Origin of the sequence: Bradyrhizobium sp. IAR9 (genome assembly GCF_013408065.1) — a bacterium.
Taxonomy (GTDB): domain Bacteria; phylum Pseudomonadota; class Alphaproteobacteria; order Rhizobiales; family Xanthobacteraceae; genus Bradyrhizobium.
On the sequence record NZ_JACBZW010000003.1, the window covers coordinates 1 to 226,195 of the forward strand.

The 226,195-nt window shown below is 64.8% G+C and carries 216 protein-coding genes, 4 tRNA genes and 1 riboswitch; of the genes, 119 read left to right on the forward strand and 101 right to left on the reverse strand.

The features are described 5' to 3' along the window. Positions 1–105: 105 nt before the first annotated feature. Positions 106–195: transfer RNA gene (locus tag GGD67_RS08995), tRNA-Ser, on the reverse strand. Between the two features lie 572 nt (positions 196–767). Beyond that, positions 768–1,922, reverse strand: a complete 1,155-nt coding sequence (locus GGD67_RS09000) for an ROK family protein (RefSeq protein WP_179732275.1) — start codon at positions 1,920–1,922, stop codon at positions 768–770. Positions 1,923–2,254: 332 nt separating this feature from the next. On the opposite strand from GGD67_RS09000, the gene rplU reads away from it, so the two are divergent. From rplU to GGD67_RS09015, 3 genes are all read left to right on the forward strand, one after another. Further along, entirely contained in the window at positions 2,255–2,641 is a 387-nt protein-coding gene (rplU, locus tag GGD67_RS09005; protein ID WP_008538808.1) for a 50S ribosomal protein L21, read from the forward strand. A 103-nt stretch (positions 2,642–2,744) separates the two neighbouring features. Next, positions 2,745–3,014 carry a 50S ribosomal protein L27 gene (gene rpmA, locus GGD67_RS09010; protein WP_008137923.1) on the forward strand — a complete coding sequence of 90 codons (270 nt, stop codon included), beginning with the start codon at positions 2,745–2,747 and terminating at the stop codon, positions 3,012–3,014. A 154-nt stretch (positions 3,015–3,168) separates the two neighbouring features. After that, a complete protein-coding gene (locus GGD67_RS09015) occupies positions 3,169–3,762 on the forward strand; it encodes a GNAT family N-acetyltransferase (protein ID WP_026202082.1) in 594 nt (197 codons plus the stop codon). Positions 3,763–3,924: 162 nt separating this feature from the next. Here GGD67_RS09015 and GGD67_RS09020 read toward each other — a convergent pair whose 3' ends face one another. Then, on the reverse strand, positions 3,925–4,839 hold the full coding sequence (locus tag GGD67_RS09020) for a DMT family transporter (RefSeq protein ID WP_092261509.1): 915 nt from the start codon (positions 4,837–4,839) through the stop codon (positions 3,925–3,927). Between the two features lie 268 nt (positions 4,840–5,107). Between GGD67_RS09020 and GGD67_RS09025 the strand changes: the two genes are divergently transcribed. The 3 genes from GGD67_RS09025 to GGD67_RS09035 all read left to right on the forward strand — a co-directional run bounded on the left by GGD67_RS09025 (position 5,108) and on the right by GGD67_RS09035 (position 8,595). Then, positions 5,108–5,590, forward strand: a complete 483-nt coding sequence (locus GGD67_RS09025) for a MaoC family dehydratase (RefSeq protein WP_177237389.1) — start codon at positions 5,108–5,110, stop codon at positions 5,588–5,590. 85 nt (positions 5,591–5,675) lie between these two features. Then, a complete protein-coding gene (gene obgE / locus GGD67_RS09030; protein WP_028139191.1) occupies positions 5,676–6,716 on the forward strand; it encodes a GTPase ObgE in 1,041 nt (346 codons plus the stop codon). Positions 6,717–6,960: 244 nt separating this feature from the next. Beyond that, positions 6,961–8,595, forward strand: a complete 1,635-nt coding sequence (locus GGD67_RS09035; protein WP_179732277.1) for an alkaline phosphatase family protein — start codon at positions 6,961–6,963, stop codon at positions 8,593–8,595. 23 nt (positions 8,596–8,618) lie between these two features. On the opposite strand, the gene comJ is transcribed toward GGD67_RS09035, so the two are convergent. Both comJ and GGD67_RS09045 read right to left on the reverse strand, forming a co-directional pair. Then, a complete protein-coding gene (gene comJ / locus GGD67_RS09040) occupies positions 8,619–9,125 on the reverse strand; it encodes a competence protein ComJ (protein WP_179732278.1) in 507 nt (168 codons plus the stop codon). 28 nt (positions 9,126–9,153) lie between these two features. Beyond that, positions 9,154–10,122, reverse strand: a complete 969-nt coding sequence (locus GGD67_RS09045) for a Bug family tripartite tricarboxylate transporter substrate binding protein (protein ID WP_179732280.1) — start codon at positions 10,120–10,122, stop codon at positions 9,154–9,156. Positions 10,123–10,311: 189 nt separating this feature from the next. Between GGD67_RS09045 and proB the strand changes: the two genes are divergently transcribed. From proB to GGD67_RS09095, 10 genes are all read left to right on the forward strand, one after another. Then, positions 10,312–11,433, forward strand: a complete 1,122-nt coding sequence (gene proB / locus GGD67_RS09050; protein WP_018318844.1) for a glutamate 5-kinase — start codon at positions 10,312–10,314, stop codon at positions 11,431–11,433. A 375-nt stretch (positions 11,434–11,808) separates the two neighbouring features. Beyond that, the gene (locus tag GGD67_RS09055) at positions 11,809–13,104 is read left to right on the forward strand and encodes a glutamate-5-semialdehyde dehydrogenase (protein WP_179732282.1); all 1,296 of its coding nucleotides are present in this window, start codon (positions 11,809–11,811) and stop codon (positions 13,102–13,104) included. A gap of 20 nt (positions 13,105–13,124) precedes the next feature. Further along, positions 13,125–13,769: a nicotinate-nucleotide adenylyltransferase gene (locus tag GGD67_RS09060; RefSeq protein WP_018318846.1), complete on the forward strand. Its 645-nt coding sequence runs from the start codon at positions 13,125–13,127 to the stop codon at positions 13,767–13,769. A gap of 222 nt (positions 13,770–13,991) precedes the next feature. After that, complete coding sequence (rsfS, locus tag GGD67_RS09065; RefSeq protein WP_018318847.1) at positions 13,992–14,348, forward strand: ribosome silencing factor; 357 nt, start codon at positions 13,992–13,994, stop codon at positions 14,346–14,348. Between the two features lie 112 nt (positions 14,349–14,460). Then, positions 14,461–14,943 carry a 23S rRNA (pseudouridine(1915)-N(3))-methyltransferase RlmH gene (gene rlmH, locus GGD67_RS09070; RefSeq protein ID WP_018318848.1) on the forward strand — a complete coding sequence of 161 codons (483 nt, stop codon included), beginning with the start codon at positions 14,461–14,463 and terminating at the stop codon, positions 14,941–14,943. 32 nt (positions 14,944–14,975) lie between these two features. Beyond that, the gene (locus GGD67_RS09075) at positions 14,976–16,334 is read left to right on the forward strand and encodes a murein hydrolase activator EnvC (RefSeq protein WP_026202085.1); all 1,359 of its coding nucleotides are present in this window, start codon (positions 14,976–14,978) and stop codon (positions 16,332–16,334) included. Further along, entirely contained in the window at positions 16,331–17,689 is a 1,359-nt protein-coding gene (locus tag GGD67_RS09080) for a S41 family peptidase (RefSeq protein ID WP_179732284.1), read from the forward strand. Before GGD67_RS09075 ends, GGD67_RS09080 begins: the two co-directional genes overlap by 4 nt. 163 nt (positions 17,690–17,852) lie before the next feature. Continuing rightward, positions 17,853–19,091, forward strand: coding sequence for a divergent polysaccharide deacetylase family protein (locus GGD67_RS09085; protein WP_179732286.1), 1,239 nt, complete (start codon positions 17,853–17,855; stop codon positions 19,089–19,091). 75 nt (positions 19,092–19,166) lie between these two features. Beyond that, complete coding sequence (locus tag GGD67_RS09090; RefSeq protein ID WP_018318852.1) at positions 19,167–19,673, forward strand: RNA pyrophosphohydrolase; 507 nt, start codon at positions 19,167–19,169, stop codon at positions 19,671–19,673. Between the two features lie 63 nt (positions 19,674–19,736). Then, complete coding sequence (locus GGD67_RS09095) at positions 19,737–20,237, forward strand: RNA pyrophosphohydrolase (protein WP_179732288.1); 501 nt, start codon at positions 19,737–19,739, stop codon at positions 20,235–20,237. A gap of 287 nt (positions 20,238–20,524) precedes the next feature. On the opposite strand, the gene GGD67_RS09100 is transcribed toward GGD67_RS09095, so the two are convergent. From GGD67_RS09100 to GGD67_RS09125, 6 genes are all read right to left on the reverse strand, one after another. Continuing rightward, positions 20,525–22,171, reverse strand: coding sequence for an adenylate/guanylate cyclase domain-containing protein (locus GGD67_RS09100; protein ID WP_179732289.1), 1,647 nt, complete (start codon positions 22,169–22,171; stop codon positions 20,525–20,527). A gap of 161 nt (positions 22,172–22,332) precedes the next feature. Then, positions 22,333–22,740, reverse strand: a complete 408-nt coding sequence (locus GGD67_RS09105) for a F0F1 ATP synthase subunit epsilon (protein ID WP_018318855.1) — start codon at positions 22,738–22,740, stop codon at positions 22,333–22,335. 87 nt (positions 22,741–22,827) lie between these two features. Further along, positions 22,828–24,270: a F0F1 ATP synthase subunit beta gene (gene atpD / locus GGD67_RS09110; RefSeq protein WP_018318856.1), complete on the reverse strand. Its 1,443-nt coding sequence runs from the start codon at positions 24,268–24,270 to the stop codon at positions 22,828–22,830. Positions 24,271–24,322: 52 nt separating this feature from the next. Then, positions 24,323–25,198, reverse strand: a complete 876-nt coding sequence (locus tag GGD67_RS09115; protein ID WP_018318857.1) for a F0F1 ATP synthase subunit gamma — start codon at positions 25,196–25,198, stop codon at positions 24,323–24,325. Positions 25,199–25,341: 143 nt separating this feature from the next. Continuing rightward, positions 25,342–26,871, reverse strand: a complete 1,530-nt coding sequence (atpA, locus tag GGD67_RS09120; protein ID WP_018318858.1) for a F0F1 ATP synthase subunit alpha — start codon at positions 26,869–26,871, stop codon at positions 25,342–25,344. Beyond that, positions 26,871–27,431 (reverse strand): F0F1 ATP synthase subunit delta, encoded by a 561-nt coding sequence (locus GGD67_RS09125; protein ID WP_092261423.1) that lies wholly within the window; start codon positions 27,429–27,431, stop codon positions 26,871–26,873. The genes atpA and GGD67_RS09125 overlap by 1 nt, the downstream gene beginning before the upstream one ends. Positions 27,432–28,116: 685 nt before the next feature. Here GGD67_RS09125 and GGD67_RS09130 point away from each other — a divergent pair. After that, entirely contained in the window at positions 28,117–28,617 is a 501-nt protein-coding gene (locus tag GGD67_RS09130) for a septal ring lytic transglycosylase RlpA family protein (RefSeq protein ID WP_018318860.1), read from the forward strand. 272 nt (positions 28,618–28,889) lie between these two features. Here the strand turns inward: GGD67_RS09130 and GGD67_RS09135 are convergent, their stop codons facing one another. Continuing rightward, positions 28,890–31,100 carry a primosomal protein N' gene (locus GGD67_RS09135; RefSeq protein WP_179732292.1) on the reverse strand — a complete coding sequence of 737 codons (2,211 nt, stop codon included), beginning with the start codon at positions 31,098–31,100 and terminating at the stop codon, positions 28,890–28,892. Between the two features lie 110 nt (positions 31,101–31,210). Here GGD67_RS09135 and GGD67_RS09140 point away from each other — a divergent pair, with 110 nt between their 5' ends. Together GGD67_RS09140 and GGD67_RS09145 are read left to right on the forward strand one after the other, a co-directional pair. Next, the gene (locus GGD67_RS09140) at positions 31,211–32,176 is read left to right on the forward strand and encodes a tyrosine recombinase XerC (protein WP_097669016.1); all 966 of its coding nucleotides are present in this window, start codon (positions 31,211–31,213) and stop codon (positions 32,174–32,176) included. Positions 32,177–32,273: 97 nt separating this feature from the next. Further along, a complete protein-coding gene (locus GGD67_RS09145) occupies positions 32,274–32,861 on the forward strand; it encodes a DUF4337 domain-containing protein (RefSeq protein WP_018318863.1) in 588 nt (195 codons plus the stop codon). Between the two features lie 180 nt (positions 32,862–33,041). On the opposite strand, the gene GGD67_RS09150 is transcribed toward GGD67_RS09145, so the two are convergent. The 11 genes from GGD67_RS09150 to zapE all read right to left on the reverse strand — a co-directional run bounded on the left by GGD67_RS09150 (position 33,042) and on the right by zapE (position 45,824). After that, positions 33,042–33,572: a hypothetical protein gene (locus GGD67_RS09150; protein WP_179732294.1), complete on the reverse strand. Its 531-nt coding sequence runs from the start codon at positions 33,570–33,572 to the stop codon at positions 33,042–33,044. Between the two features lie 34 nt (positions 33,573–33,606). Beyond that, a complete protein-coding gene (lpdA, locus tag GGD67_RS09155; protein ID WP_179732296.1) occupies positions 33,607–35,007 on the reverse strand; it encodes a dihydrolipoyl dehydrogenase in 1,401 nt (466 codons plus the stop codon). A gap of 57 nt (positions 35,008–35,064) precedes the next feature. Then, positions 35,065–35,814 (reverse strand): SDR family oxidoreductase, encoded by a 750-nt coding sequence (locus tag GGD67_RS09160; RefSeq protein ID WP_063685015.1) that lies wholly within the window; start codon positions 35,812–35,814, stop codon positions 35,065–35,067. A 25-nt stretch (positions 35,815–35,839) separates the two neighbouring features. Next, positions 35,840–36,073: a hypothetical protein gene (locus GGD67_RS09165; protein ID WP_018318867.1), complete on the reverse strand. Its 234-nt coding sequence runs from the start codon at positions 36,071–36,073 to the stop codon at positions 35,840–35,842. An 11-nt stretch (positions 36,074–36,084) separates the two neighbouring features. Then, positions 36,085–37,329: a 2-oxoglutarate dehydrogenase complex dihydrolipoyllysine-residue succinyltransferase gene (gene odhB, locus GGD67_RS09170; protein WP_179732298.1), complete on the reverse strand. Its 1,245-nt coding sequence runs from the start codon at positions 37,327–37,329 to the stop codon at positions 36,085–36,087. Between the two features lie 177 nt (positions 37,330–37,506). Then, entirely contained in the window at positions 37,507–40,476 is a 2,970-nt protein-coding gene (locus GGD67_RS09175; RefSeq protein ID WP_018318869.1) for a 2-oxoglutarate dehydrogenase E1 component, read from the reverse strand. Between the two features lie 137 nt (positions 40,477–40,613). Then, on the reverse strand, positions 40,614–41,498 hold the full coding sequence (sucD, locus tag GGD67_RS09180; protein WP_018318870.1) for a succinate--CoA ligase subunit alpha: 885 nt from the start codon (positions 41,496–41,498) through the stop codon (positions 40,614–40,616). A gap of 36 nt (positions 41,499–41,534) precedes the next feature. Further along, complete coding sequence (locus GGD67_RS09185) at positions 41,535–42,014, reverse strand: DUF1579 family protein (protein ID WP_018318871.1); 480 nt, start codon at positions 42,012–42,014, stop codon at positions 41,535–41,537. 4 nt (positions 42,015–42,018) lie between these two features. Beyond that, on the reverse strand, positions 42,019–43,215 hold the full coding sequence (sucC, locus tag GGD67_RS09190) for an ADP-forming succinate--CoA ligase subunit beta (protein ID WP_018318872.1): 1,197 nt from the start codon (positions 43,213–43,215) through the stop codon (positions 42,019–42,021). Between the two features lie 207 nt (positions 43,216–43,422). Continuing rightward, positions 43,423–44,391, reverse strand: a complete 969-nt coding sequence (gene mdh / locus GGD67_RS09195) for a malate dehydrogenase (RefSeq protein WP_008145224.1) — start codon at positions 44,389–44,391, stop codon at positions 43,423–43,425. Between the two features lie 248 nt (positions 44,392–44,639). Continuing rightward, positions 44,640–45,824, reverse strand: a complete 1,185-nt coding sequence (zapE, locus tag GGD67_RS09200; protein ID WP_018318873.1) for a cell division protein ZapE — start codon at positions 45,822–45,824, stop codon at positions 44,640–44,642. Positions 45,825–45,984: 160 nt separating this feature from the next. Here zapE and GGD67_RS09205 point away from each other — a divergent pair, with 160 nt between their 5' ends. Together GGD67_RS09205 and GGD67_RS09210 are read left to right on the forward strand one after the other, a co-directional pair. Continuing rightward, positions 45,985–46,239 carry a type II toxin-antitoxin system VapB family antitoxin gene (locus GGD67_RS09205; RefSeq protein ID WP_179732300.1) on the forward strand — a complete coding sequence of 85 codons (255 nt, stop codon included), beginning with the start codon at positions 45,985–45,987 and terminating at the stop codon, positions 46,237–46,239. After that, on the forward strand, positions 46,239–46,643 hold the full coding sequence (locus GGD67_RS09210) for a type II toxin-antitoxin system VapC family toxin (RefSeq protein ID WP_179732302.1): 405 nt from the start codon (positions 46,239–46,241) through the stop codon (positions 46,641–46,643). Before GGD67_RS09205 ends, GGD67_RS09210 begins: the two co-directional genes overlap by 1 nt. A gap of 19 nt (positions 46,644–46,662) precedes the next feature. Here GGD67_RS09210 and thpR read toward each other — a convergent pair whose 3' ends face one another. Both thpR and GGD67_RS09220 read right to left on the reverse strand, forming a co-directional pair. Further along, a complete protein-coding gene (gene thpR, locus GGD67_RS09215; protein WP_026202086.1) occupies positions 46,663–47,199 on the reverse strand; it encodes an RNA 2',3'-cyclic phosphodiesterase in 537 nt (178 codons plus the stop codon). Between the two features lie 174 nt (positions 47,200–47,373). Beyond that, positions 47,374–48,015 (reverse strand): arylesterase, encoded by a 642-nt coding sequence (locus tag GGD67_RS09220; protein ID WP_179733012.1) that lies wholly within the window; start codon positions 48,013–48,015, stop codon positions 47,374–47,376. 55 nt (positions 48,016–48,070) lie between these two features. On the opposite strand from GGD67_RS09220, the gene GGD67_RS09225 reads away from it, so the two are divergent. The 4 genes from GGD67_RS09225 (at position 48,071) to GGD67_RS09240 (ending at position 53,290) form a co-directional block, all read left to right on the forward strand. Beyond that, positions 48,071–48,790, forward strand: a complete 720-nt coding sequence (locus GGD67_RS09225) for an ABC transporter ATP-binding protein (RefSeq protein ID WP_018318878.1) — start codon at positions 48,071–48,073, stop codon at positions 48,788–48,790. After that, the gene (locus GGD67_RS09230; RefSeq protein ID WP_179732304.1) at positions 48,787–51,357 is read left to right on the forward strand and encodes an ABC transporter permease; all 2,571 of its coding nucleotides are present in this window, start codon (positions 48,787–48,789) and stop codon (positions 51,355–51,357) included. Before GGD67_RS09225 ends, GGD67_RS09230 begins: the two co-directional genes overlap by 4 nt. Before the next feature lie 281 nt (positions 51,358–51,638). Beyond that, positions 51,639–52,430, forward strand: a complete 792-nt coding sequence (locus GGD67_RS09235; RefSeq protein WP_179732306.1) for a Bax inhibitor-1/YccA family protein — start codon at positions 51,639–51,641, stop codon at positions 52,428–52,430. A 329-nt stretch (positions 52,431–52,759) separates the two neighbouring features. Further along, positions 52,760–53,290, forward strand: a complete 531-nt coding sequence (locus GGD67_RS09240; protein ID WP_018318881.1) for a GNAT family N-acetyltransferase — start codon at positions 52,760–52,762, stop codon at positions 53,288–53,290. A 209-nt stretch (positions 53,291–53,499) separates the two neighbouring features. Here the strand turns inward: GGD67_RS09240 and GGD67_RS09245 are convergent, their stop codons facing one another. From GGD67_RS09245 to acnA, 3 genes are all read right to left on the reverse strand, one after another. After that, entirely contained in the window at positions 53,500–53,868 is a 369-nt protein-coding gene (locus GGD67_RS09245) for a DUF2794 domain-containing protein (protein ID WP_018318882.1), read from the reverse strand. 612 nt (positions 53,869–54,480) lie between these two features. Next, positions 54,481–55,257 carry a thioredoxin family protein gene (locus GGD67_RS09250; RefSeq protein WP_179732308.1) on the reverse strand — a complete coding sequence of 259 codons (777 nt, stop codon included), beginning with the start codon at positions 55,255–55,257 and terminating at the stop codon, positions 54,481–54,483. A 233-nt stretch (positions 55,258–55,490) separates the two neighbouring features. Further along, positions 55,491–58,211, reverse strand: a complete 2,721-nt coding sequence (acnA, locus tag GGD67_RS09255) for an aconitate hydratase AcnA (RefSeq protein WP_018318884.1) — start codon at positions 58,209–58,211, stop codon at positions 55,491–55,493. A gap of 238 nt (positions 58,212–58,449) precedes the next feature. On the opposite strand from acnA, the gene ccmA reads away from it, so the two are divergent. The 5 genes from ccmA (at position 58,450) to GGD67_RS09280 (ending at position 61,674) form a co-directional block, all read left to right on the forward strand. Continuing rightward, positions 58,450–59,052 carry a heme ABC exporter ATP-binding protein CcmA gene (gene ccmA, locus GGD67_RS09260; protein WP_179732310.1) on the forward strand — a complete coding sequence of 201 codons (603 nt, stop codon included), beginning with the start codon at positions 58,450–58,452 and terminating at the stop codon, positions 59,050–59,052. 295 nt (positions 59,053–59,347) lie between these two features. Then, entirely contained in the window at positions 59,348–60,016 is a 669-nt protein-coding gene (gene ccmB / locus GGD67_RS09265; protein WP_179732312.1) for a heme exporter protein CcmB, read from the forward strand. 91 nt (positions 60,017–60,107) lie between these two features. Then, positions 60,108–60,902, forward strand: a complete 795-nt coding sequence (locus GGD67_RS09270) for a heme ABC transporter permease (RefSeq protein WP_179732314.1) — start codon at positions 60,108–60,110, stop codon at positions 60,900–60,902. After that, positions 60,899–61,081 (forward strand): heme exporter protein CcmD, encoded by a 183-nt coding sequence (gene ccmD / locus GGD67_RS09275; protein WP_018318888.1) that lies wholly within the window; start codon positions 60,899–60,901, stop codon positions 61,079–61,081. Before GGD67_RS09270 ends, ccmD begins: the two co-directional genes overlap by 4 nt. Next, entirely contained in the window at positions 61,078–61,674 is a 597-nt protein-coding gene (locus tag GGD67_RS09280; protein ID WP_092261438.1) for a DsbE family thiol:disulfide interchange protein, read from the forward strand. The genes ccmD and GGD67_RS09280 overlap by 4 nt, the downstream gene beginning before the upstream one ends. Before the next feature lie 156 nt (positions 61,675–61,830). On the opposite strand, the gene GGD67_RS09285 is transcribed toward GGD67_RS09280, so the two are convergent. Continuing rightward, positions 61,831–62,433, reverse strand: coding sequence for a septation protein A (locus GGD67_RS09285; protein ID WP_018318890.1), 603 nt, complete (start codon positions 62,431–62,433; stop codon positions 61,831–61,833). A gap of 3 nt (positions 62,434–62,436) precedes the next feature. Further along, positions 62,437–63,384: a signal recognition particle-docking protein FtsY gene (gene ftsY / locus GGD67_RS09290; RefSeq protein WP_018318891.1), complete on the reverse strand. Its 948-nt coding sequence runs from the start codon at positions 63,382–63,384 to the stop codon at positions 62,437–62,439. Between the two features lie 60 nt (positions 63,385–63,444). Here ftsY and GGD67_RS09295 point away from each other — a divergent pair, with 60 nt between their 5' ends. Together GGD67_RS09295 and GGD67_RS09300 are read left to right on the forward strand one after the other, a co-directional pair. Beyond that, a complete protein-coding gene (locus tag GGD67_RS09295) occupies positions 63,445–64,146 on the forward strand; it encodes an RluA family pseudouridine synthase (RefSeq protein ID WP_179732316.1) in 702 nt (233 codons plus the stop codon). Positions 64,147–64,419: 273 nt separating this feature from the next. Then, the gene (locus tag GGD67_RS09300; protein ID WP_179733014.1) at positions 64,420–65,529 is read left to right on the forward strand and encodes a DUF2336 domain-containing protein; all 1,110 of its coding nucleotides are present in this window, start codon (positions 64,420–64,422) and stop codon (positions 65,527–65,529) included. 203 nt (positions 65,530–65,732) lie between these two features. Here GGD67_RS09300 and mtaB read toward each other — a convergent pair whose 3' ends face one another. Then, positions 65,733–66,986 carry a tRNA (N(6)-L-threonylcarbamoyladenosine(37)-C(2))-methylthiotransferase MtaB gene (mtaB, locus tag GGD67_RS09305; RefSeq protein WP_179732318.1) on the reverse strand — a complete coding sequence of 418 codons (1,254 nt, stop codon included), beginning with the start codon at positions 66,984–66,986 and terminating at the stop codon, positions 65,733–65,735. Then, a complete protein-coding gene (dapF, locus tag GGD67_RS09310; protein WP_179732320.1) occupies positions 66,986–67,861 on the reverse strand; it encodes a diaminopimelate epimerase in 876 nt (291 codons plus the stop codon). Before dapF ends, mtaB begins: the two co-directional genes overlap by 1 nt. On the opposite strand from dapF, the gene GGD67_RS09315 reads away from it, so the two are divergent. Genes GGD67_RS09315 through GGD67_RS09325 form a run of 3 tightly spaced genes read left to right on the forward strand, consistent with a single transcriptional unit; the run spans position 67,860 to position 69,606 of the window. Beyond that, the gene (locus GGD67_RS09315; RefSeq protein ID WP_179732322.1) at positions 67,860–68,102 is read left to right on the forward strand and encodes a hypothetical protein; all 243 of its coding nucleotides are present in this window, start codon (positions 67,860–67,862) and stop codon (positions 68,100–68,102) included. The two genes, dapF and GGD67_RS09315, sit on opposite strands and share 2 nt — an antisense overlap. Positions 68,103–68,104: 2 nt before the next feature. Further along, a complete protein-coding gene (locus GGD67_RS09320; protein WP_179732324.1) occupies positions 68,105–68,884 on the forward strand; it encodes a GyrI-like domain-containing protein in 780 nt (259 codons plus the stop codon). A gap of 5 nt (positions 68,885–68,889) precedes the next feature. Beyond that, positions 68,890–69,606 (forward strand): SIMPL domain-containing protein, encoded by a 717-nt coding sequence (locus tag GGD67_RS09325; RefSeq protein WP_179732326.1) that lies wholly within the window; start codon positions 68,890–68,892, stop codon positions 69,604–69,606. Between the two features lie 213 nt (positions 69,607–69,819). On the opposite strand, the gene GGD67_RS09330 is transcribed toward GGD67_RS09325, so the two are convergent. Together GGD67_RS09330 and GGD67_RS09335 are read right to left on the reverse strand one after the other, a co-directional pair. Beyond that, the gene (locus GGD67_RS09330; RefSeq protein WP_312009918.1) at positions 69,820–70,230 is read right to left on the reverse strand and encodes a hypothetical protein; all 411 of its coding nucleotides are present in this window, start codon (positions 70,228–70,230) and stop codon (positions 69,820–69,822) included. A 176-nt stretch (positions 70,231–70,406) separates the two neighbouring features. Beyond that, the gene (locus GGD67_RS09335) at positions 70,407–71,471 is read right to left on the reverse strand and encodes an MBL fold metallo-hydrolase (protein ID WP_179732328.1); all 1,065 of its coding nucleotides are present in this window, start codon (positions 71,469–71,471) and stop codon (positions 70,407–70,409) included. 457 nt (positions 71,472–71,928) lie between these two features. On the opposite strand from GGD67_RS09335, the gene ffh reads away from it, so the two are divergent. The 7 genes from ffh to GGD67_RS09370 all read left to right on the forward strand — a co-directional run bounded on the left by ffh (position 71,929) and on the right by GGD67_RS09370 (position 77,770). Then, entirely contained in the window at positions 71,929–73,476 is a 1,548-nt protein-coding gene (gene ffh / locus GGD67_RS09340; protein ID WP_152102107.1) for a signal recognition particle protein, read from the forward strand. A gap of 86 nt (positions 73,477–73,562) precedes the next feature. Next, complete coding sequence (gene rpsP, locus GGD67_RS09345) at positions 73,563–73,895, forward strand: 30S ribosomal protein S16 (RefSeq protein WP_008133080.1); 333 nt, start codon at positions 73,563–73,565, stop codon at positions 73,893–73,895. A gap of 9 nt (positions 73,896–73,904) precedes the next feature. Beyond that, positions 73,905–74,450 (forward strand): ribosome maturation factor RimM, encoded by a 546-nt coding sequence (rimM, locus tag GGD67_RS09350; protein ID WP_179732330.1) that lies wholly within the window; start codon positions 73,905–73,907, stop codon positions 74,448–74,450. Positions 74,451–74,484: 34 nt separating this feature from the next. Then, complete coding sequence (gene trmD, locus GGD67_RS09355) at positions 74,485–75,240, forward strand: tRNA (guanosine(37)-N1)-methyltransferase TrmD (RefSeq protein ID WP_179733016.1); 756 nt, start codon at positions 74,485–74,487, stop codon at positions 75,238–75,240. A gap of 110 nt (positions 75,241–75,350) precedes the next feature. After that, positions 75,351–75,731: a 50S ribosomal protein L19 gene (gene rplS / locus GGD67_RS09360; RefSeq protein ID WP_018318903.1), complete on the forward strand. Its 381-nt coding sequence runs from the start codon at positions 75,351–75,353 to the stop codon at positions 75,729–75,731. Between the two features lie 328 nt (positions 75,732–76,059). After that, positions 76,060–77,466, forward strand: a complete 1,407-nt coding sequence (gene leuC, locus GGD67_RS09365; protein WP_092261448.1) for a 3-isopropylmalate dehydratase large subunit — start codon at positions 76,060–76,062, stop codon at positions 77,464–77,466. A gap of 94 nt (positions 77,467–77,560) precedes the next feature. Next, entirely contained in the window at positions 77,561–77,770 is a 210-nt protein-coding gene (locus GGD67_RS09370; protein WP_018318906.1) for a hypothetical protein, read from the forward strand. Positions 77,771–77,884: 114 nt separating this feature from the next. On the opposite strand, the gene GGD67_RS09375 is transcribed toward GGD67_RS09370, so the two are convergent. Beyond that, positions 77,885–78,421 carry a hypothetical protein gene (locus GGD67_RS09375; RefSeq protein ID WP_179732332.1) on the reverse strand — a complete coding sequence of 179 codons (537 nt, stop codon included), beginning with the start codon at positions 78,419–78,421 and terminating at the stop codon, positions 77,885–77,887. Positions 78,422–78,599: 178 nt separating this feature from the next. Between GGD67_RS09375 and GGD67_RS09380 the strand changes: the two genes are divergently transcribed. Next, complete coding sequence (locus GGD67_RS09380) at positions 78,600–78,899, forward strand: DUF1330 domain-containing protein (protein ID WP_018318908.1); 300 nt, start codon at positions 78,600–78,602, stop codon at positions 78,897–78,899. Positions 78,900–78,903: 4 nt separating this feature from the next. On the opposite strand, the gene GGD67_RS09385 is transcribed toward GGD67_RS09380, so the two are convergent. Together GGD67_RS09385 and GGD67_RS09390 are read right to left on the reverse strand one after the other, a co-directional pair. Next, the gene (locus tag GGD67_RS09385) at positions 78,904–79,164 is read right to left on the reverse strand and encodes a hypothetical protein (RefSeq protein WP_179732334.1); all 261 of its coding nucleotides are present in this window, start codon (positions 79,162–79,164) and stop codon (positions 78,904–78,906) included. Positions 79,165–79,181: 17 nt separating this feature from the next. Beyond that, the gene (locus tag GGD67_RS09390; RefSeq protein WP_179733018.1) at positions 79,182–79,457 is read right to left on the reverse strand and encodes a hypothetical protein; all 276 of its coding nucleotides are present in this window, start codon (positions 79,455–79,457) and stop codon (positions 79,182–79,184) included. Between the two features lie 252 nt (positions 79,458–79,709). Between GGD67_RS09390 and GGD67_RS09395 the strand changes: the two genes are divergently transcribed. From GGD67_RS09395 to GGD67_RS09415, 5 genes are all read left to right on the forward strand, one after another. Beyond that, positions 79,710–80,108, forward strand: a complete 399-nt coding sequence (locus tag GGD67_RS09395) for a metallopeptidase family protein (RefSeq protein WP_092261453.1) — start codon at positions 79,710–79,712, stop codon at positions 80,106–80,108. Between the two features lie 275 nt (positions 80,109–80,383). Beyond that, entirely contained in the window at positions 80,384–80,989 is a 606-nt protein-coding gene (gene leuD / locus GGD67_RS09400) for a 3-isopropylmalate dehydratase small subunit (RefSeq protein WP_018318912.1), read from the forward strand. Positions 80,990–81,066: 77 nt separating this feature from the next. Then, the gene (locus GGD67_RS09405; RefSeq protein WP_179732336.1) at positions 81,067–81,852 is read left to right on the forward strand and encodes a hypothetical protein; all 786 of its coding nucleotides are present in this window, start codon (positions 81,067–81,069) and stop codon (positions 81,850–81,852) included. Positions 81,853–82,076: 224 nt separating this feature from the next. Beyond that, positions 82,077–82,496: a hypothetical protein gene (locus GGD67_RS09410; RefSeq protein ID WP_091965007.1), complete on the forward strand. Its 420-nt coding sequence runs from the start codon at positions 82,077–82,079 to the stop codon at positions 82,494–82,496. Positions 82,497–82,833: 337 nt separating this feature from the next. Next, positions 82,834–83,685, forward strand: coding sequence for a Crp/Fnr family transcriptional regulator (locus GGD67_RS09415; protein WP_210286403.1), 852 nt, complete (start codon positions 82,834–82,836; stop codon positions 83,683–83,685). Positions 83,686–83,689: 4 nt separating this feature from the next. Here the strand turns inward: GGD67_RS09415 and GGD67_RS09420 are convergent, their stop codons facing one another. Beyond that, positions 83,690–84,571 (reverse strand): CoA ester lyase, encoded by an 882-nt coding sequence (locus tag GGD67_RS09420; protein WP_179732338.1) that lies wholly within the window; start codon positions 84,569–84,571, stop codon positions 83,690–83,692. Positions 84,572–84,682: 111 nt separating this feature from the next. Between GGD67_RS09420 and GGD67_RS09425 the strand changes: the two genes are divergently transcribed. After that, a complete protein-coding gene (locus GGD67_RS09425; protein ID WP_018318917.1) occupies positions 84,683–85,327 on the forward strand; it encodes a carbonic anhydrase in 645 nt (214 codons plus the stop codon). 117 nt (positions 85,328–85,444) lie between these two features. Here GGD67_RS09425 and GGD67_RS09430 read toward each other — a convergent pair whose 3' ends face one another. Next, entirely contained in the window at positions 85,445–86,479 is a 1,035-nt protein-coding gene (locus GGD67_RS09430) for an aspartate-semialdehyde dehydrogenase (RefSeq protein ID WP_018318918.1), read from the reverse strand. 116 nt (positions 86,480–86,595) lie between these two features. Between GGD67_RS09430 and GGD67_RS09435 the strand changes: the two genes are divergently transcribed. After that, entirely contained in the window at positions 86,596–87,384 is a 789-nt protein-coding gene (locus GGD67_RS09435; RefSeq protein ID WP_018318919.1) for a hypothetical protein, read from the forward strand. A gap of 157 nt (positions 87,385–87,541) precedes the next feature. Next, the gene (locus tag GGD67_RS09440) at positions 87,542–87,928 is read left to right on the forward strand and encodes a hypothetical protein (RefSeq protein WP_179732340.1); all 387 of its coding nucleotides are present in this window, start codon (positions 87,542–87,544) and stop codon (positions 87,926–87,928) included. Between the two features lie 189 nt (positions 87,929–88,117). On the opposite strand, the gene GGD67_RS09445 is transcribed toward GGD67_RS09440, so the two are convergent. Beyond that, a complete protein-coding gene (locus GGD67_RS09445) occupies positions 88,118–88,756 on the reverse strand; it encodes a DapH/DapD/GlmU-related protein (RefSeq protein WP_179732342.1) in 639 nt (212 codons plus the stop codon). A 132-nt stretch (positions 88,757–88,888) separates the two neighbouring features. Next, on the reverse strand, positions 88,889–90,001 hold the full coding sequence (leuB, locus tag GGD67_RS09450) for a 3-isopropylmalate dehydrogenase (RefSeq protein ID WP_018318921.1): 1,113 nt from the start codon (positions 89,999–90,001) through the stop codon (positions 88,889–88,891). 130 nt (positions 90,002–90,131) lie between these two features. On the opposite strand from leuB, the gene GGD67_RS09455 reads away from it, so the two are divergent. Then, the gene (locus GGD67_RS09455; RefSeq protein WP_179732344.1) at positions 90,132–91,352 is read left to right on the forward strand and encodes a YbfB/YjiJ family MFS transporter; all 1,221 of its coding nucleotides are present in this window, start codon (positions 90,132–90,134) and stop codon (positions 91,350–91,352) included. 107 nt (positions 91,353–91,459) lie between these two features. On the opposite strand, the gene GGD67_RS09460 is transcribed toward GGD67_RS09455, so the two are convergent. The 4 genes from GGD67_RS09460 to GGD67_RS09475 form a co-directional block, all read right to left on the reverse strand. Beyond that, positions 91,460–92,242 carry a molybdopterin-binding protein gene (locus GGD67_RS09460; protein ID WP_179732346.1) on the reverse strand — a complete coding sequence of 261 codons (783 nt, stop codon included), beginning with the start codon at positions 92,240–92,242 and terminating at the stop codon, positions 91,460–91,462. 70 nt (positions 92,243–92,312) lie between these two features. Next, positions 92,313–92,942, reverse strand: a complete 630-nt coding sequence (locus GGD67_RS09465) for a cytochrome b/b6 domain-containing protein (RefSeq protein ID WP_018318923.1) — start codon at positions 92,940–92,942, stop codon at positions 92,313–92,315. A gap of 182 nt (positions 92,943–93,124) precedes the next feature. Then, complete coding sequence (locus GGD67_RS09470) at positions 93,125–93,679, reverse strand: fasciclin domain-containing protein (RefSeq protein ID WP_018318924.1); 555 nt, start codon at positions 93,677–93,679, stop codon at positions 93,125–93,127. A 332-nt stretch (positions 93,680–94,011) separates the two neighbouring features. Then, positions 94,012–94,773 carry an SDR family oxidoreductase gene (locus GGD67_RS09475; RefSeq protein ID WP_026202097.1) on the reverse strand — a complete coding sequence of 254 codons (762 nt, stop codon included), beginning with the start codon at positions 94,771–94,773 and terminating at the stop codon, positions 94,012–94,014. Positions 94,774–94,858: 85 nt separating this feature from the next. On the opposite strand from GGD67_RS09475, the gene GGD67_RS09480 reads away from it, so the two are divergent. After that, a complete protein-coding gene (locus tag GGD67_RS09480) occupies positions 94,859–96,388 on the forward strand; it encodes a malonyl-CoA synthase (protein WP_179732348.1) in 1,530 nt (509 codons plus the stop codon). A 184-nt stretch (positions 96,389–96,572) separates the two neighbouring features. Here the strand turns inward: GGD67_RS09480 and GGD67_RS09485 are convergent, their stop codons facing one another. Next, positions 96,573–97,433: a sulfite exporter TauE/SafE family protein gene (locus GGD67_RS09485; protein ID WP_179732350.1), complete on the reverse strand. Its 861-nt coding sequence runs from the start codon at positions 97,431–97,433 to the stop codon at positions 96,573–96,575. A gap of 517 nt (positions 97,434–97,950) precedes the next feature. Here GGD67_RS09485 and sdhC point away from each other — a divergent pair. The 10 genes from sdhC (at position 97,951) to GGD67_RS09535 (ending at position 109,929) form a co-directional block, all read left to right on the forward strand. After that, entirely contained in the window at positions 97,951–98,349 is a 399-nt protein-coding gene (gene sdhC, locus GGD67_RS09490; RefSeq protein WP_018318928.1) for a succinate dehydrogenase, cytochrome b556 subunit, read from the forward strand. Beyond that, complete coding sequence (sdhD, locus tag GGD67_RS09495) at positions 98,346–98,750, forward strand: succinate dehydrogenase, hydrophobic membrane anchor protein (RefSeq protein ID WP_018318929.1); 405 nt, start codon at positions 98,346–98,348, stop codon at positions 98,748–98,750. The genes sdhC and sdhD overlap by 4 nt, the downstream gene beginning before the upstream one ends. Positions 98,751–98,753: 3 nt before the next feature. Beyond that, entirely contained in the window at positions 98,754–100,589 is a 1,836-nt protein-coding gene (gene sdhA, locus GGD67_RS09500) for a succinate dehydrogenase flavoprotein subunit (RefSeq protein WP_179732352.1), read from the forward strand. Positions 100,590–100,613: 24 nt separating this feature from the next. Beyond that, entirely contained in the window at positions 100,614–101,396 is a 783-nt protein-coding gene (locus tag GGD67_RS09505; protein WP_038972643.1) for a succinate dehydrogenase iron-sulfur subunit, read from the forward strand. Between the two features lie 187 nt (positions 101,397–101,583). Next, a complete protein-coding gene (locus GGD67_RS09510; RefSeq protein ID WP_179732354.1) occupies positions 101,584–103,782 on the forward strand; it encodes a hybrid sensor histidine kinase/response regulator in 2,199 nt (732 codons plus the stop codon). A 53-nt stretch (positions 103,783–103,835) separates the two neighbouring features. Next, positions 103,836–105,791, forward strand: coding sequence for an ABC transporter ATP-binding protein/permease (locus tag GGD67_RS09515; protein WP_018318933.1), 1,956 nt, complete (start codon positions 103,836–103,838; stop codon positions 105,789–105,791). Positions 105,792–106,065: 274 nt separating this feature from the next. After that, positions 106,066–106,890 (forward strand): FkbM family methyltransferase, encoded by an 825-nt coding sequence (locus tag GGD67_RS09520; protein ID WP_179732356.1) that lies wholly within the window; start codon positions 106,066–106,068, stop codon positions 106,888–106,890. Between the two features lie 20 nt (positions 106,891–106,910). Continuing rightward, positions 106,911–107,297 carry a VOC family protein gene (locus GGD67_RS09525; protein WP_018318935.1) on the forward strand — a complete coding sequence of 129 codons (387 nt, stop codon included), beginning with the start codon at positions 106,911–106,913 and terminating at the stop codon, positions 107,295–107,297. A gap of 85 nt (positions 107,298–107,382) precedes the next feature. Next, the gene (locus GGD67_RS09530) at positions 107,383–107,625 is read left to right on the forward strand and encodes a hypothetical protein (RefSeq protein WP_026202099.1); all 243 of its coding nucleotides are present in this window, start codon (positions 107,383–107,385) and stop codon (positions 107,623–107,625) included. Between the two features lie 186 nt (positions 107,626–107,811). Continuing rightward, a complete protein-coding gene (locus GGD67_RS09535) occupies positions 107,812–109,929 on the forward strand; it encodes an OmpA family protein (RefSeq protein WP_018318937.1) in 2,118 nt (705 codons plus the stop codon). 66 nt (positions 109,930–109,995) lie between these two features. On the opposite strand, the gene GGD67_RS09540 is transcribed toward GGD67_RS09535, so the two are convergent. The 7 genes from GGD67_RS09540 to GGD67_RS09570 form a co-directional block, all read right to left on the reverse strand. Further along, positions 109,996–111,753 (reverse strand): alkaline phosphatase, encoded by a 1,758-nt coding sequence (locus tag GGD67_RS09540; protein ID WP_179732357.1) that lies wholly within the window; start codon positions 111,751–111,753, stop codon positions 109,996–109,998. 104 nt (positions 111,754–111,857) lie between these two features. Next, positions 111,858–113,195 carry an argininosuccinate synthase gene (argG, locus tag GGD67_RS09545; RefSeq protein WP_018318939.1) on the reverse strand — a complete coding sequence of 446 codons (1,338 nt, stop codon included), beginning with the start codon at positions 113,193–113,195 and terminating at the stop codon, positions 111,858–111,860. Between the two features lie 93 nt (positions 113,196–113,288). After that, complete coding sequence (locus GGD67_RS09550) at positions 113,289–114,065, reverse strand: phosphatase PAP2 family protein (RefSeq protein ID WP_179732359.1); 777 nt, start codon at positions 114,063–114,065, stop codon at positions 113,289–113,291. A gap of 247 nt (positions 114,066–114,312) precedes the next feature. Next, positions 114,313–114,807, reverse strand: coding sequence for a hypothetical protein (locus GGD67_RS09555; protein WP_018318941.1), 495 nt, complete (start codon positions 114,805–114,807; stop codon positions 114,313–114,315). Between the two features lie 164 nt (positions 114,808–114,971). Then, positions 114,972–116,174, reverse strand: coding sequence for a 23S rRNA (adenine(2503)-C(2))-methyltransferase RlmN (rlmN, locus tag GGD67_RS09560; protein WP_179732361.1), 1,203 nt, complete (start codon positions 116,172–116,174; stop codon positions 114,972–114,974). A gap of 230 nt (positions 116,175–116,404) precedes the next feature. Continuing rightward, the gene (locus GGD67_RS09565) at positions 116,405–117,052 is read right to left on the reverse strand and encodes an invasion associated locus B family protein (protein WP_018318943.1); all 648 of its coding nucleotides are present in this window, start codon (positions 117,050–117,052) and stop codon (positions 116,405–116,407) included. Positions 117,053–117,169: 117 nt separating this feature from the next. Next, positions 117,170–118,009: an SDR family oxidoreductase gene (locus tag GGD67_RS09570; protein WP_179732363.1), complete on the reverse strand. Its 840-nt coding sequence runs from the start codon at positions 118,007–118,009 to the stop codon at positions 117,170–117,172. A 218-nt stretch (positions 118,010–118,227) separates the two neighbouring features. On the opposite strand from GGD67_RS09570, the gene GGD67_RS09575 reads away from it, so the two are divergent. From GGD67_RS09575 to GGD67_RS09585, 3 genes are all read left to right on the forward strand, one after another. Continuing rightward, entirely contained in the window at positions 118,228–119,202 is a 975-nt protein-coding gene (locus GGD67_RS09575) for an NADPH:quinone oxidoreductase family protein (RefSeq protein WP_018318945.1), read from the forward strand. A 316-nt stretch (positions 119,203–119,518) separates the two neighbouring features. Beyond that, positions 119,519–120,379 carry a hypothetical protein gene (locus tag GGD67_RS09580; RefSeq protein WP_179732365.1) on the forward strand — a complete coding sequence of 287 codons (861 nt, stop codon included), beginning with the start codon at positions 119,519–119,521 and terminating at the stop codon, positions 120,377–120,379. Between the two features lie 18 nt (positions 120,380–120,397). Further along, positions 120,398–121,558, forward strand: coding sequence for a TAXI family TRAP transporter solute-binding subunit (locus tag GGD67_RS09585; RefSeq protein WP_018318946.1), 1,161 nt, complete (start codon positions 120,398–120,400; stop codon positions 121,556–121,558). 154 nt (positions 121,559–121,712) lie between these two features. On the opposite strand, the gene GGD67_RS09590 is transcribed toward GGD67_RS09585, so the two are convergent. Both GGD67_RS09590 and GGD67_RS09595 read right to left on the reverse strand, forming a co-directional pair. Continuing rightward, positions 121,713–122,108, reverse strand: coding sequence for a YkvA family protein (locus GGD67_RS09590; RefSeq protein WP_179732367.1), 396 nt, complete (start codon positions 122,106–122,108; stop codon positions 121,713–121,715). Positions 122,109–122,206: 98 nt separating this feature from the next. Beyond that, the gene (locus GGD67_RS09595; RefSeq protein WP_018318948.1) at positions 122,207–122,503 is read right to left on the reverse strand and encodes a 4a-hydroxytetrahydrobiopterin dehydratase; all 297 of its coding nucleotides are present in this window, start codon (positions 122,501–122,503) and stop codon (positions 122,207–122,209) included. Positions 122,504–122,651: 148 nt separating this feature from the next. Here GGD67_RS09595 and GGD67_RS09600 point away from each other — a divergent pair, with 148 nt between their 5' ends. Both GGD67_RS09600 and GGD67_RS09605 read left to right on the forward strand, forming a co-directional pair. After that, a complete protein-coding gene (locus GGD67_RS09600) occupies positions 122,652–124,097 on the forward strand; it encodes a TAXI family TRAP transporter solute-binding subunit (RefSeq protein ID WP_179732369.1) in 1,446 nt (481 codons plus the stop codon). A 162-nt stretch (positions 124,098–124,259) separates the two neighbouring features. After that, complete coding sequence (locus tag GGD67_RS09605) at positions 124,260–125,801, forward strand: alkaline phosphatase (RefSeq protein WP_179732371.1); 1,542 nt, start codon at positions 124,260–124,262, stop codon at positions 125,799–125,801. Between the two features lie 3 nt (positions 125,802–125,804). Here GGD67_RS09605 and GGD67_RS09610 read toward each other — a convergent pair whose 3' ends face one another. Further along, on the reverse strand, positions 125,805–126,188 hold the full coding sequence (locus GGD67_RS09610) for a response regulator (protein WP_026202102.1): 384 nt from the start codon (positions 126,186–126,188) through the stop codon (positions 125,805–125,807). 178 nt (positions 126,189–126,366) lie between these two features. Here GGD67_RS09610 and GGD67_RS09615 point away from each other — a divergent pair, with 178 nt between their 5' ends. The 6 genes from GGD67_RS09615 (at position 126,367) to GGD67_RS09640 (ending at position 133,118) form a co-directional block, all read left to right on the forward strand. Beyond that, a complete protein-coding gene (locus tag GGD67_RS09615; protein WP_018318952.1) occupies positions 126,367–127,131 on the forward strand; it encodes a Crp/Fnr family transcriptional regulator in 765 nt (254 codons plus the stop codon). 82 nt (positions 127,132–127,213) lie between these two features. After that, positions 127,214–127,930 (forward strand): prolipoprotein diacylglyceryl transferase, encoded by a 717-nt coding sequence (locus tag GGD67_RS09620; RefSeq protein ID WP_179732373.1) that lies wholly within the window; start codon positions 127,214–127,216, stop codon positions 127,928–127,930. Further along, the gene (locus GGD67_RS09625; protein WP_179732375.1) at positions 127,927–129,372 is read left to right on the forward strand and encodes a radical SAM protein; all 1,446 of its coding nucleotides are present in this window, start codon (positions 127,927–127,929) and stop codon (positions 129,370–129,372) included. Before GGD67_RS09620 ends, GGD67_RS09625 begins: the two co-directional genes overlap by 4 nt. Then, entirely contained in the window at positions 129,369–129,650 is a 282-nt protein-coding gene (locus tag GGD67_RS09630; RefSeq protein ID WP_179732376.1) for a hypothetical protein, read from the forward strand. The genes GGD67_RS09625 and GGD67_RS09630 overlap by 4 nt, the downstream gene beginning before the upstream one ends. A 237-nt stretch (positions 129,651–129,887) precedes the next feature. Next, complete coding sequence (gene typA, locus GGD67_RS09635; RefSeq protein WP_179732378.1) at positions 129,888–131,714, forward strand: translational GTPase TypA; 1,827 nt, start codon at positions 129,888–129,890, stop codon at positions 131,712–131,714. 156 nt (positions 131,715–131,870) lie between these two features. Further along, positions 131,871–133,118 carry an NAD(P)/FAD-dependent oxidoreductase gene (locus GGD67_RS09640; protein ID WP_179732380.1) on the forward strand — a complete coding sequence of 416 codons (1,248 nt, stop codon included), beginning with the start codon at positions 131,871–131,873 and terminating at the stop codon, positions 133,116–133,118. Positions 133,119–133,291: 173 nt separating this feature from the next. Here the strand turns inward: GGD67_RS09640 and GGD67_RS09645 are convergent, their stop codons facing one another. Genes GGD67_RS09645 through GGD67_RS09660 form a run of 4 tightly spaced genes read right to left on the reverse strand, consistent with a single transcriptional unit; the run spans position 133,292 to position 136,390 of the window. Further along, positions 133,292–133,699 carry a thiol-disulfide oxidoreductase DCC family protein gene (locus GGD67_RS09645; RefSeq protein ID WP_179732382.1) on the reverse strand — a complete coding sequence of 136 codons (408 nt, stop codon included), beginning with the start codon at positions 133,697–133,699 and terminating at the stop codon, positions 133,292–133,294. Further along, entirely contained in the window at positions 133,699–135,018 is a 1,320-nt protein-coding gene (locus GGD67_RS09650; RefSeq protein ID WP_179732383.1) for an SDR family oxidoreductase, read from the reverse strand. Before GGD67_RS09650 ends, GGD67_RS09645 begins: the two co-directional genes overlap by 1 nt. Before the next feature lie 8 nt (positions 135,019–135,026). Continuing rightward, positions 135,027–135,494, reverse strand: coding sequence for a DUF2269 domain-containing protein (locus GGD67_RS09655; protein WP_018318960.1), 468 nt, complete (start codon positions 135,492–135,494; stop codon positions 135,027–135,029). Next, positions 135,491–136,390: a dienelactone hydrolase family protein gene (locus GGD67_RS09660; protein WP_179732385.1), complete on the reverse strand. Its 900-nt coding sequence runs from the start codon at positions 136,388–136,390 to the stop codon at positions 135,491–135,493. Before GGD67_RS09660 ends, GGD67_RS09655 begins: the two co-directional genes overlap by 4 nt. A gap of 267 nt (positions 136,391–136,657) precedes the next feature. Here GGD67_RS09660 and GGD67_RS09665 point away from each other — a divergent pair, with 267 nt between their 5' ends. Both GGD67_RS09665 and ppa read left to right on the forward strand, forming a co-directional pair. Beyond that, entirely contained in the window at positions 136,658–137,167 is a 510-nt protein-coding gene (locus GGD67_RS09665) for a GNAT family N-acetyltransferase (RefSeq protein WP_018318962.1), read from the forward strand. A gap of 176 nt (positions 137,168–137,343) precedes the next feature. Continuing rightward, on the forward strand, positions 137,344–137,880 hold the full coding sequence (ppa, locus tag GGD67_RS09670) for an inorganic diphosphatase (RefSeq protein ID WP_018318963.1): 537 nt from the start codon (positions 137,344–137,346) through the stop codon (positions 137,878–137,880). 87 nt (positions 137,881–137,967) lie between these two features. Here the strand turns inward: ppa and folD are convergent, their stop codons facing one another. The 3 genes from folD to GGD67_RS09685 are packed head-to-tail and all read right to left on the reverse strand — an operon-like array spanning position 137,968 to position 139,504. After that, positions 137,968–138,852: a bifunctional methylenetetrahydrofolate dehydrogenase/methenyltetrahydrofolate cyclohydrolase FolD gene (gene folD / locus GGD67_RS09675; protein ID WP_179732387.1), complete on the reverse strand. Its 885-nt coding sequence runs from the start codon at positions 138,850–138,852 to the stop codon at positions 137,968–137,970. Between the two features lie 10 nt (positions 138,853–138,862). Next, the gene (locus tag GGD67_RS09680) at positions 138,863–139,198 is read right to left on the reverse strand and encodes a DUF167 domain-containing protein (RefSeq protein ID WP_018318965.1); all 336 of its coding nucleotides are present in this window, start codon (positions 139,196–139,198) and stop codon (positions 138,863–138,865) included. Positions 139,199–139,213: 15 nt separating this feature from the next. Next, complete coding sequence (locus GGD67_RS09685; RefSeq protein WP_018318966.1) at positions 139,214–139,504, reverse strand: YggT family protein; 291 nt, start codon at positions 139,502–139,504, stop codon at positions 139,214–139,216. 204 nt (positions 139,505–139,708) lie between these two features. On the opposite strand from GGD67_RS09685, the gene GGD67_RS09690 reads away from it, so the two are divergent. Continuing rightward, positions 139,709–139,784 (forward strand) — tRNA-Ala (locus GGD67_RS09690). A 111-nt stretch (positions 139,785–139,895) separates the two neighbouring features. Here the strand turns inward: GGD67_RS09690 and GGD67_RS09695 are convergent. From GGD67_RS09695 to GGD67_RS09725, 7 genes are all read right to left on the reverse strand, one after another. Continuing rightward, a complete protein-coding gene (locus GGD67_RS09695) occupies positions 139,896–140,708 on the reverse strand; it encodes an enoyl-CoA hydratase (RefSeq protein WP_179732389.1) in 813 nt (270 codons plus the stop codon). Between the two features lie 100 nt (positions 140,709–140,808). Further along, positions 140,809–141,603, reverse strand: a complete 795-nt coding sequence (locus GGD67_RS09700; RefSeq protein WP_092261489.1) for a glutamine amidotransferase — start codon at positions 141,601–141,603, stop codon at positions 140,809–140,811. Positions 141,604–141,724: 121 nt separating this feature from the next. Beyond that, a complete protein-coding gene (locus GGD67_RS09705) occupies positions 141,725–142,504 on the reverse strand; it encodes an SDR family oxidoreductase (RefSeq protein WP_018318969.1) in 780 nt (259 codons plus the stop codon). 225 nt (positions 142,505–142,729) lie between these two features. After that, positions 142,730–143,218, reverse strand: coding sequence for a TerB family tellurite resistance protein (locus tag GGD67_RS09710; protein WP_018318970.1), 489 nt, complete (start codon positions 143,216–143,218; stop codon positions 142,730–142,732). Between the two features lie 309 nt (positions 143,219–143,527). Beyond that, positions 143,528–144,937 carry an adenylate/guanylate cyclase domain-containing protein gene (locus tag GGD67_RS09715; protein ID WP_018318971.1) on the reverse strand — a complete coding sequence of 470 codons (1,410 nt, stop codon included), beginning with the start codon at positions 144,935–144,937 and terminating at the stop codon, positions 143,528–143,530. A 47-nt stretch (positions 144,938–144,984) separates the two neighbouring features. After that, positions 144,985–146,355: a cytochrome P450 gene (locus GGD67_RS09720; RefSeq protein WP_018318972.1), complete on the reverse strand. Its 1,371-nt coding sequence runs from the start codon at positions 146,353–146,355 to the stop codon at positions 144,985–144,987. Positions 146,356–146,390: 35 nt separating this feature from the next. Next, positions 146,391–147,761 carry a hydrolase gene (locus tag GGD67_RS09725; RefSeq protein ID WP_179732391.1) on the reverse strand — a complete coding sequence of 457 codons (1,371 nt, stop codon included), beginning with the start codon at positions 147,759–147,761 and terminating at the stop codon, positions 146,391–146,393. A 146-nt stretch (positions 147,762–147,907) separates the two neighbouring features. On the opposite strand from GGD67_RS09725, the gene GGD67_RS09730 reads away from it, so the two are divergent. Then, complete coding sequence (locus GGD67_RS09730; protein WP_179732393.1) at positions 147,908–149,602, forward strand: MFS transporter; 1,695 nt, start codon at positions 147,908–147,910, stop codon at positions 149,600–149,602. 39 nt (positions 149,603–149,641) lie between these two features. On the opposite strand, the gene GGD67_RS09735 is transcribed toward GGD67_RS09730, so the two are convergent. Both GGD67_RS09735 and GGD67_RS09740 read right to left on the reverse strand, forming a co-directional pair. Then, positions 149,642–149,857, reverse strand: a complete 216-nt coding sequence (locus tag GGD67_RS09735; protein WP_179732395.1) for a hypothetical protein — start codon at positions 149,855–149,857, stop codon at positions 149,642–149,644. 171 nt (positions 149,858–150,028) lie between these two features. Then, positions 150,029–150,352: a hypothetical protein gene (locus tag GGD67_RS09740; protein ID WP_179732397.1), complete on the reverse strand. Its 324-nt coding sequence runs from the start codon at positions 150,350–150,352 to the stop codon at positions 150,029–150,031. Between the two features lie 253 nt (positions 150,353–150,605). Here GGD67_RS09740 and GGD67_RS09745 point away from each other — a divergent pair, with 253 nt between their 5' ends. Next, positions 150,606–151,661 carry a polysaccharide deacetylase family protein gene (locus GGD67_RS09745; protein WP_018318986.1) on the forward strand — a complete coding sequence of 352 codons (1,056 nt, stop codon included), beginning with the start codon at positions 150,606–150,608 and terminating at the stop codon, positions 151,659–151,661. A 65-nt stretch (positions 151,662–151,726) separates the two neighbouring features. On the opposite strand, the gene GGD67_RS09750 is transcribed toward GGD67_RS09745, so the two are convergent. From GGD67_RS09750 to GGD67_RS09775, 6 genes are all read right to left on the reverse strand, one after another. Next, a complete protein-coding gene (locus GGD67_RS09750) occupies positions 151,727–152,128 on the reverse strand; it encodes a hypothetical protein (RefSeq protein ID WP_179732399.1) in 402 nt (133 codons plus the stop codon). Positions 152,129–152,236: 108 nt separating this feature from the next. Beyond that, positions 152,237–153,883 (reverse strand): hypothetical protein, encoded by a 1,647-nt coding sequence (locus GGD67_RS09755; protein WP_179732401.1) that lies wholly within the window; start codon positions 153,881–153,883, stop codon positions 152,237–152,239. Positions 153,884–154,013: 130 nt separating this feature from the next. Further along, positions 154,014–154,089 (reverse strand) — tRNA-Thr (locus GGD67_RS09760). Positions 154,090–154,189: 100 nt separating this feature from the next. Continuing rightward, positions 154,190–155,938 carry a heme biosynthesis protein HemY gene (locus tag GGD67_RS09765; RefSeq protein ID WP_179732403.1) on the reverse strand — a complete coding sequence of 583 codons (1,749 nt, stop codon included), beginning with the start codon at positions 155,936–155,938 and terminating at the stop codon, positions 154,190–154,192. A 36-nt stretch (positions 155,939–155,974) separates the two neighbouring features. Beyond that, entirely contained in the window at positions 155,975–157,186 is a 1,212-nt protein-coding gene (locus GGD67_RS09770; RefSeq protein WP_179732405.1) for a COG4223 family protein, read from the reverse strand. A gap of 65 nt (positions 157,187–157,251) precedes the next feature. Beyond that, positions 157,252–157,998 (reverse strand): uroporphyrinogen-III synthase, encoded by a 747-nt coding sequence (locus GGD67_RS09775; RefSeq protein WP_179732407.1) that lies wholly within the window; start codon positions 157,996–157,998, stop codon positions 157,252–157,254. A gap of 150 nt (positions 157,999–158,148) precedes the next feature. Between GGD67_RS09775 and tsaD the strand changes: the two genes are divergently transcribed. From tsaD to GGD67_RS09790, 3 genes are read left to right on the forward strand one after another with little or no spacing between them, the layout of a single operon-like run. Beyond that, the gene (tsaD, locus tag GGD67_RS09780) at positions 158,149–159,222 is read left to right on the forward strand and encodes a tRNA (adenosine(37)-N6)-threonylcarbamoyltransferase complex transferase subunit TsaD (protein ID WP_179732409.1); all 1,074 of its coding nucleotides are present in this window, start codon (positions 158,149–158,151) and stop codon (positions 159,220–159,222) included. A 2-nt stretch (positions 159,223–159,224) separates the two neighbouring features. Then, on the forward strand, positions 159,225–160,205 hold the full coding sequence (locus GGD67_RS09785) for an NAD(P)H-dependent glycerol-3-phosphate dehydrogenase (protein ID WP_179732411.1): 981 nt from the start codon (positions 159,225–159,227) through the stop codon (positions 160,203–160,205). Between the two features lie 2 nt (positions 160,206–160,207). Then, entirely contained in the window at positions 160,208–160,621 is a 414-nt protein-coding gene (locus tag GGD67_RS09790; RefSeq protein ID WP_018323603.1) for an EVE domain-containing protein, read from the forward strand. Between the two features lie 2 nt (positions 160,622–160,623). Here GGD67_RS09790 and GGD67_RS09795 read toward each other — a convergent pair whose 3' ends face one another. Continuing rightward, the gene (locus GGD67_RS09795) at positions 160,624–161,718 is read right to left on the reverse strand and encodes an adenylate/guanylate cyclase domain-containing protein (protein ID WP_179732413.1); all 1,095 of its coding nucleotides are present in this window, start codon (positions 161,716–161,718) and stop codon (positions 160,624–160,626) included. 101 nt (positions 161,719–161,819) lie between these two features. On the opposite strand from GGD67_RS09795, the gene GGD67_RS09800 reads away from it, so the two are divergent. Then, the gene (locus tag GGD67_RS09800; protein WP_018323601.1) at positions 161,820–162,275 is read left to right on the forward strand and encodes an SRPBCC domain-containing protein; all 456 of its coding nucleotides are present in this window, start codon (positions 161,820–161,822) and stop codon (positions 162,273–162,275) included. A 113-nt stretch (positions 162,276–162,388) separates the two neighbouring features. On the opposite strand, the gene GGD67_RS09805 is transcribed toward GGD67_RS09800, so the two are convergent. Further along, complete coding sequence (locus GGD67_RS09805; RefSeq protein WP_018323600.1) at positions 162,389–163,558, reverse strand: DNA topoisomerase IB; 1,170 nt, start codon at positions 163,556–163,558, stop codon at positions 162,389–162,391. A gap of 401 nt (positions 163,559–163,959) precedes the next feature. Between GGD67_RS09805 and acs the strand changes: the two genes are divergently transcribed. Together acs and GGD67_RS09815 are read left to right on the forward strand one after the other, a co-directional pair. After that, on the forward strand, positions 163,960–165,906 hold the full coding sequence (gene acs / locus GGD67_RS09810; RefSeq protein WP_179732414.1) for an acetate--CoA ligase: 1,947 nt from the start codon (positions 163,960–163,962) through the stop codon (positions 165,904–165,906). A gap of 435 nt (positions 165,907–166,341) precedes the next feature. After that, on the forward strand, positions 166,342–166,857 hold the full coding sequence (locus GGD67_RS09815) for a L,D-transpeptidase (protein WP_018323598.1): 516 nt from the start codon (positions 166,342–166,344) through the stop codon (positions 166,855–166,857). Positions 166,858–166,913: 56 nt separating this feature from the next. Here GGD67_RS09815 and GGD67_RS09820 read toward each other — a convergent pair whose 3' ends face one another. Next, positions 166,914–167,504, reverse strand: coding sequence for a thermonuclease family protein (locus GGD67_RS09820; RefSeq protein WP_018323597.1), 591 nt, complete (start codon positions 167,502–167,504; stop codon positions 166,914–166,916). A 181-nt stretch (positions 167,505–167,685) separates the two neighbouring features. Between GGD67_RS09820 and GGD67_RS09825 the strand changes: the two genes are divergently transcribed. The 4 genes from GGD67_RS09825 (at position 167,686) to cysC (ending at position 173,442) form a co-directional block, all read left to right on the forward strand. Next, the gene (locus GGD67_RS09825) at positions 167,686–169,404 is read left to right on the forward strand and encodes a methyl-accepting chemotaxis protein (RefSeq protein ID WP_179732416.1); all 1,719 of its coding nucleotides are present in this window, start codon (positions 167,686–167,688) and stop codon (positions 169,402–169,404) included. A gap of 155 nt (positions 169,405–169,559) precedes the next feature. Further along, the gene (locus GGD67_RS09830) at positions 169,560–170,579 is read left to right on the forward strand and encodes a sulfotransferase family protein (RefSeq protein ID WP_179732418.1); all 1,020 of its coding nucleotides are present in this window, start codon (positions 169,560–169,562) and stop codon (positions 170,577–170,579) included. Between the two features lie 5 nt (positions 170,580–170,584). Next, on the forward strand, positions 170,585–171,547 hold the full coding sequence (gene cysD, locus GGD67_RS09835) for a sulfate adenylyltransferase subunit CysD (protein WP_179732420.1): 963 nt from the start codon (positions 170,585–170,587) through the stop codon (positions 171,545–171,547). Then, on the forward strand, positions 171,547–173,442 hold the full coding sequence (gene cysC, locus GGD67_RS09840) for an adenylyl-sulfate kinase (RefSeq protein WP_179732422.1): 1,896 nt from the start codon (positions 171,547–171,549) through the stop codon (positions 173,440–173,442). The genes cysD and cysC overlap by 1 nt, the downstream gene beginning before the upstream one ends. Positions 173,443–173,492: 50 nt before the next feature. Here the strand turns inward: cysC and GGD67_RS09845 are convergent, their stop codons facing one another. Then, a complete protein-coding gene (locus GGD67_RS09845; protein WP_018323592.1) occupies positions 173,493–173,702 on the reverse strand; it encodes a DUF1674 domain-containing protein in 210 nt (69 codons plus the stop codon). Positions 173,703–173,891: 189 nt separating this feature from the next. On the opposite strand from GGD67_RS09845, the gene GGD67_RS09850 reads away from it, so the two are divergent. From GGD67_RS09850 to purH, 3 genes are all read left to right on the forward strand, one after another. Then, on the forward strand, positions 173,892–175,238 hold the full coding sequence (locus GGD67_RS09850) for an RsmB/NOP family class I SAM-dependent RNA methyltransferase (RefSeq protein WP_179732424.1): 1,347 nt from the start codon (positions 173,892–173,894) through the stop codon (positions 175,236–175,238). Positions 175,239–175,395: 157 nt separating this feature from the next. Further along, positions 175,396–177,114: a heparinase II/III family protein gene (locus GGD67_RS09855; protein WP_179732426.1), complete on the forward strand. Its 1,719-nt coding sequence runs from the start codon at positions 175,396–175,398 to the stop codon at positions 177,112–177,114. Positions 177,115–177,172: 58 nt separating this feature from the next. Next, a riboswitch (ZMP/ZTP riboswitch) is annotated at positions 177,173–177,254 on the forward strand. A 25-nt stretch (positions 177,255–177,279) separates the two neighbouring features. Then, positions 177,280–178,872 (forward strand): bifunctional phosphoribosylaminoimidazolecarboxamide formyltransferase/IMP cyclohydrolase, encoded by a 1,593-nt coding sequence (purH, locus tag GGD67_RS09860; RefSeq protein WP_179732428.1) that lies wholly within the window; start codon positions 177,280–177,282, stop codon positions 178,870–178,872. Positions 178,873–178,986: 114 nt separating this feature from the next. On the opposite strand, the gene GGD67_RS09865 is transcribed toward purH, so the two are convergent. Further along, positions 178,987–180,372 (reverse strand): MFS transporter, encoded by a 1,386-nt coding sequence (locus GGD67_RS09865; protein ID WP_179732430.1) that lies wholly within the window; start codon positions 180,370–180,372, stop codon positions 178,987–178,989. A gap of 100 nt (positions 180,373–180,472) precedes the next feature. Here GGD67_RS09865 and ggt point away from each other — a divergent pair, with 100 nt between their 5' ends. Next, positions 180,473–182,224 (forward strand): gamma-glutamyltransferase, encoded by a 1,752-nt coding sequence (ggt, locus tag GGD67_RS09870; RefSeq protein WP_179732432.1) that lies wholly within the window; start codon positions 180,473–180,475, stop codon positions 182,222–182,224. 136 nt (positions 182,225–182,360) lie between these two features. Here the strand turns inward: ggt and GGD67_RS09875 are convergent, their stop codons facing one another. After that, positions 182,361–183,026: a glutathione S-transferase family protein gene (locus GGD67_RS09875; RefSeq protein WP_018323586.1), complete on the reverse strand. Its 666-nt coding sequence runs from the start codon at positions 183,024–183,026 to the stop codon at positions 182,361–182,363. 164 nt (positions 183,027–183,190) lie between these two features. On the opposite strand from GGD67_RS09875, the gene GGD67_RS09880 reads away from it, so the two are divergent. From GGD67_RS09880 to panE, 4 genes are all read left to right on the forward strand, one after another. Further along, the gene (locus GGD67_RS09880; protein ID WP_026202953.1) at positions 183,191–183,787 is read left to right on the forward strand and encodes a DUF2239 family protein; all 597 of its coding nucleotides are present in this window, start codon (positions 183,191–183,193) and stop codon (positions 183,785–183,787) included. Between the two features lie 84 nt (positions 183,788–183,871). Beyond that, on the forward strand, positions 183,872–185,221 hold the full coding sequence (locus GGD67_RS09885; RefSeq protein WP_179732434.1) for an MATE family efflux transporter: 1,350 nt from the start codon (positions 183,872–183,874) through the stop codon (positions 185,219–185,221). A 103-nt stretch (positions 185,222–185,324) separates the two neighbouring features. Further along, positions 185,325–185,933, forward strand: coding sequence for a 2-hydroxychromene-2-carboxylate isomerase (locus tag GGD67_RS09890; RefSeq protein WP_179732436.1), 609 nt, complete (start codon positions 185,325–185,327; stop codon positions 185,931–185,933). A gap of 122 nt (positions 185,934–186,055) precedes the next feature. Then, entirely contained in the window at positions 186,056–186,979 is a 924-nt protein-coding gene (gene panE / locus GGD67_RS09895) for a 2-dehydropantoate 2-reductase (RefSeq protein WP_179732438.1), read from the forward strand. Positions 186,980–187,165: 186 nt separating this feature from the next. On the opposite strand, the gene GGD67_RS09900 is transcribed toward panE, so the two are convergent. From GGD67_RS09900 to GGD67_RS09910, 3 genes are all read right to left on the reverse strand, one after another. Then, positions 187,166–187,759 (reverse strand): cytochrome c, encoded by a 594-nt coding sequence (locus GGD67_RS09900; RefSeq protein WP_179732441.1) that lies wholly within the window; start codon positions 187,757–187,759, stop codon positions 187,166–187,168. Between the two features lie 207 nt (positions 187,760–187,966). Beyond that, the gene (locus tag GGD67_RS09905; protein ID WP_179732443.1) at positions 187,967–189,247 is read right to left on the reverse strand and encodes a sorbosone dehydrogenase family protein; all 1,281 of its coding nucleotides are present in this window, start codon (positions 189,245–189,247) and stop codon (positions 187,967–187,969) included. A 374-nt stretch (positions 189,248–189,621) separates the two neighbouring features. Continuing rightward, positions 189,622–190,608, reverse strand: a complete 987-nt coding sequence (locus GGD67_RS09910) for an NAD(P)-dependent oxidoreductase (RefSeq protein ID WP_179732445.1) — start codon at positions 190,606–190,608, stop codon at positions 189,622–189,624. A gap of 166 nt (positions 190,609–190,774) precedes the next feature. Between GGD67_RS09910 and GGD67_RS09915 the strand changes: the two genes are divergently transcribed. After that, positions 190,775–191,035, forward strand: coding sequence for a hypothetical protein (locus GGD67_RS09915; protein WP_018323579.1), 261 nt, complete (start codon positions 190,775–190,777; stop codon positions 191,033–191,035). 15 nt (positions 191,036–191,050) lie between these two features. On the opposite strand, the gene GGD67_RS39185 is transcribed toward GGD67_RS09915, so the two are convergent. Beyond that, positions 191,051–191,245: a hypothetical protein gene (locus GGD67_RS39185; protein WP_246784287.1), complete on the reverse strand. Its 195-nt coding sequence runs from the start codon at positions 191,243–191,245 to the stop codon at positions 191,051–191,053. On the opposite strand from GGD67_RS39185, the gene GGD67_RS09920 reads away from it, so the two are divergent. Beyond that, a complete protein-coding gene (locus GGD67_RS09920; RefSeq protein WP_246784284.1) occupies positions 191,156–191,578 on the forward strand; it encodes a hypothetical protein in 423 nt (140 codons plus the stop codon). The two genes, GGD67_RS39185 and GGD67_RS09920, sit on opposite strands and share 90 nt — an antisense overlap. Positions 191,579–191,830: 252 nt before the next feature. On the opposite strand, the gene GGD67_RS09925 is transcribed toward GGD67_RS09920, so the two are convergent. After that, a tRNA-Gly gene (locus GGD67_RS09925) sits at positions 191,831–191,905 on the reverse strand. A gap of 275 nt (positions 191,906–192,180) precedes the next feature. On the opposite strand from GGD67_RS09925, the gene trxA reads away from it, so the two are divergent. Together trxA and GGD67_RS09935 are read left to right on the forward strand one after the other, a co-directional pair. Next, the gene (gene trxA, locus GGD67_RS09930; RefSeq protein ID WP_018323575.1) at positions 192,181–193,104 is read left to right on the forward strand and encodes a thioredoxin; all 924 of its coding nucleotides are present in this window, start codon (positions 192,181–192,183) and stop codon (positions 193,102–193,104) included. 35 nt (positions 193,105–193,139) lie between these two features. Further along, positions 193,140–193,817, forward strand: a complete 678-nt coding sequence (locus GGD67_RS09935; RefSeq protein ID WP_018323574.1) for an LON peptidase substrate-binding domain-containing protein — start codon at positions 193,140–193,142, stop codon at positions 193,815–193,817. 12 nt (positions 193,818–193,829) lie between these two features. On the opposite strand, the gene GGD67_RS09940 is transcribed toward GGD67_RS09935, so the two are convergent. The 4 genes from GGD67_RS09940 to GGD67_RS09955 form a co-directional block, all read right to left on the reverse strand. Further along, positions 193,830–196,334, reverse strand: coding sequence for an EAL domain-containing protein (locus tag GGD67_RS09940; RefSeq protein WP_179732447.1), 2,505 nt, complete (start codon positions 196,332–196,334; stop codon positions 193,830–193,832). A gap of 199 nt (positions 196,335–196,533) precedes the next feature. Next, a complete protein-coding gene (locus GGD67_RS09945; protein WP_049815150.1) occupies positions 196,534–197,112 on the reverse strand; it encodes a cytochrome b/b6 domain-containing protein in 579 nt (192 codons plus the stop codon). 75 nt (positions 197,113–197,187) lie between these two features. Beyond that, positions 197,188–197,466 (reverse strand): PepSY domain-containing protein, encoded by a 279-nt coding sequence (locus GGD67_RS09950; protein WP_018323571.1) that lies wholly within the window; start codon positions 197,464–197,466, stop codon positions 197,188–197,190. Between the two features lie 382 nt (positions 197,467–197,848). Further along, the gene (locus tag GGD67_RS09955) at positions 197,849–198,199 is read right to left on the reverse strand and encodes a hypothetical protein (protein WP_179732449.1); all 351 of its coding nucleotides are present in this window, start codon (positions 198,197–198,199) and stop codon (positions 197,849–197,851) included. Positions 198,200–198,292: 93 nt separating this feature from the next. Here GGD67_RS09955 and GGD67_RS09960 point away from each other — a divergent pair, with 93 nt between their 5' ends. Next, positions 198,293–198,823 (forward strand): TetR/AcrR family transcriptional regulator, encoded by a 531-nt coding sequence (locus GGD67_RS09960; protein WP_179732451.1) that lies wholly within the window; start codon positions 198,293–198,295, stop codon positions 198,821–198,823. Positions 198,824–198,881: 58 nt separating this feature from the next. Further along, on the forward strand, positions 198,882–199,079 hold the full coding sequence (locus tag GGD67_RS09965) for a Trm112 family protein (protein ID WP_007598651.1): 198 nt from the start codon (positions 198,882–198,884) through the stop codon (positions 199,077–199,079). A gap of 229 nt (positions 199,080–199,308) precedes the next feature. Here the strand turns inward: GGD67_RS09965 and GGD67_RS09970 are convergent, their stop codons facing one another. After that, on the reverse strand, positions 199,309–200,529 hold the full coding sequence (locus GGD67_RS09970; protein WP_179732452.1) for a ubiquinone biosynthesis hydroxylase: 1,221 nt from the start codon (positions 200,527–200,529) through the stop codon (positions 199,309–199,311). Positions 200,530–200,666: 137 nt separating this feature from the next. Between GGD67_RS09970 and tesB the strand changes: the two genes are divergently transcribed. Next, positions 200,667–201,530 (forward strand): acyl-CoA thioesterase II, encoded by an 864-nt coding sequence (gene tesB / locus GGD67_RS09975; RefSeq protein ID WP_018323567.1) that lies wholly within the window; start codon positions 200,667–200,669, stop codon positions 201,528–201,530. Here tesB and GGD67_RS09980 read toward each other — a convergent pair. Both GGD67_RS09980 and GGD67_RS09985 read right to left on the reverse strand, forming a co-directional pair. Then, positions 201,527–202,396 (reverse strand): DUF4339 domain-containing protein, encoded by an 870-nt coding sequence (locus GGD67_RS09980; protein ID WP_179732454.1) that lies wholly within the window; start codon positions 202,394–202,396, stop codon positions 201,527–201,529. The genes tesB and GGD67_RS09980 overlap by 4 nt on opposite strands. Positions 202,397–202,428: 32 nt before the next feature. Continuing rightward, entirely contained in the window at positions 202,429–203,328 is a 900-nt protein-coding gene (locus GGD67_RS09985; protein ID WP_179732456.1) for a DUF4339 domain-containing protein, read from the reverse strand. A gap of 236 nt (positions 203,329–203,564) precedes the next feature. Here GGD67_RS09985 and GGD67_RS09990 point away from each other — a divergent pair, with 236 nt between their 5' ends. The 9 genes from GGD67_RS09990 to xth all read left to right on the forward strand — a co-directional run bounded on the left by GGD67_RS09990 (position 203,565) and on the right by xth (position 213,988). Beyond that, on the forward strand, positions 203,565–203,903 hold the full coding sequence (locus GGD67_RS09990; protein WP_018323564.1) for a P-II family nitrogen regulator: 339 nt from the start codon (positions 203,565–203,567) through the stop codon (positions 203,901–203,903). A gap of 129 nt (positions 203,904–204,032) precedes the next feature. Beyond that, complete coding sequence (locus GGD67_RS09995) at positions 204,033–205,334, forward strand: ammonium transporter (RefSeq protein WP_179732458.1); 1,302 nt, start codon at positions 204,033–204,035, stop codon at positions 205,332–205,334. Between the two features lie 310 nt (positions 205,335–205,644). Continuing rightward, positions 205,645–205,983 (forward strand): P-II family nitrogen regulator, encoded by a 339-nt coding sequence (locus GGD67_RS10000; protein ID WP_008142813.1) that lies wholly within the window; start codon positions 205,645–205,647, stop codon positions 205,981–205,983. 38 nt (positions 205,984–206,021) lie between these two features. Further along, the gene (locus GGD67_RS10005) at positions 206,022–207,470 is read left to right on the forward strand and encodes an ammonium transporter (RefSeq protein WP_018323562.1); all 1,449 of its coding nucleotides are present in this window, start codon (positions 206,022–206,024) and stop codon (positions 207,468–207,470) included. 218 nt (positions 207,471–207,688) lie between these two features. Continuing rightward, positions 207,689–208,093 (forward strand): GFA family protein, encoded by a 405-nt coding sequence (locus GGD67_RS10010; protein ID WP_179732460.1) that lies wholly within the window; start codon positions 207,689–207,691, stop codon positions 208,091–208,093. A gap of 314 nt (positions 208,094–208,407) precedes the next feature. Further along, positions 208,408–209,622 (forward strand): aminotransferase class I/II-fold pyridoxal phosphate-dependent enzyme, encoded by a 1,215-nt coding sequence (locus GGD67_RS10015; protein ID WP_179732462.1) that lies wholly within the window; start codon positions 208,408–208,410, stop codon positions 209,620–209,622. Between the two features lie 9 nt (positions 209,623–209,631). Then, entirely contained in the window at positions 209,632–212,109 is a 2,478-nt protein-coding gene (locus GGD67_RS10020; RefSeq protein ID WP_018323559.1) for a DNA translocase FtsK, read from the forward strand. Positions 212,110–212,260: 151 nt separating this feature from the next. Continuing rightward, positions 212,261–213,019 carry an outer membrane lipoprotein carrier protein LolA gene (locus tag GGD67_RS10025; RefSeq protein WP_179733022.1) on the forward strand — a complete coding sequence of 253 codons (759 nt, stop codon included), beginning with the start codon at positions 212,261–212,263 and terminating at the stop codon, positions 213,017–213,019. 153 nt (positions 213,020–213,172) lie between these two features. Continuing rightward, complete coding sequence (gene xth / locus GGD67_RS10030) at positions 213,173–213,988, forward strand: exodeoxyribonuclease III (protein ID WP_179732464.1); 816 nt, start codon at positions 213,173–213,175, stop codon at positions 213,986–213,988. 95 nt (positions 213,989–214,083) lie between these two features. On the opposite strand, the gene GGD67_RS10035 is transcribed toward xth, so the two are convergent. Both GGD67_RS10035 and GGD67_RS10040 read right to left on the reverse strand, forming a co-directional pair. Continuing rightward, positions 214,084–214,527, reverse strand: coding sequence for a cyclic nucleotide-binding domain-containing protein (locus tag GGD67_RS10035; RefSeq protein WP_018323556.1), 444 nt, complete (start codon positions 214,525–214,527; stop codon positions 214,084–214,086). Between the two features lie 58 nt (positions 214,528–214,585). After that, the gene (locus GGD67_RS10040) at positions 214,586–215,272 is read right to left on the reverse strand and encodes a response regulator transcription factor (RefSeq protein ID WP_007598630.1); all 687 of its coding nucleotides are present in this window, start codon (positions 215,270–215,272) and stop codon (positions 214,586–214,588) included. Positions 215,273–215,475: 203 nt separating this feature from the next. On the opposite strand from GGD67_RS10040, the gene GGD67_RS10045 reads away from it, so the two are divergent. Beyond that, positions 215,476–216,045: a L,D-transpeptidase gene (locus GGD67_RS10045; protein WP_179733024.1), complete on the forward strand. Its 570-nt coding sequence runs from the start codon at positions 215,476–215,478 to the stop codon at positions 216,043–216,045. A 6-nt stretch (positions 216,046–216,051) separates the two neighbouring features. Then, positions 216,052–216,837, forward strand: a complete 786-nt coding sequence (locus tag GGD67_RS10050; RefSeq protein ID WP_179732467.1) for a 2-keto-4-pentenoate hydratase — start codon at positions 216,052–216,054, stop codon at positions 216,835–216,837. 161 nt (positions 216,838–216,998) lie between these two features. Here the strand turns inward: GGD67_RS10050 and GGD67_RS10055 are convergent, their stop codons facing one another. Continuing rightward, positions 216,999–217,688 carry a YggS family pyridoxal phosphate-dependent enzyme gene (locus GGD67_RS10055; RefSeq protein ID WP_179732469.1) on the reverse strand — a complete coding sequence of 230 codons (690 nt, stop codon included), beginning with the start codon at positions 217,686–217,688 and terminating at the stop codon, positions 216,999–217,001. 108 nt (positions 217,689–217,796) lie between these two features. On the opposite strand from GGD67_RS10055, the gene GGD67_RS10060 reads away from it, so the two are divergent. Continuing rightward, entirely contained in the window at positions 217,797–219,500 is a 1,704-nt protein-coding gene (locus GGD67_RS10060) for a diguanylate cyclase domain-containing protein (RefSeq protein WP_092251310.1), read from the forward strand. Here GGD67_RS10060 and GGD67_RS10065 read toward each other — a convergent pair. Further along, positions 219,497–220,543, reverse strand: coding sequence for a GGDEF domain-containing protein (locus GGD67_RS10065; protein ID WP_179733031.1), 1,047 nt, complete (start codon positions 220,541–220,543; stop codon positions 219,497–219,499). The two genes, GGD67_RS10060 and GGD67_RS10065, sit on opposite strands and share 4 nt — an antisense overlap. Before the next feature lie 191 nt (positions 220,544–220,734). On the opposite strand from GGD67_RS10065, the gene leuS reads away from it, so the two are divergent. From leuS to holA, 3 genes are all read left to right on the forward strand, one after another. Then, positions 220,735–223,359 (forward strand): leucine--tRNA ligase, encoded by a 2,625-nt coding sequence (gene leuS / locus GGD67_RS10070; RefSeq protein WP_179732472.1) that lies wholly within the window; start codon positions 220,735–220,737, stop codon positions 223,357–223,359. After that, a complete protein-coding gene (gene lptE / locus GGD67_RS10075; protein ID WP_018323549.1) occupies positions 223,346–223,897 on the forward strand; it encodes an LPS assembly lipoprotein LptE in 552 nt (183 codons plus the stop codon). The genes leuS and lptE overlap by 14 nt, the downstream gene beginning before the upstream one ends. 109 nt (positions 223,898–224,006) lie before the next feature. After that, entirely contained in the window at positions 224,007–225,035 is a 1,029-nt protein-coding gene (gene holA, locus GGD67_RS10080) for a DNA polymerase III subunit delta (protein WP_179733033.1), read from the forward strand. 150 nt (positions 225,036–225,185) lie between these two features. On the opposite strand, the gene GGD67_RS10085 is transcribed toward holA, so the two are convergent. Next, positions 225,186–226,073 (reverse strand): ParB/RepB/Spo0J family partition protein, encoded by an 888-nt coding sequence (locus tag GGD67_RS10085; RefSeq protein ID WP_026202946.1) that lies wholly within the window; start codon positions 226,071–226,073, stop codon positions 225,186–225,188. Positions 226,074–226,195 lie beyond the last annotated feature (122 nt).

A 226,195-nucleotide genomic window follows, 5' to 3' on the forward strand; every position in this document is an offset into this window, starting at 1 on the left:
GCAGAAGACCCTGCAACCCCTCGACAACCCGTTCGGCACGAGGTTGTCACCCATCTCTTAGGTACGATCCGTTACCCATCTCTTCGGGCCGGACAGCGGCTAAAATGGCGGAGAGGGAGGGATTCGAACCCCCGATAGGCTTGCACCTATGCCGCATTTCGAGTGCGGTGCATTCAACCACTCTGCCACCTCTCCTGAAGGCGCCATGGTAGGAGCAGCGGCCCCTGTGGTTGGGGGCGTTAATAGGCGAGGATGGCGGGCCAGACAAGGCGCGCGGGGCGAAAATCCGCTGCCTGTTTCGCCCTCTGCCTGCCTTTTCCCGGCGCGAACGGGGGAAAGGTGGTCCGATTAGCGATTTGCCCCGGTTTTCGCGCGCGCGAGGCGTCCGCTTCGACAACCCCAATGCGGAGACACCCTCTCCCCACCCCTCCCGCGAGCGGGGAAGGGGGCGCACCGCCTTCGGAGCGGGCGTCTCATTGCATGTTCGAAAAAAACGGGGTGGGACCGCCAGACGCGGTAAACACTGGCGGTCCCGTGCCGCTCATTGCAATACTGGCTGGGAAGGGCGGCTTCGCCGGCCAGGTGAGGCGACAATTCGACCCTAGCGTGCGGCCCCGGCGCCGCAACGCAATCCGGCCCTTAACCTAACCAGTCAAGGTTACTCTGGAGCCCGCTGCCGTTCCGACGACACCGGAACGGGGCTCCAGTTTCCTCATTTTGCGCGTTTTCTCGACGCGAACGTGTCCACTTCGCCTGAAAACGCGCAGCTAGTCGCTTTTGGCGCTGTCCTTGTTGTTTTCCTTGTTGTTTTCCTTGGCCTTTTTCTTGCCGTTCTCCGTAGTGTCCCGGTCCTTGGCGCTCTCCTTGCGGCGGTTGGTGAAGCGCGCATTGCCAAGGCCGGTGCCGATGGTGAGCACGCCCCAGCGCTCGACGTCCTGCATGAACGGCACCTCGGAGAGGCCCTGAACCACGCCGTCATTGTGCATCAGGATCGCGGTGTCGTGCTCGCCGATCTCGGGGATGCCCTCGATCAGGCTCGCCGGCAGGTTGAACTTGCTGCTCTCCCAATTGCCCGGCAGGTTCTGCGCACCCTTCTCGATCGAGCCGTCGGCGTTGATCACGCCGGGACAGGCGATGCCGATGAACGGCGCGAGCTTGAAGCCCTCCTCTTCGGCCTCCGCGATCAGCCCCTTCAGCATCTTGGTGAGGCGCTTGACCGCCCCCTCGCGCGTCGGCTCGTCGTCGGCATGACGCCACAGCTCGGATTTCACGACCTTGGCCTTCGACAGATCCTTGGCCTTCCTCCAGTTGGTCTCGACCAGGCCGCAGCGGATATTGGTGCCGCCGATGTCGACGGCCAAAATGCTGTCATAGGCCTCGAAGATCCAGGACGGCGCCAGATGCAGCGCGCCGAGCAGGCCGGCTTCATCCGGGTGATGGCGAATCGGCATCATGTCGATCTTGAAGTCCTCGGATTTGAGGATGATCTCGGTCCGCGCGATCGCGAGCTCGCCGAGCCGGGAATCGCGGAAGCCACCGCCGACCACGATGCGCTCGGTCTTGGCCCAGGCCTTGGTCTTGAGGAAACGCCGGGTGACATAGGCGAGCTCCTGGGCGAAATCCTCGATCGCGCTGTGCACCACCGCGGAGGCCTCGGTGTCGTCGCCGACCAGGATGGCATCCAGCGTCTTCTTGCTGATCTCCTCCGAGGGCTCCTTGCCGAACGGGTCCTCCCCGGTCTTGCGCAGCGGCTTGCGCCAGCGGTCGAGGATGTCGCGGAACGCGCCCTTGCTGGCGCGATCGCCGAGAAAGCCGTCCTCGTCCTTCATCTCGATGTTGAAACTGTCGATCTCCACCGACGGCAGCCGCTCCGCGCCGTGATGGGCGATGCCCGTCGCCTTGACCAGTTCGTCCGTTGCCATGGTAAGCCCTTGCCCGCATGTCGATTTGCGAGGACAACGGCAGGGGAACCCGATGGTTGCAATGCTATCCCGCAGATTCGACGAGGCACCGGAAGAGGTCCAAGGCCTTCAAATCCGGGCCTTTTTCCGCGGTTTTCCTTGACTCTTCCCTGCCGGCGGCTATAAGTCCCACACCCGGCGCGGGGCGTTTCTCGCGCCGCTTGTTTTTGCGTGGGTTTTCAAAGGGATAACTCCCGCCCGCACAAAACTCGCATAAACCCATAGCGACTGACAAAAAGCCGACCCCGACGATACCAGTCGCGAGGCCGGGATTGAACACGGAGAAAAAAACGATGTTCGCAGTCATCAAAACCGGCGGCAAGCAATACCGCGTCGTGCCGGATGATGTTCTCGAAGTAGGCAAGATCGAAGGCGAAGTCGGCTCGATCGTGCAGCTGAATGAAGTTCTGGTGGTCGGCGGTGACACGCCGGTGCTGGGCATTCCGACGGTCGCAGGCGCGTCCGTTGCGGTCGAGGTGCTCGACCACAAGCGCGGCCCCAAGGTCATCGCGTTCAAGAAGCGCCGCCGCAAGAATTCGCGCCGCAAGCGCGGCTATCGCGACGAGATCACGGTGCTCCGCATCTCCGAGATCCTGACGGATGGCGCCAAGCCCACCAAGGGCCCGCGTCCGAAGAAGGAGAAGGTGGCGAAGGAGCCGGCAGCGGAAGCCGCCGAGTAACGCAAAATCGATCACGCCAATTCACGAATTGATGCGTGAGAAATTTTGAAATGATTCCGTCAAGGAATTGATCTAGAAATACGCAGGATTTCGGAGACGAGCCATGGCTCACAAAAAAGCAGGCGGTTCATCGCGCAACGGTCGCGATTCCAAGGGTAAGCGCCTCGGCATCAAGGCGTTCGGCGGGGAAGTTGTGATTCCCGGCAACATCATTGCGCGTCAGCGCGGCACCACCTGGCACCCGGGCCTTAATGTCGGCATGGGCACGGACCACACTTTGTTCGCCAAGATCGAGGGTCGCGTCACGTTCCAGGCCAAAGCCAACGGCCGCACTTTCGTATCGGTGCTCCCGCTCGCAGAGGCGGCTGAATAGACGGTGGATCAAATTGGAGTCCGCCGGTCCTACCAAACCGGCGGAGTCCTTAAGATCGCAAGAGATCGAAGGCTCCAAGGGGGAGGCGGGAAACCGGCCTCCCCTTTTCTTTTGACTTGCTCACTTTGACTTAGTGACTTTCACGGAGCCGGACATGTTGCAGGATTTCTCGAGCGCGACCTTGGCTGAGGCGAGACCTGGTGTCGTCGCCACCGAGCGGCTGACCTTGCGGCGGCCGACCCTCGCCGACGTCAGGACCATCGCCCGGCTCGCCAACGACCGCCGCGTCGCCGAAAACACCCGCCGCCTGCCGCACCCCTATTCCCAGGACGACGCCGTCGCCTTCGTCCGCGCCACCGCCGCGCTCGGCAGCGAGACCGTGTTCCTGATCGAGCACGATACCGGGCCGGTCGGCATGGTCGGCATCGACTGCTCCACGCCTGGCAATGCCGAACTCGGCTATTGGCTCGGCGTCGAGCACTGGGGCCAGGGCTTTGCCACCGAGGCCGCGCGCGGCGCGATTGACTTCTTCTTCGAGGAGTTCGAGGACGAGCATCTCTATGCCGGCGCGCGCGTCACCAATCCCGCCTCGCGCAAGGTGCTGGAGAAATGCGGCTTCCAGTGGAGCGGCGTGCAGCTGCACCGCTTCCTGGCGCTGGGCTCGTCGACGCCGGTCGACTGCTTCCGCCTCTCGCGCGGCGTGTGGGCCTCGCTGAAGAGCTGGAGCAGTGCGCGAAGGATGAGGTAGGGGGGCACACTGCGTCCTCAATCACCAGTGTCGCCCCCGCGAAAGCGGGGGCCCATAACCACAGGGAGGAGTGTGAGGCAAAGCGCCCACTCCGAGTCTTCGCAAAACATCTCCCTGTGGGTATGGGTCCCTGCGTACGCAGGGACGACGGCGTGAGTGGGGTTACGCCGGCGGATTCACTTCCACGCTCTCGCGACCCAAATCCCGTTCGCGCAAGTAGATGTAGAACCCCGCCCCGATGATGATCGCGGCGCCGATGAGTGTGGCCATTGACGGCACGTCGCCGAACACGACGAAGCCGAAGATCACGGCCCAGACGATCATCGAATATTGATAGGGCACGACGACGCTGGCCGGCGCCAGCTTGAGCGAGCGGTTGACGCAGAACAGCGCGGTGACCGAGACGCATCCGGCCAGCGCGAAGATCACCAGGCTGCCAGGGGTCGGCGGCACCCAGTGGAAGGCGGACAGCACCGCGCCCAGCGAAAACGTGCCGACGAATTGCGAGGATGCCATCACGATGTCGGGCGTCTTGCGCAGGCTGCGGGTGATCAGCATCAAGGTCGCAAACGACAGGCTGCCGCCGAGCGCGATCAGTGCCGGCAGGCTGACGGTCTGCGCCGATGGCCGCAGCGCGATCAGGACGCCGCAGAAGCCGATCAGGATCGCGGTCCAGCGCCGCCAGCCGACCTTCTCCCCTAAGAAGATCGCCGACATCGCGGTGACGAAGATGGGACCGGCAAGATAATAGGTGATGACGTCGGCGAGCGGCAGATAGACGGTGGCGAGGAAGAAGGCGGCGACCTCGAGCGTCGACAGCACGACGCGAAACAGCTGCAGCCACGGCCGTTCGAGGCGGACGAAATCATGACGCTGCCGCCAGATCAGCGGCGCGAGCAGCAGCAGCGCCGCGCAGGCGCGCAGGAACAAGAGCTGCCCCACCGAATAAGTCCCGACCAGGAACTTGCCCATGGCGTCGCCGAACGAGAACATGAAGATCGACAGCACCATCAGCCCGATGCCGGCGAGGCGCGCGGAACGATCGTCATAGGCGGAGAGGTTCTTGAACAGGGGCATCGAATGAGTCGGACTGTGAGAGGTCGTCATTGCGAGCGAAGCGAAGCAATCCAGACCGTCTCCATGGCGGCAGTCTGGATTGCTTCGTCGCTACGCTCCTCGCAATGACGGGCGGAGAGAGCGCAGAAAATCAGCGGTAGAGTTCGCTTGCGGTCGTTTTTAATGACGTGAGCCGCCGCGGCAACCCCGCGCAAGCCGAATTGAACGGATTGTCGCACTCTTCGCATCGCGGTAGCGATAGGCGCCTCCCGAATGAAAGAGCATGGACATGACCGATTTCGATCCGACCCAGCATCGCATGATCCCCACGCAACGCTGGTTTGAGGATTTCGTCATCGGCGAACGCTTCGTGCTGCCGAGCCGGACCCAGACCTCGGCGATATTCGCCGCGTTCCAGACCGCGAGCGGCGACACCCATCCCGTGCACTATGACGTGGAATATTGCCGCAGCCGCGGCATGCCGCATCTGCTCGCCCACGGCTTCCAGACGCTGATCCACACCGCACCGGGCGCCGGCCTGTTTCCGTTCATGGTCGAGGAGTCCCTGGTGGGCTTCCTCGAGCAGTCGAGCCGGTTCCTCAAGCCCGTGTTTGCCGATGACACCATCTACCCCGCGCTCGAAGTCACCGAGCTGGTGCCGGGACGTACCACCGGCGCGGTGACGCTCCGCAGCACCGTGTTCAACCAGCGCAAGGAGCTGGTACTGGAGGGGACGCAGAAATTCCTGATCCGGCGCCGGCCGACTGGTTAAGCAAGGGGCGAAATCGCGAGAAATTCGGCCGATTTGCGGGTCTATCCGGGTTGCCGCGGGAGACCTGCTGGCCTACCTATGGCCCATGAAATTCCTCGACGAAGCAAAGGTCTATATCCGCTCCGGTGACGGCGGGAACGGCTGCGTGGCGTTCCGCCGCGAGAAGTTCATCGAATTCGGCGGCCCCTCCGGCGGCAATGGCGGCCGCGGCGGCAACGTCATCATCGAGGTCGCCGACGGCCTCAACACGCTGATCGACTACCGCTACCAGCAGCACTTCAAGGCCCAGAAGGGCGAGAACGGCTCAGGTTCGGACCGCCACGGTGCCAACGGCAAGAACATCGTGCTGAAGGTGCCGATGGGCACGCAGATTTTCGACGAGGACCGCGAGACGCTGATCCACGACTTCACCAAGGTCGGCGAAAAGTTCGTGCTGGCCGAGGGCGGCAATGGCGGCTTCGGCAACGCGCATTTCAAGACGTCGACCAACCGCGCGCCGCGCAACGCCAATCCCGGCCAGGTGGGCGAAGAGCGCTGGATCTGGCTGCGGCTGAAATTGATCGCCGACGCCGGCCTCGTCGGCATGCCCAATGCCGGCAAGTCGACCTTCCTCTCCAAGGTCAGCGCGGCGCGGCCGAAGATCGCCGACTATCCCTTCACCACGCTGCATCCGCAGCTCGGCGTCGTGAATGCTGACGGCCGCGAATTCGTGCTCGCGGACATTCCCGGCCTGATCGAAGGCGCGCATGAAGGCACCGGCCTCGGCGATCGCTTCCTCGGCCATGTCGAGCGCTGCCGCGTGCTGCTGCATCTGATCGATGCGACCTGCGAGCACGCCGGCAAGGCCTACAAGACGGTGCGCAAGGAGCTCGACGCCTATGGCGGGCTCTTGACCGACAAGATCGAGATTGTCGCGCTGAACAAGATCGACGCGGTCGAGCCGGACGAATTGAAGAAGCAGAAGGACCGGCTGAAGCGCGCCGCCAAGAAGACGCCGTTGCTGCTCTCCGGCGTCACCGGCGATGGTGTCAAGGAAGCACTGCGTGCGCTGGTCGAGGTGATCGGCGAGGCCCCGGTGTCGGCCAAGGCCAAGAGCGCGGCCGAAGCGGAGCCGTGGTCGGCGTGAAGTAAGCACAGCTCTCTCCACTGTCGTCCCCGCGAAAGCGGGGACCCATACCGCGTGATCTCTCGATGCGGATGGTTGCAGTACCGAACATCGAATCCTCGCCAAACCACGCCCTGTGGTTATGGGTCCCTGCTTTCGCAGGGACGACGGCGGAGATTGCGGCTGCGGTCACGACGCATCACCGGCTTGTCTTCGCCCCTCCAATAGCGCAGCATCCAACATCAAGAAAATGCAGGGATGACGCATGGCGCGGGCGAAGAACGTTCTCTGGATCATGTGCGACCAGCTTCGCTATGATTATCTCGGCTGCACCGGCCATCCCACGCTGAAGACGCCAAACATCGACGCCATGGCGAAGCGCGGCGTGCTGTTCAGCAAGGCCTATGTGCAATCGCCGATCTGCGGTCCGTCGCGGATGTCGTTCTACACCGGCCGCTACATGCGCTCGCACGGCTCGCACTGGAATGGCTGGCCGCTGCGCGTCGGCGAGCCCACGCTCGGCGATCACCTCAACAAGATCGGCGTGCGCAACGTGCTGGTCGGCAAGACCCACATGGCGCCCGATCTCGAAGGCATGAAGGCGCTCGGCATTCCCCCGGAATCGATAATCGGCGTGCATGTCGCCGAATGCGGTTTTGAACCGTATGAGCGCGACGACGGTCTGCATCCGACCGGACGACCGCGCCCGAAATACGACGAATATCTGCGCAGCCAAGGTTTTGAAGCCAGCAATCCCTGGGAGCATTGGGCCAATTCAGGCGCGGCGGAAGACGGTAGCTTGCAGAACGGCTGGCTGCTGGTGCATGCCGACAAGGCCGCGCGCGTGCCGGACGAGCATTCCGAAACGCCCTACATGACGCGCCGCGCGATGGACTTCATCGGCGAGGCCGAGACCGACGGCCGGCCGTGGTGCCTGCATCTGTCCTACATCAAGCCGCACTGGCCCTATATCGCGCCGGAGCCCTATGCCAGCATGTACTCGACCTCGGACATGATCCCGGCGATCCGTTCGATGCGCGAGCGGCAGAATCCGCATCCGGTGTTCGGCGCCTACATGGACATGCGCTACTCCCGCAACATGGCGCGCGACGATGCCCGCGAGAAGGTGATCCCGACCTATATGGGCCTGATCACCCAGATCGACGACCAGATGGGCGTGCTGATGAAATTTCTGGAGCAACGCGGCCTGCTGGAAACCACCATGATCGTGTTCACCTCCGATCACGGCGATTATCTCGGCGATCACTGGATGGGCGAGAAGGATTTGTTCCACGAGCAGTCGGCGAAGATCCCACTGATCATCATCGACCCTTCGCAAGAGGCTGACGCCACGCGCGGCACGCGCAGCGACGCGCTGGTGGAGGGAATCGACCTCGCGCCGACCTTCGTCGATTATTTCGGCGGCAAGGTGCCGGGCCACATCCTCGAGGGACGTTCGCTGCTGCCGCTGCTGCGCGGGCCGACACCGCCGGACTGGCGCAAGGTCGCGTTCTCCGAATACGACTACGCCATGCAGGACGTGCGGCTGAAGCTGAACCAGCCGATCGAGCGCTGCCGCCTGTTCATGGTGTTCGACGGCCGCTGGAAATACATCCACGCCTCCGGCTTCCGCCCGATGCTGTACGATCTCGAAACCGATCCGCAGGAATATGTCGATCGCGGCGACGACCCTGAGTGCGCCGGCATCATCGCGCGGTTGCAGGCCGAGCTGTTCGACTGGGCGCTGCATCCGAGCGGTCACATCACCACGCCCCCCGAAAAGATCGCAGCCTATGCCGAGAACCAGCTCCAGGTGAAAGGCGGCTTCCTGATCGGCATCTGGGATGAGAAAGAGCTCGACGCGATCAAGGACGGCATCGCGCAACGCGCGAAGATGTAAGCCAAATCATCGCTCGGTACGTCTTAAGGGCGGTCCACGAGTCGTCCTTCGAACTCCGGTTTGCCCGGAACCAGAAAGAGGCGATACCACTCGACATCTTTTCGCTGGGCGAATTCGACATCAGCGAGCTTCGTGCTCTCGCCGAGGCTCAATTGATCGATTCCAAGATTTTGCGCGGCCGCATAGATCGAATAATCGCCCGGCTCCACGTCTGCGGAATATGCAGGCTCATTGTCGATCACCGACATGACGTGAACGCGTCCGCTCTCGGATCGGAAGTGGACGCAGGTGATCCGCTGCCATTCATCGAAGGAGGGCGGCCGGCTAGCGGCGACCAGCTCGACCCAATGGTCATTAAGATCAGCTTCGGTATTGATCATGCGGAACGTGGGCGCGCCTGCAAAGCCCCGTTTGGTTTTCTCGTCATTCCAATTTTCATCAGCACCAAGCGGTCTGCGCGGATCGTCGCAGACGACGATCTGATAGTGACTCGCAAACAACCGCGCGGCGCCAAGCAGCTGCTGTTCCATTAGCAGAGATCCACTTCACGATTACGGTTCAATTCTCGATCTTGTATCCCGTCGCCTTGACGATCGGCTGCCAGAACGCCGTGTTCGCGGCGAGCTCCTTCGAAAGCCCGTCCGCATTGCTTCCGACCGGAATCAACCCGATCGCGGTGAGCTTCTCCTTCACCTCCGGCTTGGCCAGCATCGCGACCGCGGCTGCGCTGAGCTTTTCGGCAAAATCCGGCGGGCTGCCGGCGGGGAGCCACATGCCGTACCAGCCGTCGGCAACGAGATCGATGCCGCTTTCCTTCAGCGTCGGCACATCGGGAACGAACGGCGAGCGCTCTGCGCTTGCAATCGCGAGGATCCTCACGCCGTTGGCACGATGCTGCGCGATCGCATCGGATACCGTGGTGATGCCGAACGGCAGATGGCCGGCGATGAGATCATTCATGACAAGCGCGCTCCCGCGATAGGGCGCCCGGGTCATTGAAAGACCAAGGATCTGTTCAAGTCGCCATCCGAGGAAGTGCGGGATGTTGCCGCTGCCTGGTGTCCCATAGGCGGCCTTTGCGACATTTGCCCTCAACCAGGTGACGAGTTCACTAAAACTACCCACCCCGATCGCGGGACTTGCAACGACGGCAAACTCGAAGCGAACGAGTTGCGACACGGGGACGAAATCCCTGGCCGCGTCGAAGCTCGGTTGATTCTCCACCATCGGCAGCAGGTACATGGTCGGACCGGTCGTCACCAAGATTGTATTGCCGTCCGAGCTTGCGCCCTTCACGGCCCTAATTCCGATCAACCCGTCACCACCGGTACGATTCTCGACGATCATGGTTCGCCCAAGCGGGGCGCCGAATTGCTCGGCGATGAGACGACACAAGGCATCACCGCTGCCGCCTGCCGCGAACGGGAAGATGATGCGCGTCAGCGGACCGGATTGAGCATGTGCGCCACTGGCCTGCGCCAGCAAGGGCAGCGAGAGGCCTCCGGCGATGAAGCTGCGTCGGTCCACGTCATCCTCCCTCGTTATTGATTATTCGAGGCATAGACTGCCCGGGCCTCGGCCGACAAGGGTGCCGTTAGGCCTATTTACCGGCTCCTCTGCCTTGCGCCGGCCACCGTCCTGCTGCAAAAGCTAGCCGCATCGGCGCCGCCCCTTTTTGCTCCGCCGGACCAACGACAGAGCAATTTGACGACCGCCATGGCCAGCCCCGAACTCAGTCAATTCCGCCGCATCGTCGTCAAGGTCGGCTCCGCGCTGCTGGTCGATTCCGACAAGGGCGAGGTGCGGGCGTCCTGGCTCGCCGCGCTCGCCGACGACATGGCCAAGCTGCACCGCGAGGGACGCGACGTCCTCGTCGTCTCCTCCGGCTCGATCGCGCTCGGCCGCAGCCGCCTCAAGCTGCCGCGCGGCCCGCTCAAGCTGGAAGAGAGCCAGGCCGCCGCCGCCGTCGGCCAGATCGCGCTGGCGCGGATCTGGTCCGAGGTGCTCGGCGCGCACGGTATCGGCGCCGGCCAGATCCTGGTGACGCTGCAGGACACCGAGGAGCGCCGCCGCTATCTCAATGCACGTTCCACCATCGGCAAGCTGCTGGAGTGGCGCGCGATCCCCGTGATCAACGAGAACGACACGGTCGCCACCAACGAGATCCGCTACGGCGACAATGACCGCCTCGCCGCGCGCGTCGCCACCATGGCGAGCGCCGACCTGCTGGTGCTGCTGTCCGACATCGACGGGCTCTACGACGCCCCGCCGAAGAACAATCCGAACGCAAAACTCATTCCGGTGGTCGAGAGCATCTCCTCGGAGATCGAGGCTGTCGCTGGTGATGCCGAGTCCGAGCTGTCGCGCGGCGGCATGCGCACCAAGGTCGAGGCGGCCAAGATCGCAACGACCGGCGGCACGCATATGCTGATCGCCTCCGGCAAGATCGAGCATCCCCTGCAGGCGATCGCCGATGGCGGCCGCTGCACCTGGTTCCTGACGCCGGCCAATCCCATCACCTCGCGCAAGCGCTGGATCGCGGGCACGCTGGAGCCGAAGGGCACGCTGACGATCGATGCCGGCGCTGTGACGGCGCTGCGCGCCGGCGCCAGCCTGCTGCCGGCCGGCGTGATCAAGGTCGAGGGCCAGTTCGCCCGCGGCGATGCCGTGATCGTGCGCGGCCCCGACACCAGCGAGATCGGCCGCGGCCTGATCGCCTACGACGCTGAGGAAGCCGAGCGGATCAAAGGCCGCTCCTCCCCCGACGTCACGACCATCCTCGGCATCAGCGGCCGCGCCGAGATGATCCACCGCGACGATCTGGTGGTGGGCGGATAAGGGCGAGAAGGGGCGTATCGAAGATCAGAGAGCTTCCGCGCGGCCAGCCGCTCGCGTCCTCGAGCCTTGATGCGTTCGATCCACTGATCATCGATCTCTTCCATTGGTCCGCTGTCGAAACCCTTCTGGATTTCGGCTCTCAGCGCCTCAAGCTTGGCCTTTCGTCGCTCTTCGCGCTCCTCGACGGTCGGCATCGCAGACTCCATTATTAGGCATTGATATTCCGAGATATTTTGGCGTCCCGCAAGTCGTGGCCCAACCAGGCCATTGGCCGAGCCGACAGCGCGGACCGGGCCTCAGCCATACCCTCCACGGCCTTCGCAAACGCGGGATTTCCGTGCTAGGACACCGCCTTAGCAGAAGGTTTTGACCCCCATGGCCGCCCCCCTCAAAGCCGTTGACGGCAATGCCGATCTCCAGGCGCTGATGTCCGATCTCGGAACCCGTGCCCGCGCTGCCGCGCGCGTGCTGGCGCTGGCGCCGCCGGAGCAGAAGAACCGGGCGCTGGAGGCCATGGAGCGGGCGATCCGCGCGAGCTCTGCGGCGATCCTTGCCGCCAATGCCGAGGACGTCGCCGAAGCCCGCGCCTCCGGCAATGCCACCTCCTCCTTCATCGACCGCCTGACGCTGACGCCGGCCCGCATCGAGGGCATGGCCGAGGGCATCGGCATCGTACGCGGCATCGCCGATCCCGTCGGCATCGTCACCGAGAGCTGGCAGCGGCCGAACGGCATGAGGATCGAGCGCGTGCGCGTGCCGCTCGGCGTCGTCGGCGTGATCTTCGAGAGCCGGCCGAACGTTGCGGCCGACGCCGGCGTGCTGTGCCTGAAGTCAGGCAATGCCGTGATCCTGCGCGGCGGCTCGGACAGTTTTCGGTCCTGCCGCGCGATCCATGAATGCCTGGTGCAGGGCCTGCGCGAGGCGGGCCTGCCCGAAGCTGCGATCACGCTGGTGCCGACGCGCGACCGCGCGGCAGTTGGCATGATGCTCTCAGGCCTGAACGGTGCGGTCGACGTGATCGTGCCCCGCGGGGGAAAAAGCCTCGTCGCGCGCGTCGAGCAGGAAGCGCGCGTGCCTGTCTTCGCGCATCTGGAAGGCGTCAACCACGTCTATGTCGATGCCAGCGCCGACCTCGCCATGGCGAAGTCGCTCGTGCTCAACGCAAAAATGCGCCGCACCGGGGTCTGCGGCGCGGCCGAGACGCTGCTGGTCGATCGCGCGGCGGCCGGCAAAAATCTGAAACCGCTGGTCGAGATGCTGATCGAGGCGGGCTGCGAAGTGCGCGGCGACGAAACGGTGCAAGGAACCGATGCGCGCGTAAAACCTGCCAGCGACGACGATTGGGACACCGAATATCTCGACGCGATCATCGCGGCAAAGGTGGTCGACGGCGTCGACGGCGCAATCGCGCACATCCAGAACCATGGCTCGCATCACACCGATGCGATCGTGAGCGCGGATGAGGCGGCCGCGAAGAAATTCCTGAGCGAGGTCGATTCCGCGATCGTGCTGCACAACGCCTCGACGCAGTTCGCCGATGGCGGCGAGTTCGGCTTCGGCGCCGAGATCGGGATTGCCACCGGCCGCTTCCACGCCCGCGGCCCTGTCGGCGCCGAGCAGCTGACGAGCTTCAAATATCGCGTTCACGGCACCGGACAGACGCGGCCGTAAGCAACGTCGCGGGGCGGGCATTGAGCAACAATTTCGTCGTGCCGCGTTTCGTGGCGCAAGCGGTCCCGCCCCACACGGAGGGCATGCGCATCGGCCTGCTCGGCGGCTCGTTCAATCCGCCGCATCAGGCGCATCGCGCGATCAGCCGGTTCGCGCTCCAGCGATTGCAACTCGATCGCGTCTGGTGGCTGGTGACTCCAGGCAATCCGCTGAAGCAGAACGGCAATCTGCATGAGCTCGGCGAGCGCATGCAGGCCGCGCGCGACGTCGCCGATGATCCCAGGATCGAGGTCAGCTGTCTCGAATCCGTCATCCGTACGCGCTACACTATCGACACGATCAACACCTTGCGCCGCCGCTTCTCGGGCCTGCGCTTTGTCTGGATCATGGGCGCCGACAACCTCGCTCAATTCCATCGTTGGCAGGACTGGCGGCGCATCGCCGGCCAGGTCCCGATGGCAGTCATCGATCGCCCGCCGCAGAGTTTTCGCGCCCTCGCCTCCCCCGCAGCCCAGGCGCTGGCACGCTACCGCCTGCCCGAGAGCAAGGCAGCGCTGCTTGCGGACCGGCCGGCGCCGGCCTGGGTATTCCTGACCGGATTGAAGCTGAATCTGTCCTCAACGGGCTTACGGAACCCGGACGGGAGCTGGAAAGGTAAAATGTGAGGACGAGGGCGTGGATGTGGTGTGGGCTTTCGCCTCTCTGGCATATTGAAACCCTTAACCCCACATGATGTAGTGTAACCAGTGAGCGCGGATTCGGCGTTCGCGATACAGTGAAAGGAATGGTCCCTGACCACATCTGTATTGTCCAAGTCAGCTTCGACGAAGTCTGTTTTACCCAAGGTTGCCAAGCCGGCGCGTAAAACATCAGCCAAAGCTGCGGCCTTGAAGGCGCAACCCGACGCCGACAAGACGCTGAGCCTGATCCTCTCCCGCCTCGAGGACATGAAGGCGGAAGAGACGGTCACCATCGACCTTCGCGGCAAATCGGCGTACTCCGACTACATGATCGTCACCACCGGCCGGGTGAACCGGCACGTTGGCGCGATCGCGGAAAACGTCGCCAAGGGCCTCAAGGAAAACGGCATCAAGAACATCCATGTCGAGGGCTTGCCCAATTGCGACTGGGTGCTGATCGATTCCGGCGACGTGATCGTGCACGTGTTCAGACCCGAGGTCCGCGAGTTCTACAATCTCGAGCGATTGTACACGCAGGGCCCAGGGGCGGCGAAGGCGATCTAGGCTGATCGAGCCGATTTCGAATCGGCTGACGCGCATGCTAGCGTCGTGCGCGCGCCATTTGCGCGCGGTCTTGAAAACACGACCCTGAAGATATCAGACCCCTGAAGATATCATGCGCGTTGCTGTCATTGCGGTGGGCCGGCTGAAGCAGGGCCCCGAACGAGAGCTTGCCGACCGCTATTTCGAGCGGTTCGACGAGGCCGGCCGCAAGCTCGGATTCCGCGAACTCCTGGTCCACGAAATCCCCGAGAGCCGCGCGCGCGACACCGCGACGCGGATGACCGAAGAGGCCGCCGCGATCTCCGCGCATATTCCGGACAAATCGATCCTGGTGGCACTGGACGAGCGCGGGCAAAATCTCGACTCCACCGTATTCGCACGGCATCTCGGGCGCTGGCGGGACGAAGGGGCCGGACATACTATCTTCATGATCGGAGGGGCGGACGGACTTTCGCCCGAATTGCGCCGTAAGGCCAAGCTCGCGATCGCGTTCGGCTCTGCGACCTGGCCGCACCAAATGGTCCGCGTCATGCTTCTGGAACAGCTTTATCGGGCCGCCACCATTCTGGCCGGCCACCCCTATCACCGCGCGTGATCCGCGCCACAACGGGCACTTTTGCCGACACGATGCGAGCGCCGCTCCTCAACCTGCTGCTGATCGGAAGCGTTGCCGGCGCAAGCCTCGCGCAAGCTTACATAAGCCTCGCGCAAGCCCAGACCGCAGCGCCGGCGCCACAGACCGCCGCCGTCTCGCCCGACGCCATCAAGCAGCGCGAGCAGGAGCTCGAAGCCGCGCGCGCCCGGCAGAAGAGCGCGGAAGAGGCGCAGGCCAAGCTCAAGGCCGAGATCACCTCACTCGGCCAGGACCGCACTCAGCTCAATCAGCAGCTGATCGACACCGCCGCCAATGTGCGCAGCGTGGAGACCAAGATCGACGAGACCGAAGCCCGGCTGCGCGCGCTCAACGGACGCGAGCAGGCGATGCGCTCCTCGCTCGATTCGCGCCGTGCCGACATCGTCGAGGTGCTGGCAGCACTGCAGCGGGCCGGACGGCGCACGCCGCCGGCGCTGCTGGTGCGGCCCGAAGATGCGCTGCAATCACTGCGCACGGCGATGCTGCTCGGCGCCGTGGTGCCGGAGTTGCGCGGCCGCGCCGAAAAGATCGCAAGCGAGCTCGGCGAGCTCGTGGCCTTGCGCAAGAATATCGCCACCGAGCGCGACCAGCTCGCCTCCGACCGCGACAAGGTCAGGAGCGACCAGACCCGGCTCACCGCCCTCGTCGACGAGCGGCAGCGCCAGCAGGCGGCGCGCGAAAAGGACCTCGACGCGGAGAATTCGCGCGCCATCGCGCTTTCGAGACAGGTCGGCGATCTCCAGGGCCTGATCACCAAGATGGAGCAGGATCTGCAGAGCGCCGCCAAGGCCGCCGAGAAGGCAGCCGAGGCCGCAAGGCAGGCCGAGGCCAAGGCGGCGGCCAGCGCCAGCGCGAGCGCCAAGTCCGGGCCGGGCGTGTTCAAGGACCGGTCCCGGACCACCCCCGCGATCGTCTTTGCTTCCGCCAAGGGTCTCCTGCCTCTTCCGGTTAATGGTAACAAGATCAGGGATTTTGGCGGTTCCGACGGGGTCGGCGGGGTCCAGAAGGGCATTTCGCTGGCCACCAAGCCCGGCTCCCAGGTCACAACGCCGTGTGACGGCTGGGTGGTCTATTCAGGCCCGTTCCGCAGCTATGGACAACTCTTGATCCTCAACGCCGGGGGCGGGTATCATGTCCTGATCGCCGGGATGGAGCGCATTTCGGTCAACATCGGACAGTTTGTGCTCACGGGGGAGCCGGTTGCGACGATGGGATCGACCTCTCAGGTCGCCTCCATTCTCGCGACGAACGCGAGTCAACCTGTGCTGTATGTCGAGTTCCGTAAGGACGGCACTCCAATCGATCCAGGCCCATGGTGGGCCGCAAATGAAGGCGAGAAGGTTCGCGGATGATGCGCAAGACTTCAGTAATCCTCCTCAGCGCAGCCACCGGTGCGGCGCTGATGCTGTTCGTGACCCAGCCGCGCGCGGTGTTCATGGGCTCCAGCGCGCGAGCCGCGACCGCAGACACCTATCGCCAGCTCAATCTGTTCGGTGACGTCTTCGAGCGCGTGCGCTCCGACTATGTCGAGAAGCCCGACGACACCAAACTGATCGAATCCGCCATCAGCGGCATGCTCACCGGCCTCGATCCGCATTCGAGCTACATGGACGCCAAGAGCTTCCGCGACATGCAGGTGCAGACCCGCGGTGAGTTCGGCGGCCTCGGCATCGAGGTCACGATGGAAGACGGCCTGATCAAGGTGGTCTCGCCGATCGACGACACCCCGGCTTCGCGCGCCGGCGTCATGGCCAACGACATCATCACCAATCTCGACGACGAGGCGGTGCAGGGCCTGACCCTGAACCAGGCGGTCGAGAAGATGCGCGGCCCCGTCAACACCAAGATCAAGCTCAAGATCATCCGCAAGGGCCAGGACAATCCGATCGACGTCACCCTGGTGCGCGACAACATCCGCGTCCGCTCGGTGCGCGCGCGCGTCGAGGCCGACGACATCGCCTATATCCGCATCACCACCTTCAACGAGCAGACCACCGAAGGCCTGAAGCGCGAGGTCGCCAACCTCTCCAATCAGATCGGCGACAAGCTGAAGGGCTACATCATCGACCTCCGCAACAATCCGGGCGGCCTGCTCGAGGAAGCGGTCACCGTGTCCGACTCGTTCCTGGAGAAGGGCGAGATCGTGTCGACCCGCGGCCGCAATGCCGAGGAGACCCAGCGTCGTACCGCGCATTCGGGCGATCTGACCAAGGGCAAGCCTGTCATCGTGCTGGTCAATGGCGGCTCGGCCTCGGCATCGGAGATCGTCGCCGGCGCGCTGCAGGACCACAAGCGCGCGACCATCGTCGGCACGCGTTCGTTCGGCAAGGGCTCGGTGCAGACCATCATTCCGCTCGGAAGCGGCAACGGCGCGCTGCGCCTGACCACGGCGCGCTACTACACGCCGTCGGGCAAGTCGATCCAGGCCAAGGGCATCGTGCCCGACATCGAAGTGCTGCAGGACGTGCCGGACGAGCTGAAGTCGCGCACCGACACCAAGGGTGAGGCTTCGCTGCGCGGCCATCTGAAGAACGATGGCGACGAGAAGACCGGCTCGCAGTCCTACGTCCCGCCGGACGCCAAGGACGACAAGGCGCTCAAGCTCGCCGACGACCTGCTCCACGGCATCAAGAACAGCGCCTCCGCCGCGCCCACCCCGGGCGGCGACAACAAGGCCGCGACCGACAAGCCCAAAGCGGCGAACTAAGTCGGGCGCATCCACGCGATCCCACGAAAGGGCGGCTCCTCGAGCCGCCCTTTTTGCTTGGAACTCCTGGTTGCTGGAAACTCCTGGCATCCCCGGCCTATCCCGGCCTGCCGCCGCTTGACCCCGGCGTGGTATCGTCATTGGCAGTGATTCGGGATCGCGCATGACTGAAACGGCCGATGATCTGAGCGCCCCGCTCGGACAGGACAAGCCGCGTCGAAAACGCCGGCTGCGGTTGCCGTTCACGGCCATGCAGGCGCTCGCCGTGCTGCTCGGCCTGTTCCTCCTCACCTTTGCCGGCTTCGCCATCTTCAACAGGGATCCGCTCGGCGGCGAGCCGATGACGCGGATCGCCATCCGCGAGAACGGCGCCGACAAGGCTCCCGCCGAGAAGCCCGCCGCCGGCCACGGCCAGGACGGCAAGCAAGACAGCAAGCAGGATAGCAAGCACGACAGCCAGGAGACGCCCAAGCAGGCCGCACCGGGCGAGCAGAAGACCGTCACCATGATCGACGGCTCCACCGGCGCCCGCCATGACGTGGTGATCGGCGAGGACGCAGGCGACAAGGCCGGGGCCGCGTCGGCCCCGCCGCCCGTCATGGCCGGGATCAATCCAAAACTGCTGGAGAAGTCACGCTACGGCATGATCCCGGTGGTCGCCGACGGGCTGAAGCCGTTCAATGTCTATGCGGCGGACGCCGATCGCGCCAAGGCCGCCAAGATGCCGGTGGTTGCCATCGTGATCGGCGGGCTCGGCGTCGGCGCCGCCAAGACCACCGATGCGATCATGAGGCTGCCGGCGGCGGTGACGCTGGCCTTCACGCCCTACGGCACCGATCCCGGCAAGCTCGCCGAACGGGCCCGCGCGCAGCGCCACGAGATCTTCCTCCAGATCCCGATGGAGCCCTACGACTTCCCGGACAATGATCCGGGACCGCAGACGCTGCTGACCTCGCTCAGCGCCGACCAGAACATGGACCGCCTGTTCTGGCATTTCAGCCGGATGCAGGGCTATGCCGGCATCACCAATTTCATGGGCGCCCGCTTCGTCGCGACGGAGCCGGCGATGCAGCCGATCATCCGCGAGGCGGCGAAGCGCGGCCTCGGCTTCTTCGACGACGGCTCTTCGCCCCGCAGCATCGCAGCCCAGGCCGCGGCGAACCAGGCCATGCCGTTCGGCAAGGGCGACATCGCGATCGACGTGGTGCCGACCCCGACCGAGATCGACCGCGCCCTGAACAAGCTGGAATCGGCGGCACGCGAGCGCGGCGCGGCTGTCGGCACCGCCTCCGCCCTTCCCGTCTCGATCGAGCGCATCGGCGCCTGGACCAAGACGTTGGGCGACCGGGGTATCCTTTTGGTGCCATTGACAACCGCGATGCTGAAATCAAAATCCAGCTAAATCAACGGATTGGTACGGCACGGGTCCCGCGGGACCAGTCAAGCCTTACCGACAGCATGCGAGAGGTCTGGCGGAATGGCGCGTTACGAGGATCTGCCCTACCGGACCTGCGTCGGTGTGATGCTGATCAACACAGAGGGACGGGTATTCATCGGCCGCCGCGCCGGCGGCATCGAGCATGTCGACGACACCCACGTCTGGCAGATGCCGCAAGGCGGCGTCGATCCCGGCGAAGACACCTGGGACGCCGCCAAGCGCGAGCTCTATGAGGAGACCAGCGTGCGCTCGGTCGAGCGGCTCGGCGAGGTCCCGGACTGGCTCACTTACGACATTCCGCGCACAGTCGCCGGGCGCGCCTGGAAGGGCCGCTATCGCGGCCAGCGTCAGAAATGGTACGCGGTGCGCTTCACCGGCAAGGACAGCGAGATCAATGTCGCCAGTCCCGGCGGCGGCGGCCACAAGGCCGAATTCGTGAGCTGGCGCTGGGAGCCGATGAAGAATCTGACCGGGCTGATCATTCCCTTCAAGCGCCCGGTCTATGAGCGCGTGGTGCAGGAATTTTCCGCGCTGGCGGACCAATAAATCGAATTGTCGTCCCAGCTTCGGTGCTAATGCATCGCCGGAACGACGACGAGAGATTGACGCGTGACGAATGAAAAACCCTACCGCCCCAACGTGGGGATCGCCCTCTTCAACACCGAAGGCCGCGTGCTGATCGGCCATCGCTTTAAGGGCGACGGACCCGAGATCATCCTGCCCGGCCTCGACTGGCAGATGCCGCAGGGCGGCGTCGATGACGGTGAGAATTTGCGCGATGCCGCGATGCGCGAGCTCTGGGAGGAGACCAGCGTCGTCAGCGCGGACTATCTCGGCGAGACCGACTGGCTCGCTTACGAATTCCCGCCCTACGACGGACCGCAGACGCATCGCCTCGCGAAGTTTCGCGGCCAGCGGCAAAAATGGTTCGCGCTGCGCTTCACCGGCAAGGATGACGAGATCGACCCGCTGACGCCGCGCAACGGCCAGCCCGCCGAGTTCGACGCCTGGCGCTGGGAGCGCCTCGATCGTGTTGCGGACGTCGTGGTGCCGTTCCGGCGTAAGGTTTATCAGGCCGTCGCGCAGCAGTTCGCGGCCTTCGCAAACTAAAACTGCGAAAACAACCCCATGCACAGTAGAATGGGGTTTGAAATGGTTGGAGAAATTTTGGCGGACATTTGCGTGAGGGGGCCCCGCTATCTCGCTCCCTCCCCCCTTGTGGGGGAGGGTCGGGGAGAGGGGGTACCACACGGGGATTCTATCCGCCCGGGATCGCCTCGGCGCATCGACAACAACTCGCACCTTTTGCCGGGCTACCCCTCTCCCTAACCCTCCCCCACAAGGGGGGAGGGAACGCACCTGTGTCGGCGCGCCAGTGGGGCCTTTATCGCATCACCCTAATTAATCGGCCCCACCGTGAACGGGCCGAGTGCGATGACGTGGCAGTCGCTGTCGCGCTTAGCGCAGTCGGATAGCGCGGAAGCGACGGCGGCCTGCTCGTCGGCGGCCTTGAGGCCGAGGCCCGGCCGACCTGCGGTGCCGACCGCGACCGCATTCCAGCCCATGGCGTCACCGAGCTTGCGCACGACCTCGCCGCGCGCATCCGCCACGATCGAGGCGTTGGAGGCGGCGTTGAAGAAGCCGGTGATCCTGAACAGGGTCGGGATCGGCACGACGAAATTGTCGTCGATCGCGACCACGAGGCAGGCAACGCCGGCGATGGCGCCGCATGATTCCAGCGAGCGCCGCGCGGCATCTTCGGCGGACGAGGCGCCGAGCACCATGAAATATTGTCCGCCGGGGCCGAGCGCGACCGAGCGGGATTTCGCCGCGGGCACGAACATGTTCTCGAGCCGGACCTTTTGCGGGTCGCGCACCATCGGAAAGTCCTTCGATGCGAATGTCCGCTCGGTCATGGCGTCATGCCGGAAATAGGGAGATGGCGGCATCGGCGGCTTGCCGTGCGCGTAGACGACGTTGTTGCCGACCGCATAGAGCTCGCAGCGCCGCGGCGATTGCGCGGCATCGGCGCGCTTCTGGCACTGCTCGATCGCGGTGTTGCGCGCGGCCTCCTCGTTCGGCTGGTTCAGGGCCGAGCCGGTGAAGCCGCCAACATTGACCGCGAAAGCCTTGTAGTCGCCCGCCGCGGAATAGTCGCCGGCAAGGTAGTTGCGGACGCGCTCGTTGATGAAGGGAACGCTGTCGGCCGCAAACTTGCCGGCCATCGGCGCGGCCGATGGTGACGGCGCAGGCATCGGCGCCATCGCAGCGCCGGCATTCGGCGCGGTCATCGGCATCATCGGCGTCTTCACCATTTGAGTCGGCGCCGCGCTTGGAGTCGCGCTTGGTGCTGCGGCCGGCGTCGCTGCGACATTCGCCGTCTGCTTGAGCTTGGTGTTGTAGAGGAAGCCGGTGACGCCGATGCCGGTGACCGAGACCACGGCGACCACCAGCGGCCACATCCACACCGGTGCTGCGGCCACCTTGGAAGCCGCCTTCTTCAGCTGCGGCTTGCTATAGCTGCCGTCCTCGCGCCGCATCGCCACCATGTAGGCATGCACCGGCGTCGGGATGTTCTTGACCTCCTGCGCGCCGATATCGGCGAACTGCACCGAGAGCTTGTTGGCGACCTGCTCATGCACCGCGCGCGAGACGCAGATGCCGCCGACCTCGGCGAGCCCCTCCAGGCGCGCGGCGATGTTGACGCCATCGCCGAGCAGATCGCCGTTGCGCTCGACCACGTCGCCGATGGTGATGCCGATGCGGAACGACATCTGCCGGCTCGGCGGATAGGCCATGTTACGGGTCCGCAAGGATTCCTGGATGTCGATCGCGCAACGCACCGCATCGACCGCGCTCGGGAATTCCGCGAGCACGGCATCGCCCGCCGTATTGAAGATGCGCCCGCCGGCCCTCGCGATGAAATCGTCGACGACCTCGCGATAGGAGGCCAGACGCCGCAGCGTCTCTTCCTCGTCTTCGGCAACCAGTCTCGAGTAACCGGCAATATCGGCTGCGAAAATCGCTGCGATCTTGCGTTTCATCTGCGACCCGCCCCGGGAACAAATTCGCAGGGCAGAATGCCGCGATCGGTAACACGGTGCAACAAAGTTTCAGCGCCCGCCACGGGTGTGACGAGCGCTGCACTTGGTCAGGGAATGTCTTGCAGGGTTCTCGCTCGAGCCCCGGAGCGGTGCCCCGGGGCTTAGTGCATAGCCGTCGAGTTGAGCTGCTGCTGGATGCTCTTGAAGTGGTCGAGCCGCTCGATCGCCTGATCGAGCTCGCTGCCTTCGTGCTCCTTCAGCCCCTCTTCCATCTCCGAGATGGTCGCCGCGAACTGGGCGCGGTCGAGCTCGGCCAGCGACGTCGCGACGTCGGCGAGCACGGTCAGGCCCTTTTCGGAGACTTCGGCGAGACCGCCGAGCACGATGACCTTCTCATGGCGGCCAGCCGTGGTGATGGTGAGGATGCCCGGACGGATCGCAGCCACGACCGGCGCATGCCCCGCCAGCACGCCGAAATCACCCTCGACGCCGGGGATGTCGACCTGATCGACCTCGCCCGAGAACGCGAGCTTTTCCGGAGAGACGAGATCGAAGTGGAAGGTAGCCATGGTGTACCTGCGAATGGTGAGTAGCGAATGGCGAGTGGCGAAGAGAGCAGCGCGTCTATTCGCTACTCCCCATTCGCCATTCGCGCCTTAGGCCGCTTCCGCCGCCAGCTTCTTGCCCTTCTCGACGGCTTCTTCGATCGTGCCGACCATGTAGAAGGCAGCTTCGGGCAGGTGGTCGTACTTGCCTTCCACCAGGCCCTTGAAGCCCTTGATGGTGTCGGCGAGCTCGACGAACTTGCCGGGCGATCCCGTGAAGATTTCGGCGACGTGGAACGGCTGCGACATGAAGCGCTCGACCTTGCGGGCGCGTGCCACCGTCAGCTTGTCCTCTTCCGAAAGCTCGTCCATGCCGAGAATGGCGATAATGTCCTGGAGCGCCTTGTAGCGCTGCAGCACCTGCTGGACCTGACGGGCGACCGCGTAGTGCTCCTCGCCGACGACCAGCGGGGAGAGCATGCGCGAGGTCGAGTCGAGCGGATCCACCGCGGGGTAGATGCCCTTTTCGGCGATCGAGCGCGACAGCGTGGTGGTCGCGTCAAGATGCGCGAACGAGGTCGCGGGCGCCGGGTCGGTCAAGTCGTCGGCCGGAACGTAGATGGCCTGCACCGAGGTGATCGAACCCTTCTGGGTGGTGGTGATGCGCTCCTGCAGCGCGCCCATGTCGGTGGCGAGCGTCGGCTGATAACCCACCGCCGAAGGAATACGGCCGAGCAGCGCCGACACTTCCGAGCCGGCCTGGGTGAAGCGGAAGATGTTGTCGACGAAGAACAGCACGTCCTGGCCCTTGTCGCGGAAGTCTTCCGCGATGGTCAGACCCGTGAGCGCGACGCGGGCGCGGGCGCCGGGCGGCTCGTTCATCTGGCCGAACACCAGCGCGCACTTCGACTTCACGCTCGGATCCGGATTCTTCGGATCGGCGTTGACCTTGGATTCGATGAACTCGTGATAGAGGTCGTTGCCCTCGCGGGTGCGCTCGCCGACGCCGGCGAACACGGAGTAACCGCCGTGCGCCTTCGCGACGTTGTTGATCAGCTCCTGAATCAGCACGGTCTTGCCGACGCCGGCGCCGCCGAACAGGCCGATCTTGCCGCCCTTCGCATAGGGAGCCAGAAGATCGACGACCTTGATGCCGGTGACCAGAATTTCAGCTTCGGTCGACTGGTCGGTGTAGCTCGGCGCGTCCTGATGGATGGGGCGCAGGCCTTCGGCGTTGACCGGGCCGGCTTCGTCGATCGGCTCGCCGATGACGTTGATGATGCGGCCGAGCGTGCCTTCGCCGACGGGAACGCGGATCGGCTGGCCGGTGTCGGTCACTTCCTGGCCGCGCACCAGACCTTCGGTCACGTCCATCGCGATCGTGCGCACGGTGGACTCACCGAGATGCTGCGCAACTTCCAGCACGAGGCGGATGTTACCGTTCTTGGTTTCCAGCGAATTGAGAATGGCCGGGAGGTGGCCCTCGAACTGAACGTCGACGACGGCGCCCATGACCTGGGTGACGCGACCGACCGGGTTAGCTGCTGTAGCCATGAAGCTCTCCTTCGAAATTCTGTACTTGAACGACCGTCGTTGAGTTCGTGCGTCAGACCGCCTCGGCGCCGGAGATGATCTCGATCAGCTCCTTGGTGATCTGGGCTTGACGGGTTCGGTTGTAGATCTGGGTTTGCTTGCGGATCATTTCGCCGGCGTTGCGGGTGGCGTTGTCCATCGAGCTCATCTGCGCGCCGTAGAACGAAGCAGTGTTCTCCAGCAGCGCGCGGAAGATCTGCACCGCGATGTTGCGCGGCAGCAGGCCCGAAAGGAGTTCGTCCTCCTCCGGCTCATATTCGTAGGACGTCGACGGCGCGTTCGCCGCCTTCTCTTCCACGACCAGCGGAATGATCTGCTGCGCGGTCGGGATCTGGGCGATCACCGACTTGAACTGCGCGTAGAACAGCGTGCAGACGTCGAACTCGCCGTTCTCGAAACGGGCCAGCACCTTCCTGGCGATGTCCTCGGCGTTGACGAAACCGAGCTGACGAACGCTGCGCAGGTCGAGATGTTCGACGATCTGCTTGTCGAACTGGCGGCGGAGCTGCTCATAGCCCTTGCGGCCGACGCAGAAGAATTTGACTTCCTTGCCCTGCGCCATCAGCGCCTGGGCACGATCGCGCGCGAGACGCACGATCGAGGAGTTGAAGGCGCCGGACAGGCCGCGCTCGCCGGTGCAGACCAGCAGCAGGTGGACCTGGTCCTTGCCGGTGCCGGCCAGCAGCGCCGGCGCGCCGGGCGAACCGGCGGCAGCGCTTGCGATGTTGGAGATCACCGCGCTCATCTTGTCGGCATAGGGGCGCGCAGCTTCGGCCGCCTGCTGGGCGCGGCGCAACCTGGACGCCGCGACCATTTGCATGGCCTTGGTGATCTTTTGCGTCGCCTTGGTGGAGGCGATGCGCACGCGCATGTCTTTAAGTGACGCCATTCTTCGTTCACCCCGGCGGTTCGACTGATACGTCGGACCGCTAGCCTGTCCCGATCGCAATGCCCGGCCGGGCGCCGGGCACGCTTCTTATTGTCTTGCCTCTCGCGAAGCGATCATGGCCGGGTGACCCGGCCATGCTGCGATTAAGCGAAGCTCTTCGCAAAACCTTCGACCACCGACTTCAGCTTGGCAGCCACGTCGTCGGAGAGGTCGCGGGTGTCGCGGATCGAATTGAGGATGTCGACGTTCTTGCCGCGCAGCAGCGACAGCAGGCCGTCCTCGAACGCGCGCACCTTGTTGACCGGGAGCGGATCGAGATAGCCGTTGGTGCCGGCCCAGATCACGCAGACCTGCTCTTCCATCTTCAGCGGCGCGAACTGCGGCTGCTTCAGGAGCTCGGTCAGGCGCGAGCCGCGGTTCAGCAGGCGCTGGGTCGAGGCGTCGAGATCGGAGCCGAACTGCGCGAACGCCGCCATTTCGCGGTACTGCGCGAGCTCGCCCTTGATCTTGCCGGCGACCTTCTTGGTGGCCTTGGTCTGTGCCGACGAGCCGACGCGCGACACCGACAGACCGACGTTCACCGCGGGACGGATGCCCTGGAAGAACAGGTCGGTTTCCAGGAAGATCTGACCGTCGGTGATCGAGATGACGTTGGTCGGAATGTAGGCCGACACGTCGTTGGCCTGGGTTTCGATGACCGGCAGTGCGGTCAGCGAGCCCGAGCCGTGATCCTTGCTGAGCTTGGCCGCGCGCTCGAGCAGACGGGAATGCAGGTAGAACACGTCGCCCGGATAGGCTTCGCGGCCCGGCGGGCGGCGCAGCAGCAGCGACATCTGGCGGTAGGCGACGGCCTGCTTGGACAGATCGTCATAGATGATGACCGCGTGCATGCCGTTGTCGCGGAAGAACTCGCCCATGGTGCAGGCGGTGAACGGCGCGATGTACTGCATCGGCGCCGGATCCGACGCGGTGGCGGCGACGACGATCGAATATTCGAGCGCGCCCTGCTCTTCCAGCACCTTCACGAACTGGGCAACCGTCGAGCGCTTCTGGCCGACCGCGACGTAGACGCAGTACAGCTTGATGTTCTCGTCGGGCTGCGCGTTGAGCGGCTTCTGGTTCAGGATGGTGTCGAGCGCGATCGCGGTCTTGCCGGTCTGACGGTCGCCGATGATCAGCTCGCGCTGGCCGCGGCCGATCGGGATCAGGGCGTCGATCGCCTTGAGGCCGGTCGCCATCGGCTCGCTCACCGACTTGCGCGGAATGATGCCGGGCGCCTTGACGTCGACGCGCATGCGCTTGTCGGCCTGGATCGGGCCCTTGCCGTCGATCGGATTGCCAAGCGCGTCGACGACGCGGCCGAGCAGGCCCTTGCCGACCGGCGCGTCCACGATGGCGCGGGTGCGCTTGACGGTCTGGCCTTCCTTGATCTCTCGGTCGCCGCCGAAGATCACGACGCCGACGTTGTCGGTTTCGAGGTTCAGCGCCATGCCGCGGGTGCCGTTCTCGAACTCGACCATCTCGCCGGCCTGGACGTTGTCCAGACCATAGACGCGAGCGATACCGTCGCCGACGGACAGCACCTGTCCGACTTCGGAGACTTCAGCTTCCTGGCCGAAATTCTTGATCTGGTCCTTGAGGATCGCGGAAATTTCCGCGGCGCGGATGTCCATCAGCCTGCCTCTTTCATCGCGTGCTTGATCGAATTGAGTTTGGTGCGAAGCGAACTATCGATCATGCGGCTGCCGAGCTTGACGACGAGGCCACCGATGATCGAGGGATCGACATTCACGTTGAGCGCGACGTCCTTGCCGGTCACCGACTTCAGGGCAACCTTGAGGGCGTCGAGATTCTTGTCCGAAAGCGTTTCCGCCACGGTGACGTCGGCCGTCACCTCGCCCTTGAACCTGGCGACCAGGGCCCGGTAGGCGCGAATGACGTCGACCACCGCAAACAGGCGGCGATTGGCGGTCAGGACCTTCAGGAAATTGGCGGTGATGCCGGCGATGCCGGCCTTGGCCAGCACGGCCGAAAGGGCCTTGGACTGGGCATCGGCCGCGAAAACCGGGCTGCGGACGAGGCGCTTTAGATCGGCGCTCTCATTCAGCATGGCCTCGAATTTCTCGAGATCGGCTTTGACCTCGTCGACCACTTTCTGGTCGCGGGCCAGTTCAAACAAGGCCGTTGCATAACGGCCGGACACACCTGAAACGGACGTATCTTCTGCAGCCACAGACGCGCTCTTTTTGCTGTCAAACTCGCAAGGGAAAAACCGTCGCCACAAAGCGGCGCCAAGCGATCCAAGCCCTTGGAATTCAAGCGGGACTTCGATTTCCGGCCGACACGGGAGGTGCCGGATCCGTGAAAATCGCGGCTTTGCTAACATAGCAGGCGCGCAGGTGCAACATGACGCCAAATTAAAGGCACGAGGTTCTGTCGCCAGTTCGTCGCACGCGGGATGCATCGATCACCACCTGATCCGACGACCGTATCAGGGACTTGAGCAAGGACATGGTGACGAGGTGCCGCGTCACGGAATTGTCGCGGCGGCTCTGCCGTGTCTCGCCTTGTTGGTTCCTGCTCTCAGCGCATAGCGGCCATGAACACGGATCGCTGAGGCGTGATTCTGGCCTCGCCAGCTCCACTCGCCGAATACTTACCCAATTCTAAATGCTCAAGGTGATGACTTCGCTTTTACAGTATTTTGAAGTATTTCATAGGTTAACAAATCGTTAAAGGCGAAGATTAAGGGGCATCGGCTGAATATCTTGTACCGGTAACAAGATATTTCATGACGACACAGAATGGATTTACTGCCCAATTCACGCCTCATTAGGAATCGAAACGCCAATCCGCTCACAAACTGATGGGGGCTCCACTAGCCACATGTGTGGCAATACTAGCTTAGGGACCACTAAATGCTGTCTTTGAAGACGCTGGGCTTTGTGACCCGGCCGCGCACGGCGATCGCTTTCATTGCCGCAACTCTTCTCATCGGTGGAACTGCCACCGAAGCTTCCGCCAAATCCCGGCATCACCGGCATCATCATCACCGCCACCACGCTCAGACCGATACCAACGCGACCTCCGATTGGCGCAACGCCAATGCGTCGATGACGCCGACCTCGGGCACGGGCCACAGCTTCTCCGGCATGGCCTCCTTTTACGGCAACGAGTCCGGCAGCCGCACGGCCTCGGGCCAGCGCTTCAACCAGAATGCTATGACCGCGGCGCACCGTTCGCTGCCGTTCGGCACCAAGCTGCGCGTCACCCACGGCGGCTCGAGCGTCGTCGTCACCATCAATGACCGTGGCCCGTTCATTCGCGGCCGGGTTCTCGACCTCTCCACGGGCGCTGCCCGCGCCATCGGCCTCACGGGTCGCGGCGTCGGCCGCGTCACCGCGGAAGTCGTCTCCTAAGGCGCGATAAAGCGTCCATCGAGCGCGCGCAGTTTTCATCAGTTTGATGCGCGCATGAAACAAGTCCGCGGTCTTGGGGGACCGCGGGCTTTTTTATTGGCACGTCGTAGCCCGAGCGGAGCGCAGCTGCCGTAGGGTGGGCAAAGCATTCTCCGGCGCTCGCAGAGCGGCGGCGGATGCGTGCCCACCAATTTCAGTGGTAGGCACGCTTACGCCTTCGTTCTTCGAACGAAGACGCGCGCTTTTGCGCACCCTACGAATGCGCGTGGCCCCTACAAAAAGCTCTGCGGATCGACGTCGACTTCGAGCTTCTGATTGCCCGTCGGCTTCGGGCAGACGGCGAGCCAGTTGCGCAAATAGTCCGAGAGGTCGAAACCGCGCGCCGATTTCACCAGGATGCGGAAGCGGTAGCGGCCCTTGATGACCGCGAGCGGCGCTTCCGCCGGGCCGAGCACCACGACGCGCTCGTCGCGCGGGGCGAGCGCGACGAGACGGCGGCCAAGGCCTTCGGCGCTCGGGCGGTCGCCGGCGGAGATGATCAGGCTGGCGAGCCGGCCGAACGGCGGATACAGCGTGCGTTCGCGCAGATCGATCTCGCTGTCGTAGAAGGCCTCGCGGTCGCAGGCGATCAGCGCCTTCATCACGGGATGATCGGGCTGGTGGGTCTGGAGATAGCCGACGCCGCGGCCCTGCTCGCGGCCAGCGCGGCCGATCACCTGGTTGAGCAATTGCCAGGTCCGTTCCGCCGCGCGCGGATCGCCGTTGGACAGGCCCAGATCCGCATCGACCACGCCGACCAGATTGAGCCGCGGGAAATTGTGGCCCTTGGCGACCAGCTGCGTGCCGATGATGATGTCGACGCGCCCCTCCGCGATCTCGGCAAGCTCGGAGCGCATGGTCTCGATCGAGGTGATCAGATCGCTCGACAGCACCATGGTGCGGGCTTGCGGGAATAGCGCGGCGGCCTCCTCCTGCAGGCGCTCGACGCCGGGGCCGACGGCAACGAGCGATTCCTCGGCCGAACAGTTCGGACAGAGATGCGGACGCGGCATCGAGAAGCCGCAATGATGGCAGACCAGGCGCTGGCGGAAGCGGTGATCGACCAGCCAGGCATCGCAGATGGTGCAGGCGAAGCGGTGGCCGCAGCCGCGGCACAGCGTCAGCGGCGCATAGCCGCGGCGATTGAGGAACAGCAGCGCCTGCTCGCGCTTCTCGATCGCGCCTCTGATTTCACCGGCCAGCCGCGGCGAGATGAAGCGGCCGCGCGCCGGCGGCTCGCGGCGCATGTCGATGGCCTCGATATGCGGCATGTGCTGGCCGCCGAAGCGCGAGGGCAGCGCGATTCGCTGATAGCGGTTCTTGCGCGCGTTGACCTCGGATTCGACCGACGGTGTCGCAGACGCCAGCACGACCGGAATCTTGGCGATATGCGCGCGCACCACCGCCATGTCGCGGGCATGATAATGCACGCCCTCGTCCTGCTTGTAGGCCTGATCGTGCTCCTCATCGACGACGATCAGGCCGAGATTGGCGTAGGGCAAAAACAGCGCCGAGCGCGCGCCGACCACGACCGGCGCGCTGCCTCCGGAGATCGCAGCCCAGTTGCGCGCGCGGGTGCGCGGCGTCAGCTCGGAATGCCATTCGATCGGCCGCACGCCGAAACGTTGCGCGAAACGATCGAGGAACTGGCCGGTGAGCGCGATCTCCGGCATCAGGATCAGCGATTGCCTGCCGCGGCGGATGGCTTCCGCGATCGCCTCGAAATAGACCTCGGTCTTGCCGGAGCCGGTGACGCCGTCGAGCAATGCGACGTGGAAGGTGCCGTTGGCGGCGAGCGCGCGCATCGTGTCGACCGCTGCGCGCTGCAGCGGGGTAAAGTCCGGCCGGCCGAAATCGGGATCGGGCACCGGCGGCGGGGCAGGCGGCGGCATCGGCTCGACCGTCAGCGTGCCTTCGTCGACCAGCCCGTCGATCACGCCCGAGGAGACGCCGGCCTCCTTGGCCGCTTCCGACTTGCCGTGCAGCAGCCGGTCCGACAGCACCTCGATCACGCGCTGTCGGGCCGGCGTGAGCCTTTTCGGCGGGTCGCCGACCAGCCGCACGCCGGGACGCACCCGCTCGGGGCCGAGATTCTCGCCCATCCGCAAGCACATGCGCAGCACCATGCCGCGCGGGCTCAGCGTGTAATTGGCGACCCAGTCGACCACCTGCCGCAGCTCGGGCTTGAGCGGCGGGATGTTGAGCTTCTCGCTGACCTCCTTGAGACGGTTGTGCAGGCGCGGATCCGGATTGGCGTTCTCCCCCCAGACCACGGCCAGCACCTCGCGCGGCCCGAGCGGCACGGCGACGAGATCGCCCGCCTTCAGCTCCATGCCGCGCGGCACCTTGTAGGAATAGGTCTGGTCGAGCGCGACCGGCACCAGCACGTCGACCATGCCGGTCGCGTTGGTGGGGGCGGTGGTGCTGCGCGAGGTGTGATCCATGAACGAAGAATCGGAACCGGGGCCTCAAGGCTAGCGCCCTGCGGCGGCCTTAGCGAACGATAAACGGATGTGATGCGATATACTGGGTGGAATCACCACGTCCAGTGCGCATGAGCAAAGCCGTCGCCCCACAAATCGAGCTGGCCAGCGCCGATCCCTCGATCGCGCAGGAGATGACGCGCTGGCTGTCGCATCTCGGCGCCGAGCGGCGGTTGTCGCCGAAGACGCTGGAAGCCTATGGCCGCGACTTGCGGCAGTGCCTGGATTTCCTTTGCAGCCATTGGGGCGAACGCGTGACGCTGAAGCGCTTCGCGGCGTTGGAGGCCACCGACGTCCGCGCCTTCATGGCGATGCGACGCGCCGACGACATCGCCGGCCGCAGCTTGATGCGTGCGCTCGCCGGGCTGCGCTCCTTCGGCCGCTTCCTCGAGCGCGAAGGCAAGGGCAAGGTCGGCGCACTCTCGGCGATCCGTGCGCCGAAGGTGGCCAAGACCTTGCCGAAGCCGTTGCCGATGGCATCGGCCAAACGCCTTGCCGATGCCGACGAGCGGGCCGGCGAGGATCGCGAGACCTGGATCCTGGCGCGCGACGCCGCGGTGATGGCGCTCTTGTACGGCTCGGGCCTGCGCATCTCCGAGGCGCTCGGCCTGAAGCGCCGCGAGGTGCCGCGTCCCGGCGAGGGCGACGTGCTGATCGTGACCGGCAAGGGCAACAAGACCCGCATGGTGCCGGTGCTGCAGAACGTGCTCGAGCTCGTTCAGGAATACGTCGCGATGTGCCCGTATCCGTTGCCGGCGGAAGGCCCGATCTTCGTCGGCGCGCGCGGCGGTCCGCTCAGTCCGCGCATCATCCAGCTCGCGATGGAGCGGCTGCGCGGCGCGCTCGGCCTGCCCGACAGCGCCACGCCGCACGCGCTGCGGCATTCCTTCGCCACGCATTTGCTGTCACGCGGCGGGGACCTGCGCGCCATCCAGGAATTGCTCGGCCATTCCTCGCTCTCGACCACGCAGATCTACACCGGCATCGATTCCGAGCGCCTGCTGGAAGTCTATGCCAGCGCGCATCCGCGGCGGTGAAGAATTGGCGCTGACACACTGACGTCATAACTGCCTTGCCTCTTGCGCAGGCCGCGCGGTTCGGTCAATCGTTGCGGAACCGAGGCAGGAGAGACTGATGAGCGCACATGAAAGCATGGAGCATGCCGAGCACGCCGAACACGCGTCCGGCTCGAACAAGAAGATCGCGCTCCTGATCGCCGTGCTGGCGCTCTTCCTGGCGATCTCGGAGACGCTCGGCAAGGGCGCCCAGACCGAATCGATCAGCAAGAACGTCGAGGCCGCCAATCTCTGGGCGTTCTTCCAGGCCAAGAGCATCCGCCGCACCGTGGTGATCACCGCCGCCGAGCAGGGCAAGCTCGCGCTCGCCGGCGCGGACGAGGCGCAGAAGCCCGCGGTGCAGAAGCAGGTCGACGACTGGACCAAGACCGCGCAGCGCTACCGCTCCGAGCCGGAGACCGGCGAAGGCACCGAGCAGCTCGCCGAGAAGGCCAAGCATGCCGAGCACGAGCGCGACGAGGCGACCGCGAAATACCATCACTTCGAGCTGGCGTCGGCCGCCTTCCAGATCGGCATCGTGCTGGCCTCGGCCACCATCATCACCGGCATGTTCGCGCTGGCCTATGTCGCCGGCATCCTGACGCTCGCCGGCCTGCTCATGACCAGCCTCGGCCTGTGGTGGCCGCATCTGGTGCATTTGCATTGATTGGTGCAACAGCGTTGCACCAACTCCGTCATCCTGAGGTGCGAGGAGCGCAGTGCATCAGCGCTGCGCCCGGAGCCTCGAAGGATGAACGGCCGAAATGCAGACGGGCCGTCGCCCTTCGAGGGCCGCTGAAGAAGCGGCCACCTCACGGTGACGGTGAGAGACTGAATGTGCGGGCAGCTACCGCGCCTGGTGCACGCTCTTCCTGAAACGCTGGATCACACGCAGCGTACGTGACGACCAGCCCTCGCCGTTGCCGGCGATCAGCTCGCGGATACGGCGCTTGATCGGGTCGACCAGCAGGTGCGCCTTGGCGCGGACCTTCATCACCAGATCGTAGATCCGCTCGAACCAGTGCATCTCCAAAAGCTTGTCGCGCGTCACGTCGAACACGAAGGCGGTGACGCCGACGCCCAGCAGCTTCGCGAAAACGATCGTGAAGACCGCGCTGGTCCAGTATTCATGCGTGAGCAGCCACAGGCCGACCAGCTTGAGCGGAAACAGCGGGACGATGGGGACCGCGAACACGATCAGCGTCATGGCCGGCGACAGCGCATCGACGCGCTCCGTCAGCCATTGCTTGAAACGTGCGAGCGGGACGGCTGCGACAACCCGCGCAACGATCGGCTCGAGATGGTCCCACAGCCAGGCTTCGATCAGGAAGATGATCGCAAGCAGGACCCAGACCGGTTGAAGAAGGCGGCGCAGCATGTGTTCCCCGCCCGATTTGGCGCTGGGCGCGTTGCTACATATGGATGGCTCGCTTGCCGACTGCAAGCGCGGCTTCCTTGATCGCCTCCGAGCGGGTCGGATGCGCGTGGCAGGTGCGCGCGAGATCCTCCGCACTGCCGCCAAACTCCATGAGAACGCACGCCTCATGGATCATTTCGCCGGCCTCGCGGCCGATAATGTGCACGCCGAGCACGCGATCGGTCTTCGCATCTGCGAGAATCTTCACAAAGCCGTCAGTGGTCTGGTTGACCTTGGAGCGGCCATTGGCGGTAAAGGGAAACTTCCCGACCGTGTAAGCTGTGCCCGCCTGCTTCAGCTCCTCCTCGGTCTTGCCGACGCAGGACACTTCCGGCGTGGTATACACGACGCCTGGGATCACATCGTAATTCACGTGCCCGGCCTGGCCGGCGATGATCTCGGCCACCGCCACGCCCTCGTCCTCGGCCTTGTGCGCTAGCATCGGCCCAGCGACGACGTCGCCGATGGCATAGACGCCCTTCAGGCTGGTGGCGAAATGCGGATCGATCTGGACGCGGCCGCGATTGTCCAGCGCGACGCCGGCCTCCTTCAGGCCAAGCGCGTCGGTGTAGGGGACGCGGCCGATGCAGACCAGAACGACGTCGGCTTCCAGCGTCTCGGCGGCGCCGCCGGCGGCGGGCTCGATGGTCGCCTTCAGCGTCTTGCCTGAACTGTCGACGGCGGTGACCTTGGCGCCAAGCTTGAACGCAAAGCCCTGCTTTTCCAGGATGCGCTGGAATTGCTTGGCGATCTCGCCGTCCATGCCGGGCAGGATGCGATCCAGGAATTCGACGACGACGACTTCGGCACCGAGACGATGCCAGACCGAACCGAGCTCGAGGCCGATCACGCCGGCGCCGACGATCAAGAGCTTGCCGGGCACCTTGTCGAGCGACAGCGCGCCGGTCGAGGACACGATGCGCTTCTCGTCGATCTCGATGCCCTTGAGACGCGCAATGTCCGAGCCGGTCGCTATCACGATGTTCTTCGTTTCGATCGTCTGCGACTTGCCGTCGGCGGAGACCGCGACCTTGCCGGTCCCCAGGATCTTGCCGGTGCCCTTGAGCACGTCGATCTTGTTCTTCTTCATCAGGAACTCGACGCCCTTGACGTTGCCGTCGATGCCCTGCTGCTTGAAGTTCATCATCGCGGGAAGATCGAGCTTCGGCGAGGAGACCGACACGCCCATCTTGGCGAAGGAGTGCCCGGCTTCCTCGAACATCTCGGACGCGTGCAGCAGCGCCTTCGACGGCATGCAGCCGACATTGAGGCAGGTGCCGCCGAGGGTTGCGTTCTTTTCGACCACGGCGACTTTCATGCCGAGCTGGGCTGCGCGCACCGCGCAGACATAACCGCCCGGTCCGGTGCCGATGACGACGAGATCGTAGGTAGCCATGAGAGAAAGTCCCGTAGGTTTAGCGTGATGGGGATGTGTCAGCGTCCGCGCGGCGCGTCAGCGTCCGCCGGACACATCGAGAGTTGCTGCGGTGATGTAGGAAGCCTCGTCCGACATCAGCCAGACGATGGCATTGGCGATTTCATCGGCGGTGCCGACGCGCTTCATCGGCACCATATGGGCCAGACGATGGGCGCGGTCGGGCTCGCCGCCGGCGGCGTGAATTTCCGTATCGATCAGGCCCGGCCGGATGCCCGCGACACGAATGCCTTCGCCCGCGACCTCATAGCCGAGGCCGGTGGTGAAGGAATCGATCGCGCCCTTGGACGCGGCATAGTCGACATAGGTGTTGGGCGCGCCGAGACGCGCCGCGACCGAAGACAGGTTGACGATGACGCCACCCTTGCCGCCGTGCTTGGTGGACATCCGCTTCACGGCCTCGCGCGCGCAGAGAATGGAGCCGGTGACGTTGACCGCGAGCACGCGCTGGATGCGCTCGGCCGACATCTCGTCGACCCGCACGCCGCTGGTGCCGACGATACCGCCATTGTTGACGAGCGCGGCCAACGTGCCGAACTTGTCGGCCTGCTTGAACAGATCGAGGATGTCGCCTTCCTCAGCGACATCGCATTTCACCGCGATCGCCTTGCCATTGCCGGCCTCGATCTGGGCGACAACCTCATCGGCGGCCTTCTTGTTGCTGGCATAGCCGACCACGACGCGATAGCCGCGCGCAGCCGCCGCAATCGCGGTCGCGCGGCCAATGCCACGGCTGCCGCCGGTGATGACAACGACTTTATCGGTCACATCAATCCCCACGAGTTCGAGCGCACTACGACGTCTTGCCCTCAAGAGCGGCCAATCGATCCAGCACGGACTTGTCCGTGAGGCTCACCAGATGGAACAGAATGAAGGGCGTGAGAAACGGAATCAGGCACCAAGCAGCAAAGCCGACCCCCTTACCTTTTCTTCGACTGATCGGAATCGCGAAGAAGAAAAAGATAAGGGTGGTCAGCAGGAACGGCACCATGGAAATGAGCGCATGCGCAAGCGACGGCTCCCCCATCGTCGCCTCCCTCAGAGATCGAGCACCAGGCGCGCCGGATCTTCCAGGCTCTCCTTGACGCGAACCAGGAAGGTGACGGCTTCCTTGCCGTCGATGACGCGGTGATCGTAGGACAGCGCCAGATACATCATCGGGCGAACCTCGATCTTGCCGCCGACGACCATCGGCCGCTCCTGGATCTTGTGCATGCCGAGGATGCCGGATTGCGGCGCGTTCAGGATCGGGGTCGACATCAGCGAGCCGTAGATGCCGCCATTGGTGATGGTGAAGGTGCCGCCCTGCATCTCGTCGATCTTGAGCTGGCCGTCGCGGGCGCGGCGGCCGAAATCGGCGATGCCCTTCTCGATGTCGGCGATCGACTTGTGGTCGCAGTCGCGCACCACGGGCACGACGAGACCCTTGTCGGTGCCGACGGCGACGCCGATGTGGTAGTAGTTCTTGTAGATCAAATCGGTGCCGTCGATCTCGGCGTTGACCGCCGGGATATCCTTCAGTGCCTGCACGACGGCCTTGGTGAAGAAGCCCATGAAGCCGAGCTTGGAGCCGTGCTTCTTCTCGAACGCATCCTTGTAGTGGGCACGCAGCGCCATCACGTTGGTCATGTCGACCTCGTTGAAGGTCGTCAGCATCGCCGCGGTGTTCTGCACGTCCTTGAGGCGGCGCGCGATGGTCTGGCGCAGGCGGGTCATCTTGACGCGCTCTTCGCGGGCGGCATCGTCTGCCGGTGACGGCGCACGCACCTGCACGGCGGCGGCGGGCTGGTTCACCGGGGTGGGCGCCGAGGCCGCACGCTCGATCGCGGCGAGCATGTCGCCCTTGGTGACGCGGCCGTCCTTGCCGGAGCCCGGAACGGTAGAGGCATCGACGCCGGTCTCGGCCGAGAGCTTGCGCACTGAGGGGGCGAGCGGCGCGTCGGCCGGCGGCGCCTTCGGCGCGCTAGGCGCCGGCGCGGAAGCAGCGGCGGCGGCAGGAGCGGCAGCGGCGGGCTTGGCGGGAGCCGCAGCGGGCTTGGCAGCGCCTGCGCCTTCCGTGATCTGTCCGAGCAGCGCGCCGACCGCGACGGTCGCGCCATCGGCCGCGACGATCTCGCTCAGCGTGCCGGCGGAGGGCGCCGGGACCTCGATGGTGACCTTGTCGGTCTCGAGCTCCACCAAGGGCTCGTCGACGGCAACAGGGTCGCCGGCCTTCTTGAACCAGCGGCCGATGGTGGCCTCGGTGACGGATTCGCCGAGCGTCGGCACACGAATTTCAGTCATGGTCTTTTCCTTAAGGGATCGCCGGTGCGGTCATAAGTCGGTCGTCAATGGCCCGCGAAAAGCAAGCCATCCGGCAAGCCGGACGTTCGTACACTGCACGGACATCGCGACGTACCGGATGCCCCGCCCCGGTGCGCTGGTTGCGCACGAGGCGGGGCATGACGCAGTTTAAAAAGTTCAGCTCAGTGCTTCGTCCAGGAACGCCTTCAGCTGTGCCTGATGCTTGGACATCAGACCAGTAGCGGTCGCGGCGGAAGCGGCGCGGCCGACATAACGCGGACGCCGGCTCGCGCCGTTCACCTGGTTCAGCACCCATTCCAGATAGGGCTCGATGAAGTGCCAGGCACCCATGTTGCGGGGCTCTTCCTGGCACCACACCACTTCGGCCTTCTTGAAGCGCGACAGCTCGGCCACCAGCGCCTTCAGCGGCACCGGATAGAGCTGCTCGACGCGCATCAGATAGATGTCGTCGATGCCGCGCTTCTCGCGCTCCTCGTAGAGGTCGTAATAGACCTTGCCGGAGCACAGCACGATGCGGCGGACCTTCTCGTCCGGCACGAGCTTGATGGCTTCGTTCGGCAGCATCTGGGCGTCATCATAGAGGATGCGGTGGAAGGTCGTGTCCTTCGCCAGTTCCTCGATGCGCGACACTGCCCGCTTGTGACGCAGCAGCGACTTGGGCGTCATCACGATCAGCGGCTTGCGGATCTCGCGATGAAGCTGGCGACGCAGCACGTGGAAGTAGTTCGCCGGCGTGGTCGGATAGACCACCTGCATGTTGTCTTCGGCGCACATCTGCAGGTAACGCTCGAGGCGCGCCGAGGAGTGCTCCGGTCCCTGACCCTCATAGCCGTGCGGCAGCAGGCAGACGAGGCCGGACATGCGCAGCCATTTGCGCTCGCCCGAGGAGATGAACTGGTCGAACACGACCTGCGCGCCGTTGGCGAAGTCGCCGAACTGGGCTTCCCAGAGGGTCAGCGTGTTCGGCTCGGCGAGCGAGTAGCCGTATTCGAAGCCGAGCACGGCTTCTTCCGACAGCAGCGAGTTGATGACCTCGTAATGGCCCTGCTCGTGGCCGAGATGGTTGAACGGCGTGTAGCGGCTCTCATCCTCCTGGTCGATCAGGACCGAGTGGCGCTGCGAGAAGGTGCCGCGCTCCGAATCCTGTCCGGACAGGCGGACGTGGTGGTTTTCCTGGAGCAGCGTACAGAACGCCAGCGCCTCGCCGGTCGCCCAGTCGATGCCCGCGTTGCCGTCGATCGCCTTGGCGCGATTTTCCAGGAAGCGCTGGATGGTGCGGTGGACGCGGAAACCATCCGGCACCTTGGTGATCTTGCGGCCGATGTCCTTGAGAACAGGCAGATCAACGCCGGTGACGCCGCGCCGCGCATCCTCTTCCTGATCGGCGATCTTGAAGCCGGACCACTTGCCGTCAAGCCAGTCGGCCTTGTTCGGCTTGTAGGAGGTGCCGGCCTCGAACTCGGCGTCGAGCCGCGCGCGCCAGTCGGCCTTCAGCTTGTCGACTTCACCCTCGGTGACCACGCCTTCGGCAATCAGGCGCTTGGAGTAGAGGGTGAGGGTCGAGGCATGGGCCGCGATCCGCTTGTACATCACCGGCTGAGTGAATGCCGGCTCGTCGCCCTCATTGTGGCCATAGCGGCGATAGCACCACATGTCGATGACGACGGGCTTGTGGAATTTCTGCCGGAATTCGATCGCGACCTTGGCCGCGAACACCACGGCTTCCGGATCGTCGCCGTTCACGTGGAAGATCGGCGCGTCGATCATCTTCGCCACATCCGACGGATAGGGCGAGGAGCGCGAGTAACGCGGATAGGTGGTGAAGCCGATCTGGTTGTTGACGATGAAGTGCACGGAACCGCCGGTGCGGTAGCCCTTCAGGTCGGACAGGCCGAAGCACTCGGCCACCACGCCCTGGCCGGCGAACGCGGCGTCGCCGTGCATCAAGAGCGGCATCACCGAGATGCGCATGTCGGGCGGATCGCCGTGCTGGTCCTGCTTGGCGCGGACCTTGCCGAGCACGACGGGATCGACGATCTCGAGATGCGAGGGGTTGGCGGTCAGCGACAGATGGATGCGGTTGCCGTCGAACTCGCGGTCCGAGGACGCGCCGAGGTGATATTTGACGTCGCCGGAGCCTTCGACCGCGTCGGGGTTGGCCGAGCCGCCCTTGAATTCGTGGAACAGGGCGCGGTGCGCCTTGCCCATCACCTGCGTCAGCACGTTGAGGCGGCCGCGATGCGGCATGCCCAGCACGATCTCCTTCACGCCGAGATTGCCACCGCGCTTGATGATCTGCTCGAGCGCCGGGATCAGCGATTCGGCGCCGTCGAGACCGAAGCGCTTGGTGCCGGTAAACTTGGTGTCGCAGAATTTTTCGAAGCCCTCGGCCTCGACCAGCTTCATCAGGATGGCGCGGCGACCTTCGCGGGTGAACGAGATCTCCTTGTCCGGACCCTCGATGCGCTCCTGGATCCAGGCCTTCTGCGCGGCATTGCTGATATGCATGAACTCGACGCCGAGCGTCTGGCAGTAGGTGCGTTCGCAGATCGCGGTGATCTCGCGCAAGCTGCCGTATTCGAGACCGAGCACGTGATCGAGGAAGATCTTGCGGTCGAAATCGGCTTCGCTGAAGCCGTAGGTACGCGGATCGAGCTCTTCGCGGTTGCGCTGGGCTTCGATGCCGAGCGGATCGAGCTTGGCATGGAAGTGACCGCGCATGCGGTAGGAGCGGATCAGCATCAGGGCGCGGACGGAGTCGCGCGTCGCCTGGAGCAGATCGGCGGAGGAGAGACCGGCGCCCTTGTCACCCCCCTTGGCCTGCGCCTTGGCGGCGATCTTGGCACCGACTGCCTTCTCGACCTCGGCCCAGTTGCCGTCGAGGGCGGAGGTGAGGTCATCCTGCGGGGTCAGCGGCCAGTTGTCGCGCTCCCAGGACGGCCCTTCGGCATTCTTCCGGACGTCGGAAGGCTGGTCGTTCAGGCTCTTGAAGAACTCCTGCCACTCGGCGTCGACCGAGGACGGGTCCTTCTCGTAGCGGGCGTAGATTTCGTCGATGTAGGTGGCGTTGGTGCCCTGCAAAAAGGATGACAGGGCAAAGGCTGCGTTCGCGTCCTGGCGAGACATACTGGAGTTCCTGGCGATTTCGGTTCGCGCATAATAAACGGCGCTGGCACCGAGCTCCCCGGCAGAGGCTCGGCGCGACAGGCACCCTTTACCCTATTTGCTGCGAAACTTCGCCCGGAAAAGCACGAAGAAGTGAATTAGCCCTTCAACTTTTCGGCAAGCGTATGGCCGAGGCGGGCGGGCGACGGGGACACTGTAATCCCTGCCGATTTCATCGCCTCGGTCTTGGAACCGGCGTCGCCCTTGCCGCCCGAGATGATCGCGCCGGCATGGCCCATGCGGCGGCCGGGAGGGGCGGTGACGCCGGCGATGAAGCCGACCATCGGCTTCTTGCGGCCGCGCTTGGCCTCGTCCTTGAGGAACTGGGCGGCGTCCTCCTCGGCGGAACCGCCGATCTCGCCGATCATGATGATCGACTCGGTCTTGGGGTCGGCCAGGAGCATTTCGAGGACGTCGATGAACTCGGTTCCCTTGACCGGGTCGCCGCCGATGCCGACCGCGGTGGTCTGGCCGAGGCCTTCCTGGGAGGTCTGGAACACGGCTTCATAGGTCAGCGTGCCCGAGCGGGAGACGATGCCGACCGAGCCGGTCTTGAAGATGTTGGCGGGCATGATGCCGATCTTGCACTCGCCGGCGGTCATGACGCCCGGGCAGTTCGGCCCGATCAGGCGCGACTTGGAGCCGGCCAGCGAACGCTTCACGCGGACCATGTCGACAACCGGAATGCCCTCGGTGATGCAGACGATCAGCGGGATCTCGGCGTCGATGGCTTCGCAGATCGCATCGGCCGCGCCCGGCGGCGGCACGTAGATCACCGATGCATCGGCGCCGGTCTTCTCACGCGCATCGCGCACGGTGTCGAACACCGGCAGGCCCAGATGCGTCGCGCCGCCTTTGCCCGGCGAGGTGCCGCCGACCATCTTGGTGCCGTAGGCAATCGCGGCCTCCGAGTGGAAGGTGCCGTTCTTGCCGGTGAAGCCCTGGCAGATGACCTTGGTGTTCTTGTCGATCAGGATGGACATGAGGTCTGCTTTCGCGAAACTAACAGAGTGAGAGGGTCAGTGGATGCGGCGGTAGACGCCAGTGAGCACGTCGGCCCAGCCTTCCGCGTCCGGCGAGAACTGGATCTTCAACGAGTAGGAATCCTCGTTGATAATTTCGTAGACGTGGCGCGCATTGCCGCGGAGCGAGCCGCGCACCAGCGTCAGGGTATTGCCGACCCACCCGCCGGAAGCGGGCGAAGGCGGCGTATAGCCGAGCGAGTCGTACCAGAACAGTTTGTAGGTCCGGTCGTCGCGGTCGTAGGTGAAGATGCCGTGGGTGGCGAAGATCTGCTTGCCGTCGCGCATCTGCACCGCGTCCTGGATCAGATAGAATCCATTCAGGTCCATGCGCGCGACGACGTGCGAAGTTGCCGGGCCGCCCGCCGTCCAGCGCGACGGGAAGACCACCTCTTCGCCATTCCATTCGCCGGCGAACGCGGCAAGACGCGCGTGCTCGGGAAGCGGAGATGATGCGGCGAGATGGTCCTGGGCCATGGCCTTAGCCTCCCTTGACGGCCTTCACGATCTTCTGCGCGGCGTCGTCGAGATTGTCGGCCGGCACCACGTTCAGGCCGGACTCTCGGATGATCTTCTTGCCGAGCTCGACATTGGTGCCTTCGAGGCGGACCACCAGCGGCACGCTGAGGCCGACTTCACGAACCGCAGCCGTAACGCCCTCGGCGATCACGTCGCACTTCATGATGCCGCCGAAGATGTTGACCAGGATGCCCTTCACGTTGGGATCGGCGGTGATGATCTTGAAGGCGGCCGCGACCTTCTCCTTGCTGGCGCTGCCGCCGACGTCGAGGAAGTTGGCCGGCGACATGCCGTAGAGCTTGATGATGTCCATCGTCGCCATGGCGAGACCGGCGCCGTTGACCATGCAGCCGATGTTGCCGTCGAGCGTGACGTAGTTGAGGTCGTACTTGGACGCCTCGATTTCCTTGGCGTCTTCCTCGGTCTCGTCGCGCAGCGCGAGCACCTCGGGATGACGGAACAGCGCGTTGTCGTCGAACGACACCTTGGCGTCGAGCACGCGGAGCTGGCCCTGCTTGGTCACAACCAGCGGGTTGATCTCCAGCATCGACATGTCCTTGGCGACGAAGGCCGCGTAGAGCTGCGCGGTGAGCTTCTCAGCCTGCTTGGCGAGATCGCCGGAGAGCTTCAGCGCATTCGCAACCGTGCGGCCGTGATGGCCCATGACGCCGGTGGCGGGATCGACCGAGAAGGTCACGATCTTCTCAGGATTGTTGTGCGCGACGTCCTCGATGTTGACGCCACCCTCGGTCGAGACGACGAAGGAGACGCGCGAGGTCTCGCGGTCGACCAGGATCGAGAGGTAGAATTCCTTGTCGATGTCGGAGCCGTCCTCGATGTAGAGGCGGTTGACCTGCTTGCCGGCGGGACCGGTCTGGATCGTCACCAGCGTGGCGCCGAGCATCTGCTTGGCGAACTCGGCGACCTCGGCGGCCGACTTGGCGATGCGGACGCCGCCCTTGTCGCCGGCCGAGGCTTCCTTGAACTTGCCCTTGCCGCGGCCACCGGCGTGGATCTGGCTCTTCACCACATAGACCGGACCGGGCAGCGCCTTGGCGGCGGCTTCCGCGTCAGTGGCCTTGAGGACCGGCACGCCCTTGGAGATCGGCACGCCGAACTCACCCAGCAGCGCTTTGGCCTGATATTCATGGATATTCATATGGTCGCTCCCTGAACCCGCGGGCGGTGACCTCTAGGGCCCACCTCAGTCTTGTGGCTGGCATACCATATACCACAGGAACTGCAACCCGGATTCTTTGACATCGATCTCTTGGACTGCTGACCCGGAACCTGTCCCGACAACCGGGCCCCGGAAATGAAACCGCCGAAGACCGGTTTTCGGACTTCGGCGGGAAGTGTTTGGCTCTTAGCGGCCGAGAAGATCGGGGGCGATCTTCTTGCAGGCGTCGACCAGGCCCTGCACCGCGCCGACCGACTTGTCGAAGGCCTCGCGGTCCTTGCCGGCGAGCTCAATCTCGACGACGCGCTCGACGCCCTTGGAGCCAATCACGACGGGCACGCCGACATACATGTCCTTCACGCCGTATTCGCCGTTCAGGTACGCGGCCGAGGGCAGCACGCGCTTCTTGTCACGCAGATAGCTCTCGGCCATCGCGATCGCGGACGCGGCAGGCGCATAGAAGGCCGAGCCGGTCTTGAGCAGGTTGACGATCTCGGCGCCGCCGTTGCGGGTGCGGTCGACGATCTCGTCGAGACGCGCCTGCGAGGTCCAGCCCATCTTGACGAGGTCGGGCAGCGGAATGCCGGCGACGGTGGAGTACTTCACCAGCGGCACCATGGTGTCGCCATGGCCACCGAGCACGAAGGCGGTGACGTCCTCGACCGAGACGTTGAACTCGTCGGCCAGGAAGTAGCGGAAGCGGGCCGAATCCAGCACGCCGGCCATGCCGACGACCTTCTTGTGCGGCAGGCCCGAAGCCTTCTGCAGCGCCCAGACCATCGCGTCGAGCGGGTTGGTGATGCAGATGACGAAGGCGTCGGGGGCGTACTTCTTGATGCCAGCGCCGACCTGCTCCATGACCTTGAGGTTGATGGAGAGAAGATCGTCGCGGCTCATGCCGGGCTTGCGCGGCACGCCGGCAGTGACGATGCAGACCTTGGCGTTGTCGAGCGCCTCGTAGGAGTTCGCGCCGGTGTAGTGCGCGTCAAAGCCGTCGACCGGCGAGGACTGCGCGATGTCGAGCGCCTTGCCCTGCGGCACGCCTTCGGCGATGTCGAACATCACCACGTCGCCCAGCTCCTTCAGGCCGATGAGATGAGCCAGCGTTCCGCCGATCTGACCGGAGCCAATCAAAGCAATCTTGTCGCGCGCCATGTGAGCCTGTCCTTTAGACACGTAAGGTGGGGAAAACTGAGAGGGTGGTTATCCCTTTCGCCTCCCCCGTTCAAGTCGCCGGATGCCCAATTGTCGGGCTTGGCGCGATTCCAACCCGCAGACCTAAAGCCGTCATTCCGGGGCACCCGCGCCATTGCACGGGCGAACCCGAAATCTCGAAATGGTAGCGCGAGAATCCGGGTTCGTGCTGGTGCGCGCCCCGGAATGACAGGGCTGGCAAATAGGACTTAAGTCTCCACCAGCCCCTTGGTGGAGCCGCTTGCGGTGGAATCCTTGCGGCCGTGAGCCAGCGCCAGATAGGATTCCGAGCTCATCTCGATCAGGCGCGACGCCGTCCGCTTGAACTCCATGGCCTCAACGCCCTCATGGGCCAGGTAGAGCGAAATCGGGTTGGCATCGGCCGAGGCCATCAGCTTCACGGCATTGTCATAGAGCGCGTCGATCAGCGTGATGAAGCGCTTGGCGGCGTTGCGCTGGGACTGGTCCATCACTGGAATATGGTCGACCAGGATGGTGTGATAGTCGTGCGCCAGCCTGAGGTAGTCGGATGCGCCCAGCGGCTTCTCGCAGAGATCGGCAAACGAGAACCGCGCCACGCCATGGGCCGAGCACGGCACGTGCAGGATGCGGCCCTTGATCGAAATATCGCGCGACTTGCATTTGGCGCTGCCCGACATCCGCGACCAGGCGCGGTCGAGCGCCGCGTCCGCATCAGCGTCCGCTGGCGTCAGCCACATCGGCACGCCCTGAAGTTTTTCCAACCGGAAGTCGGTGCGCGCATCGAGCCGCGCGACGTCCATGTGGTCGGTGATCTGCTTGATGAAGGGCAGGAACAGCGACCGGTTCAAGCCGCCCTTGTAGAGATCATCAGGCGCGACGTTGGAGGTCGCGACCACGACGGTGCCGAGCTCGAACAATTTGGCGAACAGGCGTCCGAGGATCATCGCATCCGCGATGTCGGTGACGTGGAATTCGTCGAAGCAGAGCAGCCAGCTCTCCTCGAAGATCGCGTTCGCGGTCAGCGCGATGACGTCGCTATCGGCGATCTCGCCGCGCGCGATGCTCTGGCGATAGTCGTAGATGCGCTCATGCACGTCGGCCATGAATTCGTGGAAATGCGCCCGCCGCTTGTGCTCGACCGAGGCGTGCTGGAAGAACAGATCCATCAGCATGGTCTTGCCGCGGCCGACCTCGCCATGGATGTAGAGCCCGCGCGGCGCCTCATCCTTGTCACTGCTGAACAGGCGGGCGAGCAGGCCCTGCTTGCGCTGCGGCTTGTAGTCCGCGAGCCGCAGGTCGAGCGCCGCATAGGCTTCGGCAACCTCGGCCTGCGCAGCATCGGGCTCGATCGCGCCGGAGGCGATCTGGGCCTGATAGGCTTCGCTGAAGGGAGAACTGGGGGTCGAGAGCATGGCCCTTTACCGCCAGAGACCGGCGGAAATTGCAACCGCGTATTGGCGCAACGGCTTATGCGCTTGATTTTCAGAGGAGATCGCCGACCTTGGACGCCCTCCTAGCCTATTACGCGCCATTTAGGTAGAATATACCTATTTAGGAACTAAGGATCCTCATATGGCCCTGAGCATCAAGGACCCCGAAACCGAGCGGTTGGCACGGAGTCTCGCGCAACTGACTGGCGAGAACATCACGACCGCGACCAAGCGCGCCATAGAGGAGCGGCTGCGTCGGCTCGGGGGTCAAACGCGCAAAGACGCGCTACTGGAAGACATGGCCGAGATCAGGCGTCGCTGGAGCGAAATGCGCGTCGTGGACGACCGCACGCCTGAGGAAATTCTCGGATACGACGAGTATGGATTGCCACGCTGATGGTGATCGACACATCGGCGATCGTGGCAATCGCGCTCAACGAAGACGATGCAGCCGATATTGAGCGACTGATTGTGGATGATCCGATCCGCCTGATCTCTGCAGCCACGGTGCTTGAAGCAACGATGGTGATCGAAACCCGGCTGGGCGATTCAGGCGGGCGTGAGTTCGATCTCTGGCTCGTCAAGCTCGGTGCAGAGATCGTCGCGGTCGATGCCGTGCAAGTCGATGCCGCACGGCGCGCCTGGCGGCGCTACGGCAAGGGGCGTCACGCCGCGTCGCTCAACTACGGCGATTGCCTCTCTTACGCGCTGGCTATGACTCGCGGCGAACCTTTGCTTTTCAAAGGCGAAGACTTCGCAATGACCGATATCAGTCGAGCAGGCGCTGCGCCGCTGCGGTAACGCCGCCGAGTTTGGGAGCCTACTCACACAGCTCGTAGGCGTCCTCGACCACATACGGCCCGCCGCCAGTGGAGGCGCGCGACGAGAACAGCACAAACCGCTCCGCCATGAACGCCTTGCTCGGGAAGTAGCCACGCAGCGAGAGATAGTCGGCGACGTCGCGATCGGAGGCATCGTGCAGCCGGGCGAGCGTGACATGCGGGATGAACTTGCGGCCTTCAGGGTTGAGACCGATCCGCTGCATCATGCGCTCGAGCTCGGCCTGCAATTCCATCAGCGGCCTGCTCGGTGCGATCGTCGCAACGACCGCTCTCGGCTTGCGGCCGCCAAAACTCGTCAGCCCCTGCACCTTCACCTCGAAGGGCTTGCGGTCGACGCGAAACAGCATCGATGCGATCTCGTTGGCGGACAGGCCGTCGATATCGCCGATGAAGCGCAGGGTGACGTGATAATTTTCGGGATCGATCCAGCGGGCGCCGGGAAGGCCACCCCGCAAATTGGAAAGCGTCTGGCTGACTTCGGCCGGGATTTCCAGACCAGTGAACAAACGCGGCATCGTTTCGCACTCCCGATGCTTGGGCATGATCCGAGGGACAGACCATATCCAAATTTTAGAGCCGGTGACGAATCACCGGTACCCTGATTCCTATCGCAGTTGTGTGACTCTGCGAAGCATCGCGCGCCTCACCCCGGTAAAACCCTGGGTATGACGGTTGGCGCTGCCCGCTTTTCAACGCCGTTGCTCAGCGATGGTGCCAAGGAATGCCTCCACGGTGGGCATGATGTTGCCGACGATGATGTCGACGCCGGCCGCAGTCGGATGAATGCCGTCGGCCTGGTTGAGCTTGGCGTCGGCCGCAACGCCCTCGAGAAAGAACGGATAGAGCGGCACGTCGAATTTCTTCACCAGATCCGGATAAATCGAATTGAAGCGCGCGGCATAGTCGGCGCCGTAATTCGGCGGCGCCAGCATGCCGCACAGCATCACCGCAATCTTGCGCGCCTTCAGCCGCTGGACGATGTCGGTAAGCGCGGCGCGCGTCAAATCGGGATCGACGCCGCGCAGGGCGTCGTTGGCGCCGAGCTCGACGATGACGCCGTCGGTTCCGTCGGGGACCGACCAGTCGAGCCGGTCACGGCCGCCCGAAGAGGTGTCGCCGGACACGCCGGCGTTGGTCATGTCGACCTCTATACCTTTGTCCTGCAAGGATTTTTTGAGCTTGGCCGGGAACGAATCCTGGGCCGAGAGGCCGAGGCCCGCACTCAGGGAATCGCCGAGGACGACCAGCTTGATCGGTTTGGCCGGCTGGGCCTGCAACGACGGCGTTGTCGCGATCGTCATCAAACCGAGCATCAACACGGCTATGTGCATGAACAATCCGTAACGCCTCTCGACCGCGCCATCGGAGTTGCCATATGACCGGACCATGGACACTCGCATCGAACCCTCGTCGCTCACCGCTGCCGCGGACACCATCGCCATCTCCAACGTCAATCTCTCATTGGGCACGGGCGCGGCACGCGTTCACATCCTCAAGGATATCAGCCTGCGGGTCGCCTCGGGCGAGACGATCGGCCTGATCGGCCCGTCAGGCTCGGGCAAATCCACGCTGCTGATGGTGATGGCGGGGCTGGAGCGTCCTGATAGTGGAGAGGTGGTGGTATCGGGCACGCCTTTCAATGCCCTCGACGAGGACGCGCTGGCCCGCTTCCGCGGCCGCCAGGTCGGCATCGTCTTCCAGTCCTTTCATCTGATCCCGACCATGACGGCGCTGGAGAACGTCGCGGTGCCGCTGGAGCTCGCCGGCAATCCCGATGCCGCAACGCGCGCGGCGCAGGAGCTGCAATCGGTCGGGCTCGGCGACCGCCTGCATCACTATCCGACCCAGCTCTCCGGCGGCGAGCAGCAGCGCGTCGCACTCGCCCGCGCGCTGGCGCCCGATCCCGCCATCCTAGTCGCGGACGAGCCGACCGGCAATCTGGATGAGGCCACCGGAAAGCAGATCGTCGACCTGCTGTTCAGCAAGCATGCCGAGCGCGGCATGACCCTGGTGCTGGTCACGCACGATTCCTCGCTCGCGCATCGCTGCGACCGCGTGATCCGGCTGCGCTCGGGCCGCATCGACACGCAGTCTGCGCCGGCATGAGCGCCTCGGCCCAACCGTTCGCGAAGCCGAACGGCATCGCGCTGTCCCTGCGTTACGCGCTGCGCGAATTGCGCGGCGGCCTACGCGGTTTCTATGTCTTCATTGCCTGCATCGCGCTCGGCGTGATGGCGATCGCCGGCGTCGGCTCGGTGTCGGCGAGCCTCTCCGACGGCTTGGCCCGCGAGGGCCGCACGCTGCTCGGCGGCGACGTCTCCTTCGTGCTGTTCCAGCGCGAAGCCAAACCTGAAGAGGTCGCCTTCCTGCGCTCACGCGGCACGGTCTCGACCGCCGCGACCTTGCGCGGCATGGCGCGCGCGGCCGATGGCCAGCTCGCACTGGTCGAGATGAAGGCGGTCGACGACACCTATCCGATGCTGGGACAGCTGACGCTGGCGCCACAGCTGCCGATGTCCGACGTCCTTGCGGAACGCGACGGCGCGTTCGGCGGCGCCGCCGATCCGACGCTGCTGGCGCGGCTCTCGCTCAAGACCGGCGACCGCGTCACCATTGGCTCTGCGACCTTCCAGATCCGCTCAACCGTCGAAGCCGAACCCGACAAGCTCGCCGGCGGCATCGGCTTCGGACCGCGCTTCCTGATCAGCGAAGCCGGCCTGCGCGCCACCGGCCTGATCCAGCCCGGCAGCCTGGTGCGCTGGGTCTACCGGGTGAAGCTGCCTGATACGGCGAATAACGAGCGCGCCACCGAAGCCTTCATCGCGGACGCGCGGAGCGCCGCGCCGCAGGCCGGCTGGGAGATCCGCAGCCGCTCCAACGCCTCGCCGCAGCTCGAACGCAACATCAACCGATTCACGCAATTCCTGACGCTGGTCGGCCTCGCCGCGCTGCTGGTCGGCGGTGTCGGCGTCGCCAATGCCGTGAAGAGCCATATCGACCGCCGGCTCGAAGTGATCGCGGCCCTCAAGGCCGTCGGCGCCACCGGCCGCGACGTGTTCGGCATCTATCTGGCGCAGGTTCTCCTGCTCGCAGGCATCGGCTCGATCATCGGCCTTGCGCTCGGTGCCGCCATGCCGTTTGCGATCGTCGGCCTGTTCGGCAAGCTGCTGCCGCTGCCGGTGGTGCCGGCCGTGCATGCCGACGAGCTCGCGCTGTCCTTCATTTATGGCCTCCTGACCGCGCTCGCCTTCGGCCTGTGGCCGCTCGGGCGCGTCCACGACGTGCCGGTGGCCGCGCTGTTCCGCGATACCATCAGCTCGGAATGGCATCGGCCCCGCGCGAGCTATCTCGTGTTCATGGGCGTTGTGATTGCGCTGCTGATCGCGGTCGTGATCGGACTGTCGTTCGACAAACGCATCGCGGCGGTGTTCGTGGCCTCCTCGGTCGTCGTGTTCGCCCTGCTGCGCGGCATCGCCGCCCTGCTGATGGCCATCGCGCGGCGGCTGCCGCGGACGCGGCTGCCGATGCTGCGGCTGGCGATCGCCAACATCCACCGGCCGGGCGCGCTGACGCCCTCGGTGGTGCTGTCGCTGGGGCTCGGGCTCGCCGTGCTCGTCACCATCACCCAGATCGACGGCAATCTGCGCCGGCAGTTCCTGGCAGCCCTGCCGGACCGCGCGCCGTCCTTCTTCTTCATCGACATCCCGAGCACGCAGGCCGAGCAGTTTGACGGTTATCTGCGCCGAATTGCGCCGGGCGCGACGGTCGAAGACGTGCCGATGCTGCGCGGGCGCATCGTCGCCGCGCGCGGCGTGCGCGCCGAGGAGCTCAAGCCGACCACCGATTCCGAGTGGGTGCTGCAGAGCGACCGCGGCCTGACCTATACCGGCGAGCTGCCGAAAGGCTCCAAGGTGGTCGAGGGCGAATGGTGGAGCGCCGATTATTCCGGCCCGCCGCTGGTCTCGATGGAGAAGAAGATCGCCGACGGGCTCGGCCTCAAGCTCGGCGACGAGGTCGTGGTCAACGTGCTCGGCCGCGACATCCCGGCCAAAATCGGCAATCTGCGCACCATCGACTGGCAGGGGATGGGCATCAACTTCGTTCTCGTATTCTCGCCGAACGCCTTCAAGGGCGCCCCCCACACCCACATCGCGACGCTGACGGAAACGGGCGGAACTGCGGCAGGCGACGGCAAGATCATCAAGCAGGTCGCCGACGCCTATCCGATGGTGACGAGCGTGCGCGTGCGCGAGGTGATGGAGACGGTCGGCTCTGTCGTGACCAATCTGGCGCTGGCGATCCGCGGCGCCAGCGCCGTGACCCTGATCTCGGCGATCCTGGTGCTCGGCGGCGCGCTCGCCGCCGGCCATCGCCACCGGGTCTACGATGCGGTGATCCTGAAGACGCTGGGCGCGACGCGGCTGCGGCTGCTCGGGGCCTATGCGCTGGAATACCTCCTGATCGGGCTCGCGACCGCGGTGTTCGGGGTGATCTCCGGCAGCATCGCGGCCTGGATGATCGTGACGCGGCTGATGACGCTGAGCTTCGTCTGGCAGGCCGGCAGCGCGGCCGGCGTGGTCGCGGCCGCGCTCGTCGTCACGGTCGGACTCGGGCTCGCGGGCACGCTGCTGGCGTTGAACAAAAAGCCCGCCACGGTGTTGCGGAATTTGTGACAAAATGTAGCGGATGGCTGCACGAGAGCAGAATCGCACGATTTCTGCGATTAACCACGACTGCCCGTCAGGTTCGCGTCAGGATTGCCGCCAAGGGCGACATTCAGCCGCGCGTGGAAGGTTGCAGCTAATGTGTTAGTTTCCCACATATCGAATGGGTTCGGAGCCCCGATTGTTAGCCAAAATTTAGTCGGTTGGCGTCGGTATCCGAGATAGAGTTTGACGAACCGGCGGCATGGCGACCCTCGTGCCGGACCGGACCAACCAACGGGAATTCGACCATGTCGGACCTAGACCGTAACTACGCTTCTCCTTTCGGCAGGGCCGCCGGGCGTGTTGACGCCGCGACGGTCGATGCCGGCCTGCGCGCCTATATGCTGCGCATCTACAACTACATGAGCATTGGCCTCGCCATCACCGGCCTTGCCGCGCTCGGCGTCTACATGGCTGCCGTGACCGACGTTCCGACGGCGGAATCCGTCCGCGTCGGCAAGCTGTTCCTGACCCCGTTCGGCTACGCGATGTTCGTCAGCCCGCTGAAATGGCTGTTCATGCTCGCGCCGCTCGCCATGGTGTTCGTGATCTCGGCGGGCATCAACCGTCTCGCTCCCTCGACCGCCCAGATCCTGTTCTGGGTGTTCGCGGCGCTGATGGGCATCTCGCTGTCGTCGATCTTCCTGGTGTTCACGCACACCTCGATCGTGCGGGTGTTCTTCATCACTGCGGCCACCTTCGGTGCGCTGAGCCTCTACGGCTACACCACCAAGCGTGACCTGACCGGCATGGGCTCGTTCCTGTTCATGGGCCTGATCGGCATCATCATCGCGAGCCTGGTGAACCTGTTCCTGGCGAGCTCGATGCTGCAGTTCATCGTGTCGGTGATCGGCGTGCTGGTGTTCGCGGGCCTCACCGCCTGGGATACCCAGCGGCTGAAGAACGACTACATCTACGGCTACGCTTCGGCCGGCGGTGACATCGCAGAGCGTGCGGCCATCACCGGCGCGCTGTCGCTGTACCTGAACTTCATCAACCTGTTCACGCTGCTGCTGCAGCTCCTCGGTCAGCGCGACTAAGCGCAACGACGAGGGAACGGATAGGAACCCCGGCCGAAAGGCCGGGGTTTTTGTTTGGGGGGTGGGTGGCGCTTGTAGCCCGGATGGAGCGCAGCGCAATCCGGGACAGTCCTTTCCGCGGATAAGGCGGCCCCGGATTACGCTTCCCTCCATCCGGGCTACAAGGCCACGAGTGCCGCCTCTTCCTCCTCGTCATTGCTCGCGCAGCGAAGCAATCTGGAGTCCCTCCGCGGATGCATTTCTGGATTGCTTCGCTGCGTTCGCAATGACGGGTGAGGCAACACCGTTGCCCCTTTCAGCGGAAGCGGGAAGGCTCTAATCTTGCCGCCATGTCCGCACCTGAAATCAGGCCTACAACCGAGGCCGACCTTCCCGCCATCACCGCCATCTACCAGCAGGCCGTCCGCGAAGGCACCGCGACGTTCGAGCTGGAGCCGCCCGACCTCGTGGAGATGACGCGCCGTTATCGCGCGCTGGTCGACGGCGGCTATCCCTATTTCGTCGCTATCCTCGACGGCCGCGTGGCCGGCTATGCCTATGCCGGCGCCTACCGCCCGCGCCCGGCTTACCGCTTCACGGTCGAGAACTCGATCTATCTCGATCCCTCCTTCCACCGCCGCGGTGTCGGATCAAAGCTGCTGGAGCGGCTGGTCGCCGAATGCGAGGCGCGCGGCTTCCGCCAGATGATCGCGGTGATCGGCGATTCCGCCAATGCCGGCTCGATCGGCGTGCACACCAAGGGCGGCTTCAAGATGATCGGCACGCATCCCAATGTCGGGCTGAAATTCGGCCGCTGGCTTGATACGGTGATGATGCAGCGCGACCTCGGCGAGGGCGCGAAGACGGTGCCGACAAAGTAGATCTCGTAGGGTGGGCAAAGCGATACCCGGGACCACCGCGAGACAAAACCCGGATGTCGCTGCGCTCATCCGGGCTACGAAGAATTCGCCACATCACTGCTGTCGTAGGGTGGGCAAAGCGCAAGCGTGCCCACGGCTTGCGGCGATAGAGAAAGGACGTGGGCACGGCGCAATGCGCCTTTGCCCACCCTACGGCACCGTCTATGTGGCTACACCACCGCCAGCTTCCGATCGATCACCAGCAGCACGCGCTCCAGCTCGTGGCCGCGGCGCAGGATCAGGCCGGTCGCCGAGATCACGCTGTACATGCCCTGCTTGCGCGCCAGCCGCGGATCCTTCTCGATGCGATAGATCGGCACTTCCGAGGCACGGCGATAGACAGAGAACACGGCGCGATCCCTCAGGAAGTCGATGGCATAATCGCGCCATTCGCCGTCGGCGACCATGCGGCCGTAGAGATTGAGAATACGATGCAGCTCGAGCCGGTTGAACGTCACCCGGCTCAGTTGCGTCGCCGCCGCGGCGGGGCGGGCCGCCGCGCGCTGCTCGCTCGGATCGGCATCCTCCGACAGACTCATGGAGCGCTTCCTCATCGCACGGCATGACCCGAATCCGCGAAGACCGTCCCCGGAACCTGGATCATGACAGCTGCATGATTGCGCCAACCGGCCACCGCCGCAAGGGGCTCCTGATTCAACCGGTCGAATCGGTTACGAATCGGGGCACACGCTATGGTGGAACGCCCTCGCGGCAAACCGTCACGGGATCGTTAGCAGGAATCATACTCTCGCCGCTTTTCCGCCTAGCGACTGCCGCCCTGCATTGCGAAAAGACTCCCGTGCGTTGACCCGGTCCTTTCGGTTCCGGATTCCTCAGCCCCCAGCCCCCCGGGGTCGAACAGGATCGGGTCTGTACGCGCGACAAGGAGGGCCAACGCAAGTTGGTCCTTTTTTGTTTGTGTCGGGATGTTTCTGCCCCGGCGAAATTCTCCTCTCATCAGCGCAAAAATTCTCTCTCCTCATCCTGAGGGCCGCGCTCTTGCGCGGCGTCTCGAAGGATAGAAGGCCCGGCTAGATCAGCGGGGCCTGCATGGTTCTCACGACGATGCGAAGCATCGTCCGGTAGACGCGCGCAAGAGCGCGCTCCTCACCATGAGGGTGGGCAGTGAGTACGACGCTAGAGAATTGAAATCAGTGCAGCGACGTGTAGGCCGCACCCAGCATCGTGCCGGGCTTCTCGCGGCTGCCGTCCTGGACATAGACCACCGCGCCGTCGACGCCGTCGCGCGTGAGGTTCTCGATCGGCACCGTCCAGCTTTCCGAACGCCCGGTCCAGTCACCGACCTTGAGCAGGTTGCGCACCACGTTGTGATAGGTGACCTGCTGTCCGCGATTCTCGCCGCGGGTGATTGCGATCGGGACTGACTTGGCGATCGAACAGATCCAGACCTCGCCATGCGAGACGGCCGGCTCGTTGCTCGCCGCCACCGATACGTTGATCTGCTTGCCCGCGAGCGACATCGTCACCGGCACGCTCATCACGCCCGTGCCCTTGTCGGTCTTGCCGATCGCGCTCTCGATGCCGGCACGATCGCTGCCGATGACATGGGTGGAGCCGTTGACCACAACCTGCGGCGTGTAGACCTCGCGGTCGCCGCGCATGCGCGAGTAAGCACGCTGCCGTGCAGAGAAGCGCGAATCCGCCAGCGTATCCTTCCAACCCAGATAGTCCCAATAGTCGATCGGCATGCTCAGCGCGATGATCGACGGGTCTTTGGAGAGATCGCCGATGATCTGGTCGGCGGGCGGGCAGGAGGAGCAGCCCTGCGAGGTAAACAATTCGACAACGGCGCGGGGATCGGCTTCGGCAGGACGGATGACGGCGACGATCGCACAGATGCCGAGAGCTCCCGACCAGAGAGCACCGGACCAACGTGAAACCAGATGAGAAGCCGTCATTGTTGTCATGTCGAACGCCGCACACCATTGCTCGTGGGAAGGAGAACTTATCGCCGGATGGTCACCGTAGTCTTACGGGGCGCGACACACCCGATCGCCCAGGCCAACCGTCCGAAAGGAGGTTTTCCGCCGGGCGGGCCCATCTGGAGCATGCCGCAAACGCACGAAGGCGGCCTTTGATAGGCCGCCTTCGTTTAACCTTCTACTCACGTCGCGGTGAGCCACCGTTCACAAATTCGCGCTTAGGCCGCGAGCTTGCGCAGCACGTAGTGCAGGATACCGCCGTTCCGGTAGTAGTCGAGCTCGTCCAGCGTATCGATGCGGCAGAGCAGCGAAACGCGCTGCAGCGAACCGTCGCCGGAGACGATCTCCGCGGTCAGCTTCTGGCGCGGCTTGAGATCGCCGACGAGGCCACGCAGCGTGACCTTCTCGTCGCCCTTCAGGCCGAGCGACGACCAGGAGGTGCCCTCCTCGAAGGTCAGCGGCAGCACGCCCATGCCGACCAGGTTGGAGCGATGGATGCGCTCGAAGCTCTGGCAGATCACGGCGCGCACGCCGAGCAGGCGCGTGCCCTTGGCGGCCCAGTCGCGCGAGGAGCCGTTGCCGTATTCGGCGCCGGCGAACACCACCAGCGGCACCTGCTCCTGCTGGTACTTCATCGCGGCGTCGTAGATCGACATCTGCTCACCGTCGGGCCAGTGTTTTGTCAAACCGCCCTCAGGGATATTTCCATCCGCGCCCTTCAGCATGAAGTTCTTGATGCGGATGTTGGCGAAGGTGCCGCGCATCATCACTTCATGATTGCCGCGGCGCGTGCCGTACTGGTTGAAGTCGGCGGGACGCACCTGGTGCTCGCTGAGATATTTTCCAGCCGGAGAGGTAAGCTTGATCGAACCGGCCGGCGAGATGTGGTCGGTGGTGATCTTGTCGCCGAACATGGCGAGGATGCGGGCCTCGACGATGTCGGTGACCGGCTCCGGCTCCTTCTTCATGCCGTCGAAATAAGGCGGGTTCTGCACATAGGTCGAAGACATGTTCCAGCGATAGGTCTCGCTCTCGACGGTCTTGATCTTGCGCCAGTTGGTGTCGCCCTTGAACACGTCGGCATACTTCTTCTTGAAGATCGACGCGGTCACGAACTTCTTCATGAAGGCGTTGATCTCCTTGGTCGTCGGCCAGATGTCCTTGAGGTACACCGGCTTGCCGTCCTTGCCCTCGCCGAGCGGCTCGACGGCGAGGTTCTTGGTGACGCTGCCCGCGAGCGCGTGCGCGACCACCAGCGGCGGCGAGGCCAGATAGTTCGCCTGCACGTCGGGCGAGACGCGGCCTTCGAAGTTGCGGTTACCCGAGAGCACGGCCGCGGCGACGATGCCGTTGTCGTTGATCGACTTCGAGATCTCCTCGGGCAGCGGACCGGAATTGCCGATGCAGGTGGTGCAGCCGAAGCCGACCAGGTTGAAGCCGACCTTGTCGAGATCCTTCTGCAGACCGGAATCGGCGAGATAGCCGGCGACGACCTGGCTGCCCGGCGCCAGCGAGGTCTTCACCCACGGTTTTGCTTTCAGGCCCTTCGCGGCGGCGTTACGGGCCAGCAGGCCGGCGCCGATCAGCACGCTCGGGTTCGAGGTGTTGGTGCAGGACGTGATGGCGGCGATCACGACGTCGCCATGGCCGATCTCGAAGTCCTTGCCTTCGACGGCGAAGCGCTTGCTGGGCTCCTCTGCCTTCTTGTACTCGGTGCCGAGAGCGAGCGAGAAGCCTTCGGCGACCGACGGCAGCGCGATGCGGCCTTCGGGACGCTTCGGACCGGCCATCGACGGCACGACGTCGGCGAGATCGAGCGTCAGCGTCTCCGTGAACACCGGATCGGCCGACTTGGCGGTGCGGAACAGCCCCTGCGCCTTGGCATAGGCCTGCACCAGCGCGACGCGCGGCGCCGCACGGCCGGAGGTCTTGAGATAGTCGATCGCGGCGGCGTCAACCGGGAAGAAGCCGCAGGTCGCGCCATATTCGGGCGCCATGTTGGCGATCGTCGCCTTGTCGGCGACCGAGAGATTGTCGAGGCCGGGGCCGAAGAACTCGACGAACTTGCCGACCACGCCCAGCTTGCGCAGCATCTGCGTCACGGTGAGCACGAGGTCTGTCGCGGTGACGCCTTCCTTCATCGCGCCCTTCAGCTTGAAGCCGACGACGTTGGGCAGCAGCATCGACAGCGGCTGGCCGAGCATGCAGGCTTCCGCCTCGATGCCGCCGACGCCCCAGCCGAGCACGGCGAGGCCATTGACCATGGTGGTGTGGGAGTCGGTGCCGACCAGCGAATCGGGATAGGCGACCTCGAAGGTGCCGGTCTTCTTGCCGACCGTCATCTTCTCCTTCTTGGTCCAGACCGTCTGGGAGAGGTATTCGAGATTGACCTGGTGGCAGATGCCGGTGCCGGGCGGCACGACCGAGAAGTTCGAGAACGCCTTCTGGCCCCATTTCAGGAACTCGTAGCGCTCCTGGTTCTGCTTGTATTCCTCGGTGACGTTCTTGCCGAAGGCCTTGTTGTCGCCGAAGAAGTTCACGATCACGGAATGGTCGATGACGAGATCGACCGGCACCAGCGGATTGATCTTCTCGGCGTCACCGCCAAGCTTCTGCATCGCGTTGCGCATCGCGGCGAGGTCGACCACCGCGGGCACGCCGGTGAAGTCCTGCATCAGCACGCGCGCCGGGCGGAAGGCGATCTCATGCTCCAGCGACTTCTTGCGCAGCCATTTCGAGACCGCGACGATGTCCTCTTTCTTGACCGAGCGGCCGTCCTCGTTGCGCAGGAGGTTCTCGAGCAGGACCTTCATCGAATAGGGAAGTTTCGAGATTCCCTTCAGACCATTCTTCTCGGCCGTGGGCAGGCTGTAATAGACATAGGTCTTGGCGCCGACCTTGAGGGTCTTTTTGCATTTGAAGCTGTCGAGCGAGGTCATGTAGGAATCCCAATTGTTAGTTATACCCGGCAGGGTATTTTAACACCGTTAGCGTATCAGGCTGGGCCGCTTGCAGGGGCAGGTTGAGTTGCTGCATCAAGTAGTTCCGGGCTTATAGAAGCTTTCTAACCGCGCCGCCACAGCCACAATCGTACCGCAGCATTCGCGAGCCAAAAATTCCCATGCGCTACCCCAAGTTTTCCTGAGGCCCGGCTTGAGCGGGGTGGACCAAGGCAAGATGCAGCTGTCCGGGCGCGGGGTCGTTTGCGTGCGCGGCGGCCGCGAGGTGTTTGCCGGGCTCGATTTCGAGGCTGTCGCCGGCGAAGCGGTCGCGGTCGTCGGCCGCAACGGGTCGGGCAAGACCTCGCTGCTTCGGCTGATCGCGGGTCTGCTCGTTCCGGCAGGCGGTAAGATCGCGCTGGAGGGCGGCGATGCCGAGCTGACGCTGCCCGAGCAGTGCCACTATCTCGGCCATCGCGATGCCCTGAAGCCGGCGCTCAGCGTGGCGGAAAACCTGACTTTCTGGGCCGATTTCCTTGGGGGGGAGCGTTCTGACTTCGCCGAGAGCCTCGCCACGGTGGGGCTCGAGCATGCCACCCACCTGCCCGCCGGCTTTTTGTCCGCCGGCCAGCGCCGCCGGCTGTCGCTGGCGCGCCTTTTGACCGTGCGCCGCCCGGTCTGGCTGCTGGATGAGCCGACCAATGCGCTGGACGTGACGGGACAGGACATGTTCGGCGGCCTGATGCGCGAGCATCTTTCGCGCGGCGGCCTGATCGTCGCGGCAACCCATGCACCATTGGGGATCGAGTCGCGGCAGCTGCGGATCGGGGGTGTGGCGTGAGGCGACACGACCCTCAGCTTTCCGAGCGGCTGGGCCCCGCTCTCTCCGTTCCCTCCTCGCTTGTGTGGTCCGAGGCGAGCGAATCTCGCTCTCGCGGGCAGGGAGGGGGGTGCCACACGGCAAGACGTCTCGGTTCTGGCCTTCAAGAGGCGGGCGCTCTGTTGCTGGCGATCCGTTTCCACCGAGCATCTCTCCCGGGGCTACCCCTCTCCCCCGCCCTCCCCCACAGGGGGGGAGGGAGCGCACTGCGCCTGCGGCTCGATGCACCAAGCGACTCCGCCGCGGGAGCCACCCCATGACCGCCCTCTCCGCCCTCGTCCGCCGGGACGTCAGGATCGCGCTCCGCGTTGGCGGCGGGGCGCTGATTGGCGTGCTGTTCTTCTTGACCGTGGTGGTGCTGATGCCGTTCGCGGTCGGGCCGGATTTGGCGCTGCTGTCGCGGCTGGGGCCGGCCATCCTCTGGCTCGGCGCGCTGCTGGCGAGCCTGCTCACCCTGGACCGGCTGTTCATGGCCGACCACGAGGACGGCTCGCTCGACCTGATCACGATGAGCCGGACGCCGCTGGAACTCGCCTGCGCCGCCAAGGCGCTGGCGCATTGGCTGGCCGCCGGCCTGCCGCTGATTGTCGCAACCCCCGTGCTCGGCCTCTTGCTCAACCTCGACATGGTCGCGACCGGCGCGGTGGCGCTGACGCTGCTGGCCGGCACCCCGGCCCTGACCTTTACCGGCATGATCGGTGCGGCGCTGGCGGTGACGCTGCACCGCGGCGGGCTGCTGATGGCGGTGCTGGTGCTGCCGCTGTCAATTCCCGTGCTGATCTTCGGGGTTGCAGCGTCGCAGGCCGTGATCGTCGGCCCGATGACGTTCGGCGCACCATTCTCGATCCTGTGCGCGCTGTCCCTGGTCAGCCTCGTGATCGGCCCCTTCGCAGCCGCAGCGAGCCTGCGGCACGGGCTCGACTGAGATGGGCGCGGCTGACCTTGACCCCGATCAACTTTCGTCCCTCGCTTTCGTGCTGATTGCCTGAGCGGCCACCGATGATTATCAGGGTACCATGACGCTGATCGACCTCGCCAACCCCACGCGGTTCCTCGCGCTGACAGCGCGGGTCTTGCCGTGGCTTGCGGCCGCGACCGTCCTGCTGCTTGCAATCGGTCTCTATCAAGCCGCGCTTGCGCCCGATGACTATCAGCAGGGCGCGACCGTGAAGATCATGTTCATCCACGTGCCCAATGCCTGGCTGTCGATGTTCGTCTGGGGCGTGATGAGCATCGCCTCGCTGGGCACGCTGGTATGGCGGCATCCGCTCGCCGACGTCGCCGCCAAGGCCGCAGCGCCGATCGGCGCCGCCTTCACCTTTCTCGCACTGCTGACGGGCTCGCTGTGGGGCCGGCCGATGTGGGGCACCTATTGGGAATGGGATGCGCGGCTGACTTCGGTGCTGATCCTTTTCCTGATGTATCTCGGCCTGATGGCGCTGTGGCGCGCGGTCGACGATCCCTCACGCGCCGCGCGCGCCGCCGCGGTGCTGACCCTCGTCGGCGCGCTCAACCTGCCGATCATCAAATTCTCGGTCGACTGGTGGAACACGCTGCACCAGCCGGCCTCGGTGATGCGCATGGGCGGCTCCGCGCTCGACAAATCGTTCCTGATTCCGCTGCTGGTGATGGCGATCGCCTTCACGCTGCTGTTCGTCACGCTGCATCTGGCGGCGATGCGCAACGAGATCCTGCGCCGCCGTGTCCGCTCCCTGCAAATGATGCAGGCAAGCCGTGTCGCGTTCTCCGGCGAAATGGGCGCCGGTGCGCGCGGACAAAACGCGTCGAAAGAAATTGGGGCCGCAGGATGATGTCGCTCGGCCCTTATGCATCCTTCATCGTGACATCCTATGCCGCAGCGGCCCTCGTGGTCGCGATCCTGATCGGCTGGATCGTGCTCGATTATCGCAACCAGACGCAGCGCCTGCGCGAGCTCGACCGCAGCGGCATCACCCGCCGCTCCGGCCGTAGCGCCATGGACGCATCATGAGCGAACGATCGACCTCCGCACCGCCGCAGCGCCGCACTTTCCTGATGGTGCTGCCGCTGATCGCGTTCATCGGCCTTGCGCTGCTGTTCTGGTTCCGGCTCGGCAGCGGCGATCCCTCGCGAATTCCCTCCGCGCTGATCGGCCGTCCGGCGCCGCAGACGGCGCTGCCACCGCTCGAGGGATTGCAGATCGACAACGCGCAGGTGCCGGGCCTCGACCCCGCCGCGTTCAAGGGCAAGGTCAGCCTGGTCAATGTCTGGGCGTCCTGGTGCGTGCCGTGCCACGACGAGGCGCCGCTTTTGACCGAGTTCGCCAAGGACAAGCGCTTCCAGCTCGTCGGCATCAACTACAAGGACGCGGCCGACAACGCGCGCCGCTTCCTCGGGCGCTACGGCAACCCGTTCAGCCGGGTCGGCGTCGACGCCAACGGCCGTGCCTCGATCGAATGGGGCGTCTATGGCGTGCCCGAAACCTTCGTCGTCGGTCGCGAAGGCACCATCGTCTACAAGCTGGTCGGCCCGATCACGCCGGACAATCTGCGGACGGTGCTGTTGCCCCAGATGGAGAAGGCGCTGAAGGCAGCGGGAAGCTGAGCGCCGCGCTCGTGCCACACGCTCAACTGTCATCGCCCGACTTGATCGGGCGATCCAGTATTCCAGAGACGTCAGTCGTATACGGAAAAGCTGCGGCGTACTGGATGCCCCGGTCAAGCCGGGGCATGACAGCGGTATGTGGAGCGACGCTTCGGCCTATCCCTTCCGCACATCCCCCGCTTCCGCCTCGCTCGCCTCGAGCGACGCGGGCTCGATCCCGTAGCGCTTGGTCAGCGGCATCTGGGCGATGGCGAAGATCATCGTGATCGGGGTGACGCCGAACACCTTGAAGTTCACCCAGAAGTCCGTGCTCTGGGTGCGCCAGACGATCTCGTTCAGCACCGCCATGCCGGCGAAGAACAGCGCCCAGCGCAGCGTGAGGATGCGCCAGCCCTGCGGCGTCAGATTGAACATCTGGTCGAACATCACGGCGATGAAGGAGCGGCCGAACAACAAGCCGCCGCCGAGGATCGCAGCGAACAGGCCGTAGATGATGGTCGGCTTGAGCTTGATGAAGGTCTCGTCGTGCAGCACCAGCGTCAGCGTGCCGAATACCAGCACGATCACGCCCGTCACGATCGCCATGATCGGGATGTGGCGCGTCACCACGTAGGAGGCGACCATTGCCGCCACGATCGCGACCATGAAGGCGCCGGTCGCGGCGAACAGGTTGAACTTCGCGTTCACGAAGAAGAACACGAGCAGCGGCCCGAGTTCGGTCGCCAGCTTGAACAGCGGATGCGGCTGGGTCTTGTCCATTCTTCAGCTTTCGATTCCGGCGATGGCGCGGGCGAAATCGCGCGCGGTGAACGGCGCGAGATCGTCGACACCTTCGCCGACGCCGATGAAATGCACCGGCAGTTTGAACTTCTCCGCGAGCGCCACCAGAATGCCGCCGCGGGCGGTGCCGTCGAGCTTGGTCATCACGAGGCCGGTGACCCCGGCGGTGCGATGGAAAGCCTCGACCTGCGACAGCGCGTTCTGGCCGACGGTGGCATCGAGCACAAGCAGCACGGCATGCGGCGCAGTGTCATCCACCTTGCGGATCACACGCACCACCTTTTCGAGCTCGTTCATCAGCTCGGCTTTGTTCTGCAACCGGCCGGCGGTGTCGATCAGGAGCACGTCGATATTCTGCTCCTTGGCCGCCGTCAGCGCGTTGAAGGCGAGGCTCGCCGAATCCGAGCCCTGCGCGCCCGCGATCACCGGCGTCTTCGTCCGCTCGCCCCACACCTTGAGCTGCTCGATCGCTGCTGCGCGAAACGTGTCGCCGGCAGCCAGCATCACCTTGCGGCCTTCGGAGGCGAATTTCTGCGAGAGCTTTCCGATCGTGGTGGTCTTGCCGGAGCCGTTGACGCCGACCACGAGGATCACGAACGGCTTTTTGGCCGCATCGATCACGAGCGGTTTTGCCACGGGCGACAGCACCTTCTCGACCTCGGTGGCGACGACGTCCTTGACCTCGTCCGCCGAGATCGCCTTGTCGTAACGGCCGGTGCCGACGGCGTCCGCGATCCGCACCGCGACTGACGTGCCGAGGTCGGCGCGCAGCAGCACGTCCTCGATGTCGTCGAGCATGGCGCGGTCGAGCTTTCGCTTGGTGACGAGGTCGGCGACCGCGGTCCCGAGCGAGGACGAGGTGCGCTTCAGCCCGTTGGACAGGCGGCGCCACCAGCTCAGCTTGGGGGGATCTGACGTGGTATCGTTCATGGCGGGGGTGTGTTAGCCGTTCCGGCTGCCAAACGAAAGTCTTGACCGAAAGTCTTGCAATTGCTCGATGTTCCCCAATTGACGGCCGATGAAATTCTGGCCCGCGTGCTCCATCGCGACGGGCTGATGCTGGTCATCGACAAGCCGGCCGGCCTTCCCGTGCATCGCGGTCCCAAGGGCGGCGCCAATCTGGAGGCCTCGTTCGACGCGCTCTGTTTCGGCCTGCCGCGGCCGCCGGTGCTGGCTCACCGGCTGGACAAGGACACCTCCGGCTGCCTCGTGCTCGGCCGCCACCGCAAGGCGACGGCCTCGCTCGGCCTCCTGTTCAAGCACGGCAAGATCGGCAAGACCTACTGGACCGTGGTCGAGGGCGGGCCAGCCGAGGACGAGGGCACCGTCGACATGCCGCTCGGCCGGCTCAATGCCGAACGCGGCTGGTGGCAGAAGCCTGATCCGGAGGGACAGCAGGCGATCACCAACTGGAAAGTGATGGGGCGGGGCGACGGTTTTACCTGGCTGGCCATGGAACCGGTGACCGGGCGGACCCATCAATTGCGGGTGCATTCGGCCGCGACCGGCTGGCCGATCTTCGGCGATAACATTTACGGCAACGGCCCGCGCTTCGGCGAGCCGAAGCTGCACCTGCATTCCCGCGAGATCGTGGTGCCGATCTCCCGGAACAAGGAGCCCGTCCGCGTCGTGGCGCCGGCCCCGCCCCACATGCACGAAAAGCTCCGCGCCTGCGGCTGGAGCGGGGAATAGCCGCGGTGTCGCTCAACCTCTCCCGCTTGCGGGAGAGGTCGCGCCGAAGGCGCGGGTGAGGGTTCTCTCCTCTTGGGGACTGTCCCATTGCGGAGACAACCCTCTCCCCAGCCCTCCCCCGCAAGCGGGGGAGGGAGCGCACCGCATTCGCGGCGGAAGCTCGCCAAGCTAGCTGCCTTCCGCCCATGGTTTACGAAACGTTCAGTGCTCGCCGCTAATGATGACGGTTGCTTAGAACAAGCTTCTGTAACCGCTCAGGATGAGCAGGGCGTGATGTCCAAGGCCGAGCTATCGATCATCGAAGAGGTCGAATCCGCGATTCGCGCAGGCTCGGCGGAAAAGGGCCTGGAAACGGCCCGGCGCGTCACCGATCTGTTCCTCTCCTCTGCCGGCAAATTCGATGACGAGCAGATCGCGCTGTTCGACGAGGTGCTCGAGCGCCTGATCGGCACCATCGAGCTGCGGGCGCTTGCCGACATGGGCGCACGCATCGCGCTCGCCGAGATCAGCGCGCAGCTGGCGCCGATCGCGCAGGCGCCGCCCTCGGTAATCCGCCGCCTCGCCAGCAATGACGAGATCCGCATCGCCGGTCCCGTGCTGCAGGAATCGGCCCGCCTCGACGACGGCGAGCTGGTGAAGATCGCCTCCAGCAAGGGCGAGCCGCATCTGCTGGCGGTCGCCGGCCGCTGGTGGCTGAAGGAAATCGTCACCGACGCACTTCTGGCGCGGCGCTATCCCAGCGTCAGCCGGCGGCTCGCCGCCAATCCCGGCGCGCGCGTCTCCGGAAACGGATTCGCCGTCTTGATCGGGCAGGCCGAGGCCGATCCCGAACTTGCCGTCAGCGTCGGCGTCCGCGTCGACCTGCCGTCGGAGCTGCGCCGCCGGTTGCTGCGCTCGGCGAGCGACGCCGTGCGCGCCCGCCTGCTGTCGCGCGCGCCGCCGCATCTGTTCGAGGAAATCCAGAGTGCGATCGCCGCCGTCACCGTCGGTGTCGATCGCCAGATGTCTGGCGTCCGCGATTTCGAAGGCGCCAAGCGGGCGATTGCAATGCTCAAGGCGACCAGCCAGCTCAGCGAAGCGACGCTGCTCGGTTTCGCCACGCAGCGGCGCTATGAAGAGACCGCCGCGGCGCTGGCCGCATTGTCCGGATCGACCGTCGAGGTGATCCGCCCGCTGATGCAGAGCCTGCGCGACGACGGCTTGCTGGTGCCGTGCAAGGCGGCGCAGCTCAGCTGGGAAACCGCGGTGGCCGTGCTCGAAAGCCGTTTTGCCACAGGCGCCATGAAGCCGGCCGATCTTGCACGGGCGCAAGGGCACTACGCGCGGATGACGCCCGAGAATGCCAAGCGGACGCTGCGGTTCTGGCAGGTCAGGGCGTCGTAGCGGCGCGCGTTCCGCGGACGAAGTATCCACACTCTCGGTGTCGTCCCTGCGAACGCAGGGACCCATAACCACAGGGAGAAGTTTGGCGAAGATTCGCAATTCGGTACTGCGACCATCCACAGCGATAAATCACGCGGTATGGGTCCCTGCCTCCGCAGGGACGACGCTGGGGATATAGCGCGTCGCAACTCGCCGTAGCCCGACTAAGCAGTCAGCCGCTCGCCATCGCTGCCGGCAATCCTGCGCGGCACCACGCTTCCCACGCGCCCGCCCGCGATCGCCACCGGCAGATAGTGCTCCGTGCGGCCCTGCGTCTCGCCCTCGATCAGCACCTCGCGCGTTGCGCCGATCTCGGCCTGCAGCCGCTTGCGCAGTGCTGTTTCGCCTGCCGCACGCAGCCGCTTCGCGCGTTCCTTGATCACGCCGCCCGCCACCTGCGGCATCCGCGCTGCCGGCGTGCCGGGGCGGGGCGAATAGGGGAAGACGTGCAGGAATGTCAGGCCGCATTCCTCGACCAGATCGAACGAGCGCGAGAACATCTCCTCCGTCTCGGTCGGGAAACCCGCGATGATGTCGGCGCCGAAGGCGATGTCCGGGCGCAGGCGGCGGACCTTGTCGCAGAACGCGATCGCGTCCTGCCGCGAATGGCGCCGCTTCATGCGCTTCAAGATCATGTCGTCGCCGGACTGCAGCGACAGATGCAGATGCGGCATCAACCGCGCATCATCCGCGATGGCATCGAGCAGATCGGCATCCGCCTCGATCGAATCGATCGAGGAAATGCGCAGGCGCTTCAGCTCCGGCACGTGCCGCAAGATCTGCTTCGTCAGCATGCCGAGCTTCGGCGCGCCCGGAAGGTCAGCGCCGTAGCTGGTGAGATCGACGCCGGTCAGCACGATCTCGGCATGGCCACGCTCGGCCAGCATCCGCACCTGCTCGACCACCGCACCCATCGGCACCGAGCGCGAATTGCCGCGGCCATAGGGGATGATGCAGAAGGTGCAGCGATGGTCACAGCCGTTCTGCACCTGCACGAACACGCGCGGCAGGCCGCTGGCATAGCCGTCGATCAGATGCGGCGCCATCTCCCTCACGGCCATGATGTCGCTGACGGCGATCTTCTCGCCCGCGCCGAGATCGAAGGCATCGCGGGCATCGCGCCACACGGATGACCGCATCTTGTCGTCATTGCCGACGACGCGATCGACCTCGGTCATGTCGGCGAACATCGCAGCTTGCGTCTGCGCCGCGCAACCGGTGACGACGATGCGCGCCCCGGGCCGTTCGCGCTTCAGCTTGCGGATCGATTGCCGCGCCTGCGCCACCGCCTCATTGGTGACGGCGCAACTGTTGATGACGATAGTGTCGGAGAGTCCAGCGCCCTCGGCCTCGCGGCGGATCACCTCGGCCTCGAAGGCGTTGAGGCGGCAGCCAAAGGTGACGACGTCGACGGCCATCAGGCGACCGGCGCAAACAGCGCCGGATCGAACCTGCCCTCATATTCGAAGGTCGCAGTGCCCGTCATCAGCACGTGGTCGTCGCGCTCGCGCCATTCGATGCCGAGCTTGCCGCCGGGCAGCGTGATCTCGACATTGCGCTCGACACGCTTCAGGCGGGCCGCGGCCACTGCCGTGGCGCAGGCCGCCGAGCCGCAGGCCCTGGTCAGGCCGGCACCGCGTTCCCAGGTGCGGATCGTGATGTGCTTGTCATCGACGATATGGGCGAGCGTGATGTTGGCGCGCTCCGGGAAGATCGGATGGTTCTCGAGCAGCGGACCGAAACGCTCGAGATCATAGGCGTTGACGTCGTCGACCCAGAAGATCGCATGCGGGTTGCCCATGCTCACCACGGAGGGCGAATGCAGGATCGGATTGTCGATCGGCCCGATCTGCAATTCGATGTAGCGGGTATCGCGGAACTCTTCCGCCAGCGGAATGTCCTGCCAGCCGAACTTCGGCGCGCCCATATCGACGGTGTAGAGATCGGGCGCCGGGCCCTGCCAGGCATTGAGCAAGCCGGCCGCCGTCTCGAACGTCGCGGCGGTCTGCCCGTTCTTCTCGAAGATGCGCCGCACCACACAGCGCATGCCGTTGCCGCAGGCGCCGGCCTCCGAGCCGTCATTGTTGTAGATGCGGATGAAGGCTTCGGTGCCGTCGAGCCGCGGCTTCTGCAGCACCATGAGCTGGTCGTAGGCCACACCGCCGTTCGCAGACGCCACCGCGCGGGCGTCGTCCGGCGTCACCGGGCCCGCAGAATCGCGCATGTCGACAACGACGATCTCGTTGCCGATGCCGTTCATCTTGGCAAATGCGTGATTGGCGAGCGCGCTCATGAAAATTCCCGAATTTCGCCTGTCTTATATGGCGATCCTTGCCGGCTTGGCCAGTGATTTGCGGTCGGCGGCCGAGCGGTCTGCCATGACGCATCTGTCATGGGACGAATTCCGCGCCCGCGTGTTAGAACGGCGCAGCTCGCCGCGAACCGGGATGCGCGGCCGGGCTCAAGCCGGATTAGGCCTTGGTGGGCAAGGTCTTGCTGATGAAGGGCCTTGGTTAAGGCCTTGGGGAGAATAAAAATGATCAGGTTTCGTCGTCTTGCTCTGGCCGCGCTGATCCCGGCAGCGGCCTTGTCGCTTGGCCTGCCTGAGGTTCTGGCGCAAACCCCGAGCCCGGCACCGGCGGCCTCGGCAAGTCCCTCGCCGGCCCCATCGGCTTCTCCCGCCCCGGCCGCGAGCGCCTCGCCGGCCCCTGCGGCGACGGCCTCACCCGCGCCGTTGCCTGCCGCCAGCGCGTCGCCGGCCCCGACAACGTCGCCCTCGCCCGCAGCCAGCGCCTCACCCAGCCCAACGGCCCCGCCACCGGCGGCGGCCGCAACACCTGCCCCGGTGCAGACCGCCGATCCGTTCGGCCTGGAGACCACGCTCGAGGCCAAGAAGGTCGTGATGGTCAAGGGCACTGCCAATTGGGACTCGGCCTTCGACACGCTGATCGATGCCTTCAAGGCACTGAACACGCTCCTGGACAAGCAGGGCATCAAGCCATCAGGCAATGCGATGATCGTCTACACCTCGACGGACGATACCGGCTTCACCTTCCTTGCCGAGATCCCTGTCGAGCAGGATCCCAAGAACCTCGCCAAAGACATGAGCATCGGCAAGTCGCCGGAAGGCAAGGTGCTGAAATTCGTCCATCGCGGCTCCTACGACAACATGGACAACACCTATGAGGCGATCACCAACCACCTCGACGACAAGAGGCTGGAAGCCAAGGACACCTTCATCGAGGAATACCTCACCGATCCGCTGAAGACGGCAGAGGACAAGCTCGTGATCAACGTTTTCGTGCCGCTGAAGTGAGACCAATGAAAAAGACTGCCGTACTTGCTACGTCCCTTGCCGCCGTTTTCGCCGCCACGCTGCTGACAACGCCCTCGCTTGCCGATGATTTTCCATCCGCCATCACGGTGAGCGGCGAAGCCAACATTTCCGCGGCGCCCGATCTCGCGCAGATCGACGCCGGCGTCGCCAACGACGCCAAGACGGCGAAGGAAGCGTCCGATGCCAACAACGCCGCGATGGGCAAGGTGCTGCTGGCGTTGAAGGGCGCCGGCATTGCCGAGAAGGACTACCAGACCTCGCGGCTGTCGCTGCAACCGCAATACGGCCAGAACAAATCCACCGGCGCCTCGCCTGTAGTCGGCTTCCGCGCTTCGAACCGCGTCACCGTGAAAATTCGCGACGTGACCAAGGTCGCCGGCGTCATCGACACGCTGGTCAGCGCCGGCGCCAACGACATCGGCAACATCTCCTTCGAAGTGACGCAGGCGTCAAAACTGCTCGACGACGCGCGCGAGCAGGCGATCGTGGACGCCCGCCGCAAGGCGGAGATCTACGCCAAGGCCACCGGCGTGACGCTGGGCGCGCCGCTCAGCGTCACCGAGGGCGGTGGCCCGGTGCCGCTGTTCAAGGGGCGGATGGCTGCCGAACCGATGGCCAGAGCATCCGCTGCCGTCGCGCCGGGCGAAGAAACGCTGTCGGTGACGGTGAATGTGAGCTGGGCGATCAAGCAGGGGCAGTAGTCCCGTTCATAAGAGGAACGTCGCCGCAACACCAATGGTGCAGTCCCTGCGAACGCGTTCGCAGGGACTGATCATGCATGCCCGTTAATGGAGTCTCGCGGCGAGTCTTTCCGTTGATGAGTCGGCTCATCGCCCAAGTTGCTGTATCCAGTATGTCGCTGAGCGAGGCGACCGATCAAACGTCCGGCGGCAGTGGATAGCATTGTTGCCTGATCAATCATTCGCGCTGATATCAGTAAAAAGGAAACCCGCCGGCGTCTTGGTAAAGACGAAGATGAGCTCGCCGCAGAAGACGAAGTAACTGTCGTTCTTATAATCGTCGCGATCGTAGACGGCCTTGCCGCGCTGGATACACGCGCGATTTTTCGCCGTGAACGAGGTCCGATAGGTCTTGGCGCCAAATTGCGCGGCGTCGCGAATTGCGTTGTCGTTCATGAACGGCAATCGTGTCATACCGGCGACGGCGACGGAATCGTTTGCCTTCAGCGCCGCGCGAAACTTCTCGATGAAGCCATCGAATTCCTTCTGCAAGGCAGGAGAAGCGACGGCGTTCTTCGCCCGGGCGACGGCTGGAGCAAGGTTCACAAGAGCGGCTGCGAGCACAATTCTCAGCAAAAATCCCACAGGCCAGCTCCATCCATCGATCAATCAAGGTCTTCCGACCAAAAGAAATCCATGGTGTTTTGTTGCGTCATGGGCTTTCTGGTTCAACGGCGCAGAGCCGTACGCACTTGTCGCTAAAGGAGCAAAGCGGACATTGCTTTCGTCGCATCACGCCGCCGGGTTTATGGGTACACGACCTAAATCTCCACCACCTGCCCCGGCTTCATCGCCACAAACCGCTCCTGCGGAAGCTTCGCGGCGTCGAGCGCTTCGACCAGCGCCTTGGCCGGCGCGTCGATTGCCTCATCCGTGAGCTGGAACGTGCCGTGATGATGCCCGAGCGCGGCCTCGGCGCCGCAATCGCGTAGCGCCTTCACCGCGTCCTCTGGATTCATATGCTGGTCGCGCATGAACCAGCGCGGCTCGTAGGCGCCGATGGGAAGGATGGCGAGGCGCAGCTTCCCGTGCTTCTCGGCGACGCGGCGGAAATGCCGGCCATCGCCGTAGCCGGAATCGCAGACGACGTAGATTTTCCCCCCAGGCGTCTCCAGCACAAAACTCGCCCATAGCGCCTTGTTGCGATCGAACATGCCGCGCGCCGTCCAATGCCGGGTCGGCACCAAATGCACGGCGATGCCCCCGCCGAGCTCGACGCGGTCGTGCCAGTCGAAGGCTTCCACCTTGATCGTGGAATCCCAGCTGCGCATCGTCACGTCGTTGCCGAGAGGGGTGACCACGCGCGGGGCAAAATTCTTGGTGAGCCGCGACAGCGTCGCGATGTCGAGATGATCGTAATGGCCGTGCGAGACCAGCACGACGTCGATCTTCGGCAGCTTCTCGAAGGCGATGCCGGGATCGTTGTGCCGCTTCGGCCCGGCCCAGGCGACCGGCGAGACCCGCGTCGACCAGACGGGGTCGACCAGGATGTTGAGGCCGCCGGTCTGGATCAGCCAGCTGGCATGCCCGACGAAGGAGAGCCGCACCTTGTCGCCGTCGACGCGGGATGGCGGCGTGTCGGCATGGGGGCTGGGCGCCCAGTCGGGCCAGGTGGCGCGCTGCCGCTTGCCGCCGAGCTGCCAGCGCAGCACCTCCCGAAGCGATTTCGGCGGCGCGCCGTCCGGATCGAAGAAGTTCAGACCGTCGAAATGGTCGGAGGCGGGACCGTCATAGGTTTTCATGCGGGACATCCAGAGGGACGGGACACCGACCAGGGCGCCGGCCCCGGCAAGCAGTCCGAACAGGCGGCGGCGGGTGATCGGCACGGCGGGCTTCAGGAGTGGTGGCGGAGGTAAGTCATCACCTTCTATATGGGCGGGGCAAAAGGAAAAGGAACCGGCAGTCGAAAGCGACATATTTTCAGGATGTTACCTTGATAGAGACATTCCGGCACCCCAACTTTCCTTGACTTTTGGGCGGGAGCGGCGTTTAACCCCGCCACTTTCTCGGAAAGGCTTTCTTTTCGACCCGCCGACTGGTCCTCGAGGCCAGAGGTCAACGCCCGACAGCGCTGTGCGCCCTCGGGCGTAAAGGTGTTTGGAAGATCGCTTGCCCAAGGAGGTGGTCATCGCCCGACTTGATCGGGCGATCCAGTATTCCAGAGGCGGCTCGGCTGGAACCGAGGTGCCGCGGCGTACTGGATGCCCCGGTCAAGCCGGGGCATGACAGCAGTGAGTAACGGAGCGCTCTTCCCGTCGGGAAGACAGCAACAGGACAACGGCATTGTTCGACAATCTGTCGGAACGGCTTGGCGGAATTCTCGATCGTCTGACGGGGCGCGGTGCGCTGACCGAAAAGGACGTCGATGCCGCGATGCGCGAGGTGCGCCGCGCGCTGCTGGAGGCCGACGTCGCGCTGGAAGTGGTGCGCAGCTTCACCGAACGCGTGCGCGAGCAGGCGATCGGCGCCACCGTCGTCAAGTCGGTCACGCCCGGCCAGATGGTGGTCAAGATCGTCCATGACGAGCTGATCAACACGCTCGGCGCCGAAAGCCAGACCATCGACGTCAACTCCGTGCCGCCGGTGCCGATCATGATGGTCGGTCTGCAGGGCTCGGGTAAGACGACCACCACCGCAAAGCTCGCCCGCCGCCTGGTCCAGCGCGACAAGCGCAAGGTGCTGATGGCCTCGCTCGACGTCTATCGTCCGGCGGCGATGGAGCAGCTGGCCGTGCTCGGCCGCGACCTCGACATTCCGACCCTGCCGATCGTGGCGGGACAGCAGCCGCCGCAGATTGCCAAGCGCGCGCTGGAAGCCGGCAAGCTCGGCGGCTACGACATCGTGCTGCTCGACACCGCCGGCCGCACCACGCTCGACGAAGATATGATGGCGGAAGCAGCCGCGATCAAAGCCGCGGCCAATCCGCACGAAGTGCTGCTGGTCGCCGACAGCCTCACCGGTCAGGACGCCGTAAATCTCGCGCGCGCGTTCGATCAGCGCGTCGGCCTCACCGGCATCGTGCTGACCCGTGTCGACGGCGACGGCCGCGGCGGTGCTGCGCTGTCGATGCGCGCGGTCACCGGCAAGCCGATCAAGCTGATCGGCACCGGTGAAAAGACCGACGCGCTGGAAGACTTCCATCCCGACCGTATCGCCGGCCGCATCCTCGGCATGGGCGACGTGGTGTCGCTGGTCGAGCGCGCTGCCGCCAATATCGACGCCGAGAAGGCCGCGCGCACCGCCGAGCGCATGCGCAAGGGTCAGTTCGACCTCAACGACATGCGCGAGCAACTGCTGCAGATGGCCAATATGGGCGGCATCAGCGGCCTGATGGGCATGATGCCCGGTATCGCCAAGATGAAGAACCAGATCGCGGCCGCGGGGATCGACGACAAGATCCTGAAGCGCCAGGTCGCGGTGATCGATTCCATGACGCGCGACGAGCGCCGTCATCCCGATTTGCTCAAGGCCAGCCGCAAGAAGCGCATCGCTGCAGGGTCCGGCCAGAGCGTCGAGCAGGTCAACAAGCTGCTCAAGATGCACCGGAACATGGCCGACGTGATGAAGGCCATGGGCTCGGGCAAGCGCGGCCCGCTCGCCGGCATCGCGCAGGCCATGGGCTTTGGCGGCGGCATGAAGCCGCCCTCGCCGGAAGAGATGAAGGCGCTGCAGGAGAAGATGCAGAGCGGCGGCGGACAGGGCTTGCCCAATTTGCCGAAGGATCTGCCGGCCGGCTTGCGGCAGGGCCTGCCGAATGTGCCGGGCCTCACGGGCCTCAGCGGCAAGCCGATGCTGCCGGGCCTCGGCGGTTTTCCCGGCAAGAAGAAATGAGGAATTCGTCGCACGGGATCGATAAGCGTCCCGCGCAACGCGGAATACCAATCAACCGAACAAACTGTACTTTGAAGGAGAACTGAATGTCCGTCGTTATCCGCCTCGCTCGCGCAGGCACCAAGAAGCGTCCCGTCTATCACGTCGTCGTCGCCGACTCGCGCTTCCCGCGCGATGGCCGCTTCATCGAGCGTCTCGGCTATTTCAACCCGCTGCTGCCGAAGGACAACGAGACTCGCCTGAAGCTCGACATGGACAAGGTGAAGGCCTGGCTCGCCAAGGGCGCGCAGCCGTCCGACCGCGTGGCGCGTTTCCTCGACGCTGCCGGCGTCAAGAAGCGCGAAGCGCGCAACAACCCCGAGAAGGCCGTGCCGCGCAAGGAGCGCAAGGCGCAGGCCGAAGCCGCCGCGAAGGGCTAAGGCTAGATCATGTCGGCGCTGGTCTGCGTCGCGCGGATCGGCGCCGCGCATGGTGTGCGCGGTGCGGTCAAATTGTGGACCTTCACCGAGGATCCCTTTGCCGTCAGGCGCTACGGTCCGCTGCTGTCCAAGGACGGCAAGCGCCAGTTCGAGGTCGCAACGGCGCGCGAGGCCAAGGATCATCTGGTCGCGACGTTCAAGGGCGTCACGACCCGCGATGAGGCCGAGCGCCTCAACGGCATCGAGCTGTACGTCGCGCGCGAAAAACTGCCCGCGACCGATGCGGACGAATATTACCACACCGATCTGATCGGGCTCGCCGCCGTCACCACGGAGGGCGACGCGCTCGGCCGCGTGCTCGCGATCCATAATTTCGGCGCCGGCGACATCATCGAAATCGCGCCCCCAAAAGGCACGACGATGCTGCTGCCGTTCACGAACGCCGTGGTGCCGGAGGTCGATCTCGAAGGCGGCCGCGTGGTGATCGCGCTGCCGCAGGAGGTCGAGGGCGACGACGCTCCCTCGGCGGCTCCCCGCGAACGCGGGGACCCATAACCACGGGCCGTGGTTTTTGGCTAAGCTGATTGCGATGGCAAACCCCTCACCCTGGCGCGCGACGGTGCTGACGCTGTTTCCGGAGATGTTTCCGGGGCCGCTCGGCGTGAGCCTTGCTGGCCGGGCGCTGGCCTCGGGGCTCTGGGAGATTGAGGCGCGGGACATAAGGGCGTCCGCCACCGACCGCCATCGCAGCGTCGACGACACCCCGGCCGGCGGCGGGCCGGGCATGGTGCTGCGGGCGGATGTTCTGGCGGCAGCCATCGATGCCGCCGAGATCGCCCCCGAGCGGCCGCGCCTGCTGATGAGCCCGCGCGGTCGACCATTGACCCAGGCCCGGGTTGCCGAGCTCGCCGGGGGCCCCGGCCCCCTGATCGTCTGCGGGCGGTTCGAGGGGATCGACCAGCGGGTGATCGACGGGCGGGGCCTGGAGGAGGTCTCGATCGGGGATTACGTGCTGTCCGGGGGCGAAATCGCAGCTTTAGCCCTGATCGATGCCTGCGTCCGGCTGCTGCCGGGCGTGATGGGCAAGGAGGCCTCGGGAACCGAGGAAAGCTTCTCCGATGGCCTTTTAGAGTACCCCCAATACACCCGTCCGCAGCTGTTCGAGGGGGCCCCGATCCCGGAGATCCTGACCTCCGGCGACCATGCCAAGGTTGCAAGCTGGCGGCGGGCCCAATCCGAGGCCCTCACGGCGGTTCGGCGGCCCGATTTATGGGCCCAGATCCCACCCAAGCCGGCGAATCGGGCCGGTCGCCAAAAAACGCCAAAAAACAAGACAGACGGGTGACAAACGCTCCGGCTTGCCTTATAGGAGCGGCCAAATCCGCAATGGCTGGATAGACGAATTTTGCGCAGCCCCCCGTTTCCAGGGCTGGGCGCGCCGATGGAGATTTACCCATGAACCTGATCAAGCAGCTCGAGCAAGAGCAATTCGACAAGCTGTCCGCCGGCAAGGACATTCCAGAATTCGGTCCCGGCGACACCGTGATCGTCAACGTGAAGGTGGTCGAAGGCGACCGTACCCGCGTGCAGGCCTATGAAGGCGTCTGCATCGGCCGTTCCGGCGGTGGCCTCAACGAGAGCTTCACCGTCCGCAAGATCTCCTATGGCGAGGGCGTGGAGCGCGTGTTCCCGGTGATGTCGCCGATGATCGACTCGATCAAGGTGGTGCGTCGCGGCAAGGTGCGTCGCGCCAAGCTCTATTACCTCCGCAACCTTCGCGGCAAGTCGGCCCGCATCGTCGAGAAGCAGGACCGCCAGACCGCGGTCGGCGAGTAAGCTCCGCCCCACCAGGCAAGTTTTCGAAAGCGCGGAGCTCGGCTCCGCGCTTTTTTGTTGCGTCAGCCGTGCGCGTCAAACCACTCGCGCTTCCAATTCGGCCTGCTATATATTCTTGGAATGTTTCCAGATCCGACCAGCCTCGCCCCCGTCAAGCGCATCGTCATCGACGATCGCTCGCGGCTGCCTGGCCGGTTCTTCGGACGCTTCGCGACCTCGGCAACGTCAGAGCTTACGCGCGCAGCCTAAAAGCTGCGCTGACGATTTTGTTGCCGGCGCGCCGCGCGCGCCTATCCGCTGACACAACATTCTTTCGGAGCTCAAGCTCATGTCCAAGCCGACCACATTGTACGACAAGATCTGGAACGACCACCTGGTGCACGAAGCCGAGGACGGCACCTGCCTGCTCTATATCGACCGCCACCTGGTGCACGAGGTGACCTCGCCGCAGGCGTTCGAAGGCCTGCGCGCCACCGGCCGCAAGGTGCACGCGCCCGAGAAGACGCTCGCCGTCGTCGACCACAACGTGCCGACCACCGATCGCACCAAGCCGAATCCCGATCCTGAAAGCATCGAGCAGATCAAGGCGCTGGCCGAGAACGCCAAGGAATTCGGCATCGAATATTACAACGAGTTCGACAAGCGCCAGGGCGTCGTCCACGTCATCGGCCCCGAGCAGGGTTTTACCCTGCCCGGCACCACCATCGTCTGCGGTGACAGCCACACCTCGACGCATGGCGCGTTCGGCGCGCTCGCGCACGGCATCGGCACGAGCGAGGTCGAGCACGTTCTGGCGACGCAGACGCTGATCCAGAAGAAGGCCAAGAACATGCGCGTCACCGTCGACGGCAAATTGCCCGATGGCGTGACGGGCAAGGACATCATCCTCGCCATCATCGGCGAGATCGGCACCGCGGGCGGCACCGGCTACGTGCTGGAATACGCCGGCGACGCCATCAGCGCGCTCAGCATGGAAGGCCGCATGACGGTCTGCAACATGTCGATCGAAGGCGGCGCGCGCGCCGGCCTCGTTGCACCCGACCAGAAGGCGTTCGACTTCCTGCGCGGCCGCCCCAAAGCGCCGAAGGGCGCCGACTGGGACGCGGCGATGCGCTACTGGGAGAAGCTGCGCTCCGACGAGGGCGCGCATTTCGACAACGAGTTGCGCCTCGATGCGGCCAAGCTGCCGCCGATCGTGACCTGGGGCACTTCGCCTGAGGACGTCATCTCGGTGACCGGCATCGTGCCCGACCCCGACCAGATTGCGGACGAGGCCAAGCGTCTCTCCAAGCATCGTGCGCTCAAGTACATGGGCCTGACCGCGGGTACGAAGATCACCGACATCAAGGTCGACCGCATCTTCATCGGCTCCTGCACCAACGGCCGCATCGAAGATCTGCGCGCTGCTGCGAAGATCGCCGAAGGCAAGACCGTTTCGGCGCATGTCAACGCCATGGTCGTGCCGGGCTCCGGCATCGTCAAGGAGCAGGCCGAGGCCGAGGGTCTCGACAAGATCTTCATCAAGGCCGGCTTCGAATGGCGCGAGCCGGGCTGCTCGATGTGCCTTGCGATGAACCCGGACAAGCTGGCTCCGGAAGAGCGTTGCGCCTCGACCTCGAACCGCAATTTCGAGGGCCGCCAGGGCTTCAAGGGCCGCACCCATCTGGTGTCGCCGGCGATGGCGGCAGCGGCGGCGATCGCGGGTCACTTCGTCGACGTCAGGGACTGGCGCTAAGCCACTGCCTGCAATTGTAGCGATCGCGGCAAACAGCCGTTAAACGATCGCCTGACACTCTCGTCCTCGCGAGGTTTTCGCGAGGACGCGCGCCATGGCCAACAAGCCCGAATATGTCGACCTGATCAGCGAGGCCACGCGCCAGCACCGCCGGCGCGCGCCGCGCTTGCACATCGTCGCCAAGCCCGAGGTCGAGGAGACCTCGAAGCTCAGCCGCTGGCCGCCTGCGATGTTCAAGCAGTGGAAGCTCGATAATCTGATGCGGTGGAAAGCTTCGTCGTGGAAGCTGAAGGATTGGCTGTAACAGCATTCGTCATGCCCGGGCTTGTCCCGGGCATCCACGAACTTTGCTCGAGCCAAAGAACGTGGATGGCCGGGACAAGCCCGGCCATGACGCGTGCGGAACTAGCAACTCACATCACCAATACCGATACGGATGGTGCCAGCGATGCCAGCGGCAGATGCGGCGCGGGCCGTAATAGGTCCAGATGACCCGGCAGCGGCGCGGATAATGGTAATAGGGATAATAGCCGCCGACATAATAGCGCCGGTGGAAGTGGCGATGGCCGAAATGGGGACGATAGCCCCAGTGGCGGTGATAGCCGCCATAATGACGGAATCCGCCGTAGCGAATGCCGCCGCCGTGGAAGGCCGGCCCGGCGCGGAAGCCGCCGCCATGAAAGCCGCCGCTGCGGAAGCCGCCGAAATGTCCGCCGCCACCGCGGAAGCCACCGCCGCCGTGAAAATGTCCGCCACCACCATGCCCACCGCCGCCGTGCCGGACCTGCGTGACGAGGTCGTCGGCCGCAGCTTTCGTCGCAGGTGACGTCGCCGGATTGATCAAGGTGAGCGCTTCAGCGCGATGCGCGCTCCCGGCCGACAGCATCAGCGTCGCCGCAGCCGCAATCCCGAGCAGGCGCACCGGGCCTGCCCGGAGACCCAAACTCCTCAGCATGGACTTCTCCCTGAATCTGGACAGCGGAGCAGCGATGCTCGTTCCCGGCCCGCGTCATCCCTGTTCAATTGCAGTCGCTCGCGGGGTTAAATTGCTAACAGCGATGTGAACGCGCCATGAATGAACGAGGCGGGCGCCGCGCTGCGGCGCTGTGCCGCTACGGGAAGGAAGTCTTGAGATGACCGTCTACGCGATTGCACAATTGAAGATGACCGACCGCGCAGCCTACGATCGCTATCAGGCGCGGTTCTTCGATGTGTTCAAGAAGTACAATGGGCGCCTGCTCGCTGCCGATGAGCGACCGCGCGTGCTCGAAGGGGCGTGGCCGCACGACAAGCTGGTCATGATGTCGTTTCCGGACGAGGCCGCCTTCCTCGCCTTCTCGAACTCACCCGACTACGAGGAGATTTCGCGCGACCGCAAGGCGGGCGCGCAGGCGACCGTGTTACTGGTCAAGGGATTTGCGCCCGCCGGCTAGGACGTCACCAGAACGGCCCGTAGCCGAACACGAAGGGCGCGGGCACGCCGTAGGGATAAGGACGGTAGTGGACCGGCCGCGCGTAATAGCGGGGATCATGGCGCACGACGGGCCGCGCAATATGTTGGGTCCGCGCGGGTCGCCGCACATCGAAAACTGCGATCCCCGCCGAGGCCTCCGGCACCGTCGTCCTTGGCGCCGCGGCCGCGCGAGGCAGGCCCGCCGCTAGCGCGACGACAACGGCCAATGCAAACCATCTCGCCATGGCGATCCCTTGGGGCATCAGCCGGGGCGCCAGTAGCAGCTCATCCGCGGCACGATCACCGTGCCGCTGGGCCGGAATTCCTGCACATAGGTCGCGTTGCATTCGCGGACCGCATTGGGACCCGGATTGTAGCGCGGATAGACGCCGTCAGGGCTGTAATAGGGCGTGACGCGCAAGCGTGGCGGCCGCTTGCGCGGCGGCGGGGCATCAGCCGGGGCTGCCTGGGCGAGGCGAATCTCGGGGCCGGCGGTCTGGGCCTCGGCGCCAACGCAAAATGGCGAAAACAACCCCATGCACAGTAGCGTCAGCGCTGTTTTCGCTCGCATTTTTCCGCCCACCTGAAACGTCCCGTTCGAGGCCCACGCTCCCCGTTTTGGCGGCGCCCGTCAACCTCGCCGCGCTTTATAAAGCGGGATGCATCAGCGGGAAACCCGCGCCGGAGCCCGTTACAATGGAATTGAAACCGGCTCCAGATTCTTACTTTGACGCGTTTTCTTCACGCGAAGCGGTATCCACTTCGCTCGAAAACGCTTTAGAACAACCCCATGTGGACGGAATTGAAAGCGCCCTCGCTGGCCGAGATGGAAGCGACGGCACACGACATCTTCGAGCGCCTGCCGGCGGAATTTCGTAGCCTGTGCGAGGGCGTGATCCTCCGCGTCGACGACTTCCCGACCGAGGAGGTCCTGGACGAGATGGAATGCGAGAGCGAGTTCGACCTGCTCGGCCTGTTCCAGGGCGTCGGCCTGCCGCAGCAGAGCCTTGGTGACGTGGCGCGGCTGCCCAACATGGTCTGGCTCTACCGCCGGCCGATCCTGGATTACTGGGCCGAGCACGACGAGAGCCTTGGCCATATCGTCCGCCACGTCCTGATCCACGAGATTGGCCACCATTTTGGCCTGTCGGACGACGATATGGCGGCGATTGAGGCAAAGGCGGAGTAGGAAGCGCCGGCGTGAGATGAGCCCCCTCCCCCGCTTGCGGGGAGGGCTGGGGAGAGGGTCTCTCCGCAGCGGGACAGTCCCCTAGAGGCGAGAGCCCCCACCCGCCGCGCTTCGCGCGTCGACCTCCCCCGCAAGCGGGAGAGGTGAAGTCCCGACGCCGCACCAGCTCTGCCTCAAACCAGCCAAGCAGACGAGACCTGCCGAATTCGGCCTAGGATTCAGGCCCCGGACACGATAAACACGCCTTCCCTGAACCACCCCGGAAAAGCGCAACCATGGACAAGTTCACCACGCTGGAAGGCGTCGCGGCGCCGCTGAAGATCATCAATGTCGACACCGACATGATCATTCCGAAGCAGTACCTCAAGACCATCAAGCGCACCGGCCTTGGCAAGGGGCTCTTCTCCGAGCAGCGCTACAAGGACGACGGCAGCGAGAATCCGGACTTCGTTCTCAACCAGCCCGCCTATCGCAATGCGAAGGTGCTGGTCGCCGGCGACAATTTCGGCTGCGGCTCGAGCCGCGAGCATGCGCCCTGGGCGCTGCTCGACTTCGGCATCCGCTGCGTGATCTCGACCTCGTTCGGCGACATCTTCTACAACAACTGCTTCAAGAACGGCATTCTGCCGATCCGCGTCAGCCAGGAAGACCTCGACAAGCTGTTCGACGATGCCGAGCGCGGCGCCAACGCGACGCTGACGATCGACCTGCCGAACCAGGAGATCCGCGGCCCCGATGGCGGCAAGGTCAAGTTCGAGATCGATCCGTTCCGCAAGCACTGCCTGATCAACGGCCTCGACGACATCGGCCTGACGATGGAGAAGAAGTCCTCGATCGACACCTATGAGGACAAGCTCAAGCGCGAACGCGCCTGGGCCTGATCGTAGGATTTCATTCGAGCCCCGGTGCTGTCGGCGCCGGGGCTTTTTCTTTGTCCTGAATATTATAGCTTCCGCGCATGCTGCCCGACATCGTCACCTTCTGGCATGGCCCGATGGACGCCCTGCGCCAGACCTGTCTGCGCTCGCAGCTGGCGGCCGGCCACAAGGTCACGGTCTACAGCTTCGACACCATTCCCGGCCTGCCCGCCGGCGTCGCCAACGCGGATGCCGAAGCGATCCTGCCGCATGCGTTCTCGGAACGCTTGCGGCCCCCGCAACCGGACGGAAGCTGGCGCGACTGGACCACGCTGCAGTTCAGCGATTTCTTCCGCATGAAGCTGATGGCGAAGAATCTCGGCCTCTGGCTCGACGCCGACGTGCTGCTCTTGAAGCCGGTCGAGATTGATCCGGCAAAGCCTTACTTTGCCTGGGAGCGGCCACGCCAGCTCGGCAATTCCGTGATCTACCTGCCGCCCGGGCACGGCATCGTTGCCGCCTTCGAGGAGCTGATGGAGCAGGAGGAGCTGACGCCGAACTGGCTGTCGGTCCGCCATCGCATCACCTTCATGATGCGCCGCCTGCGCGGCGGCTCGAACCGCCTCGCCGATATCCGCGTCGCGATCTTCGGCCCCGCGGCACTCACCGCGCTCGCGCGCCGCACCGGCGAACTGCAAAACGCGCTGCCCAAGCAATCGTTCTACGCCGTGCATGCCGAGCCAAAGCTGTTCTTCGACCCCTCGAGCTATCTCGGCCTCGTCACCAACCGCGAGATCATCGGCCTGCACATCTCGCCCAAGGGCCGCGGCGGCGAGAAGCCGATTCCGGGCAGCCTATATGCCTGGGCGACGGAGAGATTCGCTTAGCTCTCGTGCCCCGGACGCAGCGCAGCACCCCTTGGTGATGCGCTGCCGGGGCCCAGTAACGTGGCGAGATGGGTCCCGGCTCTGCGGAGCGGCACTTCGCGCCGCACCGCGTCCGGGGCACGAGAGCAATTTTCCCCGCTCGAATCCAGTTTGATCCAGCGCAACGCGCTTCTGCATCATTGTGCTTAATTCGCTCCAATTCCGCTGTCCGAAGGGAGCTTTCCATGAGCACCGCAAGCAGGCCATATCCCATCGTCCAGGACCTCATCGACTCCTTTGCGAGCTGGCTGAAGCATCGCCGCGAGCTGAACGAGATGCGGCAGCTCGATCGCGCCGATTTCGACCGGATCGCGAGCGACCTGCGGATCGCGCCTGACGATCTCGAGGAACTGGTCCGCCACGGCAAGCATTCTGCCGACGAGCTGCCAATGATGCTGCAGCAACTCGGCATCAGCGCCGAAGGCCTCGGCCGCGCGCAGCCGCTGCTGCTCCGCGACATGGAGCGGGTCTGCTCGCTCTGCAACAACAAGGGACAATGCGACCGCGATCTGGCCGACGGCACTGCCGCGGAGAACTATCACGGCTACTGCGGCAACGCCGCGACGCTCGAATCGCTCGATCGCGCCGATGTCGCGCCGCGGTGAGCGGCGCAGAAGATTCGCTCGCCGCACAATCATCAATCCCTACCTTGGATCGGCGCAAGGATGTCTGCTGTGCCGCTGATAGCGGGGTATGGCAGATCTCCCCAGAGATCCGCGCCGGGTCAAGGTTAAACTCGCGCGCTGCCGCAACCATCACTGGTCGATCAGCACGTGGTGCACCTCGCCGAGCGGCAAAAAGATCGCGAATAGTATGATGTATGCAAGATTCCGTTTGCGCGGCGAGGATGCCGGCAAGGCCACCGCAATTATCCGTGCTTGATCTCGACGAATGGCTCTGTTTGGATAGTTTCGCTTCGGGCAATTCGTATTTCGGATAATCATGGCAAATGAAACAGATCGATCCCGTCGTTCATTGGGTGCTCGTTCACAAGAAAGCATCGTGACCGTCCACCGCGCGGGCATCGGGAATCGGCTGCTGGCGGCGTTGCCGCCGGCGGATCTCGGCTTGCTCACGCCCTACTTCCAGAAGGTCTCGTTCGAACCCGATGCCGTCCTGGTGCGGTCGGGCGATGAGCTCGACCCGGTTTATTTTCCCCATAGCGGCGCAATCGCCTTCATGCTCGATATGCCGGACGGGCAAACGGTCGCAACCACCTTGATGGGACGGGAAGGCGCCTTGGCCTCGTTCTCCGTGCTCGGCCCGTCGCTTTCATCCGTGACCGCGGTTACTCGCATAGCCGGTACTGCATCGCTGATTTCCGCCGCCAAATTTCGCGCCGCCTTTGCGCAAAGCACAGCCATCAGGAACGTGGTGCAGGTCCACGCCCGCGCGGTGTTATTGCAGCTCCAGCACGTAGCCGCTTGCAACGCGCTCCACCGGGTGGATGGCCGCATGGCGCGGTGGCTCCTGCAGCTTCACGACCGCGTGCCCGATGACCGGCTTCCGGTGACGCAGGAGGCGCTTGCGCAACTGCTTGGGGTGCGACGGACGACAGTAACCCTGACGATGAGCAAGCTACGCGAGGCCGGCGCGGTCCCGTCCGACGGACGCGGGTTTGTAGAGATCGATCGGGCGCGGCTCGAGAAGGTCGCATGCGATTGTTATGCGCTCATGCAGCGCAACATCGATCGAATGTACTGCGAGGAATTGGCCGCACCGTCCTCCTCTGCTCTTGGCGAACAGAAGATGGCGGTTTGTCGCGGAAAAGCGGATATCGCTTTTTCGAGTTGACGCTTCAGCCCTTGCTCATCGCGGCAATAGCATCCGCGATTGCGATCGTGCGCCGGGCCATGTCGGCGTGCAGCCGCTCGACCATCGCACCATCCAACCGGATCGCGCCGCGCGAGACGTTCTCCGGCAGCTCGAACGCCGCGATGATTTTTCGCGCGCGCGCGACTTCCTCTTCGGGCGGCGTGAAGATCGCGTTGCAGGCGTCGATCTGCGAGGGGTGGATCAGCGTCTTGCCGTCGAAGCCGAGATCGCGGCCCTGCGCGCATTCGGTGGCGAAGCCGTCGGAATTGGCGATGTCGCTGTAGGGGCCGTCGAGGATTTCAAGGCCGTGGGCGCGCGTCGCCAGGATGCAGTGCGTGATCATCGGGATCATCGCGGCGCGGCCGGGCAGCATCCTGATGCGCGTTTCGCGTGAGATATCGTTCGGGCCGAACACAAAGCCGGAGAGGCGCCGCGATGGATCGCGCCCGGCCTCGGCCAGCTCCTCCGCGTGCAGCACGGCGCGCGCGGTCTCGATCATGGCCCAGACCTTCACCGTCGGCGCCGCGCCAAGCTCGGTAAGACGGAGGCCGATCGTATCGAGATCTTCGACACTTGAAACTTTTGGAACCAGGATGCCGTCGGGCGAAGCCTTGGCGGCCATGGCGAGATCGTCGGCCCACCAGGGCGTGTCGAGACCGTTGGTCCGGATCAGGATCTCGCGCTTGCCAAAGCCCTTGGCTGCGATCGCGGCGGCGATCCCATCACGGGCCACCGCTTTGGCATCCGGCGCGACGGAATCTTCCAGATCCAGGATCAGGCCGTCGGCGGCGAGATTGCGCGCCTTTTCCAGCGCACGGGGGTTGGAGCCGGGCATGAACAGATGGCTGCGGCGCGGGCGGGTCATGCGAGCGTTCCTTCCGGTTTCCTCAAGCGGGCTCTTGATCGAAGCCGATAGCACCTGGCCTGCCTATTCGAAAGGCTTGTTCGCCCCTGCGGTCTATGATTAGGCATAGGTATGATGACATTCCCAGAGCATTTGCTGGAAGGCTACAGGGCCTTCGCCACCCAGCGGCTGCCGACCGAGCAGACCCGCTATCGCGACCTCTCGGTGAAGGGGCAATCGCCGGAAGTGATGGTGATCGGCTGCTGCGACAGCCGCGTCTCGCCGGAAGTGATCTTCGACGTCGGCCCGGGCGAATTGTTCGTGGTCCGCAACATCGCCAATCTGGTGCCCGTGTATCAGCCCGACGGCAACGCGCATGGCGTCTCGGCCGCGCTGGAATATGCGGTGACGGTGCTGAAGGTGAAGCACATCGTGGTGCTCGGCCACGCCCAATGCGGCGGCATCCGCGCCTTCGTCGACAAGATCGAGCCGCTCACGCCCGGCGACTTCATCGGCAAATGGATGCAGATGTTCATCAAGCCGGGTGAAGTGGTCGAGCAGCGCGACCATGAGAGCATGGCGCAATTCGTCGAGCGCATCGAGAAGGCCGCGGTGTTCCGCAGCCTGGAAAACCTGATGACGTTCCCGTTCGTACAGAAGGCAGTCGACAGCGGCCAGATGCAGACCCACGGCGCCTATTTCGGCGTCGCGGAGGGATCGCTGTTCGTGCTGGACAAGGTTGCGAAGGAATTCAAGAACGCGCGGGGCGTGGCGTAGGCCACCGCTCTCGTAGGGTGGGCAAAGCGAACCGTGCCCACCACCTGTCGCAATCGGAAAGAATGGTGGGCACGGCGCTTTGCGCCTTTGCCCACCCTACGGCAGCGGTGACGTGCCTTACGCCGCCTGCTTCTTCGCGCTGATCAGCTTGCGGTTGATCAGCACTTCCGCGATCTGGATGGCGTTGAGCGCGGCGCCCTTGCGGAGGTTGTCGGACACGCACCACAGCACGAGACCGTTCTCAACCGTCGCGTCCTCGCGGATGCGGCTGATGTAAGTCGCGTCCTCGCCGGCCGCTTCGTAAGGCGTCGCGTAGCCGCCGGGCTCCTGCTTGTCGATGACGAGACAGCCGGGCGCCTTGCGCAGGATGTCGCGCGCCTCATCCGCCGTGATCGGATTCTCGAACTCGATGTTGACGGCCTCGGAGTGGCCGACGAACACCGGCACGCGCACGCAGGTGGCGGAGAGCTTGATCTTGGGATCAAGAATCTTCTTGGTCTCCGCCATCATCTTCCACTCTTCCTTGGTGTAGCCGTCCTCCATGAAGACGTCGATGTGGGGGATGACGTTGAAGGCGATGCGCTTGGGGAATTTCTTCGCGACCAGCTCGTCGTTGGTGTAGACGGCCTTGGTCTGCGAGAACAGCTCGTCCATCCCGTCCTTGCCGGCGCCCGACACCGATTGATAGGTCGAGACCACGACGCGCTTGATGGTCGCCTTCTCGTGCAGCGGCTTGAGCGCGACCACGAGCTGCGCGGTCGAGCAGTTCGGGTTGGCGATGATGTTCTTCTTCTTGAAGCCTTCGGTCGCGCCTGCGTTCACCTCCGGCACGATCAGCGGCACGTCCGGATCCATGCGCCAGGCCGACGAGTTGTCGATCACGACGGCGCCGGCGGCGCCGATCTTCGGCGACCATTCCTTCGACACCTCGCCGCCGGCCGACATCAGGCAGATGTCGACGTCGGAGAAGTCGTAATGCTCGAGCGCCTTGCACTTCAGGGTGCGGTCGCCATAGGAGACCTCGACGCCGACGCTGCGGCGTGACGCCAGCGCCACGACCTCGTCCGCGGGGAATTTGCGCTCATCGAGAATGTTGAGCATTTCCCGTCCGACATTGCCGGTCGCGCCGACGACTGCGACTTTGTAACCCATCGTTCACTCTCCGATGAAAAAGCCCGTTCCCGAAGCTGACGCTTAAACGGGAAGAGCAGCGCTTCTATGCGAGAACCGGCCTCAAGACAACGTTGGACCATGCCTTAGGGACGTGGATGCAGTCGCCTGAGGCCAGCACGGCCGTTAGCCCTACCCAGATCCACCTGACTCTCTTGGCTATCGCCGACGAGGTCGTCGGCACGCTGGCGCATCTGGTCGCCTATGTGGGGGCGCTCGCGCTGTTTGCCATCCTCGCCCTCGCGGCGCTCGGCCAGCTGCCCGAGCTGCGCGGCGATGATCCCGCAGACAAGCCGGGCTGGAGCACGGCCGATCGCTCGCACCCGGCCTTCGCCCTGAGCCGGATCGATTCATCAGATAAAACAACCTCTTACACCATCCTTCGGCATCCCGAAGGCGGCCGCAAAGACGTGATGCGCTGGGCGAGCGCGGCGGACCAGCCGGTGGCCGAGCTCGAAATCTATCGGGAAGGTGGCGAATTCGATGTGACCCGTCCTGTCGCGATGGACCTCGCCGTCCAGATGGGCCTCGGAGCGGCCACCCCGCTCGAGCAAGCCGGCCTGATCGAGACGAAATTCGGCCCCGTCGCGCTGTTCCGGCCGATCGGCACGGACAAGGGGACGCCGGCCTGCCTCGGCTACCTCAAGCGCAACGAGGAGCCGGCCTTGCAGATCTCCGGCTTCTCCTGCCAGGGCGATACCCTGCCCGCCCGGCGCGCGGCGATCGCCTGCACGCTGAACCGGCTGACGCTGCTGACCTCCGGCAACGAGCCGAAGCTGGCGGAATTGTTCGCCCATGCCGAGCTGAAGCGCCGCGGTTGTGACCTCGCGGGCTCGCCGGACTGGCTGCTGGGCGCCGCCAACGCGCAATTGCGCGGGGCGCTTTGACCGGCATCAAGCTCAAGTGGCTGGTATTGATGCAACTTTTGCCAGCGCGCGCGATTATTCCGAGCTGGTGTGACCCAATAGACCTAGTTGCGCTCACCCCGGCCGGGCTAGTATGGGGGTGAAATCGACTGGCGGCCTGCCGCCTGAAGGGGACGTGATGAGCTCGAAATTCTCTGCCAAATTGGCGACCTTGCTTGCAGCGGGCGCCGTGATTGCCATGTCCTCTGCCATTGTGGCGACGCCGGCCTCGGCTGACACCAAGACCAAGCGCTATGACGAACGTGGCCGGCACTATTACGGCCCTGGTGGACCCAACGCCGTCTACCAGCAGGGCCGCACCCGCATCTATGTGAGCAAGCGCTCCTGGCTCGACGGCGGCACCGAGGTCAATCCGGGCGACCGCAAGTTCTCCGACTACGCCTTCCCGCCGGCGGTTGGTTATCCGTCCTTTGCCCGCGAGAATCTCAACCGCCCGATCGACCGCCAGCCGCTTTCGCCGCCGCAGGACGTCGGCGGCTACCCGCAGAATTTCCCGCTGTACTGAGCGGAGTTATCGACCGAATCAAAATGGCCGGGCTCGCGCCCGGCCATTTTTGTTTTTGCGAGGTGCCGTAGGGTGGGCAAAGGCGCCCTTGCGCCGTGCCCACGATCTCTCTCGGTCACGAAAAATGCGTGGGCACGCTTCGCTTTGCCCACCCTACGATTCCTGTTGCTTGGGTGAGATGCGTGCGCCTCACGCGTTCGCAGCCGGATCATAGCGCCTGCAAAACTCCTCGATCGCTTCGGAGCGGAAATCGGCGAGGCGCTCGAAGATGAGCTCATCCGGCCAATCCCACCAGGCGATGCGGCGCAGGCTGTCCGCAACGGAATCAGGAAAGCGCTTGCGGATCGGACGCGCGGGAACGCCGCCGACGATCGTGTAGGGCTCGACATCGCGGCTGACCACCGCGCCCGCAGCGATCACCGCGCCGTCACCAACGTTCACGCCGGGCAGCAGGATGGCGGCGTGCCCGATCCAGACATCATTGCCGACGATCACCCGGTCGCCGCGGCGGTCCGCGAAGAAGTCGCGGTCGCGCGTCACGCCCGCCTCGTAATATTCCGGGCAGTAGGTGAAGCGATGCTGCGACGGCCGGCCCATCGGATGATTGGGCGCACCGATCCGCACCGAATTGGCGATGGCCGTGAATTTTCCGATTTCCGCGTCGGCGACCTCGCAGTTCTCGCCGAGATAGGAGTAGTCGCCGAGCGAGGCATATTCGATGCGGGTGTGGCTGAGGACCTCGCAGCGCCGCCCGATCTGCGCCTCGCGCTGGCGCACCGTGTCATGGATGATGGTTTCCGCGATCTTGGGGCGGGGTGAAGCGTCCATGAATCAGCTCCGAGAGCAGGTGCCGCAGGGTGGGCAAAGGCGCAACGCGCCGTGCCCACCATCTCTTTCTAATCAGCACTCAGAACGTGGGCACGCTTCGCTTTGCCCACCCTACGAGAGCGGTGCCTGCCGTTACGCGTGCAGCTTCTGCAGTTCCTTCAGGATCGCTTCGCCCATCTGCGTGGTCGAGGCGGCCGTGGTGCCTTCCGACTTGATGTCGGCTGTGCGCAGACCGCTGGCGAGCACCGCGGCGATCGCGGCGTCGACCTTGTCGGCGAGCGCGCCCATGTCGAAGGAATAGCGCAGCGCCATGCCGAACGACGAGATCATCGCGATGGGATTGGCGAGGCCCTGGCCTGCGATATCAGGCGCCGAGCCATGCACGGGCTCGTACAGCGCCTTGCGCTTCTTGGTCTTGACGTCGACCTCGCCGAGCGAGGCCGAGGGCAGCATGCCAAGCGATCCCGTCAGCATCGCCGCGATGTCGGACAGCATGTCGCCGAACAGATTGTCGGTGACGATGACGTCGAACTGCTTCGGCCATTTCACCAGCATCATGCCGCCGGAATCGGCGAGCTGGTGCTCGAGCGTGACATCAGGGTATTCGCGCTTGTGGACCTGGGTCATGACCTCGTTCCAGAGCACGCCCGATTTCATGACGTTGCGCTTTTCCATCGACGTCACTTTGTTCTTGCGCTTCCTGGCAAGCTCGAAGGCGACGCGGCCGATGCGCTCGATCTCATAGGTGTCGTAGACCTGGGTATCGACGGCGCGCTTCTGGCCATTGCCGAGGTCGGTGATGGTCTTGGGCTCGCCGAAATAGACGCCGCCGGTGAGCTCGCGCACGATGACGATGTCGAGGCCTTCGACGGCCTCACGCTTCAGGCTCGATGCATCGGCCAGCGCCGGGTAGCACACCGCGGGACGGAGGTTGGCGAACAAGGCCAGATCCTTGCGCAGGCGCAAGAGGCCGGCTTCGGGGCGCACCTCGTAGGGCACCGCGTCCCACTTCGGACCGCCGACCGCGCCGAAGATGATGGCGTCGGCCGCAAGCGCCTTGGCCATGTCGCCTTCGGAGATCGACACCTTGTGCGCGTCATAGGCGGAGCCGCCGACGAGGCCGGTGTCCGTCTCGAACTTGGCGATCCCGGCCGAATTGAGCCAGTCGATCAGCCGCTTCACCTCGCCCATCACCTCGGGGCCGATACCGTCGCCGGGAAGCAGCAGCAATTTGTGGGTCGCCATGGTCGTTCCTCTCAGGTCGAATTCGGCCGGAGTGCTAGAGCGGCGTTGCGCGCTTGGCAAGACACCATTGCCGGGGTGCGGCTGTGCAAGGCGGACGGGGCCTGCCACACTGGGTGGGCCGGAGAACCCCTTGCACGCCCAAGACTGCTTTACTAAAGACCGCCGTGTCCCGCCTGACGCGCATCCCGCGCGGCTGATCCTGACCCTGTCGCTGGCGGCGACGGTCGGGCTCGGCATCGGCCGCTTTGCCTATGCGCTGGTGCTGCCCGACATGCGGGAGGCCCTCGGCTGGTCCTACTCGGCGGCCGGATTCATGAACACCATCAACGCCGTCGGCTATCTCGTCGGCGCGCTTGTGGCCTCGCGCCTGATCCAGCGCGTCGGCTGGGCGGCCGCGATCCGCGGCGGAACTGTGGCCTGCGTCGCCGCGCTCGCCATTTGTGCGCTGACGGGGAATTTCGTCGCGCTGAGCCTGGCGCGCCTCGTACTCGGTCTCGGGGCCGCGGCGGGCTTCGTCGCCGGCGGCGCGCTCGCTGCGACCATCGCCCAGTCGCGCCCGGAGCGGGCCAATTTCCTGCTCAGCCTGTTCTATGCCGGGCCCGGCATCGGCATTCTGTCCTCGGGACTGATCGCGCCGTTCACGCTGCAATATTTCGGGCCGGGCTCGTGGTGGATGGTGTGGTGGGCGCTGACACTGCTCTCGGCCGCGATGACCGTGCCGCTGTTCCTGATCCGCATCGAGAGCGGCGCCCGTTTCTCCGAAGGCAGCCACGCCGCCTTCGCGATTCGTCCCGTGCTGATCTACCTCGCGGGCTATTTCCTGTTCGGCGCGGGCTACATCGGCTACATGACCTTCATGATCGCCTATGTACGCGACGGCGGCGGCGGGGCCGCAGCACAAGCGGCGTTCTGGGGCCTGATCGGCCTGTCCGCCTTCGTGACCCCCTGGGCCTGGCGCGGCGTGCTGGCGCTCGATCGCGGCGGATTGGCCACCGCCATCATCCTCGGCACCAACGCGCTCGGCGCGGCCCTGCCGATGCTCGGACATTCACCGGCCTGGCTCGCGGTCTCCGCCGTGGTGTTCGGCGTCGCCTTCTTCGCCGTGGTCGGCTCGACCACCGCCTTCGTGCGCTTCAACTATCCGCCGGCGATGTGGCCGACCGCGATCGCGGCGATGACGATTTCGTTCGGCGTCGGGCAAACGCTGGGGCCGATCGTGGTCGGCGCCATCACGGACGCGCTGGGGAGCTTGAGCTACGCGCTCAACGTATCGGCGGCGCTGCTGGCGCTGGGGGCGGTCGCGTCGCTGTGTCAGCGGAAGGTGTGGCCAGCCAAGGAATCGGCGCCGTAGGGTGGGCAAAGGCGCGTAGCGCCGTGCCCACGGTTTTATTCATGATGGATGGAATGGTGGGCACGCTTCGCTTTGCCCACCCTACGGCAGCTTCGCCGGAACGGCGATCAGCTCCCGCTAAACGAATTATACCCCTGGTCTTCCCAATAGCCGCCCTTGTAGTCGTTGGTGACTTCCATCGAGACCACATATTTCGGGTTCTTGAAGCCGAGTTTTGTCGGCACGCGGATCTTCATGGGAAAACCGTAGGCGCGCGGCAGGATTTCATTCGCGTATTTGAACGTCATCTGGGTCTGCGGATGCAGCGCGCTGCGCATGTCGAGCGGCGAATTGTAGCCGTCCTTGTCGGCACACTGGAACCAGACGTATTTGGCGCGCGTGTCGGCGCCGATCAGCTTGAGGAAATCGCGCAAGGGCGTGCCGGTCCAGCTGCCGATCGCGCTCCAGCCCTCGACGCAGATGTGGCGCGTGATTTGCGTGACCTCAGGCAGCTTGTAGAGCTCGTCCAGCGTCCACGACTTCTTGTTGTCGACAAGGCCGCGAACCTCGAGTTTCCAGTCGGCGCCAGCGACGTCGGGTGCGTCGTCGAGATCGTAATAGGCATTGAACGGGAACGGCTTCGTGATCGTACTCTCGGGAAAAGTCGGCGCCAGCGCGTCGGGATTGAAGATGAAGGCCTGCACCGCGTCGTTGAATTTCGAGACCTGCTTCAGCATCTCCTCCGCCGAGGACGAGTCGATCACATCGCAGCCGGTGAGCAACGTCAGCGCGCCGAGACTGGCGCCGCCCGCGATGAAGCGACGGCGGGTGACGTCGGGCATCGTCTTGATGGAGTCCTTGATCAGGAGCCGCTTGTCGACGCCGGGGATCAGGAATGAACGCTTGGCCATGTTCTCCTCACAAATCTATTTTGAGCATGATCTTGTCGGAAAACCGCTTTACACTTTTCCGGATCATGCTCTAGCGACCGATGATCATGGCGCGCAGGCTCTTCGGCACGAGCAGCGCGAGCAGAACGTGAACGACGAGGAACGCGCAGATCGCGACCATGCAGAAGAAATGGATGTAGCGCGCGGTCGGGTAGTCGCCGAACAGGGCGACGAGATAATAGAGCTGCACCGGCTTCCACATCCCCAAGCCCGTGAGCACGATCAGCACGCCGACCACGATGATGCCGGCATAGAGCAGGCGCTGCACGTAATTGTAGACGGTAAGGTCGTCATGGCCGAGCTTGAAGGTCAGCGCTGCCCTGACGTCGTGGAGCACGCCCGACGGTGTGATCGGCAACAGCTTCTTGCGGAAGCGGCCGGTGGCGAAGCCAGTGATGAGATAGGCGAGCCCGTTGATCATCAACAGCCACATCGCCGCAAAGTGCCAGAGCAGGCCGCCGCCGAGCCATCCGCCGAGCGTGTACTCGCGCGGAAAACTGAAGCCGAACAGCGGCGAGGCGTTGTAGATCTGCCAGCCCGACAGGATCATCAGGATCATGGCCAGCGCATTGACCCAGTGCATGACGCGAACCCAGGCCGGCTGGATCACTTTGGCCGGGGCGGCGCTGACCTGTTCGTCGGTGACTGTGAGGCTCGACATGATGGTTCCGTCCTGAATGTCGTGTGACACCGCTTATACGCCGATGCGCCCGCTTTCGTTACGCCCTGTCCGCCATCGAATCGATAGCGTCGGGCTATGACGGTCACAATAAAGCGAGCCGGGTGCCCCCGGCTCGCCGTTTCGTCGCATCCTGCTCGGGGATGAAACAGGATCGCGCGGTGTTACGTCGCCGGCATCAGCACGGTGTCGACCACATGGATCACGCCGTTGGACTGGTTGACGTTGGAGATCGTGACCATCGAGGTGCCGCCCTTGGCATCGACGATCCAGGTCTTGCCGTCCATCTTCTTGACCGTCAGTTCCTCGCCTTCGGCGGTCTTCAGCTTCTTGCCCTCGGTGAGGTCGGAGGCCTCGAGCTTGCCGGGCACGACGTGGTAGGTGAGGATCCTGGTCAGGGTCGCCTTGTTCTCGGGCTTGACCAGATTGTCGACGGTGCCGGCCGGCAGCTTGCCGAAGGCGGCGTTGGTCGGCGCGAACACCGTGAACGGACCCTTGCCTTCCAGCGTCGGCACCAGGCCGGCCGCCTTCACCGCCGCGACCAGCGTGGTGTGGTCCTTCGAGTTGACCGCGTTCTGGACGATGTTCTTGGACGGGAACATCGCGGCGCCGCCGACCATGACGGTCTTCTCCTCGGCGCGGACAGGCGCGACGACGGTCGCGGTGATGGCCAGGGCGCTGAAGGCGGCGGCGGCGAGATAGGCAATGCGCTTCGACATGGAAAGTCTCCCGATTGAATTGGTACCGGCGATGGCCGGTGTTGGGTTGGGGCAACAACGGCGACTGCGACCTGTTGGCGTGAAGCAGCAGCGCCGTCGTTGGACCGAACTACGGGAGGGTTCGGGTTGCGGTTTCGGAGAAAAATTCTTTGTGATGCGTGAAACTATGGAGCGGCGTGTCCGTGTGATGCGCGAGCACGCCAAGGACGGTGCCGTAGGGTGGGCAAAGCGCAGCGTGCCCACCAACCGCAAATGGAGAGAGGTGGTGGGCACGGCGCTTCGCGCCTTTGCCCACCCTACGGCAATGTGCCCGTTGAGACGGTGTACGAACCTCAATCCCTGTTGTTCGGCGTCTGAATGAATCCGCGATTATGCGTCGGGCTGATCAGCAGCTCGTTGATGCAGACGCGCGGCGGCATACTCGCGATGAACGCGATGGTGCGGCCGAGATCTTCGGATTGCAGCATCTTGGCCTGCTCGTCCTCGCTCGGCACCACCGGGCGCAGCTTGAGGATCGGCGTCGCTACCTCGCCCGGCATCAGACAGCAGGCGCGCAGGCCGTTGACGCATTCGTCCATGTTGAAGGAATGGGTCAGCGCCAGCACCGCATGCTTGGTCGTGGTGTAGGCCGGCCCCGGCATCTTCGAGACGTGGCGGCCGGCCCAGGACGAGACGTTGATGATTGCGCCGTCCTGCTGCTTGCGCATCGTCGGCAGCACCGCGCGCATGCAATAGAGCACGCCGTTGAGATTGACCTGGACCAGTCTGTCCCAGCCCTCCAGTTCCATGTCCTTCCAGCTGCGCTTGGGAACATTGATGCCGGCATTGTTGACCAGGAGGTCGATGCGGCCGTGCCTGGCGACGATCTGATCGGCGGCTTTCTGGGCTTCCGCAGCGTTGGCCACGTCCAGCGCGATGGCCTCGGCCGCCCCGCCCGTCTTGGCGATTTTGGCAACCACGGTATCCAGGGCGTCCTTCCGCCGGCCGGACACCACCACCGTCCAGCCGTCGGCCGCCAGCGCCTCGGCGCCGGCCTCGCCGATCCCGCTGCCTCCGCCCGTGACCCAGGCCACGCGTTTCCCACCTTTTGTCATGCAAACTGTCTCCGTTGCTTCATTGGGGCGGTTTTTGCTAATCCAGCCCTCGGTTTGACCGGCCTTCGCCGGCGAGGAATGTTGCATGAACCCAGCTGCCAACGCCAATTTGTTCTCCCGCCTGTTCGACGGCCTGGACGATCCGAAGCGCCTCGCCATCGAGACGCATGACGGCGGCCATATCAGCTATGGCGAGTTGATCGCGCGGGCCGGGCAGATGGCAAATGTGCTGGTCGCGCGCGGCGTGAAGCCGGGCGACCGCGTTGCGGTGCAGGTCGAGAAATCCGTCGCCAATATCGTGCTGTATCTCGGCACTGTCAGGGCCGGCGCGGTCTACCTTCCGCTCAACACCGCCTATACGCTGAACGAGCTTGACTACTTCATCGGCGACGCCGAGCCGTCGCTGGTGGTCTGCGATCCCTCCAAGGCGGAGGGCCTCGCCCCGATCGCCGCCAAGGTAAAGGCCAAGATCGAGACGCTCGGAGCTGACGGCAAGGGCTCGCTGACGGAAGCCGCCGACAAGGCCAGCAGCGAATTCACGACCGTCGCGCGGGCGAACGACGATCTCGCCGCCATCCTCTACACCTCGGGCACCACGGGGCGCTCCAAGGGCGCGATGCTGACGCATGATAATCTGGCGTCGAACTCGCTCTCGCTCGTCGGCTACTGGCGCTTCACCGACAAGGACGTGCTGATCCACGCGCTGCCGATCTATCACACGCACGGCCTGTTCGTGGCGACCAACGTGACACTGTTCGCGCGGGCGTCGATGATCTTCCTGCCGAAGCTCGATCCGGATTTGATGATCAAGCTGATGGCGCGCGCCACGGTGCTGATGGGCGTGCCGACCTTCTATACGCGCTTGCTCCAGAACCCTGCGCTGTCGAAGGAGACGACCAAGCATATGCGACTGTTCATCTCGGGCTCGGCGCCGCTGCTGGCGGAGACCCATCGCGAATGGTCGGCGCGGACGGGGCACGCCGTGCTCGAACGCTACGGCATGACCGAGACCAACATGAACACGTCGAACCCCTATGACGGCGAGCGCGTGCCCGGCGCAGTCGGCTTTCCCTTGCCGGACGTCTCCGTGCGCGTGACCGAGCCCGAGACGGGCAAGGAGCTGCCGCACGAGGAGATCGGCATGATCGAGGTCAAGGGCCCGAACGTCTTCAAGGGCTATTGGCGCATGCCGGAGAAGACCAAGTCCGAATTCCGCGACGACGGCTTCTTCATCACCGGCGATCTCGGCAAGATCGACGCCAAGGGCTACGTCCACATCCTCGGCCGCGGCAAGGATCTCGTGATCTCCGGCGGCTTCAACGTCTATCCGAAAGAGATCGAGAGCGAGATTGACGCCATGCCGGGCGTGGTGGAATCCGCTGTGATCGGCGTGCCGCACGCCGATTTCGGCGAGGGCGTCACGGCGGTTCTGGTCTGCAACAAGGGCGCGGACGTGAGCGAGGACTCGGTACTGAAGGCGCTCGACGGGCGGCTTGCGAAGTTCAAGATGCCCAAACGCGTCTTAGTCGTCGACGAGCTGCCGCGAAACACCATGGGCAAGGTGCAGAAGAACATCCTGCGGGATACGTACAAGGATATCTACGCGAAGAAGTGAGGGGACTCGTCGCAGGTTGCGACGAGGAGCATCAACAAAACGCGCTATCATGCCCGGCTTGACCGGGGTATCCAGTACGCCGCAGCCTTTCGAGGCAAGCACCGCCGTCTCTGGAATACTGGATCGCCCGATCAAGTCGGGCGATGACAGCGGAGTGTGTGGTAAGCGTTATGGCACACGCCACTCACAGTCCGCCGACCAGACTCATCACGAACCGGCTGCCGACGATCAACAGATAACATCCGAACGCGACTTCCAGCGTGCGCTTCGACATCGCATGCGCGGCTCTCACGCCTAGCGGCGCGGTGACGAGGCTCATCGGCATCACCAGCATGGCGCCGATCAGCGAGACGTAGCCGAGTGCGAACGGGATCTGCAGGGCTGCGACGGCCGGATAGTTCGCCGCCGCAGGCCAGCCCGCATAGATGTAGCCGAGCGCGCCGGGGATCGAGATCAGCACCGCGAGTGCGGATGACGTCGCCACCGCCTGATGGATCGGACGGCTGTAGAAGGTCATCAGCAGGTTCGAGAACAGGCCGCCGCCGATGCCCATCAGCGTCGAAAGAATACCGACGCAAAAGCCGTAGACGCGCATCAAGGGACCCTTCGGCAGATCGTCGCCCAACTTCCAGCCTTCGCGCGCGAAGATGAGGCGTGCCGCCGCCGACCAGGCGACACAGACGAACACGATCTTGAACAGCCGCTCCGGCGCATAGCGCGCGACCACGCTGCCGGCGACCACGCCCATCACGATCGGCAGCCACCACACCCGCAAGATGGCCATATCGACGGCGCCGCGCTTGTAATGCGCCTGGAACGAACGGATCGAGGTCGGGATGATTACCGCGAGCGAGGTGCCTATGCAGAGCGGCATGCGCACCTGCAGCGGCACGCCGGCGATGCGAAAGCATTCGTAGAACACCGGCACGAGAATCGCGCCCCCGCCGATGCCGAACACGCCGGCCAAAAATCCCGAAAGCGCGCCGGTTGCGATCAGCAGCAGCGCGAGCTCGACGATGTCCTTGATATCAAGTCCTGCAATCACCCCTGACCTGCCCCGGCGACTGGTCGCAACCTCTCCCGACGTCAGCCGGAGACGGCTGCGGTCCCAGCTTTAGGCGATCCGGGTTGCGTGGTCGACGCACCGGACGTGCCGGCTGGGGTGGAATGCGGGCTGCGCATATCCGCGGTCCCAGCGAAACGGGCCCAGCGTACGGCGGGCCGAGTCGCCTTGGCCCTGGTGAGGCGGCTATGGCCGACACGGACCGATTGGCGCGAGCGGCGAGCAGCGGACGGTGGGTTAGAGGCGTTCCAATAGTGATTTCAATGCGCCTCGCACAGGCTGCGAAGTAGTGAATCTAAGTTCTTAATTTGGTTGGCGGACCGATGTCCTGGTATACCAAGCCCCTGATTGGCCTTGTTTCATCAAGGCTCTAGAGCTGAACCATGGTTCGATTTATGGCAATTTGGAGATTGCGCAGGCCAAATCGACTCCGTAAATAGAGCCGACCTTTCCGATCCCCGCGCGCCCCCTGCTGGGCCGCCATAAAACATCAAAGCCCATGACCGCACGGATCGAACGACCCCTCTCGCCGCACATGCAAGTCTACCGCTGGACGCTGACGATGGCTCTCTCCATCATCCATCGCGCCACCGGTATTGCCCTCTATTTCGGAACCCTGCTGCTGGTCTGGTGGCTGGTTGCCGCGGCTTCCGGCCCGGCCGCTTACGCGCACGTCCAGGCCTTCGCCGGCAGCATCATCGGGCGGCTGATCGTGTTCGGCTACACCTGGGCGCTGATGCACCATATGCTCAGCGGCATCCGGCATTTCGTGTGGGACCTCGGCTACGGCTTCAAGGCCAATGAGCGGGAAGCGCTGACCTGGGGCGCCCTGATCGGCGGCATCGCGCTGACGGTGCTGATCTGGATCATCGCCTATGCGAACGGAGGTGGACGATGAGCGCATCCGATACGCCGAAGCGCAGCCTGCGCACCCCGCTCGGCCGCGTCCGCAATCTCGGCGCCGCGCATTCCGGCACGTCCGATTTCTGGCGTCAGCGCATCACCGGCGTCGCCATGACGCTGCTGATGATCCCGGCGCTGGTGATCATCGTGATGCTGCTCGGCCGCAACCAGGTCTACGCTGCGCAGACCCTGAGCTCCATTCCCGTCGCGGTGATCCTGCTCCTCTTCATTTTCGCCAGCGCCTGGCACATGAAGATCGGCATGCAGGTGGTGATCGAGGACTACGTCCATAACGAGAAGCTGAAGCTCGTCTCGATCATGCTCAACAATTTCTTCTCGGTCGCCGTGGCACTCGCCTCGACCTACGCGATCCTGAAACTGTCCTCCGGAGTGTAACCCATGGCCACCACAACGAATGGCACGGGCAACGGCGCTCCCGCCACCAACGGCAAAGCCTATCCGATCGAAGACCACACCTATGACGTCGTCGTGGTCGGCGCCGGCGGCGCGGGTCTGCGCGCCGTGGTCGGCTGCGGCGAAGCGGGCCTGCGCACCGCCTGCATCACCAAGGTGTTTCCGACCCGCTCGCACACGGTGGCGGCGCAGGGCGGCATCTCCGCCTCGCTCGGCAACATGCACAAGGACGACTGGCGCTGGCACATGTACGACACCGTGAAGGGGTCGGACTGGCTCGGCGATCAGGACGCGATCGAATACATGGTGCGCAACGCGCCCGACGCGGTCTACGAGCTCGAGCATTGGGGCGTGCCGTTCTCGCGCACCGAGGACGGCAAGATCTATCAGCGTCCGTTCGGCGGCATGACCATGGACTACGGCAAGGGCCAGGCGCAGCGCACCTGCGCCGCCGCCGACCGCACCGGCCACGCCATGCTGCACACGATGTACGGCCAGTCGCTGCGCCACGCTGCCGAGTTCTTCATCGAGTTCTTCGCCATCGACCTGATCATGGACGACCAGGGCACCTGCCGCGGCGTCATCGCGCTCAAGCTCGACGACGGCACGCTGCACCGCTTCCGCGCCCAGACCGTGATTCTGGCGACCGGCGGCTACGGCCGCGCCTATGCCTCCTGCACCTCGGCGCACACCTGCACCGGTGACGGCGGCGGCATGGTGCTGCGCGCCGGCCTGCCGATGCAGGACATGGAGTTCGTGCAGTTCCACCCGACCGGCATCTACGGCTCGGGCTGTCTCGTCACCGAAGGCGCCCGCGGCGAAGGCGGCTATCTCGTCAACTCGGAAGGCGAGCGCTTCATGGAGCGCTATGCGCCCTCGGCCAAGGACCTCGCCTCGCGCGACGTCGTCTCGCGCGCGATGACCATCGAGATCCGCGAAGGTCGCGGCGTCGGCAAGAAGAAGGACCACATCTTCCTGCATCTGGACCATCTCGATCCCGCGGTGCTGGCCGAGCGGCTGCCGGGCATCTCGGAATCCGCAAAGATCTTCGCCAATGTCGACGTGACGCGCGAGCCGATCCCGATCGTGCCGACGGTGCACTACAACATGGGCGGCATCCCCACCAACTATCACGGCGAAGTCCTGACCAAGAAGGACGGCGACGACAACGCCATCATCCCCGGCCTGATGGCGATCGGCGAAGCCGCCTGCGTCTCCGTGCACGGCGCCAACCGCCTCGGCTCCAACTCGCTGATCGACCTCGTCGTGTTCGGCCGCGCCGCAGCGCTCCGCCTCGCCGAGAAGCTGACGCCCAATGCCAAGCAGCCGGAGCTGCCGGCGAACTCGTCCGAGCTCGCGCTCGGCCGGCTCGACCATTACCGCTACGCCTCCGGCGGCACGCCGACCGCAAAGCTGCGCGAAGGCATGCAGCACGTGATGCAGAGCAATTGCGCCGTGTTCCGCACCGGCGAAGTCCTCAGCGAGGGCCAGAACCTGATCGAGAAGGTCCACAGCGGCATCACCGACATCGCCGTGTCCGACCGCTCGCTGGTGTGGAATTCGGACCTCGTCGAGACGCTCGAGTTCGACAATCTGATCTCGCAGGCGGTGGTGACGATGAACTCGGCCGCCAACCGCACCGAGAGCCGCGGCGCGCATGCGCGCGAGGACTTCTCCGAACGCGACGACAAGAACTGGATGAAGCACACGCTGGCCTGGCTGGACGATGCCGGCAAGGTCAAGATCGAGTACCGCCCGGTTCACGACTACACCATGACCAACGACGTGCAGTACATCCCGCCGAAAGCGCGTGTGTATTGAGCGAACAGCGAAGGCCTTATCGAGATGGTTGAATTCGCACTTCCGAAGAACTCCAAGATCACTGGCGGCAAGACCTGGCCGAAGCCCGCGGGCGCGACCGAGACCCGCGAGTTTCGCGTCTATCGCTGGAATCCGGACGACGGCAAGAATCCGAGCGTCGACACCTATTACGTCGACACCAATGATTGCGGTCCGATGGTGCTGGACGGCCTGATCTGGATCAAGAACCACATCGATCCGTCGCTGACCTTCCGCCGCTCCTGCCGCGAAGGCGTCTGCGGCTCCTGCGCCATGAACATCGACGGCCAGAATACGCTCGCCTGCACCCGCTCGATGCACGACGTGAAGGACGGCGCGGTAAAGATCAATCCGCTGCCGCACCAGCCGGTGGTGAAGGACCTCGTCCCCGACCTCACCAATTTCTACGCCCAGTACGCCTCGGTCGAGCCGTGGCTGAAGACCACCTCGCCGACGCCGCAGAAGGAATGGCGCCAGACCCACGAGGACCGCGAGAAGCTCGACGGCCTCTACGAGTGCATCCTGTGCGCCTGCTGCTCGACCTCGTGCCCGAGCTATTGGTGGAACAGCGAACGTTATCTCGGCCCCGCCGCGCTGCTCCAGGCCAACCGCTGGGTGTCCGATTCGCGCGACGAGGCGACCGGCGAGCGGCTCGACAATCTCGAGGATCCGTTCCGCCTCTACCGCTGCCACACCATCATGAATTGCGCCAAGGCCTGCCCGAAGGGACTGAACCCGGCGGAAGCCATCGCCGAGCTCAAGCTCAAGATGGTCGAGCGCCAGATCTAAAGGCGGCTTCATGCTTCCTGTCCCGGCCAGTCCGGCCGGGACATTCCGACATCGCAGTCAATTCGAGTAGAATTTTCTCCGACCCGCGGTGCGCGTAAGTTCCAGGCGCACAACCAGCGGTTCCGGCACAAGTTGCTTCCTTCCCCGCGCGAGATTCAGTTAAGCTCCCGTCAGGGACGGAGCGACTGTGCAGAGGGCGCAACGCAATTCGCTGAAGCTGTTGCAGTGGATGATGGCGGCATCCCTGGCGCTGCCGGTTGCGCTGTTCATCATCACCTCCGCGATCTCCTACACCTCGACCAGGGACATCGCCGACCGGGAGATCGAGCGCACGCTCGACGTCGTGCATGAGCACGCGCTCAAGGTGTTCGAGACCATCGATCGCAGCCTGGCCGAGCTCAACGAGGTCGTGCGCGGCCTTCCCGACGACGTCATCCGCGCGCGCGAGCCGGCGCTACACCGCCGCCTGAGGCGACTGACCGATTCGCTGCCGCAGCTCAAATCGGCCTGGATCTTCGACGCGGACGGAAGAGCGCTGGTCAACAGCCTTGCCTCGCCGCCGCCGGAGCTCCGCTTTGCAGACCGCGACTATTTCTACGCTCATGTCGACCAGACCATCGGCAGCTTCATCGGCACGGCCCTGACACCCCGTCCGCCCTATCAGGGCGCGCGCTTCTTCGGGATGAGCCGCCGCCGCGACTCCGACGACGGCAGCTTCATCGGGGTGATCCAGGCCTCCGTCCTGCCCGAATATTTCGAGAGTTTCTATGCGCGGATCGGCTCCGATGCCGGCAGCTTCTTCGCGATGGGACGCGCCGACGGCGTGCTGCTCGCGCAGTTCCCGCGGCTCGAGCGCGATCTTCGGCTCGATCCGACTGGACCGGTCGGCCGGGAAATCGCGGCGCGGCCCGCGCACGGCCTCATCACCGTCGCCTGGCCGTCGGACGGGATCGAGCGCCGCATTGGCTATCGGCGCGTCGCCGAATATCCGATCTATGTCAGCGCCGGGCTCGAGACCTCGGCGATCCGCGCGCGCTGGCTCGCCACCATGGGCCAGCATCTGGTGTTCGGCATTCCCGCCACCGCACTCCTGTTTCTGCTGTTGGCGCTGGCGTTGCGGCGCACCCAGCACCTTCAGGCCGAAGCCGCCAAGCGGCGTGAGGCCGAGGAGGCGCTCAAGCACAGCCAGCGCCTGGAGGCGCTCGGACAGCTCACCGGCGGCGTTGCGCATGATTTCAACAATCTGCTGACGGTGATCCGCGCCTCGGTCGACCTGTTGAACCGGCCGCAACTGACGGAGGAGCGGCGGCAGCGCTACATCACGGCCATTGCGGACGCGGTGGCACGCGCGGCGAAGCTGACCTCGCAGCTGCTCGCCTTTGCGCGGCGTCAAACCCTGAAGCCGGAAGTGTTCGACGTCGGCGAGCGGATGCAGGCGCTGCACGACATGCTGGCGCCGCTGCTGGGGCCGGCCATCGAGATCACCATGCGCCTGCCCACCGAGCCCTGCCTCGTCCACGCCGATGCCGGCCAGTTCGAGACGGCACTGATCAACATGGCGACCAACGCGCGCGATGCCATGCAGGGCAAGGGCAGGATCGTTTTCACGGTCGAGACCGCGACGACCGTTCCGGACACGCTGGCCCATGCCCCAGGCAGCCAGAACTTGGTAAGCCAGAATTTGGGAAGCCAGAGCTTGGCAAACCAGAACCTGGCAAACCGCGGCTTCATCAGCGTGACCGTCAGCGACACCGGCATCGGCATTCCTGCCGCACGACTGGAGCGCATCTTCGAACCGTTCTTCACCACCAAGCAGGTCGGCCATGGCACCGGCCTCGGCCTGTCCCAGGTGTTCGGCTTCGCCCGGCAATCCGGCGGCGAGGTGACGGTTGCGAGCGAGGTCGGTCGCGGCAGCACCTTCTCGCTCTACCTGCCGCGCGTGCCGCCGGATCTGCTGCCGCAGCGGCAGGCGCCGAACACGGCGCCGGCGGTGGCCGGCAGCGGCATGTCGGTGCTGCTGGTCGAGGACAATATCGAGCTGGCCAATTTTGCCGCCGACGGCCTCACCGAGCTCGGCTACAGCATCACGCTGGTCGACAACGCGACCGATGCGCTCGCCGAGCTCGTCATGGACGCGGATCGCTTCGACGTCGTGTTCACGGACGTGGTGATGCCTGGGATGACCGGGCTCGATCTGGCGCAGGCGATCCGCGACCGCGGCATCGACGTGCCGGTCGTGCTGACCACGGGCTACAGCCAGGCCCTGTCGCAAGAGGGCGTGACCGGTTTCGAACTCGTGCAGAAGCCTTATTCGATCGAGGAATTGTCGCGCGTTCTCCACCGGGCGGCCCGCATCCGGCGCGTCCGCGACGGCGCGGCCGAATGAGGCGCCACGCGGAACCTGAGGGAACCGGTTGATTTCCTTCGCGTTGTCCGCTCATGCAAAAGCCGGCCGCGAAGCGCGAACAGGGCCCCAAACCGCCCATCGTCGGGATCAAGGGGGAGAATGGCGACGAGGTCGCCGCGCCACCGCCGGAATTGCTCGAGCCTGACCCGGAGCTAACGCCCGAGGAAGCCGAGCAGGCCCGCAAGGATTATCTGCTGACGCGGTTCTGGATCAGCGCGCGCGGCTTCTGGGGACGCAACGGCGATCGCCTCGCCTGGCCGTTCTCGCTCGGCCTCGGCGCGCTGATCGTCCTGACCGTCGGCTTCCAGTACGGCATCAATGTCTGGAACCGGGCGATCTTCGACGCGATCGAGAAACGCGATGCGACCGCCGTCTTCCATCTCACCGCTTTGTTCTTCCCGCTTGCGATCGGCAGCATCGTGCTCGGCGTCATCCAGGTGTTCGCGCGCATGGGCATCCAGCGGCGCTGGCGGGCCTGGTTGACTGCGAGCGTGCTGACGCGGTGGCTCAAGAACGGGCGCTATTACCAGCTCAACCTCGTCCGCGGCGACCACGAAAATCCGGAATATCGGATTGCGGAGGATCTGCGCATCGCGACCGATTCGCCGGTCGATTTCCTCGCGGGCGTCACCTCGGCGCTGCTGTCGGCCGCGACCTTCATCGTCGTGCTCTGGACCATCGGCGGCGCGCTCACCGTCACGTTCGGCGGGTCGAGCATCACCATTCCCGGCTTCCTCGTGATCGCCGCGATGCTCTATGCCGCGATCGCGTCCGGCTCGATCCTGGTGATCGGCCGTCAGTTCGTCCAGGTCTCCGAGAACAAGAACCAGGCCGAGGCCGATTTCCGCTATACGCTGACGCGCGTGCGCGAGCACGGCGAGAGCATCGCGCTGCTCGGCGGCGAGGAGGAAGAGCGCGACGGCATCGACCGCAATTTCACGAGCGTGCTCAGGCAATGGGCGCGGCTCGCCGGCCAACACATGCGCACCACGCTGGTGTCGCAGGGATCGAGCCTGGTTGCGCCGGTCGTGCCGCTTTTGCTTTGCGCGCCAAAATTTCTCGACGGCAGCATGACGCTGGGACAAGTGATGCAGGCGGCCTCCGCCTTCACCATCGTGCAGAGCGCGTTCGGCTGGCTGGTCGACAATTATCCGCGGCTCGCCGACTGGAATGCCTGCGCGCGCCGCATCGCTTCGTTGATGATGTCGCTCGACGGCCTCGAACGCGCCGAGCAAGGCGATGGCCTCGGCCGCATCAAGCGCGGCGAGACCCGCAACGACGCCATGCTGGAGCTGAACGACCTCTCGGTCACGCTCGACGACGGCACGGCCGTGGTCGGCGAGACCGAGGTGGTGATCGAGCCCGGCGAACGGCTGCTTGTCGCCGGCGAATCCGGCACCGGCAAGAGCACGCTGGTGCGCGCCATCGCGGGCCTGTGGCCCTGGGGCGGCGGCAGCGTGAATTTCCATCCCGACCGGCGCCTGTTCATGCTGCCGCAGCGGCCCTACGTGCCTTCCGGATCATTGCGCCGCGCGGTCGCCTATCCGGGCGCCGCCGACCACTGGACCGTGGAGGAGATCGGCGAAGCCTTGCACAAGGTCGGGCTCGATCATCTCAAGGAGAAGATCGAGGAAGAGGGCCCGTGGGACCAGACGCTGTCAGGCGGCGAGAAACAGCGTCTCGCCTTCGCGCGGCTGCTGCTGCACAACCCCGATATCGTCGTGCTGGATGAGGCGACCTCGGCGCTCGACGAGAAGAGCCAGGACAAGATGATGAAGACGGTCACCGACGCGCTACCTAAGGCGACCATCGTCAGCGTCGCGCATCGCGCCGAGCTGGAAGCCTTCCACAGCCGCAAGATCGTGCTGGAGCGCCGCAAGGGCGGCGCCAAGCTCGTCAGCGACATCGAGCTGATCCCGCGCAAGGGCAAGCGCAGGCTGCTCGGCCGCTTCCTGCGGCAGCGCAAGGCTCCGAAGAAGGCGGCGTGAGGAAAGCGGTGTAACGCACTCTCTCCGTCGTCCCGGACGAGCGCAGCTCTAGGTAACGCGAAGCGTTGCCTAGAGCTGCGTGCAGATCCGGGACCCATACCCACAGGGAGGAGTTTGGCGACGACTCGGAGTGGGCATCTCGCATTGGACTCCTCCCTGGGGTTATGGGTCCCCGCGTTCGCGGGGACGACCCCGAGATTGTGGCTCGCATCGAGCGTTGGAGTCCCGCGCAAAACCGGCTATGCATGCGCCGCTTGCAACGAGGATCGCCTGCTTGACGACCGACAACGCCCCTTCGTCCGCGCCGTTCGGCGCGTTTGCGCCCAATGCGGCGCAAGCTGCGATCATTCGCCTCGCACAGCAGTCGGGGCTGAAGCGCGGCGCATTCCGACCCTGGATGTCGCGGCTGGTCAACCTGCTGCGCGGCGGCCCGGTCGACGTGCAATATCAGGGCGCATCGTTCCGCTTCTATCACCAGGGCAGCGCGACCGAGCGCGGCGCGCTGTTCAATCCCGATTACAATCTCGACGAGCTCGACTTCCTGCGCCAGCACACCCCGGCGGGCGGCACCTTCGTCGACGTCGGCGCCAATGTCGGCACGTTTGCGCTGGTGATGGCGCAGCAGGTCGGCAGCTCAGGCAAGGTGGTCGCGATCGAGCCACATCCGCTGACGTTTGGACGGCTTTCCTTCAACCACGCCGCGTCGAAGACGGCGCAAGTGCGCCTGGTGCAGGCTGCGGCCGGCGACAGCGACGGCGAGCTGATGATCGAGAGCGGCGGCGGCAATCTTGGCGCCACGCACGTCGTCACCGGCACGGCGACCGCCGAGGCCATCAAGGTGCCGTCACTGCGGCTGACACGCATTCTCGACGAGGCCGGCGTCCGCCAAGTTGATTCGCTGAAGATCGACGTCGAGGGTTTTGAGGACCGCGTGCTGATCGGCTTCTTCCGCGATGCACCGCCCTCGCTATGGCCGCGCGCGGTCGTCATCGAGCATCTGTCACAAAACGAATGGCAGCAGGATTGTATTGCCGACATGGTCGCGCGTGGATTCGCGATCATGCGCAAGACGCGAAGCAATACGTTCCTCTCACGCTGACAAGGACGAAGGAGGTTACGATGATCGACCATCTGGGTTTCTCCGTCTCCGACTATGAGCGCGCCAAGGCGTTCTACGCCAAGGCGCTGGCTCCGCTCGGCTACGGCCTGATCATGGAGGTCACGGCGGAGCAGACCGGCCACGCTGCAGCCGCAGGCTTCGGTGCCAACGGCAAGCCGGATTTCTGGATCGGCGGCGAAGGCGCCATGAACAAGCCGGTGCATGTCGCAATCGCGGCCAGGGACCGCGCGACCGTCGACGCCTTCTACAAGGCGGCCATCGCGGCCGGCGGCCGCGACAACGGCCCGCCCGGCATCCGCCCGCATTACCATGCGAACTACTACGGCGCCTTCGTGCTCGACCCTGACGGCCACAACATCGAGGCCGTCTGCCACGCGCCGGAATAAGGCAGATCCAGCGCGACGCGATCTGGGAACATCGGCGCGGCATCATCGTTGTCCTTCTCCGGACAACCTGATCCCGATGGTGCCGATGCCGATCGAACCGCCCGAGATTCCACCGGCAACTCCGGGGACTCCAGCCGAACCGCCGCCCGGCATTCCGCCGGGCAATCCGCAGCCTGAAATCACGCCGCCGGTGCGCGAACCCGGCTCGCCACCGCGGCCCGACGAATTGCCGGGCCGCATGCCTGAAGAGATTCCATCGCGCGGGCCGAACGGGCCGCTGACGCCGAATCCTGCGACGGATGCAATTCCGCCGCGGGATCGCGCATGAAGCAGCCGATCACATGTGGGGCAATTGCAACCAGCGTCTGAATGCGCAATGAACGTTGCCGGAGTGACGTGATTTCCGTGCAGAAATAAATCGGGCCGCGACCGCATCGCCCGCCACAATCCGGCCTAACGCGTAGCTGTTCATCCCAACACTTCGTCAAAGAACCTTCCGGGGAAGTTCACCACCATGACCAATCTTCGTTTCGTGCTGCTCGCGACGACGGCTCTGACCGCGATGCAATTCGCAAGCTCCGCATCGCAAGCGCAAAGTGCGCCGCCGCTCGTGGTCGCACAGGCGCAGCCTCAAGATGCAGGCCCTGACGGAAAACCGAAGCAGCCGCCGAAGGGACCCGCGGCTGCGCCGCCTGCTGGGCCCGCGCGCCCGGCCGCTCCGCCGCCCGCCGCTGCACCGCCCCACCCGCCGGCTGCGCCGCCGCCGGCCGCCGCACCGCCGCGTCCCGCCGCGCCGCCACCGCCTCCGCCGCCACCTGCGGCCCGTCCGGCTCCCCCGCCGCCACCACCGCCGCCTGCTGCACCGAAGCAGCCGTCGCCGCCTCCGGCCGCGGCGCCGCAGCAGCACGCCCCGACACCTCCACCTCCGCCGCCTGCGGCACGCCCGGCTCCCACGCCGCCGGCACCGCCGCCTGCTGCAGGTCCGCAGCACGCACCGACGCCGCCGCCTCCCGCAGCACGTCCGGCCCCGACGCCACCAGCGCCGCCGCCGGCTGCAACGCCTCCGGGCCGCCCCGCTCCGGGCCCCGCGGCGACGCCTTCTCCCGCACCCGCAGCGCCGACGGCGCGACCGGGAGCGCCTGCTCCGACCGCCACACCTGCCCCGACTGCGACACCCGCGCCGACTGCAACGCCGGCTCCGGGCAGCACGCCTGGCGCACCGCCGGCGGGCCGACCCGGCGCACCGCCGCCCGGCGCACGTCCCGGCACGCCTCCGGCTGCAGGATCGCCGGCTCCCGGTGCCGCGCCCGCTCCGACGGCCACGCCGGCTCCCGGCAGCACGCCGACGCCACCGCCCGGACGTCCGGGTGCGGCAACGCCGGGCCCCGGCGCGGCTCCGGCCCCGACTGCGACGCCAACCCCCGGTCAGCAGGGTGCAACGCCGCCCGCGGCCGGAACCCCGCCTGCCGGCCCGCAGGCTGGTGCCCCGCCCCGGCCGCCGGCGCCTCCCGCCGGCGCTGCCGCGCCGACCGTCGTCCCTGGCACACCGGCCGCCGCGCCGCCGCCCGACAGGGCACAATACAGGCCGCCGACGGTCGCGCCCGCCTTCCGGGCCGCGCCGACGGTCGCCGCACCCTTGCCGCCTCCGCCGCGCCCGCAGCAGCGCGACCTGACCCCGCTCGCGATCGGTGCAGGCGTGGTGGCCGGCGCCGTGATCGGCGCCACCATTGCCGACATGCACAGCCAGCGACGCGAGGTCGTCGAAGGCGGCCGCACCGTCTACACCGAGCCGGACCGCATCATCATCCGCGATCCGGGCGGGCAGGCTTACGTCCGCGGCAACGACCTCTATCGCTTCCGCTATGGCGCCCGTGACATCCGCACCGACACCGTCGGCGGTGAAACCCGCACCGTCGTGGTCCGTCCCGACGGCAGCGAGATCATCACCGTGGTCGGTGCGGACGGTTCGCTGCGGCGGCGAATCCGCAGGGACCCCCGCGGGGGCGAGCTCGTCATCATCGACAACACCTACCGCGATCCGCGGGCAGTCGGCGGCTTCTATGTCGACGTGCCGCCGCCGGTCGTGAACATTCCCTACGACCGCTACATCGTCGACGCCCAGGAGGCATCGCCGGATGTGATCTACCAGACCATGGTGGCACCGCCGGTACAGCGGATCGATCGGCGTTACTCGCTCGACGAGATCCGCTACAGCCCCAATGTCCGCATGCAGATGCCGAGCATCGACGTCAACACGATCAACTTCGAGACGGGATCGTGGACCATCCCGCCGGACCAGGCGGCCCGGCTGCAGGTGATCGCCGACGGCCTCAACCAGGCGATTCAGCAGAACCCGCGCGCGGTGTTCCTGATCGAGGGACACACCGACGCGGTCGGCAACGAGGTCGACAATCTGTCATTGTCGGACCGTCGTGCGCAGTCCGCGGCCGAATTGCTAACGCAGCAGTTCAACGTGCCCGCGGAGAACCTGACGTCGCAGGGCTATGGCGAGCAGTATCTGAAGGAGCAGTCGCAAGGGCCGAGCCTGATCAACCGGCGCGTGACCATCCGCAACATCACGCCGCTGCTCAATGGCGGCCAGGCCAACGCGGCGCCTCCGCCGCGGCAGTAAGTCCCTCGCAACGAGAAAATGGCCGGGAGCAATCCCGGCCATTTTTGTTTGGCGCGCGTCTCGCCCTTAATGCGCGGCGGCAAGCCCAAGCGCATCCGCGATGACGCGAAACACTTCCGTATTGTCCATCGAACCCTGCACGCGCTCGCTGCCCGGACCCGTCGCCGTGAGGATGACGTCCTCGCCGGAATGCACGCTGGCGCCGATCATCGCCGGCAGATTGCCGGGGCGCAGCACGACGCCTGGAACATCCTTGTATCTGTCGTTGGCCTTGAACGTCCCGTCCTCCGCACCCTTCACGGTCGGCTCGTTGGGATTGTCGAGCTTCGGGCGGAACGTCTCGTAATGGTCCGGCAGGCTGGCCGAGAAGATGGCAAGCCGCCGGCTCACATCGATGCGGGCCGGATAACCCTCCGCATCCGGCGCCGGATAATTCGGAAACCCGGCCTGGTCGTAGACGCCGACGCGCTCGCGCAGCGGCACGTTGGGCGCGGTGCCCATGTCGTCATTCACCGTGCCGACGAGACTGTTGGGATGATTGTGGTCCGCCAACACCAGGATGAGGGTGTCCTCGCCGCGCGCGCGCCCCCATTCACGGGTCTGGCGCACCGCGTTGTCGAGCATGATCGTGTCGAAGACGGCGCGCTCCATGTCGAGCAAATGCGCGTATTTGTCGATCATTCCGGACTCGACCATCAGGAAGAAGCCAGCCTCGTTCTTCGCCAGGATGTTCAGCGCTGCCTGCACCTGCTCGGTCAAGTCAGGTTGCTCGGGAAATTTCTTCACGCCGCCGCCTCTGAGGAATTTGCGATCCAGCGCGCCGTCCATGTTGCCGGCGGCGAACAGGCCGAGCAGCTTGCTGGTCTCCGGCTTTGCGGCAGAAGCGCCGAGCTCGCCCGCGGTGGTCGCCACCTGGTAGCCTGCGTCACGAAACTTCGCGATGAAGTCGGTCTCGTCCTTGCGCTTGGAGCCGGCGGCGGATTTCGGCAGGAAATTCGCGCTGCCCCCGCCCATCAGCACATCCGGCTTGGCCGCGAACAACTGCTCGACGATCTCGTCATAGGCCGCGCGCCGGCGCGTGTGCGCGACCATCGCCGCCGGCGTTGCGTCCTCGATCTCGGTGTTGGTGACGACGCCGATCGCCATGCCGAGCCGCCTCCGGGCAAGGCTCGTGATGGTTTCGACCCGGGGATCGTCGAACGGGCTTGCGGTGCGGTCCGCGTAGACGCCGAGCGCGTTGACGGCAGCCTTGTGCCCGGTCGCATAGGCGCTGGCCGAATTCGCGGAGTCCGTGATGATCGAGTCCGAGCCCGCGGTCGCCACCAGTGCCATGTGAGGCATGTCGTCGATAGCGAGCTTGCCGCGGCTCTTGCCCTCCGAGATGCCCTTGGACAGGATTCGGGCCGCGACCCGATGCGCCGGCGACATGCCGTCACCGATGAACAGGATGACGTTCTTCGCCTTGCGCGGACCCGTGTCGTAGACCGTCCATGTGACGCTGCGCTGGCGCGTGCCGTCACTCACATCCACGGCAATGCTGCCCGGCGTGGTCAGCGTGACGTCGCGCAGGATCAGCGCCGACTGTTCCTTGCCGTCCTCGCGGTCGATGAAGGTCGCCGAACGGCCGAACGCGGTCGCGTAATCCGCGCCGTTCACCGTCACCTTCAGCTTGGCGGGATCGACGGGCCCGGGGAATTCGACCTTGAAGTCGAATTGGGCTCCGGCCAGGATCTCGGCACGATCGATCGGATAGATCGTCTGTGCCGACAGTGACGTTGTCCAAAGCAAGACGATGAGAGAGGCGAGTGCCGATCCCTTGACCATGTTCGATGCTCCGCGATGCCCATTCCGGGGAAAGCGGGGAGCCTAACGGCCGAGGATGACACCGTCATTATGTCGCGCATCGCCCGATCGGGCGGCAAAAGGCCTCAACCCTTGTCGCTCTCGAGCCGGAAGATCTGCGAGCCTTCGCTGCCCGACAAAAGGCCGGTGTCGCTGTAGAGCTTCAGCTTGGTCCGGGTGTCGGCGATGTCGAGGTTGCGCATGGTCAGCTGGCCGATGCGGTCGGCCGGCGAGAACGCGGCATCCTCGACCTTCTCCATGCTGAGCCTTTCCGGCGCATAGGTGAGGTTCGGGCTCTCGGTGTTGAGGATCGAATAATCGTTGCCGCGGCGCAGCTCCAGCGTCACCTCGCCGGTAACGGCGCGCGCGACCCAGCGCTGCGCGGTCTCGCGCAGCATCAGGGCCTGCGAGTCGAACCAGCGGCCCTGATAAAGCAGCCGGCCGAGGCGCATGCCGCTGATGCGGTACTGCTCGATGGTGTCCTCGTTGTGGATGCCGGTGACGAGGCGCTCATAGGCGATGTGCAAGAGCGCCATGCCCGGCGCTTCATAGATGCCGCGGCTCTTGGCCTCGATGATGCGGTTCTCGATCTGGTCGCTCATACCGAGGCCGTGACGGCCACCGATGACGTTGGCCTCCAGGAACAGCGCGACGGGATCGGCGAAGGTCTGGCCGTTCAGCGCTGTGGGCTGACCTTCTTCAAAGCGCACGACGACCTTCTCGGCCTTGACGGCACAATCGTCGCGCCAGAATGGCACGCCCATGATCGGGTTGACGATCTTGATGCCGCTGTCGAGGCTCTCGAGATCCTTGGCCTCGTGCGTGGCGCCGAGCAGATTGCTGTCGGTCGAATACGCCTTCTCGGCGCTCATCTTGTAGGCAAAGCCCTGCGCGGTCATGAACGCCGACATCTCGGCGCGGCCGCCAAGCTCGTCGATGAACTGCTGGTCGAGCCAGGGCTTGTAGATCTTCAGGCCGGGATTGGTGAGCAGGCCGTAGCGGTAGAAGCGCTCGATGTCGTTGCCCTTGAAGGTCGAGCCGTCGCCCCAGATATTGACGCCGTCTTCCTTCATCGCCGCGACCAGCATCGTGCCGGTGACGGCGCGGCCGAGCGGGGTGGTATTGAAATAGGTGATACCGCCGGTCGAGATATGGAAGGCGCCCGACTGGATCGCGGCGATGCCCTCATGGACCAGCTGCGTGCGGCAATCGACGAGCCGGGCCTTCTCGGCACCGAACTCCATCGCCTTGCGCGGGATCTCGTTGTAGTCGGCCTCGTCGGGCTGGCCGAGATTGGCGGTGTAGGCATAGCAGCGCGCGCCCTTCTGCTTCATCCAGAGCAGCGCCGCCGAGGTGTCGAGGCCGCCCGAAAAAGCGATGCCGACTTTCTCACCCTTGGGCAGGCTTTTCAGGATCGTGGTCATGGCGCTTCCAATCGGGTCTCAAAGGGCTGATGTCATGGACGGGTTGACCGCGCGAATATCAAATTTCGCGGGGCTCGGCACCCATTTAATGGCTTAAACCGTGGGTTCGGGACCGGTCTTGCCGCCGAACAGGCGTCGGCGGAGCCGGTAGGCGGGCATGTTCAGCCGGGTCAGGGCGGCATCGACCGCCTCGTCCGAGAACCGGGTCCGTGGCCAGCGGTAAATCAGCGCGTAGGCAAACCAGATCACGACGAAACTGACGAGACCGGCGATCGCCACATCGGTGAAGAAATGACCGCCAAAGGCCATGCGCAGCCCGCTGGTGACGGCGCCGAACACCACCGCGCCGGCATAGGCGAGCGGGCGCCATGCCGGCGGCGCCAGCGCGGCCGGCGCCAGCGTCCAGAACGCGGTCGCGCCCTCGCCCGAGAAGAACGAGCAGTTGCGCGCGCAGCCGCCGCGCGGATCCCACCACGCCACGAACTGCTGGTCGCCGGCAAACTGCGTCACCACCACCGGGCGCGGGCGGCCCCAATAGGTCTTGAAGGCGAGGTTGGTGAGGATGCCGGCCGACATGATGATCGTGACCAGCAGGAACACGATCGCGCGACCCGACACCATCAAGGGACGGTCGGGCCGGATCATCTTGACCACGAGCGCCACAAGCGAGGGCAGCACGAAGGCCCAGGCGACCCACATCGCGGCGTCCCGCGCAAAGCCCGCCCAGTCGTTCAGCTTGAGCGGAAAGGTTTTGGTTTGGGGGTCGAAGAACAGCGACGCCAGCTTGAGATCGAGCTCGGGATAGAGGCCGAAAACAACGCCGATCACGAGCCACAGCGCCAAGGCGATGAAGAGTCCAGTCCGGTTCATGGCGGGCGGTTTAGCGGAGAGACGGCGACATGAAAACCCCGGTGAAGGTGCCCATCCTCCCCTGGGAGGGGAAGGATCGATCGCGCGAAGCGCGAGCGAGGTGGGGTGAAGCCACACAAATGGTCTCTCGTCCGTCCGCAAACACCAGTCCTCGACACCGCCGATGCGGATAGACTGTCACCCCACCCCGGATCGCATCTGCGATGCGATCCGACCCTCCCCCTCCAGGGGAGGGTGTCAGAGAGCATCATCTTGCATCCGGCCTTGAATTCGACGGCAGCGGCGGAGGCGGTCGGCGCGGGGGCGGCGGGATGCGCCAGGCGCCGGCATTGCGGCCGGCGATCAGCCAGTAGACCACGCCGGCGACGATGCCCGCGCCGGTCATGATCTCCAGATGGCGCCGCACGATGCCTTCGAACTGAAACGTGTCGGAGTGAAAGGGAACGAGGCCGAGATAGCAGGCAAGTCCGACGAGGCCGCCGCCGACGGCATAAGCGAGCGCGCTGCGGATGTAGAGGGCTTCGGTGATCGCAACGATCACTGCCGCCGGCACCAGCGCAAAGCCGGAGACGAAGATGAAGCCGAAGCCGAGCAAAATGTCGATCGCGCCCTGATCGACGGGGCCGGCGCCGAGATCGGCGAACTCCGGAAACAGCAGCGCGACGACCACGATCATGCCGCCGACGAAACAGGCGGCGAGGAAGCCGATGAAGATGACGATGAGGCGGCCGATCAGGGACATGCGGAGGAAGTCACCGTAGTCGTCATTGCGAGCGCAGCGACTTGTCCGCCGAAGCCTTGGCGAAGGCGGAAGCAATCCAGAGATACGTCTGCAGACGCAGTCTGGATTGCTTCGTCGCTACGCTCCTCGCAATGACGAGGATGCGAGAGCGCGGTCATGACAACCTAATCCGTCATCGCCATGGCGCGCAGTGCCTGCCGTTCCCTCGCGCTGAGCTTCTCGGTCTCCGACTTGAGCTGGCCGCAGGCGGCGAGGATGTCGCGGCCGCGCGGCGTGCGCACCGGCGAGGAATAGCCGGCATTAAAAATGTATTCGGAGAATTTCTCGATCTGGTCCCAGTCCGAACATTCATAGGCGGTTCCGGGCCAGGGATTGAACGGGATCAGGTTGATCTTGGCGTGAATGCCCTTGAGCAGCTTCACCAGCAGCTTTGCATCGTCGAGCGAATCGTTGACGCCCTTGAGCATCACATATTCGAAGGTGATGCGGCGCGCGTTGGAAGCGCCGGGATAATCGCGGCAGGCCTGCAGCAGCTCCTTGATCGGATATTTGCGGTTGAGCGGCACCAGCTCGTTGCGCAGCTCGTCGCGAACCGCATGCAGCGAGATCGCGAGCATGACGCCGATCTCCTCGCCGGCGCGCACGATGTTCGGCACCACGCCCGAGGTCGACAGCGTGATGCGTCGGCGGGAGATACCGATGCCTTCATTGTCGCCGACGATCAGCAGCGCATCGCGCACCGCGTCGAAATTATAGAGCGGCTCGCCCATTCCCATCATCACGATATTGGTGACGCGGCGTGTGCCGTCCTCGCGATCGGCCCAATCGTTCAGGCGATCCCGCGCCACCATGATCTGTCCGACGATCTCGCCCGCGGTGAGATTGCGCACCAGGCGCTGCGTGCCGGTGTGGCAGAAAGAACAGTTCAGCGTGCAGCCGACCTGCGAGGAGACGCACAGCGTGCCGCGATCGGTCTCGGGAATGTAGACGCATTCGACTTCATGAGCGCGCTCGACATTGTCGCCGCTCGGCAGACGCAGCAGCCATTTGCGGGTACCGTCGTTGGAGATCTGCTCGGCCACGACTTCGGGCCGGTCGACCGTAAAATGCTGCGCGAGCTCGGCGCGAATGCCCTTCGAGATCGAGGTCATGTCGTCGAAGCTCTGGGCGCCGCGAAAATAGAGCCAGTGCCAGAGCTGCTGCACGCGCATCTTGCGCTGCGCCGGCGCGACGCCGATCTCGCCGAGGCGATCGGCAAGCTCCGTGCGCGACAGACCGATCAGCGAAGGCCTCGCCGGCGGCACATAGGTCTCGAGTGGCGTCTTCTCCACCAGGATTGCGTTATGCGGCTCGGTCGTCGGTTGCATTGAATGAACCTAAAGGTTTTGCGGCGTTTCAGAATGGTCCGAAGGGATCGCAAAGCGACCCTGAGGACCAGACCTCAGGTGCGCAACTGCGCACCGGGGGAGCTCGAGATTCCGGGTTCGATGCTGCGCATCGCCCCGGAATGACGGAAGAAATCTGGAACCGGCCTTATATAGCAACCGGAACAGCCGATTGCGACCGTGACTGTCGCTTAGCCTTAAAGGACTAAGCCTTACCGCCGGCAGTCCTGCGCGATCTTGTCGAGCGCCTGGGCGAGGCCCTTCAGCGAGAACGTGTCGGTCGTCTCGGTGCCCTTGGCCGAGACCCCCTTGACGACCAGCTCGGCGGATTTGCGCATGGCTTCGACCATCCGCTCCTCCTCGGCCGCGTTCTTGATCCAGAGGCCGTCGCCCTGCGTGTACATGGCGAAGGCGGCGCCGCCGACCTCGACCGACGATTCCGAGCCCGGCTTCAGCGCGTAACCGATCATGACCGAAACTTCGTTGTTCACCTTCTCGGCCGGACGGGTCGAGACGAAGGCATAAGCGGGATCGCGCGGCCGATTCGGCGGATTGGTCTTCGACGACGAGGGTTTTGCCAGCGCGAAGCAGACCTTCTTGCCGTTGGGCGTCGCCGAATAAGCGCCCCAGGTGCCGAACTGGCCGATCAGGGTCGGCTCCGCGCCACCCGCAACCGCTGCGGGCGGAGCCGCAGGCTTGCTCTCGGGCTTTGCCGCGCTCTTTGCAGCCGTATTGGCCGCCGGAGCCGCCGACTTCGGTGCGGCCTTCGGCGCCGGTTGCGTCGTCTGCGCCCGCGCAAGATCGGCGATCCCGCACGTCATCATGCCGATCATCAAAGCTAAAGATAGCACCCGCCACATGCTGGAGTGGTTCCCTCAATATTGTGACTGGAAGATGGCCCGGCCGCGCTTTGTCCCCCGGCAGGGATAACCGGGAAAGTCCAATTTGGGAAGGCAGTTAGCGGTATCAGCGCCGCCTTAAGCTTTGGACCGCGCGGCGCGCTGGTTGGCCCATTGCGTCTCGGTCCAACGTAACAAATCCTCGGCGCCGGAACTGCGCAAATGCGCGCCACCGTCGATGACGACCATCTCGCCATTGATGTAGGCGGCGCGGTCCGAGACCAGGAAGCTGGCGAGATCGGCAAGCTCGCCGTGCTCTCCGGTCCGGCCAAGCGGGTTGCGCGCGGTCCAGCCTTCGTCACGGCCTTCGGGGCGGAGCTGGCCCGACGCGCCCGCGGTCGGGAACGGACCAGGGGCGATGGCGACGGTGCGGATGCCTTTCGGGCCCCATTCCACGGCGAGACTTCTGGTCATCGCCAGCAGCGCCGATTTCGCCATCGCCGAGGGCACGGTGAAGGCGCGGCCGGTGATGGTCGAGGTCGAGAGGATCGAGAGCACGACGCCGCCATGCTGGTCCTCGATCCAGCGCCTGCCTGCGGCCAGCGTGCAGTACATCGCGCCATGCAACGTCGGCGCCAGGATCGCATCGGCGGCGCGGAACGACAGATGCTCGCTCTGTGCGATGAACGTCGCAGCGGCGTTGTTGACGAGGATGTCGAGCGGCGCCTCGCGCCAGATCTGTTCCATCATGCTGTCGACGGCCGCGCCGTCGCGGATGTCGCAGGCGATCGTCGTGACCTTGCCACCTGTCTCCTCGCGCATCTCGCTCGCGGTTGCTTCCAGCCGGTCGAGCTTGCGGCCGCAGATCACGAGCTCGGCGCCGAGTGCAAGGAAACGGCGCCCCATCGCGGCGCCGAGGCCCGAGCCGCCGCCGGTGACGAGGATGCGCTTGTCCCTCAGCAGGCCTGTTTCAAACATCGTTTGAATCCTCCCTTTTCTTCTTGCTCCGTCATTGCGAGCGCAGCGAAGCAATCCAGAATCCGTCCGGCGGAAATAGTCTGGATTGCTTGCTGCGCTCGGATGACGAGGATAGGCCCTCGCGCCGCCCGAGACAAAGAATCCGGATTGTCCGGCCGCAGTAAATCCGGCAGAAACGGCCAAACTATAATTCCACCCAAAACGCCCAAGGTGCCGCTATGAAAGCCATCCTCTGCTCGCAATATTGCCAGCCTGACGATCTCGTACTGGCTGAGGTGCCGGATCCGGTGGCAGGTCCCGGTGAAGCGGTGATCGCGATCAAGGCGGCGGCGCTGAACTTCTTCGACATCCTGATGATTCAGGGCAAGTATCAGATCAAGCCGCCGTTCCCGTTCTCGCCGGCCGCGGAAGTCGCGGGCGTGATCGAGAGCATCGGCTCCGGCGTGACCGATCTGAAAGTCGGCGATCGCGTCGTCGCTTCCTGCGGCCACAACGGCGCGCGCGAGAAGATCGCGCTGCCGGCGGCGTCGATCGTGAAGATCCCCGACAATCTCGACTACGACCGCGCGGCCGGCATCATCATCATCTACGGCACGGCGCTTCATGCGTTGGAAGATCGCGCCAGCCCGAAGCCGGGCGAGACGCTCGCGGTGTTAGGTGCGGCCGGCGGCACCGGCCTTGCCGCCTGCGAGCTCGGCAAGCTGATGGGCCTGAAGGTGATCGCCTGCGCCTCGTCGGACGAGAAGCTCGAATTCGCGAAGGCGCACGGCGCCGAGCTGACGCTGAACTACGCCAAGGAAGACCTCAAGGAAGGTTTGCGAAAACTCACGGGTGGCAAGGGCGTCGACATCATCTTCGATCCGGTTGGTGGTGCCTATGCCGAGCAGGCGCTGCGCTCGATCGCCTGGGAAGGCCGCTTCCTCGTGATCGGTTTCGCCGCGGGCGACATTCCGAAGATGCCGCTGAACCTCGCGCTGCTGAAAGGCTGCGACATCCGCGGCGTGTTCTGGGGCGCCTGGACGCGGCAGAATCCGGAGAAGAACCGCGCCAATCTCGAGAAGCTCGTGAAGTGGACGGCGGAAGGAAAGATCTCGTCGCATGTCGACCGCACCTTCCCGCTGGCGCAGACAGCAGATGCACTGAAGGTGCTCGCGGGACGTCAGGCCATGGGCAAGGTGATTTTGCATCCGTGAGGACGTAGGCGTCGCCATCGCCACATACAAAACTGTCACCGCTCGAATCGCTGGCGTCGCTGAAGCTGCGCCAGCTTTTTCGTGCGCCGTCGCTTGGTAATGAGCCCTCAACCATTCCCGCCAAAATTGCGGTGCATTCCCCTGCTTTGCCGCAATCAAACCCAAATCTCTCCCGATTCGCGCAAATCGTCGTCGTTTTTTGGGCTGATTCAGACGGCGATTTACCGGTTCCAGTTTGCGGGGTACCTCTGGACAACAATAAAAAGACTGAAGCCGGGAATGCCCCTGCGTTGCGTTAGTAATGGGGAGCATCACCATGGAGACGACGGCGTTCCGCCCGTCCAAGGAGTCGAGTGCGCTCGACTTCAATCGAGCCGCATCACATCCGCCGACCGCGTCCTTTGTCCGTGCGCGCGCCGCACGGGCCGATCTTTCGCAGGACGATCCGATTCCGCTGTTCCTGTCCGATCCGCTCGGCGCGCCGGACCCAAGCGAATATACGCCGGTGGAGTTGCGTTCCAGAATTGTGCCGCGTGTTCTCGCGGCTGTTCTGGCAGCGTCCACCCTGGCAGTTCTGGCCGTATTGTTTCAATCCGACTTTCGCGGCTTCTTCACCGCCAACGCCGGTAGCTGGGTGGGGCTTGCGCCGGACATGGCCATGGCGTCGGCCAACGCGCCGGCGATACCACAGACCCCGCTCAAGGATCCGGCCCGCGTGTCCAACACGACGCTGGCGAGCGCCGACGCACGGGACCTCCCTGCACCGACGGTGCCAAGCCGCGAAGCGATAGCGACCGCCTATCAGGTTGCGCTGCAAGCGCAAGGACCGGTGCAAGGACCGGTGCAAGCACCGGAGCCCGTCGCCGCACAGCCTGCACCGCCTGAATCGGTCAGGACGCTCGACGCCGACACGCTGGCAGCGTTGATGACGCGCGCGAAGAGCCTGTTGAGGATCGGTGACATCGCCGCAGCGCGGCTGCTGCTCGAACGCGCGGCCAATGCGCAAGATGCAACGGCCGCGCTTCTGCTGGCGCAGACCTATGATCCCACGGTGCTCGGCACCAGCGATGCGCGAAGTGTCATTGCCGACGCATCCGCCGCACGTGACTGGTACCAGCGGGCTGCATCACTCGGATCGGCGGAGGCGCGCCAGCGTCTCGTCCGGATTCAGAACTAGAACTCTTCAGGGGACATCATGCGTAACGCTTTTGGAATGGCACTTGCCGCCATCATGACGATCTATGCCTCCACCGCCGGCGCCGAGCAGACCGAATACGATCCGGCCAAGGTCTCGGACGGCCTGAAGGCCATCTTCCAGTTCGGCTCGACCTCGACCAAGCAGGCGCTGAACGCCAACACCGTCACGCTGATCACCGGCACGATCGGCGGCACCTACGTGCAGTTCGGCGCCGACCTCGCCTCGGTGCTCGACGACGGCAACAAGATCCGCGTGCTGCCGATCGTCGGCCGTGGCTCGGTGCAGAGCGTCGCCGACATCCTGTTCCTGCAAGGGGTCGATCTCGGCATCGTGCGGGCCGACACGCTCGACTATCTCGAGCGCAAGGGTTTTGCCAAGGACATCAAGAAGCAATTCACCTATGTGACGAAGCTCTACAACGAAGAGATGCAGGTGATCGCGCCGAAATCTGTTGCGACGCTGAAGGATCTCGAAGGCAAGACGGTCAGCGTCGACCTGCCCAATGGCGGCACCTTCGTCACCGCGCTCACCGTATTCGAGCGGCTCGGCATCAAGGCGAAATTCGTCTATGTCGAGCAGCGCATCGCAATGGAAAAGCTGAAGGCCGGTGAGATCGACGCCGTCATCGTGGTCGGCGGCAAGCCGTACAAATCAGTCTCGACCTTCGGCAATGACGGCCGCTTCCATCTTGCCAAGGTCGACTATGCAAAGCCGCTCCAGAGCGACTATCTGCCGGCGACGCTGACGACCAAGGACTATCCGAATCTGATCAAGGAGGGCGAGAGCGTGGACACCATCGCGGTGCCAGCGGTGCTCGCGGCCTATAGTTGGGCGCCAAACACCGAACGCTATCGCAAGCTCGCGCTGTTCGTGGACGCGTTCTTCACGAAATTCCCGGCGCTCCAGAACCCGCCCTTCCATCCCAAGTGGAAGGAGGTCTCGCTCGCGGCGCCCCTGTCGGGTTGGAACAGATTGCCGGTGGCGCAGCAATGGCTCGACAAGCACGGCGTCGAGCCGGTGACACGGCAACGATTCGAGGCGTTCCTGAAGCAGAGCCCCACGGCCGCAAAGGTCTCCGACGCGGACAGGGAAACGCTGTTCAAGCAATTCCAGGCATGGGACGCGGAGAAGGCGCGGGTGGAGGCGGGCAAGAAATAGCGAGCGCGTTTCGTCGCCACACACTCAGTGTCATCGCCCGGCTTGACCAATGGCCAACCTGTCAGCGATGTGTCCGAACAGGTGTCAGCCATGTCCCCGGACTACACATCAAGCCGGGGCATGACAGCGGAATGTGTGGTTGAATCCGCGTTGACTACGCCGCCTCCATGTCCGCATCGCCCTCCTCATCCACCCCACGCTTCAGCACAGCACGGGCGGCTTCGCGGTGCTCATTGGTGATGTGGCCGGAAACCATGCGGATGGCGGTGGCGAGTACCGCGGCGTCGTCGGCGAATCCGAGGACCGGCATCACGTCGGCGACGAAATCGAACGGCAGGATGAAATAGGCGATCGCACCCAACAGCGCGGCCTGGACGTGGCGCGGGGTCTGCCGGTCGAACGCGCAGTAATAGGCAGCAAGCAGGTCTTCCGCGAACGGCAGCTGCGCGGCGACACGCTTCAGCTTGCGCCAGAAGCGGCGGCGCACGCTCTCACGGTCTTCCGCGAGCCGATCGGCCGGCTCGAAACCGACGCTGTGTTCGGCAGCCATGTTCGACAAACTCCCCGTTCAGCCGGGCGACGGATCGCCGATCCCGGCTGATCACAAGATGGGGATGTGGCCGATCCCTGCAAGATGTCGGCCCGGTCTCAGCCTGCGATCGCGTTCATCGTCTTGGCCAGCGCGATGTCGAGCGCCGTGACGCCGCCGGCGTCGTGGGTCGACAGCACCACCTCCACCGTCTTGTAGACGTTGCGCCATTCGGGGTGGTGATCCATCTTCTCGGCGGCCAGCGCAGCGCGGGTCATGAAGCCGAACGCCTCGTTGAAATCCTTGAAGATAAAGGTTTTGCCGATGGCATCCCGGCCCTGAACCTCGCTCCAACCGGGTAGTCCACCCAGCGCCTGCCTGCGCGCCTCCGCCGAAAGCCGATCTGCCATGGTCATGTCTCCGTCCTTCAGGGGAACTTTACCCTAACACCCCGCTGACGCCCGGGTTCATACGGGGATTTCCGCCATCCGCTAACCATGACGGAGATGTAACCCCGCCGGACAAGAAATTTGCTACAATTACGGGCGTAAATCGCCGGCCAAGATGAAACTGAGCCTGAAGCGCCTGTTTGGGAGATCGATGACCGGGGGATTGGACCTGGCCGAAACGCCCTCTCCGCCTTCGCCGCGATCCGCGGCGCGGAAGACCGCGCTCGTGTCTCTTGCGCTCGTGCTTGCGATCATCGGTGCGCTCGTCGGCGGCTACTACTTCGCCATGCGGCCGGTGACGTTGAAGATCGCGGTCGGTCCCGCCAACAGCGACGACGTCAAGGTCGTGCAGGCGCTGACGCAGGCCTTCACGCAGAGCAAGGGCCAGGTGCGGCTGCGGCCGATCCAGACCGACGGCGCCACCGCCAGTGCCAATGCGCTTGCGGAAGGCAAGGTCGATCTCGCCATCGTGCGCGGCGACCTCGACGTCCCCAAGAACGCGCAAGCGGTCGCGACCCTGCGCAAGAACGTCGTGGTGCTGTGGTCCGTGCCTAGCAAAGGCAAGAAGCGGGGCGCGAAGATCACCAAGATCTCGCAGCTCGCCGGCCATCGCGTCGGCGTCGTCGGCCGCACCCAGGCCAACGTCAATCTGCTCAAGGTGATCCTCCTGCAATACAACGTCGATCCCGCCAAGGTCGAGATCGTGCAATTCCCGGCCAACGAGGTCGCCGAGGCGATCAAGGCCCAGAAGGCCGACGTCTATCTCGCGGCCGGCCCGGTCAACAGCAAGATCACGGCGGATGCGATCGCCGCCTCCACCAAGGATTTCGGCGCGCCGAGCTTCCTCGCGATCGAGTCCGCGGATGCGATCGCGCAGAACCACCCGGTCTACGAAGCGTCCGAGATTCCCGCCGGCACCTATGGCGGCTCGCCCGCCCGCCCGGACGACGAGGTCAAGACCATCAGCTTCTCGCACCACGTCGTGGCGCGCAAAGGCGTGTCCGAAACCACCATCGCGGCGTTCACGCGCCAGCTCTTCGCCGTGCGCCAGCAGCTGGTGACGGAATTCCCGCTGGCGGCGAAGATCGAGACACCCGACACCGACAAGGACGCGGTGATCCCGGTGCATCCGGGCGCCGCCGCCTTCGTCGACGGCGAGGAAAAGACCTTCCTCGACAAATACAGCGATTACATCTGGTGGAGCCTGATGGCGTTGTCCGCCATGGGCTCGATCGGCGCCTGGTTCGCGGGCTATCTGAAGAAGGACGAGCGCGACAACAACAACCATCAGCGCGAACGGCTGCTCGACATGATCGCCGCCGCACGCAAATGCGAGACGACCGAAGAGCTCGACCAGATGCAGACCGAGGCCGACGAGATCCTGCGCGACACGCTGCGCTGCTTCGATCACGGCGCGATCGAGGAAGCCGCGCTCACCGCCTTCAACATCGCACTCGACCAGTTCCACGCCGCCGTCGCCGACCGCAAGGCGGTGCTGTTCAGCCTGCCGCAGAACCTGCAGCGGGCCGGCGCCCAGTTCAGGGCCGCCGGCAACGCGTGAGCGCTTGCGCGCGTTATCGCTGCGTCACATTGTCTCAATATAGGTTCACCGTCATTCCGGGGCGCGCAACGCGCGAATCCGGAATCTCGAGATTCCGGGTTCTGATCCTTCGGACCGTCCGGGAATGACGGCGCGAGATGCGCGCAGCACAGCGAGCCAAGCATGAACATCAAATTCTCCCGCCGCCGCTTCCTCGCCACCGGCGCCGGTACGCTCGGCGCGGTCGCGATGCCCTATCTCTCGCGCGCGGCCGATCGGCCGATGGTCACTCATGGCGTCCAGTCGGGCGACGTCACGGTGGACGGCGGTGTGGTGTGGGCGCGCACCGACCGGCCCGCGCAGATGCTGGTCGAGGTGGCGACGACGGAGTCATTCAGGGATGCCCGTGCGCTGCCGCCGATCGCAGCGCTCCCCGAGAGCGACTTCACCGCGAAGATGCTGATCGAGAACTTGCCGGGCGGCCAGGACATTTTTTACCGCGTCCGCTTCCGCGATCTCTCCCACAGCGCGATCGAGGGCGAGCCGGTGGTCGGCCGCTTCCGCACCGCGCCGGCCGACCGCCGCGACGTCAGCTTCGTCTGGGGCGGAGACGTCGCCGGCCAGGGCTGGGGCATCAATCCTGACGACGGCGGCATGTTCACCTTCTCGGCGATGCGCAAGCACCGTCCGGATTTCTTCCTGCATTCGGGCGACACCATCTATGCCGACGGCCCGATTGTATCCGAGGTGAAGCTCGCCGACGGCAAGCTCTGGAAGAACGTCACCATCCCCGAGAAGACCAAGGTCGCCGAGACGCTGGACGAGTACCGCGCCGCGCACAAATACAATCTCATCGACGACAACCTCCGCGCCTTCAATGCCGAGGTGCCGATCTTCGTGCAATGGGACGACCACGAGGTGACCAACAACTGGTCGCTGTCGAAGGAATTGCCGGCCGCCTACAAGGAGCGCGACATCGCCCTGCTCGCCGCCCGCGCGGGCCGCGCCTTCCACGAGATGTATCCGATGCGCGAGAGCATCGTCGAGCCGGGGCGGGTCTATCGCCAGATCTCCTACGGCCCGCATCTCGATGTGTTCGTGCTCGACGAGCGTAGCTATCGCGGCCCGAACGGCGCCAATCTCGAAACCGCTTACGGCCCCGCCAGCTACTTCCTCGGCCCGGACCAGATCGCCTGGCTCAAGCGCGGCCTGCTCAATTCACGCGCGACCTGGAAGGTGATCGCTTCCGACATGCCGCTCAGCCTCGTCGTCGCGGACACGCCGAAGGGCGGCTCGGAAGCAATCGCGCAGGGTGACGGCCCGGTCCGCGGCCGCGAGTTCGAGATCGCCGACATCCTGCGTTTCATCAAGATGGCGCCGATCAGCAACACGGTGTGGCTGACGGCGGACGTGCACTACGCCGCCGCGCATTATTACGATCCGAACAAGGCGCAATTCCAGGAGTTCGAGCCGTTCTGGGAATTCGTCTCGGGCCCGCTGCATGCCGGCACGTTCGGTCCGAACGCGCTCGACAACACCTTTGGACCCGAGGTGCGCTTCGTCAAGGCGCCGGGCAAGGACAGCCAGAACCTGCCGCCCTCCGCCGGCATGCAGTTCTTCGGTCACGTCAAGATCGACGGCGCCTCGGGCCAGATGACGGTGACCTTGCGCGACCGCGCCGACGTCGCGCTGTGGTCGACCACGCTCGATCCGAAGCAGGCCTGATCGCTAGTCGAGGGCGCGCACCTTGAGCGCCGCCTCCAGCGCGTCGCTCGAGCACGGCTTCTGCAACCGCGGCTGGCCCGAGAATTCAGGCGGAATGCGCGCCTCGGCGCCATAGCCGGTAACGAAGACGAACGGGATCTTCAGCGCAGCCAGCCGCTCCGCGACCGCAAAGCTGGTCTCGCGGATCAACTCGACATCGAGCAGCGCGAAATCGGGCGCGCGGTTGGCGATGGCGCCGAGCGCCTGCGTCACCGACCCGACGGTCCGCACGCCCGGCACTCCAAACCCGAGCAGACGGTCCTCGAAATCGATGGCGATGATCGGATCGTCTTCGACGATCAGAACGTCGGCCGGCCAGCTTGAGCCATTGGAAAGTGCGGGTGTCATGATCGCATCTTGTGTGTGGGGGTTCGGATCAGGACTGCCGCGCCACGATGCCTGCGCATAGCGCATCGGAGGGTTCCCGGAACGAAACCCACCACATTGCCGTTCTCTAGTCTGTCCACTTGTGCACACAGGGAATGCAAGGAACTCGTTAAGGTGGGGAGGAAGATCGGAGTTCACGATGGATGCGCGTATCAGCAAGATGATCGAGGTCGAGAGCCGTCCGGCCAACAATTTGTTGCGGCGCTTGAGCCAGGCAGACTACGCATTGCTCGCACCGCATGTGACCGTCGAAAATTCCGCAGCCAGCCAGCTGCTCTACAGCCCCGGTGACGACGTCCAGGTCGTCCACTTCCCCTGCGGACCGGCGCTCGCGACCTTTCTGGTCCCCAACGAGGATGGCCGAGACGTCGAGACCATCCTGGTCGGCCGCGAAGGCGCGGTGGGCGGCATCGTCAGCGAGGGATTCCTGCCGGCCTATACCCGGATCTGCGTGAAATTCGGCGGCCCGTTTGCGCGCGTTCATGTCGCCAAGCTGGAAGCGGCCAAGCTGCGCTCGGCGTCGCTGCGCAACATCTTTGCCCGCTATGCCGATTGCATGCTGGCGCAGATCTTCCAGTCGACCGCGTGCAATGCGATCCATTCGATCGAGCAGCGGACCGCCAAATGGATCCTGGCGGCGATGGAGCGCACCGGCGACGAGGACAGCGTGCCGCTGACCCACGAACAGCTTGCGACGCTGCTGGGCGTTGGCCGCTCCTATGCAAGCCGCGTGCTTCAGTCGTTCAAGGCGGAACGGATTCTCGACACGAGGCGCGGATCGATCCTGGTTCGCAACCGCGACGGCCTGAGGCTTCGCGCCTGCCTGTGCAACGACGCGGTGAAGATGCATTTCGAGGAGGTGCTGCGCGGCGTCTATCCGACCGAGGAGCGGGAGGCCGGGTAGCGATCCGCCTCGCTTCCCCGGCGTGGAGAACGAGCAGGCGCACTATCCCGCTCGGCCGGAACCTGGGCTAATATCCCCCGGCATGAGCGGGGCTTTCCTACACACCATCTTCGACGTCTTGGCATGGCTGGCGGCGGCGGCGGCCGTCTATTGGCTGTCGCGACAGCGCCTGCAGTTTCCGGCGCAATCCTTCCAGCTGCCCTATGTCGCCGCGCTGGTGTTCGGCGCGGGCCTCGGCGCCTATCTGTTCGGCTCCGTCAATCTATGGCTGTCGGGGCAAAGCGGCATTGCGCGCTCGGTGGAGGGCGCGCTGGCCGGCGGCATCGTGGCGATCGAGCTCTACAAATGGTCCGCGGGGATCGCCGCGCGAACCGGTGCCCGTTTTGCGCTGCCGCTGGCGCTCGGCATCGCGATCGGCCGGCTCGGCTGCTACTTCGCAGGCCTCGACGATTTCACCTACGGCACGCCGACGGCGCTGCCATGGGCCCAGGATTTCGGCGACGGCATTCCGCGCCATCCCGTGCAGCTCTATGAGAGCGCGGCCATGGCCGTATTCGCGCTGCTCTATGTGCTGGCGGTCGTGAACCGGAACGCCTTTGTGATCACCAATGGTTTCTACCTGGTTCTCGTCTATTATGGAGCGCAACGCTTCCTGTGGGAATTCCTCAAGCCCTACGGCACGCTGATCGGCCCCTTCACCCTGTTTCATCTGCTGTCGCTGTCCATTTTGCTCTACGCCGGCGTCATGCTGGCGACGGCGCCCAAAGCGAGACGCTTACAAAACGAGATACTTGCATGAACGCGCCGTTGCGTAAGTCGCGGCCCTATATTTTCTGGGGCCAGACCCAATCTCTTTGCGAGACCTGCCTGAAGCTGGTGCCGACCAAGATCCAGATCCACGACAACGAGGTCTGGTACGAAAAGCGCTGCAGGGAGCACGGCGTCCAGTCGACGCTGGTGTCGACGGATGCCGCCTATTGGCGCCTGTGCAAGGATTTCATCAAGCCCGGCGACCGGCCGCTGCAATTCCAGCAGCGCACCGAATTCGGCTGCCCCTATGATTGCGGTCTCTGTTCCGACCACGAGCAGCATTCCTGCCTGGCGCTGATCGAGATCACCGAGCACTGCAACCTCACCTGCCCGGTCTGCTTCGCCGAATCCTCGCCCGCACGAACGAAATTCACCCCGCTCGCGACAGTCGAGAAGATGCTGGACGCGCTGGTCGCAAGCGAGGGCGAGCCCGATCTCGTGCAGATTTCCGGCGGTGAGCCGACGCTGCATCCTGATTTCTTCGAGATCCTGGATGCCGTGCGCGCCCGCCCGATCCGCCACGTCATGATCAACACCAACGGGCTGCGCATCGCCCGCGAAAAGGATTTCGTGGCGCGGCTCGCCGAGAACAGGCGCGGGCTGGAGGTCTATCTCCAGTTCGATTCACTGCAGCGCGATGCGCTGATCGACCTGCGCGGCGCGGATTTGCGAAAAATCCGCCAGCAGGCGCTGGAAAATCTCGAGCATTTTGGCGTGTCGACCACACTGGTCGCGACCATCAAGCGCGGCGTCAACGATTCCGAAATCGGCGACATCGTTCGCCACGCGCTGACGTGGAGATGCGTGCGCGGCGTCACGCTGCAGCCGGTGCAGGACGCCGGCCGCAACGAGAATTTCGATGAGAAAACCGACCGCATCATGCTGTCGGAGATCCGCAAGCGCGTGATCGAGACCGGCGTGTTCGGCGACAAGGACATGATCCCGCTGCCCTGCAATCCCGAAAGCATCTCGATCGGCTATGGCCTGCGCAATGGCGAGAAGGTGCTGCCGCTGACCTCGCTGATCCCGCAGGAGCAGCTGGTTGCGGTGATGCCCAACACGATCAGCCCTGAGAAATATCCAGTGCTGCGGGAAAAATTCGTCGATCTGTTCTCGCTGTCGTCGGGCCCGCTCAACACGTCCGAGCGCGTCTGCGAGCTGTTGTGCTGCCTTCCGAGCTTTCAGGTGCCGGAAGGGCTCTCTTACGAGAACGTGTTCCGCGTCACCATCGTGCAGTTTCTCGATCGCTTCAATTTCTGCGTCGGCAACGTCAAGCGCAGCTGCATCCATTTCGTGACGGAGCAGGGCGCGATCATTCCGTTCGACACCTACAATCTGTTCTACCGTAACGGCAAGATCGACGGCATCCGCGCCGCGCTCGAAGGGCAGACTTATCGCGCGGCAAGGCAAAGCGAGGAGGCATCACAATGAGCGATACGCCACCGCCGGTTCTGCCGCCCGTCCCGACACCCGGCGAGGCACGCAGCGGCTGCCTGACCGCGCTGATGGCGATCGCCGGAATCTTCATGCTGCTGCCGGGGCTCTGCGCGCTCCTGTTCGGCGGAATGTCGGTGGTCGAGGGTGGCCAGATCCCCGCCGACATCGCGTCGCTGGTCTTTTTGGGACTGGTCATCGGCATCGGAGGCGTCGTCTTGATCTGGGCGGCCCTCATGGGGCGAAAGGCCCCGCCGGCCCGGAACGGGAGCTAACCCCCGGAGATTCCCGGGCAAAATTCAGTCAACCAAGGCCCAAAGAACGCATTGTTTTTTGGCGGTTTTTGCATATATTGCGCCGCAACGCGTAGGCTGCCCGGTCGATATGGCCGGGCTTCCTTTTTGGGCGGAGAGCGCCCCGTTTCCAGTCTTCCAGCGTTGTTTCGAGAAGAGGTCCCGGTCCGACCGGCGAGATCGCGCTTAACCCATTGTTCGAACCAAAGAAGCTCACTCATGAACCTCCGTAACGTCGCCATCATCGCTCACGTCGACCACGGCAAGACGACCCTGGTCGACAAACTCCTCCAGCAGTCCGGCACGTTCCGCGAGAACCAGAAGGTGACCGATCGCGCCATGGACTCCAACGATTTGGAGCGCGAACGCGGCATCACCATCCTGGCCAAGGCGGCCTCGGTGCAGTGGAAGGACACCCGCATCAACATCGTCGACACCCCCGGCCACGCCGATTTCGGCGGCGAGGTCGAGCGCATCCTGAACATGGTGGACGGCGCCCTGGTGCTGGTGGACGCTGCCGAAGGCCCGCTGCCGCAGACCAAGTTCGTGGTCTCCAAGGCGCTCAAGGTCGGCCTGAAGCCGATCGTCGTCATCAACAAGGTCGACCGCCCCGACGCGCGCCCGACCGAAGTCATCAACGAGGTGTTCGACCTGTTCGCGGCGCTCGATGCCAGCGAGGAGCAGCTCGACTTCCCGATCCTCTACGGGTCGGCCAAGCAGGGCTGGATGGCTGACAGCCCGGAGGGCCCGAAGGACAAGGGCATGGAGCCGCTGTTCGACCTGATCCTGCGCCACGTCGCGCCGCCGAAGGTCGAGGAAGGTCCGTTCAGGATGATCGGCACCATCCTGGAGGCCAACCCCTATCTCGGCCGCATCATCACCGGCCGCATCTCCTCCGGCATCCTCAAGCCGAACCAGCAGGTCAAGGTGCTCAACGCCGAGGGCAAGCTGGTCGAATCCGGGCGCATCACCAAGATCCTGGCGTTCCGCGGCCTCGAGCGCACGCCGCTCGATGAAGCCGAAGCCGGCGACATCGTCGCCATTGCCGGCCTGACCAAGGGCACCGTCGCCGACACTTTCTGCGATCCGACCGTCGAAGTGCCGCTGCCGGCGCAGCCGATCGATCCGCCGACCGTGTCGATGTCGTTCATCGTCAACAACTCCCCGCTCGCCGGCACCGAAGGCGACAAGGTGACGAGCCGCATGATCCGCGACCGTCTGTTGCGCGAAGCCGAAGGCAACGTCGCGCTGCGCGTCGTCGAAGCCTCCGACAAGGACGCGATGGAAGTCTCGGGCCGCGGCGAATTGCAGCTCGCGATCCTGATCGAGACCATGCGCCGCGAGGGTTTTGAGCTCTCGGTGTCGCGCCCGCGCGTCGTGTTCCAGAAGGACGAAGCCACCGGCGCCACCATGGAGCCGATCGAGGAAGTCGTGATCGACGTCGACGAGGAGCACTCCGGCGTCGTCGTGCAGAAGATGAGCGAGCGCAAGTCCGAGCTGATCGAGATGAAGCCCTCGGGCGGCAACCGTCAGCGCCTGGTGTTCTACGCGCCGACCCGTGGCCTGATCGGCTACCAGGGCGAGCTGCTCACCGACACCCGCGGCACCGCGATCATGAACCGCCTGTTCCACGGCTATGCGCCGTACAAGGGCGAGATCCAGGGCCGCCGCAACGGCGTGCTGATCTCCAACGACCAGGGCGATGCGGTGGCCTACGCCATGTTCAAGCTGGAAGACCGCGGCCCGATGATGATCGAGCCGGGCTGGAAGGTCTACAAGGGCATGATCGTCGGCGAGCACACCCGCGACAACGATCTCGAGATCAACGTGCTCAAGGGCAAGCAGCTCACCAACATCCGCACGACCTCGAAGGACGAAGCCGTGCGCCTGACCCCGCCGATCCGCATGACCCTGGAAAAGGCGCTCGCCTATATCGAGGACGACGAGCTGGTCGAGGTCACGCCGAAGTCGATCCGCCTGCGCAAGAAGCACCTCGACCCCAACGAGCGCAAGCGCGCGGAGAAGGCCAAGGAAGCGGTGGCGTAAGGCCACCGTTCTCCGTAGTGCCGTAGGGTGGGCAAAGCGCAAGCGTGCCCACCAATGGACGATGGTGGGCACGGCGCAAGAGCGCCTTTGCCCACCCTACAAAAGCGTTTATCCGTCCGGCTTCAGCACACCCAGCGAACGTGCTAGAGCCCGCCCATGACCTCCCTCCCCTCCTCCGTGGACGTCGCGATCGTCGGCGCCGGTGCCGCCGGCCTCGGCGCTGCACACGCGCTGGCGGGCTCCGGTCTCTCCGCGATCGTACTGGAGGCACGGAACAGGCTCGGCGGCCGCGCCTGGACCGTACAGGCCTCACCTGACGTGACCTTCGACGTCGGCTGCGGCTGGCTGCACTCGGCGGACAAGAACTCCTTCGTTTCGATCGCGCAGCGGCTCGGTTTCGAGCTCAACAAGGACCTGCCGCCCTGGCGCGAGCGCGCCTATGGCAACGCGTTTCCGCAAGGCGAGCGCGACGATTTCATGCGCGCGATGGACGCGTTCTATGAGCGCCTCTGGGAAGCCGCGCAGACGGGCAAGGACGAGCCTGCGAGCCGGAGCCTCGAGGCGGGCAATCGCTGGAATCCCATGATCGACGCGATCTCGACCTATATCAACGGCTGCGAACTCAAGGACATGTCGACGCTGGACTGGGACGCCTATGAGGATTCTGGTCTCAACTGGCGCGTCCGTCGCGGCTATGGCGCGCTTGTTGCGGCCTATGGCGCGCCCTGTCCGGTGGCGTTGAACTGCAACGTCGCGCTGATCGATCATTCCGGCCCGCGGGTCCGCATCGAGACGTCGCAGGGCACGCTGACCGCGGACAAGGTGATCGTCACCGTGCCGACCAATCTGATTGCCGATGAGACGACCCGCTTTTCGCCGCCGTTACGGTCCAAGGTCGACGCGGCAGCGGGCCTGCCGCTCGGCGTCGACGACAAGGTGACGCTCGCGCTCGAGGACGCCGAAGCCTTTCCCAAGGAAGCAAACCTGCGCGGCGCCACCATGCGCACCGCGATGGGCACCTACCATATCCGCCCGTTCGGCCAGCCCTGCATCGAAGGCTTCTTCGGCGGCAGCTTCGCCCGCGCGCTGGAAGATTCCGGCGACGGCGCCATCGCCGCCCATAGCATCGACGAGATCGCCGGCTTTCTCGGCAACGACATCCGCCGCAAGCTGAAGCCGCTCGCCGAGTCGCGCTGGGCGCATGATCCGTTTGCCCGCGGCTCATACTCGCACGCGCTGCCTGGCCATGCCGGCGACCGCGCCGTGCTGGCCGCGCCGGTCGATGGCCGGCTGTTCTTCGCCGGCGAGGCGACGTCGCCAACCTTCTTCACGACCGCGCACGGAGCGCGGGACAGCGGGGAACGGGCGGCGAAGGAAGTGCTGGCGGCAATCGGCAAGCGCTAACCTCCCCACCAATGTCGTCCCGGCGAACGCCGGGACCCACCGCGTGATCTTTCAGTCACGCGTGGTGCGCGTACCGCGGATTGACCCTAACTTCCAGTCTTCGCCAAACTCCGCTCTGTGGTGGGTCCCGGCGCTCGCCGGGACGACACCAATCTTGTGGTGCGGCTGTCGCGTCACTCGATCACCCTCGCCCGCAAATCCGCATCGGGCACGAAACACGCGTCATACTTGCCGAAGATGCGGTAGCGGTTGCGCGCGATGAGGCTGTACACCGGGTCCCGCAGCGGCTTCGGTACGGTGAACAGCACGCGCACCCAACCCCAGCCCGGGAGTCGCGACAGCACCGTCAACGCTGCATCCGACTTCATGTACACGTCACCACCATGAACCACGGCATTGGTGTCGGGATCATCGGGGTCGATGCCGAACGTCTGCGCGAGCCGGGCGCCATACTCCGACTGGATCGGCGTGAAGCGAAACCGCTTCGCCGTGTCGCGCTGCGCGACGAAGCGGACCCAGCGCGAGCAGAAGACGCAGACCCCATCGAACAGGATCACGTCGTCATCGGGCCATTTGGGCATCAGCGATTATCCAGCATCAAGAGCGCCACCAACATCAGCACGATCGCCGGCCCCGTCTTCACCAGCGCGCCGAGCGGTTCGATCCAGAGATCGGGCGTCAGGACCGCCGCGCCGAACATATAGCCGAGCGAGGCGGTGATGCCAGCAACGAGCCCGGTCGCCGCGGTGCGGCGAAAGGCAATCATCGCGCCAATGCTCATGTCCATCAGGCTGGTGCCGATGGTGATGGGATCGACCAGCGCGGGCGGGAAGTCGTGCGCCGTCAATATGCCGGCGGCGGCACGGTAGGACACGAACAGCGCGATGAAGCCGGAGACGAGCCAGAACACGACGAGGCTGGCGAAGATCAGCGGCTTGACCAGGAATAGCCGCGCGAACCATTTGTCCTGGACGGTCGCGGGATGACGACCAATCATATCCACCAGCGTCTTCGGTGCGATGCCCGCGGCGGCGATCCATGCCGAGGGATCACCCCGCACGCCGCGGCGCAGCTCGGCGATGGCAGTGGAGCGCATCGGCGGCATCCACCCGAGGAAATTGGCGAGATCGCCGATCTTGGCGCCGAGATCGAGCACGAAGGATGGCATCGCGACAGGCGGCCAGGCGGCCGTGCCGAACGCAAGGCGGAACTGTTTGATGACGCCGGCCATGGTGACCGGCTCAGCCTGCATCAGATCCCAGCTCACGGCTTTGACAGCGGCATCGTCGATGTCGCGCACGGTGAGCCAGGCGATGGTGGCCGAGATATCCTCGACTGAAACGGGCTGGAACGGCGTCGCCATCTCCTTGTCGGGCAGGTCGAGCGGGAGGGCAGCGAGCGCGCGGAGCATGGCGCTGCCGCCATAGGCGGATGGTGCGACCACGAAGCCGGGCCGCAGGACGGCGTGCGCAATGCCTGAGGCCGCGATCAGGCGCTCGGCCTCGCGCTTGGTCCTTGCGAAGGCGGTACGATCGGCTTCGGCCGCTCCGGGGATCGAAATGTGCACCAGCCGGATCGCGCGGCCGCTGTCGGTGATCGCCGCAAGCAGGCGCGCGACGAAATCGCGGTGTACGGCACCTGTGTCGCTGCCGGGGCCGTCCTGGAGCACGCCGAGACAGTTAACGACGACATCCACGGCATGCTCGCGCAACAGCCGCGTCAGCACGGTCGCGTCGAGCGAGAGGATCGGCAGCTCGATGTCGAGCGCGCTCGTCTTCTGCGCCGGCGACAGGCTGCGCGCCACGCCAAGCGCGCGAAAGCCACGCGCGCGAAGATCGTCCGTAACGAAGCGGCCGATCAGGCCGGAGGCGCCGAGCACCAGGATGGTTCGCTGGTTCATCACGGCTCTCAAAACGGCTTTGCAACCATCAGCCAGAGGATCAGCATCGTCGCGCCGAAGCCGGGGAAGCCGAACGCGAACCAGCGGCGAAACAGGACGAAGTATCGTTGTGGCAATGCACGGTGCTGCTCCGCGGCCTTTCGCGCGAGATCGCGCATCTCGATCTGCATGAACACGACAGGAATCCAGAACAGGCCGGCGACAACATACAACACGAGCGAGGCGAGCAGCCAGCGCTCGGTGATCGGCATCGCCGAGAGCAACATCAGCAAGCCGCCCGTGACCGGCTGGAGCAGCACGGCCGACAGTGTGAAGATTGCGTCCGCAATGACGACGACCGAAGCGGTGCGCGCGATGAACTCCGCATCGTCGGTGCGATGCGCCATCAGCATGAAGAAGGCAATGCCGGTTCCGGTGCCGAGGATGACGATGGCGCCGAGCACATGGAGAAACTTGACCAGGAAATACAGCGTCATGGCTTCTTGGTCGCGGTTGGCCTGCCCTGGTTCAGCGCACCCACGAGCTCCCGGCTCGCGGCTTTGACGCCGGCCTCCCTTTCGATCATCCAGTGCCCCTCGCTGCCGACGGCCGGCAAGGTGCGGAAGTCGACCTTGCCGCCGCTGCCGCGAAACGCGTCGGCCAGGCCCTTTGAAAACGCCGGCGCAAAATAGCTATCATTGGTTGCAACGAGCCATGTGACAGGAATGCGCGCGCCCTTGCCGAACTCTGCAGCGGCGGCAAGAAGCGTGTGTGGCGCGCAGATCCGGTTCGGCTCATCATTGGCATGGCCGCCGCGCCCCGGCGCAAACACTGTGATCGCGGCGATCGCCTTCGGATCGGCATTGGCGAGCGCCAGCGCACCCCAGCCGCCGGCGGAATGGCCGATCACGATGGCAGCGTCCTTGCGGATAAAATCCTGCTTTCGCAAGAACTCCAGCGCGAGCCGGATTTCCTCGGCCGTTGCACGGCCCGAACGCGCATAGTCCGCCTCGTCGCAGCCGCCCTGGTCCTCGATATAGCGGCCACCGGTCGCACCATGGCCGAGCCGCTCCGGCACCAGCACGGCAAAACCGCGCGCGACGAGATAGGCGGCGAGCGGACGATATTCCGGCTGCGGCATTTGCGCTCGACGCAATACGTTCTGCGTCGAGGCGTGTGCGATGACCACAAGCCGGAACGGACCTGCGCCGGCGGGGCGAAACAGCAGGGCACGCGCAGCGATGTCGGTATCCGGCGACGGCACCCGCCACGCTTGTCGGCGAAACGGCTCGCCCTCCTCGCCCGATGGGCCAAACGTGACCTGAGCGCACAGAGGCGGCGCAGTCAGCAAGGCCAGCAGAGTCAGGAGCGCGAAGATGTTGAGAAGCCGCATGAATGGCCGAGGACGAGCACGAACAGCGACAGTCACACTAGTAGGAACGAATCACTATGGGCGGACTTTCTGCGTGGCCCTCGCCCTTCATTCGTTGCCGCAGAGGGAGTTTTGCACCGACACACGGCACGCCGATGCCATTCGAGTCGGCGCCCTGTCTTTTTTCGGTACAACATGGTTCAGATACTGATGCACAAAGTCCACACGTTAACCGATAATTAACGATAGGTCTTGCCGCCGGCGCGGCGACTTGGTTTGATTGCGCCCATGAGCACAACCCTGATCGAGGTCCGGCCGGCCAAAGCTGCAGATGCGACTGCGGTGGCGTCGACTCATGACGAAGCCTGGCGCTCCGCCTATCAGGGCATCATTCCCGGCGCCGAGCTGGAAAAGCTCATCAACCGCCGCGGCCCGCAATGGTGGGACAGCGCGATCCGCAAGGGCAGCCGCGTCAGCGTGCTGGTGTTCGGCGACAAGATCGCGGGCTACGCCAATTACGGCCGTAATCGCGCCCGCAGCCTGCATTTCGACGGCGAGATCTACGAGCTGTACCTGCGCCCCGAATTCCAGGGCCTCGGCTTCGGCCGCCGCCTGTTCGCCTCCGCCCGCCGCGACCTGATGCAGAGCGGGCTGAAGAGCATGGTGGTGTGGGCGCTCTCGGACAACGACCCCGCGACCGAGTTCTACCGGGCGCTTGGGGGCCGTATGGTGGCCCGCTCCTCGGAGCGGTTCGGGCCGAAGTCGCTCGACAAGGTTGCCTTCGCTTGGACCAATTGAGCTGCTGAAAGCCTAGGCGGCAGCGTTTCCCTTCCGTCGATACCGTTGCCTTTGAGCCGGTGACTTCCGGATTCATTATTTCACAAAAACGCGATGGATCAGCGGGCCAAGCCCGCGTATGACAGCGCCAAATCGCTGCCGGGCGCGATTTATCCTCGGCAATAACGGAGCTTTGAATGCGTATCGATGCGATCTCGATCGGGAAGAACGTACCTCACGAAGTCAACGTCCTCATCGAAGTCCCCGTGGGCGGCGAACCGATCAAATACGAGATGGACAAGGAGGCCGGCACGCTGGTGGTCGACCGCTTCCTCTACACGCCGATGCGTTACCCCGGTAACTACGGTTTCATCCCGCACACCTTGTCGGATGACGGCGATCCCTGCGACGTCCTGATCATCAACACCCGCGCCATCATTCCCGGCGCCGTCATGAGCGTGCGCCCGGTCGGCGTGCTGTTCATGGAAGACGAAGCCGGCGGCGACGAGAAGATTCTGGCGGTGCCGTCGTCGAAGCTGACGCAGCGCTACGACAAGGTGAAGTCGTACTCCGACCTGCCCGACATCACGCTGCAGCAGATCCAGCACTTCTTCGAGCACTACAAGGATCTCGAGAAGGGCAAATGGGTGAAGATCCTGCGCTGGGGCGGCCCGGAGGACGCGCACAAGCTGATCCTCGAAGGCATGGATCGCGAGAAGAAGAAGAAGGGCTGAAGCATCCGTGTCCCGGACGCGGCGCGGCATGAAATGACGCGACGCTGAAGAAGCGCTGCGCTGCCTCCGGGGGCACGAGAACCTGACCTATACCGCCGGCTTCGGTAGCTCGGCGATCGCGCAGGCCGCACGCAGCGTGTTGACCAGCAGGCACGCCACGGTCATCTGGCCGACGCCGCCCGGCACCGGCGTGATCGCGCCGGCCACCCCAAGCGCTTCCTGATAGGCGACGTCACCGACGAGGCGCGTCTTGCCGTCTTCTTTGGGTATCCGGTTGATGCCGACGTCGATCACGGTCGCCCCCGGCTTCAGCCAGTCGCCGCGCACCATCTCGGGTCTGCCGACCGCGGCATAGACGAGATCGGCCTGCTTCACGAGCCCGGGCAGGTCACGCGAGCGCGAATGCGCGATCGTCACCGTGGCGTTCTCGTTCAGCAGCAATTGCACCAGCGGACGGCCGACCAGATTGGAGCGGCCGATGACGATGGCGTTCATGCCTTCGAGCGAGGCGTGCACGCTCTTGGTCAGGATGATGCAGCCGAGCGGCGTACAGGGCGACAGCGCCTCGAAACCGCCGGCGAGCTGGCCGGCATTGTTCGGATGCAGCCCGTCGACGTCCTTGGCGGGGTCGATGGCGTTGACGACGGCCTCGGTGTTCAGCCCCTTCGGCAGCGGCAGCTGCACCAGAATGCCGTGCACGGCCGGATCGCGGTTGAGCTTCGCGACCAGCGCCAGAAGCTCCGCCTGCGAGACGTCGGCCGGCAGCTTGTGCTCGAACGAGGCCATGCCGGCGGCCTGGGTCTGGGTGTGCTTGGAGCGGACATAAACCTCGCTGGCGGGGTCGCTGCCGACCAGCACGACCGCCAGCCCCGGCACCAGATTGTGCTCGCGCTTGACGCGGGCGACCTCGTCCGCGACGCGGGCCCGGAGTTCCGCGGCAATGATTTTTCCATCGATAATCTTGGCGGTCATGTCAGTTCCCTCAGTCTTTCGATTGGGCCGAGACGAGCTGGCGCAGGGCTTCGCCGAGCCGTGCCGGATCGCCGTCGACCGCGATCTGCTTCAGCCGCGAGGTGGCTCCGGACAGGAGCTTTACGCCGGCCTTGGGGACGCCCAGCGATTTCGCCAGCAGGACCAAAACGGCCTTGTTGGCCTCGCCGCCGTCGGCGATGGCTCGCACCCTCACCTTGAGCACGCTGCGGCCGTCGGCCAGTTGCTCGATTCCGTCGATGCCGTCGCGACCGCCGCGCGGCGTCACCCGCAGCGCGATGCTGATTCCTGCGGCCGAGTAACGCCAGGGCTCCTTGTTTGCAACCAAGGCGCTCCAGCCCGCTCAGATCACGTTGGGGTAGATGTAGTACAGGATCACCCGCTCGATGAACATGATGATCAGGATCAGGATGATCGGCGAGATGTCGAGACCGCCGAGACTGGGCAGGAAATTGCGAATCGGCGCCAGCACAGGCTCGGTGATCCGGTACAGGAACTCCGCCACCGCCGAGACGAACTGGTTGCGCGTGTTCACGACGTTGAAGGCGATCAGCCAGGACAGGATCGCGGAGGCGATCAGCAGCCAGACGTAGAGGTCGAGCACGATGATGACGATGTCGAGAACGGCACGCATGGCTTTTGAAGCCTCTGGCTTTTGAAAACGTTGGCTGCGGTCGGGATTGACGCCTTTTGCTAGATATCGGTTCCCCCCCGCCCAAACAAGGGAAGTCCGCGCCCCGGATGGCTAAAACCGGGTGACACCCGTCCTTGACTTGACCTTGGCGGGGACTTAAATGGCGCCCGGTTGTCGGCCGCGTTTACCAGAGCGGCCAGCAAAGGGGCCATAGCTCAGCTGGGAGAGCGCGTCGTTCGCAATGACGAGGTCGGCGGTTCGATCCCGCCTGGCTCCACCACGCTTCGCCCTTCGGGCTACGCGTGGCGCAGCCGCGCAGAGCTCGAAGGGCGAAGCGTGGTGTCCGGCGAAGCCCGCAGGGCGAAGACGGACCGGTTGAGGAATACTCCCCCTACCTCCCCGTAAACCGCGGCGGCCGCTTTTCCATGAAGCTCGCCACGCCTTCCCGGAAATCGCTGCCGGCGAGCGCCACCATCATCTCCCGATTGGCTTCAATGGTTGCCTCGGCGAGCGTCTGGAACGGCACCTCGTAGAGCTGGCGCTTGATCACGGCTATCGCGCTCGGCGAGACGAAATCGGCGAGATCGCGCGCATAGGCATAGGTCTCCTCGCGAAGCTTCTCAGGCGGGCAGAGCCGGTTCACCAGGCCGATCCGCAGCGCCTCGTCGCTCGGCACGCGCCTCGCCGAGAGCAGCAGATCCATCGCATTGGCATGACCGACGATGCGGGGCAGCATCCAGCTGATGCCGTGCTCGGCAATCAGGCCGCGCCGCGCGAAGGCCGTCGTGAACACCGTATTGTCGGCGGCAAAGCGCAGGTCGCAATAGAGCGCGTGCACGAGCCCGATGCCGGCGGTCGCACCGTTGAGCATGGCGATCACAGGCTTCTTGATCGACGGATAGAAACCGTAGCGCGTCTGCCAATCCGGACGGCGGTTCATGTCGAACGGCGGCAGGTTCGACGCGCGCCGGACGTCGTCGGGGTCGAGCCCCTTCAAAGCATCCATATCGGCGCTGGCGCAAAACGCGCGGCCCGCGCCGGTGAGGATGATGACGCGGACATTGTCATCGGCGCTTGACGCTTCCATCGCATGGCGCACGTCGCGCTCCATGGTCGGCGTCCACGCATTCATGCGATCGGGACGGTTGAGCGTGATGGTCGCGATCTTGTCGCTCACCTCATAGAGAATGTGCTCGTAGGCCATGACGCTCTCCCTTTGTCTGCCGGCGCAATTTCGCGCGCTCGTTGGGGAGCGAGCCTAGCATATCCAGGGATGAGGCAAGGGCTTCGCGCGAACGCGCGGATCACTCGGCGGCTTGCGCCAGCACCGGCCGGCGCGCCAGCCAGCCGTCGATGAAATGATCGAGCCAGGCGCGCTCTGCGACATCGTATACGGCACGATCGGCGAAATGATGATGTCGCTGCCGCGCACCGGGCGCGCTGAAGCCGTCATAGCCGCGCGTGGTCCAGCGATGCATCATCGCATAGGTCACGTCGGGATGAAACTGCACGCCGAAGGCATTGCCGGTGCGGAACGCCTGCACCGGAAAATCGTCGCCTTCTGCAAGCAGCTCGGCGCCGACAGGCAGCTCGAATCCCTCGCGATGCCAGTGATAGACCTGGGCCGGCCAGGCCGGGCAGAGCGCGTGGCCCGCGGCGGTCGGGCGGATCGGGTAATAGCCGATCTGGGTCAGCGCATCGGCATGCGGCGCGACGCGGGCGCCGAGCTGCATCGCCAACATCTGGGCACCAAGGCAGATGCCAAGGAATGGCCGCTGCTCGCGCAGCGGAATTTCGATCCAGTCGATCTCGCGGCGAATATAGTCGTCGGAATCATTGGCGCTCATCGGGCCGCCGAAGACCACGGCGCCGGCATGCTGATCGAGCGTCTCGGGCAGGGGATCGCCGAAGCGGGGACGGCGGATGTCGAGGCGATGGCCAAGCGCACGCAGCGCATTGCCGACACGGCCCGGCGTCGAGGATTCCTGGTGCAGGATGATCAGAACCGGCAACTGGGTTTCGGAGGCGACGGCACTTGGCGTCCTTCTCGGGAAGGGCACCACTTCTGCGCTACCAAACCTGTCCGTCCGGAACGACATGGCCTCTGCGAGTGCTATCGGTTCAGACCGTCAGCATAACTAAGCGATCGTTAATTTCGTGTGAGTTCGCGCACACATCGAAGCCGAAGCAAGCTCCGGGCCAATACGGGAGCTTCGAGGGCTAATGCCTCTGCCTCTGGAATCGGCTGGTGGCAGCCAGGATGAAGCCCCGCGGGAAGAAGCGCAGCGCGAATGGCACAATCTTGATGCCGAGACCAGGCAGCACTGCCCGTTTGTTGGCCATCAGGCCACGATAGGCCTCCTGCGCGACATCGGCGGCCGAAACATTTAGCAGGGCAGTATCATGTCCGGAGCCGACGCCCGCGCGCGCCTGGAATTCGGTGGGCACGGGACCCGGGCAAAGCACGGTGACGCGAACGCCGCGCGGCGCGAGCTCGGCCCGCAGCGCTTCGGTGAAGGAAATCACGTAGGCCTTGGACGCGTAATAGACGGCCATGCCGGGGCCGGGCAGGAAGCCAGCGACCGAGCCGACATTGAGAAGACCGCCCTTGTTCCTGACGAGTTGATCGGCGAAGCGCAGCGACAAATCGGTCAGAGCCCGCACGTTGACATCGACAATCCCGATCTGCTCGTCGCGATCGCGCTCGATGGCATCGCCGAACACGCCGAAGCCGGCATTGTTGACGAGGTGGTCGAGCTCGACGCCTTCGGCGGCGAGCGCCGCCGCGATGGTCTCGCCGGCGTCGGGGTCCTCGAGATCGCAGGCGATCACGATCGGCTTCTTGCCGCCCTTGGCGGCGAGCTCGTTCGCGAGCGCCTCCAAACGGTCCGCGCGCCGCGCTGTCAAAGCGAGACGATGTCCATTGGCGGCGAACACGCGCGCCAGCTCCGCACCTATGCCCGCCGAAGCACCGGTGATCAACGTTACCCGCTCAGCCACGATCGAAGTCTCTTGAATTGAAGTTTTTGGCCCCGCAATGACGGAACGAGAGCATAAGCCGTGCGCGACAGGCAAGCGGCGTCGGCCGCATGGCCACCTGAGCGGGCGACAGGAGGAGCGGGAAAGCCGGGTTTTTACGGACGAATCCGGAGCCGGACGGCCGGCAGCTACATTAAAGTTTCGTCATGTGATCCGCACAACCGGCCATCCACCGGTTTGCGCGGATCAGCCGCCGACGGCGCTGTCCGTCACCTGACCACCAGCGCGCTCCGCCACCGTATGCTTCAGGTCGATCCGGTCGCGCTGGGAAATCCCGAGCAGGTCGGAGGCGCGCCAGACGACGTTGTCTTCGAATTCGGAGACCTGTCCGTCGGCATAGACCAGCTCCCACATCATCCGGACGATGCGCTTGCGGCCCTCTTCGTCGAGCGAGCGCATGATGACGCTGGTGAAGTGATAGAGGTCCACCGCCTCGCCCTCGACCTGGGTGGCGTCCGCGATCAGACGATCCGCGGTGCCGCGATCGAGCTTAAAGTGGCTTTCGATCAGGCTGTGCAGCTTGCGCTGCTCGGCCGCGCTCGGCTGGCCGTCGAGCGAGATTACGTGGACCAGCAGCGCGGTGGCCGCCAACCGATAATCGCTGTCACCGAACGTGCGGTTCTGGTCATTGGGGGCAACAATATCGGCGATGAATTGGCGCAGGCCGTCGAGCATAAGATCCTACCGAAATCGATACAGCCGCGAGGCGCAGCCGTTACCAGCATTATATGAGCAGGAAACTCAACCGGCGCAACGTGCGTCAGTTCCGCGCGCTGCATTACGTTTCGGCAATCTGGCTACTGTGAATCGGACGCGAGTAGCAAGCCAGGCCCTTCGCTGTCGTCCCGGCCTAGTGCGCAATTGCGCACGGGCGCCGGGACCCATAACCACAGCCTGTGGATTGACGAAGACTCACCATCCCGCCCATTCCAGAAATCACGCGGCATGGGTCCCTGCTTTCGCAGGGACGACAGCGGAATTCCGTCACGGAATCTCGTACACCACCATCTTGTCGGCGATGCCGCGCAGCGCCGCCTGTTTCTGGATCGGCTTGATCGCGCGCTGCTCCAGCACCTCCGCAACCGCGGGCGCATCGAGCACCGGGCCGGTGATGTGGATCTCCTGCGCGGTCGACAGGCTCTGCACGCGCGCGGCGATGTTGACCGTCTGGCCGAAATAATCCTGCCGCTCGTTAAGCATCACCGCGAGGCAGGGACCTTCATGGATGCCGATCTTGACGATGAGATCATCGGTCCCGCGCCGCTTGTTGAGCTGGTCCATCGCCGCGCGCATCCGCAGGCCCGCGACGATGGCATGCTCGGGACGGACGAAGGTCGCCATCACGGCATCGCCGATCGTCTTCACAACGGCGCCCTTCTCGGAGGAGATGATCTCGAGCAGCGCATGGAAATGCGCGCGCACGAGATCGAAGGCGGCGAGGTCGCCGACGCGCTCGTAGAGCGCCGTCGAGCCCTTCAGATCGGTGAACAGGAAGGTGAGCGACGTGATCTGGAGCCGCTGGTCGAGACTGAGATTGTCCGCCTTGAAGACATCGCGAAAGGTCTGGTTCGACAGCATCCGCTTGGCGGTGAGGAACGGCTTGCGCTTGCCGATGAGATGATGGAGTGCCTCGGCCGCGATGAACACCGACGGCAGCACGCGCACGCCGGCCTGGTTCTCCAGCGACAGCCGCAGCGGACCCGGCCGCATGGTCGTGGTCCCCGTCGGGGCCTGCACCTTGTTGTACATGATGGCGAGCTGCTGACGATCCTTGGTCGGCTCGCCCTGGACGTCGATGAAATGGGCGGCGTGCGTGACCGGCTCGAAGATGATGACAAAGTCACTCGGCAGCTGCAGCGACATGGTCGCCTTCTCGCCGGCCGGCAACTCCATCGTATCCAGCGTCACCTCGTTCGCCAGCGTCGCGAACGATTCCTTGTTGAAGTCGACGCCGGAGCTCCAGAACACCTGCTTGAAATACTCCCACACCGGCAGCGTGTCGGGGTCATGCGCCGCGATGCGCCGGACGCGCGGATTCACGGTGAAGGACACCTCGACCTGATCGTCGACGGAGGCCTTGTAGCCGCAAGCGCAGAGCGCGCAGTGATAATCGTCGGGCTTGAGCGCCTTCAACGTCGTGTGCGCGCCGAGCACGCCGCCGCAGCCTGGACACAGCACGTTCCAGCCGAGATCGAACAGCCCGAGCCGTGCTGCGTGCAGGAACGCCGAGATCGCGTGCTCTTCGTCAACGGCATGGTGCGTCGCGAAGTCGAGGACATTGACGCGATTGAGCTCGTGATCCTGGCCGTCCTCGATCAGACGCGCAATCGCATCGACCACCTTCGCGTCGGCGGTCTGCTTCAGAACGGAGAACTGGGCCTGGATGTCGCTCATCGCGGGACTCTGCTGGTTGAATCACGCCATCGGCGGGCAATCGCCTGTCACCGACGGGTGATACGGAACATGGGTGAGTGGTCCGGCTGGGTCGTGACGACGCCGAGCGGGATCACGGGATTCGCCTGATCGGCGAGCTCGACACGGAACGCGCCGATCAGCCGGGCCAGCGCCAGCACGGATTCAGCTTGCGCAAACGGCGCGCCGATGCAGACGCGCGGACCTGCGCCGAACGGCAGATAGGCGAAGCGATCGGGCGCCTCCGTCGACATGAAGCGTTTTGGAATGAACGCGTTCGGCTGATCCCACAGCTTCTCGTGCCGGTGCAAAAGCCAGGGCGCGATCATGATGATGTCACCCTTGCTGATCTCGATTCCCGCCGCATTGTCCTTTTCGCGTGCGGCGCGCGCGACCAGGAAGGCCGGAGGATAGAGCCGCATGGTCTCGTCGATTACCGCGCGGGTGAATTTCTGGCGATCGATGTCGGCCATGCTGTCGAGATGCTCGCCGCTTGTCTCGGACGCCACCTCCTCCTGCGTCTCCGGATCGAGTGCGAGCAGATAGAGCGCCCAGAACAACGCCGTCGCCGTGGTCTCATGACCCGCCAGGATCATGGTCGCGACCTCGTCGACGAGCTGCTCGTCGGAAAAGCCCTTGCCGGTTTCCGGATCGCGCGCCACGTCCATGAGATCGAACAGGTCACGCGGCGGCGCGCCGTCCTTCTTGCCGGCGGCGCGCCGCTCGGCGATCAGCATGGCGACGAACTCGGTCCAGCGCTTGCGGAAGCGGGCGCGGGCAAAATCCATCGGGCTCGGCCACGACACCGGCAGCAGCATGTCGAGGAAGTAGGGCCGTCCCAGCCGGGACGCATACTCCATGATGAAATTGCGCAGGGTCGCGCCATGCCGGTCCATGCCGAACGAGAACATCGTGCGCCCGGCGATCTCTAGCGTCATGCGCTGCATGATTTCGCGCAGATCGACCGGCGCGCCCGTCTGCGTATCGAGCTTCGCGATGGTCTCGTCGAGCACCGCCGTCATGTGCGGCACGAGGTTGGCGGTGGCGCGCGGCGTGAAGGCCGGCGCGAGCGTGCGGCGCTGGAACGTCCAGGAATGACCTTCCGCGATCAGAAGCCCGTCGCCGAGCACCGGGCGCAGCATGCGGATGCCCGCCGGCGTGCGCGTATAGTTCTCATAATTGTTGAGCAGGACGTGCCGGATCGCATCCGGCTGATTCAGGATGAAGCTGTTGCGAAGGAAGAAGCGGCCCTTGATGACCTCTTCCTCGTAGGCGGGCTGCCCCCATGTCGCGATCATGTTGCGCCGGATCACGGCAAGCCGGCCGAAGAACGACATGTCGTCGGGCGCACGCGGGGGAGCCGGGGGGATGATGGGCCTACGCACGCTGGCGATATTCATGGCTCTCTCCCGCAAGATGTGACGCTGGCAAATAGCTAATAAGTCAGCTCGGCGACCGCAATCCTGTTCTGCTCGGCGGGCCATAGCCGCGCCGCAACCCGTTCTTCGTTAAACTGAGCGACGATACTCCCAAAGGCATCAATGCTATAGCGACGCACGGTTGTTGCCGAATCGGTAGGCACGCCAGACTTGACGTCCTTAGGCTCCTCGCCGCCAAACAGGACCACGTCCCGCGGCAAACCAAAATAGCCCCGCGGTCGCGACATGATAGCGACGGCGTGAGCCTTAGCATCCGCTGGCCCGAATGGACGCGCCGGCCGCAGATGCACCACGTCGGAGGAGCGGGGAAAGGGCGAACGGAAAATGTGTGTGATCGGTGCATCCGGCGCTGTCAGCACAAACTCGAGCGTCCAGGTTGGATCGACCTGGACGGGACCCCAGCGGCCATCCGCTCCGGTCTGTGACTTGTGCAACCCGTCGCCTTTACGAAAGCCGTCCTCACTCGTGCGGAAAATTTCGACGGTCGCACCTGCCACGGGGCGATTGGTCGGAACGCCGCCCGGCGTGCCCGTCACCAGCCCGCTCAAAGTTACCTTGGCCTCAGGTCTGATAGAGATCCGGTCGGGCTCACGTCCGGCAATGAACTTGTAGATCTCGCGGAAGGCGCGCGGGTGGAATGCCACCTCGCGATGGTCGAGCGCGCCGAGCACGAGATTGGTGGCGCCCTTCAGCTCCGGCCCTTCATTGGTGACACCGGTCGGCGTGCCGGGCTTGCCGATGAAGCGGCCGTCGGCCTGGGCGTATTTGTCCATGCCGTCGCTGCGCAAGGTGAGGAAGGCGATACCCGGCGTCACCTCGCTCTCGCCCTCGTTCAGGCCACGCAGGAATACGCCGCGGCCGTTGAACTCGTTGTTGGGCTGGTCGTCGGTGGCGAACACGCCGTGATTGGGCGTGCCGCACAAGACCGCGTGGCTGACGTCGCCGGCACCGCCATTCTTGATCACGTTGCGGATCGAATAGCCGCCGCGCGAGCTGCCGACCAGCGCCACGCGCGCCGCGCCGGTGCGGCGCTTCAGCTCAACGATGGCAGCGGCGAGCTCGCGGCGCTGGTCCTCGGTCGAGGAGCGGTTCGCCTGCTCGACCTTGTCGTCGCTGCGCGCGTTGGGATCGGTGAAATTGATCGCCATCATGCGGTCGCGCGCGATGCCGTTGGATTCCATCCGCCACAAGGTCGTCATCCAGAGCGCGTCGTAGTCGCCATTGCCGTGGACGAACAGGATCGGCGGCACCTCGGTACCCGGCGCCGCAGCGGGCGCGGATTGGGCCGATGCGCCGGTCCGCAAGCTCGCAATTGCGAAAGGCAAGCTGCCGGCCCCCTGCAGGATCGTCCGTCGCGACAGCTTCATTTGTTCCTCCCGGCAAACCAACTCTTTGCACCGCTTATAGCGGCCTAACCACTGGACAGCGAAGGACTTTCGCGGGCATCACTGAATTTGCCGGAATCGCCCAGGATCACTCCAAGACCATTCTGCCAGCCCGTTTGGAAGGGGATATGACCGAGCAGACGAACCGCCAGAAAATCGCCGCCGACGGCATCACCGCGCCTCTGCGGTACACGGTGTTCCGGCGCATCTGGCTCGCCAGCCTGCTCTCCAATCTCGGCCTCCTGATCCAGGGCGTCGGCGCGGCCTGGGCGATGACGCAGATGGCGGCCTCGGCGGACAAGGTGGCGCTGGTGCAGACTGCCTTGATGCTGCCGATCATGCTGATCTCGATGCCGGCCGGCGCCATCGCCGACATGTATGACCGCCGCATCGTCACCCTGGTCTCGCTGATGGTCGCGCTCGCCGGCGCGACGGTACTGACGGTGCTGGCCGGGTTCAATCTCATCACCCCGGAGACGCTGCTCGCCTTCTGCTTCGTGGTGGGCAGCGGCAACGCGCTGTTCGGCCCGGCGTGGCAGTCTTCGGTCAGCGAACAGGTGCCGCCCGATGCGCTGCCTTCGGCCGTCGCCTTGAACGGCATCAGCTACAACATCGCGCGCAGCTTCGGTCCCGCGGTCGGCGGCGTCATCGTCGCCGCGCTCGGCGCGGTGGCCGCTTTCGCCTGCAACGCGATCCTCTATCTGCCGCTGCTGGTGGTGCTGCTGCTGTGGCGGCGCAGCACCGAGCCCTCGCGCCTGCCGCGGGAAAAGCTCAACCGCGCCATGGTCTCGGGCTTCCGCTACATCACCAATTCACCGCCGATCAAGATCGTGCTGTTGCGCACGCTGGTGATGGGCCTGATCGGCGGCGCCATCATGGCGCTGATGCCGCTGGTCGCGCGCGACCTGCTGCATGGCGGTGCGCAGACTTACGGCATCATGCTGGGCGCCTTCGGCATGGGCGCCGTGATCGGTGCGCTCAACATCCACGAATTGCGCAAGCGCATGAGCGGCGAGGCTGCGATCCGCGCCTGCACCATCTCGATGGCGTTTGCGATGGCCGCCCTTGCCCTGAGCACCGAGCCGGTGCTGACGGCGACCGCGCTGGTATTGGCCGGGGCGGTCTGGATGGCCGCGATCGCGCTGTTCAATATCGGCGTGCAGCTCTCGGCGCCGCGCTGGGTCGCCGGCCGCTCGCTCGCGGCGTTCCAGGCCTCGATCTCGGGCGGCATCGCCATCGGTGCCTGGGGCTGGGGCCATCTCACCGACTATGCCGGCGTCGAGATCGCATTGCTGACTGCGGCTGGCCTGATGCTGATCTCGCCGTTGCTCGGGATCTGGCTGACGATGCCGCGCGTCGGTGCCCGCAACGAGGATGCCGACGTGCTGGCCGATCCCGAGGTGAAGCTGTCCCTGACGGGACGCAGCGGACCTCTGGTGGTCGAGATCGAATATCGCGTCGCCCAGGAGAACGCGCGCGCGTTCCACAACGTGATGCAGGACGTGCAGCTCTCCCGGCAGCGCAACGGCGCCTATGGCTGGTCGATCGCCCGCGACATCGCCGACCCCGAATTGTGGACCGAGCGCTATCATTGCCCGACCTGGTTCGACTATTTGCGCCAGCGCAACCGCTCGACCCAGTCAGAACGCGCGCTGCATCAGCAGGCGATCGATTTCCATATCGGTCCCGAGCCGGTGCGGATCCGCCGCATGCTGGAGCGTCCGTTCGGTTCGGTGCGCTGGAAGGAGGAGACGCCGGATCGTGCCAGTGCCGAGGTGCTGCCGGTGGTCGCGACCGCGGCGGGGAGCAGCGTCAGACCGTAGCCCGGATTACGCTTCGCTCCATCCAGGCTACGAGAACTCTTACTGCCCGTGCTCGGTCAGCACCTTGTCGCAGCCTTTGCTCAGCTTCGTGCGGTGCTGCTTGAGGCAGGCGAGCACGGCGCTATCGCCATTGTTCATCACGGCACGGCAGAAGCGGGTGACGTCGCGCGCGCAGGCATCGTGGCCCGGCTGCTGCTGCGCGGATGCGACCGATGCGCCGAGCAGCAAAGGAAGAATGAAAAGAAATCTGGTCATCGCGTAATGCCTCTTACCCGGAAGAATGTGCGGGCGAAGCTAGTGCGACGATCCCTCAGCCGCAACGGCTTTATTGGCAGGCTGCATGGCGCTGCCGCGTGACCCCGGCTTGACGCCGGGGCGTATCGCGAGGGGAGCTAACCGACGCAACGATTGCAGTGTTGCGTGCTCTTACTGCTTGTCCTGGGCGTCAGCGACCTTGCGCGACGCGCCCTTGGCGAGATCCTTGTCCATCACCGCGCGGCAGCCGGCGCTGAGATCCGAGCGATGCTTCATCATGCACGCCGTGATCTTCGGGATGTTGGGGATTTCCGACGAGCACAGGCGGAAGGCGTCGCCGGTGCACTGCTGCTGCGCCTCGGCCGAGAAGGCGAAGCTCGAACTCGTCGCGACGAGTGAGACGATGGCGGCCAAGCCGAGCGCCAGGCTGGCGTCACGGAGACTGGCAGAGAAGGACTTGGTGTTAAGAGGCTTGGTGTCAAGAGACTTGGTCATTTGAAGCTCCCATTGGCACCGTCGCAACGGTGCCCGTTGTTGATGGGAACTACGATGCTCCAGCAAAACAGTTTCCACTGTGATGATGGTCACGGGCGGCACCCCGACTGTGACGTCGGTCACTTTGGCGCACCTTCCTGAAATTCCTCCACAACCGCCGTCGTGTTGGTGTCACGTTAACTGTTACTTCGCATTAATGGCTCGTCGCGCGGGTAATTCCGCCGGTTTGGTTGCGTAATTGGAAAGAGTAGCGATGCGTAATGCGTTGGGCCTGATGTTGGCCAGTGTAGTTGCGGCGGTCGTGATCGCCGCCGGCGGTTGGTTTTATTATTCCTCGCGCGCCGATCAGGCCGCTCCCAAGACAATTGCCGCCCGTGCCGCCGATCCATTGCCGGCACCGGCGAAGCTCGCCGCCAGGGATGACGTCGAGACCACCGCGACGATCGCGGCCAAGCCGACAACGGTTGCTCAGGCACCCGCGCCCGCCCCGGCCATGCCGGTTCAGCAGAAATCGACCTGCGCCAATCCGAACGCGCTGGGCGTCTCCCGCGTGGTCGAGATCGACACCACCGGCGGCCCCGGCTTCGGCTTCGACCATTTCAAGCAATTCGACTTCCTCACCGACAAGGAGGTCGTGCTGACCTTCGACGACGGTCCCTGGCCCGTGAACACGCCTAATGTGCTGAAGGCGCTGGCGGATGAATGCACCAAGGGCCTGTTCTTCTCGGTCGGCAAGCACGCGACCTATCATCCGGAAATCCTGCGCCAGGTGCTGGCCCAGGGCCACACGGTCGGCACGCACACCTGGTCGCACGTCAATCTGAACGGCAAGAAGATGACGGAGCAGATGGCCAAGGACGAGGTCGAAAAGGGCATCAGCGCGGTGAAATTCGCGCTTGGTGCCAACCCGGCGCCTTTCTTCCGCTTTCCGCAGCTCCAGCATAATCCGGCGATCGTGAGCTATTTCGGCACCCGCAACGTCGCGATGTTCTCGACCGACGTCGACTCCTTCGACTTCCGCAAGGGCGCGACGCCGGAAAAGATCATCGAGACGGTGATGACCCGGCTCGACAAGCTCGGCAAGGGCATCATCCTGATGCATGATTTCCAGAAGAATACCGGCATAGCCCTGCCGACGCTGCTCGCGCGGTTGAAGGCCGGCGGCTACAAGGTCGTGCAGATGAAGGCCAAGACGACGCTGCAGACGCTGCCGGAATATGACGAAGCGATCATGAAGGACATGAAGGTGCCGACCGCGAGCACGAACACGCGTCCGATCGGAAGCGTCGTGCAGACGGTGTCGCAGTAAGCTCGACCACATTCAAAACTGCGCATGGCCGGGCTTGTCCCGGCCATTTGCTTTTGGCGAGCGGCTTACCAATAGATGCCGTGGCGGTGCAGCTCGCTGATGATGCGGCGCTCGGTCCAGCGCTTGGACTTCGGCTTGTCCACCCTTGCCGTTTTCTTGGTGGCGGGCTTGGTTGTCGCGACCGGCGCCGGGGTGGTCGTGGGCGTGGTCGCCGCCGGAGCGGTCGGAGTGGCCGTGGCGGCCGGCGCAGAGAGCGACACTGCCGGCGGACGATCGGAATATTTCGGCGCCTCGGTGGCCGGCGCAGCTTCGCTCGCCTGCGGCGTGGAGGTGGTCGCCGAGGTTGGCGTGGTCAGTGGAGCGGGAGCCTGGGCGCCCGCCGCGGACAGCGACAGGCTGCGGGAGCCGTCTGCCTGGGCAGAAGCGGAAGCCAGGACCATGGCGGCAACCAGAATGATCTTGCGCATGTGAAATCTCCCCGTGTTGGCGTACCCGGGACATTACGGGGAAGGTGTCCTGGGTTAAGTGATTGGCCTCACACAATCGCGGAGCAATTTCGAACCGGCCGGGTGCGATCAACACCCCCGCCGATAAACCCGCAGCGTCACGTCCGGAAAGCTCATGCTGTCGAGCAGGCAGACGCCCTTTTCCGCGTCCATGCGGGCGATGAGCTCATCGCCGACCCGCGGTCCGACCAGCGTATGCTGGATCGAGCTCGATACGACGAGGATATTCGACTGCAGAAGCGCTTCTGCGGTGGCCGCTGCCGTTCGATGCAGCATCTCGCCACGGACGACCAGATTCATCCGCGCCTGCGCCGCATACAACTGAATGGTCGCGGGCGTCACCGGATAGGGACTCGAAAAGCCGACGTAAAGCGGGCCCGACAGCGGTGGCTTGACGTCGCGCAGAAGCGACCAGAGACGCTCGGTCGATGCGCGGATGCTGTCCTGCTGCTGCGCGCTCAGCGGCGTCGCCACGCTGAGCTGACCGATCACGACGTGCTTGACGAACAGCGCGAGGGCGATCGCGAGCGCAAGCACGCGGCCCGCTGTCAGCAGATGGCGATGGATGTCTTTCGCAAGGGCCGTGCGCGCAAGCAGCGATTCCATGGACGCCATGCTGGCGCAGCCATTGAGGACCGTCGCGACGATGAACACGCCGTAGAACATTGCGCCGAAAAAGTAGGTCTTGATCTCGGCAAGGGACGGAATGGCGTAGGCAATCAGCACGGTCGCGAGCAGAACGACGGCATCCAGCACCGCAGCCCGGCCCTGGATCGCAGCGAGCACGAAGCGCAGCAGCATCAAGGCCAACCCGATGGCGAGCCAATAGTGCAGGCCGAACTGTCCCTCTCCACCGATGGAGAAGCGTAGCAGCCCGGGCCAGAATCCTTCGCCCGTCGTCCAGAGGTCGCGCTGGCCGACGAACACCATGAGGATGTAGGTGACGGTCTCGACCAATGCGGGTCCGATCAGCACGGCCGTGGTCGCGATCAACGGCAGCACAAACCACGCGAGCGCGCCGAGCGCAGTCCTGATCGACAGGCGCAATCCGCCGGCCTGGATGCAATCGACGACCAGCCGGATCGCGAATGCACTGCCGAGCAGAGCAAGCGCAGCCGGGAACGATGTCGGCTTGATGCAGGCGGCGAGTGCGCAGGCAACGCCGAGGCCAGCCAGCGACCGGGCGCTGCGCCGGAGCACGCCGCGGTAGACGATGGCACCGGCGGCAAGGCCGACGGTAAGTCCCGAGGGCAGATCGGGACGCGCCTCGGTAATCGTGTGCCACAGCACCGGCACGCACACTGCTGCGACCAGACACGATGCGATCTCGAGAACCGGCCGTCGCCGAACCAGCCAGATGATCCCGAGCAGGAAGCCGAAGACGATCACGGCATGAACGAGATAGGGACCGACATAGCTTCCGGGAAACGACCAAAAACCGGTGGCCGCCACCAGCGTCGAAAACGGCGCATGGTGATGCAGCAAGTCCCAGACGCTGCCGGCGACGCCGCGGCTTCCAAAGGCATTCACCCATCTGACCGCGTCTTCGAAATAGGCGACGTCGTCATAGAGCGGGGGAACGGACAGCCGGCTGTGCAGCCGCGACGCGTCGAGCGATTTGGAGGCGACGATGGCGGTGATCAGCGCCGCTGGGATGACGAGACCGGGCAGCCGGACCCAGTCGCTCCGATCCGCAGCCCCGGTTCCGTTCGCCATGCCCCTGCCCTGCCCCAACGCCCACACCCCAACCAGGCAGCATCGTAAGGACACCGGCATCGCGCGCAATGCGCCGGATGCAATGGCCGGGACCTAGGCTTGCGCTTCTTGGATCGGATGAGCTGAGCGCTGGTGCCGCAAGAGGGATTCGAACCCCCGACCCCGTCATTACGAATGACGTGCTCTACCAACTGAGCTATTGCGGCGAACCCTGCCGGGGCCAAGGCGATGCCGGCCCCGATACGCGCGCTCCTGATATCGGGCATGGCCCGAATTGGCAAGGACAAGCCGGGTTCGAAATGCGGCTCAGGCGCCCCAGCGGGACCAGAATCCGCGCCAGCCGCCGGCCTGGGCCTTGGGTGTACCGATTTGTTCCGTAAATTCATCACTCGGACCCTCGTCATCGATCCCGGGATCGTCGGGGGCCCGGACGATCGGAATGACCGCGGGAATCGGCGCTGGCGCGGGTTTGCCGAGGTCGGCGCGGCTCCGGAACACCGGTGTCGCCGCCGGCGGCGGTGATTCGGCGGGCTCCGGGGCCGGTTGGACCGTCTCGGCGGTCACAACGGCCGGCTCTTCTTTGGCAATCGGGGGCGAATTGTCCTGCGCGGCCGGCACTGGCGCCGGTGCTGGTGCCGGTGCTGTCGCGGCCGGTTCCGCCGGGCGTTCGCTGGGAGCCACCGTCACCCGCTTCGGCGGCGGGGCCGCCAGCATGGCCTCCTCGAAGGCCGAGGATTCGATCGTGGTCCCCTTGTCCGAAGGCAGGCTCGCGACCGGGGTCTGCCACTGGAACGCATCGAGCCGGCCGGTGACCGGCGAGACCGGGCGCCAGCGGTCGCTAACGTAGCCGTCCGCAGTCCAGGCCGGATCGTGACGGCCGCGCACCGCCCGCAGGGTCCACGCGCGGGCGCGGCCGCTATCGCCATGCTCGGCACGCTCGATCTCGGCCATCAGCAGCGCGACGCGCTGGGTCGGATCGCTGAGATAAGGCGCGAGCACTTCGCGCGCGCGGGCGAACTCGGAGGCGTCGATCGCGGCACGCGCGATCGCGAGCTGGCCCTCGATATGGCCGGGCTTGTCGGCAGGCGTCTTCGCCGCGAGCGTCTCGACCCGCTGCAAGCGGTGCCAGGCGGTATCGCCGAGCTTCACATGGGCATAGGCATCCGCGAGATCCGGATGCGGATTGGCGAGCCAGGCAGCTTCCACCCGCTTCATGGCGCGGCGCACCTGATGTGCCTCGCTGTCGAATTTTGCCGCGAGCACGGCCGCGGGCACCAAGGTTGGCGCAAGCTTCACCGCCTCCATCACGCTCTCGCGCGCGACGTCGCGGTCCATCGTCTGCAATTCGAGCGCGCGCGCGGTGAGCAACACCCCGCGCTGGCGGCGATAGGCCTGCTTGTCGATCAGGCCTGCAGACAAATTCGAATCGAGGATCGCGAGCGCGCCGCTCCAGTCGCCGCGCGCGCAGCGGAAGCCGAGCACCGCTTGCGAGGCCCAGGTCGAGGACGGCGACAGCTTGATCGCTTCCTCCGCGATCATCACGGCGCCGACCGCATCGTCGGCGCGCTGCGCCTCAATGAACAGGCCGCGCAGGCCGAGCAGGCGCGTGTCCTCGCGCTCGGCCATGGCGCGGAAGACGCGCTGCGCCTCGTCGCGATTGCCTTCGAGCTGCGCCGACTGCGCATGCAGGAGCAGCGCGAGCGGATCATTCGGCGCATGCCGCCGCGCCGTTTCCGCGTGCCGGCGGGCGAGTGCGGTATCACCATGACCGATCGCGAGCAGGCCGTGGGTGATGGCGTGGCGGCCCCGCGCGTGGCGCTTGTCGTGGCGGCGGCGGCGCAGACGCCCCGGCGTGCGCCAGATCGTCGTCACGATGCTCCAGACCAGCACGACGGCCGCGGCAAACAGGCCAAGCAGGAACACGAATTTAGGAAGCGTGGTCGAGGCGCGGAAACTGCCCGCAGTCAGGACGAGATCGCCGGGCTGGTCGGCAACCCAGGCCGCGCCGGCCGCCGCCAGCGCGATCAGGACAAGGAAGAGGACGATGCGAAGCATGGCGATCCCTATACGCGCTTAGTATTGCGCGAAGCTTTATTGAGCAGGCTTGACGAGATCCGCCATGGCATCGTCGGCGAACTTGCGGGAAGCGGCGAGCGCAGCGTCGCGGGCATCGGCCTTGTCGAGCCAGGCCTGCGCCGGCGCACGATCGGCCTCGGCCAGCGTCTTGAGCTCGCGCCGCGCTTCCACGAAATCATTGCGAAGCGCCGCCGCCGTCACCCGTGCGACGATGGCGCCACGATCGTTGCCGACCCCGTCGGTGCGCTCGATGCGGACCAGCTTTGAGGCTCCTGCCTGGAGACGCTCGACGATGCCCGTGCCGCTGGTCTGGGCTTCCGCCGGCGGCGACAGCTTCGGCACGATGTTGAGGAGCTCGCGACTCAGCGCCACCGGCGTCGGGATACCTGACGCGGCAAAGGTGTCGAGCGGCTTCAGCATATCGGGCTTTGTCACCATCGCCCGCGCTGCGGCCAATTGCGACTCGTAAGCATCGCCGTGACGAACGGCGACGTCGAGCAGGGCCGCCGCCACCACATGGCGCAGCGGCTTGTCGTCCAACGTCTTCGCATCGGCGATCTTCTCGCCCTGCTGCGCGAGCTCGGCACGTTCGGCCTTGCTGGCGCGCTCGAGCTGGGCGATGCGGTCGCTCAGAGCGGCGAGGTCGGGTGCGGCAGCGCGGGGGGCGGATTTCGCATCGTTCAATGTGCTCGCGGTCTTGTCGAACTGCGTACGCAGATTGGCGACGTCGCTGCGCAAGCCGCTCGCGGATTTCTCCAGCGCGTCGATCCGCGCCGCCATGGCCGGATCGGCGACGGGCTTGCCGGCCTTGGCTTCAACTGCCGCAACGCGACCGCTCAGCGCATCGACCGTCGCGCTCGTGACTTGCGGGGTGGCCGGCGGTGCCTGCACGGCGGGCCAGCCCAGCATCCAGCCGACCGCGATCACGACCGCCGCCGCGACAGCGCCGGAGAACGGCGCGATGACCCAGGGCGACATCGGCGCAGACACGGGAGCCGGCGCAACCGCGGCCTGCGGTTCGGTCCGCTCCGGCTCTGCGTCAACCTGGTCGGATTTTGCCTGCTCAGGCTCGGCGTGCTCCGGCGCCGGCGCTGCCTCGGGCTCGACTGCCGGCTCCTGCGGCTGGGTCGAGACTTCGGTGGCTTCGAGGTCGATGGTGGGCGGAGTGCGCTTGGCACGGCCGGACTCAGGAGCCAATCCTGCGTCTTCAGGCTTGTCGTCGGCCATCGTGACGGTTCCTCACACTTCCATACGCGGGACGGACCCGATTACGTCGGATTCGGCTCGACCTCTTACGCCAAACGGGTGCGTAACGCACGCTCCAAGGTGGTAAATAAGGCATTTTCGTCCGGTGTGGCTGCGACCAGAACCTGCGACGCGCCGGCATCACGCAGCACGCTGGCCACCGTCTCGGACAGGCAGCATTGCGGTATGGCCAGCGCCGAGATTTCGACGCCTTCGTCCCTGGCCGCATCCAGGAACGCCCGGGCGCTGCGCCGGGAGTAGTGCAGCACCGCCTCGACGCCGTGGGCGGCAAAGCCCTCGCAGACCTCGCGCGGCAGATGCTTGACCGGCGCCATGCGATAGGTCGTCTGCGTGACCACGCTAAACCCCTCCGCACCGAGCTCGCCGCCGAGGTCGCGCGACAGATCCGCGCCTGCGAGATACAGCAGCGTGCTCTTTTTCTTCAGCACCTTGTCGCGCGCGCTCTGCATCACCTTGTCGCGCAAGGACGCGGCATCGCCGCCGGCGACGATCACCTCGGCAAAGCCGGCGTCGCGCGCCGCAGCAGCCGTATGCTCGCCGACCGCAAACAACGGCAGCTCCAACAGACCAAGATCCCGCAATTGTGGCGCGACGGCACGGATCGCGTTGGCCGATGTGACGAGGATGGCACCGTAGGGAGCTTCACTCTCGTCATGAAAGTCGACCGGCTCGAACTTGAGCACCGGCGCAAGCAGCACCGCAAGACCCCGCGCACGCAGGCTTTCCGCCGTCGCCTCATTGTCGGGATGCGGCCGTGTGACAAGGATGGACATCGCTGGTGTTCCCGGACCAATTCGCGGCGACACATTCGTGCGGAGCCCGCGCGTGGCGATTGCGCAATCTGGCCCCGGAATGCTACCGGACGTACCAGAACTCTGCTTTACGGATGAGCGCAAGGGCGCAAATTGGATAACAATTCGCCAATGCTGGTACTGGGCATTGAAACCACCTGCGACGAGACCGCCGCGGCGGTGGTCGAACGCTCGCCTGACGGCAGCGGCAGGATCCTGTCCAACATCGTGCGGTCGCAAATCGAGGAGCACGCCCGCTTCGGCGGCGTGGTGCCGGAGATCGCCGCCCGCGCCCATGTCGACCTGCTCGATGGCATCATCGAGCGCGCGATGCAGGAGGCCGGCGTCGGCTTCGCTCAGCTGGGCGGTGTTGCTGCCGCTGCGGGGCCGGGCCTGATCGGCGGCGTCATCGTCGGGCTCACCACCGCGAAGGCGATCGCGATGGTGCACGAAACGCCGCTGGTCGCGGTGAACCATCTGGAGGCGCACGCGCTGACGCCGCGCCTCACCGACGGAATCGAATTTCCCTACTGCCTGTTCCTCGCCTCGGGTGGCCATACCCAGATCGTCGCGGTCACCGGCGTCGGCCAGTATGTACGGCTCGGCACCACCGTCGACGATGCGATCGGCGAGGCCTTCGACAAGGTCGCGAAGATGCTGGGCCTGCCCTATCCCGGCGGGCCGCAGGTCGAGCGCGCGGCGGCAAGCGGCGATGCCACGCGCTTTGCGTTTCCGCGGCCGATGCAAGGGCGTCCCGACGCCAATTTCTCGCTGTCGGGATTGAAGACGGCAGTGCGCACCGAAGCGAGCCGGCTGGCCGAGATCACGCCGCAGGACATCAGTGATCTCTGCGCGAGCTTTCAGGCCGCCGTGCTGGATTCGACCGCCGACCGGTTGAGCGTCGGCCTCAGGCTGTTCCGCGAAAAATTCGGCGCGCCGCGCGCCCTGGTCGCGGCCGGCGGCGTCGCCGCCAATCAGGCGATTCGCGGCGCCCTCGATGAGGTCGCGCAGCAAGCCGGGACGCAGCTGATCATGCCGCCGCCGGCGCTCTGCACCGACAACGGCGCGATGATCGCCTGGGCCGGTGCCGAACGCCTCGCGCTCGGCCTGACCGACACGATGGAAGCGCAGCCCCGCGCACGCTGGCTGCTCGACGCCAACGCAACGGCACCGGCGGGCTACGGCAAGACCCGGGCGGGATACTAGCCATGACTGCATTCCAATCCGTCGCGGTGATCGGGGCAGGCGCCTGGGGCACGGCGCTGGCGACCGTGGCGGCGCGGGCGGGAAGGAGCGTCACGCTCTGGGCACGCAATCCCGAGCATGCCGCGCGGATCGCCTCGACACGCGATAATCCGCGCCTGCCCGGGGTGCGGCTCGCGGCGGAGATCGTCGTGACCAGCGATCTGGCGCTCACCGCGCACGCCGACATGTTGCTGATCGCAACACCGGCGCAGCATTTGCGTGGCGCCGTCAACATGCTGGCCTCGCATTTGACAGCGCCGGTGCCGATCGTCGCCTGCGCCAAGGGCATCGAGCACGGCACCCACAAATTCATGACCGACGTGATCGCGGAGGCCGCGCCGCACGCCCAGCCCGCGATCCTGTCGGGTCCAAGCTTTGCCGACGATGTCGCGCGCGGCTTGCCCACGGCGGTGACGCTGGCGGCGAAGGACGAGGCGCTGGCGAGCGGCCTGGTGCAGGCGCTGGGCTCGCCGACGTTCCGTCCCTATCACTCCACGGACATTCGCGGCGTCGAGATCGGCGGCGCGGCCAAGAACGTGCTTGCAATCGCAGTCGGCATCGCGGTCGGGCGCAAGCTCGGCGCCTCCGCCCAGGCTGCCCTGACGACCCGCGGCTTTGCCGAGCTGACGCGTCTCGGCCGCGCGCTCGGCGCACGCAGCGAGACACTCGCCGGCCTCTCCGGTCTCGGCGATTTGATCCTGACCTGTGCGAGCCCGCAGTCACGCAACTTCGCCCTTGGCCTTGCACTCGGCCGCGGCGAGCAACCGCCTGCCGGCAAGCTTGCCGAGGGTGAGTTCACCGCGCCGGTGCTGATCGAATTCGCAGCTTCGCAGGGCATCGAGCTGCCGGTATCAGAAGCGGTCGCGTCGATCCTGAGCGGCCGAAGCACGATCGACGCGGCTATCTCGGGGCTGCTGACGCGCCCCTTCAAGTCAGAGGAATAAACATGGCGTACTGGCTGGTGAAATCCGAACCATCGGTGTGGTCCTGGGACCAGCAAGTGGCGAAGGGCGCCAAGGGCGAGGCCTGGACCGGGGTGCGCAATTACACCGCGCGCCAGAACCTTGTCGCCATGAAGAAGGGCGACAAGGCGTTCTTCTATCATTCCAACGAGGGCAAGGAGATCGTCGGCATCGCGGAGATCATCAAGGAGGCCTATCCCGATCCGACCGACAAGACCGATAAATTCGTCTGCGTCGACATCAAGGCCGACAAGCCGTTGAAGACGCCGGTGACGATGGCCACGATCAAGGCCGAGAAGAAGCTGGCCGACATGGCGCTGGTGAAATATTCGCGCCTGTCGGTGCAGCCGGTGACAGCGGAGGAGTGGAAGCTTGTTTGCAAGATGGGCGGGATGTAGGGCTACGACATCCGACCCGGCATCGCCGGCAGCGCAAACACCTCGCATGGCGCAGCAATGCCGCGCAGCGAATGCGATCCGAGCGCGACCAGCGGCATGTCCGTTTCCGCGGCGAGCGCTCCCGACACCAGCACGGCCCGCCCCAGCGGCTTGCACAATCCTTCGAGCCGGCTGGCGAGATTGACAGCGGGACCGATCGCCGTGAAGTCGAGCCGGTTGGCGGCGCCGATATTGCCCCACAGCATCTCGCCCAGATGGAGCGCAGCGCCGAATGCCAGCGGCGGCAACCGTTGAGCGCCGCGCTCCTTGTTGAGATAGACCATGCCGGCCTCCGCCGCGCCTGCGGCACGCAGGGCGGCCTCGCAGGCCCGGCGGGGCGATGCATCGACCACCGGAAAGATCGCGAGCACGCCGTCGCCGATGAATTTCAGCACTTCGCCGCCGAAGGCGTGAACGGCACCGGCGATGCGGTCGAACCAGGCATCGAGCGCGGCGATGACCTGTGCAGGCGGTGAGGTTTCCGACAACGTCGTGAAGTTGCGGAGGTCTGCATAGAGCAGCGCGGCCTGAATGGTCTCGCCGAGATCGCGGCGCAGAGGTGCCGCCAGCACCCGCTCCGCGCTGCGCTTGCCGAGATATGCGTCTAACGTCGCGCGCAACGTGGCGCGCGCGGCGAGCACGGCGAGGGGCGTCGCTGCAAAACGCGCGGCCTGGCGCAATTGCCCGATGTCGTCGGCAGTGAAGGGACGCGGCCCGATCCAACAAAGCTGCGGCCCATCGGGCCGCCCGATGACGTCTTCGTGGACCTCGCCCCGCGCGATGTCGCGCAGCCAGCGGCGGCCGGCATCGTTGGGCGGATCGGGCGCCAATCCGCCGGGCGCGAAGCCGAGTGCTTCGATCACTTGGCCGCTGTCTGCACGCCACAGCCAGGTCCGCTTTGCGATCAGAGGATGCGGCACCTCCAGCGTCAGGGCGCCCGCCGCAAGCGGCACGCTGTCGGCGACCAGATAGGCGCCGAGTTCCGCAAGCAGGCGATCAGCTCCGGCGCTATCCGAGGCGGCATCGACGAGCCAGGCAAGGGTCGGGGAGAGCTGCATGGCTCGATCATGGCGAAGGCAGGCGGCCTTTGTCACGGGCAATCCTTGACGCGCCGCTTTGGCGCCGCCATGTCCTGGTGTCAGCGAAGGGATGATCGCCGATGACCGAACCGTTCATAGTGCGACGCGAGACCCAGATCGCGGCACCACGTGCCACCGTTTTCGCCTACCTGACCGACCCCGAGAAAATCCTGAGCTGGATGGGCTCCGATGCCACCACGGAGCCGCATCCGGGCGGGCTCTATCTGCTCAAGGGCGTCGGCCCGCGCGGCGGCGTCGCCCGCGGCGCCTTCCGCGAGGTCGTGCCGGTGCATCGTCTGGCCTACACGTTCGGATGGGAAGGCGGCCAGGAAGTACCGCCCGGCTCAAGCCTCATCGAGATCGACCTGATCGAGCGCGACGGCGGCACGCTGCTGCGCATGACCCATAGCGGCCTGCCGAGCGAAGCGCAGGCCGCCGCGCACGCGACGGGGTGGGCCCATTATATGGAACGGCTCACGACCGCAGCCGCAGGCGGCGATCCCGGTCCCGACATGGGTGTGTCAGATAAGAAGTAGCTCTCGTAGGGTGGGCAAAGGCGCGCTCTTCGCGCCGTGCCCACCACCTTTCACCATGAGCAAATGGTGGGCACGCTTGCGCTTTGCCCACCCTACGGCAGCGCGACGTGTCGTTACACCGCGGCGGTCGCCACCACCTGCGCCAGCAACTGCTCGCGCCTCGCCTGCGAGCGCTGGCCCTTCATGGTCGCGGCGAAGCGCTCGAGGATGCCGTCCTCGAACGCCGTGACGATGGTGTCGTGGACGTAGCTCTTGCGGCAGATCGCCGGCGTGTTGGAGAGCTTGTCGGCAGCGGCGCGGATTGCGTCCAGCACCTGCTTCTTGCGGCCGCGCTGGCTGGTCGCCGGCGTGATCCGCGACAGCGATTCCACGACGACGGCAGACGCCATCAGCGTACGGAAATCCTTCAGCGAAATCTTGATGCCGGCGATCTCGCGCAAGAACGCGTTGACCTGCGTGGTGTTGACCGCGCGCACGATCCCGTAGGCATCGCGATACTGGAACATGCGCTTGCCGGGGACCTCCTGCAAAATGCCGATGGCGCGCACCAGCTTGGCCGCGTCGCACTCCTTGCGCACCGCCTTGCCGCCCTTCGCCTTGAAGGTCAGCACGAAGCAATCGTCCTCCAGCGTGACGTTGGACTTCAGCAGCGTGGTCGCACCGCGGGTGCCGTTGAGACGGGCATAGGATTCATTGCCGGGGCGGATCGCGGTGCGCGCGATCAGCTCGATCACGGCCGAGAGCGCGAATTCACGCGTCGGCTCGTCGCCCGACAGGAACGCCGAGACCTTGCGCCGGATTTTTGGCAGCGCGCCGACGAGCTTTTCCAGACGATGCGCCTTGCGGTGCTCGCGGACCTTCTCCCAATCGGCGTGATAGCGATATTGCAGCCGGCCCGCGGCATCGCGGCCCACCGCCTGGAGATGCGAGCTCGGATCGGACGAATAGCGCACCTCGCGATAGGCCGGCGGCACCGCCATGGCGTGCAGCCGGCGGATGGTGCGGGCGTCGCGGATATGTGCGCCATTGGGACGCACGAAGGAATAGCCCTTGCCGCGCCGGACGCGGCGAATGGTCAGCTCGTTCTGGTCGCCGAGCCGCAGGCCGAGCTCCCTGGCGAGCGCTTCGACCGTCGCCGCGGGCGCCGTGTCGAAGGCCTTCTTCGGGCTCGGACGCCTGAAAGGGGCCGGTTTCGGCCATTGTCCGAGGGCCTTGGCCAGCGCAATAGCTGCAGGATCGGCTGAAGCGGGCCGTATCGTCCCGAGATTCTGCTGATCCATCATAGCCTTATGCCTTAGCCCTGTCTGTTACCGGTCAATGCCGCTGTTCTTATTTTTGTTCCGAAGGGTCTCTTTGGACCCGGGTTGGCCATTTAGGGTGTTCCGAACCGTATTGCGAGTCCCGAATCAGTGAGAGGCGGTTTCCAAATACCTCTACTAATGCATGGGGCCCCTGCGCCGGCCTATTCCGCGGAGCTGGGTCAAGACCCCGATAGCCGCCCGCCGGCTTGTTTCAGATCTGCGACAGTCGCAGCAGGCGGGCTTGATCCTCCGCATGGCCGGCCGCCCGCCGAAGGTCCAGCTTGTGCTCCTTGTCGGGCCCGGTTAGCCCGACGCATAATCAGTCAATGATCAAGTCGGCTCGCCGGTCGCCAGCGTTCGGCCTGCCGCATGTGGAGGGAAGCATGTCCGAGAAGATCTACGACGTCCCGGCGGAGTGGGCGAAGCGCGCCTGGATCGACCAGGCCAAGTACAAGGAGATGTACGCTCGCTCGATCTCGGACCCGAACGGTTTCTGGGCGGAGCAAGCCAAGCGCATCGACTGGATGCACGCGCCGACGAAAATCGAGAACGTCTCGTTCGCGCCCGGCAACATCTCGATCAAATGGTTCGAGGACGGCATCCTCAACGTCGCCTACAACTGCATCGACCGGCATCTCGCCAAGCGCGGCAACCAGACCGCGATCATCTGGGAAGGCGACGATCCCTCGCAGTCCAAGCATATCACCTATCAGGAGCTGCACGACGAGGTCTGCCGGATGGCCAACATCCTGCGCACCCGCAACGTCAAGAAGGGCGACCGCGTCACCATCTACCTGCCGATGATTCCGGAAGCGGCCTATGCGATGCTCGCCTGCGCGCGCATCGGCGCGATCCACTCGGTGGTGTTCGCGGGATTCTCGCCGGACAGCCTCGCCCAGCGCATCAATGACTGCAAATCCAAAGTCATCATCACCGCGGACGAAGGCCTGCGCGGCGGCAAGAAGGTGCCGCTGAAGGCCAATGTCGACGCCGCGCTCGCGAAGGCCGACGACGTTGACTGGGTCGTGGTGGTCAAGCGCACCGGCGGCAAGATCGACATGAACCCGACGCGCGACCTCTGGTATCACGAGGCGGCGGCGATGGTGACGACGGAATGCCCGGTCGAGCACATGCATGCCGAGGATCCGCTGTTCATCCTCTACACTTCAGGCTCGACCGGCCAGCCCAAGGGCGTGCTGCACACCTCCGCCGGCTATCTCGTGTTCGCCTCGATGACGCATCAATACGTCTTCGATTATCACGACGGCGACATCTACTGGTGCACCGCCGATGTCGGCTGGGTCACCGGCCACAGCTACATCCTCTACGGGCCGCTCGCCAATGGCGCGACCACGCTGATGTTCGAAGGCGTGCCGAATTACCCGGATAATTCCAGGTTCTGGAACGTCATCGACAAGCACAAGGTCAACATCTTCTACACCGCACCGACCGCGATCCGCGCGCTGATGCAGTCCGGCGACGAGCCGGTGAAGAAGACATCGCGCGCCTCGCTCCGCCTGCTCGGCTCGGTCGGCGAGCCGATCAATCCGGAAGCGTGGGAGTGGTATCACCGCGTCGTCGGCGACGACCGCTGCCCGATCGTCGACACCTGGTGGCAGACCGAGACCGGCGGCATCCTGATCACGCCGCTGCCGGGCGCGACCAAGCTCAAGCCGGGCTCGGCGACGCAGCCGTTCTTCGGCGTGGCGCCTGAGATCGTCGACGCCGACGGCAAGGTGCTGGACGGCGAGACCTCGGGCAATCTCTGCCTGACGCGGTCCTGGCCCGGCCAGATGCGCACGGTCTACGGCGATCACGCCCGCTTCGAGCAGACCTATTTCTCGACCTACAAGGGCAAGTACTTTACCGGCGACGGCTGCCGGCGTGATGCCGACGGCTATTACTGGATCACCGGCCGTGTCGACGACGTCATCAACGTGTCCGGCCATCGCATGGGCACCGCGGAAGTCGAGAGCGCGCTGGTGGCGCATGAGAAAGTCTCGGAGGCCGCGGTGGTCGGCTTCCCGCACGACATCAAGGGCCAGGGCATCTACGCCTACGTCACCCTGATGGCCGGCGTGCAGCCGACCGAGGATCTGCGCAAGGAGCTCGTCACCTGGGTTCGCAAGGAGATCGGCCCGATCGCATCCCCGGATCAGATCCAGTTCGCGCCGGGTCTGCCCAAGACCCGCTCCGGCAAAATCATGCGCCGCATCCTGCGCAAGATCGCCGAGGACGAACCGGGCAGCCTGGGCGATACCTCGACGCTGGCCGATCCCGCCGTGGTCGATGATCTCGTCAAGAACCGGCAGAACCGGAAACCGGCGTAAGGCAAGCTCGTGCCCCGGACGCAGCGCAGCGCGCACTTCGCGGTGCGCTGCTGAGCCGGGGCCCATCGAGCCGCGCACGAAGAGAAGAACTGGGTCCCGGCTCTGCGGCGCACCGCTGCGCGCTGCGCCTTGTCCGGGACACGAGACTGCCTTTCGCACCGAGGCCCCAAAACAACGGCCGTTCACATCCTCACGCACTCGTCAGCGGGCGGGCCGGTGCGGCCGCATCTTTCCCGCCGAGTGTTGTTTTCAGGTCATTTACTTTATTTCGAACATTTCCTTTGTTCCCCCTGCTGACTGGCCCTTGGCAGCCGTGCGTGGAAACCAACCGGTTAACGGGCGCGGTTAAGAATGTCCCCTGACAAGGACGTGGCCAGCTGGCGATTGCCGGTTCTGCGTAATTTTGGACGATCCGTTCGGGCTAGGGGAAAATCGATGTCGATAAGGATTGCTGTGGCGCTCGCTGCCACCATCGGGGCTGGGGTCTTGATGTCGACGGCGGCGCAGGCGCGGCCGGAAATGGTTGGGGCACATCTGGCCGACTATTCTCCGGGCACGATCGTGGTCAAAACCAGCGAGCGGCGGCTTTATCTCGTCCTCGATAACGGCCACGCCGTGCGCTATCCGGTCGGCGTCGGCAAGTCCGGCAAGCAGTGGGCCGGCACCACCCGCATCGACGGCAAGTACCGCAATCCGGCCTGGTCGCCGCCCGCCGAGGTGAAGCGCGACAAGCCGAGCATCCCTGACGTCATTCCCGGCGGCTCGCCGCGCAACCCGATGGGCGTCGCGGCGATGACGCTGGCCGGCGGTGAATACGCCATCCACGGCACCAACGTGCCGGGCTCGATCGGCGGTTTCGTCTCCTATGGCTGCATCCGCATGCTCAACGATGATATCACCGATCTCTATGGCCGCGTCTCGGTTGGCACGACGGTGGTCGTGACGCGCTGATCGCCGGGATCAAGGGAAGACAAGAAGAGGCCGCGTCCCGGGACGCGGCTTTTTTGTTACCAGAATCGCCAGCTGCGCGCGCACCAGCCGTCGCGATGGCCGCCATTGTAGCTTCGCGCAAAACCGCCGGCGAGCAATGCCGCCGAAACGTTCGCAGTCCGCCGGGTCGCGACGTCGGCGAGAACGCGGCCATATTTGTCAGGGCCGAGATTGGCGATCGTCACGTCGCCCTGACCGAGCAGATCGCGCAATGCGCGGGCCGCGGCTTCGGCCTTGTCCTGCTCCTCCCGGCAAGACGCTTTCATCTCGGGCGCGTCGATGCCGCGCAACCGAACCCGCACGACGAGATCGCGGCCGCCGCGCTGACGAACCCGCGCGAGAAAGGTGTCGCCGTCGACGGTGCGAATGACGTCGACCGGCTCGCGAACATCGGGATGGCGCGCTTGCTCGAGAACGATCTCGGCGTTCCGCGTGCGATCGCCATCCGTGTCCGGAATCAGCCAGCCCATTCCGTGGCGGAAGGTGAGCACGACGGCCAGCGCGATGCCCACCACGAACATCCACGGCAATAATCCGGAGAAGCGCCGACCGAACGGCGAGCCGCCGAATTGCGGCCGATAGGGATTGGGTCGGTCCTGGAAACGCATCAACTCACGCTAGGACAGAGTCGGGGGAACTCAAAGCACGAGCGCGCACATAGCGGAACCATGCAGGAAAATTCCATTGTCGGATACGTCGGCCGTAGTTCTACTGGAGATCCGCGAATATTACCCAAATCTCAATCATTGGTTGCGAATACCTGTTATACAGCAACGCGAGGAGAGAGCGGTGGGGTCATTCAGGTTTCGCATTGGAACAAAGCTCGGCATCGTCACCGGCGTGAGCGTTGTGCTGGTCTGCGGCATGCTGACCAACCAGATGCTCGGCAACCGGTCGATCGCCGAATCCAATCGCCTGGTCACGATCAACTATCTCAACAAAGGCAATGCGCAAGCGGCGCAGACGGCGATGGCGCGGGCGCAGCTCGCAGCTCTCGAGATCAGCTCCGCCTCGTCAGCCGGAGAGGTTGACAAGCTCCTCGAGAATCTCCGCGCGCGAGCAGGCGAAGCCGGCGCGGAAATCGATGCGGCGACCGACCGGGCGACCCGCAAGGTCACCCAGGACGCCTATCGTGAGACCAAGAAATTCGTCGATGCGTATCTGGCCAGCGGCATTGAACTGGCGGGGGCGCAAAAGTCCGTCATTGGCGCCCCCTCGGGCGGCGCCAGGACTGCGGCAGACTCGACGAAGGCAACCATTCTCGCAGAGCGTATGCGTCCGGCAGCCCTGGAAGTCAGCAAACGGATCGACGATCTGGTCGGCGTTGCCAACGAATTCGCGGCGCGCCGCAAGGGCGAGATGCTGGCCGAACTCGACCGCGTCGCCACCTTCGCATTGATCGTCGGCGTCTTCGTCGTTCTGACGTTGATCGGGTCCGCCGTCTTTTCCGTGTCGAACATCGCCCGGCCGATCCGGCGCATCGGCGACGTGCTTCTCCAGCTCGCCGGCGGCAACAAGGCGGTCGAGATTCCCTACACGCGCCGCGGCGATGAAGTCGGCGACAACGCTCGCGCGGCTCAGACCTTCAAGGAAAACCTGATCCGTATCGAGCAGATGGAGGTCGAACAGAAGAATCAGGAAGCCGCTGCGGCCGCTCAGCGCAAGGAAGAAATGGCCCAGCTCGCCGGCGTGTTCGAGGCCGCGGTCGGCGGCATCATCGACTCCGTGTCAGCAGCCTCCCAGCAGCTCGAGGCGGCCGCCGGTACGCTGTCGGGAACCGCGGAAGAGACCCAGGAACTCTCCGGAATGGTCGCGGCGGCCTCGGAGGAAGCGTCCACCAATGTCGGAGCGGTCGCGTCCGCCGCCGAGGAAATGAGCACCTCGGTCGTCGAGATCGGTCGCCAGGTCCACGATTCCAGCCGCATCGCCAGCGAAGCGGTCAGGCAGGCCGAGCGCACCGACGTCCGGATCAATGAACTGCTCAAGGCGGCGGGCCGAATTGGCGACGTCGTCAAATTGATCACCGCGATTGCCGAACAGACCAACCTCCTGGCGCTGAACGCAACGATCGAGGCGGCGCGCGCCGGCGAATCCGGCCGCGGCTTTGCAGTCGTGGCGAGCGAGGTGAAGGCGCTCGCGGCGCAAACCGCGCGAGCGACCGAAGAGATCAGCGCGCAGATCGCCGGCATGCAATCGGCAACCGAGGACTCCGTCGGAGCGATCAAGGAAATCGGCGCGACCATCGCCCGCATTTCAGACATTTCGTCCACCATTGCAGCGACGATCGAAGAACAGGGTGCAGCGACGGCCGAGATTGCGCGCAACGTCAGCGAAGCCGCCAAGGGAACCGTCGAAGTCGCAGACAAGATCGCCCAGGTCAGTCACGGCGCGAGCGCGACCGGCGCGGCGTCGGGGCAGGTGTTGGCATCGGCGCGCTCGCTGTCGAGTGAAAGCAGCCTCTTGAAGACGGAAGTCGAGAAGTTCCTCACCACCGTGCGCGCGGCATGAAACGGCGTAGCGGCGACGAGCACTTCTTCAATGCTCGTCGCATATGGATAGCGCCTCCGGGATTCCCCGGAATTGTCCGGTACCGCCGACAACTGTAGGTTGGAAAATATACCACGAGCAATCGTTCGTGGAACTCCCTGCAGTGGGCCCCCGACATGAACATCGACGCAATTTCCGCCGATTCGCTCGAACGAATGGCCGATCTCGTTCGGCAGCAGCATAGTTCCCTCGACACCATGCTGCTGTCGCCGGTGGGCGAATTCCAGACCAGAGCCGTCACGCTCGCGACGTTGATGCGTGAAGTGACGGACTGCCTTGCCGAGGATTTCCTGCATCGTCCGGCGCAGGACTTTCCGATGCTCTATTTTGCATGCGGCAAGGCCAGAGTCGGATCGACCGCCCTCAGCAATCTGTTCGGCATGACCGGCATGCCTTCATATTATCAACCGCTGAAGGCGATCCTGCGCGACGCGCTCGTCGGCCGCCCGCTGGCGCCCTGGATCATCCCCTCGGCAAGCGACGAGCCGCACATCTTCAGCAAGGAAACGATCGGGCCCTACGTCCTTGCCGAGAGCTTGTTCAATCCGCTGCAGCTCTTGGTCGAGGCAGGCTATCCGCGCCACCGTCTGCATCTCATCATGCTCGACCGCGAGCCGGCGAGTTCGCTGGCGTCATGGCTCGAGAAGCTGATTTCGCGCGCGCCCGAAGACACATTGCTGCGGCACTATGTCGTTGCCGCACTCAGCGCGGCCCGCGTCGCAAGTTACGCGCAACGACACGGCGTTCCCGTCACGCACTACGTCTACGAGGTAAGCAAGGAGGCCCTGTCGTCGGTGCGCGTCTTGTTCGACCGCCTCGGCCTTTCGAACAGCTTTACCGAGAATGCCGTGACGTCATGGCAGGAACCGGGAGACGTGCAAGCAAACAACGCGCGCGTCATCTTCCCGAGCGAAGCGACGATCTACAAGGTGCCCAATCTGCACACCTCCGATAGCGCCTATCGCTACCAGCGTCGCGCGACGGCCTCGATGAGCGAAGCTCAGCTGGAGATTCTGGAGCGCTGCGGGGTCAATGACGCCTATCGAGCTTCGGTTGCGGCGTGCGTCCGCGACCTCGGCCTGAATGCCTCAACGTCGGCGCATCTGTTCGGCGAATGGTTCGCCGAGGCCGCGTGATCAGCATGCTGGACATTCCCACGAGCACCGAGCCCGCCCTCCTTGAAAGAACCGGCCGCGAGCCGCTTCACGCCGCCAGCCATCTCCGGCGCCTGGAGGCGGAAAGCATCCACATCTTGCGGGAGACGGCGGCCGAATTCCGCAAGCCGGTGATGCTGTATTCGATCGGCAAGGACTCCTCGGTGCTGCTGCACCTGGCGATGAAGGCCTTTCATCCCGGCAAGCCGCCGTTTCCGCTGCTGCATGTCGACACGACATGGAAATTCCGCGAGATGATCGCGTTTCGCGACCGCCGCGCGCGCGAACTCGGCATCGACCTGATCGTCCATACCAACAATGACGGCTTGAGCCAGGGCATCGACCCCTTCACCCACGGCTCAGCCCGCTACACCGACGTCATGAAGACGCAGGCGTTGCGGCAGGCGCTGGACCTCCACGGCTTCGACGCCGCGATCGGAGGCGCGCGGCGCGACGAGGAGAAATCGCGCGCCAAGGAGCGCGTGTTTTCGCACCGGAGCGCGGCGCATCGCTGGGATCCGAAGAACCAGCGGCCCGAGCTGTGGAGCCTGTACAACACGATGCTCGCACCCGGCGAGAGTATGCGGGTGTTTCCGCTGTCGAACTGGACCGAGCTCGACGTCTGGGACTACATCCTCACCGAGGACATCCCGATCGTTCCGCTCTATCTGGCGGCTTCGCGCCCGGTGGTCGAGCGCGACGGCGCGCTGATCATGGTGGACGACGAACGGATGCCGCTGCTTGCAGGCGAAGAGCCGCGATGGCGCTCCGTCAGGTTTCGCACCCTCGGCTGCTATCCGCTCAGCGGCGCCACGGTCTCGACTGCGGCAACGCTCCCCGACATCGTGCGCGAGATGATGGCCTCGCGCACCTCCGAGCGGCGGGGACGCATGATCGACCGGGACAGTGCCGCATCGATGGAGCGCAAGAAAGCGGAAGGCTACTTCTGATGTCCTATCACGAGGCCCCCACGATCGCCGCCTCCGGTGCGCCGCGGCTCGAACAGGATGATCGTCCGACGCTGCGTTTCGTCACTTGCGGCAGCGTCGACGACGGCAAGAGCACGCTGGTTGGCCGGCTGCTCTACGATTCCAAGACGCTGCTCGACGACCAGATCGACGCGCTGGCGTCCGAAAGCCGGACGATCGGCACCACCGGTGGCGATTTCGATTTCGCGCTGCTGGTCGACGGCTTGCAGGCCGAGCGCGAGCAGGGCATCACGATCGACGTCGCCTACCGCTTCTTCGCCACCAGGCTGCGCCGCTTCATCGTCGCCGACACGCCGGGACATGCGCAGTATACGCGCAACATGGCGACCGGCGCCTCCAACGCCGATCTCGCCGTGGTGCTGGTCGATGCCCGCAAGGGCGTGATCACGCAGACGCGGCGCCACAGCCGCATCCTGTCGCTGCTGGGTATCCGTCACGTCGTGCTCGCCGTGAACAAGATGGACCTGATCGGATTCGCCGGGGATCGCTTTGCGGCCATCACTGCCGAATACCTGACCATGGCCGGACAGCTCGGAATCCCGCAGGTCCAGTGCATTCCGGTCGTCGCACCCGACGGCGACAACATCGTCACGGCCAGCGCGCGGATGCCCTGGTACACCGGGCCGACGGTGACGGCCTATCTGGAATCGGTCGACGTTTCCGGCGATGTCTCGCAGCGGCCGTTCCGGTTGCCGGTGCAATGGGTCAACCGGCCGCATGCCGAGTTTCGCGGCTTCTGCGGCCGGATCGCCAGCGGAACGATCGCGACCGGCGAGACCATCACCGTGCAGCCCTCGGGCCGCCAGACGCGCATCGCGCGCATTCTCACGCCCGGCGGCGAGCGCGATCGGGCTGCGGCGGGCGAATCGGTGACGCTCACATTGACCGACGAGATCGACGTCAGTCGCGGCGACGTGCTGACGACGGGACCCGCGCCACAGGTCTCCGATCAACTGGCGGCGCATCTGGTCTGGTTCGACGACGAGGCCATGGTCGCGGGCCGTCGCTATTTGCTCAAATGCGGCGCGGCCTCGACCGGCGCGGTGATCACGACGCTCAAGCACCGCATCGCCATCGACACCATGGCGCATGAAAACGCCGCCACACTCGACGCCAACCAGATCGGCTACGCCCATCTCAGCCTCGACCGTCCCTTGGTGTTCGAGGCCTATCGCGACGACCGCGACATGGGCAGCTTCATTCTCGTCGATCCGATCAGCCACCGCACCGCCGCCGCGGGAATGATCGATCTCTCGCTCCGCCGCGCCACCAACATTCATTGGCAGCGGCTTGCCGTCGACAAATCCGTGCGGGCGCGGCTGAAGCAGCAGCGGCCCTGCGTGCTCTGGTTCACAGGGCTGAGCGGTGCCGGCAAATCGACAATCGCCGATCTCGTCGATCGCAGGCTTGCCGAACTCGGACGCCACGCCGTACTGCTCGACGGCGACAATCTCCGTCACGGCATCAACCGCGACCTCGGCTTCTCCACCGCGGACAGGGCGGAGAACGTCCGACGCACCGCGGAGATCGCAGCGCTGTTCGTCGACGCCGGCATGATCGCGCTGGTCGCGCTGATCTCACCGTTCCGCAGCGAGCGCGAGCTGGCGCGCGGGCGGGTCGAGACAGGCGAGTTCATTGAGATCCATGTCGCGACCCCGCTCGCCGAATGTGAGCATCGCGATCCCAAGGGGCTCTATCGCAAGGCACGGGCGGGAGAGCTGCCGTCGTTCACCGGCATCGATCATCCCTACGAGACGCCGCAGGCGCCGGAGATCACGGTCGACACGTCAGAAATGTCGACTGACGCGGCCTGCGAGCGCATCATCCGCTATCTCAGGGAGAATCATTACCTTTAGTGGCAAGACCTTTAGCAGCAAGGGCGGACAGCCTTCGGACCGGCGATCGCTCAGAAGTCGGAGGCGATGCCCTTGCGCTCCCAGTCGCCGTAGCGGGTCGGCTCGGGTCCCTTGGGCCCCTGCAATTCCTTCGGCGCCGCCCTGCCGTACTCCTTGGCCTGCACGGCCGCGGCCTGCCGGCGCGCCTCGGCTTCGGCCAGCGCGCGCTTGGCTGCCGGCGTGAGCTGCTTGCGGTCGGAAACGGGAGGCTGATCATTCATCGCCAGGCTTTCTAGCGCAGGACGAGCCGCAACGCGATGTCCAATAACGCATTCCTGAAATCGGCCCGGAAGGGCTGAAAAAGCCGGAAGCGATTCTTACATTTGGCATATTCGCGTGCCAGAGATTGGGTTCTCAAGGCATGCGCCCATTGCGGCGGAACTGCCGCTCGCTCAGAACCTTGCTTCCGCATGCCATCTCAACGTTTCGCCCCTCCGTCCGAAGTGCCCGGTCTCGCGGCGCGACGGATTGCCGCCGACATCGTCGACGGCGTGCTGCACAAGCACCGTACGCTCGATGACCAACTCGACGGCAGCGGCGCCCATCCCGCACTGAAGACGCTGGCCGACCGCGACCGCGCGCTGATGCGGCGCCTGGTCGCCACGGTGCTGCGCCGGCTCGGCACGCTCGGCCATGTACTGTCCCGCCTGCTCGACAAGGGCATCCCCTCCGATGCGCCGCGCGCGCAAAGCGCGCTCCTGATCGGCGCGGCGCAGATCCTCTGGATGGACGTGCCGGATCACGCGGCCGTCGACCTCTCCGTTCGCCTGGTGCAATCCGACCGGCGCGCCGCGCGCTATGCCGGCCTCGTCAATGCCGTGCTGCGCCGCTGCGCGCGCGAGGGCACGGCGCTGGTCGAGGAGGTCGCCGCGCAATCGCTGGATCTGCCGCCATGGCTGCTCGCGCGCTGGAGCGCGCATTATGGCGAAGCAACCGCAAGGGAGATGGCGCTGGCGCTCGGCCACGAGCCGTCGCTCGATCTCACGGTGAAATCCGATGCCGCGCAATGGGCGAGCCGCCTGCACGGCGAGACGCTGCCGACCGGGACGGTGCGGATGCTGCTGCACGGCTCGGTGACCATGCTGCCCGGCTTCGCCGAGGGACAATGGTGGGTGCAGGACGCCGCCGCCGCGCTGCCGGCCCTGTTGTTCGGCGACGTCAAGGGCAAGTCCATTGCCGATCTCTGCGCCGCCCCCGGCGGCAAGACCGCGCAACTGGTGCATGCCGGCGCGCAGGTCACGGCGATCGACCGCTCGCCGGCCCGGGTGACGCGGCTGCGTGAAAACCTGGCGCGGCTGTCGCTCCAGGCCGAGACCGTCGTCGCTGACGCCGTGGAATGGGCCGGCCCTGCCGAAGGCTTCGACGGTATTTTGATCGATGCGCCCTGCACGTCGACCGGCACGATCCGCCGTCATCCCGATGTGGCGTGGCTGCGGCAGGAATCCGATGTCACCGCCATGACGGTGCTGCAGCAGCGGCTGCTGCGAAGATCGGTATCGTTGCTCAAGCCGGGCGGCACGCTGGTCTACTGCACCTGCTCGCTGGAACCCGAAGAGGGCGAGCAGGCCGTGGCGACGCTGCTGGCGAGCGAGCCTGCGCTTCGCCGCGTCCCGATCGAGGCGTCGGAAGTCGCGGGCCTGGACGAAATCATCACAGGGGACGGCGATCTGCGCACCCTGCCCAGCCATCTGCCGAACGCCGATCCCAAGCTCGGCGGCCTCGACGGATTTTTCGCGACCCGGCTCGTTAAATCCTGATTTTGCACCGGATTTTGCGGCCGCGACGCTGATTCGCACACGTTCAAGGTGGTGTCAGACGTCCGATTTTGGGATTAATAGGGATTCGTCGGAATCCTCTCCCCCTTCAAGGCAAAGCGTGTCGGTCGCTCAACGCAGACGTATCTCGACGCTGGTCATGAACCGCTTCGCGCGGAACATGCTCGCGCGCGCGAGCGGCGGTTCCGTTGCGCTGTCGCGGGTCTGGCCCGGCCGCACCGATCGGCTGATCATCGCGCCGCACGATCTGCGCACCGCGGATGCGACTCGCGCCGCCGAAATCTATGCCGGCCGCTTCGTCTTCGCCGGCAAGATCGTCAATTGCCACGGCCGTTCGATCTTCGATCTCGAGCCGCCGTCGGAGGATTGGGAAGTCGCGCTGCTCGGCTTCGGCTGGCTGCGCCATTTGCGCGCCGCCGACACCGCGCTGACACGGGCGAATGCGCGCGCGCTGATCGAGGACTGGATCGCCAACCCCGCCAACAAGCGCCGGCCGGTCGCGCGACGTGCCGACGTGCTGGCCCGGCGCGTGATCTCGCTGCTGTCGCAGGCGCCGTTGGTGCTCAACGAGACCGACAACAAGTTCTACCGCCGTTACCTGCGCGCCCTCGCGCGCGAGATCCGCTTCCTGCGCTACACCATGGTCAACATTCCCGACGGGGTGCCGAAGCTCCAGGTGCTGATGGCGCTGTGCTATGCGGCCTTGTGCCTTGCCAACCAGGCCGGCCAGATCCGCAGCGCATCGAAGAAGCTGTCGGACGAATTGCAGCGGCAGATCCTGCCCGACGGCGGACACATCTCGCGCAATCCGGGGGCGCTGATTGAACTCCTGATCGACCTGCTGCCGCTGCGGCAGACGTTTGCTGCGCGCAACATCGCGCCGCCACCGGCGCTGCTCAACGCGATCGACCGCATGATGCCGATGCTGCGCTTCTTCCGCCACGGCGACGGAAATTTCGCGCTGTTCAACGGCATGAGCGCGACATCGTCCGACCTGCTCGCAACGCTGCTCGCCTATGACGACACCCACGGCGCGCCGATGGCAAACATGCCGCATACCGGTTTTCAGCGCCTCGATGCCGGCCAGACCACTGTGATCATCGACACCGGCCCGCCGCCGCCGGCCGGCGTCAGCCACGACGCCCACGCAGGCTGCCTGTCGTTCGAACTGTCTTCCGGCATCAGCCGCATCGTCACCAATTGCGGCATGCCGACCACGGGCCGCGACAATTGGCGGCCGTTCGCCCGCGGCACCGCGGCGCATTCGACGCTGACCTATCACGATACTTCGTCGTGCCAGTTCGTCGAGATGTCGGCGATGAAGCGGCTCCTGCACGGCTCGCCGGTCACGAGCGGGCCCGTCGAGGTCGAGAGCTATCGGGAGATCGTTCAGAACGGCACGCTGCTCACGACCTCGCATGACGGCTATCTTTCCAAATTCGGCGCGATCCACCGCCGCGTGCTGATGATCGCCAATGATGGCGCGCGCATCGACGGCGAGGACACGCTGTCGCCGCCGCAGGGCGGACGCTTCAAGGGCGCCGACGCTGACTTTGCGCTGCGCTTCCATCTGCATCCGGCAGTGAAGGCGAGCCGGCTGTCGGATGCGCGCGGCGTCATGCTGGTGCTGCCGAACCGCGACGTCTGGACCTTCGAGGCGCTCGACGACAAGGTCGATCTCGAGGACAGCGTGTTCCTGGCCGGCAATGACGGGCCACGCCGCACTGCCCAGATCGTGATCCGGCAGGACGCGCGGCAGGCGCCCTCGATCCGCTGGAGCTTTGTCCGCTCCACGGCATCGCCGACCGTCACCAATGCCCGCCGCAACGCCCGGCGCGAACCGGAACTTCCGCTGTAAACGCGCGGATTCGGCCCCATCTGATCGTTGTGAAGCACGCCGAAAACTGCTATCGAGCCCTCGCTCGCGCGACTGGCGACCTTGGATGGAGCACCATCGGGAAGCGCGACACATATCTGCCGCGCGCCTGGGCATAGACACTCCTTAAGACAGAGGATCTTGCTCATGACTGACCATCCCCGCCGCGTCACCCGCGCGCTTCTTTCCGTCTCCGACAAAACCGGCCTGATCGAATTCGCAAAGGCGCTCGCCGCCCATGATGTCGAGCTGGTTTCGACCGGCGGCACGGCAAAAGCGATCGCCGCGGCCGGCCTCAAGGTGAAGGACGTTTCCGACCTCACCGGCTTCCCCGAGATGATGGACGGCCGCGTCAAGACCTTGCATCCGAAGGTGCATGGCGGCCTGCTCGCGATCCGGGACAACAAGGAGCACGCGGACGCGATGAAGGCGCACGGCATCGCGCCGATCGATCTTCTCGTCGTCAATCTCTATCCGTTCGAGGCGACCGTCGACAAAGGCGCCGGCTTCGAGGATTGCATCGAGAATATCGACATCGGCGGCCCCGCGATGATCCGCGCCGCCGCCAAGAACCATGATGACGTCGCTGTTGTCGTCGAGGCAGATGACTACAAGGCCGTGCTCGACGAGCTCGCCGCCAACAGGGGCGCGACCACGCTGAAACTGAGGCGGCGGCTTGCCGCGAAGGCCTATGCGCGCACCGGCGCTTACGATGCCGCGATCTCGAACTGGTTCAATCGCCAGCTCGAGATTGACGCGCCCGACTTCCGTGCCTTCGGCGGCAAGTTGATTCAATCGCTGCGCTACGGCGAGAACCCGCACCAGACCGCGGCGTTCTACGCGACCCCCGACAAGCGCCCGGGCGTCTCCACCGCACGGCAGCTCCAGGGCAAGGAGCTCTCCTACAACAACATCAACGACACTGACGCCGCCTATGAATGCATCGGTGAGTTCGACGCCAAGCGCACCGCCGCCTGCGTCATCGTCAAGCACGCCAACCCCTGCGGCGTCGCGGAGGGATCAAACCTCGTCGACGCCTATCGCAAGGCGCTGGCCTGCGATTCCACCTCGGCCTTCGGCGGCATCATCGCGATGAATCGCCCCCTGGACGCAGATACGGCCCGCGAGATCACAAAAATCTTCACCGAGGTGATCATCGCGCCCGACGCCACCGAGGAAGCGATCGCCATCATCGGTGGCAAGAAGAACCTCCGCCTCCTGCTCGCCGGCAGCCTGCCCGATCCGCGCGCGCCTGGCATCACCGCCAAGACGGTCGCCGGTGGCCTGCTGGTGCAGAGCCGCGACAACGCCGTCGTCGACGACATGACGTTCAAGATCGTGACCAAGCGTGCGCCGACCGACGCTGAAATGCGTGACCTCAAGTTTGCGTTCCGGGTCGCAAAACACGTCAAGTCCAACACCATCATCTACGCCAAGGATCTCGCCACCGTCGGCATCGGCGCCGGCCAGATGAGCCGCGTCGATTCAGCGAGGATTGCGGCGCGCAAGGCCCAGGATGCGGCGAACGAGCTGAAGCTCGCCGAGCCGCTCACCAAGGGCTCGGTGGTGGCGTCGGATGCGTTCTTCCCCTTCGCCGACGGCATGCTCGCCTGCATCGAGGCCGGCGCCACCGCCGTGGTTCAGCCCGGCGGCTCGATGCGCGACGACGAGGTGATCAAGGCCGCCGACGAGCACGGCATCGCCATGGTGTTCACGGGCACGCGGCATTTCCGGCACTGAGGCTTCACCACAAGCGTAGCCCGGATGGAGCGCAGCGCAATCCGGGTCAGCGCCTCTACGCAAACAGGTTTCCCGGATTGCGCTGCGCTTCATCCGGGCTACGAAGGCCCGCGGCTAATCCCGCACCCGCATCAACAGCCCTAGCCCCGCGACGAAGAACACCACCAGCACGGCCATGCCGGCCTTTTGGCTCGCGGTCACCGCCGTGATCATGCCGATCAGCAACGGTCCGATGAAGGACGTCACCTTTCCGGTCAGCGCGAACAGGCCGAAATACTGCGCGATGCGGTCCTTCGGAGCGAGGTGAATCAGCAGCGTGCGTGAGGCCGCCTGGAGGGGGCCACCGGCCGCACCGATGAGGCAGCCCAGCACGAGATAGGCGCGCTCGGCCGCGCTCGAGAACAAGGGAGCGTCTGCTTGCGGCGGCGCGACCTTGATGAACAACACGCTGTCCTTGTCGACCAGGAGAATCGCCGCCACGGACAGCAGCAGCACGAGCAGGCTGCCGGCGATGACGCGCTTCGGCCCAAGACGATCATCCAGCTTGCCGCCGAACCATGCGCCAAATGCACCGGCAATCGCGAGCATGATGCCGAAGGTGCCGATCTGGATGGTGTGCCAGCCGAAGGTGCCCGCGGCGTAGATGCCGCCAAAGGCGAACAGCGACACCAGACCATCCGTATAGATCATATTGGCGAGCAGAAATGCCGCCAGCGATCTCTGTTGCGGCAAGCCTCTGATCGATTGCCTCAGCTCCCACAGCCCCTCGCGCAACGCCTCGCGCACCGGGCGCTTCGCCGGATAATCCGGCGTGAACAGGAACAGCGGTGTCACGAAGACGATGAACCACAACCCGGTCAGCGGCCCCACGATGCGATCGCCCTGATGGCTGACCGGATCGAGCCCGAACAGCGGCGTGAAGCCCAGCAATGTGCGGCCGGTCTGCGGGTTGGCCGCGAGGAAGCCGAGCACGATGATCAGGCTGACGATCCCGCCGACATAGCCGGTGGCCCAGCCGGTGCCGGAGAGCCGTCCGATCCGCTCCGGCGGCACCAGCGTCGGCATCATCGCATTGTTGAAGAGGGTGGCGAATTCCGCGCCAACGCTGGCGAGCGCGACTGCGGTGAGCAGGGGCGGAATAATGGAGGGATCGCCGGGCTTGCCGATCCACAGCGTGCAGGATGCCGCCACCAGCAGCGCACCGAACCCCGCGATCCACGGCTTCCGGCGGCCCGAGGCGTCCGCGATGGCCCCCAGCACGGGCGACATCAACGCAATCGCAAGGCCCGCGGCCGCCATCGCAAATCCCCACAGCGATTGGCCGGTGGCGGGGTTCGGCGCAATGCTGGTGGCGAAATAGGGCGCGAACACGAAGGTCGTGATCAGCGTGAAATAAGGCTGCGCGGCCCAGTCGAAGAAGATCCAGCTGACGACGGCGGCGCGCCGCGGATAGGTCCGCGCCACGCCGGCCATGCGCACATCCGGGGCGATCGTCGTCATCACGCAGTCCTCATCACGAACAGTTTTGCCTCTCTTGGGGCAAACCGTATAGCATTGCAGCGAGGCATGTGAACTGGTTCGAAGCCACGGCGGAAGCTTGATGATGTCGTCATATTCGACAAGGCGGACATTTTTCGCCTTCATAGCCGCCCTGGCGTTTGGTCTGTCACCGGCAGCCGCCCAGGATGCGCGACGGGCCTATGTCCCAGCCGCGCCTGACGCGGTGCGCGCCGTCGCCGCCGAGCACGGCATGGTCGTCGCGCAGGAGAAGATGTCCGCGCAGATCGGTGCCGATATCCTGCGGAGCGGTGGCAATGCGGTCGATGCTGCGGTCGCGACCGGCTTTGCGATGGCCGTGACCTATCCGCGTGCCGGCAATATCGGCGGCGGCGGCTTCATGGTGATCCATTCCGCGGACCGCAACGAAGACATCACGATCGATTACCGCGAGACGGCGCCGGCAGCGACCACGCCGCAAATCTTCCTCGGCGCCGACGGCAAGCCCGATATTGCGAAGTCACGGGATTCCGCCCTCGGCGTCGGCGTGCCCGGCACCGTTGCCGGTCTTTCCCTCGCGCTGGAAAAATACGGCTCCGGCCAGTTCACGCTGGCGCAATTGCTCGCGCCCGCCATCGCGCTTGCCCGCGACGGCTTCGTCGTCGGTGACGACATGGCCGACACGATGCCGGCCTGGCACCGGCGGCTGGCTCGCTGGCCGTCTTCGGCCAAAATCTTCTCGCGGCCCGACGGCACGCCGATCGGTGAAGGCGACAGGCTGGTGCAGGGCGATCTCGCTGAAACCCTGTCGGCCGTCGCCGCACTGGGGCCACGCGGCTTCTATGAGGGACCGGTCGCGGAAAAGCTCGCCAAGGCCGTGACGGACGCCGGCGGCATCATGACGCCAGCCGATTTGAAGGCCTATCAGGCCGTGACCCGCACGCCGGTGCGCGGCACCTATCGCGGCTATGACATCGTGTCGATGCCGCTGCCTTCGTCGGGCGGCGTCGTGCTGGTGGAGACGCTCAACATCCTCGAGGGCTTTCAGCTTGCCGATCTGAAGCAGGGATCGCCGGCATCGCTGCATCTTCTGATCGAGGCGATGAAGCGCGCCTATGCCGACCGCGCGCGCTATCTCGGCGATCCCGCCTTCGTCAACGCACCGATCGAGACGCTCGTCGCGAAGGACTACGCCGCCAAGCTGCGCGCCGGCATCTCCGCCGAGCGTGCCACGCCGTCGAAGGAGCTCGTTTCCGCGGCTCCCTCGCCGCGCGAGGGCAGCAACACCACGCATTTCTCCGTCGTCGATGGACGCGGCAATGCCGTCAGCAACACCTATACGCTGAACTTCAGCTACGGCGTGGGCCTCGTTGCCGACGGCACCGGCGTGCTGCTCAACAACGAGCTCGACGATTTCACCGCCGCAATCGGCGCCTCCAATGCCTACGGTCTCGTCGGCTTCGAGGCCAATCTGCCGGGCCCCGGCAAGCGGCCGCTGTCCTCGATGTCACCGACCATCGTGCTGAAGGACGGCAAGCCGGTGCTGGTGACGGGCTCGCCCGGCGGCAGCCGCATCATTTCAAGCGTGTTGCAGGTCGTCGTCAACGTGCTCGACTACCAGATGGATGTTGCGGCCGCCGTCGCAGCGCCACGGCTGCATCACCAATGGTTGCCCGATGAAGTGCGTGTCGAGAGCGGCTTTCCCAGCGATGTTCTGGATAAGCTGAAGGCGATGGGCCACGTCATCGTCGAGCCGATGGGGCAGACGTCGGTCAATTCGATTGTCGTGACACCCAACGGACCGCTCGGCGCGCCCGATCCGCGCACGCGGGGCGCAGAAGCTGCGGGGCAGTAACAACGTCATCTGCATGGCAACGGGAGCGCGGATCCGCTAGCTCTCGCTGTCACGCGTGCTATCGCGACATGAACACGCCGGAGCGCCGGACGTACTGGGCCTACGCGGCGGGCTAGGCGCTCGACGGCATGACTAACTACCGTCCCACCTGGTATGGCCCGCCCTTTTCAAGCGCGCGCGCATAGGCCGGGCGCGCGTGGATGCGCTCGAGAAACGCCATCGCCTTGGGATGACCCTGCTCGAGCCCGCCGCGCGCTTGCGCCGCTTCCAGCGGAAAGCTCATCTGGATGTCGGCTGCGGTGAATTCGTTGCCGGCAAACCATTCGCTCTTGCCGAGCTCGCCTTCCCAGTAATCCATGTGCTGCTTGAGCTGCGGGTTGACCAGCGTGGTGAGCGCCTGGTTCGAGACCTTGCGCACCAGCGGACGAAGCAGCGCAGGCGCGCGCTTCGGCATCAGCGTGAACAGCAGCTTCAGCAGCAACGGCTGCATCGCAGATCCCTCGGCATAATGCAGCCAATAGGTGAAGCGCAGCCGCTCCGGCGTGTTCGGCGGCGGAATCAGCCGGCCGTTGCCATAGGTCGCGATGAGATATTCGATGATCGCGCCGGACTCGGCGATGGTGTTGCCGTTGTCGGTGATGACGGGCGACTTGCCGAGCGGATGAATGGCGCGCAGCTCCATCGGCGCGCGCATGTCCGGCTGGCGCTGATAGCGCACGATCTCGTAGGGCACGCCCAACTCTTCGAGCAGCCACAGCACGCGCTGCGAGCGGGAATTGTTGAGGTGGTGAACGGTCAGCATTGGCGAGGTCCCCGGGCTAGGCGTGGTGGCTAGGCGTGGTCGGTCGGCGGCGCCGTTCGTGCCAGCCCGAGATCACAATGTCGAGCCATCAGGACGGATATTTTCACCCGGGTATATTGACGTCGATAATTTACCCGGGTATTAAATGGTCCAACGTCGTCAAAATGGCAATGATTCCAATGCAGAAGATTTTCACCGCCTTCCAGGGGCAGCGCCGCCTGGTGTCCGGGCCGGCAGGCGAGGTCGCGCTGGTCGTCAAGCGGGTGGCGACGCGGCCGGACGAGCCCATCATCATCTTCGAGGACGGCACGGGTCGATCGATCGACTTCGATCTGCGCGGCGGGGATCGCGAGGTCCTGGCGCGGTTGGCGAAGCTTGTGCCGCCGCCGGTCGAGGAGAGCACGCCGCCGAGCGAGCCGCGCGGGCGCGGGCGGCCGAAGCTCGGCGTGGTCGCGCGCGAGGTGACGTTGCTGCCGCGACACTGGGAGTGGCTCGGCACGCAGCCGGGCGGCGCCTCGGTCGCGCTGCGCAAGCTCGTCGATGAGGCCAGGCGTGCGAGCGGCGATAAGGACCGCGAACGGCAGGCGCGCGATGCGGCCTATCACTTCATGTCGACCATGGCGGGCAACCTGCCGCAGTTCGAGGAAGCTTCGCGCGCGCTGTTTGCCGATGACCGGCGACGCTTCACCGGGCTGATCGCAGACTGGCCTGTCGATATCCGCGACCACATCGTCAAGCTCGCCTACAGCGACCGCGCTTAAGGCGCTCTGTCTCGCGTTCCCATCGAAGGCCGAGCCGCGCATTGCGCGGCAACGGCTTCGCGCGCCCTGATGAAAGGCCAATCCATGTCTGCCCCCAAGCCCCTCTGGACGACATTCCTCCGCTTCCTCGCACCCTTGATGCTGAGCAACGCGCTGCAATCGCTGTTCGGCACCGTCAGCAACGTCTATCTCGGCCAGATGATCGGCATTGATGCGCTCGCAGCTGCCTCGGCGTTCTTCCCGGTGATGTTCTTCCTGTTCGCCTTCGTCATGGGGCTGAGCACCGGCGCGACCGTGCTGATCGGCCAGGCCTTTGGCGCGGGCGAGCACGGCCGGATCAAGAGCGTCGTCGGCACGACGCTCGCGATCGGCCTTCTGCTTTCAATCTCAGTGGCGCTGATCGGCGGGCTCCTCAGCCGTCAGCTGATGATGGCGCTCGCCACGCCCGCGGACATTCTCGACCAAGCCAGCGCGTATGCGCAGATCATGCTGCTGACGATGCCGCTCGGCTTCGTCTTCCTGCTGATGACGGCGATGATCCGCGGGGTCGGCGATGCGCTGACGCCGCTGCTGGCGCTGGCGTTGTCGACCGCGATCGGCCTGATCCTGACACCGTTGTTGATCCGTGGGTCGTTCGGACTGCCGGCGGCCGGCATCACCAGCCCGGCGTGGGCGGCGGCGATATCGAACGCGCTCACGCTGATCGTGCTGGCGTTCTATCTGCTGCGAAAGAAACACGCGCTCGCGCCGGACGCGGCGCTGCTGCGTCACCTGCGACTCAACCGCGCCATGCTCGGAAAGATTCTCGGCATCGGATTGCCGAGCGCCGTCGGCATGGTGGTGATGGCGATCGCAGAGCTGGTCTTGCTCGGCCTCGTCAACGGGTTTGGATCGGACGCCACTGCGGCCTATGGCGCCGTCAACCAGGTGATGGGCTACACGCAGTTCACGGCGATGTCGATTTCGATCGCGGTCTCGATCCTCGGCGCGCAGGCTGTCGGCAGCGGCGACAGGGCCCGGCTCGACGGCATTGTGCGGACCGGGCTCGCTTTCAACCTCGTTTTGACCGGCGGGCTCGTGGCGCTGATCTATCTCGCGCCGCGCGCGATCCTCGGCATCTTCATCACCGATGCCGCCGTGGTCGATCTGGCAAAAGGCCTGCTCGACATCGCCCTGTGGAGCTCGGTGCCGTTTGGCCTCGCCACAGTGTTCTCAGGTGCCATGCGCGCGGCCGGCGTCGCATTGATGCCCATGCTGCTCTCGATCTTCGCGATCCTCGCGATCGAGCTGCCGGCCGCGGTGATCCTGAGCCACACGATCGGCCTTGCGGGCGTGTGGGCCGCCTATCCCATCGTGTTCTGCGCCATGTTTGTTTTGCAGATGGGCTATTACCTCCTGGTCTGGCGCAAGCGGGCGATCCGGCGGCTGGTCTGATTCCCAAAGTATTATGCTCATCATTAAACGGTAGACCCGCAGGGCACGCTGCGCCACAATGCGGGAAAAGCCAGATCAAAAAAGTTAGGTCACGGAGAACGATTTGCCCCGCACAGCCCCGCAGTTCCTGTTCGATTTCGGCAGCCCGAATGCCTATCTCAGCCACCTCGCGATCCCCGCGATCGAGCAGCGCATCGGCGTCAAGTTCGAATACGTCCCGATTCTGCTCGGAGGCATCTTCAAGTCGACCAACAACAAGTCGCCCGCCGAGACGCTCGCGGGCATCAAGAACAAGCGTGAATTCCAGCAGGTCGAGACCGAGCGCTTCATCAAGCGCTTCCATGTCCAGCCCTATGTCTGGAATCCGCATTTCCCCGTCAACACGCTGAATCTGATGCGCACGGCGATCGCCGCGCAGCTCGAGGGCGTGTTCGAAAAATACGTCGAGGCGGCCTTCCACCACATGTGGCGCGAGCCGAAGAAGATGGACGATCCCGAGATTGCGGCGAAGGCGCTGGCGTCCTCCGGCCTCGATGCCCAGAAGCTGTTTGCCCGTGCCGGAGAGCCCGAGGTGAAGGGCAGGCTGATCAAGAACACCGAGGAAGCGGTCGCCCGGGGCGCGTTCGGCTCGCCGACCTTCTTCGTCGGCAACGAGATGTTCTTCGGCAAGGAGCAGTTGCGCGAGGTCGAGGAGATGGTGCTCGGGACCTAGCCGCTCATTCTCCGGCGACAGAATGTGATCGCCGCAACATTCTGGACTGCTTCGCTTCGCTCGCAATGACGATTATAAGTGGCCGCCAACAGCAATAATCAAGAGCAACAATGGAGTATCCCATGCGTATCCTCGTGGTCGGCGCCGGCGCCATTGGCGGCTATTTTGGCGGCAGGCTGTTGCAGGCCGGCCGCGACGTCACCTTCCTGGTCCGGCCGCGCCGCGCCGGTGAGCTCGCAAGCGCCGGCCTCGTCATCAAGAGCCCGAATGGCGACGTGACCTTGAAGAATCCGCCGACCGTGCAGGCCGACGCGCTCAAGGACAAGTTCGACGTCGTGCTCTTGAGCTGCAAGGCGTTCGATCTCGACGACGCCATCAAATCGTTTGCGCCAGCGGTCGGACCTGACACGGCGATCATCCCGATGCTCAACGGCATGAAGCATCTCGATATCCTCGATGCCAAATTCGGCAAGGAGCGCGTGCTCGGCGGCCTCTGCGCCATCGCGGCGACCCTGAACGAGAAGCGCGAGGTGGTGCAGCTCCAACCGATGCAGTCGCTGAACTACGGCGAGCGCGACGGAAAGCTGTCAGATCGCGTCAAGGCGATCGACGAGGCCTTCAAGAGCGGCATCACCGGCGCCGCCGCCAGCCAGAACATCATGCAGGACATGTGGGAGAAGTGGGTGTTCCTGTCCTCGCTTGCGGCCTCCACCAGCCTGATGCGCACCTCTGTCGGCAACATCCTCGCCGCGCCCGGCGGTCGCGATTTCCTGCTCGGCATGCTGGACGAGACCACCGCCGTCGCCACCGCGTCGGGCTATACGCCGGGCGGGCCGTTCTTCGAGCGGGTGAAGGGCAACCTCACCGCCGAGGGCTCGCCGATGACGGCCTCGATGTTCCGCGACATCAAGGCGGGGCTGCCGGTCGAAGCCGATCACGTCATCGGAGATCTCATCGCGCGCGCCGATGCCGCCAAGGTGCCGGTGCCCAAGCTGCGCATCGCCTACACGCATTTGAAGGCCTATGAGAAGCAGCGGGCGGGGTAGGTCGCAGGCACACACTCCGCTGTCGTCCCGGGGCGCGCTAAGCGCGAACCCGGGACCCACCAGACGGAGCAGTGTGACGCGACCCTCCCACTCCGAGTCTTCGCAAAAACAGCATCCTGTGGTGGGTCCCGGCTCTGCGCTTCGCTTGTCCGGGACGACAGCGGAGCTTGCGGCAACGGCTCCGCACTATTTCAAATGCGCCAGGTAGTGCGAGACGGCGGTGATTTCCTCATCGCTCATGTGATAGGCCACATCGGCCATCGCGGCGACGCCGCCGCCGACGCGCTGGCCAGCTTTGTAGTCGCGCAACGCCTTGACCAGATATTCCTCGCGCTGGCCAGCCAGTCGCGCCACTCCCTTGGTCCCGGCGAAGCTGTCCGTATGGCATGAGGCGCAGCGGCGGCCGGCGGAAACTTGCGCGCCTTTCTTCGACAGGTCCGGATCGCTGTCCTCCGGTCCCTTCGGCGGCGTCAGCTGCGAGAAATAGGCGCCGAGATTGCGGATGTCCTCATTGGTGATCTCCTCGACGATCGGCTGCATCTGATCGCTCTTGCGCGAGCCCGCGCGGAAGAACACGAGCTGCCACTGGATGAACTGATCAGGCTGGCCGGCCAGCGAGGGGATGTTCTCGGTCTGCGAAATGCCGTTCGCGCCGTGACAGCCGGAGCAGACGGCTGCCTTCTCCTTGATCGCAGCGTTGTCCGCAGCCTGAGCCGGGACGAATGCGAGCGCTGCAAGCGAAAGCGCACCGATGGCGTACGAAGAAAACTGGCGGCGCATCGTGGGAATTCCGATCTATCTAGCTCATTCCAGGGCGTGCGAAGCACGAGCTAAGATGCGCAATTGCGCAGCTGAGACTCCATAACCCCGATTCGTGGTTATGGGTTCCGGACTTGCGCTGGCGCGCAATCCGGAACGACAGCGTGGCTTTGAAATGAAAGAGACTGCGGCACCTTCCGGCCACCGCAGCCTCGTATCGTACCCGTGCTACTTCTTGCTGTAGCTGATGCGGTAGATCGCGCCGGCCCAGTCGTCCGCGACGAGGATCGAACCATCCTTGTCGAGCAGGATGTCATTGGGACGGCCGAGATAGCCCTGGTCACCCTCGAGCCAGCCGGAGGCGAAGATCTCCTGCTTGGGATTCTTGCCGTCGGGCCCGACGATTACGCGCACGATGCGCGCGCCCTGGTACTTGTGACGATTCCAGGAACCGTGCTCGGCGATCAGGATGTTGTTCTTGTAATCGGCGGGGAATTGATTGCCGGTGTAGAACTTCATGCCGAGCGGAGCAACATGCGCGCCGAGATTCAGCACCGGCGGCGTGAACTCGGAGCATTTGTGGCCCATGGCGAACTTGTCGTCCGGCAGGTTGCCCTGGTGGCAATAGGGATAGCCGAAATGCTCGCCGATCCGGTTGATCATGTTCAGCTTGTCCGAGGGCAGATCATCGCTGATCCAGTCGCGGGCATTCTCGGTGAACCAGAGCTTGCCGGTGCGCGGATCGACGTCGCCACCGACCGAGTTGCGGACGCCCAGCGCCCAGATTTCGGCGTTGCCGGTCTTGGGATCGACACGCCGGATCTGCGACACGCTGGTCGGTGGGATGCCGACGTTGAAGGGAGGTCCGAACGGCAGGAAGAACCAGCCTTCCTTGTCGACCGCGATGTATTTCCAGCCATGCGCGGCATAGGACGGCATGTCGTCATAGACGACCTTGCCGTCGCCGAGCTTGTCGAGATTGGCCTCCGCATTGTCGTAGCGGATCAGCTTGTCGACGGCGATGACGTAGAGCGCGCCGTCCTTGAAGGCGAGACCGGTGGGCATGTTCAGGCCCTTAAGGACGGTCTTGACCTCCTTCTTCCCGTTGTTGTCCTTGATGGCATAGACGTTGCCGAGGCCGAACGAGCCCACGAACAGCGTGCCGTTGTCACCCCAGGCCATCTGCCGCGCGGCCAGCACGCCGGAGGCGTAGACCTCGATCTTGAAGCCTGCCGGCAGCTTGATCTTCTTGACGATGTTGGCGAGCTCGGCATCGGACGCGCCGGTCGGCGGTCCCGAGGGCGGCGCGAGACCCTTCTGCGCCTCGGTCTCGTCGCCGAGGAACCAGTCATCGGGCGGATGGGTCCAGAACTCCTTGGTGCCGGATTCGTATTTCTTCAGCGCCCGGTTCTTGTCCTGCTGCTGCGCATTGCCAGCGCTGGTCCCCGCGAGAAAGGCAACCGCTGCAAGCGCCAGAACGGATTGAAAGACGGATCGATGGAATTTCATCGCGTCACTCCCCTAAGGCAGCCGTCAGGGCTGCGCATTATTTTATTTTGCTAGTCGAGAGGCGAAGTTTTAAGTCCGTCGGCACGACAGACGCAAAAAGGTTAGCACATCTGCGACCGGTGAGAAGCGCGCCGCGTGCGCCGCCGTTGCGCTCCGGAAAAATTGAGACGGAATGTCAACGGACGAACGCCGCGACACCGCTCTCGCTGCAGCGCGGAATCAATTGGCGCGCGGATCGTTCGCAGCCGGCGGGAGGGGGTGGACCTACAAAAACGCGAAAACAACCCCATGCACAGTAGAACGGCTCAAGCGGCTTGCTCCCGGCGAGACCAGACAGACATCTGACGGGTCGAGCAAAACAGCAAATCCGGCGCCTAAGAGGCGACCGGGTAGGGTCCGTCGTCGAACACCGCGTCATGATAGCCCTTCGAGCCGATCTCACGCGCCAGCGGGCTACGGAAATCGCGCTCCGTGCGCAGGCTGTGCAACACATGCGCGAAGTCGAATTCCGGCCGCCAGCCCAGCTCGCGCCGCGCGCGTTCGTTGACATAGACACGGTCGATCTCGGGGAGGAGGTTCCAGCCCCGCGCCGCGTAAAGCTGCGCGCAATCCGGGTAGAGCTCGCGCACGACACCGGCCGCATCGCGCGCAAGCGCGGCGAGATGGCGCAGCTCGAACGGGCTGGTGGCGGAGACGATGTAGCGGGCGAAGCCGATCTTCGGGGCGCGTTCGGCGGCGAGCAGATGCGCACTCACGGCGTCCGCGATATCCAGCCGGCGATAGAGCAGCTCGTTGGCCTGCGCGTTCTCCAGCATGTAAGCCGAGCGCCTCGCCGGATCGTCATCGTCTTCCGGAAAGAAGCGCGAGGTCCGCAAGACGACGACCGGCAGGGCGCGCTCGCGATAGAACAGCTCGCACAGGGTCTCCGCCATCAGTTTTGTGGTGCCGTAGATGTTCTTCGGCACCGGCGGCAGATCCTCGGTGACCCACACGGCGGCCTGCCCGGCCCCGGAGCGGAGCTGCGAGCCGAACGCGCTGGTGGTGCTGGTGAAGACGAAGCTGCGCACGCCCGCGCTCGCTGCCGCCTCGAGCAGGTTAAGCGTGCCGGTGACGTTGCTGTCGACAAAATCCTGCTTGCCGTGGGTTGCCACATGCGGCTTGTGCAGCGTCGCGTTGTGGATGACGGCGGTGACGCCGTCCATCTGGCTGCGCACGAAGCCGGGATCGACGATTGAGCCGACCGCGTCGGTGAAGGGCGAGGGCTTCAGGTCGATCCCGCGCGCTGGGGAACCGCGCCCGCGCAGGGTGCGGAGGATGGCTTCGCCGAGATGGCCGGCACTGCCGGTGACCAGAATTGTCATGTGATCCCAACTGCCCCGATCTGAACGGCGGAAGGACGTTCCGCTGAGGAATTCTGGCGAGGCGCGCTGCCAGCCACCCCTGCGGACGGAACAAAGAGGAAACCAATCGATTGCCAAGCCCGTTCAGTCGATCCTATATTGACCAGGCAATCAGATAGTGACGCAGATGAATATCCCCGTCCTGGTTATGGCAACCGTGAATGCGCCGTATCGCAAGAGGCTGAGCGTGCAGGAGCTTGTTCATTGCCTGCTGGACCACTCTTCCGCGAAGGCCGCCTGCGGTCCGATGTCATCGTTTTTTGGGGATGTCCACCCCGACTTGCAAGTCGCCTTCGCTGAGATGCATGGCATCAGCCACGAGCAATTGGTTGCCGCGGCGAAGGCGTTTGCAGAGTTTTCGGGACAAACCTATCCGCTTGCGGCGTAGCCGGTGAGCGCTCAATCAGATTGGGCGCAACTGTTTCGCATTGCCGTCGCGATGATTCAGCAGGTGAACGCCGAACAAGAAATCATCGATCGTTGGACGTTCGGCGGCGGCACGGCGATGATGCTGCAAATCGATCATCGGATAAGCCACGATGTCGATATCTTTCTCCCGGATCCTCAAGTTCTTCCGTTCCTGGATCCACAGAAGCATGACTTCGATTTCGAGGTCAGACCTACTGACTACAGGGGAGACGGCGCACGCCTCCTGAAGCTTGGCTTCGAATTTGGCGAGATCGATTTCATCGTCGCACCGTCGCTGACATCTCACCGACAACGCGAGCAACAGTTGAAGGCGAAGCGGTGCTGCTGGAGACGATCCCAGAGATCATTGCAAAGAAAATCCATTACCGGGGCAAGAGCATTGCCCCGCGCGACATATTTGACATCGCAGCTGGCAGCGACAAACACGCGGAATCGGTTATCAGGGAGTTGGCCGGCTATCGCGACAGCGTCTCAAATACGCTGGCCACAATCGAAAACCTGAAGCCTGATTTCGTGAGTGCGGCGATCAATCAACTCTCGATCAAAGATCCATATAGGCTGACCGCGGATGTAGCGCTGGAAAGGACCAAAGAGCTGCTGCGCGCTGTATAGCTGGGGTCGGCCACCCTGAATTCCGGATTGGCGCCCAATCCAGCCTTGGGACCTGGAGCAGCCCTCACAGCCTGGGACAAAACAGTGCGTCGACTCGCCCCGACGGGAATAGCCCATTCCTTTCGGATGCTTTGGGAAAAATTGGAGCGGGCGAAGGGGCTCGAACCCTCGACCCCGACCTTGGCAAGGTCGTGCTCTACCACTGAGCTACACCCGCATCCTGTGTCGGTCGCGTGACGCGCCGGCAACGGCTGTCGTATGCCAAAAGCGGGAGGGGAATGCAACAGCTACCGGCGATCTAGATTCGGTTCTTGGGGCCCCATATGGAGCCTGAATGCGGCCAAATGGCCCGAAACTGCCCCGGAACTGGCGAATCGGCCTCGGTGGATTGAAATTCGGCCGTCCCGGCCCAATTTAGGAGCCGACAGCGAAGCATATGAAATGGCAACGTGCTAAAGACCCGCCATTCCGGACATAGACGAGGGGATCCCCGTGACGATCATCGACCAGGGTAACGGAGCGGCGGGCCCGGCTGCGGCCGATCTGATCAAGGACACGACCACCCAGACCTTCGTGAAGGACGTCATCGAGGAATCGAAGCGCCAGCCGGTGCTGATCGATTTCTGGGCGGAGTGGTGCGGACCCTGCAAGCAGCTTACCCCTCTGCTCGAAAAGGCGGTCAAGGCGGCCAAGGGCAAGGTCAAGCTGGTCAAGATGAACATCGACCAGCACCCGGCGATCCCGGGCCAGATGGGCATCCAGTCGATCCCGGCCGTGATCGCCTTCGTCAACGGCCAGCCGGCCGACGGCTTCATGGGCGCAGTGCCCGAGAGCCAGCTCAACGCTTTCATCGAAAAGCTGACCAAGGGCGTGACAGCGCCGGGCGAGCCCAATATCGCCGAGATCCTGCAGGAGGCTGAGGCCGTGCTCGCCGAGGGCGACCCGGCCGCAGCAGCGCAGATCTACGCCGAGGTGCTCCAGCATGATGCCACCAACATCGCGGCGCTCGCGGGCCTCGCAAAATGCTATGCCGTCTCCGGCGCGATGGAGCAGGCCAAGCAGACGCTCGCCATGGTGCCGGAATCCAAGCGCAGCGACCCCGCGGTGAAGGCCGTGCAGACCGCGATCGATCTCGCCGAGCAGGCGCAATCGCTCGGACCGGTCGCCGAGCTGGAACAGAAAGTCGCCGCAAACCCGCTCGATCATCAGGCCCGATTCGACCTCGCGACCGCGCTGAACGCGCAAGGCAATCGTGCGGCCGCTACCGAGCAGCTGCTCGCGATCGTCAAGCGCGACCGCAAATGGAACGACGACGGCGCCCGCAAGCAGCTGGTGCAGTTCTTCGAAGCCTGGGGCGGCACGGATGATGCAACCGTCGAGGGGCGCAAGCGCTTGTCGACGATCCTGTTTTCGTAGGCGCGGTTGACCAAGTCAGCGGGGACCGGGACCAGATGCCGATCAACATCGAATATCGCGGACCCGCCGACCTCCCGGAGATCATTCCGGTGTTTCCGCTGCCGGGCGCGCTGCTGCTGCCCCGCGGCCAGATGCCGCTCAATATCTTCGAGCCGCGCTACCTGTCGATGGTCGATGATTCCTTCCGCGACGGCCATCGCCTGATCGGCATGATCCAGCCTGATGTCGCGCACTCGCCGAAAAATTCCGACAAGCCAACGTTGTTCCGCGTCGGCTGCGTCGGCCGCATCACCCAGCTCGCCGAATCCGGCGATGGCCGCTACATCCTCGAGCTCACCGGCGTCTCGCGCTTCAAGGTGGTCGAGGAGCTCGAGGTGCTCACCGCCTACCGGCAATGCAAGGTGGATTTCTTCGCCTTCGTCGACGACTTCACCGCGCGCATGGGCGAGGACGAGGTCGACCGCGAGGCGCTGCTGGCCGTGCTGGCGGACTTCCTGAAGGCCAACAATCTCAAGGTTGACTGGGAAGGCGTTGAAAGCGCGCCCAACGAAGCACTCGTCAACGCGCTGGCGATGATGTCGCCCTATGGCCCCGCGGAGAAGCAGGCCATGCTGGAAGCGCCCGACTTGAAAACCCGCGCCGAGATTCTGATCGCGGTCACGGAGATGGACCTCGCCAAGAAGCGCACCAGCGGCGATCCTCCGCTGCAGTGAGGATGCGGGTACTCACGCAGCGCAGACGGCTGCCTGGCTACCTCGCCTCAGCATTTTCGCAATGTTGGATGCAGGCATCGGCCGACCGAAATAGTAGCCTTGCGTTTCGACGCACCCCTCTTCACGGAGGACGTCCAGCTGCTCCTTCGTTTCGACGCCTTCGGCGGTGGTCGTCTTGCCGAGGCTGACTGCGAAGCGAACGACGGCTCGCGCGAGATGGTGCGCGTCCGCCCTTGCGCTGGACAGTTCGTTGACGAAGCTGCGGTCGACCTTGATCTTGTCGAACGGAAATCTTTGCAGAAAGCTCAGCGACGAATAGCCGGTGCCGAAGTCGTCCAGGGCGATTCGCACGCCGAGCTCGCGCAGTTGACCAAGTGCTGCGAATACGGCTTCGCTGTCATGCATGATCACCGTCTCGGTGACCTCGAGCTCGAGCCGGTGTGGCGCAATTCCCGAACTCGCCAGTGCATCGACAATGACCGGAACGAGCTCCTTGCTCCTGAATTGAGCGGGAGACAGGTTGATCGCGATCCTGAGATGGGCAGGCCATTTGGCGGCTTCCGCACACGCCGTCCTCAAGATCCATTCTCCCAGCGGCACGATCAAGCCGGCCTCCTCGGCGAGCGGAATGAATTCGCCGGGCAAGACCAGACCACGCCTCGGGTGATGCCAGCGCAGCAGGGCTTCGAAGCCGCGGATCTCGCCGGTCGCGGTATTGACGAATGGCTGGTAGTGCAGCTCGAATTCGCGGCCAGCAAGCGCATCCCGCATGTCGCGCTCCAAGTTGCGTCGCGCATGCATGAGCTGGTCGAGTTCCGGCTCGAAGAAGCGGAATGCGCCACGTCCACCACTCTTGGCCGAGTAGAGGGCGAGATCGGCGCTCTTCATCAGCACGTCGGAATCACTGCCATCGCGCGGCGCGATGGCGATGCCGATGCTGGTGCCCACCGTGACCCGGTGATCGCCGAGATCAAAGGGTTCGCAAAGCGCCTTTCTGATGTTCTCGGCAAGGGTGGCGGCCTCGACGGCCGGGTTGGTCACGTAGTCGATCACCGCGAACTCGTCGCCGCCCAGTCGCGCGATCAGCGCGGTTTCCGTGGTGCATTCGCGCAGACGCGCAGAAACGGCGCGCAGCAAGGAATCGCCCGCCGGATGTCCGAGCGTGTCGTTGACTTCCTTGAAGCGATCGAGGTCGAGCATGAGCACGGCCAGATCGACGCCGCCGCCACGCGTAACCGCAATGGCGTGCTCCATCCGCTCCCTGAGCAGCACGCGATTTGGCAGATCGGTCAACGCATCGTGTTGCGCCATATGAGCGATCCTGGCCTCGGACCGGCGTTGCTCGGTGACATCAAGATGCGTGGCCACCCACCCGCCGCCGGCCATTGGCTGTCGCGTCACGCAGATCAACCGACCATCCGCGAACTCGTCGATTCTGCTCGAGACTGCATCGAACGGCAACGCTGCCAATTTCGACAGGAACTGCTCGGCTGCGCCCTCGCTGGTGTCGCTCTTGAGAATGCCGGTCACGACTCGATGCCTGATGATGTCGGCGTGCGGGGTCCCCGTTGTCAGCAGTTCCGGCGGCAACCGATAGAGCCGGGCATAGCGCTCGTTGCAGACCACAAGTCGCTTCTCCGCATCGAACATGCAGAGAGCCTCGACCATGTTGTTGATGGCCGTATCCAGCCTGAGCTTCTGGTCCTGCAGTTCGTTCTGCGAGCCTTCGAGCTGCTGCCGGGCGACCGAAAGCTGGTTGATGATCTCCTCGAACCTGGCGGTCCGGGTCGCCAGGCGACGATCGGCCAGCACGCCGATCAGGCTCATTCCCAGCACGGACAGCGCCACGCCGGCGATAGCAAGCGCGAGGAAGGCCGGAGAAAGCGAAAGGCTATCCGTCATCGCTCGCGTTGGATCTGGCGTGATCTGCACCGCCCCCATGGCGGTAAAATGATGCGATACGATGGCGAGTGTCAGCAGGACTGCCGCCGCAAGCGTGCCCCGGTAGCCCTGGTACCTGAGCGCGACAGCTAGCGCGGCGCAGCCGAGACACATGCCTAGAATGATCGAGACGAACACGAGGTCCACCGACCAGGCGACTCGACCCGGCACTTCAAGTGCCCACATTCCGAGATAGTGCATGCTGGCAATGCCACCGCCGATGATGATGCCCCCTGCCATCGCGCGCCACAGGCCGGAGGTGCCGACTGCAACGCCGAAACCGACCGAGGTCAGGAGCATTGCCGCAGCGAGAGAAAACGCGGTCGGCACGATGCCGTAGCCCGTTGGAACGCCCGGCTCGTAGGCGAGCATCGCGACGAAATGCGTTGCCCAGATGCCGTATCCGATGGCCGCGCCGGCAATCGTGATCCAGATCCACCGCCTTCTTGCGCGCGTCGCGATCGCACGATGAAAGATGCTGACCGCGACAATACTTGCAGCGAAGCAGACCAGACCAGCGAGTACAACGAGCCGCCAATCGTGCTCGACCGCAAGGCAGGAGAAAACGCGGAACATTCAGCAGCGCTCCATCGTCGATTGTTATCGATGGTGGATCGGCTAGACGCCATTCACGTTAATTTTGTGCCGTGCATGATTGCATGCTTACCGGCATGTTAACGGTACTCGTACAACTTGATCCGACGAACGGCCCGAGGCCATGCGGCGACCGTGCCCGAGCGGGGTGCAGGACGCGTGCAACGATCGGCAACGATATTTAGGAATGGCCGCGGATGCGCTTGCGCCCGGTGATCATCGCGCGGACCAGGCTCTCGCGTTGGAGTAGCCCCATCAGCACCACACCGAGCACGTGCAGCACGACCAGGACGATGACCGCGTCCGATGAATAATGGTGAGTGTCCTCGACCCACCAGACGCCGAAGAAGGTGGTGGTGACCGACATCGCGCCCGTAATCGTCGAGACGGCGAGCGAGGCCAGCAGCGCGACCAGCATCAGGGTGCCGGCGGGATTGAGCCCGATATAGCGGCCGGTGATGCCGCGGCGCAGATTCCAGAGATAGCTTGGCGCCGCCCGAAGCCTCACTCTGATCATGCGGAAGCGCGAATAGCGACTTCCCCAAAACCCCCAGGCCAGGCGAAAGGCGAGAAGTCCGAGCACCGCATAGCCGATGATGCGGTGAGTCCGGTCGTAAACGGTCGGCGTGAACCACGCGGCCAGAACGCTCGCCGCGAGAGCCCAGTGCCAGAGGCGCAGCGGGAGGTCCCAGACCGCGACCGTCCGCGAAGCGGTTCGATCCGCGGGGGTCCGGTCGGACACCCCGCGCGCTTTTGGCATCGCTTCTTCGATCAAGCGAAGACCATCCTCAAGCCTTGCTTTGCGCGGATCAACTCGCGCAGTTTACTTCGCGGTTTACTTGGCGATCGTGTGCTTCAGGCTGAGATCTTCAGGGCTGTAGAACAGCTCGTAAAGCTTGCCTTCCTTGACGCCGTAGACCTCATAGCAGGAGCCTTCGATCTTGGAGCGCCGCACCTCGTAGCCGAGCGCCTTGGCCTTGGCTTCGGCCTCGCTGGCCGGCTTCCATGACGCCTTGTCGAGCTTGGTGCAGTCCTTGAATCCGTCGGCCATAGCCGCCGACCCCATGCCCATTCCAACCGTCAGTGCAATGGCAACAACACGAATGACCTTCACGAACGTCTCCTCCTCTGTCGTGCGCGCTACGCGAGCCGCGAAGCCGGACTGAAGGAAGCAAAGGTGATGGTGAAGTCAATCCGGTACGGGGCCAATTGGATTTAGAGTTGTTCTAACGACCGCCAAAAGATCAGCGCTGTCCGCACGCAGCCCGCCTTCGCAGGGGCGCTGCGGCCTTACGCCTCACGGCTGGGATGAACCGACTTTGTCAATTGCGCTAGGCCGCACTTCGCATTCCCGGCCTCCGGTGACGAGTGTCAGTGGATGCCTTTATCCCCCTCGATCCTGCGGAGCGATTAAGGCGGCGGATGTGTTGGCGCCTTGAGGGCCCTGCAGATCGAAGCCCAGGGTCGCAGTCATGCGTGGCTTGTCGTTTCGGCGCTCAGTAGCCGGCGACCGTCATCGCCACGACGGCGCTGAGCGCCATCCAGCCGAAATGCCGGCCGCGCGTGGCCCAGGCATTGGCGAAGGCGGCGAAACCGAGCACGCAGGCGAGCGTGATGACGATCCAGTGCCGCGCGGGCTCGGACGCCATCCAGGGAGTCGCGAGCAGCAAGACGCCGCCGCCGATCCACGCCACGGTCGAGGTCTGCCAGACCAGGCGGATCAGGGTGCGGAACCGTTCAGGCTCGATGCGGGCATGGGCGAAGACCTTGGTCTCGCCGAGGACGCCATGAATGAGGGCTACGGCGATGGTGGCGAGGCCGGCGGATTGCAGCAAGAGATCACGCATCATCATCTCTCCATACAGTTATGTATGGTGAGATAGGCGCTGGCCTGCGGCCTGTCAATACACTAGTGTATGGTTCGCCTCCGGGAACCCGAGATGACCGAACAGCTCTCCGCCGACGACTGGATCAAGGAAGGTCTCAAGGCGCTGGCCAAAAGCGGCTTCACCGCGCTCAAGGCCGATCCGCTGGCAAAATCCATGTGCGTGTCGCGCGGCAGCTTCTATTGGCATTTCGCCGATCTCGGCGCGTTCCAGGCCGCCGTGCTGAAGCGCTGGCGCGAGATCGCGGCCGAGCAGATCATCGCCGATGTCGAAGCCGCCGGCGACGAACCGCTCAAGGCGCTGCTGCGAAGGTCGTTCGGCGCGCGGCTCGAGCTCGAGCGCGCGGTACGCAATTGGGCGGCCTTCGATGCGGCCGCGCAAGGGGCCGTGCGCGCAATCGACCGCCGCCGGCTCGACTATATCGAGGGGCTGCTGGAAAAACGCGGGCTCACCCCGGCAACCGCGCAGGCCCGGGCGCAGATCCTGTATTGGACGTTCCTCGGCTTCGCCCTGTCGGGCCCGCCGGTGCCGGCAGCACGGCTCCAGGCCCTGCTCGACGAGGTCTTGACGATGATCGCAGCCTGAGCCCGCGATGGGCGGACGCGAATTTCTGTGCTAGAGGCAAGCGATGCCGGAGACCCCAATGAACGCGCCTACCGAACGTCCCGAAGCCAGCGTCGATCCCAAATTGCTGGAGATTCTGGTCTGCCCGCTGACCAAGGGCCCGCTGGAGTTCGATTCCGCGAAGCAGGAGCTGATCTCGCGCAGCGCCAAGCTGGCTTATCCGATCCGTGACGGCATCCCGATCATGCTGCCGGAAGAGGCAAGAAAGATCGATTGAGGTCGTGACGACTGCCCCGGATTACGCTTCGCTCCATCCGGGCTACGAAGTTGGTGTGCGATAGCCGCGCAACATCCTCGGTGTCATCCTGGCGGAAGCCAGGACCCATAACCACCGAATTGCGTTGTTGTACGCGCTGGTAACTCCGAGTCCTCGCAGCACTCTTGCTGCGGAGTATGGGTCCCGGCCTTCGCCGGGACGACGACGGGGTGTATGGCGCCAGCGGAACCTACAACGCCTCGCCCTTCAGCAGCCGCGGCACCTCGCCCGTCAATCCCGCGGCCTGGCGGATGAAGAGGTTCTTCAGCGGCGGGGCGCGGTCGACGAGGCCGAGGCCGATGTCGCGGACGGTGCGCAGCAGCGTCGACTGGTTGGAGAACAGGAAGTTCAGCGAGTTGGTCGCAACGCCCATCGCCATGGTGTCGAAGCGGCGCCAGCGCTGGTAACGCTCGAGCACGTCGGCGGCGCCGAGATCCATGCCGAGCCGCGCGGCATCAACCACGACTTCGGCCAGCGCCGCGACATCCTTCAGCCCCATGTTGAGGCCCTGGCCCGCAATGGGATGGATGACATGCGCGGCATCGCCGACCAGCGCGAGGCGGGTGGCGATGAAGGAGCGCGCGACGAAATAGGACAGCGGAAACGCGCGCGGCTTGTCGAGCGCCTTCACCTCGCCGAGATGCAGGCCGAAACGCTGCTCGAGCTCGGCGTGAAACTCTTCGTCGCTGAGAGCAATGATGCGCGCGGCCTCAGCTCGCCGCTCGGTCCACACCAGCGACGAGCGTTTTCCCGAGAGCGGCAGGATCGCGAACGGGCCTGCCGGCAGAAAATGCTCTTCGGCGCGGCCCTCGTGATCACGCTCATGGCCGACCGTGACGACGATGCCGGATTGGTCATACTCCCAGCCATGGGTGGCAATGCTGGCGCGCTCGCGCAGCTTTGACCTCGCACCATCGGCGGCAACCAGCAGGCTGGCCGCGATGACGCTGCCGTCCCCGAGCGTCACGTCGATGCCCTCGGCGCGCGCATCGTAGGATGCGACCGTGGTGGCGCGCAGATCGATGCCCTCGGCCTCGGCACGCACCACCAGCGCATCAATCAGGCGGCGGTTCTCGACCATGTGCGCGAAGGGCTCGCCCGGCGCGACATCGCCGGCAAAATTGAGGAAGACCGGACGAGTGGCATCTTCGAGTTTCGAGTCTGTGACGACCATGTCGAGGATCGGCTGCGCCTCGCTCCTGACGTCGTCCCAGGCGCCGATCGCCTCGAACAGGCGGCGGCAGGCGGCCACGATCGCGGTGGCGCGGGGGTCGCGGCTCGGCCGGGTGGCGAGCGCGGGGTCGGCGACGATGACGGGAATCTCGGGCCCGAGCCCCTGTCGCAGCGCCAGGGCCAGCGCAAGCCCTGCAAACGCGCCGCCACCAATGACAATGCTACCCTGTACCGACATACCCAAATTCCCGGTCAAATCCTGGTCTTGCTAGCAGACTTGAGGTGGGCGAAACAGTGCGGTGAAACAAGGGCGGAACGGCCCATTGTGTCATTCCGGACCATCCGCCCCGGAAAGACGGCGAGAAAGCTCACTCCATGTCCAAAAGCCTGATCGACCTCATTTCGATCCTCGACCTCGAGCAGCTCGAGGTGAATCTGTTCCGGGGCAACAGCCCGAAGACCAGCTGGCAGCGGGTGTTCGGCGGCCAGGTGATCGGGCAGGCGATGGTCGCGGCCTGCCGCACGGTCGAGGGCCGGCTGCCGCATTCGCTGCACTGCTATTTCGTCCTGCCGGGCGATCCGCAGATCCCGATCATCTACCAGGTCGAACGCCTGCGCGACGGCAAGAGCTATTCGACCCGCCGCGTCACGGCGATCCAGCACGGCAACGCGATCTTCTCGATCATGGTGTCGTTCCACGCCGAAGAGGAGAGTGCGTTCGACCATCAGGACAAGATGCCCGACGTGCCACCGCCGGAGAAGCTCACGGCGGAGGAGGTGGCGAAGCAGCCGATGTTCAAGGAGATGCCGGAGTTCATCCGCCGCTATTATGAATCCGATCGTCCGATCGAGCTGCGTCCGGTCGAGCTCGGTCGTTATTTCGGCCAGAAGATCGACGACGGCCGCATCCACGTCTGGATCAAGACCGCCGCGAAGCTGCCTGACGATCCAGCGCTGCACATGTGCGCGCTCGCCTACGCCTCGGACTTCTCGCTGCTGGATGCAATCATGGCACGCTATGGCCGCACGCTGTTCGACAAGCGCATGATGCCGGCCAGTCTCGACCACGCGATGTGGTTTCACCGCCCGTTCCGCGCCGACGAATGGCTGCTCTACGCGCAAGATTCGCCGAGTGCGCGCGGCGGCCGCGGCCTGACCCGCGGCTCGATCTTCAAGCCGGACGGTACGCTGGTCGCCTCTGTCGCGCAGGAAGGCTCCGTGCGCGAACGGAAGTCCTAGACATTGGCGGCAGTGCTGCGCTCAACGAGCACGAATTGCGTCGTGCCCCAGGTAAAATACCAGCGCAGCAGCCACGGGATCGGAATGATGAAAAGACAGCCGAGGCAAAACGCGACTGTGCGCCAAAGCAGATCAAGACCAGTGGCGGTGAAGACCATCTCGCGGCGCGTCCCGCTGACGTGGCAGCAAATCCACCGCGTCCACGCGGCCATGACCCAGGCCCAGCCGATGATCGTGAAGACCGCGAGGAACGTCAGGATCTGCCAGCCGACGAATCCCCAGACGCTGCCTGTGAACGTCATCCGCATCGGTTGACCGTTCGAGCTGATATTGGCGACCACCCAGCGAATGAGCACCCAGGATAAAACGGCCTGAACTGGCACTCCGAAAATCTGGAGGAGGCTGTCGATATAGCCCAGACAGCCCGCCAGTCCCATCGCGATGAAGACGTACCAGATGTCTCCGACCTGTCCGGTGAAGGCGAGGTTCGGCCGCTGCGGAACGTGCATGCGCGGAAACAGCCAGCGATAATATCCTGTCCCGGTCCAGGGCGACGGGATCACCAGCAGACTGCCGATCATCACCAAGATCCACCATCCCGTGAACGACCAGACCGGCAGGTCCACCGATAGCGGACCGCCGCTGTCGCTGCCCGGACTTCCACCGACCGGCAATGACCGCGGCGCTGCGGCGCCGGAGATGAGGCCCGGCACCTCGCCGGCTTTCTGCCAGCCCGCCATCCCTTCCGCCCAGACCAGCGTATCGGCGCGCACGATGCCCTGGGCGATGAGGTCGCGAAACTGCGGCTCGGGAAACGGCCCCTTCTGCTGGCCGCCCGACGCGTGAAACCAGATGCGGTTCGACATCTTGTCCGTTTGCTACAAGCGTCCAGCAGCCATTACATGGCCGCCTGCGACCCGCGCGGCGCAAGAACGGTCTCCGACGCGAACCAGTTCATGATCCAGCGATACACCCACGGAATCGGGATGATCAGGCTGCACAGGATCGCGGCGACGATGCCGCGCCACAGGATGCCAAGGCCACTGCCCTTGAACACGATTTCGCGCCGCGTGCCTTCGATGCTGCGGCAGAACCAGCGCATCTGGGCTGCGGCAACCCAGGCCCAACCGATGATGGTGATGATGGAGATCCCGAACAGCAGGCTCCAGCCGATATAGGCCCAGATCGAACCCGTGAAGCTCAAGCCCAGCGGCTGTCCGTTGGAGGCGAGGTTCGCGACCATCCATTTGATCAGGAGCCAGTAGAGCACGATCTGGACGATGAAGAGCAGATTGCTCAGCAGCTGGCTGCCGACGAAAGCTAGCGCGATGGCGAGAACGATGAAGCCGAAATACCACGGCACCAGCGTCATCGCACTGCCGGTGAAGCTGAGGTTCGGCCGCCCCGGGACCTTGACGCAGGACACGATCCATTGCGTGTACCAGACGAACGCCCACGGCGCCGGAATGACGAAGATCATTCCGATCATCAAGACGATGCTGCGCCAGGTGAACTCGAGGACGCCGAAATCGACCGCCAGCGATCCCGCCACTCCGCCTCCGCCGCCGGCATAACCACCGGAGCCCACCATCGGCGGGCCGCCCGCGGGGATCATTGGCGGCGCGCCGCCGCCCCCGACCAGGCCGGGGATTTCGGCGGCCTTTTGCCAGCCGGCCATGCCCTCGGTCCACACCAGCGTATCCGGGCGCACGACGCCCTGGGCGACGAGATCGCGGAATTGCCCTTCCGGAAAGGGCCCCTGCTGCTTGCCCTCGGATGCGTAGAACCAACTCGCCATGAAGCGTCCCCTCAAAATACTTATGTACCGCTTGGCAGGCGCGGGTTCACCGCATCCATGCCAAAAATGCATTGTGAAGGATGAACGGATGCCCTGTACAGAGGCGGCCGTTCATAAGCTCAAACGTTTTTCCGCTTCAGTCTGCAACTTTTTTGTGCCATTTGCCCGGAAAGATGCCAGATTGACGCTGCGCCGGGGACATACGGCGCGGCGCATCCCGGGGAATAGGCCTGACCATGAAACTCGTCGTCGCGATCATCAAACCTTTCAAGCTCGATGAGGTCCGCCAGGCCCTGACGGCGATCGGCGTCCACGGCATGACCGTGACCGAGGTGAAGGGTTATGGCCGGCAAAAGGGCCACACCGAAATCTATCGCGGCGCCGAATATGTCGTGAACTTCCTGCCGAAGCTGCGCATCGAGATCGCGGTCGCCTCCGACGTCGCCGACAAGGCGGTCGCCGTGATCACCTCGACCGCGCGCACCGGGCAGATCGGCGACGGCAAGATCTTCGTCACGCCGATCGACCACGCGCTGCGCATCCGCACCGGCGAGACCGACAGCGACGCGCTCTAGATTTTGTTTTGACGCGTTTTCTTCACGCGAACCGGTATCCACTTCGCTTGAAAACGCTTTGATCTTCTTCGATCGCACCGGGCAACGACGCCACAATGTGCGACGCCAATTGATGCCGGGGGGAACGACATGGCGGGATATTTGCGCCGCGCAGCTGCCATGGCTGCGCCGATCGGACTTGTGTCGATAATGGCTTCGCCGGCGCGCGCCGCGGCCTCCGAGATCAACACGGCCGACACCGCCTGGATGATCGTCGCCACCGCGCTGGTGCTGATGATGACGATCCCGGGCCTGGCGCTGTTCTATTCCGGCATGGTGCGCAAGAAGAACGTGCTCGCCACCATGGCGCAGAGCCTCGCCGCCGTGACTTTGATCTCCATTCTCTGGGTCGCGTTCGGCTATTCGCTGTGCTTCGTCGGCGACGGCCCGTGGATCGGCACGCTCGACCGCTGGTTTCTCGCCGGCATGACCATGGACAGCGTCAACCCGGCCGCGAAGACCATCCCGGAAGCGCTGTTCATGCTGTACCAGATGACCTTTGCCATCATCACGGTGGCGCTGGTCGCGGGCTCGGTTGCGGACCGGATGCGGTTCTCCGCCTATCTCCTGTTCTCGGTCGCCTGGTTCATCTTCGTCTACATTCCGCTGGCGCACTGGGTGTGGGGCGGCGGCTTCCTCGCCAGCATGGGCGTGCTGGATTTCGCCGGCGGTCTCGTGGTGCATCTGTCGGCCGGCACCGGCGGCCTCGTTGCGGCAAAGGTGATGGGGCGCCGTCACGGCTACGGCACCGAAAATCTCTCGCCGTTCGATCTTTCGCTCGCGGTGATGGGCACCGGCCTGTTGTGGGTCGGCTGGTTCGGCTTCAACGGCGGCTCGGCGGGCGCGGCCAATTCACGCGCCGTAATGGCGATCATCGCGACCCATCTTGCCGCCTGCTCCGGCGCGCTGACCTGGGGCGCGATCGAGTGGTCGACGCGGCGCAAGCCGTCCGTGCTCGGCATGATTTCCGGCGCGGTGGCCGGGCTCGGCACCATCACGCCGGCCTCCGGCTTCGTCGCACCCTGGCACGGCATCGTCATCGGCATCATTGCGGGGGCGGTTTGCTATTGGGCCTGCACCTGGCTGAAGCATCGCTTCAACTATGACGATTCGCTCGACGTGTTCGGCGTCCACGGCATCGGCGGCCTGACCGGAACCCTGCTCGCCGGCGTGTTCGCAACCAGCGCCATCGGCGGCACCGCCGGCCTGCTGGAGGGCCACCCGCAGCAGCTCCTGATCCAGTTCTATGGCGTCGCCGTCACCTTTGTCTGGTCGGCTGGCCTGAGCTTCATCCTGCTCAAGCTGGTCGGCCTGTTCGTGCCCTTGCGCGTATCCCGTGAGCACGAACTCGAGGGGCTCGATATTTCGCAGCACGGCGAAGCCCTGCAGTAAGCGGGGACGCTACTTAATTACCTCTACACTGCCCGACGCATGAGCAATATTGTGTCGGCAGCCTGTCATGCTCGCATTTTGAGCAGGCGTGACCACGTTTTGGGCGCGACGGAATAACGCACTGCACCGCAATACGCGTCCACCGCGAAAACACCCGTTTTCATAGTCCGTTAGGCAATGCGCCCGATCTGGCACGGCATTTGATTCTAAGGGTCCAGGCTGTGCCCGCGTAGTGAACTTTCTCCCTCGTGGCGAACCAGTCGAGAACGCCCGGCCACGTCCGGACCGGGCCCAAGCGGGGATAGGACCCATGAAAATTGTTATGGCGATTATCAAGCCATTCAAGCTGGAAGAAGTCCGTGACGCCCTGACCGCCATCGGCGTTCACGGTCTCACGGTGACGGAAGTCAAGGGATATGGCCGCCAGAAGGGCCATACGGAAATCTATCGCGGCGCCGAATATGCCGTGAGCTTCCTGCCCAAGATCAAGATCGAGGTCGCTGTCGCCTCCGACCAGGTCGACAAGACCATCGACGCCATCACGTCCGCCGCGAAAACCGGACAGATCGGCGACGGCAAGATCTTCGTCATCAACCTCGACCACGCGGTGCGCATCCGCACCGGCGAGGCCGATGCCGCGGCCCTTTGATTTCGCGCTCAACCTTTATCCAATCAGGAGTGAATAATATGACGTTCAAGCGTCCCTATGGCGCGGGATTGGCGGCTCTCGCAGTCGGCCTGTTCGCTGCGACCGCGGCCTACGCCGAGCCAACGGTCAACAAGGGAGACAACGCCTGGATGCTGACATCGACAGTGCTGGTGCTGTTGATGACGATCCCCGGCCTCGCGCTGTTCTACGGCGGTCTCGTCCGTTCCAAGAACATGCTCTCCGTCCTGATGCAGGTGTTCTACACCGTCTGCGTCGTCACCGTGATCTGGGCCGTGTACGGCTACAGCCTCACCTTCACCGGCGGTTCCGACTTCATCGGCGGCTTCTCCAAGGCCTTCATGATGGGCGTCACCACCGATACGAAGGCCGCGACCTTCTCGGTCGACGCCAACATCTCGGAGCTCATCTATGTGTGCTTCCAGATGACCTTCGCGGCGATCACGCCCGCCCTCATCGTCGGCGCCTTCGCCGAGCGCATGAAGTTCTCGGCGATCGCCCTGTTCATCCCGCTTTGGGTCACGCTGATCTACTTCCCGATCGCGCACATGGTCTGGTACTGGCAGGGTCCGGACCTGATCCAGGATGCGGCCAAGGCGCTCGCTGCCGCCACTGATGCGGCCGCGAAGACCGCGGCGCAGGCCAAGCTCGACGAGATTAATGCCGACGCCGGCTGGATCTTCAAGAAGGGCGCGATCGACTTCGCGGGCGGCACCGTGGTGCACATCAACGCCGGCATCGCAGGCCTCGTCGGCGCTCTCCTGATCGGCAAGCGCGTCGGCTACGGCAAGGAGCTGATGGCCCCGCACTCGCTGACCATGTCGATGATCGGCGCCTCGCTGCTCTGGGTCGGCTGGTTCGGCTTCAACGCCGGCTCCAACCTCGAAGCCAATGGCGGCGCCGCCCTCGCCATGACCAACTCCTTCGTCGCCACCGCAGCCGCCGCGCTGTCATGGATGTTCGCGGAGTGGATCATCAAGGGTCACCCGTCGGTGCTCGGCGTCATCTCCGGCGCTGTCGCGGGCCTCGTGGCGGTCACCCCTGCGGCCGGCTACTCCGGCGTCATGGGCGCGATCGTCCTCGGCCTCATCGTCGGCGTGGTCTGCCTGTTCTTCTGCACCGTCGTGAAGAACGCGCTCGGCTACGATGACAGCCTCGACGTGTTCGGCGTGCACTGCGTCGGCGGCATCGTCGGCGCCATCGGCACCGGCATCCTCGTCAACCCCGCCCTCGGTGGCGCTGGCGTCATGGACTACACCGCGATCCCGCCGAAGGTCGGCGACTACGACTTCGCGGCGCAGATGATGTCCCAGATCTGGGGCGTCGGCACCACGCTGGTGTGGTCGGGCATCGGTTCGGCGATCCTCTACAAGGTCGTCGACGTGATCGTTGGGCTGCGGACCAATGTCGAGAGCGAGCGTGAAGGCCTCGACATCACCGAGCACACCGAGCGCGCCTACAACATGTAAGTCTCCTCCCGGGCGTGGTCTCCCCGGAGACCACGTCCAGAACTACGGTTCGGGCACATACCCGGCAATGCCCTGACCGTTGAGGGGCTCCAGCGCAAGCTGGAGCCCCTTTCTTTTTGGCAGGGTGCTTTTTGATTTCACAGCCAAGAAAAGGATTGCCATTCCGCACCGCCGGCGCAGAAATATCGACCACAAGAAACGATAATCGGGAGGTCGTCATGCGCTTGGAAGGCGGATGCTATTGCGGCGAAGTGCGTTACAAGGCCGAAGGTGATCCGATGATGCAGGCCCAGTGTCATTGCCGCGAGTGCCAGTACATCTCGGGCGGCGCACCCAACACCTTCATCGCGATGCCGGCGGCCGGCTTCAGCTACATCACGGGCCAGCCCAAGCAATTCACGCGCAAGGATCTCGAACGCGCCGTCACGCGCGAATTCTGCGCCGAGTGCGGCACGCATCTGGTGACCAAGGTTCCGGGACTGCCGGCGGTGGTCGTGAAAGTCGGCACGCTGGATGATCCGACCCAGTTCCATCCGCAGATGGCGATCTACACCTGCGACATCCAGGAATTCCATGCGATCCCGGCCGGCATGAAGACGTTCGAGAAGCTGCCGGGGCGCTGAAGTTCGAATCAAACCAAGGTGACGGTGCGCTTCCTCTCCCGCTTGCGGGGGAGGGCGGGGTGGGGGTGCCTCCGCGGGCGAGAACCCCCAAGAGGAGAGAGCCCTCACCCGGCGCTACGCGCCGACCTCTCCGGCAAGCGGGAGAGGTTGGGGGCCCGCATCCCGTTGTTATCCGGCCTCATTATTCCTGCTCTGGACGGACCCGCCCGTCGATGGTTAATCGCGTCTTAACCTCGCCCTATCTATGGTGAACTGAACCGCTTCCCGCCGGGGCCTTCGCGCGACCGGCTGTTCCGAGAGTGCTGGCGCCCAGAATGGTCATGACCGCTTCATCCCGTGCGCCACAGGCCAGTGGAAGCTCCGATGCCGGACGCTCGCCCTTCGTCCGGCTGAACGAGCTGCTGGCGCCGCATCAACCCGGCAAGCCCTTGATTTCGCTCGCGGTCGGCGAGCCGCAGCACCCCGTGCCTGATTTCGTCGGCCCGGTGCTGGCCAAGCACATCGCCGATTTCGGCCGCTACCCGATGAACCAAGGCACCGACCCGTTCCGCCACGCCGCGAGCGCCTGGCTGTCGTCGCGCTTCAAGCTGCCGCGACCGCTCGACCCCAAGAGCGAGATGCTCGTCCTCAATGGCAGCCGCGAGGGGCTGTTCCTCGCCGCGATCGCGGCCGTCCGCTATGTCGGCCCGCGCCCCGGCAAACCGGCGATCCTGATGCCGAACCCGTTCTATCCGGTCTACGGCGCCGGCGCGGGTGCTGCAGCGTGCGAGCCGGTCTATCTGCCGACCACGGTCGAGAACGGCTTCCTGCCTGACCTCGATGCCATCGACGAGGCGACGCTGGCGCGCACGGTGGCGTTCTATCTGGCCTCGCCGGCCAATCCGCAGGGCTCGGTCGCCTCGCGCGACTACTTCACGCGCCTGAAGAGCCTCGCCGATCGCTATGGCTTCATGGTCCTCAGCGACGAATGCTATTCGGAGATCTATACCCGCGAAGCGCCGGGCAGTGCGCTCGAATGCGCCGGCCCCGATTTCACCCGCGTGGCTGCGTTCCAGTCACTGTCGAAGCGCTCCAACCTGCCGGGCCTGCGCGTCGGCTTTGCCGCCGGCGACAAGAAATTCATCGGCATGTTCCTGGAGCTGCGCAACATCGCGGCGCCGCAGGTGCCGGTGCCGCTCCAGCATGTCGCGACCTTTGCCTATGGCGACGAGGCGCATGTCGAGGAGAACCGCCGGCTCTACCGGATCAAGTTCGATCTCGCCGACCAGATCATCGGCAACCGCTACGGCTATCGCCGGCCTGATGCCGGCTTCTGCGTCTGGCTCAACACGTCCGAGATTGGAGATGACGTGTCGGTGACGCTGAAACTCTTCAAGGAAGCAGGCGTGCGCGTGGTGCCCGGCAGCTTTCTGGCGCGGCAACAGCCCGACGGCTTCAATCCCGGTGCAGGCTATATTCGCCTGGCGCTGGTGCAGGATGGCGAGACCACGGCGCAGGCGCTGCACCGGCTGGTCGAGACTCTGGGTTAGGCGGGGCCCATGAGCATGTCGGCAATCGAACGTGTCATTCCACTGGTCGGCCATCTGCCGCCCTCGATCCGCGAGGGGCTGGCGCGGCGCGTGCGCGAGCTCACTGGCTTCGGCCTGATCGCGTTGTCGGGCGTCGCCTCGGCAGCGCTGATGACCTGGTCGGTGCAGGACCCCAGCCTGAGCCACGCGACCTCAAGGCCGATCCGCAACATTCTCGGTTATGCCGGCGCGATCGGCGCCGACCTTGCGATGCAGATCCTCGGGCTCGGCGCCATCATGCTGGTCCTGACCGTCGCGGTCTGGGGCTGGCGCATGATGACCCACCGCCCGTTCGACCGCGAGGCGCTGCGGCTCGGCTCCTGGATTCTCTGCACGGTGATCGCGGCAGGTTTCGTCAGCTGCTGGCCGCATGGCGGCGCATGGCCGCTGCCGACCGGCCTCGGCGGCGTGGTCGGCGATGCGCTCGTACGCGCGCCCGCAGTGATTTTCGGGCCGGCCGGCACGATCTATCGCATCGTGCTGGGCACGATCCTGTTCGCTGCGATGGCCGCGACATTCCTGATCGCATGCGGTCTTGGCGCCCGCGAGCACGACGACGAGCTCTCGGAGATCGAGGACGACGACAAGCCGCTCGACGAAGACGAGGAGAACGATCGGGGCTCGGTGTCGCTGGGCTGGCTGTTCCATGCGCTGATGAGCACGAAGGCGCGGCTGATCTGGCTATGCGGTGCCGCTTACCGCTCGCTGGTCTCGAGCGGCCCGAAGACCAAGGCCGTCGCGTTCAGCCGCCAGGAGCCGAATCTGGGCGGCGGCCGCGCCGCGCCCTCGATCTCGCCGCAGTCCGAGGACGAGGACTACGAGGATCAGCACGAGGAAGAGGAAGAAGACGAGGAGGAAGAGGAGGAGCCCGCCGCGCGCGCCCCGCGCAAGAAGGCTGCCCCGAAAGCCGCCGCAAAGAAATCCTCCGACAAGTTCGAGCTTCCGTCCGTCTCCGTGCTGGCCGCGCCCAAGGCCGGCGATCGCCAGCCGCTCAGCAAGGCCGAGCTGGAAGCCAATTCGCGTTCCCTTGAAGGCGTGCTCCAGGACTTTGGCGTGCGCGGCGAGATCGTCAAAGCCAATCCGGGCCCCGTGGTCACGCTGTACGAGCTCGAGCCGGCGCCCGGCATCAAATCGTCGCGCGTGATCGGGCTTGCCGACGACATCGCCCGCTCGATGAGCGCGCTGTCGGCGCGCGTCGCCGTCGTGCCCGGCCGCAACGCCATCGGCATCGAGCTGCCGAACGCGCATCGCGAAAAGGTCTATCTGCGCGAGCTGCTGATCGCCAAGGAAGCCACCGAGACGGTGGCGAAGCTGCCGCTCTGCCTCGGCAAGACCATCGGCGGCGATCCTGTGATCATCGACCTCGCGCGCACGCCGCACATGCTGATCGCCGGCACCACCGGCTCCGGCAAATCGGTCGCCATCAACACCATGATCCTCAGCCTGGTCTACCGGCTGCGTCCGGACCAGTGCCGCCTGATCATGGTCGATCCGAAGATGCTCGAACTCTCCGTCTATGACGGCATTCCCCATCTGCTCACGCCCGTCGTGACCGACCCGAAGAAGGCGGTGGTCGCGTTGAAATGGGCCGTGCGCGAGATGGAGGAGCGCTACAAGAACATGGCCAAGCTCGGTGTGCGCAACATCGACGGCTACAACACGCGCCTGCTCGAATTGAAGGCCAAGGGCGAAGAGCCGACGCGCACGGTTCACACCGGCTTCGACAAGGAAACCGGCAAGGCGATCTACGAGGAAGAGAAGCTCTCGCTCGACCCGCTGCCCTACATCGTCATCATCGTCGACGAAATGGCCGACCTGATGATGGTCGCCGGCAAGGACATCGAAGGCGCGGTGCAGCGCCTCGCGCAGATGGCGCGCGCCGCCGGCCTGCACGTGATCTTGGCGACGCAGCGTCCGTCGGTCGACGTCATCACCGGCACCATCAAGGCGAACTTCCCGACCCGCATCGCCTTCCAGGTCACGTCCAAGATCGACAGCCGCACCATTCTGGGCGAGATGGGCGCCGAGCAGCTGCTCGGCCAGGGCGACATGCTCTACATGGCGGGCGGCGGCCGCATCAGCCGTGTGCACGGACCTTTCGCCTCCGACGATGAAGTCGAGAAGGTGGTGCGTCACCTCAAGACGCAGGGCCAGCCGGAATATCTCGAAGCCGTCACGGCCGAAGAGCCCACCGAGGACGAGGACGGTGCGGTGTTCGACGCCACCGGCATGGGCGGCGATGGCGGCGGCGACCTCTTCCAGCAGGCCGTTGCGATCGTCAAACGCGACCGCAAGGCCTCGACCAGCTACATCCAGCGTCGCCTGCAGATCGGCTATAACCGCGCCGCATCCTTGATGGAGCGCATGGAACTGGAAGGCATCGTCGGACCCGCCAACCACGCCGGCAAACGCGAGATTCTGGTCGAGGAAGAAGACAGCCATATGTGAGGCAGCCGCCTCCAGACATCATTTCACGCGAAATCGTTATCTGCTTTTGCCCGAAATCACGCTAAAAGACGCCCAGCCACGTTAGGACGACGCGTTGATCAGACATCCGGACATTCGATTCGCTGCCACCATCGCTGCGCGAAGCGCGCGCGTGGCCGGCGTGCTTCTCGTCACCGCTGCGATGGTGACGGCGTCCTCGTTCGCGCAGAACGTCCCGGTGCCGAAACCCGCGCCGAAGGGCCGCGACGGCGGAACGTCCGCCGGCGGCGGGCCCGCTGTCACCGGCGCGACTCAGGCGCCGCCGAATCCGGTGATCCCGGATCCGCGCCGCAACGTGCCGAGCAGCATCTTCCAGACCTTCGATGCCAACCAGAAGGCGCAGGCGGCCAAGGTCAGTGCCTATCTGTCATCGCTGTCGACGCTGGTCGGGAATTTCGTCCAGGTCGGCCCCGACGGCAGCAAGACGCAAGGCGATTTCTACATCCAGAAACCGGGCAAGGTGCGCTTCGAATATGACGCGCCGAGCCCGATCGACATCGTCGCCGACGGATCCTCGCTGGTGGTGCGCGACCGCAAGCTCGCGACCCAGGACGTCTATCCGCTGTCGCAGACGCCGCTGCGTTTCCTGCTGTCGGATCGCATCGACCTGATGAAGGACACCAATGTCGTTGGCGTCTCGGCCGACGACGTCTTCGTCAGCGTCACCATCGAGGAGAAGCAGGCGCTGGTCGGCACCAGCCGCCTCCTCTTGATGTTCGGCGCCAAGGACGGTCAGTTGAAGCAATGGACCGTCACCGATCCGCAGGGCTACGACACCACGATCGCGGTCTACAATCTGGACTCGAGCAAGAAGCTCGATCCCGGCATGTTCAAGATCGATTTCACCAATTACGGCCCGGCGCCGGGATAGGTTTCGTAGGGTGGGTAAAGGCGCACTTGCGCCGTGCCCACGATCTCTCGCCTCATGGCAGGCACGTGGGCACGCTTCGCTTTGCCCACCCTACGAGAGCGCGCTGTGGACAAGCATTTTCCCCGCGCCAATCCATGCTAAGACGCATTTCCCATGCGTTTTTCCCTGACAACCTGGAACATCAATTCGGTGCGGCTGCGCATCGATCTGGTCGCGAAATTCCTCAAGAGCGCGCGGCCGGACGTGCTGTGCCTGCAGGAGACCAAGTGCATCGACGATGCCTTTCCGCTGAAGCGCTTCAGGCGGCTCGGCTATGAGCACGTCGCGCTGAACGGGCAGAAGGGCTATCACGGCGTCGCCATCGTCTCGAAGATTCCGTTCGAATCGACGGACATCCGCACCTTCTGCGACAAGGTGGATTCGCGTCACATCTCCGTATCGTTCGGCGAGAAGGCCAACGTCGCAAAGCCGCTGGTCGTGCATAATTTCTACGTGCCCGCCGGCGGCGACATTCCCGATCCCGCACTGAACGAGAAGTTCGACCACAAGCTTCGCTTCCTCGACGAGATGAAGGCGTGCGAGCCGTTGCATCCGCGCGGGGAGGATCGCCACATCCTGGTCGGCGATCTCAACGTCGCCCCGCACGAGAACGATGTGTGGTCGCACAAGCAGCTTCTGAAGGTGGTCTCGCACACGCCGATCGAAACCGAGAAGCTGCAGGCCGCGCTGGCCGCCGGCGAATGGATCGACGTCGCGCGCGAGCGGATTCCGATGTCGGAAAAAGTCTACACGTGGTGGAGCTACCGCTCCGCCGACTGGACCGTCGGCGATCGCGGCCGCAGGCTCGACCACATCTGGGTCTCGCGCGCGTTGAAGGATGCGGTCAGCGATTTCAGGATTCTTCGCGATGCGCGGAGCTGGGAGCGGCCGTCGGACCACGTGCCTGTCACGGTGACGCTGGAGGTGTGAGGTCCCGTAGCCCGGATGGAGCGCAGCGAAATCCGGGACAGTTTTTCCGCACGCCAGAATCCCGGATTGCGCTGCGCTTCATCCGGGCTACGACGTCAGCTCGTCAGCTTCGCACCCGCCATCAGGATGTCGCTGGCGATCTGGCTGGAGCGGACCGCGAACTCGTCGCGCAGCCGAACCGCTGCGGCGGGGTCGCTTTCGAGCACGCGCTGAAACAGGCTGCGTGCGACGCGGATGACGGAGGAATGCTCCAGCGCGATCGCGCTCGACGGCCGCTTCATCGGCACCACCAGCGCAAGCTCGCCGATCAGCGCGCCGGGACCTGCGATCATCTCGGCGCCGGCGCCGTCATCGACCCGAAAGGCGCCGCGCTGGACCACGAAGCCGGCATCGGCGTCGTCGCCGAGATTGAACAGGGTATCGCCGCGGACGAAGTTACGCTGCTCGGAGCCGATCGCCAGCATGCGCAACGAGGCGTCTCCCAACAGGCGCAATGTCGGGACACGCTCGAGAAGCGCTACGTCGTCGTCGATTGACATTCAGATCCGAGGCTCAAAGGCATGCGATCTAAAACGATTCGCACGCCCTTCGAGCGTATCACGGCACCAGCTTGTAGCCACCGGCTTCCGTGACCAGGATTTCCGGGTTGGCGGCATCCTTCTCGATCTTCTGGCGGAGGCGGTAGATGTGGGTTTCCAGCGTGTGGGTGGTGACGCCGGAATTATAGCCCCAGACCTCCTGGAGCAGGGTCTCGCGCGAGACCGGCATCTGGCCGGCGCGGTAGAGGAAGCGGAGGATCGCGGTCTCCTTCTCCGTCAGCCGCACCTTGCGCGCATTGGCGGCGGTGAGCATCTTGGAGCCGGGCCGGAAGGAGTAGGGGCCGACCGAGAACACCGCGTCCTCGCTGGCCTCGTGCTGGCGCAGCTGGGCGCGGATGCGGGCCAGCAGAACGGCGAAACGAAAGGGCTTTGCCACATAGTCGTTGGCGCCGGATTCAAGCCCCAAAATCGTATCGGAATCGGTGTCGTGCCCGGTCAGCATGATGATCGGAGCCTTGAAGCCGCCCTTGCGCAAGGAGCGGACCACCTCGCGGCCGTCGGTGTCGGGCAGGCCGACGTCCATCAGGACGAGATCGGGAGCATTGGCCTTGGCCGCGCTCGCGCCTTTGGCGCCGGTATCGACCGCGGAAGCTTCGAATTCTTCGTGTAGCGATAATTGCTCCACCAACGTGTCGCGCAGATCGGTATCGTCATCCACGATCAGGATCTTGCGGGCATTGGCCATAGGGGGTCATCCTTTTGGGGTCCGGCTCGGCGCGCATCCATGCTGCACCCAGCCGTGAGGGGAAGTTTAGGGGTCGCCGTTATTATTGTTGTTCGTGTTGAAGTAGTGGGCTGTTACCGATTCACAAGCCAGAAGCACTCTAACTCAGAATAGCAGGCCGGTTTGATGAATGTCCTGTAATGAATTCGACATTGCACGTTCACATGAAAAATAAAGCAGCTTCAGTTAGTTACACCAAGAATCGAAGCGCCGGACCGCTCTCTGTGATCCGCGTTAAGCCTGCGGCCGGGAATCCGCGCCGAGGCTGGCTGACGGCGGGATCGCTGACCATACCGGTTGCGCTGGGGCGGGGCGGCATCCTGGCCAACAAGCGCGAGGGCGACGGCGGCACCCCCAAGGGCAGCTTCCGTCCGAGGCGCTTGTGGTGGCGGGGCGACCGGCACAGCCGTCCGCAGAGCTTCCTGCCGGCCCGGATCATCACCGCAGAGGACGCCTGGTGCGAGGACCCCAGGGATCGCCATTACAACCAGGGAATCCGGCTCGACGAGGGGCAGGGCGGTGACCGGCTCAAGCGGGCCGACCATCTCTATGACTTCATCATCGAAATCGACCACAACACGCGACCGCGGGTCGCCGGCCGCGGCAGCGCGGTATTCTTGCACCTGGCCCGCGACAATTTCGGCCCGACCGCAGGCTGCGTCTCCATGACGAAATCTGCGATGCTGCAATTGCTGCGGCGATTGGGGCCACGAACAAGAATCATCATCGGGTGAGGATGCATGCTCGACAGGGATCAGATCGCGGCCGCCTCGCGCGTGCTCGTTCAACATTGGCGCGACGGCACCAAGCTAGAGGTGCTGGAGCCGCGGTTGCGGCCACAGGACCGCACGGAGGGCTACGCCATCCAGGCCGGGCTCGAAACATTGTCGCGCGGGACATTGTTCGGCTGGAAGATCGCGGCCACGAGCGTATCAGGACAGAAGCACATCAACGTCACCGGACCGCTGGCCGGTCGCATCATGAGCGACACCGTGATCGCCGATGGCGGGACTGCGTCGATGAAGGGCAACGAGATGCGCGTCGGCGAACCTGAATTCGCCTTCCGCATGGGACGCGATCTGCCGCCGCGTGCAACGCCCTACAGCGTCGATGAGGTGCTCGCCGCCGTCGACACTTTCCATCCTGCGATCGAGATTCCCGATTCGCGGTTTGCCGATTTCGCCAGTGCGGGCGAGGCGCAGCTGATCGCCGACAATGCCTGCGCGCATCTGTTCGTGCTGGGCGCGGCGACGACTGCGAACTGGCGTGGGATGGATCTCGTCGAGGAGCGGCCAAAGATTATGCTGCGCGGCGAGCGCTATGTCGGCCACGGCAAGAACGTGCTCGGCGATCCCCGCGTAGCGCTCGCCTGGCTCGCCAATGAGCTGCGCGGACTTGGACTGACCTTGCGGGCAGGGGAGGTGGTGACCACAGGCACGTGCCATCCGCCGCTGCCGATCCAGGCCGGCGATCATCTCGCGGCGGACTTTGGCGTGCTCGGGAAGGTATCGGTGGGATTTGTGTAGACCCGACCCACTCCACCGTCGTCCCTGCGAACGCAGGACCCATAACCCCAGGGAGAAGTTTGGCGAGGATTGGGAGTTACCTGAGTTTCGCCGGTACGAAGACCACCTATCAATCGGAGATCACGCGGTATGGGTCCCTGCGTTCGCAGGGACGACAACAACTATCTATGCCCGAAGATCGCACTCCCCACGCGCACATGGGTGGCACCTAGCATGATGGCATTGGCGAAATCCGCGCTCATGCCCATCGAGAGATTGGTCAATCCATTACGCGCGGCGATCTTGGCGGCCAGCGCGAAATGCGCCGCCGGCGGCTCGTCGACCGGCGGGATGCACATCAATCCGGAGATCGTCAGCCCATAGGTGTCGCGGCAGCTGGCGAGGAAGGCGTCGGCCTCGCCGGGCGCGATGCCGGCCTTCTGCGGCTCCTCGCCGGTGTTGATCTGGACGAAGAGTTGCGGGTGCTTGTTCTGGGATTCGATTTCCTTGGCTAACGCCTGGCAAATGCTCGGACGGTCGACCGAATGGATCGCGTCGAACAGCGCGACCGCCTCTTTCGCCTTGTTGGACTGCAACGGTCCGATCAGATGCAGCGCGATGCCCGAGTAAACAGACGTTAACGCAGGCCACTTGCCTTTGGCCTCCTGCACCCGATTCTCGCCGAATACGCGCTGTCCGGCGTCGATAACCGGGGTAATTGCATCCGCGGCGAAAGTCTTGGACACCGCGATCAGCGTCACGGAGGCGCGATCGCGCCGCGCATCCTTGCAGGCACGGGCGATTTCGGCTTCGACCGCGGCGAGCGCGCTTGGTGAATGGCCGGTTATCGGCGCGGCGTTGGCTTCTGTCATGACGTCGATTGGCTGTGATCCTGACCGAGGTAAGTCCAATTTTACCGAGTTCAAGAAAGAGTTTTTGAACCCTTCGCTTTACCTTGGCCGACGGGGTGGGTAGCGAAGATGGCAACAATCAGTCTCAACCGCAAACGAGCGAAACTCAAGCAGGTTCTCGGAATCCGGGCGCGGCTTGCATTGCTCGCGGTGATTCTGGTGGCGCCATTGATGCTCGAGCGCATCCGTTCGCTCGAAGATACCCGCACCCGGCAGATCGCACAGGCCACGGTTGAATTCACCACCGTCGCGCGGCACAGCGCCGATGCGCAACGCGAGGTGATCTCGTCGGTCGAGACCATTCTGAAATCGGAGGCCTTCATCCGCGCCTCCGCCGGCGGCGTCAGCAAGAGCTGCGACGTGCTGCGCGCGAGCCTGCCGTCGAACCTGCCCTGGATCCGCACGCTTTTGATCGCCGGCGCAGACGGGCGCATCCAGTGCGCGACGAACAATATGTATGTCGGCCTCGACCTGAGCGACCGGCCCTACTTTCAGCAGGCCCAAACGAGCGGCCGCTTCGTGCTGAGCGATTTCATCCTGTCGCGGCCGATAGCAGCACCGACGGTGATGGCGGCTTATCCCGTATCGGCTTTCAGCGGCGTGTCCGATGCCGTCGTCCTTGCCACGGTCAATCTCGACTGGATGTCGAAGGTCATGAGCAATCTGGGCGGCCGCGCCGGCATCACCGCCGTGCTGGTCGACAGCGCAGGCACCGTGCTGGCCGCTCCGGCCGATCAGCACAGCGCAGTCGGCCGTCCGCTCGACAACATGCCGCTGATGTCGGCGATCGCCGACAGGGCACTGCGTTCCGACCAGGACGAAGGCTCACTGTCTTTCCTCGCCGCCGACGGCTCGCGCCGCGCGGTCAGCTACATCCGCATCTCCGGCACCAACGCCCGCCTGATCGCCAGCATCGACGAAGACAAGGTGTCCGCGGCGGTCAACCGCGACATCCGCACCGCCTATCTCCAGCTCGCTTTCGTCGTCGTGTTCGTCCTGCTCGGCGCGCTGATCGCCGCCGAAAAGCTCGTCATCAAGCCGATCGAGATGCTCGTCGACATGGCCAAGCGTCTCGGCGAGGGCGATCTGTCGGCGCGCGCGGCGCGCAATCGCCTGCCGGCCGAGTTCGTGCCGCTGGCCCGCGCGTTCAACGCGATGGCGGCGCAGCTGAGCCAGCGCGAGCGCGAGCTGATCGCGAGCAACGACCGGCTGACGGTGATGGCCTCGATCGACATGCTGTCGGGGCTCGCCAACCGGCGCGGCTTCCAGAGCCGGCTCGACTTCGAGTGGATGCGCGCGCAGCAATATGGCAGCGACCTCGCGCTGCTGATGATCGACGTCGACCATTTCAAGCTGTTCAACGACACCTATGGCCATCTCGAAGGCGATTCCTGCCTGACCAGGCTCGGCGAGTCGCTGTCCGGCATCGCCGCCGACACGATGGGCTTTGCGGCACGCTATGGCGGCGAGGAATTCTGCCTGCTGCTGCCGAACACCGACGTGAACCGCGCCGTCGAAATCGGCGAGCTGGCCCGCGCGGCCGTGCTGAAGCTGTGCCTGCCGCACATCACCTCGGCCCACATGATCGTCACCGTCTCGATCGGCGTTGCCGCGACGAAGCCGAACGAGGCCTTGCGTCCCGGCGACCTGATCGAAGCCGCCGACGCCGCGCTCTACGCCGCAAAACACCGCGGCCGCAACAATGTCGTCGAGCACGGCGTGCAGGCGATCGAGACCGGCGCCGTCGAAATGATGATGGCGGCGAGCGCCTAACCCGCAGTCCCCACGCGATCGAGCTCGGTTTCCGTCACCACGCGATTGCGGCCGCTGCCCTTGGCGAGATAGAGCGCGCGGTCGCAACGCTCGATGAGATCGGTGATCGCTTCGCCGGCCCGGTACTGCGCCACGCCGATCGACACGCTGATGCTGGGCAGGACCTCGCCGGTGGAGCGGCGTGTGATCGTGCACTCGGCGAGCGCGTGCCTGATCCGCTCGGCAATCTCGGCGCAGGTGGCGAGATCGGCATCCGGCAGCACCGCGATCAGCTCCTCGCCGCCATAGCGGGCCGGCAGATCCTGCTCGCGAACCTTTTCACGCAGCACCTTCGCCATCAGGCGCAGCACCTGGTCGCCGACGCCGTGGCCGAAATTGTCGTTGAAGCTCTTGAAGTGGTCGATGTCGAGCATCAGCACGCTGAGCGGCTCGCCCCACGCCGCAGTCGCCAGCGCCTTGCGCAGGAATTCGTCGAGCGCCCGCCGGTTTGCGAGGCCGGTCAGCGTGTCGGTCCGGGCGCGCTCCTCGGACCTCGATAGCGAATCGCGGATCACGTCGAGCTCGCGGGTCTTTTCCGCAAAGCCTGCCTCCAGCCGTGTCGCCCGTGTGGCGGCCCGCGCCAGCTCGTTCATGAGCTGGGCAACCAGCGCCTTCGGATCGACGCCGGCCTTGCCCTGGTCCGCCACCTCGCTGATGACCTGCATCTGCGAATGATTGTCGGCGATCGCGGTCGCCAGAAACTCCTTCGCGGCCCCCATGAGCGCCTGCAGCCGCTCGGACGTGTCGACCACGGCGGCACTCACCTGGGGCGCGACATAGGTCTTGAACAGGTCCTGATTGGTTCGGGCGTCGAACGGACGATTGTGGTCGATCAGGAGATCGATCGCGTTGCGCAGATCCTCTTGGCCGTCCCCGAAATACAGGAACCAGACGGCAAAATTGGCCGGGGTCGGCGCAATCCGCTGTTCGGCCATGCTCCGCATCGCCCGTCCGGCAATGGACGCGGCATAGTCGTAATCGGGCTCGTCGAAGCTGGAATCCATCGCACTCATGCGGTCTCGTCGGGCCGCAAATTGGCATTGACCCCTTAATCACACCCCAACGCCGACCTTCGTAGTTATGCGGAGGCGCCGGCAAGGTTCCAAACCGCGGCAACCCATTGACCCCCTAAGGACTTCTATGGCCTAGTCCGCCGTCTTGAGACGGCCGAACCCACGAAAACCCCAACGATTCCATGACCTCCGAACGCTATAACGCCCGCGACGCCGAACCGCGCTGGCAACGCCTCTGGGACGAACAGGCGATCTTCGTCTCCAAGAACGACGATTCGCGGCCGAAATACTATGTGCTCGAGATGTTCCCCTACCCGTCCGGGCGCATCCATATCGGCCATGTCCGGAATTATACGCTCGGCGACGTGCTGGCCCGCTTCATGCGCGCCAAGGGGTTCAACGTGCTGCATCCGATGGGCTGGGACGCTTTCGGCCTGCCGGCCGAGAATGCCGCGATCGAGCGCAAGGTCGCGCCGAAAGCCTGGACCTACGACAACATCGCCGCGATGAAGAAGCAGCTCCGCTCGATCGGGCTGTCACTGGACTGGTCACGCGAATTCGCGACCTGCGACCCCAGCTACTACAAGCATCAGCAGAAGATGTTCCTGGACATGCTCGCCGCCGGCCTCGCCGAGCGCGAGAAGCGCAAGCTCAACTGGGATCCGGTCGACATGACCGTGCTCGCCAACGAGCAAGTGATCGACGGCCGGGGCTGGCGCTCCGGTGCGATCGTCGAGCAGCGTGAGATGAGCCAATGGGTCTTCAAGATCACGAAGTACTCGCAGGAGCTGCTGTCCGCGCTCGACGGGCTCGATCGCTGGCCCGACAAGGTGCGGCTGATGCAGCGCAACTGGATCGGCCGCTCGGAAGGGCTGCTGGTCCGCTTCGCGCTGGATCAGGCGACGACGCCCGCCGGCGAGAGTGAGCTGAAGATCTTCACGACGCGCCCGGACACGCTGTTCGGCGCGAAATTCATGGCTATCTCGGCAGATCATCCGCTGGCACAGGCAGCCGCCGCGAAGAACCCTGAGCTTGCGGAGTTCATTGCCGACATCAAGAAGATCGGCACCGCGCAGTCGATCATCGACACCGCGGAGAAGCAGGGCTTTGACACCGGCATCCGTGCGGTGCACCCGTTCGATCCGAATTGGAAGCTGCCGGTCTATGTCGCCAATTTCGTGCTGATGGAATACGGCACCGGCGCGATCTTCGGCTGCCCGGCGCACGACCAGCGCGACCTCGACTTCGTCAACAAGTACAATCTCGGCAATACGCCGGTAGTGTGCCCCGAGGGCCAGGACCCGAAGTCGTTCGTCATCACCGACACCGCCTATGACGGTGACGGTCGCATGATCAATTCGCGCTTCCTCGACGGCATGACCATCGAGCAGGCCAAGGACGAGGTCGCAAAACGTCTGGAAAGCGAGCTGCGCGGCAACGCGCCGGTCGGCGAGCGCCAGGTGAATTTCCGCCTGCGCGACTGGGGCATTTCGCGTCAGCGCTATTGGGGCTGTCCCATTCCCGTCATCCATTGCCCGGAATGCGATGTGGTGCCGGTACCGGATGCCGATTTGCCGGTGACGCTGCCTGACGATGCGACCTTCGACAAGCCGGGCAACGCGCTCGACCATCATCCGACCTGGAAGCACGTCACCTGCCCCAAATGCGGCGGCAAAGCCCAGCGCGAAACCGACACCATGGACACCTTCGTGGATTCGTCCTGGTACTTTGCGCGCTTCACCGATCCCTGGAACGAGACCGCGCCGACGACGCCCGCCGTCGCCAACCGGATGCTGCCGGTCGACCAATATATCGGCGGCGTCGAGCACGCGATCCTGCATCTGCTCTACAGCCGCTTCTTCACCCGCGCGATGAAGGCGACCGGGCACATCGCGCTGGACGAGCCGTTCGCCGGCATGTTCACGCAAGGCATGGTGGTGCACGAGACCTACCAGAAGGCCGACGGCACCTATGTGCAGCCGGCCGAGGTCAAGGTCGAGGTCGGCGGAAATGGGCGCCGCGCAACGCTATTGACGACGGGCGAAGACATCCAGATCGGCCCGATCGAGAAGATGTCGAAATCGAAGAAGAACACGGTCGACCCCGACGACATCATCGAGACCTACGGTGCCGATGTCGCCCGCTGGTTCATGCTGTCGGATTCCCCGCCCGACCGCGACGTGATCTGGAGCGACGAGCGCGTCCAGGGTGCCTCGCGTTTCGTGCAGCGGCTGTGGCGGCTGGTGAACGATTCCATCGAGCTCGGCAAAGCCGCGCCGGCGGCCCGGCCGGCCAGCTTCGGCCCCGACGCGACCGCCTTGCGCAAGGCCGCCCATGGCGCGCTCGACAAGGTCACCACCGGAATCGAGCGGCTGCACTTCAACGTCTGCCTGGCCCATATCCGCGAATTCGCCAATACCTTCTCGGAGATCCTGCAGCGCCCCGGCCAGCCAACCCCCGATTTGGCTTGGGCGATCCGCGAAGCCGGTCAGATCCTGGTCCAGCTGTTCTCCCCGATGATGCCGCACCTTGCCGAAGAGTGCTGGCAAGCTCTGGGCCAGAGCGGGCTGGTTTCCGAGGCCAATTGGCCGCAAATCGAACGCGATTTGCTGGTTGAAGACAGCGTGACCCTCGTGGTCCAGGTCAACGGCAAGAAGCGGGGTGACGTCACAGTTGCAACAGCGGCCCAGAATCCGGAAATCGAGGCTGCCGTTTTGGCTCTCGATGCGGTAAAACTGGCCCTGGACGGCAAGCCCGTCCGCAAGGTGATCATCGTCCCCAAGAGGATCGTAAATGTTGTCGGCTAGGATCCGCATCGCAGCCCGCTTGCTGGCGGTCGCCGCATTGGCGGCGCTGACGGCTGGTTGCTTCCAGCCGATGTATGCCGAGCGTGGCGACGGCACCCCCGGCTTGCGCGAGAAGCTGATGGGGGTCGAGCTCCCGCCGATCGCCAAGCCCAATGCCTCCCGCGAGGCCCGTGTCGGTGTCGAAGTCCGCAATGCTCTCGCCTTCAAGCTCTACGGCACCGCGACCGGAATGCCGCCGACCCATCGGCTGGACATCCGCTTCACCTCCAGCCGTTCTTCGCTGATCGTCAGCGCCACGACGGGATTGCCGACCAGCGAAAACCTCGGCATCGACGCCCAGTACAATCTGATCGAGGTCGCGACCGGCAAGTCGGTGATGACCGGCACCACGTTCTCGCGCGTGTCCTATGACATGCCCGGGTCCTATCAGCGCTTCTCCCGCACCCGCGCCGTCCGCGACGCGGAGGATCGTGCCGCCAACGAGATCGCCGAGAACATCACGACCCGGCTCGCCTCGTTCTTCACCGCTGGCACGTAGTGCATTCCCGTCATTCCGGGGCGCCCGCAGGGCGAACCCGGAATCCAGAGATTATAGATCGAGATTCCGGGTTCGCGCTTCGCGCGCCCCGGAATGACAGTTGGGCCCGATGGTCGCGCTGCGTGGAAAAGAGATCGACGCCTTCCTCGCCCGCCCCGATGCGGGCCGTCCGATCATCCTGCTCTACGGTCCCGATGCCGGCCTGGTGCGCGAGCGCGCCGATGCGCTGATCGCATCGGCCGTCGATGATCCCAACGATCCGTTCTCGCTGGTCAAGCTCGACGGCGACGAGCTCTCCGCCGAGCCCTCGCGCCTTGTCGACGAAGCCATGACGGTGCCGCTGTTCGGCGGCCGACGCGCCATCCGCATCCGCGCCGGCTCGCGCAGCTTTGCCAGCGGCATCGATACGCTGGCCGAGATGAGCGTGAAGGATTGCCGCATCGTGATCGAGGCCGGCGAGCTGCGCCCGGATTCGCCGCTGCGAAAAGCCTGCGAGAAGGCCAAGGCCGCCGTGGCGATCGGCTGCTATCCCGACACGGAGCGCGACCTCGCCAAGCTGATGGATGACGAATTGCGCATCGCAAATTTGCGCATCGCGCAGGATGCCCGTGCGGCGCTGATGTCGTTCCTCGGCGGCGACCGCCAGGCCTCGCGCAACGAGCTGCGCAAGCTGACGCTCTACGCGCACGGCAAGGGCGAGGTCACGCTGGATGACGTGATGGCCGTGGTCGCCGACGCCTCCGAGCTGAAGCTCGACCCGATCGTCGACGGCGCCTTTGCCGGACGGCCCGACATCGTCGAGACCGAATTCGCAAAGGCCATGATCGCCGGCACCTATCCCGGCGTGATCATCTCTGCCGCGCAGCGTCAGGCTGCGTGGCTGCACAAATCCGCGCTCGCGATCGCCGACGGCCAGCCTGCCTCCGCCGTGCTCGATGGCGGCTATCCGCGCCTGCATTTCTCACGTAAGCCCGCGGTCGAAACGGCGCTACGAAATTTCAGCGTGGCGCGGCTCGCCGCCATCATCGAGCAGCTCGCAACCGCCGCGCTCGACACCCGCAAGCAATCCACGCTGGCCGCCGCCATCGCCCAGCGGACATTGATGGCCATTGCTGCGAATGCAAAGCGGCGGGGCTGAGCCACGCTGTCGTCCCCGCGAACGCGGGGATCCATAATCACAGGAAGTGGTTTGGCGAAGACTTGCAGTCCGGTACTGCGCCCCCGGCCCGATCGCTAAATCACGCGGTATGGGTCCCCGCGTTCGCGGGGACGACAGCGAGGGCTTGGCCTACAGCGCGCCCTTGGCCAGCCGCTTCATCACCTCGTCGAGCTGATCGAGGTTGCGGTAGTTGATCTGGACCGAGCCGCCGGGGTCGCGGTGATTGACGGTGACCTTGAGACCGAGCGCATCGCTGACGCGCTTTTCGAGATCGATCGTATCAGGGTCTTTCTCCTTGCCCCCGCTGGCGCGCGCCTTCTGCGGCTTGCGCTCCGGCACGCCCTCTTCATGCGCGAGCGCCTCGGCCTGGCGGACGTTGAGGCCTTCCTCGACGATGCGCTTGGCGGCCGCGAGCGGATCCGGCACGCCGATCAGCGCGCGGGCGTGACCGGCCGTCAGCTCGCCGGTCGCGATGAAGGCCTGCACCTCCGCCGGCAGCTTCGTCAGCCGCATCATGTTGGCGACGTGGCTGCGGCTCTTGCCGACGACCTTTGCGATGTCGTCCTGGCTGCGTTTGAACTCGTTGGCGAGCGCGTGATAGCCCTGCGCCTCTTCCATCGGGTTGAGGTCCTCGCGCTGCACGTTCTCGACGATCGCGAACTCCAGTGCATCGCTGTCGCTGATGTCGACCGGGACGATCGGCACCTCGTGCAGGCCGGCCATCTGCGAGGCGCGCCAGCGCCGTTCGCCGGCGATGATCTCGAAGCGATCCTGTGCGCCCTTCACCGGACGCACCACGATCGGCTGGATCACGCCGTGCTGCCTGATCGACTCGCTGAGCTCCTTCAGCTCGGTGTCCGAAAAGGTGCGACGCGGATTGCGCGGATTGGCCTTGATGAACTCGATCGGCACCTTGCGTTGCGCGCGCGGCCGATCGACATGCTGAGCCTCGCCGCCGACGTCGCCGATCAGACTTGCAAGACCCCGGCCCAGTCGCGAACGCGCTTCGTCGGCCATCGCCAGCTCCCTTGGATTCACGGTGCAGCACTCCAGAACTGAATTTCGAAACTTGTAGGACGTAGGGCGGATTAGCGTAGCGACATCCGCCGCCGGCTTGTTCGAGGCGAGATAGACGGCGG

Bases quoted from the DNA above. Each gene is read 5' to 3' on its own strand.
- GGD67_RS09000 (WP_179732275.1), bottom strand. From the start codon at position 1,922: ATGGCAACGGACGAACTGGTCAAGGCGACGGGCATCGCCCATCACGGC.
- rplU (WP_008538808.1), top strand. From the start codon at position 2,255: ATGTTCGCAGTCATCAAAACCGGCGGCAAGCAATACCGCGTCGTGCCG.
- rpmA (WP_008137923.1), top strand. From the start codon at position 2,745: ATGGCTCACAAAAAAGCAGGCGGTTCATCGCGCAACGGTCGCGATTCC.
- GGD67_RS09015 (WP_026202082.1), top strand. From the start codon at position 3,169: ATGTTGCAGGATTTCTCGAGCGCGACCTTGGCTGAGGCGAGACCTGGT.
- GGD67_RS09020 (WP_092261509.1), bottom strand. From the start codon at position 4,839: ATGCCCCTGTTCAAGAACCTCTCCGCCTATGACGATCGTTCCGCGCGC.
- GGD67_RS09025 (WP_177237389.1), top strand. From the start codon at position 5,108: ATGACCGATTTCGATCCGACCCAGCATCGCATGATCCCCACGCAACGC.
- obgE (WP_028139191.1), top strand. From the start codon at position 5,676: ATGAAATTCCTCGACGAAGCAAAGGTCTATATCCGCTCCGGTGACGGC.
- GGD67_RS09035 (WP_179732277.1), top strand. From the start codon at position 6,961: ATGGCGCGGGCGAAGAACGTTCTCTGGATCATGTGCGACCAGCTTCGC.
- comJ (WP_179732278.1), bottom strand. From the start codon at position 9,125: ATGGAACAGCAGCTGCTTGGCGCCGCGCGGTTGTTTGCGAGTCACTAT.
- proB (WP_018318844.1), top strand. From the start codon at position 10,312: ATGGCCAGCCCCGAACTCAGTCAATTCCGCCGCATCGTCGTCAAGGTC.
- GGD67_RS09055 (WP_179732282.1), top strand. From the start codon at position 11,809: ATGGCCGCCCCCCTCAAAGCCGTTGACGGCAATGCCGATCTCCAGGCG.
- rlmH (WP_018318848.1), top strand. From the start codon at position 14,461: ATGCGCGTTGCTGTCATTGCGGTGGGCCGGCTGAAGCAGGGCCCCGAA.
- GGD67_RS09075 (WP_026202085.1), top strand. From the start codon at position 14,976: ATGCGAGCGCCGCTCCTCAACCTGCTGCTGATCGGAAGCGTTGCCGGC.
- GGD67_RS09080 (WP_179732284.1), top strand. From the start codon at position 16,331: ATGATGCGCAAGACTTCAGTAATCCTCCTCAGCGCAGCCACCGGTGCG.
- GGD67_RS09085 (WP_179732286.1), top strand. From the start codon at position 17,853: ATGACTGAAACGGCCGATGATCTGAGCGCCCCGCTCGGACAGGACAAG.
- GGD67_RS09090 (WP_018318852.1), top strand. From the start codon at position 19,167: ATGGCGCGTTACGAGGATCTGCCCTACCGGACCTGCGTCGGTGTGATG.
- GGD67_RS09100 (WP_179732289.1), bottom strand. From the start codon at position 22,171: ATGAAACGCAAGATCGCAGCGATTTTCGCAGCCGATATTGCCGGTTAC.
- GGD67_RS09105 (WP_018318855.1), bottom strand. From the start codon at position 22,740: ATGGCTACCTTCCACTTCGATCTCGTCTCTCCGGAAAAGCTCGCGTTC.
- atpD (WP_018318856.1), bottom strand. From the start codon at position 24,270: ATGGCTACAGCAGCTAACCCGGTCGGTCGCGTCACCCAGGTCATGGGC.
- GGD67_RS09115 (WP_018318857.1), bottom strand. From the start codon at position 25,198: ATGGCGTCACTTAAAGACATGCGCGTGCGCATCGCCTCCACCAAGGCG.
- atpA (WP_018318858.1), bottom strand. From the start codon at position 26,871: ATGGACATCCGCGCCGCGGAAATTTCCGCGATCCTCAAGGACCAGATC.
- GGD67_RS09130 (WP_018318860.1), top strand. From the start codon at position 28,117: ATGCTGTCTTTGAAGACGCTGGGCTTTGTGACCCGGCCGCGCACGGCG.
- GGD67_RS09135 (WP_179732292.1), bottom strand. From the start codon at position 31,100: ATGGATCACACCTCGCGCAGCACCACCGCCCCCACCAACGCGACCGGC.
- GGD67_RS09140 (WP_097669016.1), top strand. From the start codon at position 31,211: ATGAGCAAAGCCGTCGCCCCACAAATCGAGCTGGCCAGCGCCGATCCC.
- GGD67_RS09145 (WP_018318863.1), top strand. From the start codon at position 32,274: ATGAGCGCACATGAAAGCATGGAGCATGCCGAGCACGCCGAACACGCG.
- GGD67_RS09150 (WP_179732294.1), bottom strand. From the start codon at position 33,572: ATGCTGCGCCGCCTTCTTCAACCGGTCTGGGTCCTGCTTGCGATCATC.
- lpdA (WP_179732296.1), bottom strand. From the start codon at position 35,007: ATGGCTACCTACGATCTCGTCGTCATCGGCACCGGACCGGGCGGTTAT.
- GGD67_RS09165 (WP_018318867.1), bottom strand. From the start codon at position 36,073: ATGGGGGAGCCGTCGCTTGCGCATGCGCTCATTTCCATGGTGCCGTTC.
- odhB (WP_179732298.1), bottom strand. From the start codon at position 37,329: ATGACTGAAATTCGTGTGCCGACGCTCGGCGAATCCGTCACCGAGGCC.
- GGD67_RS09175 (WP_018318869.1), bottom strand. From the start codon at position 40,476: ATGTCTCGCCAGGACGCGAACGCAGCCTTTGCCCTGTCATCCTTTTTG.
- sucD (WP_018318870.1), bottom strand. From the start codon at position 41,498: ATGTCCATCCTGATCGACAAGAACACCAAGGTCATCTGCCAGGGCTTC.
- GGD67_RS09185 (WP_018318871.1), bottom strand. From the start codon at position 42,014: ATGGCCCAGGACCATCTCGCCGCATCATCTCCGCTTCCCGAGCACGCG.
- sucC (WP_018318872.1), bottom strand. From the start codon at position 43,215: ATGAATATCCATGAATATCAGGCCAAAGCGCTGCTGGGTGAGTTCGGC.
- mdh (WP_008145224.1), bottom strand. From the start codon at position 44,391: ATGGCGCGCGACAAGATTGCTTTGATTGGCTCCGGTCAGATCGGCGGA.
- zapE (WP_018318873.1), bottom strand. From the start codon at position 45,824: ATGCTCTCGACCCCCAGTTCTCCCTTCAGCGAAGCCTATCAGGCCCAG.
- GGD67_RS09205 (WP_179732300.1), top strand. From the start codon at position 45,985: ATGGCCCTGAGCATCAAGGACCCCGAAACCGAGCGGTTGGCACGGAGT.
- GGD67_RS09210 (WP_179732302.1), top strand. From the start codon at position 46,239: ATGGTGATCGACACATCGGCGATCGTGGCAATCGCGCTCAACGAAGAC.
- thpR (WP_026202086.1), bottom strand. From the start codon at position 47,199: ATGCCGCGTTTGTTCACTGGTCTGGAAATCCCGGCCGAAGTCAGCCAG.
- GGD67_RS09220 (WP_179733012.1), bottom strand. From the start codon at position 48,015: ATGCACATAGCCGTGTTGATGCTCGGTTTGATGACGATCGCGACAACG.
- GGD67_RS09225 (WP_018318878.1), top strand. From the start codon at position 48,071: ATGGACACTCGCATCGAACCCTCGTCGCTCACCGCTGCCGCGGACACC.
- GGD67_RS09230 (WP_179732304.1), top strand. From the start codon at position 48,787: ATGAGCGCCTCGGCCCAACCGTTCGCGAAGCCGAACGGCATCGCGCTG.
- GGD67_RS09235 (WP_179732306.1), top strand. From the start codon at position 51,639: ATGTCGGACCTAGACCGTAACTACGCTTCTCCTTTCGGCAGGGCCGCC.
- GGD67_RS09240 (WP_018318881.1), top strand. From the start codon at position 52,760: ATGTCCGCACCTGAAATCAGGCCTACAACCGAGGCCGACCTTCCCGCC.
- GGD67_RS09245 (WP_018318882.1), bottom strand. From the start codon at position 53,868: ATGAGTCTGTCGGAGGATGCCGATCCGAGCGAGCAGCGCGCGGCGGCC.
- GGD67_RS09250 (WP_179732308.1), bottom strand. From the start codon at position 55,257: ATGACAACAATGACGGCTTCTCATCTGGTTTCACGTTGGTCCGGTGCT.
- acnA (WP_018318884.1), bottom strand. From the start codon at position 58,211: ATGACCTCGCTCGACAGCTTCAAATGCAAAAAGACCCTCAAGGTCGGC.
- ccmA (WP_179732310.1), top strand. From the start codon at position 58,450: ATGCAGCTGTCCGGGCGCGGGGTCGTTTGCGTGCGCGGCGGCCGCGAG.
- ccmB (WP_179732312.1), top strand. From the start codon at position 59,348: ATGACCGCCCTCTCCGCCCTCGTCCGCCGGGACGTCAGGATCGCGCTC.
- GGD67_RS09270 (WP_179732314.1), top strand. From the start codon at position 60,108: ATGACGCTGATCGACCTCGCCAACCCCACGCGGTTCCTCGCGCTGACA.
- ccmD (WP_018318888.1), top strand. From the start codon at position 60,899: ATGATGTCGCTCGGCCCTTATGCATCCTTCATCGTGACATCCTATGCC.
- GGD67_RS09280 (WP_092261438.1), top strand. From the start codon at position 61,078: ATGAGCGAACGATCGACCTCCGCACCGCCGCAGCGCCGCACTTTCCTG.
- GGD67_RS09285 (WP_018318890.1), bottom strand. From the start codon at position 62,433: ATGGACAAGACCCAGCCGCATCCGCTGTTCAAGCTGGCGACCGAACTC.
- ftsY (WP_018318891.1), bottom strand. From the start codon at position 63,384: ATGAACGATACCACGTCAGATCCCCCCAAGCTGAGCTGGTGGCGCCGC.
- GGD67_RS09300 (WP_179733014.1), top strand. From the start codon at position 64,420: ATGTCCAAGGCCGAGCTATCGATCATCGAAGAGGTCGAATCCGCGATT.
- mtaB (WP_179732318.1), bottom strand. From the start codon at position 66,986: ATGGCCGTCGACGTCGTCACCTTTGGCTGCCGCCTCAACGCCTTCGAG.
- GGD67_RS09315 (WP_179732322.1), top strand. From the start codon at position 67,860: ATGAAAATTCCCGAATTTCGCCTGTCTTATATGGCGATCCTTGCCGGC.
- dapF (WP_179732320.1), bottom strand. From the start codon at position 67,861: ATGAGCGCGCTCGCCAATCACGCATTTGCCAAGATGAACGGCATCGGC.
- GGD67_RS09320 (WP_179732324.1), top strand. From the start codon at position 68,105: ATGATCAGGTTTCGTCGTCTTGCTCTGGCCGCGCTGATCCCGGCAGCG.
- GGD67_RS09325 (WP_179732326.1), top strand. From the start codon at position 68,890: ATGAAAAAGACTGCCGTACTTGCTACGTCCCTTGCCGCCGTTTTCGCC.
- rpsP (WP_008133080.1), top strand. From the start codon at position 73,563: ATGTCCGTCGTTATCCGCCTCGCTCGCGCAGGCACCAAGAAGCGTCCC.
- rimM (WP_179732330.1), top strand. From the start codon at position 73,905: ATGTCGGCGCTGGTCTGCGTCGCGCGGATCGGCGCCGCGCATGGTGTG.
- trmD (WP_179733016.1), top strand. From the start codon at position 74,485: ATGGCAAACCCCTCACCCTGGCGCGCGACGGTGCTGACGCTGTTTCCG.
- rplS (WP_018318903.1), top strand. From the start codon at position 75,351: ATGAACCTGATCAAGCAGCTCGAGCAAGAGCAATTCGACAAGCTGTCC.
- leuC (WP_092261448.1), top strand. From the start codon at position 76,060: ATGTCCAAGCCGACCACATTGTACGACAAGATCTGGAACGACCACCTG.
- GGD67_RS09370 (WP_018318906.1), top strand. From the start codon at position 77,561: ATGGCCAACAAGCCCGAATATGTCGACCTGATCAGCGAGGCCACGCGC.
- GGD67_RS09375 (WP_179732332.1), bottom strand. From the start codon at position 78,421: ATGCTGAGGAGTTTGGGTCTCCGGGCAGGCCCGGTGCGCCTGCTCGGG.
- GGD67_RS09380 (WP_018318908.1), top strand. From the start codon at position 78,600: ATGACCGTCTACGCGATTGCACAATTGAAGATGACCGACCGCGCAGCC.
- GGD67_RS09385 (WP_179732334.1), bottom strand. From the start codon at position 79,164: ATGGCGAGATGGTTTGCATTGGCCGTTGTCGTCGCGCTAGCGGCGGGC.
- GGD67_RS09390 (WP_179733018.1), bottom strand. From the start codon at position 79,457: ATGGGGTTGTTTTCGCCATTTTGCGTTGGCGCCGAGGCCCAGACCGCC.
- GGD67_RS09395 (WP_092261453.1), top strand. From the start codon at position 79,710: ATGTGGACGGAATTGAAAGCGCCCTCGCTGGCCGAGATGGAAGCGACG.
- leuD (WP_018318912.1), top strand. From the start codon at position 80,384: ATGGACAAGTTCACCACGCTGGAAGGCGTCGCGGCGCCGCTGAAGATC.
- GGD67_RS09405 (WP_179732336.1), top strand. From the start codon at position 81,067: ATGCTGCCCGACATCGTCACCTTCTGGCATGGCCCGATGGACGCCCTG.
- GGD67_RS09410 (WP_091965007.1), top strand. From the start codon at position 82,077: ATGAGCACCGCAAGCAGGCCATATCCCATCGTCCAGGACCTCATCGAC.
- GGD67_RS09415 (WP_210286403.1), top strand. From the start codon at position 82,834: ATGGCAAATGAAACAGATCGATCCCGTCGTTCATTGGGTGCTCGTTCA.
- GGD67_RS09420 (WP_179732338.1), bottom strand. From the start codon at position 84,571: ATGACCCGCCCGCGCCGCAGCCATCTGTTCATGCCCGGCTCCAACCCC.
- GGD67_RS09425 (WP_018318917.1), top strand. From the start codon at position 84,683: ATGATGACATTCCCAGAGCATTTGCTGGAAGGCTACAGGGCCTTCGCC.
- GGD67_RS09430 (WP_018318918.1), bottom strand. From the start codon at position 86,479: ATGGGTTACAAAGTCGCAGTCGTCGGCGCGACCGGCAATGTCGGACGG.
- GGD67_RS09435 (WP_018318919.1), top strand. From the start codon at position 86,596: ATGCAGTCGCCTGAGGCCAGCACGGCCGTTAGCCCTACCCAGATCCAC.
- GGD67_RS09440 (WP_179732340.1), top strand. From the start codon at position 87,542: ATGAGCTCGAAATTCTCTGCCAAATTGGCGACCTTGCTTGCAGCGGGC.
- GGD67_RS09445 (WP_179732342.1), bottom strand. From the start codon at position 88,756: ATGGACGCTTCACCCCGCCCCAAGATCGCGGAAACCATCATCCATGAC.
- leuB (WP_018318921.1), bottom strand. From the start codon at position 90,001: ATGGCGACCCACAAATTGCTGCTGCTTCCCGGCGACGGTATCGGCCCC.
- GGD67_RS09460 (WP_179732346.1), bottom strand. From the start codon at position 92,242: ATGGCCAAGCGTTCATTCCTGATCCCCGGCGTCGACAAGCGGCTCCTG.
- GGD67_RS09465 (WP_018318923.1), bottom strand. From the start codon at position 92,942: ATGTCGAGCCTCACAGTCACCGACGAACAGGTCAGCGCCGCCCCGGCC.
- GGD67_RS09470 (WP_018318924.1), bottom strand. From the start codon at position 93,679: ATGTCGAAGCGCATTGCCTATCTCGCCGCCGCCGCCTTCAGCGCCCTG.
- GGD67_RS09475 (WP_026202097.1), bottom strand. From the start codon at position 94,773: ATGACAAAAGGTGGGAAACGCGTGGCCTGGGTCACGGGCGGAGGCAGC.
- GGD67_RS09480 (WP_179732348.1), top strand. From the start codon at position 94,859: ATGAACCCAGCTGCCAACGCCAATTTGTTCTCCCGCCTGTTCGACGGC.
- sdhC (WP_018318928.1), top strand. From the start codon at position 97,951: ATGACCGCACGGATCGAACGACCCCTCTCGCCGCACATGCAAGTCTAC.
- sdhD (WP_018318929.1), top strand. From the start codon at position 98,346: ATGAGCGCATCCGATACGCCGAAGCGCAGCCTGCGCACCCCGCTCGGC.
- sdhA (WP_179732352.1), top strand. From the start codon at position 98,754: ATGGCCACCACAACGAATGGCACGGGCAACGGCGCTCCCGCCACCAAC.
- GGD67_RS09505 (WP_038972643.1), top strand. From the start codon at position 100,614: ATGGTTGAATTCGCACTTCCGAAGAACTCCAAGATCACTGGCGGCAAG.
- GGD67_RS09515 (WP_018318933.1), top strand. From the start codon at position 103,836: ATGCAAAAGCCGGCCGCGAAGCGCGAACAGGGCCCCAAACCGCCCATC.
- GGD67_RS09525 (WP_018318935.1), top strand. From the start codon at position 106,911: ATGATCGACCATCTGGGTTTCTCCGTCTCCGACTATGAGCGCGCCAAG.
- GGD67_RS09530 (WP_026202099.1), top strand. From the start codon at position 107,383: ATGCCGATCGAACCGCCCGAGATTCCACCGGCAACTCCGGGGACTCCA.
- GGD67_RS09535 (WP_018318937.1), top strand. From the start codon at position 107,812: ATGACCAATCTTCGTTTCGTGCTGCTCGCGACGACGGCTCTGACCGCG.
- GGD67_RS09540 (WP_179732357.1), bottom strand. From the start codon at position 111,753: ATGGTCAAGGGATCGGCACTCGCCTCTCTCATCGTCTTGCTTTGGACA.
- argG (WP_018318939.1), bottom strand. From the start codon at position 113,195: ATGACCACGATCCTGAAAAGCCTGCCCAAGGGTGAGAAAGTCGGCATC.
- GGD67_RS09550 (WP_179732359.1), bottom strand. From the start codon at position 114,065: ATGAACCGGACTGGACTCTTCATCGCCTTGGCGCTGTGGCTCGTGATC.
- GGD67_RS09555 (WP_018318941.1), bottom strand. From the start codon at position 114,807: ATGTCCCTGATCGGCCGCCTCATCGTCATCTTCATCGGCTTCCTCGCC.
- rlmN (WP_179732361.1), bottom strand. From the start codon at position 116,174: ATGCAACCGACGACCGAGCCGCATAACGCAATCCTGGTGGAGAAGACG.
- GGD67_RS09565 (WP_018318943.1), bottom strand. From the start codon at position 117,052: ATGTGGCGGGTGCTATCTTTAGCTTTGATGATCGGCATGATGACGTGC.
- GGD67_RS09570 (WP_179732363.1), bottom strand. From the start codon at position 118,009: ATGTTTGAAACAGGCCTGCTGAGGGACAAGCGCATCCTCGTCACCGGC.
- GGD67_RS09575 (WP_018318945.1), top strand. From the start codon at position 118,228: ATGAAAGCCATCCTCTGCTCGCAATATTGCCAGCCTGACGATCTCGTA.
- GGD67_RS09580 (WP_179732365.1), top strand. From the start codon at position 119,519: ATGGAGACGACGGCGTTCCGCCCGTCCAAGGAGTCGAGTGCGCTCGAC.
- GGD67_RS09585 (WP_018318946.1), top strand. From the start codon at position 120,398: ATGCGTAACGCTTTTGGAATGGCACTTGCCGCCATCATGACGATCTAT.
- GGD67_RS09590 (WP_179732367.1), bottom strand. From the start codon at position 122,108: ATGGCTGCCGAACACAGCGTCGGTTTCGAGCCGGCCGATCGGCTCGCG.
- GGD67_RS09595 (WP_018318948.1), bottom strand. From the start codon at position 122,503: ATGACCATGGCAGATCGGCTTTCGGCGGAGGCGCGCAGGCAGGCGCTG.
- GGD67_RS09600 (WP_179732369.1), top strand. From the start codon at position 122,652: ATGAAACTGAGCCTGAAGCGCCTGTTTGGGAGATCGATGACCGGGGGA.
- GGD67_RS09605 (WP_179732371.1), top strand. From the start codon at position 124,260: ATGAACATCAAATTCTCCCGCCGCCGCTTCCTCGCCACCGGCGCCGGT.
- GGD67_RS09610 (WP_026202102.1), bottom strand. From the start codon at position 126,188: ATGACACCCGCACTTTCCAATGGCTCAAGCTGGCCGGCCGACGTTCTG.
- GGD67_RS09615 (WP_018318952.1), top strand. From the start codon at position 126,367: ATGGATGCGCGTATCAGCAAGATGATCGAGGTCGAGAGCCGTCCGGCC.
- GGD67_RS09620 (WP_179732373.1), top strand. From the start codon at position 127,214: ATGAGCGGGGCTTTCCTACACACCATCTTCGACGTCTTGGCATGGCTG.
- GGD67_RS09625 (WP_179732375.1), top strand. From the start codon at position 127,927: ATGAACGCGCCGTTGCGTAAGTCGCGGCCCTATATTTTCTGGGGCCAG.
- GGD67_RS09630 (WP_179732376.1), top strand. From the start codon at position 129,369: ATGAGCGATACGCCACCGCCGGTTCTGCCGCCCGTCCCGACACCCGGC.
- typA (WP_179732378.1), top strand. From the start codon at position 129,888: ATGAACCTCCGTAACGTCGCCATCATCGCTCACGTCGACCACGGCAAG.
- GGD67_RS09640 (WP_179732380.1), top strand. From the start codon at position 131,871: ATGACCTCCCTCCCCTCCTCCGTGGACGTCGCGATCGTCGGCGCCGGT.
- GGD67_RS09645 (WP_179732382.1), bottom strand. From the start codon at position 133,699: ATGCCCAAATGGCCCGATGACGACGTGATCCTGTTCGATGGGGTCTGC.
- GGD67_RS09650 (WP_179732383.1), bottom strand. From the start codon at position 135,018: ATGAACCAGCGAACCATCCTGGTGCTCGGCGCCTCCGGCCTGATCGGC.
- GGD67_RS09655 (WP_018318960.1), bottom strand. From the start codon at position 135,494: ATGACGCTGTATTTCCTGGTCAAGTTTCTCCATGTGCTCGGCGCCATC.
- GGD67_RS09660 (WP_179732385.1), bottom strand. From the start codon at position 136,390: ATGCGGCTTCTCAACATCTTCGCGCTCCTGACTCTGCTGGCCTTGCTG.
- GGD67_RS09665 (WP_018318962.1), top strand. From the start codon at position 136,658: ATGAGCACAACCCTGATCGAGGTCCGGCCGGCCAAAGCTGCAGATGCG.
- ppa (WP_018318963.1), top strand. From the start codon at position 137,344: ATGCGTATCGATGCGATCTCGATCGGGAAGAACGTACCTCACGAAGTC.
- folD (WP_179732387.1), bottom strand. From the start codon at position 138,852: ATGACCGCCAAGATTATCGATGGAAAAATCATTGCCGCGGAACTCCGG.
- GGD67_RS09685 (WP_018318966.1), bottom strand. From the start codon at position 139,504: ATGCGTGCCGTTCTCGACATCGTCATCATCGTGCTCGACCTCTACGTC.
- GGD67_RS09695 (WP_179732389.1), bottom strand. From the start codon at position 140,708: ATGGCCTACGAGCACATTCTCTATGAGGTGAGCGACAAGATCGCGACC.
- GGD67_RS09700 (WP_092261489.1), bottom strand. From the start codon at position 141,603: ATGTCGTTCCGGACGGACAGGTTTGGTAGCGCAGAAGTGGTGCCCTTC.
- GGD67_RS09710 (WP_018318970.1), bottom strand. From the start codon at position 143,218: ATGCTCGACGGCCTGCGCCAATTCATCGCCGATATTGTTGCCCCCAAT.
- GGD67_RS09715 (WP_018318971.1), bottom strand. From the start codon at position 144,937: ATGAGCGACATCCAGGCCCAGTTCTCCGTTCTGAAGCAGACCGCCGAC.
- GGD67_RS09720 (WP_018318972.1), bottom strand. From the start codon at position 146,355: ATGAATATCGCCAGCGTGCGTAGGCCCATCATCCCCCCGGCTCCCCCG.
- GGD67_RS09725 (WP_179732391.1), bottom strand. From the start codon at position 147,761: ATGAAGCTGTCGCGACGGACGATCCTGCAGGGGGCCGGCAGCTTGCCT.
- GGD67_RS09730 (WP_179732393.1), top strand. From the start codon at position 147,908: ATGACCGAGCAGACGAACCGCCAGAAAATCGCCGCCGACGGCATCACC.
- GGD67_RS09735 (WP_179732395.1), bottom strand. From the start codon at position 149,857: ATGACCAGATTTCTTTTCATTCTTCCTTTGCTGCTCGGCGCATCGGTC.
- GGD67_RS09740 (WP_179732397.1), bottom strand. From the start codon at position 150,352: ATGACCAAGTCTCTTGACACCAAGCCTCTTAACACCAAGTCCTTCTCT.
- GGD67_RS09745 (WP_018318986.1), top strand. From the start codon at position 150,606: ATGCGTAATGCGTTGGGCCTGATGTTGGCCAGTGTAGTTGCGGCGGTC.
- GGD67_RS09750 (WP_179732399.1), bottom strand. From the start codon at position 152,128: ATGCGCAAGATCATTCTGGTTGCCGCCATGGTCCTGGCTTCCGCTTCT.
- GGD67_RS09755 (WP_179732401.1), bottom strand. From the start codon at position 153,883: ATGGCGAACGGAACCGGGGCTGCGGATCGGAGCGACTGGGTCCGGCTG.
- GGD67_RS09765 (WP_179732403.1), bottom strand. From the start codon at position 155,938: ATGCTTCGCATCGTCCTCTTCCTTGTCCTGATCGCGCTGGCGGCGGCC.
- GGD67_RS09770 (WP_179732405.1), bottom strand. From the start codon at position 157,186: ATGGCCGACGACAAGCCTGAAGACGCAGGATTGGCTCCTGAGTCCGGC.
- GGD67_RS09775 (WP_179732407.1), bottom strand. From the start codon at position 157,998: ATGTCCATCCTTGTCACACGGCCGCATCCCGACAATGAGGCGACGGCG.
- tsaD (WP_179732409.1), top strand. From the start codon at position 158,149: ATGCTGGTACTGGGCATTGAAACCACCTGCGACGAGACCGCCGCGGCG.
- GGD67_RS09785 (WP_179732411.1), top strand. From the start codon at position 159,225: ATGACTGCATTCCAATCCGTCGCGGTGATCGGGGCAGGCGCCTGGGGC.
- GGD67_RS09790 (WP_018323603.1), top strand. From the start codon at position 160,208: ATGGCGTACTGGCTGGTGAAATCCGAACCATCGGTGTGGTCCTGGGAC.
- GGD67_RS09795 (WP_179732413.1), bottom strand. From the start codon at position 161,718: ATGCAGCTCTCCCCGACCCTTGCCTGGCTCGTCGATGCCGCCTCGGAT.
- GGD67_RS09800 (WP_018323601.1), top strand. From the start codon at position 161,820: ATGACCGAACCGTTCATAGTGCGACGCGAGACCCAGATCGCGGCACCA.
- GGD67_RS09805 (WP_018323600.1), bottom strand. From the start codon at position 163,558: ATGATGGATCAGCAGAATCTCGGGACGATACGGCCCGCTTCAGCCGAT.
- acs (WP_179732414.1), top strand. From the start codon at position 163,960: ATGTCCGAGAAGATCTACGACGTCCCGGCGGAGTGGGCGAAGCGCGCC.
- GGD67_RS09815 (WP_018323598.1), top strand. From the start codon at position 166,342: ATGTCGATAAGGATTGCTGTGGCGCTCGCTGCCACCATCGGGGCTGGG.
- GGD67_RS09820 (WP_018323597.1), bottom strand. From the start codon at position 167,504: ATGCGTTTCCAGGACCGACCCAATCCCTATCGGCCGCAATTCGGCGGC.
- GGD67_RS09830 (WP_179732418.1), top strand. From the start codon at position 169,560: ATGAACATCGACGCAATTTCCGCCGATTCGCTCGAACGAATGGCCGAT.
- cysD (WP_179732420.1), top strand. From the start codon at position 170,585: ATGCTGGACATTCCCACGAGCACCGAGCCCGCCCTCCTTGAAAGAACC.
- cysC (WP_179732422.1), top strand. From the start codon at position 171,547: ATGTCCTATCACGAGGCCCCCACGATCGCCGCCTCCGGTGCGCCGCGG.
- GGD67_RS09845 (WP_018323592.1), bottom strand. From the start codon at position 173,702: ATGAATGATCAGCCTCCCGTTTCCGACCGCAAGCAGCTCACGCCGGCA.
- GGD67_RS09850 (WP_179732424.1), top strand. From the start codon at position 173,892: ATGCCATCTCAACGTTTCGCCCCTCCGTCCGAAGTGCCCGGTCTCGCG.
- GGD67_RS09855 (WP_179732426.1), top strand. From the start codon at position 175,396: ATGAACCGCTTCGCGCGGAACATGCTCGCGCGCGCGAGCGGCGGTTCC.
- purH (WP_179732428.1), top strand. From the start codon at position 177,280: ATGACTGACCATCCCCGCCGCGTCACCCGCGCGCTTCTTTCCGTCTCC.
- GGD67_RS09865 (WP_179732430.1), bottom strand. From the start codon at position 180,372: ATGACGACGATCGCCCCGGATGTGCGCATGGCCGGCGTGGCGCGGACC.
- ggt (WP_179732432.1), top strand. From the start codon at position 180,473: ATGATGTCGTCATATTCGACAAGGCGGACATTTTTCGCCTTCATAGCC.
- GGD67_RS09875 (WP_018323586.1), bottom strand. From the start codon at position 183,026: ATGCTGACCGTTCACCACCTCAACAATTCCCGCTCGCAGCGCGTGCTG.
- GGD67_RS09880 (WP_026202953.1), top strand. From the start codon at position 183,191: ATGGCAATGATTCCAATGCAGAAGATTTTCACCGCCTTCCAGGGGCAG.
- GGD67_RS09885 (WP_179732434.1), top strand. From the start codon at position 183,872: ATGTCTGCCCCCAAGCCCCTCTGGACGACATTCCTCCGCTTCCTCGCA.
- panE (WP_179732438.1), top strand. From the start codon at position 186,056: ATGCGTATCCTCGTGGTCGGCGCCGGCGCCATTGGCGGCTATTTTGGC.
- GGD67_RS09900 (WP_179732441.1), bottom strand. From the start codon at position 187,759: ATGCGCCGCCAGTTTTCTTCGTACGCCATCGGTGCGCTTTCGCTTGCA.
- GGD67_RS09905 (WP_179732443.1), bottom strand. From the start codon at position 189,247: ATGAAATTCCATCGATCCGTCTTTCAATCCGTTCTGGCGCTTGCAGCG.
- GGD67_RS09910 (WP_179732445.1), bottom strand. From the start codon at position 190,608: ATGACAATTCTGGTCACCGGCAGTGCCGGCCATCTCGGCGAAGCCATC.
- GGD67_RS09915 (WP_018323579.1), top strand. From the start codon at position 190,775: ATGAATATCCCCGTCCTGGTTATGGCAACCGTGAATGCGCCGTATCGC.
- GGD67_RS09920 (WP_246784284.1), top strand. From the start codon at position 191,156: ATGCTGCAAATCGATCATCGGATAAGCCACGATGTCGATATCTTTCTC.
- GGD67_RS39185 (WP_246784287.1), bottom strand. From the start codon at position 191,245: ATGCTTCTGTGGATCCAGGAACGGAAGAACTTGAGGATCCGGGAGAAA.
- GGD67_RS09935 (WP_018323574.1), top strand. From the start codon at position 193,140: ATGCCGATCAACATCGAATATCGCGGACCCGCCGACCTCCCGGAGATC.
- GGD67_RS09940 (WP_179732447.1), bottom strand. From the start codon at position 196,334: ATGTTCCGCGTTTTCTCCTGCCTTGCGGTCGAGCACGATTGGCGGCTC.
- GGD67_RS09945 (WP_049815150.1), bottom strand. From the start codon at position 197,112: ATGCCAAAAGCGCGCGGGGTGTCCGACCGGACCCCCGCGGATCGAACC.
- GGD67_RS09955 (WP_179732449.1), bottom strand. From the start codon at position 198,199: ATGCGTGATCTCTTGCTGCAATCCGCCGGCCTCGCCACCATCGCCGTA.
- GGD67_RS09960 (WP_179732451.1), top strand. From the start codon at position 198,293: ATGACCGAACAGCTCTCCGCCGACGACTGGATCAAGGAAGGTCTCAAG.
- GGD67_RS09965 (WP_007598651.1), top strand. From the start codon at position 198,882: ATGAACGCGCCTACCGAACGTCCCGAAGCCAGCGTCGATCCCAAATTG.
- GGD67_RS09970 (WP_179732452.1), bottom strand. From the start codon at position 200,529: ATGTCGGTACAGGGTAGCATTGTCATTGGTGGCGGCGCGTTTGCAGGG.
- tesB (WP_018323567.1), top strand. From the start codon at position 200,667: ATGTCCAAAAGCCTGATCGACCTCATTTCGATCCTCGACCTCGAGCAG.
- GGD67_RS09980 (WP_179732454.1), bottom strand. From the start codon at position 202,396: ATGTCGAACCGCATCTGGTTTCACGCGTCGGGCGGCCAGCAGAAGGGG.
- GGD67_RS09985 (WP_179732456.1), bottom strand. From the start codon at position 203,328: ATGGCGAGTTGGTTCTACGCATCCGAGGGCAAGCAGCAGGGGCCCTTT.
- GGD67_RS09990 (WP_018323564.1), top strand. From the start codon at position 203,565: ATGAAACTCGTCGTCGCGATCATCAAACCTTTCAAGCTCGATGAGGTC.
- GGD67_RS09995 (WP_179732458.1), top strand. From the start codon at position 204,033: ATGGCGGGATATTTGCGCCGCGCAGCTGCCATGGCTGCGCCGATCGGA.
- GGD67_RS10000 (WP_008142813.1), top strand. From the start codon at position 205,645: ATGAAAATTGTTATGGCGATTATCAAGCCATTCAAGCTGGAAGAAGTC.
- GGD67_RS10005 (WP_018323562.1), top strand. From the start codon at position 206,022: ATGACGTTCAAGCGTCCCTATGGCGCGGGATTGGCGGCTCTCGCAGTC.
- GGD67_RS10010 (WP_179732460.1), top strand. From the start codon at position 207,689: ATGCGCTTGGAAGGCGGATGCTATTGCGGCGAAGTGCGTTACAAGGCC.
- GGD67_RS10015 (WP_179732462.1), top strand. From the start codon at position 208,408: ATGGTCATGACCGCTTCATCCCGTGCGCCACAGGCCAGTGGAAGCTCC.
- GGD67_RS10020 (WP_018323559.1), top strand. From the start codon at position 209,632: ATGAGCATGTCGGCAATCGAACGTGTCATTCCACTGGTCGGCCATCTG.
- xth (WP_179732464.1), top strand. From the start codon at position 213,173: ATGCGTTTTTCCCTGACAACCTGGAACATCAATTCGGTGCGGCTGCGC.
- GGD67_RS10035 (WP_018323556.1), bottom strand. From the start codon at position 214,527: ATGTCAATCGACGACGACGTAGCGCTTCTCGAGCGTGTCCCGACATTG.
- GGD67_RS10040 (WP_007598630.1), bottom strand. From the start codon at position 215,272: ATGGCCAATGCCCGCAAGATCCTGATCGTGGATGACGATACCGATCTG.
- GGD67_RS10045 (WP_179733024.1), top strand. From the start codon at position 215,476: ATGAAAAATAAAGCAGCTTCAGTTAGTTACACCAAGAATCGAAGCGCC.
- GGD67_RS10050 (WP_179732467.1), top strand. From the start codon at position 216,052: ATGCTCGACAGGGATCAGATCGCGGCCGCCTCGCGCGTGCTCGTTCAA.
- GGD67_RS10055 (WP_179732469.1), bottom strand. From the start codon at position 217,688: ATGACAGAAGCCAACGCCGCGCCGATAACCGGCCATTCACCAAGCGCG.
- GGD67_RS10060 (WP_092251310.1), top strand. From the start codon at position 217,797: ATGGCAACAATCAGTCTCAACCGCAAACGAGCGAAACTCAAGCAGGTT.
- GGD67_RS10065 (WP_179733031.1), bottom strand. From the start codon at position 220,543: ATGGATTCCAGCTTCGACGAGCCCGATTACGACTATGCCGCGTCCATT.
- leuS (WP_179732472.1), top strand. From the start codon at position 220,735: ATGACCTCCGAACGCTATAACGCCCGCGACGCCGAACCGCGCTGGCAA.
- lptE (WP_018323549.1), top strand. From the start codon at position 223,346: ATGTTGTCGGCTAGGATCCGCATCGCAGCCCGCTTGCTGGCGGTCGCC.
- holA (WP_179733033.1), top strand. From the start codon at position 224,007: ATGGTCGCGCTGCGTGGAAAAGAGATCGACGCCTTCCTCGCCCGCCCC.
- GGD67_RS10085 (WP_026202946.1), bottom strand. From the start codon at position 226,073: ATGGCCGACGAAGCGCGTTCGCGACTGGGCCGGGGTCTTGCAAGTCTG.